Annotated in this window: 203 protein-coding genes, 2 pseudogenes and 6 riboswitches (2 of these 211 cut by a window edge); of the genes and pseudogenes, 158 read left to right on the forward strand and 47 right to left on the reverse strand. The window is 42.6% G+C overall.

Annotated elements, in window-relative coordinates:
* The 15 genes from C1A12_RS16440 to C1A12_RS16510 all read left to right on the forward strand — a co-directional run.
* Positions 1-866 carry the end of a beta-galactosidase gene (locus C1A12_RS16440; protein ID WP_200816608.1) on the forward strand. It extends 1,435 nt beyond the left edge of the window, so only the last 866 of its 2,301 coding nucleotides appear in the window; the start codon falls outside the window, past its left edge; the stop codon is at positions 864-866.
* Positions 867-899: 33 nt separating this feature from the next.
* Entirely contained in the window at positions 900-2,276 is a 1,377-nt protein-coding gene (locus C1A12_RS16445) for an ABC transporter substrate-binding protein (RefSeq protein WP_101845560.1), read from the forward strand.
* Positions 2,277-2,310: 34 nt separating this feature from the next.
* Positions 2,311-5,244 carry an extracellular solute-binding protein gene (locus tag C1A12_RS16450; RefSeq protein ID WP_235001640.1) on the forward strand — a complete coding sequence of 978 codons (2,934 nt, stop codon included), beginning with the start codon at positions 2,311-2,313 and terminating at the stop codon, positions 5,242-5,244.
* Positions 5,237-6,124 carry a carbohydrate ABC transporter permease gene (locus C1A12_RS16455; RefSeq protein ID WP_101845562.1) on the forward strand — a complete coding sequence of 296 codons (888 nt, stop codon included), beginning with the start codon at positions 5,237-5,239 and terminating at the stop codon, positions 6,122-6,124. The genes C1A12_RS16450 and C1A12_RS16455 overlap by 8 nt, the downstream gene beginning before the upstream one ends.
* Before the next feature lie 30 nt (positions 6,125-6,154).
* Complete coding sequence (locus tag C1A12_RS16460) at positions 6,155-7,033, forward strand: carbohydrate ABC transporter permease (RefSeq protein ID WP_101845563.1); 879 nt, start codon at positions 6,155-6,157, stop codon at positions 7,031-7,033.
* 18 nt (positions 7,034-7,051) lie between these two features.
* A complete protein-coding gene (locus C1A12_RS16465) occupies positions 7,052-9,073 on the forward strand; it encodes a hypothetical protein (RefSeq protein WP_101845565.1) in 2,022 nt (673 codons plus the stop codon).
* Positions 9,066-11,336 (forward strand): DUF5696 domain-containing protein, encoded by a 2,271-nt coding sequence (locus tag C1A12_RS16470; RefSeq protein ID WP_101845567.1) that lies wholly within the window; start codon positions 9,066-9,068, stop codon positions 11,334-11,336. Before C1A12_RS16465 ends, C1A12_RS16470 begins: the two co-directional genes overlap by 8 nt.
* Positions 11,333-12,202, forward strand: a complete 870-nt coding sequence (locus C1A12_RS16475; RefSeq protein ID WP_235001641.1) for a carbohydrate ABC transporter permease — start codon at positions 11,333-11,335, stop codon at positions 12,200-12,202. The genes C1A12_RS16470 and C1A12_RS16475 overlap by 4 nt, the downstream gene beginning before the upstream one ends.
* 14 nt (positions 12,203-12,216) lie before the next feature.
* Positions 12,217-13,176, forward strand: a complete 960-nt coding sequence (locus C1A12_RS16480) for a carbohydrate ABC transporter permease (protein WP_101845569.1) — start codon at positions 12,217-12,219, stop codon at positions 13,174-13,176.
* 160 nt (positions 13,177-13,336) lie between these two features.
* Positions 13,337-16,687 (forward strand): GH36-type glycosyl hydrolase domain-containing protein, encoded by a 3,351-nt coding sequence (locus C1A12_RS16485; RefSeq protein ID WP_235001642.1) that lies wholly within the window; start codon positions 13,337-13,339, stop codon positions 16,685-16,687.
* A gap of 153 nt (positions 16,688-16,840) precedes the next feature.
* Complete coding sequence (locus tag C1A12_RS16490) at positions 16,841-19,246, forward strand: beta-galactosidase (RefSeq protein WP_101845571.1); 2,406 nt, start codon at positions 16,841-16,843, stop codon at positions 19,244-19,246.
* Positions 19,247-19,297: 51 nt separating this feature from the next.
* Positions 19,298-20,767: a sulfatase gene (locus C1A12_RS16495; RefSeq protein WP_101845572.1), complete on the forward strand. Its 1,470-nt coding sequence runs from the start codon at positions 19,298-19,300 to the stop codon at positions 20,765-20,767.
* Between the two features lie 4 nt (positions 20,768-20,771).
* Complete coding sequence (locus C1A12_RS16500) at positions 20,772-22,049, forward strand: hypothetical protein (RefSeq protein WP_101845574.1); 1,278 nt, start codon at positions 20,772-20,774, stop codon at positions 22,047-22,049.
* Between the two features lie 65 nt (positions 22,050-22,114).
* A complete protein-coding gene (locus C1A12_RS16505; protein WP_101845576.1) occupies positions 22,115-22,888 on the forward strand; it encodes an endonuclease/exonuclease/phosphatase family protein in 774 nt (257 codons plus the stop codon).
* Positions 22,889-22,901: 13 nt separating this feature from the next.
* Positions 22,902-23,849, forward strand: a complete 948-nt coding sequence (locus C1A12_RS16510) for a formylglycine-generating enzyme family protein (protein WP_101845578.1) — start codon at positions 22,902-22,904, stop codon at positions 23,847-23,849.
* A gap of 68 nt (positions 23,850-23,917) precedes the next feature.
* On the opposite strand, the gene C1A12_RS16515 is transcribed toward C1A12_RS16510, so the two are convergent.
* The gene (locus C1A12_RS16515; RefSeq protein ID WP_306417016.1) at positions 23,918-24,349 is read right to left on the reverse strand and encodes a hypothetical protein; all 432 of its coding nucleotides are present in this window, start codon (positions 24,347-24,349) and stop codon (positions 23,918-23,920) included.
* A gap of 261 nt (positions 24,350-24,610) precedes the next feature.
* Here C1A12_RS16515 and C1A12_RS16520 point away from each other — a divergent pair, with 261 nt between their 5' ends.
* From C1A12_RS16520 to C1A12_RS16560, 9 genes are all read left to right on the forward strand, one after another.
* Positions 24,611-26,020, forward strand: coding sequence for a hypothetical protein (locus tag C1A12_RS16520; protein WP_101845580.1), 1,410 nt, complete (start codon positions 24,611-24,613; stop codon positions 26,018-26,020).
* Positions 26,021-26,149: 129 nt separating this feature from the next.
* The gene (locus tag C1A12_RS16525; RefSeq protein WP_235001643.1) at positions 26,150-27,001 is read left to right on the forward strand and encodes a SurA N-terminal domain-containing protein; all 852 of its coding nucleotides are present in this window, start codon (positions 26,150-26,152) and stop codon (positions 26,999-27,001) included.
* Between the two features lie 142 nt (positions 27,002-27,143).
* Positions 27,144-27,248, forward strand: a riboswitch (purine riboswitch).
* Positions 27,249-27,364: 116 nt separating this feature from the next.
* Positions 27,365-28,231: a 5'-methylthioadenosine/S-adenosylhomocysteine nucleosidase gene (locus tag C1A12_RS16530; protein ID WP_101845582.1), complete on the forward strand. Its 867-nt coding sequence runs from the start codon at positions 27,365-27,367 to the stop codon at positions 28,229-28,231.
* Between the two features lie 20 nt (positions 28,232-28,251).
* A complete protein-coding gene (locus C1A12_RS16535; RefSeq protein ID WP_101845584.1) occupies positions 28,252-29,061 on the forward strand; it encodes a 5'-methylthioadenosine/adenosylhomocysteine nucleosidase in 810 nt (269 codons plus the stop codon).
* Between the two features lie 302 nt (positions 29,062-29,363).
* A complete protein-coding gene (locus C1A12_RS16540) occupies positions 29,364-30,374 on the forward strand; it encodes a LacI family DNA-binding transcriptional regulator (RefSeq protein ID WP_101845586.1) in 1,011 nt (336 codons plus the stop codon).
* A gap of 319 nt (positions 30,375-30,693) precedes the next feature.
* Positions 30,694-33,849 carry a CBM35 domain-containing protein gene (locus tag C1A12_RS16545; RefSeq protein ID WP_101845588.1) on the forward strand — a complete coding sequence of 1,052 codons (3,156 nt, stop codon included), beginning with the start codon at positions 30,694-30,696 and terminating at the stop codon, positions 33,847-33,849.
* Positions 33,850-34,020: 171 nt separating this feature from the next.
* Positions 34,021-34,938: an aldo/keto reductase family oxidoreductase gene (locus C1A12_RS16550; RefSeq protein WP_101845589.1), complete on the forward strand. Its 918-nt coding sequence runs from the start codon at positions 34,021-34,023 to the stop codon at positions 34,936-34,938.
* 109 nt (positions 34,939-35,047) lie between these two features.
* On the forward strand, positions 35,048-35,809 hold the full coding sequence (locus C1A12_RS16555; protein ID WP_101845591.1) for a fumarylacetoacetate hydrolase family protein: 762 nt from the start codon (positions 35,048-35,050) through the stop codon (positions 35,807-35,809).
* A gap of 31 nt (positions 35,810-35,840) precedes the next feature.
* Positions 35,841-36,311, forward strand: coding sequence for an SRPBCC family protein (locus C1A12_RS16560; RefSeq protein ID WP_101845593.1), 471 nt, complete (start codon positions 35,841-35,843; stop codon positions 36,309-36,311).
* 745 nt (positions 36,312-37,056) lie between these two features.
* Here the strand turns inward: C1A12_RS16560 and C1A12_RS16565 are convergent.
* Positions 37,057-37,695, reverse strand: coding sequence for a YitT family protein (locus C1A12_RS16565; RefSeq protein ID WP_101845595.1), 639 nt, complete (start codon positions 37,693-37,695; stop codon positions 37,057-37,059).
* Positions 37,696-38,023: 328 nt separating this feature from the next.
* On the opposite strand from C1A12_RS16565, the gene C1A12_RS16570 reads away from it, so the two are divergent.
* Positions 38,024-38,554: a hypothetical protein gene (locus C1A12_RS16570; protein WP_101845597.1), complete on the forward strand. Its 531-nt coding sequence runs from the start codon at positions 38,024-38,026 to the stop codon at positions 38,552-38,554.
* A 172-nt stretch (positions 38,555-38,726) separates the two neighbouring features.
* Here the strand turns inward: C1A12_RS16570 and C1A12_RS16575 are convergent, their stop codons facing one another.
* The gene (locus C1A12_RS16575) at positions 38,727-38,894 is read right to left on the reverse strand and encodes a YfhE family protein (RefSeq protein ID WP_101845599.1); all 168 of its coding nucleotides are present in this window, start codon (positions 38,892-38,894) and stop codon (positions 38,727-38,729) included.
* 132 nt (positions 38,895-39,026) lie between these two features.
* Here C1A12_RS16575 and thrC point away from each other — a divergent pair, with 132 nt between their 5' ends.
* Together thrC and C1A12_RS16585 are read left to right on the forward strand one after the other, a co-directional pair.
* The gene (gene thrC, locus C1A12_RS16580) at positions 39,027-40,130 is read left to right on the forward strand and encodes a threonine synthase (protein ID WP_101845601.1); all 1,104 of its coding nucleotides are present in this window, start codon (positions 39,027-39,029) and stop codon (positions 40,128-40,130) included.
* Between the two features lie 42 nt (positions 40,131-40,172).
* Positions 40,173-40,364: a hypothetical protein gene (locus tag C1A12_RS16585; protein WP_101845603.1), complete on the forward strand. Its 192-nt coding sequence runs from the start codon at positions 40,173-40,175 to the stop codon at positions 40,362-40,364.
* 118 nt (positions 40,365-40,482) lie between these two features.
* On the opposite strand, the gene C1A12_RS16590 is transcribed toward C1A12_RS16585, so the two are convergent.
* Positions 40,483-40,851 (reverse strand): DUF2512 family protein, encoded by a 369-nt coding sequence (locus C1A12_RS16590; RefSeq protein WP_101845604.1) that lies wholly within the window; start codon positions 40,849-40,851, stop codon positions 40,483-40,485.
* Between the two features lie 281 nt (positions 40,852-41,132).
* On the opposite strand from C1A12_RS16590, the gene C1A12_RS16595 reads away from it, so the two are divergent.
* The 3 genes from C1A12_RS16595 to C1A12_RS16605 all read left to right on the forward strand — a co-directional run bounded on the left by C1A12_RS16595 (position 41,133) and on the right by C1A12_RS16605 (position 44,949).
* Complete coding sequence (locus C1A12_RS16595) at positions 41,133-42,122, forward strand: aldo/keto reductase (protein ID WP_101845605.1); 990 nt, start codon at positions 41,133-41,135, stop codon at positions 42,120-42,122.
* 754 nt (positions 42,123-42,876) lie between these two features.
* Complete coding sequence (locus C1A12_RS16600) at positions 42,877-44,442, forward strand: Vga family ABC-F type ribosomal protection protein (protein WP_101845607.1); 1,566 nt, start codon at positions 42,877-42,879, stop codon at positions 44,440-44,442.
* A 147-nt stretch (positions 44,443-44,589) separates the two neighbouring features.
* Positions 44,590-44,949: a DUF4260 domain-containing protein gene (locus tag C1A12_RS16605; RefSeq protein ID WP_101845609.1), complete on the forward strand. Its 360-nt coding sequence runs from the start codon at positions 44,590-44,592 to the stop codon at positions 44,947-44,949.
* 282 nt (positions 44,950-45,231) lie between these two features.
* Here C1A12_RS16605 and C1A12_RS21430 read toward each other — a convergent pair.
* A pseudogene (locus C1A12_RS21430) lies at positions 45,232-45,487 on the reverse strand (transposase); the annotation flags it as partial.
* A gap of 215 nt (positions 45,488-45,702) precedes the next feature.
* On the opposite strand from C1A12_RS21430, the gene C1A12_RS16615 reads away from it, so the two are divergent.
* Positions 45,703-46,566, forward strand: a complete 864-nt coding sequence (locus C1A12_RS16615) for a cupin domain-containing protein (protein WP_101845613.1) — start codon at positions 45,703-45,705, stop codon at positions 46,564-46,566.
* A 158-nt stretch (positions 46,567-46,724) separates the two neighbouring features.
* On the opposite strand, the gene C1A12_RS16620 is transcribed toward C1A12_RS16615, so the two are convergent.
* A complete protein-coding gene (locus C1A12_RS16620) occupies positions 46,725-47,303 on the reverse strand; it encodes an LPXTG cell wall anchor domain-containing protein (protein WP_101845615.1) in 579 nt (192 codons plus the stop codon).
* Between the two features lie 413 nt (positions 47,304-47,716).
* Here C1A12_RS16620 and C1A12_RS16625 point away from each other — a divergent pair, with 413 nt between their 5' ends.
* Both C1A12_RS16625 and C1A12_RS21535 read left to right on the forward strand, forming a co-directional pair.
* The gene (locus tag C1A12_RS16625) at positions 47,717-48,070 is read left to right on the forward strand and encodes an SHOCT domain-containing protein (RefSeq protein WP_101845617.1); all 354 of its coding nucleotides are present in this window, start codon (positions 47,717-47,719) and stop codon (positions 48,068-48,070) included.
* A 277-nt stretch (positions 48,071-48,347) separates the two neighbouring features.
* A complete protein-coding gene (locus tag C1A12_RS21535) occupies positions 48,348-48,476 on the forward strand; it encodes a hypothetical protein (protein WP_255408424.1) in 129 nt (42 codons plus the stop codon).
* Between the two features lie 71 nt (positions 48,477-48,547).
* Here the strand turns inward: C1A12_RS21535 and C1A12_RS16630 are convergent, their stop codons facing one another.
* Together C1A12_RS16630 and C1A12_RS16635 are read right to left on the reverse strand one after the other, a co-directional pair.
* Positions 48,548-49,714, reverse strand: coding sequence for an aminotransferase (locus tag C1A12_RS16630; RefSeq protein ID WP_101845619.1), 1,167 nt, complete (start codon positions 49,712-49,714; stop codon positions 48,548-48,550).
* Entirely contained in the window at positions 49,711-50,208 is a 498-nt protein-coding gene (locus C1A12_RS16635) for an Lrp/AsnC family transcriptional regulator (protein ID WP_200816609.1), read from the reverse strand. The genes C1A12_RS16630 and C1A12_RS16635 overlap by 4 nt, the downstream gene beginning before the upstream one ends.
* Positions 50,209-50,553: 345 nt before the next feature.
* Here C1A12_RS16635 and C1A12_RS16640 point away from each other — a divergent pair, with 345 nt between their 5' ends.
* On the forward strand, positions 50,554-50,814 hold the full coding sequence (locus C1A12_RS16640; protein WP_101845621.1) for a DUF4190 domain-containing protein: 261 nt from the start codon (positions 50,554-50,556) through the stop codon (positions 50,812-50,814).
* A gap of 261 nt (positions 50,815-51,075) precedes the next feature.
* Here the strand turns inward: C1A12_RS16640 and C1A12_RS16645 are convergent, their stop codons facing one another.
* Positions 51,076-52,383: a hemolysin family protein gene (locus tag C1A12_RS16645; RefSeq protein ID WP_101845623.1), complete on the reverse strand. Its 1,308-nt coding sequence runs from the start codon at positions 52,381-52,383 to the stop codon at positions 51,076-51,078.
* A 599-nt stretch (positions 52,384-52,982) separates the two neighbouring features.
* Here C1A12_RS16645 and C1A12_RS16650 point away from each other — a divergent pair.
* Entirely contained in the window at positions 52,983-54,083 is a 1,101-nt protein-coding gene (locus tag C1A12_RS16650; RefSeq protein ID WP_101845625.1) for an NADH:flavin oxidoreductase, read from the forward strand.
* 52 nt (positions 54,084-54,135) lie between these two features.
* On the opposite strand, the gene C1A12_RS16655 is transcribed toward C1A12_RS16650, so the two are convergent.
* The 7 genes from C1A12_RS16655 to C1A12_RS16685 form a co-directional block, all read right to left on the reverse strand.
* Positions 54,136-54,981, reverse strand: a complete 846-nt coding sequence (locus C1A12_RS16655) for a glycerophosphodiester phosphodiesterase (protein ID WP_373420480.1) — start codon at positions 54,979-54,981, stop codon at positions 54,136-54,138.
* A 160-nt stretch (positions 54,982-55,141) separates the two neighbouring features.
* On the reverse strand, positions 55,142-56,713 hold the full coding sequence (locus C1A12_RS16660; protein ID WP_101845629.1) for a glycoside hydrolase family 32 protein: 1,572 nt from the start codon (positions 56,711-56,713) through the stop codon (positions 55,142-55,144).
* 72 nt (positions 56,714-56,785) lie between these two features.
* Positions 56,786-58,258 (reverse strand): glycoside hydrolase family 68 protein, encoded by a 1,473-nt coding sequence (locus C1A12_RS16665; RefSeq protein WP_101845631.1) that lies wholly within the window; start codon positions 58,256-58,258, stop codon positions 56,786-56,788.
* Positions 58,259-58,430: 172 nt separating this feature from the next.
* Positions 58,431-59,705, reverse strand: a complete 1,275-nt coding sequence (locus C1A12_RS16670; RefSeq protein WP_101845632.1) for an ABC transporter substrate-binding protein — start codon at positions 59,703-59,705, stop codon at positions 58,431-58,433.
* A 33-nt stretch (positions 59,706-59,738) separates the two neighbouring features.
* Positions 59,739-60,899, reverse strand: coding sequence for a response regulator (locus C1A12_RS16675; RefSeq protein ID WP_101845634.1), 1,161 nt, complete (start codon positions 60,897-60,899; stop codon positions 59,739-59,741).
* A 15-nt stretch (positions 60,900-60,914) separates the two neighbouring features.
* Positions 60,915-62,678 carry a histidine kinase gene (locus C1A12_RS16680; RefSeq protein WP_101845636.1) on the reverse strand — a complete coding sequence of 588 codons (1,764 nt, stop codon included), beginning with the start codon at positions 62,676-62,678 and terminating at the stop codon, positions 60,915-60,917.
* A 507-nt stretch (positions 62,679-63,185) separates the two neighbouring features.
* Complete coding sequence (locus tag C1A12_RS16685; protein ID WP_101845638.1) at positions 63,186-63,956, reverse strand: DeoR/GlpR family DNA-binding transcription regulator; 771 nt, start codon at positions 63,954-63,956, stop codon at positions 63,186-63,188.
* Positions 63,957-64,365: 409 nt separating this feature from the next.
* On the opposite strand from C1A12_RS16685, the gene C1A12_RS16690 reads away from it, so the two are divergent.
* From C1A12_RS16690 to C1A12_RS21705, 5 genes and pseudogenes are all read left to right on the forward strand, one after another.
* Positions 64,366-65,349: a substrate-binding domain-containing protein gene (locus tag C1A12_RS16690; protein ID WP_235001644.1), complete on the forward strand. Its 984-nt coding sequence runs from the start codon at positions 64,366-64,368 to the stop codon at positions 65,347-65,349.
* 77 nt (positions 65,350-65,426) lie between these two features.
* Positions 65,427-66,974: a sugar ABC transporter ATP-binding protein gene (locus C1A12_RS16695; RefSeq protein WP_101845641.1), complete on the forward strand. Its 1,548-nt coding sequence runs from the start codon at positions 65,427-65,429 to the stop codon at positions 66,972-66,974.
* Positions 66,975-66,976: 2 nt separating this feature from the next.
* Complete coding sequence (locus C1A12_RS16700) at positions 66,977-67,960, forward strand: ABC transporter permease (RefSeq protein WP_306417017.1); 984 nt, start codon at positions 66,977-66,979, stop codon at positions 67,958-67,960.
* Positions 67,961-68,123: 163 nt separating this feature from the next.
* Positions 68,124-68,747, forward strand: a pseudogene (locus C1A12_RS21435) (glycoside hydrolase family 32 protein); the annotation flags it as partial.
* A 1,410-nt stretch (positions 68,748-70,157) separates the two neighbouring features.
* Positions 70,158-71,723: a glycoside hydrolase family 32 protein gene (locus C1A12_RS21705; RefSeq protein WP_373420492.1), complete on the forward strand. Its 1,566-nt coding sequence runs from the start codon at positions 70,158-70,160 to the stop codon at positions 71,721-71,723.
* Positions 71,724-71,855: 132 nt separating this feature from the next.
* On the opposite strand, the gene madM is transcribed toward C1A12_RS21705, so the two are convergent.
* The gene (madM, locus tag C1A12_RS16710; RefSeq protein ID WP_101845645.1) at positions 71,856-72,620 is read right to left on the reverse strand and encodes a malonate transporter subunit MadM; all 765 of its coding nucleotides are present in this window, start codon (positions 72,618-72,620) and stop codon (positions 71,856-71,858) included.
* Positions 72,601-73,014 (reverse strand): malonate transporter subunit MadL, encoded by a 414-nt coding sequence (madL, locus tag C1A12_RS16715; protein WP_101845647.1) that lies wholly within the window; start codon positions 73,012-73,014, stop codon positions 72,601-72,603. Before madL ends, madM begins: the two co-directional genes overlap by 20 nt.
* A 364-nt stretch (positions 73,015-73,378) precedes the next feature.
* Here madL and C1A12_RS16720 point away from each other — a divergent pair, with 364 nt between their 5' ends.
* The 7 genes from C1A12_RS16720 (at position 73,379) to C1A12_RS16750 (ending at position 80,251) form a co-directional block, all read left to right on the forward strand.
* Positions 73,379-74,050: a GntR family transcriptional regulator gene (locus C1A12_RS16720; protein ID WP_101845649.1), complete on the forward strand. Its 672-nt coding sequence runs from the start codon at positions 73,379-73,381 to the stop codon at positions 74,048-74,050.
* A gap of 92 nt (positions 74,051-74,142) precedes the next feature.
* Positions 74,143-75,063: an ACP S-malonyltransferase gene (locus tag C1A12_RS16725; RefSeq protein WP_101845651.1), complete on the forward strand. Its 921-nt coding sequence runs from the start codon at positions 74,143-74,145 to the stop codon at positions 75,061-75,063.
* A 29-nt stretch (positions 75,064-75,092) separates the two neighbouring features.
* Entirely contained in the window at positions 75,093-76,745 is a 1,653-nt protein-coding gene (mdcA, locus tag C1A12_RS16730; protein WP_101845653.1) for a malonate decarboxylase subunit alpha, read from the forward strand.
* Between the two features lie 16 nt (positions 76,746-76,761).
* Positions 76,762-77,631, forward strand: a complete 870-nt coding sequence (locus C1A12_RS16735; protein ID WP_101845655.1) for a triphosphoribosyl-dephospho-CoA synthase — start codon at positions 76,762-76,764, stop codon at positions 77,629-77,631.
* 13 nt (positions 77,632-77,644) lie between these two features.
* On the forward strand, positions 77,645-77,950 hold the full coding sequence (locus tag C1A12_RS16740) for a malonate decarboxylase subunit delta (RefSeq protein ID WP_101845657.1): 306 nt from the start codon (positions 77,645-77,647) through the stop codon (positions 77,948-77,950).
* Entirely contained in the window at positions 77,937-79,613 is a 1,677-nt protein-coding gene (locus C1A12_RS16745; protein WP_101845659.1) for a biotin-independent malonate decarboxylase subunit beta, read from the forward strand. The genes C1A12_RS16740 and C1A12_RS16745 overlap by 14 nt, the downstream gene beginning before the upstream one ends.
* Positions 79,607-80,251, forward strand: coding sequence for a malonate decarboxylase holo-ACP synthase (locus C1A12_RS16750; protein WP_101845660.1), 645 nt, complete (start codon positions 79,607-79,609; stop codon positions 80,249-80,251). Before C1A12_RS16745 ends, C1A12_RS16750 begins: the two co-directional genes overlap by 7 nt.
* A 95-nt stretch (positions 80,252-80,346) precedes the next feature.
* Here the strand turns inward: C1A12_RS16750 and C1A12_RS16755 are convergent, their stop codons facing one another.
* From C1A12_RS16755 to C1A12_RS16770, 4 genes are read right to left on the reverse strand one after another with little or no spacing between them, the layout of a single operon-like run.
* The gene (locus tag C1A12_RS16755) at positions 80,347-81,054 is read right to left on the reverse strand and encodes a small-conductance mechanosensitive channel (protein ID WP_235001645.1); all 708 of its coding nucleotides are present in this window, start codon (positions 81,052-81,054) and stop codon (positions 80,347-80,349) included.
* Between the two features lie 47 nt (positions 81,055-81,101).
* Positions 81,102-81,812 carry a DUF5058 family protein gene (locus C1A12_RS16760; RefSeq protein WP_235001646.1) on the reverse strand — a complete coding sequence of 237 codons (711 nt, stop codon included), beginning with the start codon at positions 81,810-81,812 and terminating at the stop codon, positions 81,102-81,104.
* Positions 81,813-81,856: 44 nt separating this feature from the next.
* A complete protein-coding gene (locus C1A12_RS16765; protein WP_101845662.1) occupies positions 81,857-83,071 on the reverse strand; it encodes a M20 family metallopeptidase in 1,215 nt (404 codons plus the stop codon).
* A gap of 41 nt (positions 83,072-83,112) precedes the next feature.
* Positions 83,113-84,555: an amidase gene (locus C1A12_RS16770; RefSeq protein WP_101845664.1), complete on the reverse strand. Its 1,443-nt coding sequence runs from the start codon at positions 84,553-84,555 to the stop codon at positions 83,113-83,115.
* Positions 84,556-85,005: 450 nt separating this feature from the next.
* Between C1A12_RS16770 and C1A12_RS16775 the strand changes: the two genes are divergently transcribed.
* The gene (locus C1A12_RS16775; protein WP_101845665.1) at positions 85,006-85,239 is read left to right on the forward strand and encodes a hypothetical protein; all 234 of its coding nucleotides are present in this window, start codon (positions 85,006-85,008) and stop codon (positions 85,237-85,239) included.
* A 109-nt stretch (positions 85,240-85,348) separates the two neighbouring features.
* Here the strand turns inward: C1A12_RS16775 and egtB are convergent, their stop codons facing one another.
* The 3 genes from egtB to C1A12_RS16790 form a co-directional block, all read right to left on the reverse strand.
* Complete coding sequence (egtB, locus tag C1A12_RS16780; RefSeq protein WP_101845667.1) at positions 85,349-86,602, reverse strand: ergothioneine biosynthesis protein EgtB; 1,254 nt, start codon at positions 86,600-86,602, stop codon at positions 85,349-85,351.
* A 295-nt stretch (positions 86,603-86,897) separates the two neighbouring features.
* Positions 86,898-88,136 carry a M20 family metallo-hydrolase gene (locus tag C1A12_RS16785; RefSeq protein ID WP_101845669.1) on the reverse strand — a complete coding sequence of 413 codons (1,239 nt, stop codon included), beginning with the start codon at positions 88,134-88,136 and terminating at the stop codon, positions 86,898-86,900.
* 410 nt (positions 88,137-88,546) lie between these two features.
* Entirely contained in the window at positions 88,547-89,881 is a 1,335-nt protein-coding gene (locus tag C1A12_RS16790) for a short-chain fatty acid transporter (protein ID WP_101845671.1), read from the reverse strand.
* A gap of 349 nt (positions 89,882-90,230) precedes the next feature.
* On the opposite strand from C1A12_RS16790, the gene C1A12_RS16795 reads away from it, so the two are divergent.
* From C1A12_RS16795 to C1A12_RS16810, 4 genes are read left to right on the forward strand one after another with little or no spacing between them, the layout of a single operon-like run.
* Entirely contained in the window at positions 90,231-91,520 is a 1,290-nt protein-coding gene (locus C1A12_RS16795; protein ID WP_101845673.1) for an ABC transporter substrate-binding protein, read from the forward strand.
* A 4-nt stretch (positions 91,521-91,524) separates the two neighbouring features.
* Positions 91,525-92,445, forward strand: a complete 921-nt coding sequence (locus C1A12_RS16800) for a carbohydrate ABC transporter permease (protein ID WP_101845675.1) — start codon at positions 91,525-91,527, stop codon at positions 92,443-92,445.
* A complete protein-coding gene (locus C1A12_RS16805; RefSeq protein WP_235001647.1) occupies positions 92,446-93,285 on the forward strand; it encodes a carbohydrate ABC transporter permease in 840 nt (279 codons plus the stop codon).
* Positions 93,286-93,340: 55 nt separating this feature from the next.
* Positions 93,341-94,831: a glycoside hydrolase family 32 protein gene (locus C1A12_RS16810; protein ID WP_101845677.1), complete on the forward strand. Its 1,491-nt coding sequence runs from the start codon at positions 93,341-93,343 to the stop codon at positions 94,829-94,831.
* Between the two features lie 308 nt (positions 94,832-95,139).
* Here the strand turns inward: C1A12_RS16810 and C1A12_RS16815 are convergent, their stop codons facing one another.
* Positions 95,140-96,123 (reverse strand): LacI family DNA-binding transcriptional regulator, encoded by a 984-nt coding sequence (locus C1A12_RS16815; protein ID WP_101845678.1) that lies wholly within the window; start codon positions 96,121-96,123, stop codon positions 95,140-95,142.
* A 211-nt stretch (positions 96,124-96,334) separates the two neighbouring features.
* Here C1A12_RS16815 and C1A12_RS16820 point away from each other — a divergent pair, with 211 nt between their 5' ends.
* From C1A12_RS16820 to C1A12_RS16875, 14 genes are all read left to right on the forward strand, one after another.
* Positions 96,335-96,655, forward strand: a complete 321-nt coding sequence (locus C1A12_RS16820; protein ID WP_101845680.1) for a metalloregulator ArsR/SmtB family transcription factor — start codon at positions 96,335-96,337, stop codon at positions 96,653-96,655.
* Between the two features lie 46 nt (positions 96,656-96,701).
* Positions 96,702-97,118, forward strand: a complete 417-nt coding sequence (locus C1A12_RS16825) for an ArsI/CadI family heavy metal resistance metalloenzyme (protein WP_101846529.1) — start codon at positions 96,702-96,704, stop codon at positions 97,116-97,118.
* Positions 97,115-97,288: a hypothetical protein gene (locus C1A12_RS21155; protein ID WP_159462217.1), complete on the forward strand. Its 174-nt coding sequence runs from the start codon at positions 97,115-97,117 to the stop codon at positions 97,286-97,288. Before C1A12_RS16825 ends, C1A12_RS21155 begins: the two co-directional genes overlap by 4 nt.
* A gap of 217 nt (positions 97,289-97,505) precedes the next feature.
* Entirely contained in the window at positions 97,506-97,979 is a 474-nt protein-coding gene (locus C1A12_RS16830) for a glutathione peroxidase (RefSeq protein ID WP_101845682.1), read from the forward strand.
* A 246-nt stretch (positions 97,980-98,225) separates the two neighbouring features.
* Positions 98,226-99,203 carry a phosphotriesterase gene (locus C1A12_RS16835; RefSeq protein ID WP_101845684.1) on the forward strand — a complete coding sequence of 326 codons (978 nt, stop codon included), beginning with the start codon at positions 98,226-98,228 and terminating at the stop codon, positions 99,201-99,203.
* 172 nt (positions 99,204-99,375) lie between these two features.
* Positions 99,376-99,819 (forward strand): hypothetical protein, encoded by a 444-nt coding sequence (locus tag C1A12_RS16840; RefSeq protein ID WP_145997060.1) that lies wholly within the window; start codon positions 99,376-99,378, stop codon positions 99,817-99,819.
* Between the two features lie 14 nt (positions 99,820-99,833).
* On the forward strand, positions 99,834-99,962 hold the full coding sequence (locus tag C1A12_RS21540) for a hypothetical protein (RefSeq protein ID WP_255408425.1): 129 nt from the start codon (positions 99,834-99,836) through the stop codon (positions 99,960-99,962).
* A 113-nt stretch (positions 99,963-100,075) separates the two neighbouring features.
* A complete protein-coding gene (locus C1A12_RS16845) occupies positions 100,076-100,450 on the forward strand; it encodes a DUF4440 domain-containing protein (protein WP_101846530.1) in 375 nt (124 codons plus the stop codon).
* Between the two features lie 19 nt (positions 100,451-100,469).
* Entirely contained in the window at positions 100,470-101,420 is a 951-nt protein-coding gene (gene mmuM, locus C1A12_RS16850) for a homocysteine S-methyltransferase (RefSeq protein WP_101845688.1), read from the forward strand.
* Positions 101,421-101,819: 399 nt separating this feature from the next.
* On the forward strand, positions 101,820-102,473 hold the full coding sequence (locus C1A12_RS16855; RefSeq protein WP_101845690.1) for a lysozyme family protein: 654 nt from the start codon (positions 101,820-101,822) through the stop codon (positions 102,471-102,473).
* A gap of 90 nt (positions 102,474-102,563) precedes the next feature.
* On the forward strand, positions 102,564-103,940 hold the full coding sequence (locus C1A12_RS16860) for a hypothetical protein (RefSeq protein ID WP_235001648.1): 1,377 nt from the start codon (positions 102,564-102,566) through the stop codon (positions 103,938-103,940).
* A 213-nt stretch (positions 103,941-104,153) separates the two neighbouring features.
* A complete protein-coding gene (locus C1A12_RS16865; RefSeq protein ID WP_101845693.1) occupies positions 104,154-105,692 on the forward strand; it encodes a BCCT family transporter in 1,539 nt (512 codons plus the stop codon).
* 146 nt (positions 105,693-105,838) lie between these two features.
* Positions 105,839-106,084 (forward strand): hypothetical protein, encoded by a 246-nt coding sequence (locus C1A12_RS16870; protein ID WP_101845695.1) that lies wholly within the window; start codon positions 105,839-105,841, stop codon positions 106,082-106,084.
* A gap of 241 nt (positions 106,085-106,325) precedes the next feature.
* Entirely contained in the window at positions 106,326-107,087 is a 762-nt protein-coding gene (locus C1A12_RS16875; protein WP_101845697.1) for a 3-oxoacyl-ACP reductase, read from the forward strand.
* A 172-nt stretch (positions 107,088-107,259) separates the two neighbouring features.
* On the opposite strand, the gene C1A12_RS16880 is transcribed toward C1A12_RS16875, so the two are convergent.
* Positions 107,260-108,171 carry a DMT family transporter gene (locus tag C1A12_RS16880; protein WP_101845699.1) on the reverse strand — a complete coding sequence of 304 codons (912 nt, stop codon included), beginning with the start codon at positions 108,169-108,171 and terminating at the stop codon, positions 107,260-107,262.
* Positions 108,172-108,235: 64 nt separating this feature from the next.
* A complete protein-coding gene (locus C1A12_RS16885) occupies positions 108,236-108,616 on the reverse strand; it encodes a DUF2512 family protein (RefSeq protein WP_101845701.1) in 381 nt (126 codons plus the stop codon).
* A gap of 231 nt (positions 108,617-108,847) precedes the next feature.
* Here C1A12_RS16885 and C1A12_RS16890 point away from each other — a divergent pair, with 231 nt between their 5' ends.
* Positions 108,848-109,270, forward strand: a complete 423-nt coding sequence (locus C1A12_RS16890; protein ID WP_101845703.1) for a CBS domain-containing protein — start codon at positions 108,848-108,850, stop codon at positions 109,268-109,270.
* Positions 109,271-109,337: 67 nt separating this feature from the next.
* Positions 109,338-110,090 (forward strand): YqjF family protein, encoded by a 753-nt coding sequence (locus C1A12_RS16895; RefSeq protein ID WP_101845705.1) that lies wholly within the window; start codon positions 109,338-109,340, stop codon positions 110,088-110,090.
* A gap of 247 nt (positions 110,091-110,337) precedes the next feature.
* Here C1A12_RS16895 and C1A12_RS16900 read toward each other — a convergent pair whose 3' ends face one another.
* The gene (locus C1A12_RS16900; RefSeq protein WP_101845707.1) at positions 110,338-110,694 is read right to left on the reverse strand and encodes an STAS/SEC14 domain-containing protein; all 357 of its coding nucleotides are present in this window, start codon (positions 110,692-110,694) and stop codon (positions 110,338-110,340) included.
* Positions 110,695-111,087: 393 nt separating this feature from the next.
* Between C1A12_RS16900 and C1A12_RS16905 the strand changes: the two genes are divergently transcribed.
* The 5 genes from C1A12_RS16905 (at position 111,088) to C1A12_RS16925 (ending at position 114,682) form a co-directional block, all read left to right on the forward strand.
* Complete coding sequence (locus C1A12_RS16905; RefSeq protein WP_101845709.1) at positions 111,088-111,543, forward strand: general stress protein; 456 nt, start codon at positions 111,088-111,090, stop codon at positions 111,541-111,543.
* A 92-nt stretch (positions 111,544-111,635) separates the two neighbouring features.
* Complete coding sequence (locus tag C1A12_RS16910; protein ID WP_101842646.1) at positions 111,636-111,818, forward strand: YjzC family protein; 183 nt, start codon at positions 111,636-111,638, stop codon at positions 111,816-111,818.
* 100 nt (positions 111,819-111,918) lie between these two features.
* Positions 111,919-112,167 carry a hypothetical protein gene (locus tag C1A12_RS16915; protein WP_101845712.1) on the forward strand — a complete coding sequence of 83 codons (249 nt, stop codon included), beginning with the start codon at positions 111,919-111,921 and terminating at the stop codon, positions 112,165-112,167.
* Positions 112,168-112,199: 32 nt separating this feature from the next.
* Entirely contained in the window at positions 112,200-113,021 is an 822-nt protein-coding gene (locus tag C1A12_RS16920) for a manganese catalase family protein (protein WP_101845714.1), read from the forward strand.
* 146 nt (positions 113,022-113,167) lie between these two features.
* Complete coding sequence (locus C1A12_RS16925; protein WP_101845716.1) at positions 113,168-114,682, forward strand: FAD-dependent oxidoreductase; 1,515 nt, start codon at positions 113,168-113,170, stop codon at positions 114,680-114,682.
* An 11-nt stretch (positions 114,683-114,693) separates the two neighbouring features.
* Here C1A12_RS16925 and C1A12_RS16930 read toward each other — a convergent pair whose 3' ends face one another.
* Together C1A12_RS16930 and C1A12_RS16935 are read right to left on the reverse strand one after the other, a co-directional pair.
* A complete protein-coding gene (locus C1A12_RS16930; protein ID WP_101845718.1) occupies positions 114,694-115,005 on the reverse strand; it encodes a hypothetical protein in 312 nt (103 codons plus the stop codon).
* 11 nt (positions 115,006-115,016) lie between these two features.
* Positions 115,017-115,703, reverse strand: coding sequence for a DUF421 domain-containing protein (locus tag C1A12_RS16935; RefSeq protein WP_101845720.1), 687 nt, complete (start codon positions 115,701-115,703; stop codon positions 115,017-115,019).
* A gap of 157 nt (positions 115,704-115,860) precedes the next feature.
* On the opposite strand from C1A12_RS16935, the gene C1A12_RS16940 reads away from it, so the two are divergent.
* On the forward strand, positions 115,861-116,301 hold the full coding sequence (locus C1A12_RS16940; protein WP_235001649.1) for a YndM family protein: 441 nt from the start codon (positions 115,861-115,863) through the stop codon (positions 116,299-116,301).
* Positions 116,302-116,337: 36 nt separating this feature from the next.
* Here C1A12_RS16940 and C1A12_RS16945 read toward each other — a convergent pair whose 3' ends face one another.
* Positions 116,338-116,850: a DUF3231 family protein gene (locus tag C1A12_RS16945; RefSeq protein ID WP_101845722.1), complete on the reverse strand. Its 513-nt coding sequence runs from the start codon at positions 116,848-116,850 to the stop codon at positions 116,338-116,340.
* Between the two features lie 166 nt (positions 116,851-117,016).
* Between C1A12_RS16945 and C1A12_RS16950 the strand changes: the two genes are divergently transcribed.
* The 8 genes from C1A12_RS16950 (at position 117,017) to hutH (ending at position 124,165) form a co-directional block, all read left to right on the forward strand.
* Positions 117,017-118,075, forward strand: a complete 1,059-nt coding sequence (locus C1A12_RS16950) for a nitronate monooxygenase family protein (RefSeq protein ID WP_101845724.1) — start codon at positions 117,017-117,019, stop codon at positions 118,073-118,075.
* Between the two features lie 60 nt (positions 118,076-118,135).
* Positions 118,136-118,528: a VOC family protein gene (locus C1A12_RS16955; RefSeq protein ID WP_101845725.1), complete on the forward strand. Its 393-nt coding sequence runs from the start codon at positions 118,136-118,138 to the stop codon at positions 118,526-118,528.
* An 83-nt stretch (positions 118,529-118,611) separates the two neighbouring features.
* Positions 118,612-119,343, forward strand: coding sequence for a ZIP family metal transporter (locus C1A12_RS16960; protein ID WP_101845727.1), 732 nt, complete (start codon positions 118,612-118,614; stop codon positions 119,341-119,343).
* Between the two features lie 98 nt (positions 119,344-119,441).
* Positions 119,442-120,032, forward strand: a complete 591-nt coding sequence (locus C1A12_RS16965) for a bifunctional 2-polyprenyl-6-hydroxyphenol methylase/3-demethylubiquinol 3-O-methyltransferase UbiG (RefSeq protein WP_200816610.1) — start codon at positions 119,442-119,444, stop codon at positions 120,030-120,032.
* Between the two features lie 89 nt (positions 120,033-120,121).
* On the forward strand, positions 120,122-120,997 hold the full coding sequence (locus tag C1A12_RS16970; protein WP_235001650.1) for an endonuclease I family protein: 876 nt from the start codon (positions 120,122-120,124) through the stop codon (positions 120,995-120,997).
* Positions 120,998-121,681: 684 nt separating this feature from the next.
* Positions 121,682-121,849 (forward strand): hypothetical protein, encoded by a 168-nt coding sequence (locus C1A12_RS21260; RefSeq protein WP_200816611.1) that lies wholly within the window; start codon positions 121,682-121,684, stop codon positions 121,847-121,849.
* A gap of 260 nt (positions 121,850-122,109) precedes the next feature.
* Positions 122,110-122,550, forward strand: coding sequence for a hut operon transcriptional regulator HutP (hutP, locus tag C1A12_RS16975; protein ID WP_101845733.1), 441 nt, complete (start codon positions 122,110-122,112; stop codon positions 122,548-122,550).
* Positions 122,551-122,644: 94 nt separating this feature from the next.
* Positions 122,645-124,165, forward strand: coding sequence for a histidine ammonia-lyase (hutH, locus tag C1A12_RS16980; RefSeq protein ID WP_101846534.1), 1,521 nt, complete (start codon positions 122,645-122,647; stop codon positions 124,163-124,165).
* A 99-nt stretch (positions 124,166-124,264) separates the two neighbouring features.
* On the opposite strand, the gene C1A12_RS16985 is transcribed toward hutH, so the two are convergent.
* Positions 124,265-124,783: a GNAT family N-acetyltransferase gene (locus C1A12_RS16985; RefSeq protein ID WP_101845735.1), complete on the reverse strand. Its 519-nt coding sequence runs from the start codon at positions 124,781-124,783 to the stop codon at positions 124,265-124,267.
* Between the two features lie 375 nt (positions 124,784-125,158).
* A complete protein-coding gene (locus C1A12_RS21440) occupies positions 125,159-125,473 on the reverse strand; it encodes a phospholipase (protein ID WP_101845737.1) in 315 nt (104 codons plus the stop codon).
* Between the two features lie 358 nt (positions 125,474-125,831).
* A riboswitch (SAM riboswitch) is annotated at positions 125,832-125,949 on the forward strand.
* A gap of 160 nt (positions 125,950-126,109) precedes the next feature.
* Here C1A12_RS21440 and C1A12_RS16995 point away from each other — a divergent pair.
* From C1A12_RS16995 to C1A12_RS17015, 5 genes are all read left to right on the forward strand, one after another.
* The gene (locus C1A12_RS16995) at positions 126,110-127,930 is read left to right on the forward strand and encodes an assimilatory sulfite reductase (NADPH) flavoprotein subunit (RefSeq protein ID WP_101846536.1); all 1,821 of its coding nucleotides are present in this window, start codon (positions 126,110-126,112) and stop codon (positions 127,928-127,930) included.
* A 19-nt stretch (positions 127,931-127,949) separates the two neighbouring features.
* Positions 127,950-129,662, forward strand: coding sequence for an assimilatory sulfite reductase (NADPH) hemoprotein subunit (gene cysI, locus C1A12_RS17000; protein ID WP_101845739.1), 1,713 nt, complete (start codon positions 127,950-127,952; stop codon positions 129,660-129,662).
* Between the two features lie 110 nt (positions 129,663-129,772).
* A complete protein-coding gene (locus tag C1A12_RS17005; protein ID WP_159462218.1) occupies positions 129,773-130,867 on the forward strand; it encodes a polysaccharide pyruvyl transferase family protein in 1,095 nt (364 codons plus the stop codon).
* 19 nt (positions 130,868-130,886) lie between these two features.
* Positions 130,887-131,612 carry a hypothetical protein gene (locus C1A12_RS17010; protein ID WP_101845742.1) on the forward strand — a complete coding sequence of 242 codons (726 nt, stop codon included), beginning with the start codon at positions 130,887-130,889 and terminating at the stop codon, positions 131,610-131,612.
* 98 nt (positions 131,613-131,710) lie between these two features.
* Positions 131,711-132,421, forward strand: coding sequence for a GDSL-type esterase/lipase family protein (locus tag C1A12_RS17015; protein ID WP_101845744.1), 711 nt, complete (start codon positions 131,711-131,713; stop codon positions 132,419-132,421).
* Positions 132,422-132,465: 44 nt separating this feature from the next.
* Here the strand turns inward: C1A12_RS17015 and yfkAB are convergent, their stop codons facing one another.
* The gene (gene yfkAB, locus C1A12_RS17020) at positions 132,466-133,593 is read right to left on the reverse strand and encodes a radical SAM/CxCxxxxC motif protein YfkAB (RefSeq protein WP_101845746.1); all 1,128 of its coding nucleotides are present in this window, start codon (positions 133,591-133,593) and stop codon (positions 132,466-132,468) included.
* A 161-nt stretch (positions 133,594-133,754) separates the two neighbouring features.
* On the opposite strand from yfkAB, the gene C1A12_RS17025 reads away from it, so the two are divergent.
* A complete protein-coding gene (locus C1A12_RS17025; RefSeq protein ID WP_101845748.1) occupies positions 133,755-134,732 on the forward strand; it encodes a ring-cleaving dioxygenase in 978 nt (325 codons plus the stop codon).
* A gap of 47 nt (positions 134,733-134,779) precedes the next feature.
* Here the strand turns inward: C1A12_RS17025 and C1A12_RS17030 are convergent, their stop codons facing one another.
* The gene (locus C1A12_RS17030; RefSeq protein WP_306417025.1) at positions 134,780-135,622 is read right to left on the reverse strand and encodes an N-acetylmuramoyl-L-alanine amidase; all 843 of its coding nucleotides are present in this window, start codon (positions 135,620-135,622) and stop codon (positions 134,780-134,782) included.
* 337 nt (positions 135,623-135,959) lie between these two features.
* Between C1A12_RS17030 and C1A12_RS17035 the strand changes: the two genes are divergently transcribed.
* From C1A12_RS17035 to C1A12_RS17045, 3 genes are all read left to right on the forward strand, one after another.
* Positions 135,960-136,931, forward strand: a complete 972-nt coding sequence (locus tag C1A12_RS17035; protein ID WP_101845752.1) for a sodium:calcium antiporter — start codon at positions 135,960-135,962, stop codon at positions 136,929-136,931.
* 89 nt (positions 136,932-137,020) lie between these two features.
* Complete coding sequence (locus tag C1A12_RS17040; RefSeq protein WP_101845753.1) at positions 137,021-138,262, forward strand: surface carbohydrate biosynthesis protein; 1,242 nt, start codon at positions 137,021-137,023, stop codon at positions 138,260-138,262.
* Between the two features lie 9 nt (positions 138,263-138,271).
* Positions 138,272-139,633 carry a hypothetical protein gene (locus C1A12_RS17045; protein ID WP_101845755.1) on the forward strand — a complete coding sequence of 454 codons (1,362 nt, stop codon included), beginning with the start codon at positions 138,272-138,274 and terminating at the stop codon, positions 139,631-139,633.
* A 67-nt stretch (positions 139,634-139,700) separates the two neighbouring features.
* On the opposite strand, the gene cysC (C1A12_RS17050) is transcribed toward C1A12_RS17045, so the two are convergent.
* Entirely contained in the window at positions 139,701-140,300 is a 600-nt protein-coding gene (cysC, locus tag C1A12_RS17050; protein ID WP_101845756.1) for an adenylyl-sulfate kinase, read from the reverse strand.
* Positions 140,301-140,305: 5 nt separating this feature from the next.
* Positions 140,306-141,544, reverse strand: coding sequence for an SLC13 family permease (locus C1A12_RS17055; RefSeq protein ID WP_101845758.1), 1,239 nt, complete (start codon positions 141,542-141,544; stop codon positions 140,306-140,308).
* Positions 141,545-141,725: 181 nt separating this feature from the next.
* Here C1A12_RS17055 and C1A12_RS17060 point away from each other — a divergent pair, with 181 nt between their 5' ends.
* The 8 genes from C1A12_RS17060 to pseI all read left to right on the forward strand — a co-directional run bounded on the left by C1A12_RS17060 (position 141,726) and on the right by pseI (position 151,127).
* The gene (locus C1A12_RS17060; protein ID WP_101845759.1) at positions 141,726-142,445 is read left to right on the forward strand and encodes a sulfotransferase family 2 domain-containing protein; all 720 of its coding nucleotides are present in this window, start codon (positions 141,726-141,728) and stop codon (positions 142,443-142,445) included.
* 211 nt (positions 142,446-142,656) lie between these two features.
* Complete coding sequence (locus tag C1A12_RS17065) at positions 142,657-143,655, forward strand: SDR family NAD(P)-dependent oxidoreductase (protein WP_101845761.1); 999 nt, start codon at positions 142,657-142,659, stop codon at positions 143,653-143,655.
* Between the two features lie 54 nt (positions 143,656-143,709).
* The gene (locus C1A12_RS17070; protein ID WP_101845762.1) at positions 143,710-145,152 is read left to right on the forward strand and encodes a hypothetical protein; all 1,443 of its coding nucleotides are present in this window, start codon (positions 143,710-143,712) and stop codon (positions 145,150-145,152) included.
* Between the two features lie 375 nt (positions 145,153-145,527).
* Positions 145,528-146,472: a dTDP-glucose 4,6-dehydratase gene (locus C1A12_RS17075; protein WP_101845764.1), complete on the forward strand. Its 945-nt coding sequence runs from the start codon at positions 145,528-145,530 to the stop codon at positions 146,470-146,472.
* Between the two features lie 10 nt (positions 146,473-146,482).
* Complete coding sequence (gene pseC / locus C1A12_RS17080) at positions 146,483-147,682, forward strand: UDP-4-amino-4,6-dideoxy-N-acetyl-beta-L-altrosamine transaminase (RefSeq protein ID WP_200816622.1); 1,200 nt, start codon at positions 146,483-146,485, stop codon at positions 147,680-147,682.
* Positions 147,683-147,686: 4 nt separating this feature from the next.
* Positions 147,687-148,418, forward strand: a complete 732-nt coding sequence (locus C1A12_RS17085; RefSeq protein ID WP_101845768.1) for a cytidylyltransferase domain-containing protein — start codon at positions 147,687-147,689, stop codon at positions 148,416-148,418.
* Between the two features lie 14 nt (positions 148,419-148,432).
* A complete protein-coding gene (gene pseG, locus C1A12_RS17090) occupies positions 148,433-150,106 on the forward strand; it encodes a UDP-2,4-diacetamido-2,4,6-trideoxy-beta-L-altropyranose hydrolase (protein ID WP_101845769.1) in 1,674 nt (557 codons plus the stop codon).
* On the forward strand, positions 150,078-151,127 hold the full coding sequence (gene pseI / locus C1A12_RS17095; RefSeq protein ID WP_101845771.1) for a pseudaminic acid synthase: 1,050 nt from the start codon (positions 150,078-150,080) through the stop codon (positions 151,125-151,127). The genes pseG and pseI overlap by 29 nt, the downstream gene beginning before the upstream one ends.
* A gap of 54 nt (positions 151,128-151,181) precedes the next feature.
* On the opposite strand, the gene C1A12_RS17100 is transcribed toward pseI, so the two are convergent.
* Together C1A12_RS17100 and C1A12_RS17105 are read right to left on the reverse strand one after the other, a co-directional pair.
* Entirely contained in the window at positions 151,182-151,754 is a 573-nt protein-coding gene (locus tag C1A12_RS17100) for a hypothetical protein (protein ID WP_306417018.1), read from the reverse strand.
* Positions 151,755-152,293: 539 nt separating this feature from the next.
* A complete protein-coding gene (locus C1A12_RS17105; RefSeq protein ID WP_101845775.1) occupies positions 152,294-152,911 on the reverse strand; it encodes a superoxide dismutase family protein in 618 nt (205 codons plus the stop codon).
* Between the two features lie 191 nt (positions 152,912-153,102).
* Here C1A12_RS17105 and C1A12_RS17110 point away from each other — a divergent pair, with 191 nt between their 5' ends.
* Entirely contained in the window at positions 153,103-153,321 is a 219-nt protein-coding gene (locus C1A12_RS17110) for a hypothetical protein (protein ID WP_101845778.1), read from the forward strand.
* 70 nt (positions 153,322-153,391) lie between these two features.
* Here C1A12_RS17110 and C1A12_RS17115 read toward each other — a convergent pair whose 3' ends face one another.
* Complete coding sequence (locus tag C1A12_RS17115; protein ID WP_101845780.1) at positions 153,392-154,195, reverse strand: CAP domain-containing protein; 804 nt, start codon at positions 154,193-154,195, stop codon at positions 153,392-153,394.
* Between the two features lie 496 nt (positions 154,196-154,691).
* Here C1A12_RS17115 and C1A12_RS17120 point away from each other — a divergent pair, with 496 nt between their 5' ends.
* The 5 genes from C1A12_RS17120 (at position 154,692) to C1A12_RS17140 (ending at position 162,682) form a co-directional block, all read left to right on the forward strand.
* On the forward strand, positions 154,692-155,657 hold the full coding sequence (locus tag C1A12_RS17120; protein WP_101845782.1) for a MoxR family ATPase: 966 nt from the start codon (positions 154,692-154,694) through the stop codon (positions 155,655-155,657).
* A complete protein-coding gene (locus C1A12_RS17125) occupies positions 155,654-156,919 on the forward strand; it encodes a DUF58 domain-containing protein (RefSeq protein WP_101845784.1) in 1,266 nt (421 codons plus the stop codon). Before C1A12_RS17120 ends, C1A12_RS17125 begins: the two co-directional genes overlap by 4 nt.
* Entirely contained in the window at positions 156,919-159,141 is a 2,223-nt protein-coding gene (locus tag C1A12_RS17130; RefSeq protein ID WP_101845786.1) for a transglutaminase domain-containing protein, read from the forward strand. The genes C1A12_RS17125 and C1A12_RS17130 overlap by 1 nt, the downstream gene beginning before the upstream one ends.
* Positions 159,142-159,168: 27 nt before the next feature.
* Positions 159,169-159,270: riboswitch (purine riboswitch) on the forward strand.
* 111 nt (positions 159,271-159,381) lie between these two features.
* Entirely contained in the window at positions 159,382-160,920 is a 1,539-nt protein-coding gene (guaA, locus tag C1A12_RS17135) for a glutamine-hydrolyzing GMP synthase (RefSeq protein WP_101845787.1), read from the forward strand.
* Positions 160,921-161,001: 81 nt separating this feature from the next.
* Positions 161,002-161,103, forward strand: a riboswitch (purine riboswitch).
* Positions 161,104-161,347: 244 nt separating this feature from the next.
* Entirely contained in the window at positions 161,348-162,682 is a 1,335-nt protein-coding gene (locus C1A12_RS17140; RefSeq protein WP_101845789.1) for an NCS2 family permease, read from the forward strand.
* A 46-nt stretch (positions 162,683-162,728) separates the two neighbouring features.
* Here the strand turns inward: C1A12_RS17140 and C1A12_RS17145 are convergent, their stop codons facing one another.
* Positions 162,729-163,154: an Hsp20/alpha crystallin family protein gene (locus tag C1A12_RS17145; RefSeq protein WP_101845791.1), complete on the reverse strand. Its 426-nt coding sequence runs from the start codon at positions 163,152-163,154 to the stop codon at positions 162,729-162,731.
* A 182-nt stretch (positions 163,155-163,336) separates the two neighbouring features.
* Here C1A12_RS17145 and C1A12_RS17150 point away from each other — a divergent pair, with 182 nt between their 5' ends.
* The 14 genes from C1A12_RS17150 to purD all read left to right on the forward strand — a co-directional run bounded on the left by C1A12_RS17150 (position 163,337) and on the right by purD (position 176,986).
* Positions 163,337-163,906 carry a DUF2179 domain-containing protein gene (locus C1A12_RS17150; RefSeq protein WP_101845793.1) on the forward strand — a complete coding sequence of 190 codons (570 nt, stop codon included), beginning with the start codon at positions 163,337-163,339 and terminating at the stop codon, positions 163,904-163,906.
* Positions 163,875-164,075, forward strand: coding sequence for an NETI motif-containing protein (locus C1A12_RS17155; RefSeq protein ID WP_101845795.1), 201 nt, complete (start codon positions 163,875-163,877; stop codon positions 164,073-164,075). The genes C1A12_RS17150 and C1A12_RS17155 overlap by 32 nt, the downstream gene beginning before the upstream one ends.
* 81 nt (positions 164,076-164,156) lie before the next feature.
* Positions 164,157-164,257, forward strand: a riboswitch (purine riboswitch).
* A gap of 100 nt (positions 164,258-164,357) precedes the next feature.
* Positions 164,358-164,849 carry a 5-(carboxyamino)imidazole ribonucleotide mutase gene (gene purE / locus C1A12_RS17160; RefSeq protein ID WP_101845797.1) on the forward strand — a complete coding sequence of 164 codons (492 nt, stop codon included), beginning with the start codon at positions 164,358-164,360 and terminating at the stop codon, positions 164,847-164,849.
* Positions 164,839-165,966: a 5-(carboxyamino)imidazole ribonucleotide synthase gene (gene purK / locus C1A12_RS17165; protein ID WP_101845799.1), complete on the forward strand. Its 1,128-nt coding sequence runs from the start codon at positions 164,839-164,841 to the stop codon at positions 165,964-165,966. Before purE ends, purK begins: the two co-directional genes overlap by 11 nt.
* An 18-nt stretch (positions 165,967-165,984) precedes the next feature.
* Positions 165,985-167,280: an adenylosuccinate lyase gene (gene purB, locus C1A12_RS17170; protein ID WP_101845801.1), complete on the forward strand. Its 1,296-nt coding sequence runs from the start codon at positions 165,985-165,987 to the stop codon at positions 167,278-167,280.
* Positions 167,281-167,304: 24 nt separating this feature from the next.
* The gene (purC, locus tag C1A12_RS17175) at positions 167,305-168,027 is read left to right on the forward strand and encodes a phosphoribosylaminoimidazolesuccinocarboxamide synthase (RefSeq protein ID WP_101845803.1); all 723 of its coding nucleotides are present in this window, start codon (positions 167,305-167,307) and stop codon (positions 168,025-168,027) included.
* Complete coding sequence (gene purS / locus C1A12_RS17180; RefSeq protein WP_101845805.1) at positions 168,015-168,260, forward strand: phosphoribosylformylglycinamidine synthase subunit PurS; 246 nt, start codon at positions 168,015-168,017, stop codon at positions 168,258-168,260. Before purC ends, purS begins: the two co-directional genes overlap by 13 nt.
* On the forward strand, positions 168,261-168,944 hold the full coding sequence (gene purQ / locus C1A12_RS17185; RefSeq protein ID WP_101845807.1) for a phosphoribosylformylglycinamidine synthase subunit PurQ: 684 nt from the start codon (positions 168,261-168,263) through the stop codon (positions 168,942-168,944).
* Positions 168,928-171,156, forward strand: a complete 2,229-nt coding sequence (gene purL / locus C1A12_RS17190; protein WP_101845809.1) for a phosphoribosylformylglycinamidine synthase subunit PurL — start codon at positions 168,928-168,930, stop codon at positions 171,154-171,156. Before purQ ends, purL begins: the two co-directional genes overlap by 17 nt.
* Positions 171,132-172,544, forward strand: coding sequence for an amidophosphoribosyltransferase (gene purF, locus C1A12_RS17195; RefSeq protein ID WP_101845811.1), 1,413 nt, complete (start codon positions 171,132-171,134; stop codon positions 172,542-172,544). Before purL ends, purF begins: the two co-directional genes overlap by 25 nt.
* 21 nt (positions 172,545-172,565) lie before the next feature.
* The gene (gene purM / locus C1A12_RS17200) at positions 172,566-173,588 is read left to right on the forward strand and encodes a phosphoribosylformylglycinamidine cyclo-ligase (RefSeq protein WP_101845813.1); all 1,023 of its coding nucleotides are present in this window, start codon (positions 172,566-172,568) and stop codon (positions 173,586-173,588) included.
* On the forward strand, positions 173,585-174,166 hold the full coding sequence (gene purN, locus C1A12_RS17205; RefSeq protein ID WP_101845815.1) for a phosphoribosylglycinamide formyltransferase: 582 nt from the start codon (positions 173,585-173,587) through the stop codon (positions 174,164-174,166). Before purM ends, purN begins: the two co-directional genes overlap by 4 nt.
* Positions 174,163-175,692: a bifunctional phosphoribosylaminoimidazolecarboxamide formyltransferase/IMP cyclohydrolase gene (gene purH / locus C1A12_RS17210; protein WP_101845817.1), complete on the forward strand. Its 1,530-nt coding sequence runs from the start codon at positions 174,163-174,165 to the stop codon at positions 175,690-175,692. Before purN ends, purH begins: the two co-directional genes overlap by 4 nt.
* Positions 175,693-175,708: 16 nt before the next feature.
* The gene (purD, locus tag C1A12_RS17215) at positions 175,709-176,986 is read left to right on the forward strand and encodes a phosphoribosylamine--glycine ligase (protein WP_101845819.1); all 1,278 of its coding nucleotides are present in this window, start codon (positions 175,709-175,711) and stop codon (positions 176,984-176,986) included.
* Here the strand turns inward: purD and C1A12_RS21710 are convergent.
* The gene (locus tag C1A12_RS21710; protein WP_373420483.1) at positions 176,951-177,055 is read right to left on the reverse strand and encodes an EYxxD motif small membrane protein; all 105 of its coding nucleotides are present in this window, start codon (positions 177,053-177,055) and stop codon (positions 176,951-176,953) included. The two genes, purD and C1A12_RS21710, sit on opposite strands and share 36 nt — an antisense overlap.
* Positions 177,056-177,379: 324 nt before the next feature.
* Here C1A12_RS21710 and C1A12_RS17220 point away from each other — a divergent pair, with 324 nt between their 5' ends.
* From C1A12_RS17220 to rlmD, 16 genes are all read left to right on the forward strand, one after another.
* Positions 177,380-179,125 (forward strand): adenine deaminase C-terminal domain-containing protein, encoded by a 1,746-nt coding sequence (locus tag C1A12_RS17220; protein ID WP_101845821.1) that lies wholly within the window; start codon positions 177,380-177,382, stop codon positions 179,123-179,125.
* 39 nt (positions 179,126-179,164) lie between these two features.
* Complete coding sequence (locus C1A12_RS17225) at positions 179,165-180,199, forward strand: DUF3048 domain-containing protein (RefSeq protein WP_101845823.1); 1,035 nt, start codon at positions 179,165-179,167, stop codon at positions 180,197-180,199.
* Positions 180,189-180,491 carry a YerC/YecD family TrpR-related protein gene (locus C1A12_RS17230; protein WP_101845825.1) on the forward strand — a complete coding sequence of 101 codons (303 nt, stop codon included), beginning with the start codon at positions 180,189-180,191 and terminating at the stop codon, positions 180,489-180,491. The genes C1A12_RS17225 and C1A12_RS17230 overlap by 11 nt, the downstream gene beginning before the upstream one ends.
* Before the next feature lie 314 nt (positions 180,492-180,805).
* Positions 180,806-181,489, forward strand: a complete 684-nt coding sequence (locus C1A12_RS17235; protein ID WP_101845827.1) for a heptaprenylglyceryl phosphate synthase — start codon at positions 180,806-180,808, stop codon at positions 181,487-181,489.
* Positions 181,490-181,511: 22 nt separating this feature from the next.
* Positions 181,512-183,740, forward strand: coding sequence for a DNA helicase PcrA (gene pcrA, locus C1A12_RS17240; RefSeq protein WP_101845829.1), 2,229 nt, complete (start codon positions 181,512-181,514; stop codon positions 183,738-183,740).
* Between the two features lie 14 nt (positions 183,741-183,754).
* Positions 183,755-185,755 (forward strand): NAD-dependent DNA ligase LigA, encoded by a 2,001-nt coding sequence (ligA, locus tag C1A12_RS17245; protein WP_101845831.1) that lies wholly within the window; start codon positions 183,755-183,757, stop codon positions 185,753-185,755.
* A gap of 15 nt (positions 185,756-185,770) precedes the next feature.
* Complete coding sequence (locus C1A12_RS17250) at positions 185,771-186,919, forward strand: CamS family sex pheromone protein (protein ID WP_101845833.1); 1,149 nt, start codon at positions 185,771-185,773, stop codon at positions 186,917-186,919.
* A gap of 156 nt (positions 186,920-187,075) precedes the next feature.
* The gene (pruA, locus tag C1A12_RS17255; protein ID WP_101845835.1) at positions 187,076-188,626 is read left to right on the forward strand and encodes an L-glutamate gamma-semialdehyde dehydrogenase; all 1,551 of its coding nucleotides are present in this window, start codon (positions 187,076-187,078) and stop codon (positions 188,624-188,626) included.
* 396 nt (positions 188,627-189,022) lie between these two features.
* Positions 189,023-189,151 (forward strand): hypothetical protein, encoded by a 129-nt coding sequence (locus C1A12_RS21545; RefSeq protein WP_255408426.1) that lies wholly within the window; start codon positions 189,023-189,025, stop codon positions 189,149-189,151.
* 6 nt (positions 189,152-189,157) lie between these two features.
* Positions 189,158-190,669, forward strand: a complete 1,512-nt coding sequence (gene putP / locus C1A12_RS17260; RefSeq protein ID WP_101845837.1) for a sodium/proline symporter PutP — start codon at positions 189,158-189,160, stop codon at positions 190,667-190,669.
* Between the two features lie 56 nt (positions 190,670-190,725).
* On the forward strand, positions 190,726-191,655 hold the full coding sequence (locus C1A12_RS17265) for a nuclease-related domain-containing protein (RefSeq protein WP_159462219.1): 930 nt from the start codon (positions 190,726-190,728) through the stop codon (positions 191,653-191,655).
* Between the two features lie 255 nt (positions 191,656-191,910).
* Positions 191,911-192,201, forward strand: coding sequence for an Asp-tRNA(Asn)/Glu-tRNA(Gln) amidotransferase subunit GatC (gene gatC, locus C1A12_RS17270; RefSeq protein WP_101845841.1), 291 nt, complete (start codon positions 191,911-191,913; stop codon positions 192,199-192,201).
* Positions 192,202-192,213: 12 nt separating this feature from the next.
* Complete coding sequence (gene gatA / locus C1A12_RS17275; protein WP_101845842.1) at positions 192,214-193,683, forward strand: Asp-tRNA(Asn)/Glu-tRNA(Gln) amidotransferase subunit GatA; 1,470 nt, start codon at positions 192,214-192,216, stop codon at positions 193,681-193,683.
* Positions 193,683-195,113 carry an Asp-tRNA(Asn)/Glu-tRNA(Gln) amidotransferase subunit GatB gene (gene gatB / locus C1A12_RS17280; RefSeq protein ID WP_101845844.1) on the forward strand — a complete coding sequence of 477 codons (1,431 nt, stop codon included), beginning with the start codon at positions 193,683-193,685 and terminating at the stop codon, positions 195,111-195,113. Before gatA ends, gatB begins: the two co-directional genes overlap by 1 nt.
* 151 nt (positions 195,114-195,264) lie before the next feature.
* On the forward strand, positions 195,265-196,182 hold the full coding sequence (locus tag C1A12_RS17285) for a diacylglycerol kinase (protein ID WP_101845846.1): 918 nt from the start codon (positions 195,265-195,267) through the stop codon (positions 196,180-196,182).
* Between the two features lie 81 nt (positions 196,183-196,263).
* Positions 196,264-197,643, forward strand: a complete 1,380-nt coding sequence (gene rlmD, locus C1A12_RS17290) for a 23S rRNA (uracil(1939)-C(5))-methyltransferase RlmD (RefSeq protein WP_101845848.1) — start codon at positions 196,264-196,266, stop codon at positions 197,641-197,643.
* 85 nt (positions 197,644-197,728) lie between these two features.
* Here rlmD and katG read toward each other — a convergent pair whose 3' ends face one another.
* Positions 197,729-199,966 (reverse strand): catalase/peroxidase HPI, encoded by a 2,238-nt coding sequence (gene katG / locus C1A12_RS17295; protein ID WP_101845850.1) that lies wholly within the window; start codon positions 199,964-199,966, stop codon positions 197,729-197,731.
* Positions 199,967-200,510: 544 nt separating this feature from the next.
* Positions 200,511-201,677, reverse strand: coding sequence for a DUF4317 domain-containing protein (locus C1A12_RS17300; RefSeq protein WP_101845852.1), 1,167 nt, complete (start codon positions 201,675-201,677; stop codon positions 200,511-200,513).
* A 191-nt stretch (positions 201,678-201,868) separates the two neighbouring features.
* Here C1A12_RS17300 and C1A12_RS17305 point away from each other — a divergent pair, with 191 nt between their 5' ends.
* Positions 201,869-202,240 (forward strand): YbaN family protein, encoded by a 372-nt coding sequence (locus tag C1A12_RS17305; RefSeq protein WP_101845854.1) that lies wholly within the window; start codon positions 201,869-201,871, stop codon positions 202,238-202,240.
* 172 nt (positions 202,241-202,412) lie between these two features.
* Here C1A12_RS17305 and C1A12_RS17310 read toward each other — a convergent pair whose 3' ends face one another.
* A complete protein-coding gene (locus C1A12_RS17310) occupies positions 202,413-203,996 on the reverse strand; it encodes a BCCT family transporter (protein ID WP_101845856.1) in 1,584 nt (527 codons plus the stop codon).
* 312 nt (positions 203,997-204,308) lie between these two features.
* On the opposite strand from C1A12_RS17310, the gene C1A12_RS17315 reads away from it, so the two are divergent.
* The 19 genes from C1A12_RS17315 to C1A12_RS17405 all read left to right on the forward strand — a co-directional run bounded on the left by C1A12_RS17315 (position 204,309) and on the right by C1A12_RS17405 (position 226,762).
* A complete protein-coding gene (locus tag C1A12_RS17315) occupies positions 204,309-205,160 on the forward strand; it encodes a putative capsular polysaccharide synthesis family protein (protein WP_101845858.1) in 852 nt (283 codons plus the stop codon).
* A gap of 21 nt (positions 205,161-205,181) precedes the next feature.
* Entirely contained in the window at positions 205,182-206,699 is a 1,518-nt protein-coding gene (gene murJ, locus C1A12_RS17320) for a murein biosynthesis integral membrane protein MurJ (RefSeq protein WP_101845860.1), read from the forward strand.
* Between the two features lie 405 nt (positions 206,700-207,104).
* Complete coding sequence (nirB, locus tag C1A12_RS17325; protein WP_101845862.1) at positions 207,105-209,456, forward strand: nitrite reductase large subunit NirB; 2,352 nt, start codon at positions 207,105-207,107, stop codon at positions 209,454-209,456.
* Between the two features lie 39 nt (positions 209,457-209,495).
* Positions 209,496-211,643 (forward strand): molybdopterin oxidoreductase family protein, encoded by a 2,148-nt coding sequence (locus C1A12_RS17330; RefSeq protein ID WP_101845864.1) that lies wholly within the window; start codon positions 209,496-209,498, stop codon positions 211,641-211,643.
* A gap of 47 nt (positions 211,644-211,690) precedes the next feature.
* Complete coding sequence (gene nirB / locus C1A12_RS17335) at positions 211,691-214,108, forward strand: nitrite reductase large subunit NirB (protein WP_101845866.1); 2,418 nt, start codon at positions 211,691-211,693, stop codon at positions 214,106-214,108.
* A gap of 21 nt (positions 214,109-214,129) precedes the next feature.
* Complete coding sequence (gene nirD / locus C1A12_RS17340) at positions 214,130-214,453, forward strand: nitrite reductase small subunit NirD (protein ID WP_101845868.1); 324 nt, start codon at positions 214,130-214,132, stop codon at positions 214,451-214,453.
* Positions 214,454-214,474: 21 nt separating this feature from the next.
* Entirely contained in the window at positions 214,475-215,254 is a 780-nt protein-coding gene (cobA, locus tag C1A12_RS17345) for a uroporphyrinogen-III C-methyltransferase (RefSeq protein WP_101845870.1), read from the forward strand.
* Positions 215,255-215,273: 19 nt separating this feature from the next.
* Positions 215,274-216,008 carry a sirohydrochlorin chelatase gene (locus tag C1A12_RS17350; RefSeq protein WP_101845872.1) on the forward strand — a complete coding sequence of 245 codons (735 nt, stop codon included), beginning with the start codon at positions 215,274-215,276 and terminating at the stop codon, positions 216,006-216,008.
* 155 nt (positions 216,009-216,163) lie between these two features.
* On the forward strand, positions 216,164-216,643 hold the full coding sequence (locus C1A12_RS17355; RefSeq protein ID WP_101845874.1) for a DUF2243 domain-containing protein: 480 nt from the start codon (positions 216,164-216,166) through the stop codon (positions 216,641-216,643).
* 20 nt (positions 216,644-216,663) lie between these two features.
* Entirely contained in the window at positions 216,664-217,458 is a 795-nt protein-coding gene (locus tag C1A12_RS17360) for a cytochrome c oxidase assembly protein (protein WP_101846538.1), read from the forward strand.
* A gap of 110 nt (positions 217,459-217,568) precedes the next feature.
* A complete protein-coding gene (locus tag C1A12_RS17365; protein WP_101845876.1) occupies positions 217,569-219,215 on the forward strand; it encodes a DASS family sodium-coupled anion symporter in 1,647 nt (548 codons plus the stop codon).
* A gap of 13 nt (positions 219,216-219,228) precedes the next feature.
* Entirely contained in the window at positions 219,229-220,416 is a 1,188-nt protein-coding gene (locus C1A12_RS17370) for an MFS transporter (protein WP_101845878.1), read from the forward strand.
* A gap of 188 nt (positions 220,417-220,604) precedes the next feature.
* Positions 220,605-220,713, forward strand: a riboswitch (SAM riboswitch).
* A 118-nt stretch (positions 220,714-220,831) separates the two neighbouring features.
* On the forward strand, positions 220,832-221,566 hold the full coding sequence (locus tag C1A12_RS17375; RefSeq protein ID WP_101845880.1) for a phosphoadenylyl-sulfate reductase: 735 nt from the start codon (positions 220,832-220,834) through the stop codon (positions 221,564-221,566).
* Complete coding sequence (locus C1A12_RS17380; protein ID WP_101845882.1) at positions 221,563-222,630, forward strand: inorganic phosphate transporter; 1,068 nt, start codon at positions 221,563-221,565, stop codon at positions 222,628-222,630. Before C1A12_RS17375 ends, C1A12_RS17380 begins: the two co-directional genes overlap by 4 nt.
* Complete coding sequence (gene sat, locus C1A12_RS17385) at positions 222,630-223,778, forward strand: sulfate adenylyltransferase (protein WP_101845884.1); 1,149 nt, start codon at positions 222,630-222,632, stop codon at positions 223,776-223,778. The genes C1A12_RS17380 and sat overlap by 1 nt, the downstream gene beginning before the upstream one ends.
* Positions 223,779-223,795: 17 nt before the next feature.
* On the forward strand, positions 223,796-224,389 hold the full coding sequence (gene cysC / locus C1A12_RS17390) for an adenylyl-sulfate kinase (protein ID WP_101845886.1): 594 nt from the start codon (positions 223,796-223,798) through the stop codon (positions 224,387-224,389).
* A 27-nt stretch (positions 224,390-224,416) separates the two neighbouring features.
* Positions 224,417-225,178, forward strand: a complete 762-nt coding sequence (gene cobA / locus C1A12_RS17395) for a uroporphyrinogen-III C-methyltransferase (RefSeq protein WP_101845888.1) — start codon at positions 224,417-224,419, stop codon at positions 225,176-225,178.
* Positions 225,179-225,195: 17 nt separating this feature from the next.
* Complete coding sequence (locus C1A12_RS17400; protein WP_101845890.1) at positions 225,196-225,948, forward strand: sirohydrochlorin chelatase; 753 nt, start codon at positions 225,196-225,198, stop codon at positions 225,946-225,948.
* 19 nt (positions 225,949-225,967) lie between these two features.
* Positions 225,968-226,762, forward strand: coding sequence for a uroporphyrinogen-III synthase (locus tag C1A12_RS17405; RefSeq protein WP_159462220.1), 795 nt, complete (start codon positions 225,968-225,970; stop codon positions 226,760-226,762).
* A gap of 39 nt (positions 226,763-226,801) precedes the next feature.
* On the opposite strand, the gene C1A12_RS17410 is transcribed toward C1A12_RS17405, so the two are convergent.
* Positions 226,802-227,410 (reverse strand): NAD(P)-binding protein, encoded by a 609-nt coding sequence (locus C1A12_RS17410; protein ID WP_159462221.1) that lies wholly within the window; start codon positions 227,408-227,410, stop codon positions 226,802-226,804.
* Positions 227,411-227,852: 442 nt separating this feature from the next.
* On the opposite strand from C1A12_RS17410, the gene C1A12_RS17415 reads away from it, so the two are divergent.
* From C1A12_RS17415 to C1A12_RS17425, 3 genes are all read left to right on the forward strand, one after another.
* The gene (locus C1A12_RS17415) at positions 227,853-228,737 is read left to right on the forward strand and encodes a macrolide 2'-phosphotransferase (protein WP_101845896.1); all 885 of its coding nucleotides are present in this window, start codon (positions 227,853-227,855) and stop codon (positions 228,735-228,737) included.
* 40 nt (positions 228,738-228,777) lie between these two features.
* On the forward strand, positions 228,778-230,553 hold the full coding sequence (locus C1A12_RS17420; RefSeq protein ID WP_101845898.1) for a helix-turn-helix domain-containing protein: 1,776 nt from the start codon (positions 228,778-228,780) through the stop codon (positions 230,551-230,553).
* Positions 230,554-230,680: 127 nt separating this feature from the next.
* A protein-coding gene (locus tag C1A12_RS17425; RefSeq protein ID WP_101845900.1) for a hypothetical protein crosses the window boundary here: on the forward strand, positions 230,681-230,686 show its start. 1,173 nt of this gene lie beyond the right edge of the window; only the first 6 of its 1,179 coding nucleotides appear in the window; its start codon is at positions 230,681-230,683; its stop codon lies beyond the right edge, outside the window.

The raw sequence follows: 230,686 nt of genomic DNA on the forward strand, positions 1-230,686 counted from the left end.
TAGAAAAAGCACCGACACTGTGGATGTTTTCGATAGACTGGATGGACCCGAATGTTCAGCAAAAGTTGATCGATTATTTGGAGGGCGGAGGTAAGCTTGTTCTTTTTCCAACGATTCCAACAAAGGATTTGCTTGGCAGAGAATGTACCCTGCTAAAGGACTACATCGGCGTTAGCAGTAGGGGAAGAAAAGATGGGTTCGCGAAGGTAGGCAAGATTGACAGTGTCCAAACGAAATATATGGAAAGGTTTGAAGTGGAGGAAGGAGCGTTTGCCTGGTCAGAGGATGAATTACAAGAAGTCGCTGCGTTTGAGAAAAAACTGGGCCGGGGGAAGGTGGTTGTCTTTGGTATTGGCATGGAGCTGGATTTCGATTATAAATACGAGGTAATCCGGGAGCTTGCTGAAAGAACAGGCGTGGTGAGTGAATTTGCTGTTGAGCAGGAATTAGACGTTTCAGTTCGGGAGATTTCCGAGCAAAGCTATTTTGTTTTTCTTCACAATCTGGATGAATATGAAAAAGAAACCGCCATTCAACGGAATAACGAGTTTCTATTCGGAGGAAATGCTGTGAGTGTCCCGGGCAGAAGCGGCCTTATGCTTCCGGTGAACATACAGCTTACTGATGAAGTAAAGATCGCTTATGCCACGGCAGAAGTATTTGATTTAACAGAATCGCCTGAAGCTTTGGAGGTAAAAGTGAAATTAAAACAGGCAGAAGACTGGATTGTTTTTGAAACGTTTAAATGGAGACCTGTAGAAACAACCGGGGTAAAAGTGAGCGAGGAAAAGGATGGGCGTTTTAAGGTTCATTTGCTTCCTACTTTAGAAAAAGAAGTGACAATTGAGTTTGTGAAATCAAGCTGATGGTTTACTAAAAAAATAGAAGAGGTGGATGAAATGAAAAAATGGTTTTCTATTGTGGCGTTGTTTACTATCTTTACCATTCTGGCTGCGTGCTCTGACGATTCTTCATCAGATGGAGAAGGCGATTCAGGCGGTAGTGAAGACGGCGACAAAGTAACAATCAGCATTGCCAGCTGGGCTTTTGGATCTGAAGGGGAAACGAACCTCAACCGTTTGATGGTGGATGCATTTATGGAGGAGAACCCAGATATCAATGTGGAGATTGACGAATCAATCAGTGATCCCTGGGAAGAATCTCTAGCTTCTGCTGCGAGTGCCGGGGAGATGCCGGATGTTTTTTCTGTCTCTCATGTGCCCACGGGGATGGCAAATGACTGGATGATGGAGGTCAGTGAATTTGTTGGCGAAGACGAAGAGTATGAAATGCTGCCTGATGCTGTAAAAGAAGCGGTTACTTACGACGACAGCATTTATGCTGTTCCTTCTTCACAGAATATTCTTGGATACTTCGTCAATCAAGACTTATATGAAGAGGCAAACCTGGATGTACCCTCAATAGGTATGAGCATTGATGAATTTGAAACCGCTGTCAGTGATATTACCAATGTTAATCAAGGCGTAATAGGGCTGAATGAAGCCAACGCGATTCCTGAATGGTATCCGGCTGCTGCTAGTGAAGATTTGGGCTGGTATACGTTTAACGACGGTTTTCACTTAGATAGTAATGAATTTATCGCCGGTGTTGATCTTGCCAATAACATCAACACAAACGGATATGCTTATGCGACGCTGTCAGAAGATGAAATGGCTAACTTCAACGGTGAAGACGCCAATGAAGTATGGATGAACAGTGAAATTGGCATGAGATGGGATGGGACATGGGCGATCGAAGCCTACGAGCAAAATGCGGACTTTGAATGGGATTTTGTCGGTATCCCTGGAGACAGAACCGTAATTACACACGATTTCTATGGGATCTCAAGCTCTACTGAGCATCCTGAAGAAGCATATAAGCTAGCGAAATGGATGGGCTTCGGTAAGGAAGGGTACATGAAACGCATGGAACTTGCTGATGAGGAAGAAGAAGTAGGCTTATCTGGTGTACCGCTGATTACGGATGAAGAAGTACTAGACGAATACTTTGAAAGAGTAGACGTGCCGGGTCTAGAAGAAGCTTACGACAATATTGAGAATGCTGTAATCGAGCCGTTTAAGACTACTCCGGGCTATGGACAAGCTCGCTGGGAAGCCCCGACCGGCGTAGAGGTGGGCGATGAATCCAACGCGACCATGGGTGCATTAATTGATGCCAGCGTCTCAGGTCAGGTAAATATTGAGGACTACGCAAGTCAAATTAATGATTTAGCGAATCAGAAATATGAAGAAGAGCTAGAGACGATCGGTGAATAAAACGTTTATGGAAATAAGTTGAGGAGGTAACATCATGAAGTCTAAAGTGCTTATATGGTCGCTGTTGATCTTGTTTTTCATCCCTCATATGCTCGTACATGCAAATGAAGGAGACGAAATGAATGCTGAAGAGCAGATCGAAGAGCAGAGTTATCACCTCGAACTCAACGAATGGAAGGAACAAGGTCTGGACAGCCCTGCTGATTTCAAGCAGGCTGTCTCCCCTTCTTCATTTACGAATATAGATGAAGGTGAGTGGCTGTCTTCATCGGAAAGCCAGGGTTATGGGGATCGCGTTTTCTATTGGCGTAATCAAGAGTCATTAACGGTTGAAGTCGAGGTTGAAGAAGAAGGTTTATACGAGATAGGGTTTGATTATTTGCCACAAGGTGACTTGATCATGCCAATAGAGGGTGCAATCCAGGTTAACGGAGAGTATCCGTTTGCAGAAAGCCGGCAAATTGAGTTCCCGAGTAAATGGAAGAATGAAACGGAGGATTTTGAAATTGATCGATTAGGGAATGACATCATTCCTGACCAGCAGCCTATCGAAGAATGGTCACATGTTAAAGCGGAAGATTCTACATATATGTACAAGCGGCCGCTTCAGTTTCATTTAGAAGAGGGTCAAAATACAATTACCCTGACGAACTTACGGGGAGAAATGCTCGTAGGGAATGTTCACATTACTTCTCAAACCTCAATACCTGAGTATGAGGATTACGTGGATGACTACCCTGATGCTGAAGAACAGGAAGACCTGCTCACCATTGAAGCAGAGCATCCTTCAGAGAAGAACAGTTCCTACATTCGACCTGAATCAACAGAGGACCCATCCGTTCATCCCTATGACAGTGAGCACCTTATGTTGAATTCATTAGGGGGAGATTCGTGGAGTGAACCGGGTCAAACGGTCAGCTGGGAGGTTGAAGCAGAAGAGGCAGGGTTTTACCAGCTGTCTTTTAAGACGCAACAGGATAACGAATCCCGTTCCCCTGTATACCGAAAATTACTCATTAATGATCAAGTGCCTTTTAAGGAAGTAGAGTCGTATCAATTTCCCTACAATAAAGAATGGACGAATGAGACTGTAGGCAGCGAGGAAGGAGAACCTTTTCTCTTTTATTTGGAGGAAGGGACGAATAAAGTCAGCCTGAAAGCCGATCCGTCTCCTCACGCTGATGTGTTATTTACGATCGATGAGGTAATGCAGGAAATTGACGAACTGTCGCTTTCCATTCGTAAGCTTGTAGGGAATCAACAGGGTTCTCGTGACTGGGACATTGAGGAATATATCCCTGATATTGAGGAGCAGCTGCTGGGCTGGGCAGACAGGCTGAACGAAAAAGTAGAGTACCTGCAAACTTTAAACGATGGGGAAGAGTCTACTGAAGTCGCATCGTTAAAAATCGCAATTGACAAACTAGAGAACTTAGCAGACAACCCGGATGAAATTCCTAACCGTTTGAACCAATTGTCCACTGGATCCAATTCATCAGCGCAGCTACTGGGGGATATCTCTATGGACCTCTCCGCCCAGCCGCTGCTGCTCGACCGATTTTATGTTCATGGCGGTGATGAGAATCCACCAGGAGCAGAGGCTGATTTTTTTACAAAAACCAAGGATTCTATCTCTGGATTCTTCCAATCCTTTACTGACGATAACCTGGCAACTTCCGATGTTGAGGATGACACGATCGAAGTATGGGTGAACCGACCGAGACAATACGTAGAGCAGCTGCAAAATATGACGGATCAAAATTTCACCCCGGAAACAGGGATTAAGGTGAAGTATTCATTAATGCCGGATGAGCAGAAGCTTGTGCTGGCAAGCGCGGCCGACACGCAGCCGGACTTAGCATTTGGGATAAGCAACTGGGTTCCTTATGAGCTTGCGATTCGAGGATCTGCCGTTGATTTAAGGGAATTTGATGATTTCGGCGAAACAGGAGAGCAGTTCTCACCTGGTGCGTTTCTGCCTTTAACCATTGATGATAGCGTCTATGCTCTGCCTGAGACTCAGGATTTCTTTGTTCAATTTTATCGAAAGGACATTGTGGAAGAGCTGGATATTCCCGTCCCTGACACATGGGATGAGGTGACTGACATTCTGCCTGAATTGCAGCGCTATGGGATGAACTATTATACGCCGTTAGCGGAAGAGTCTGCGTTCAAGCCGTTTCAGACGACTTCCCCGTTTATTTATCAATTTGGCGGAGGGCTATACGAGGATGATGGCACTGGAACAACGATAGATGAAGAAGAGGCTCTCGAAGGCATTCAGTTCATGGCTGACTTAAGTACAGTTTACAGTATGCCGCTTCAAGTCCCTAGATTTTATAACCATTTCAGGTATTCAACGCTGCCGATAGGTGTCGCACCATTTGGTACGTATGTTGAGCTTACAACGGCTGCTCCTGAAATTTCCGGGTGGTGGGATATTACCCCGCAGCCTGGAGTGGAACAGGAGGACGGCACTGTGGAACGCTGGGCTCCTGGATCGGGGCAGGCTTCGATGATGTTTGATAAAAGCGGAAAGAAGGAGGACTCCTGGGAGTTATTGAAATGGTGGATGTCATCTGAGACACAGACAGAATTTGCTGCCACCTTACAGACGTTATACGGCCCTGAATACATGTGGAATACAGCTAACTTGGATTCCTTTGAACAATTGCCCTTGCCAGAAGAACATAAAGAAGTAATTCTTGAGCAGTGGGAGTATATGAAGGAAGTACCGAAGACGCCATATTCTTACATGGTGGAGCGTGAGATTAGTAATGTATGGAACAAAGTGGTATTTGATGGAGAAAATGCCCGCGCATCTGTTGATGACAGTGTGATTCTAATTAATCGTGAAATGCGGAGAAAGCTGGAAGAATTCGATTATATGGAAGACGGAGAACTCGTGAAGCCTTATGAAATTCCAACGATCGAAAAGATAGAAAGGTGGATGGAGACTGATGAATAACAGAGAACATTTAAGTACATCTGTGTTTCTAGCGCCCTATTTAATCTTGTTTTCGATGTTCATCATCATTCCGGTGGTGGTTGCCGTCGGATTATCCTTTACGTACTTCAATACAATCGAATTCCCCTCCTTCATTGGACTTTCGAACTATGTGAATATCATTACGCAGGATAATACCTTTATGCAGTTTGTGCTGCCTAATACCTTAATTTTCTCACTGATTGTAGGTCCCGGCGGCTATATAATGGCCTTCTTATTAGCCTGGATGCTGGCGCAAATATCGAAGGGGCCCCGCACCATTCTCGCTTTAATTCTTTTCTCACCGTCGATGACAGCGGGAGTAGCGATGGGGGTCGTATGGAAAATCATTTTCAGCGGAGACCAGACAGGCTATTTAAATAATCTTTTAATATCGATGGGTTTTATTACCGAACCCATTCAGTTCCTTCAATCCCCTGAATACTTAATGATCATTATGATTCTCGTAACCTTATGGGGCAGTATGGGCGTTGGGTTTCTCGCGATGTTGTCAGGGGTGCTGAATATTGATAAGGAAATCTATGAAGCGGCTTATATTGACGGAATTAGAAACCGCTTCCAGGAAATCATCTACATCACGATTCCTTCGATGAAGCCGCAAATGCTCTTTGGAGCGGTGATGGCTGTTGTGACGACATTCCAGGCGGGGTCAATCGGGGTTGAGCTATCAGGACAAAACCCGACACCGCAAAATGCTGGGCAGTTAATTGTAAACCACTTAGAAGATTTCGGGTTCATCCGCTATGAAATGGGGTATGCGGCTGCCTTGTCTGTGTTACTGCTCTTATTTATTTACGGATTCTCGCGGGTTGCTATGAAGCTGTTCGCCGAAAAAGATTAATAGATTACTAACTTACCAGGGGGTGTGAACATGGCATCTTTTCATGGCACAAAAATTAATCCAGATAAGTTCCATAAAAGTCAATTGAAGTTCTACTGCGTGTTGATCCCAATGGCGCTGTTAATGATGATTCCAATTGTCTATATTTTCTCGCATGCGTTTAAGCCAATTGATGAGTTGTTTGCTTATCCGCCAAGATTCTTCGTGCAGAAGCCGACGCTTGAAAACTTTACCGACTTAGCCTCTAACACAAATGCCACGGGTGTTCCGATGACGAGGTATCTATTCAACAGTGTCGTCGTTACTGTAATCGTTGTTTTCTTAACGGTCCTGATCAGTACTATGGCTGGATATGTTTTTTCCAAGAAACAATTCAAGTTTAAGAAAACGATTTTTGAAATCAATACACTGGCATTAATGTTTGTTCCTGCCGCTGTAGTGATTCCGCGTTATCTGCTAATAGATGAAGTAGGGCTGCTCGATACATTTTTCGCTCATATCCTTCCTCTTTTAGCAATGCCGGTCGGGTTGTTTTTAGTCAAACAGTTTATTGATCAAATCCCGGATGAATTGATTGAAGCGGCAAAGATTGATGGAGCCAATGATTTTCAAATATTTCTCAAGGTCATCATTCCTTTAGTAAAACCAGCCATTGCCACGATTTCCATTCTGGCGTTCCAGGCTGTATGGAATAACGCAGAGACCTCTACGTTGTTTGTGGATGATGAAAACTTAAAGACGTTTGCCTTTTTCATGTCTACGTTAGCGGCCGATACGGAAGGGAACACGGTTGCTGGTCAAGGGATGGCAGCAGCAGCGTCGTTGATCATGTTTGTACCTAACTTGATCATTTTCATCTTTATGCAGAGTAAAGTCATGAACACGATGGCACATTCGGGTATTAAGTAACGATTAGGAGGAAGGGAAATGAGGGGATTTATTACTGCTGTCATCTGTTTTTGGTTAACCATATTGTTTCCCGCACTTTCTTCTGCTTCCGTTTCTGTGCCCTACGATACAGAAACTTTAACAGCTGATGGAAATGATATTGAAACACAGACGGCCTATACACCTATCGGATTATTTGCCAAAGAAACGGAAATCGTCAACCCCGAAGACATTTATATCGATGGGGAAGGCAGTATTTATATCGCTGATTCCGGCACGCAGCGGGTAACGAAATTTGATGAAGAAGGAAATGAGCTTGAGGTTTACGGCGCAGAGGAATTAAACCAGCCCTTAGGCGTGTATGCCGATGAGAACGGCGAGGTTTATGTCGCCGACTATGGCAGCGAAAAAGTAGTAAAGTTCCAGGAGAACGGAGAGATTCTCGATGAATTTGAGCGGCCGGAATCCCCGTTATTCGGGAACAGTGCCCCGTATAAGCCGGAAAAAGTTTCGGTAGACACGCGGGGAAATATATACATTATCGGTGAAAGTGCGACGAACGGCATTATTCAATTAAGCGAGGATGGGACTTTTCTAGGCTACTACGGAGCGAATACACTGGCGCCGTCTGTAGGAACTTTTCTTCAAGAAATGGCGACTACGCAAAGGCAGAAAGCCAATCTATTTATGAAAGAACCGCCGGCCCCCGGAAATATTTCCATCGATGATCAGGGGCTGGTCTACACGATAACTTCCGGTACAACGTGGGAAGCGATTCGTAAATTGAATATTGAAGGTGGCAACATCTTACCCCCTGCGATGACAGAGGAAACCAACTTAGTCGATATCGCTGTAGGATCGATCGGAAATATTTACACCGTTGGCAGCGATGGCATCATTTATGAGTATGACAGCTCTGGTAACCAGTTGTTCTCCTTTGGTGGGAAGACGAATGAAAACAACCGACTCGGCCTGACGACTCAGCCGTCCAGTATCGAAGTAGATGATGTCGGCAGGCTTTATGTAACAGACAGGGAGCAGGGAAACATTCAAGTGTACGAACCTACGGAATTCACGTCTGTTCTTCATCAAGGGTTAGCCCTTTTTGAAGAAGGCTTTTACGTCGAGAGTGAAGACTATTGGAACGAGATTCTGCGGTTAAATTCTTCGTTCGGCCTGGCTCATACAGCGAAAGGGGAAGCCTTGTATAAACAACAGGAGTACGATGAGGCGCTGAAGGAGTTCAAATTAGCTAACGATAAAGACGGCTATTCCAATGCTTTTTGGGAAATTCGCTATCGGTGGATGGAAAACAATTTAGCTGGTGCTTTTATGATCGTTTTCGCTTTCTTCACAGTAAGGTATACCGTGAAATTCACAGATCGCAAGAAAAACATTCTCGATCCAGTCCGGAATACGACCGGTCAGATAAAGCGGGTCCCACTCGTAAATCAGCTTGTGTTTTTAACCCGGTTTCTTAAGAAGCCGATCGACAGCGTCTATTATTTAAAAAATGGTGAAAGAGTTTCGCTTATATCTGCGACCGTCTTGTATCTTGTGCTCGTCTTTGAATACTTACTGCGGATTTACTGGACAGGTTTTCTTTTTACAGACCGTGTATTAGAAGATGTAAACCTATTCTTTGAAATAGGAACTGTGCTCCTTCCTCTGCTCTTGTTTATCGTCGTTAATTATTTAGTCAGTACGATTACAGAAGGAGAAGGCAGGTTTAGGGACATTTATATTGGAACGATTTACTCATTGGCACCAATCCTGTTGTTTCTAATCCCTGTTACGCTCGTTTCTAACATTCTTACCTTTAACGAAGCTTTTGTTTACACGTTCTCGATGCAGATCATCATCGTGTGGTCGATCATCATTTTATTCACAACGATTAAAGAAATACATGATTATTCCTTCTGGGGGACAGTCAGGAATTTATTCGTTACATTGTTTGGGATGTTTCTTACTGTATTAATATTCTTTGTCCTCTACGTACTGTTTGATCAATTGTATGACTTTGTCAGCTCGATCATTGAGGAGGTGATGCTGCGTGTTTAAGAAGTGGAAATGGGTACTTGCCCTGTTGATTTTATTATTTCCTGTCACGGTAATTGCTAATACGCTGTCTGACAGTGATCCAGATACAGATGTGAAAGAAGAGGAAGAAAAACGTGCGAATGACATGCTGCGCTATCAATCGAATCAGTTCACCCAGCCCGAGAATGAAGAAGGACTTGTGAGGGAGACGTCGTTATCTGCTGGATATGAGAAGGTGGCAGAGAATGAGGATCTGGCTCTATATGTGGAAGAAGAATCGCTGGCGCTGCAGATTGAAAACAAACAGACGGGATATATTTGGAGCTCCGGACTGAGTGAAGATAAAGAATACAACTTAAATGAAACGTGGTCGGACATGGCTCATTCGGCTGTCACGATTGATTATGTTGATGGAGAGGATAAAACTTCTTCAGAAAGCATTCTTACCAATGAATCCGAGGTATCTGTAACCGAGCAGGAGGATGGTTTTTCGGCAGTGATTGCTTTCGAAGAAGCGGCCATTACGATGGAGCTTGAAGTACAGTTAGACGGCGATTCTATTGAAATCCATGTTCCTCAAAGCGAAATCACAGAGGAAGAAAGAAAGCTGGCTGCGGTGCGTGTGTATCCTTTCTTAGGAGCCTCTGAAGGGACGGAGATGGACGGCTATACGTTTATTCCTGACGGCAGCGGTGCTCTTATGCGATTTAACGAAAAGCAGCCATCATCCATGGCTCCTTTTCAGGCTTCCATCTATGGAGAAGATGAAGGGTTTAAACGAAGTGGCTCTGAAGAAGAGGAAGTCCGTACCAACAAAGCGCATAAGATTACGATGCCTGTCTATGGAATGACAAATGGAGTCGATGAGAATGGTTACGTCGCTGTGATTGATGAAGGGGAGACCTTTGCGGATCTGATCGCTTATCCATCCGGTATCGCGACAGACTTTCACTGGGTTACGGCGCAATATAATTATCGTTACCAATATTATCAGCCGACAAGTCAAGATATGAGCGGCTACAACGTCTTTCAGGAAGAAATGAATGAATTCGATATCAAGGAACGCATTACTTTTCTTAATGAGGATAAGGCAAATTATGTAGGTATGGCCCAAACCTACCAGCAGTATCTGCTCGACCGCGATATGCTGAAATCAGGGAATGATCAAGTGGATGTCCGTCTGGAATTCTTAGGCGGGGAAGTAAAAAGCGGACTGCTGCGAGATTCTGTGCAGCCGATGACCGCAGTGACTGACCTGCCTGATTATGTGGAACGATTGCAGCAGCAAGGTGTGGACGATATGCATGCCGTATACCGAGGCTGGACTGAAGGTGGATATACCGGTACGCTTCCTCAGAAATTTCCTTATGAAAATAAATTAGGGAGTGACAGGAATTTTGAAGAAGTAAATAACTACTTTGACCAAAATGATATCCCGCTTTACTACTACACGGACTACACAAAGGCATATGAAGGGGCTTCAGGATTTTCAGGTCAGACGGATGTAGCAAGAAAAATCAATGCTCAGACGATTAAGAGTGAAGGTGAAGCTGACGAGTATTATTATTTAAGCCCTGAAAAGTCACTCGAAATGGCAATAGAAGATCGTAATGAATATGAAGAGCGGCAGATCGCAAATTTAGCTGTAGACTCGAGTGGAAATAAACTGTTCTCCGACTTTACCAGTGATTCACTAAGAACTGAAGTAGTGGATGTCTTTCAGGATATGGCGGAGGAATTAAAAGCAGGCTTGGATTCTCTTTCTTTCTATCAGCCGAATGACTACATGCTCGCTCAATCGGACCGGTACCTGGATATCCCGATGTACTCGTCGAACTATAGTTTCGTTACGGATACGGTGCCATTTTTACAAATTGTATTAAAAGGGCATGTGCCTTATTACGCCTCTTTTTCCAATTTTCATAACAGTCCGGACGATGAGCTCCTGCGCATGATTGAATATGGTGCTAATCCATCGTTCTATTTGACGACAGAGCCTTCGCACGAATTAATGCATACGCCATCCGAAGATTTATATACCTCTCAATTTGATAATTGGGAAAGCGAGATTATTCACCAATATGAAACCGTGAAGCAAAGCTTAGGCCAGGTTGAAGGGGAAACGATTACAGACCGGACGGTACATGAGCCCGACCTTGTGGAAGTCCATTACTCAAACGGAAAATCCATTCTTATCAACTACAAAAGTAAGGACGTTGAGCTGGATGGAGTAGAAATAGAAGCAAAAAGCTATCAGGTAATCGACAGGGGGGATCCATCGTGATAAAACAAATGTCGCTGCAAAAGAAAAAAAGTGTCCTTGGGCTGACGTTCTTATCCCCCTGGATCCTTGGCTTTCTCGTTTTTACAGCTTTTCCGTTGTTTTATTCCTTGTTCTTAAGCTTCCAGAAAGTGAAAATTACGCCTAATGGCATTCAAACCGATTTTATTAAATTTGAAAACTATATGTATGCATTTACGGTAGATTCGCAGTTTACCCAAGTACTGCTCCGTTTCTTACGAGAACTCGTCATATCGACACCGATTATCATCGTTTTTTCCCTCATCATTGCTTTGCTCCTTAATCAGCCGATTATGATGAGGGGATTCTTCCGGACGATCTTTTTTCTTCCCGTCATCATAGCCAGCGGGCCCGTTATTACGGATTTAATGGATCAGGATGTAACTTCGATTCCTTCGATTGAAGAGTATGCAATTTTTGCCGTGTTTTTATCAAATACTGACGGGTTCCTCAATACGGTGTTGACGTATTTAATGGATAACTTAATTATCATTCTATGGTACTCAGGCGTACAAATCTTAATTTTCCTGGCAGCCCTGCAGAAAACCGACAAGCAGATCTATGAAGCTGCCAAAATAGACGGTGCTTCTAATTGGGAGTGTTTCTGGAAGGTCACTTTACCCACGCTGTACCCGATGATTATTGTTAATTTGATCTATACGATAGTGACGTATTCGATTTTTGCCTTGAATCCTGTGGTGGATCATATTCAAAGCAACATGTTTGAAGTCTCAACAGGATTTGGGTATGCATCTGCCCTTTCATGGATGTACTTTCTTGTCATTGCGGTCGTATTAGCTTTCAGTGTAGGAATTATGGTGTTTAGAGGAAATAAAAAGTACAGGTAAAGGAGGGATAACGAATGCTCGATACTAAGCTGACTCCTGTTCAGAAGAAAAGACTAGATAAGTACTCTTCCAAAACCAAAAGCTTTCTGCTTGGAGTACAAGGGAATAATGGCTTTTTGTTTAAGCTTTGTGTTTACGGACTGTTAATTGTCATTGGGTTTGTCTATTTATACCCAATCATATATATGGGCTCGTACAGCTTCAAGTCGCTGGAGGATCTATTAAATCCATTGATCAGCTGGATTCCGTCCGCCTTTTATGTAGAGAACTATGAGGTAGCCTACCGGGTGCTGGATTTATTCCCGACCCTGCTGGAAACCTTGTATGTCACCGTCATCCCGTCGATTGCGCAGACGGCTGTCGCAGCTGTGATCGGCTACGGTTTTGCAAGGTTCGAGTTTCCCTTTAAAAAGATTTTGTTCGGGCTGGTCTTAATCACATTTATCATTCCGCCTCAGGTGCTGCTCATTCCAAGGTATGTTTTCTTTAATGAACTTGAGCTGATTGGAAGTATCTTATCGTTTCTACTGCCGGCTTTATTCGGTCAGGGGTTAAACAGTGCGATTTTTATTCTGATTTTCTATCAATTTTTCCGAATGCTTCCTAAAGCTCTAGAAGAAGCGGCTCATTTAGATGGAGCGGGTCACTTCCGTATCTTCATGACAATCGCTATTCCTATGGCAGTGCCGGCCATCATAATTTCCTTCTTGTTCTCATTTGTTTGGTATTGGAACGAGACGGCGCTTGCCAGCCTCTACTTTGGGAATGAACTGACAACACTGCCGATTGAGTTAGGGAAGTTCAACGCCACCTTTGATCAAATGTACACCGGCGATACAGAAGCAGCGAATATAAACGAAGGAATCAGCATGGCTGGGACGATGTTATCAATACTGCCGCTGCTGATAGTGTATTTCTTTACGCAGCGCTGGTTCGTAGAGGGTGTGGACCGTTCCGGGATTACGGGCGAATAATTCTATGATAGTGCGCTGCACGAGATCGATTCAATTGCCTCCGGGAAGATATCAAGTCTCTGGATTATTTCATAAACATGAAAGAAGTAAACCCATTTTAAAAAAGTACTTTTTAAGTCTAAATTGAAACGTTTCAATAATTTAGTTGGAGGTATGTGAAGTGACACTCACGAAAGACTCAACCATTACATTAACAGCAGGAGAATATCAATTTTCATTCTTAACGAGTGGAGATCTGTCAGAAGCTGCTTATAAAGGCATTATGATTAACCAATTAATGACCAATCCGTTAGATGGATCGCTCAATAACTTGTATTTGCGCGTCCACCGGGACGATAACATTCATGCTTACCCACTGCTCGGGATCAATTCTAGAAGTGATGTAGCCTTCGGTAATCGCCATGCGGTATGGACAGGTACAGTTGATGACATACATTATGAAGTGGTTTTCCATTTAACCGACCGTGGCGTTTGGTTCTGGGATGTGAAAGCAGAGGGACAGGAGGCCGAAATTGACATTGTTTACGGCCAGGACCTCGGTGTCGCGGATAAAGGAGCATTAAGAAATAATGAAGCCTACATCTCCCAGTACTTAGACCACCAGATTTTTGAGGATGAGGAAAAAGGCTGGATCGTCTGTTCACGTCAGAATCAGCAGCAGTCGACGGGTTTTCCGTATGTACAGCAGGGATCACTTACCCGCGCTGCTGGCTATTCAACAGATGGTTTTCAATTCTTTGGACAGTCGTACAAAGAAACAAACCAGCCGGTAGTATTAGCTGAATCTTCGCTCGCTAATGAAGTCTATCAATATGAGTTCGCCTATACGGCCCTTCAATCTGAAAAGGTAAAGCTTTCAGGAGAAGAGCAGTTTATCTTTTATGGAGCTTTGATGGAAAACCATGAAGCGGCCGTAAGCGAGCCTGCCTATCAAGAGACTATTCAAGAAGCATGGGATGAGGTAAAAGCTAGTGAGCCTCAGGATGAAGAGCCTGTGGAAAAAATAGAAAAAACTCCTAGCATCGGCGACGTATTATGCGGGGAATCCATGCCTCTTTCTGAGATTGAGAGCCTGTACCCAAACCGTCATCAGGAGGAATGGGACGGAGACAGGCTGCTTTCTTTTTTCACTGACAGCTATGAACACGTCGTTTTAAAAGAAAAAGAAAAGCTGGTAGAGCGTCCGCATGGTCATATCGTGATGTCAGGTAAGAACGACCGGTTGAAGGAGAATACGATTACCTCTACGTCATGGATGTATGGGATCTTCAATGCCCAGCTCGTTGTAGGAAATACGAACTTTAATAAGCTTTTAACCAATGCCCGAAATGCTCTTAACATCTTAAAAACGTCCGGTCAGCGCATCTATGTAGAGATGGATGGCACCTATCAGCTGCTGACTATGCCTTCTTTATATGAAGTGGGCTTTAACTACGCCCGTTGGTATTACAAAACAGAAGACGAGACGTTCATAATTACAAGCTACACGACTGTCGATTCACCAGAGGTCCGGCTTACCGTAAAGGCAGCAGGAGGAGGGGAATATCGGTACTTAGTGACGAATCAAGTAGTTATGCATCCGAATGAATATGAAGTCCCTTTTCATGTTCGTCGGGAGGGGCAGACTCTTACGGTAACCGCGGATGAAACAGCGATGAATACAGGGGTCTATCCGGATTTATTGTACAAAATTCATATCAACGGAGCCACTTTTGACACAGCCGATGAACAAAAGCTTGTTACTAACGTAAAGCCGGGATGTGCTTCCCTTGTAGTATGTGACCTTGATCCAGCAGATGAATGGGAAATGATTATTCAGGGATTGCTGCATGGAGAAGACCTCGAGGTAGAGGAGAGGTCAACTGAGAGTGAAATAGAGCGTTACCGCGAGTACTACCGCAGCGTCATGAACGGCTTTCACCTTTCTGAAAAAGGGATAGAGACCGAGCAGCTAAATAAAGTGAACGCCCTCGCCTGGTGGTATACCCATAACATGCTTGTGCACTTTTCCGTGCCGCATGGTCTTGAGCAATACAGCGGGGCAGCCTGGGGGACCCGTGATGTGTGTCAGGGACCAATGGAATATTTTATGGCGACGCAAAACTATGAATCTGTAAAAGAAATCATAAAAACGGTCTACACCCATCAATTTGCGGAAGATGGCAATTGGCCGCAATGGTTCATGTTTGATAAGTATTCCCATATTCAGGCTGGAGAAAGTCATGGAGATATTATCGTCTGGCCGCTGAAAGCGTTAAGTGACTATTTAACAGTGACAAAGGATTATCAGATTTTACAGGAGAAGGTCCCTTATACGAAACGGGGGGACGGGTTTGACTTGACGGAAGAAAAAGCGACCATCTACGAGCACGCAAAGAAAGAAATTAACTATATTAAAGAACACTTTTTACATGATACGTATTTATCCTCTTATGGAGACGGTGACTGGGACGATACGCTCCAGCCGGCTAACGCGCAGCTGAAGCAGTATATGGTCAGCAGCTGGACGGTGGCCTTGACGTATCAAGTGGTTACAAGATTGGCAGACGTATTGGAGTCATTCGATCTCCGGCACGCTTCTGAACTTGCTTCACTGGCTTCCGGGATAGAAGGAGATTTTAAGAAATATATGCTGCAAACGGAAGTTCTGCCTGGTTTTGTATATATGGAAGAGCCGGGAGAGCCTGAGCTGATGCTTCATCCAGAGGATAATACTACAGGGATCGATTATAGGCTGCTGCCGATGCAGCGGAGTATTATTAGTGAACTGCTAACGGCTGAGCAGGCCGAGCAGCACTATCAAATCATTAAAGAAAAACTGTCCTGCCCGGATGGTGTGCGTTTAATGAATCGTCCTGCTCATTACGATGGCGGGGTGAGCACCCATTTCAAACGGGCTGAGCAAGCGTCCAATTTCGGCCGGGAAATCGGCTTGCAATATGTCCACGCCCATATCCGTTTCGTCGAAGCAATGGCAAAACTCGGGAAGAAAGAGGAAGTATGGCAGGGGCTGCAGAAAATTAATCCAATCAACATTCAGGAAGTAGTACCTAACGCAGAAATCAGACAGAGCAATGCCTATTTCAGCAGCTCGGATGGGAAATTTAATACACGTTATGAGGCCGAAGAGAATTTTGGCAAGCTGCGTGATGGGTCCGTTGCTGTAAAAGGGGGATGGCGAATTTATTCCAGCGGTCCTGGAATTTATATGAATCAGCTTATCTCGAATTGCTTAGGCATTCGTTTAGAAGGTGAGCATCTAGTAATTGATCCCGTTCTCACGGACGAGTTTGATGGCTTATGCTTTGATTTTCAAATCAATGATAAACCTGTCACCTTTGTCTATTCGCTTGGAAAAGGAGAGAAGCGCGTCACCATTAATAATCAGCCGGTAGAAAAAGTGGAATTTGCCAAAAATACCTATCGTGAAGGCGGGTTTCGTATCGAACAGAAGGAGCTCGAGCAGCTGTGCAGGGAGAAAGCGAATGTGATCGAGATTTTTCTTCCTTAAATTAAAGGGGAGACAGCGCCCTAACTTAAGGGGGTAGCGCCCTAACGAGGAAGGACAAAGCTCTAACGTGGCAGGGTAACACCCTAACGACAAAGGATAACACTCTATCGAAAGAGATAACAGCTTAACGCTAAAGAAAGGAGAGATTTGTGCATGATTGAAATCACGGATAAGCAAATATTGATTGATGGCAAGCCACAAATCATCATGTGTGGCGAGATCCATTATTACCGGCTCGACCGCTCCCAGTGGCAGGACCGGATTGATAAGCTGAAGGAGGCAGGCTGCAATGCTGTCGCCTCCTATGTTCCATGGCTTTGTCATGAAGAATTCGAAGGTACGATCGATTTAGAAGGAAAGACACGTCCTGAACTGGATTTGGCTGGGTTTATTGACCTATGTGCTCAAAATGATCTTTACTTCTTCTTACGTCCCGGGCCGTTCATTATGGCAGAAATGAAAAATGAGGGCATTCCTTACTGGGTAATTGACAAGCATCCCGACATCGTTCCAGTTACATGGGACGGAAAGCAGACGTTAGCGAAAACGCTGGATTATACGGCCCCTGCTTTTTTACAGGAGACGAAGAAATGGTATGCCGCCGTTATGGAGGTGGCAGCACCGAGATTACAGCCGAATGGAGGAAATATCATTGGTGTCCAATTGGATAATGAGGTGGGGATGCTCTCCTGGGTGAGTAATTGTCCGGACTTAACCGACCATGTGCTGAATGATTTCACAGAGTGGCTGCGCGAGCGCTATGGCGAAGAAGCGCTGAGAGAGCGTTATCCATTTGAGCTGAAAGGAAGTTATTCTTCCTTCCGTTCTCCAGAAGAAAGCTATGTATCAGAGCTGCATTTTGATCTAGGTTATTTTATGCGTCACAGGTTTGCAGGGTATATTGCGGAATTAAGAAGCTATGCGGAGGAATTCGGAGTAAAAGGTGTGCCATTTGTTGTTAATATTCACGGAACCGGCGGCGGGCGAGGGTTTACGTACCCAATTGGAATCAGCCAGCTGTATGAGTCATATACCCAGGATCCGGGGTATTTATCGGGATCAGACATTTATTTTGGCGATTTAAATATGAATACCTTTCAGGACCTCTACGTCATCAATGGCTTTATGGATGCAGTTCATCGGCCGGAGCAGCCTTTAACGTCTGTGGAGTTTAACTGCGGGGATGGCAATTTCGGCAATAATTACAGCGGCCGACTTGACCCTTCAGCTTCGGACTTTAAAGCACGTATGTGCATTGCGCAGGGGAACCGGCTCATTAATTATTATTTAATGACCGGAGGAAAAAATTATCGCCTCAGCGATCAGCGAGACGATGGGAATGACCGGATTGCTTCCACAGGAGAGCGCCATGGGTTTGCGGCCCCTATCAGTCCGGAAGGGGAGCTGAATTATACTTTTCCAAGAATGGCGCGATCGATTCAAACGATCATGGCAGTTTCAGATAAGCTGTCTGTAATGCATGAGGAGAGAGATGACGTTGCCTTTGCCTTTATCCCTGACTATTACATGACCGAAGCTCGTTATCCGCACAGTTCAAAGATGAAAGAAATTTATCAAAATATAGAGGCTAATCGATCGACTGCCGCGTGGGAAAATATGGCCCGTGCAATGCTTCTGGCGGGCTATAGATATGGCTCTGTCGATATTCAAAACAAACCAGTCGATCCAGCAGTCAGCTCCGTTTTAGCCGTACCATCCGCCCGGTACATGGCCAAAAAGGTACAGCTGAAATTAGCAGACTACGTAACAAACGGGGGCAGCTTAGTAGTGTATGGGGAGCTCCCGGCTTACGATATGGAAGGAAAATCATGCCGCATTCTGGAGGAAACGTTGGATGTAAAAGCTGCAAACACCCGCCTGGCAGGCCCGGATCATCACTTATCAGTTTACACCGATGGTTGGGCGCAGGGCAGAGCTGAAGTAAGAGTTCATAAAGCCCAGGTATTTGAATTAGGGGCACAAGCTGAACCTTTGCTTCGGGTGTATGGAACGGATGAACCGTGTGGTTTTGATACTAAAGCAGGAAAGGGAAGAGCTGTAGTCATCGCTGCACCTTATCCGTGTGATCCTGGCTTATTTCAAAAAGCATTAGAGAGACTGGGCTCAAAACCTGCCTTAACGAATGATAGTAAATACTATGGTGTTTTCATGACATCCACGGCTTCTAAAGAAGGTGAGAGATTTCTTCATATCCTTAATTTAGATGGATTTGATAAAGAAATACATGTTTATGAAGAGGGAAGCGAGTTGTTTAATGGCCGGAAGCTTGAGCTGCAAGCAAAGGAGGGTGTAATGCTTCCTGTGAATGTTGGAATTGGAGACGTGACGATCGAATATGCCACTGCTGAAATTAATAAGATTAACACCGATTCGATTCGTTTCCGACTTACCCAGTCAGAAGATGTAATCGCTTTAAGAACTGACAGGAAAATAGCTCCGAGTGAAGAGTACACCGTTCATCAAGAGAATGAAGTAACTTACCTATTTTCAAAAAAACACGCAAAAATAGATGATCAGCTCACGGTAAACTTTAATTAGATTCCTTGTTGCTCTAAAGCAAATTCTATTTTAAAAGAAAGGAAGATTCATATGAAAATTCTTTACATTGATATTGACTCTCTTCGCCCAGACCACCTGGGGTCTTATGGTTACCACCGCAACACATCACCTAACATGGACCGGATTGCTGAGAAGGGTGTCAGGTTTACAAATTATTATGCTTCGGACGCGCCCTGTGCTCCTTCTAGAAATGCGATGTTTAATTCTAGATTTGGAATTCATACAGGCTCCATTAACCACGGCGGATTGGATGCCGATGTACGGCCGATAGGCGAGGATCGTCCTTTCAATCATCATCATAGTCCTTATCAGGCTTGGGTAGAGGAACTGCGCTTTAAAGGTCATCATACGGCAATGATCAGTCCATTTCCTGGCCGCCATGCCAAGTGGAATGTACTCGAAGGCTTTCTGGAAATGCATGATACCGGCAAGCATGCAGGTGAAACGGCTGGTGACGTCTCAAGGGAAGCTTTACGCTGGATTAAAGGAAGAGGGACGGAAAAAGAGGACTGGTTCCTGTATTTGAATTTCTGGGATCCGCACACACCTTACCGTACGCCTGAGGAATATGGCAATCCATTTGAAAACGACCCGGCCCCTGATTGGCTGACGGATGAGATCATTGCTGAACACCGAGAAAGTTATGGACCGATGAGTGCTAGGGAGATTCCAGACCGCAACCAATGGCCGAATCTGCCTGAGGAAATCGCGTCGGTAGAAGATTTCAAGCGCTGGATTGATGGATATGATACGGCGATCCGCCATGTAGATGATCATATCGGCAAGCTGCTTCAAGCTTTAGAAGAAGAAGGGATGCTGGAGGAAACAACAATTATTCTATCTGCGGATCATGGGGAAAACCAGGGAGAATTAAACGTTTATGGAGACCACCAGACAGCTGACCATATTACAAGTCGTATACCTCTGATTATGGCAGGTCCGGATTTAAAAGAAGGTCATGTTGATGAAGATTTTCATTACCAGATTGACCTTGGTCCGACATTGATTGAACATGTTGGAGGAAAACAGAGCGAGCGCTGGGATGGGACAAGTTTTCTGCCTGCAATAACTGAGGGCGCCGAAGCCGGCCGTCCGTACCTCGTGGTCAGTCAGGCTGCATGGAGCTGCCAGCGTGGCGTTCGGTTTGACAATTGGATGCTGATTCGTACGTATCACGATGGGTTGAAGGATTTCCCTGATCTGATGCTGTTTGATATAGAGATAGATCCTCATGAAACGAACAATCTAGTTGATGAGAAACCGGAGATTGTAGGTAAAGGGCTTAGGCTGCTGGATGAGTGGGTGGCCGAACAAATGGCAACTTCAGATTCTCCGACAGATCCTATGTGGAATGTCATTCAAGAAGGCGGACCATTTCATACAAAAGGTGATTATCACGGCTATGTGAAGAGGCTGCGCAATGAAGGCAGGAATGAAGCGGCCGACCGTCTGGAACGAAGGCACCAGAAATTTATAAAAATCTATCAGAGGGAGGGATAAGTCTTTGAAAAATACTACTGAGCTTTATGACACGCTTCCTGATCAAGTGAAGGATTTTTTCGACAAACAGTATGAGGCGGCCTACCGCTTGCTTGAGGCTTCCCGTCATCCTGAGACTGGCTTATATGCAGATAGTTATAAAACGTTTGAAGACAATCCAGAACGAAAATGCTCAATTGCAGCTACGGGAGTCGGACTGATCGGACTTTGCGTGGCGGATATTGAAGGCTGGGAGCAGGATGCCGCAGCTAAAGTGAAGCTCACTTTAAATGCAGCCATGGGAAATATTGAAGGGTGCCGCCCAGCTCGCGATCCGAAAACAGGCTTTTTTGCCCACTTTGTCGATATGAAAACAGGAGAGAATATGCAGTCTGAGATTTCGACGATTGACACTTCCTTATTAGTAGCTGGGGCCCTGTTTGCCGGCCAGCATTTTATAGAGAAAGATCCGGAGATTGAAAAGATGGCACGTGCATTGTTAAAAGAAATTGACTGGAACGTTATAGTTGCTGATAAAGAGAAAGGGTCAATCAATATGGTGGTTAAAGACGGGGAAGGTATTATGCCGCTCCCCGCCTTTAACGAATATGTACTGGCAGCTCACCTGGCGCTGCTTGGACAGCCGGAAAATGAAGCGATACAAGACTTGTGGTATCAAAACTTTTCCGAGGACAAAATCCCGGACTTACCTCAAGTTCATTATCGCGATATTCCTGTTTTGACAGACATGAATGGAGCACATGGACGGGCATCTTTTTTATCTTCTTTCGTCCATCAATTTCCTTTTTACCTCGTTCCTGAATATGCAGACAGTCCAGTCTATAGGGATTACTATAAAAATGCTTGTCTCGCCGATCAGTTAAAATGGAAAGAACTTGGTGACGTTCCCTCTTATGTGTGGGGATATGGAGCAGGGCCAAATGACGGACTGCATGGCGGTTATCATGCTGATCAAATCAACAACTCCCCGGGAGATATAGCCTCCGCTTATATCGTGGCCGGCTTTTTGCCCGTTAATCCGGCGGGAATTTATGATTTGTATGCTTTATATCGTCTTCACCTTCCGTTTGATACCTATGAAAACAGGGAAGATCATGAAGATGAGAAAAAATTACGTGCGGCATACCGCTACGGTCTGCATCGCTGCTCGTGGTGGCATTTAGAACAGCCGGAAAGATGGTATCCAACGAAGGTGACGTTAATTGACTGGAGTTCCATGCTGTACGGGTTGACAGCTTATAAACGTGGCATGTCCTTTTTTACCGACCGTCTTATCCGATGAACTAACAAAGGATCAACTAGATGATTAGTTGGTCCTTTTATTCATAAGAGAAAGAAGGTGTGATAATGGAATTTAAAATCGGTACCTTCAATGTAAGGGTGAATTTAGAGCAGGATGGGGAAGATTCATGGCCACATAGAGCCGACAAGGTTACACAGATGGTTCGCTGCCACCAGCCCGATGTTCTTGGCATTCAGGAAGCCTTGATTGACATGACAAGAGATATTGAGGAAGCCTTATCCGATTATAAATGGATCGGGGAAGGAAGACGAGGTGGACTCTCTGATGAACTGTGCCCGATTTTCTATAACGATCTTACAGTAGAATGCAGGCACTATGGCCAGTTCTGGCTTTCTGAACAGCCTGAGCTTGCTGGAAGCATCAGCTGGGGCAGTGATTTTCCGAGAATTTGTACGTGGGGGCACTTCCGTTTCAGGCAGGCGCCTTATGAAGAGTTTATAGTTTACAACACTCATCTCGACCATATCAGTTCTTCAGCGAAAGAAAACGGGTCCGCATTACTCTGGCAAAGGCTTTATGCTCATTATATAAGGAAAAAGGTTCCGATCATCTTGACGGGGGACTTCAACAGTGAACCAGAGAGTAGAGTCATTCGAAGTTTAAGAGGAAAACTAATCCTGCAAGATGCATTTTCCTCTCTGGATGGTGCTCCGGGACGAACATTCCATCATTTTAAAGGCGGCACAGAAGGGGAACCCATTGATTATATCTTCTGCACGACAGATGTTAAGATTGGACAAACAGAGATTGATCGAAAGACAGTGAATGGCCGTTATCCATCTGATCATTATCCCGTTTTTACCACTTTAGATTTATGAAGGGAGAAGTCTCATGAAGGAAGAGAATGTACGACCCTGCTGTCAGGCCAGCCGGGCTGATGTTGAAGCAGGTACGAAAAAAACAAAAGCGTCAAAGGTAACGCTGGCAGATAAGAAGGTGAAGTTAAAAGAAAGAATGGTCCGCCTGCCTGGCGGAGAATTTTTAATGGGGACGGATGATAAAGATGGATTTCCATTTGACGGAGAAGGTCCTGTCAGAGAAGTGAAAATCGACCCTTTTTATATCGACTCGCACACGGTAAGTAATGCCGATTTCAAGCAATTTGTAGAAGAGACAGGCTATATGACAGAGGCCGAGCAATATGGCTGGTCGTTTGTTTTCTACCAATTTATCGCCCCTGATCCTAAATTTAAGGTCCAGAAGCTGCCGCAGACACCCTGGTGGCTTGCGGTCGAAGGGGCATATTGGTACCAGCCGGAGGGACCGGGTTCATCAATAGACGACCGTCTTGACCATCCTGTTATTCATGTTTCCTGGAATGATGCTGAAGCCTTCTGCAAATGGGCTGGAAAAAGGCTGCCGACGGAAGCAGAATGGGAATACGCAGCACGTGGCGGCCTTGAACAAAAGAAATATCCGTGGGGAGATGAGTTGATGCCAGACGGAGAACATTACTGCAACATCTGGCAGGGTAAATTTCCCCGTGAGAATACCGAGGAAGATGGTTATTTCGGCACTGCCCAGGTGCAGGCATTTCCGACCAACGACTATGGCTTGTATCATATGGCTGGAAATGTATGGGAATGGTGCTCAGATTCGTTTGCTGTACCCGGCAGGCCGAACAATCCGTCTTCCAAAGTGATGAGAGGCGGATCCTACCTGTGCCACCACTCTTATTGCAATCGCTACCGGGTTGCAGCCCGCAGCTCGAACACAATGGACAGCTCCACAGGCAATATGGGTTTTCGATGTGTAACGGATCATCTGGCGGACTTTTAACGAATAACGAGGAATCAGCCTTTAATGTAATTCTGAGATCTGACTCAGATGCAAAAAGGCTGATTTTTTTATAATCCTTTAATTAACATGCTGTCTTTCTCCCGCAACAGGTCATACGTCGGCAGCAATCTTTCAGGCACAAGTGTCCGACCGTAATCCCAGGCATTTCTTTCAATCTCCGCTTTAAGTTCTTCGATTTCTTCATCTTCCCCGTACATAAGCGTGCGCAGATCATGCTTGTGCTTCTTAAAGGTTAAATAATACCCAATCTCATGATAAACCATAATCTGAACGATGTTCTTTTTCGATTCATTGATTTTAATTTTACCTATATATCCGTTAACTTCTAAGTAGTTAAAACTGATTGTGTTTGTCGATACGTTATAGCTCATGGGTGCCGGAAGTTCGTTGTTGAATTCGGTATGGATCGCTAATTGGTGCTCGTGCAAGATATTTTTAATGATGTCTTCGATATGCCAAATGTAGAGCATCTTCTTCATCACTATCCTTTTTGTACTTATTTCCCATCACCTGGATTAAATGTATTCTTATTTAAACAATATAATAGAATTTTGCGTTAATTTAAACTATTTAAGGTATTGGTAGGAACTTTAGTCGGCTTTTTAAATAGTAGAAATAGACAGGCATTTGAAGTTCCCGATTCTATGGATCTATAATCATTTGAAAATGCTTAAACATTAGACTCAAAAAAGAAGCAGGAATATAATAGAAGTTATTCAAGAGAGTCAGGAGTTTTAATGATGAAGAAAGTTTCGACCTACGCTTATGCCGCCATCGTAAATTTATATATCCTATTGTTTTATGTCTCCCTTCAGGTGGAAAGTGATTTTTTACTGAGTATATTGTCAATCTTCGGAGTGTTATCACTGATATTCTCGCTGTTCTATTTACCAGCGAGCAAGAGAATGCTGCCGTTCTTTTTGATTGTGTTAGCTTTTTTAATTTTAATCATGTCCGATTCGTCTATAACAGTTGGAATTTTTGAAGGCTTTCGTCAAATGACGAGTTTGATCGCAATTTTGCTGATCGTACCGATTATCAGCTGGATACTTAGGGAAGAACCCTATATTGAAAAGATTATGTCCTTTGCGGGGGATTTCTTAAATACCAGCCGCAGGTTCTACTTCGGTATTATGGTCATTACTCAGATTCTATCATTCTTCCTCCTGTTCGGTTCCATTCAGACGGTGTATCAGTTCATTCAGCAGCTGCTCGGTGAACGAAAAGGAGAAGCGTGGGAGAACTTTAAAGGAACAGCTCTGTTGCGCGCGTTCTCGCTTTGTACGCTGTGGGTTGTCAGCATACCGAGCTTTGTATTTATCGTCAACTTTCTCGATGCTTCTTTATGGCTGTCTATGCTGCAGGGCGGGGTGATTTCTCTATGTGCCGTACTGTTGGCTGTTTTGTTTTCTTATTTTGAAGAGAAGCATTATAAAATTGATATTACGTCGGCGTTAAAAGAAGAAATTGATAGAGCGATTGGAGGAGGAGACAGGGGCCATCTGAGTCGTGAAGTGGTTGAGTTCGCTAGCTTGTTTGTGCTGATATTTGGAACGATATTCTTCCTGCATGGCGTGTTTGGCCTTGAGATTCTTGAAATTATTCCACCTGTTATTCTTACGTATACGCTGCTTTACTTTATTTTAAAAAACAAGGTAAAGAGCTTGAAGAAAAACATGGAATTTTACTTTACAGGCTATGCTCGTGGAAAGGCACAACAGTTCAGTATTCTGCTGTCGGTTGGGCTCGTTATTGTGGCGCTTAATCTCTCCGGCTGGGGGGAAACGATGATTGACGGAATTATAGCAATTGAGGGAGCCGTGCCATTTGTCAATCTTCTAACGTTACTACCTTTTATTCCAATGATTTTAAGTTTCTTTGGCATTGGACCGCTTCCTGTGCTTGTGCTCGTCGGCGGGGTATTGCAAAACGTGTCTCTGCCGTATCCACCAGAACTTCTGGTGCTGTCCATTACATCGGGCAGCGTAATCTCTGCGCTCCTTTCGCCTTTTATCCTCCCTGCGATTGTGCTCAGCAGTGAGAATGGGTTAAGCATCTTTAAGAACGGGTTCCAATTTAATATTGTTTATGCGGCGGCTTTTTATTTGTTTGTTCAAATGTATTTGCAACTCGTTTCCGTGGCACTCTAAGTGTAAGTGTTTGCCAAATAAGGGTTTTACACACAATTTCCACATTTAATATATTTTTTACTAAATGGGCTGATAAATCCCTATATGGCGGCTTTTAGAGGGCGTTATCGGGAGGAGAAGTTCATTTGTGTGACAATTGTGGTATTTTACATGGGACAGACAAGTGATACAATGACAATCACCATGAATCGGAAAGGGGTTTACATTTTGAATAAAAAATGGTTATTGAGTTTACTTTTAGCAGCGTTCGTAATGTTCCTGGCTGCCTGCAATAGTGATGATTCAGCAGAAGGTGACGAGGGCGGAAATGAAGAAGAAAATCAGGAGGAACAGGAGAGCGGTGAAGGTGAAGGCGAGCAAGCTGAAATGCCTGAGCCGGACCTAGAGGATGTTCCTGATGTTGTAGCTGATGTAAATGGAGAAGAAATTGGAAAAGAAGAATTTAAATCAACCTATGAGCAGCAGTTTCAGCAAATGGCGATGCAATCTCAAATGTCTGGGGAAGAGGTTGATCAGGATCAGTTGAAAGAGCAAACAGCTGAGAGTCTGGTCGGTCAGGAGCTTCTCATTCAAAAAGCAGAAAGTGAAGGCTATGAAGCTTCAGAAGATGAAGTAAATCAAACACTTGAAGATCTTGCGGAACAAAACCAGCTCGAATCTACAGATGAATTCCTCTCTGCATTGGAAGAGCAGGGGATGAGTGAAGATGAAGTTATGTCTCAAATTGAAACACAAGTGAAAGTCGATCAGCTGATCGCAAGTGAAGCAGGAGATACTGAACCAACAGAAGAAGAGCTTAAAGAAGCCTATGAGCAGATGAAAGCTCAGCAGGAGCAGATGGGCGGCGAAGGTGAAATGCCTTCCTATGAAGACGCTAAGCCGGATCTTGAAGAGCAAGTGAAGACTCAGAAGGAATCTGAAGCGACGCAAACACTAGTTGAAGAACTACGCGAAGATGCAGATGTAACGGTACACCTATAAGTTAGATAATTAAACCAGATCCTACTACGGATCTGGTTTTTTTATGTTTTGGTAAAAACCGAACATTTTTTATATATTTTCATAAAAAATTCGTTTTTAGCGTTGATTAACGTTCGCTGGTTTGCTATAGTTGGCAACGTACTTATTTTAGAATAAGAAAACTCGTATATCCTCGGTAATATGGTCTGAGTGTTTCTACCTGGTTCCCGCTGAAAAGAACCAGACTACGGGTTAAAGGAATTTTTAAATTTATTGTCAAGCAGGTTAGCTGCCTGCAAATGTTTCAATTCATATAACAAATTCCCCATCATTAACCTTCCTGCCAGACACCGAGGATGCGACACCATCAAGGAGGAAAACCACATGACAAAGAGATTTGGGTTACTGGTTGTGCTTTTTACAGCGATAGCCATAGCCGCAGCTGGATGCAGTTCAGCAAGTGAGAGTGAAGAGTCCCAAGAAGAAGAACAGCAGCCGATCCTCATTCAAGGACCAATGCCGATAGAAGCAGAAGAGTTTGCGGATAGGCTCGACAATGTGGAGGAAGAGACTTCGGGGAATTTTGTTTTTTATAAAGGTACAGTCAATGATTATCCTGTTATTGTTGTGAAAACAGGAAAAGGAATGGAAAATACAGCGGCTGCCACAACGCTTGCGATTGAAAAGTATGACCCAAAAGCAATCATTAACCAGGGCACGTCTGGTGGACATGATCCTGACCTTCACGTCTATGACATTGTACTTGGCGAACGCACGACGAACATTGGCGCGCTAAAAACAGGAGACCGTGATGAAGGGGAAGGAATTAAACCGAAAGATTGGATTCCAATGGATTTAATGGCTTCTGAAGGAAGTGCGGGAGAAGATCCTGACGCTGAGAACATTCGTTATTATGAGGGAGATGAAGATCTTCTGGATGCCGCTAAGGCTGTTAAAGATACGCATCAAGAAGGGAAGGTCGTTGAAGGAACAATCGGATCAGCTGACCTATGGAATAATGAAGTGGACCGTATCAAGTGGTTCCACGAGAAATATGAGACTTCTGTAGAAGAAATGGAAGGTGCAGCAGGTGCGCAGATGGCTGATGCCTATGATGTGCCTTATTTAGGGATTCGTATTTTGTCCAATAACAAGACCAATGACGGAGAATATGATCCTGATACCGCAGCATCTAATCAAGATTACGTTTATGAAGTTGTACAGAAGTATATCTCAGAATTAGAAGAGTAACAGCGTTGAGGAGGATACAGATGAGTACATTTATGAAGAACGTCTTAGGATTGATATTGGCAGCTCTTGTTTTAACGGGGTGCGGTCAGCAACCTGACAACACATCGGAAGCAAAAGAAGACGAGAAAGAAGGCAGCACCATTGGTATTATTGGACCGATGGAGGTAGAAATCGATCTTTTACGCTCCAATATGGAGGTTGAGGAAAAAACAGAAAAAGGCGAATTAACTTTTTATGAAGGGGAACTGAAAGGTCAGGATATTGTCCTCGTCCAATCAGGAATCGGAAAAGTAAATGCCACAGTAGCAGCACAAATGCTGATTAGTGAATTTGGTGTAGACCAGCTTATTAATTCAGGCGTTGCTGGAGGTATTCATCCTGACTTAGGACTTGGAGACATCGTCATTTCGACTGAAACTGTGCATCACGATATGGATGAAACAGCCAAAGGATTTAAACCTGGTCAGATCCCGGACATGGATACGAGATTTTTTGAAGCAGATGAAGAACTGATCGATTTAGCTAGAGAAGGAACAAAGAACTTACCAGATTATGTCGATGTATTTGAAGGGCGTATTGCCACGGGTGATCAATTTATCGCAAGTGAAGAAAAAACAGAGTGGATCTACGATACGTTTGATGCTTATGTAGTTGAAATGGAAGGGGCAGCAGTAGGACAGGTTGCTTATCTTAATGAGATTCCTTATGTCGTCATTCGTTCAGCTTCTGATGATGCGGGAGAAGAAGCATCCGATATTCAGGAGAACTTTGTAGAAGAAGCTGCTAAAAACTCCAGTGATGTAATTGAAAAAATTCTTGAAAATATGTAATGTGTACGGTTAACTTATGGCCATCACTCTATTCTCGTTATGGAATAGAGTGATGGCCTTTCTTTATGAAAGATACGGAAGGGGGGGATGACGGGTATGGCAACTACTTCTTAAGGTACATCCACAATACTTTCATCCTTTATCCTTGCATTGGCGTGTTGTCGCCCTGCAGTATTTTATCAGACAGTTAGGAAATAATCGTTTACAGAATAGTGTATAGTGGAATTGACACCCCTGTCTACATATCGTACGATACAGCCAAATAGAAAACGTTTACTTTTATAAGAAAAGGGAGTAAGGATATGAATCCAACCATAAAAGATGTAGCCAATTATGCCAATGTCTCAATTGCTACAGTATCGAGAATCTTAAATAGTACTACTGCCGGGTATTCAGAGAAGACAAGAGAACTAGTAATGGAGGCTGTTGAAGAACTGGGATATAAACCGAATGCTGTTGCCCGGGGACTAAAAAATACCAGGACCCAAACTATTGGGGTGCTTTTTCCAGACATTTCTGGCATGGTATCATCTGAGTTGTTGCATGGAATAGAAAAAGTGACGCATAACTTAGGACATAGTGTAATTGTTTGCAATACGGCCTCGCAAGGAAAGAAAACACTCGATTATTTGAAGTTGTTGAGTGAAAAAAGGGTCGAGGGCATATTATTTGCCAGTGAAGAAATTAAGGATGAATATTATGAAGCCATAAAAGGAATGAACATACCCGCCATTTTGGTTTCCACAAAGTCTCCCAAACATCCTCTCCCTTATGTGAAAGTCGATGATCGCGATGCTGCGTATACAGCGACATCTTATTTAATAGAAAAAGGACATAAGAATATTGGGATGATCAGCGGAATAAAACAAGATCCCATAGCTGGATCTCCGCGCATTGAAGGTTTTCAAACGGCGATGCGAGATCAGTTAGGTAATGATTCACCTGTGATCGTATCAGCTCAAGGTTTTTCTTACGAACATGGTGTGGAAATGTTTGGGAAATTGATGAAAGCTGCCCCTCATACAACGGCAATCTTTGCAGCCAGTGATGAAATGGCGATTGGGGCAATGGCTTCAGCTTATCGCATGAATATTAAGGTGCCCGATGATATTTCAGTTGTCGGTTATGATAACCTGAAAATATCTGAAATGGCCATCCCTCCGCTTACAACCCTTTCTCAGCCTTTAAGGAAAATGGGAGAAAAAGCAACAGAGTTATTGTTTGAAGCTTTAAATGATAAGACCTCCACACAAAGTAGTATTATCATGCCTCATCAGATTATTGAGCGTGAATCCGTAAAAGATATGGCGTAAGCCTTCTTTTACGGTTTTTTTATGTGAAATAAAGTAAACGTTTACCTAACGGTGGTGAGAAGTGGTTTCTAAGGCTTGTATATATAGTATGGACTTTATAAATACAGATTTAAAAAGAAATGCAGAATCATTTTAATTTTCAAAAAAAGTACTGGACTTCAAAAATGTAAACGCTTATAATGACTTTAAATGAGTAAACGTTTACTCAAATCTAAACTAATTCTGAGGGGAGAGAAAGGAGGACGTATTACGAAGCTATTTTCTCCCGTTTTTCTTTGGCTTTCGGTACTTCTTTAAAAATTATAAAAGGAGAGATCAAATGATCAAACGTCCACGAAAACGGATTTCTAAAAATAAGAGCTTAGTAAGTAAACAAGGAGTTTTTTGTGTGCTTTCCACTTTAGCTCTATCGTCCTTACTGGCCACGACTGTTTCTGCTCAAGACAGTGAGTTTACTAGAGAGGGATCTGGTCCCATGTATTTTTCAACTTACGAGCACCAGCATGACAAAAATACATACATGCCTGAAGACAGGTTTAAGGAAAATATTGATTGGATGGCAGAAAATTTTCAGCCTTATGGATATGACATGATCGCGACGGATGGATGGATCGAAGGAGCGACGTTATTAAATAAAAATGGTTATGTGGTGAGTCATAACGATAATTGGATGTCGCGTCCCCTGAATATGGATGGAAGTGAGGAAGAAGCAGAAGGATTGTTAATCAATGGGGATTTTGAGTCAGGAGGTACAGAGGGATGGACCATCGATACGGATGCATCTACGGGTGTCGATGCGAACGATGCCTATGATGGGTTAAAATTATATGTCTATGATCCTGAACCCCATACAGCCAAAATCTCGCAAACAGTAGAGGGATTAGAAGATGGCAATTATACCGTTGAAGCTCGAGTGAAGTTTCCAAATGACGTTGAAAATTATCTGGATGGTACGAGTTCAGCTAATATGAAATTAACCGATTATGAAGATGTTGCTGATGGCGAGAATGTACCTGAACAGATCGTTGAATTAAATGATGGAATAGCCAATGAATACGGGGAAGCACGCTATGGACTTTTTGAACTTCAGGCCGAAGTAACCAATGGTCAGCTGACAGTAGAATTTAATGTAGATGCAGCAGGAGAGCACAGTTCCTTCCAGTTGGATGACGTGAAATTATACAAGACTGGAGAAAAGCCTGAGGAGGATGGAAGCGAAGAGGAATTCCAGTATCCATCTGAAAAATACCCGGATGGCCATACTTGGAAATTCTGGGGTGACTATATTAACGAGCAGGGCATGGATTTTGGAATCTATTATAATCCGCTTTGGGTAAGTCCGGAAGTTGTAAAAAATCCAGATAAATATATCGTAAAAGGAACGGAAGATGATCCAGATGGCCCCACTTATGTCGCAGATTTAATTGATCAGGGTGACCCTGACGACCCGACTGATGGTGATCGCTTTAATGGCGGACAGGGAAATGAACGTGCTCTTTACTGGATAGACGTGGAACATCCAGATGCTGAAAAATATGTGAAAGGGTATATCGACTTTTTCAAAGAACAAGGCGCTGATTTCTTACGTGTTGACTTTATCTCATGGTATGAAGATGGAATGGACCCGAACCTTGGGAAAGTGGGAGATCCGCATGGCAGAGACAACTACGAAACGCATTTAAAATGGATGTCTGAAGCAGCCGAAGAGAATGATATGTTCTTAAGTTTGGTTATGCCTCACTTATATAATCATGGAGAACTTGAACAAAAGTATGGAGATATGATTCGAATTAATGAAGATGCATTTGGCGGCGGCTGGGACCATATTAGTGAAAGGCGCCAAGAATGGCAGGAAGGCTGGTCGCAGTGGGCCAACTCTTTCCAAGGTTTTACTGGTTTCTCTGATATCAGCGGACGCTCCAGCATGCTCTTAGACGGAGACTTTTTGAAGCTGAATACGTTTGAAGGGGATCATTCGGAAAATGAGAAGAAAACAACTCTATCCCTCTATACGCTCGCAGGATCTCCGATTGCAATCGCTGATCAGTATGACACGATTAAAGAAAATTATAAGTACTATCAAAACACCGAATTGATTGAGTTTAATAAAATGGGGCTAGCCGGAAAGCCCATCTTTGAAAATGCAGAACATTATGGCGAATCCAATGATAATCGAGACAGCCAGCGCTGGGTAGGTCAGCTTCCAGATGGCTCATGGGCTGTCGGTTTGTTTAACCGTGAAGATGAGAGTCAGACTTTTAATTTTGATTTCAAAGAAGAACTTGGCATAGGGGAAGGTCAAGTACGTGATGTTTGGACGCATGAAGACCTTGGACTCCAGTCTGATTACTCTGTAACGCTAGAACCGCATGATAGTGGGTTCTTAAAAGTCATCCCATCCAAAGTGGATAAAGTCTTTGAAGCTGAAGCAGCCTCTTATACAAAAGGTGTGGAATTTTCCAAGGAAACAGACGGTCATGAAGGGTTTGGCTACTTGAGTGATATAGACGAGGAAAAAGAAAGTGTCACTTATGCGATCAGCGTTCCAGATACAGGCGTCTATAACTTAGACTTAAAGTATGCTGCAGAAGAAGCAAGTGAAGCTGTTGTTAAGGTTCGAGAAGAGGAAAGCGGTGACGTTACGGATGAACTGCCTGTGGCAATGAAATCAACTGATGGCAAATGGAAAGAACAAGGAACAGAGGTAGAACTACAAGAGGGGACAAACCTTGTGAAAGTGGACTATGCTTCTGGTAACTTTAATTTAGACTCCTTAACGCTAGGCGAGTCAGTAGATAAAAATTCATCAAACTTGCGAAATGGCGGCTTCAGCCATGGCTTTGACCATTGGAGCAGAAGCAATATGGTGAACACTTCGATCGAGGATAGAGCTTTGGAAATCAGTGGGGAAGAGGCGTTTTCCTCTGACACTTGGCAGTATGTGGTTCCTGGACCTGGAGTCTATACACTGACAGCTGATGTAATACGAAATGGAGCTTTTGACGAGGCCTCCTTATATGTTGAAAACGGGGAAGACACCCTTAAAGCTGACATTCCAGAAAAAGAAGAAATGTCTGAGGTTTCTATTTCTAATATTAAAGTAACTGAAGGAGATGTGTTAAAAGCCGGCAGTCTTATTGAGGGGCAGGGAGGGGCTTCGTTAACCCTGGCTAACGTCCAGCTTCGTGCTGTCGAAGATTATAATCAGTATTTCGACATTGTTAATAAAAATAAAAACAAAGTAGAAATAACGCGTAACAGCCAAAATGCTGATGAATTCTCTTCATATCTGGTGAAATTAGAGGAAAAACCAGAACCAAGGAAGGTTCATGCGGCTGCCCAAAAATATAAAGAAGCAGACAGTAAGGATGAGCTGGAAACAAAACAAAGAACTTATTATTATGACCAGGAGAATGAGGAGGTATGGTTGAATATACCAAGTGAAGAAAATAAGAAAGTTCAAGTGAAGTTCTAACTTGTTTTTTGTAAAAAGGTCTTCTCTTTCCTTGTTTTACCAACGGGAAGAGAGGCCTTTTCTTTTACTTAACTATCCGAGTCCTAGTTATATTAGAAGATAAGCATGACTCGTTACTCTGCTCTTGAGAAGTGATAGGATAGAAGAAACAAAGGGAAAGAGGTGCTTATTTTGAAGAAAATCCAATTAGGCCGTAGTGATTTAGAAGTTGGTGAAATCGCTTTAGGATGTATGCGCATCAGCGAGCTCAGCCGGAAGGACGCTGCCCATGTTATTGATAACGCATTGCAATTAGGTGTAGATTTATTCGACCATGCCGACATTTATGGTAAAGGGAATTCCGAAGAAGTATTCGCAGAAGCGATTAACATGAATGATGATGTTCGTGAAAAAATTAAACTGCAGACCAAGTGCGGCATACGTGATGGGTTTTTCGATTTTTCCAAAGAACATATTCTCGAATCAGTTGAAGGGAGTCTCCGCAGACTAAAAACTGACTATATTGACAGCTACCTTCTCCATCGTCCAGATGTTCTAATGGAGCCTGAAGAAGTAGCTGAAGCTTTTACAACACTGAAAGAAAGCGGGAAAGTCCGTTACTTCGGGGTAAGTAATCAAAACCCGATGCAGATGGAGCTTTTGAAAAAATATTTGAAGGACGATTTAATCGTCAATCAGCTCCAGTTAAGTGTCGTACATACGCCGATGATCGATGCGGGCTTTAACGTCAATATGATGAATGATCCGGCTGTTGTTCGGGATGGAAATGCGCTTGAGTACTGCCGGTTAAATGACATGACAATCCAAGCATGGTCGCCTTTTCAGCACGGCATGATTGAAGGGCCTTTTATTGGAAACGCTGCCTTCCCTAAAGTGAACGCCAAGCTGCAGGAACTGGCAGAGAAGCATAATGTAACCGATACTGCGATCGCTACTGCATGGATTCTTCGTCACCCGGCTGATATTCAACCTATTGTCGGCACGATGAACGCGCAGAGATTAAAAGACATTGCCACGGCTTCACACATCGAACTGACACGTCCCGAATGGTATGAACTGTACCGTGCTGCCGGCAACAAGCTGCCTTAGGAGGAAGGGAAAAAGAAACTTTATGCACGGAGGGAAAGTTTCTTTCTTATAAAGAGGATTCACTTAAGGTTGTATCGAAATAATGAAAGAGAGAAGGAGGAAATCAACAATGAAATACATTCGTTTTCAAAAAGATAATCAAATCTATTATGGTGTCGTGAAAGGGAATTCAATCACTCAGCTTGACGGTGATTACATAACCGGCGAAACACGCCCGCTATCTACTGAATTCGCTTTAGATGAAGTCGAGGTGCTCACTCCTGTGGAGCCGCGTCAGGTACTGTGTATCGGCTTGAATTATGAAGCACACGCTGAAGAAACAGGCAAGCCGATTCCGGAGGAGCCAATGATGTTTATGGCTTCGCCAAGTGCCGTAACCGCTCACGGGACTGAAATTACGCTGCCTAACCTTGACCATCGGATTGACTATGAAGCCGAACTAGTGATCGTTATCGGAAAAGAAGCCAAAGAAGTGAAGAAGGAAGAAGCATTGTCTTTTATTTTCGGGTATACCGTCGGAAATGACGTTTCTAACCGTCATTTACAGAAAAAAGATGGCCAGTTTACGAGAGCTAAATCTTTCGCCGGCTTTAAACCACTCGGACCTGTTATTGAAACGGATCTGGATCCAAACAACGCATCAATTAAGCTGAAGCTTAACGGTGAAGTAAAGCAGGAATCGAACACGAACGATTTAATACACACCATAGAAGACCTGGTCGTAAAAGCTACAGAAGTCATGACGTTAAGTCCGGGAGACGTTATTTACACGGGTACGCCGTCTGGGGTTGGGCCGTTATCTCCGGGTGATGTAGTGGAAGCTGAGGTTGGTGGAATTGGTGTATTAAAGAATCATGTGATTTCTAAGTAAAAAGCATTATACTATAAAGGAGGTAAATCAATTGGATGAATATGGAAAACTCTTCCCTTCGAATGGACGTTACGCCTTACAGTTTGAACGCTTCTTTCCTTTCAGCTGTGAAAAAGTTTTTCAAGTGATTACTGATCCGGAGGCTTTTACCAAATGGTATCCGTTCGCCACAGGAGAGATGGATTTAAAAGAAGGAGGCAGAATTCAGTTTGACGACGGGGAAGGGGCGGCATATGAAGCTGTCATCTTGGATTTAAAACCCCCTCATGTCTTTAACTTCAGAGAAATTGAGGATCTCATTGAAATTTCTTTGCAAGAGGAGAATGAAGGCTGCCGTTTCTTCTTCACTCATACGTTTGATGATCAGGATATGGTTGAATATGTGGCTGCGGGCTGGCACAGATGCATTGATGTTCTTGAACAAATCGTCCACGGTCAGCAGGTGAAATGGAAATACAATGCGTCCGAATTAAGAGAAACCTACAAAAAGCAGTTTTCCTGATCCACCAGTCCTTTAATAATCTGTTTAGTGCAGCTGCATCGAGTATGACATACACTTATTAAAAGGTTCTGTGGTTGGTAATTCTGAATCATGACGATTCAATGACGGGACTGCTAATCACTGAGTTTCGGCACATCATTTTTCTCCTCAGAAGCAGCCGTACAAGGTGTTTAAAAAAAGTCTTCCCCACAAGAGGAAGACTTACAGCTTGTGGAGAAACCCCTGTTTTTCCGAGGCCACTGAAAAAGTCATTTCTGCTTTTAAAGTTGGTTGTCGGTTCTCACGAATCACTTATCGGTGGATACTTGCCGCAGGCACGGCCTCAGCTAACTTGGTCGAGAAGATCACTTGACCAAGTGGATCTTCGGCCCGCGCTGTTCCCGCGACGCACCGGCCGTGGCCGGTTTTAATCGACCAGGCGTCACCACCGATCGCTCATCGTGGCATCAACAGAGGTAAAACGAAAAAGAGTGATTTTCTTTGATGGATAAAAGAAAGTCACTCTTTTTTTCTTGTGCAATGAAAGGAATACATAAAAGGGAGGGATTGGATGTTAGACCGACAATTATCCATGAACTTCAGACTATAATTCCGTTTCCATAATCAGAGGAACACCAAAACCAACTAGCGTTCCAGAACAGAGAATCCTTTAAAGAAAGAGCAAAAGAAAAATGAAAGAATTTAGAAAAAATAGGCTGCCGAGACTTTCTCGACAGCCTGAAAGTCTTCCTCACAAGAGGAAGACTTAGATAGCTTCTTCATATACCTGATTACCATCTGGATGAAGCTTGTAATAGAGCGGATAGGCTCTTGTATAGCAGTATTGAATAACAGGACCTAGAAATATCATCGGTGCAATTGTTCCTAACCCAACCGGTCCCCCAATAATCAAGGCAAGAGAAGTCATGATAACCGCGACTACGGTTTGGCCTGATTGAATACTTAAGTTAAAGCGGGCACTGACGGCTAAGAACAACTGATCAACGGGCGCCCGTGGGAATTGAGGAAGAATATAGATAGCTACTCCCAATCCAATAATAGCTACACCTGTTAATAAAGCCAGTACCTGTAATACATATGGGGCAGAGGAAAGGTCCACATGGGCAAATACGAATTCCAGCCAGAAGTCCAAAATCAGACTTTCTAATAATACAGGCACCACAGCTCTTGGCTCAGGCTTTGCTTTCATTAACTTTGCGTTGACGAAAATAATGAGAAGCTGAAATGCGCCGTACCAGAATCCAACGGTAAATCCGAGATGATCAGATACTCCTATGAAGAATGAAGTCCAAAAACCAGCGCCCAGTGTAGCATTAATCAACAGCGCGACCCCAAAAAAGTTAATAAGCATCCCGGCTAGATAAACCAAAGAGCGATAAAGCATGACGTACTCCTCCCTTCCATTAAAAAGTGATCACGTAAGAGATTTTGTCTCTGAAACGTGACCACATTTTATTAGCGATTATTTAATGCGTCAATCAAAAATTTTTAATGAAACTAAAATGTCACATCTTAAATAAAAAAACGCTGTAACCACTGGTATTACTGGGATAAAGACACGGAATTTTCCAGTATGATCCGTAAATATTGCAGGATATGGAATAGAGGCAGGCGGTTATGCTGATCATGAAGATCTTCTTTAGTAAGAGAAAATGGAGGGAAATATATTTTATTTTATGCTAATAGAATAGGTTAAGTTGAGGAGGGGTAGTATGGAAAGGGAGATTCGGCAGTCAGAAAAACTTTTAATGGCAGGTTTAACGTTTATCCTGCTTTTCATGGTTGTACAGGATATCGTGCCGCTAGGCTCACTCAATGATGTGAACGCGATCTTTGAGAATAGATCTGTCGCTGAACTTACGGTGGTTACTATTATCGGTACAGTTCAGATCCTATTACTGCTCGGGCTGGTACTCTTCTTTAGAGGGAGGCCCTATCCGCTATGGGTTAAGTTATGGTTAATCATTCACCAGAGCTTTATCAGTATGGGAGCTTTATTAGATTGGTGGATCCCTTATTTTTCCAGTTACGGTGCAGAAGAGAGAGCAGACAAATATGAGTCAATGTTTTCCAATACTCATTCATTCCTGCCGGAAATGAATGGGATCGTGCCAAATACGCTTCACGTTCTATTCCATACCGTGCTTTTCTTCTGTCTTATCCTAACTATATATATTAGTCTTACGAAGAGAGCAAATATGACAAACGACCGCAATAGAGAACGTCATGTTAGTTCTTCATAAAAGGATGCATTCTTATGATCCATTTAATAATAAAGGGTTAAGGGAGCACTATTTTCCAGTCTCTTTTTTTTGGCAACCCAAAAGAAGCAGCTGAGGTAATTTGTATTTGTATTTAAATAACAAAATCAATAAAGCTGTCGAGATTTTCTCGACAGCTTTACTTATATCAACATTATTTTATTAAGTCTGGATTTTCTCTTTTTGCTTGTTTTACTTTCGGCTGCCGGTAGCCCCCGGCAATATCCGCCTGTTTAAATTCCTTCGCATAACGAACTTCCTGAGCGTCTGATAGTTCGACCTTATTCCCTCTTATAGGCTGATACTGTGTGTTTTTAGCCATAGTGCTCATCCTTTCTGCTGGAGTAGGGTTATATATTTTCTTCCCGCTCCATCATGGTTATAAACATAACTGCTTGTAAAGCAAGCTTTATGTTAAAGTTAAAACCAACATACTTCAAGGAGCTGAAGTCGCATGGTCTATCTATACACCGATTACCGACATAAAGAGTACCTGCCGAACAAGCATCAATGGAAACCACCGCAAGGGCTGTTTAATCTTAAACCTTACCCCGTCAGCTTCCCAGTAGAAGAAATCGGTTATCGCCAACCGACCATGTGGCGGTATAGAGAAGCACTGCCTTTTGATCATTCCGATGGCTATTCAAAAGTAACTCTCGGCGAAGGCATGACACCGCTGGTCGGATTAGATTCAGAAGAGAATCCCCTTCTATTGAAATTGGATTATTTAATGCCGACGGGTTCCTTTAAAGACAGAGGAGCTGCTGTACTCATAGCAAAAGCACTGGAGCTTGGAGTCACTTCAGTGATCGCTGACAGCAGTGGAAATGCAGGGACAGCTGTTGCCGCTTACTGCGCACGAGCAAATATAGAATGCAATATTTATGTGCCCTCTTCCACGTCTGAGAAAAAATTAACCCAAATCGAAGCACACGGGGCAAAAGTAGTGAAGGTACCAGGATCGCGTGAAGACACAGCGGAGAGAGCTAAGAGAGCTGTTGAATCTGAGCTTGCTTTTTATGCGAGCCATGTCTATAATCCTTTTTTCTATGAAGGGACAAAAACGTTCGCATTTGAAATATGGGAACAACTGCATTATGAGGCCCCAGATAAACTTATTCTTCCGCTCGGTAACGGGACGCTTGTTTTGGGGGCGTACATCGGGTTTAAAAACCTCAAAAAAGCTGGAGTGATCAGCAGGCTGCCTCAAATCGTGGCTGTCCAAGCGAAAGGGTGTGCTCCAATTGCTGAGGCTTATAATGAAAATAGAAGCGTATCGCTTGTAAAAACAACAAAAACACTGGCAGAAGGGATCGCCATCGCCAACCCAGTTAGAGGTGATCAGGTTCTCCAGGCCATTAAAGACACGAAAGGAACCATCATTACAGCACCTGAAGAAAACATTGAACCATCCAGGCGGGAACTGGCGGGCAAAGGGTTTTATGTGGAACCTACCACGGCTGCCACGTACGCCGCGTATAAGGAATACAAACAAATGATCATTCAGCCAAATGAGACTGTTGTTCTGTCATTATGCGGCTCAGGGTTGAAAAAATAAAAAATTATAATTAAGTGCAAAATTGTGAAGGGAGGAGCTAGAGTGGCCGATAAAGGTGAAAGAAAAGATCAACCGTTCAATGACGCTGTTGAACATCAGCAGAAAGTGGAAGGTCAGCTAAAACCCACTGAAGGTAAACTTCCTCTGCCCATTAGGTTAATCGGTTATTTCTTATTTGGTGGAATCGCATTGATGCTTCTTTTTGGTCTGCTTGGAAACTTTTTGTTTAATTAGGAGCATCAGCTGGGTTAAGCAAAATGACAAAAGGCTGTTCCCCCGCGGAACAGCCTTTTGGGACCTTTTTAATGTCTACTGTAAAGCTAAGGTTTAACGTCGGGGAGAAAAACAACCCCTAATGGTTAAAAGAAGCACGTAACTCAGGTTTCTTAGCCATATAACTGTGGAAGAAAAACTCTCCTGCTCCAAGCACAATACCTGCTAAAACACCTGCTGAAATCCAGGAAGATTGGTCTGGGCTGCCCATCATGGAGCCTACGATGGCGATAATGATTATGGCTAACCCCACATCTGCTGTAGTCGCTACCATGTTTGTTGTTTTCGGAAATAATAATAAATCACCAAACACATAAGAGATTGCGCCAAGCACTACGGTGATGGCTAAAATGGTTAGAAACGAAACGTCAAAGCCTAATCCAAGGACCAGATAAAGCCCTACAATGGTCATAAGACCTTTAATTGCCAGTGCTTTTACGTGTTCCATCATCATTCACTCCTTTGCAGTGGGTAGGAAGATCCATGTCTGCTTGAAGGATACTTAATCATGTTAGTTACATTAATTCCCATTGTGGAAGCAACTAAACACCCTTGCCGAATTATCGTTAAAAAGTTATAGGGAATTATAATCATCGCCCAAGGTTACTCACAAGTGCCTGCCTTACTTATAAGTACGTACTTTTCTAAAGCTGGGATACGTTTCATAATAGAGAGTGACGGATAAATAATAGGTAGAGTGAGTCAATCATTCAACTGGAGGTTTTAAATATGCACAGTATATTGAAAGGCAATATAGGATTTGGCACGGCACCTTTAGGCAATATGTATCGCAATATTCCGGAAGAAGAGGCGCAGGCAACTGTTGATACAGCCTGGGATTACGGCATCCGTTATTTTGACACCGCTCCGTTTTATGGTGCCGGCCTGGCAGAGTTAAGGCTTGGTGAAGTATTATCGAAGCGTAACCGCGATGAGTACGTGTTAAGTACAAAAGTGGGAAGATACATGCTCGATCAAGAGGAGAAGCCATCTGAAGGACAGCTTTTTGAACATGGACGCAATAATAAAGTGGTGACAGACTACAGTGGAGACGCAACGCTGCGTTCCATCGAACAGAGTCTTGAGCGGTTGCAAACGGATCGTTTAGATTTTGTTTATGTGCACGATATTGCTCAGGATTTCCACGGCGATGAGTGGCTGTCCAAGTTTGAAGAAGCTCGGACAGGTGCATTTAGAGAGCTTACTCGACTTCGTGAAGAAGGCGTAATTAAGTCCTGGGGCCTTGGGGTTAACCGAGTCGAACCGATCGAAATTACTATGGAGTTGGAAGAATCCAACCCTGACCTCTGCCTAATGGCGGGACGTTATACCCTTCTTGATCATGAAAAGGCACTGCAGCGCGTGTTGCGCCATGCAGAGGAAAAGAATGTGAGTATCGTTGCCGGCGGGCCTTATAACTCAGGAGTTCTTGCAGGAGGAAAACATTTTGAGTATCAGGAAGCGCCTAAAGAGATGATTGAAAGAGTCGGAAAAATTAAAAGCATAGCGGAGCGTCACGGAATCAGTGTAAAAGCGGCAGCTCTGCAGTTTACACTGGCACATCCAGCCGTAGCCGCGGCTATTCCAGGAGCAAGCCGTCCGGAAAGAATTGAAGAAGATCAAAAGGCTTTCGATACCGTTATTCCAGAAGCATTCTGGCAGGAACTGCGCGAACAGAAGATTATATCACCTGAAGCACCACTGCCGGGAAACAAATAAGAATTCATGAGGTTGGGGCAAAACTGAATAAAGCATAAAATAATCCGAACGATTTTGTTGAAATCAGTTCGGATTATTTATTTGGCAAGAAAGGATTTTTACTATCGCCAACTCAAAACACTTCGCTTTTTCGTGGGCACGGCCTTAAGCCTTCCTCGAAAAACAAAGAGCGATTTCCTGCTGGATTTTCCACTCTCGCTATTCCCACAGGAGTCTACGCATTTTGACTACGCTAATGTTCTGCGTATATATTATTCAATTTTTATTTGCTCATTTTTTGCTGTCATAGCTGAACTTATGTCTCACCTTCACTTAATTAGAGAAGAAGGAAGGAACAAACTGCGGAAGATATTGAAAGAGCTCCTAATCAAGATTTGAACATGTCTGCAGTCCCTTTAAGAATTGAGTCGGAATCCGTTATAAAAGGCAGTGAAGTTCCGGTTGACACTTCTTCACATATCATATAAAGTAACGTTAAATAAAGACCGGAAAGGGTGACCCAACTAGATGAAGTACTAATCCTATTTTACGAAAGCAAAGAATTGAAGAGCACGTACCGAGCAGAAGAGTTATACTGCCTGCTTTGTGCTGTTTTTCAATCGGAGTTTTCAGAATAGGATTGGGATTTCTATAGTTGAACCAATAAGGGAGACGTATCCTCCTTTTGTGTCCACCTATACTTATGCCTCCTATTCTGAACGCGGATAGGGGGCTTTTTATGTCCCTGGAAAATTGGTGAATAGGGGATGAGTATATGAATCTTTTAGAAACGCATAACGTAAAACATTATATAAAGGACCGTTTAATTCTTGACGTGAAGCATCTATCTATTCATACAGATGACCGAATCGGTCTTGTCGGTCCTAACGGAAGCGGGAAAACCACTTTATTAAACGTGTTCTCAGGAAAAATAAAGCCTGAAGAGGGACGAGTGCTGCACCATGCGATCGCTGAGCTTCTGCCGCAGTTAAAGCACACAGATCCAGTAAAAAGTGGAGGGGAAGTGACTCAGGAATATATTAATCAAGCCCTGGTTAAAGCTCCGGAGGTTTTATTGGCTGATGAACCTACGACTAATCTGGATACTGAGCATATTGAATGGCTGGAGAAGAAGCTTCTTAATTGGAAAGGTGCTTTCGTGATCGTTTCCCATGACCGTGCTTTCCTGGATGCTGTTTGTACAAAAATTTGGGAGATGGAAGACGGGAAACTTAGAGAGTATTCAGGGAACTACAGTGATTATGCGGCTCAGAAAGAAATTATTTTTCGTCAGCAGCAAGCCGCTTTTGAAAAATATGAAAGCAAGAAAAGACAGCTGGAAGAAGCTATGAGATTAAAAGAGAAAAAGGCAGAAAAAGCAACAAAAACACCTAAAAATGTCAGCCCATCGGAAGCGAAAATCACCGGTGCGAAACCGTATTTTGCTAAAAAACAGAAGAAGCTGCAGAAAACAGGGAAAGCGATCGAAAAGCGGCTGGAACAGTTGGAAAAGGTTGAAAAAGTAACAGAAGTCCCTTCCATTAAAATGAACCTGCCTAATAAAGAGACTTTTAAAGGACGGATTATGATAAAGGTCGAGGACGTTTCCGGTATAATAGCAGACCGAGTTCTATGGAAAAAAACAAGCTTTAACGTCCGTGGCGGTGATAAAATAGCGATCATCGGTCCGAATGGCAGTGGCAAAACGACCCTGGTGAAAAAAATCATTCAGAAGACGGAAGGAATTACGGTTTCTCCCTCCATGAAAATCGGCTATTTCAGCCAGAACCTTAGTATCTTAAATTTAGAGAAGTCGATTATAGAAAGTGTCAGCTCCACCTCCAGGCAGAAAGAAACGCTCATTCGCACGGTGCTTGCCAGGCTGCATTTTTATCGGGATGATGTGTATAAACGTGTAGAGGTTTTGAGCGGAGGAGAACGGGTCAAAGTCGCTTTAGCGAAGTTATTCCTGAGTGATATCAATACATTGATCCTGGATGAACCGACGAACTTTCTTGATATCGAAGCATCCCGGGCGTTGGAATCCCTCTTGCAGGAATATGAAGGTACAGTCATTTTCGTTTCCCATGACCGGCGGTTTATTGAAAATATTGCAGACCGGATTCTTTCTGTACGAAATCAAGAGATCGAACTGTTTGAAGGGACCTATGAACAGTTCAAAAATAAAGAACTAAATAACGAGCGCAATGTAGATGAAGATCAAAGGCTTGTGCTGCAGACAAAAATATCAGAAGTACTCAGCCGTTTGAGTATCGATCCGTCGGAAGAATTAGAGAAGGAATTTCAGCGGCTTTTAGAAGAAAAAAGAAAGTTAAAGTGATCAAGTTTAATGAGGAGCTTATCCGTAATAAGGGTAAGCTCTTATTACAAGAAACATAGACTATAAAAAAACTATGAGGAAACTAAAAAAAAGAATTAACATTATAAAGAAATATACCATACAGTAGTGAGAGTAAGGAGGAATTTAATGAGTAAGGCACTATTACATTTTGAAGGTCTTGCCGTGTTACTGGCTTCGCTTTATTTCTATGCGCATGAAGGGGGAAGTTGGTGGTTGTTTTTCCTTTGTTTATTCCTCCCTGATCTATCAATACTAGGATACATGTTTAATAAAAAAGCTGGCGCGATCTCATATAACGCAGGACATACCTATGTACTCCCATTAATCCTTCTCGTTCTTAGTATGATGTGGCATCATCCGTTATTTTTATCATTAAGTCTCATCTGGATCGCTCATATAGGAATGGACCGAATGATAGGTTATGGGTTAAAATATCCCGACCATTTCAAAAAAACTCATCTGCAGAAAGTAAAAAATACCTATTAACTCAGCTTGTAGAGAAACCCCGTGTTTTTCTGCAAACTTTTTTTGTGCACGGGCGGACGAACGCCCGTGCCTCCTCGTGAAACCCACACTGCGGGGTCTCGGATCGCCCGTTTTTCCGCAGGAGTCTCGTAGTATTCGCCCGCCCGTAACGGTAGTCTTTTTCATGTACTGACAGGCAGCTGTCAGTAATGCCTTTGAACCGGCTTTAGAATGAAGGCAAGTGGATTTATCGAATGAGAAAAGAAAAAGTGGAACGTAGCTTCGCAGATTCCAAAGAACTGCACGGGCTGCGTTATTATCGTTTTGTCTTTCCAATTCCCGTTCCGAACGAATCCCATAGAAATAGGCGATAAACATCATTTTGAATACCACAAGAAGATCAAGAGAAGGACGGCCATTGTCTTGCACGTACTCTTTCGGGGATAAATAAAAAATCTATGTATTGATCAATCTTACAAAGCAAGTGATCTTAGGGTACCAGTTCTTCAATGGTCACGACTTCGATTTCACTTTGGCGTTCTTTTCTAGAATGAAACATGACTAACACCGCCTTAGAGAGTTCTGTACCAAATTAACGCGGTGAAAAATGAAAGTTCCATAAAAAAATAAAGACTGTCGAGACTTTCTCGACAGTCTGAACTCCCTCTGCAAGAGGGAGTTTTTGCTAGATTATGTTTATAAGGAGGCAGCGTACATTCGTGTAACCTGATGCATAGGATAGTGTCATGAACTTAGGAAGGGAATGAGCGAAACATGTACTATTATCCGCATCCTTATTACGACCCTGCTGCGTATATGACAAGAAATAATGAGCAAGTAGTGGAAGCTCTGCGTAACGGAATAAAGACTAAAGTGACAGCCATTGATTTATACCGAAGATTAGCAGATGCTGCACCAAATCAGGCTGATAAAAACGAACTTCTCCATGGTGCCGAAAACGAAAACCTCCTCTTAAATCAATTCACTAACTTGTATATGACCTATACAGGCAGCCAGCCGGAGTATGAAATGAAGAAGGTGGCCTTTGAGAATTATATTGATGGTTTGCAAAAAGCATATGAATTAGCAGTTCAAAACTATGAAGAGTACCGAAACGGTTATTTACTTACACAGCATTTACCGTTAAGTGATGTATTTCTTAGAGCGTGTCATAATGAGACAGGATTCGCTGAGCGGTTCAGCTCGTTAGCTGATCACGGAGGCAATACGGAACTCAAAGATTTTGGAACCGAACCTTTTGTCATAAATATTGACAAGGCCACAAAGCAGAACGATACGTTTCGTACCGCCCTGTGGACGGGGGAGCATTTACAAGTGACGTTGATGAGTATTGGGGCAGGAGAAGACATAGGGTTAGAAATCCACCCAGAGGTAGATCAATTCCTGCGGATCGAAGAGGGAGAAGGCCTTGTTCAAATGGGGGATAGGGAAGACCAGCTGACTTTTGAAGAAGAAGTATCTGATGACTATGCTATTATGGTTCCAGCTGGTAAATGGCATAATCTAACCAACACAGGAGACAAACCACTTAAATTATATACGATTTACGCCCCGCCTGAGCATCCATTCGGGACCGTTCATAAAACAAAAGAAGAAGCAATGGAAGGAGAAGAGTAATCAATAGAGAAGAGCCTTGGGCAAAAATATAGTCTCGATCTCTAAATTTTGGTCATGACGATAAGAAGAAAAATCCGAACTATCTTGAATCCTATGAGGGAAACGTTAAAGATAGTTCGGATTTTTTGTGAACTGAAGCGATCTATTGCTGCTTTATCTTATTCTACTTTTCTTCTTCCGAGGAATAGCCCTGCCCCAAGTACGGTAACCATACCCCCAATGGCCATCATAGCTGGGTTTGAAGTGGCGGTGTCTGGTAAACTTCCTCCTTCATCATCTACTCGATCCATTCGATCCGCAAACACCCATTTGCCGGCTTCGTAGCTGTAATCACTCGTGAGGGTGTATTCTCCTCTTAATTGATTTTCTCCCTCCTGCGTAAGAGTATATTGACTGTCACTGACCTTTTCTAAATCATAATTTTGATCGGTTTGTAGTTGATAAGGTCCATCCATTTCTTCTATATACAATTTATCGTTTTCTTCATAAAAATAAGTGTCGAGGTAATCATCTGCTAAAGGAGCAACCATAATGCTTTTGAATTCTTCTTCCAAACGATCTTTGGAATCATAATTCACTACTTCGCCATCATCATTGGTTTCCAGGTTCATTAAGTCATTAAATTGTTGTTCCAGTTCTTCCACAGGCGGTTCTCCATGATCGTCAGCTGACACTGAAGTCTGAAATCCGAAAACTACTAAAAAAGCGAACAAAACGACAGACAACATTCTAATCATTATTAACCTCCTAGATAATGTATTACATTTAGTGTGTTCCGGTTATATGTTACAGTTAAACATATTTTCGTCATTTTAATGTAATATTTTTTGGTATGAGTGACGAATGTAATTTTATAGGTTTGCAAAATTAGAAATTAGATTCTAGTGAAACTGCGAAGAGTGTGAATCGTAATAGAACTATGAACCTTCATACGGGAGGATGAAAAGGAAAGGTAGTTCCTGATGCTCGACATTACAGCTAACAGCCCAAAGGAGGAAATATAATGGGATTCATTCTCGTTTTTTTAGGGATTATCTCTTCTGCGGTGTTTTTAATATTCTGGGGGAAATCTGGAAATGAGTGGGGTTCTTCAGGCGAGGGAAAAAAGTAAATAATGCTGTTTTAATAAACAGGAGGAGGGGCAGAGACATTGGCTTCTCGTTATCGTATAAAACCAAGTAAGAGTGCGTCGGTTTTGGGGATAGTAATCGGCTGTATATTTATATTTGCAGGAATTACCTTATCATCTCAGTTAGGAACATTTGGGATCATTTGGACGATCGCTGCAATAGTCATTACAGGTTATCACGTGCTCAATTTGTGCTCTGATAGTGGAGCATCTGTTTATCGAGCTGATCTTGAAAAAGAGGGTGCTCCCCAGGCTGGGAGCTCAAATGACCCCGAAACCCAAATAAGGCAGCTTCACCGTCTGAAAGAGGATAACATGATTAGTAAAGAGGAATATCAAAAGAAAAAAACGGAGTTATTAAATACGAAGTGGTAAGGGTTTTTCAAAATCTAGATGGAGAATGTTTTATTCTAACGATGGAAGTTAATTGAACAAGCCTACTCATAACATTCTTGAACGGATTATCCTTCATAAGTAAATATAATGAGAGCATAAATTAGCACTGTTACGCTAACTTAGTCCTGCGAATTCTTGAAGTGACAGGAGTTAGTAAGGTCAAAGCAAGTTCGTTCAATATAGAAGAACATGCGTAAGTGTTATGGGATTTTTATTAATTGAACCATAGTTCGTCATTGAAGGAGTTCTATTCGGAATGGTAGGATGGCATTCCTTTAAAAAGCCCAATAATCAGCAGGTGTGGTTAGTATTTTGTATGATTGGTGTAATTATAGGTGGAGTGACGGGATGGTTAGAGGTTAATTTGCTTAAAGCTGAGATATAACAACCACAAAATTACTCCTGAGAACATAAGAAAAGGAACTTCTTCATTAAGAGAAGCTCCCTTTCCATAGTTTATTTGCGCTTTTCTACGAACCGTTTGATACGATCCATTGCTTGATCCAGTTGTTTCAGGGAGGTTGCGTAGGAACAGCGGATGTAGCCTTCTCCACTGGTTCCGAATACTTCTCCGGGCACGACAGCAACCTGCTCTTCCTGCAGCAGCTGCTCTGCAAATTCAGCCGAAGATAATCCAGTCGCTTTAATGGAAGGAAAGGCATAAAAGGCGCCGCCCGGATTTGGGCACTCTAATCCAATTTCATTTAAGCTGCTTACAATAAAATTCCTTCTTTGCTTATAGCTTTCGATCATTTCGTGGACACTGGGTTCTCCGTTCTTCATCGCTTCCAATGCAGCATGCTGGGCCATGGTAGGTGCGCACATCATCGTGTACTGATGGATTTTTACCATGCTTTCAATGATTTCTGACGGTCCTGCTGCATAGCCGAGACGCCATCCTGTCATAGCAAAAGCTTTTGAAAAACCACTGATTAGAATGGTGCGTTCTTCCATGTCTGGGAGAGCCGCAAAGCTTGTGTACGCTTCATCATAGGTGAGTTCAGCATAAATTTCATCAGACAAAACGAGCAGATCGTGTTTTTCAATCACGGTTGCCAGCTGTTCCAATTCCTGACGTGATAAGAAGGTTCCAGTCGGGTTATTCGGATTACACAGCATAATGGCTTTCGTTCTCGGTGTAATTGCTTCTTCAATTTGTTCCGGTTTTAGTTTGAAATCATTTTCCGGTTTAGTCTGAATGGTCACTGGTGTACCCCCGGCTAAACTGACAGTCGGTACATAAGCCACAAAGCTTGGTTCGACCACAAGAACCTCATCTCCGGGCTCAATCACTGTCCGCAATGCAAGGTCGATTGCTTGACTGGCTCCAACAGTGACAATAACCTGATCTTCCGGTTTATATGAAAGTTGAAAGTTTCTTTTTAAATAACCGCTGATTTCCTGACGAAGCTCCAGCATACCGGCATTTTCCGTATAAGACGTGTAACCTTGTTCAAGAGCATGAAAGCTCTGCTCGATAAAGTTCCACGGAGTAACGAAATCAGGCTCGCCAACTCCAAGGGAAATTACATCGTCCATCTGTGCCGCTAAGTCAAAAAAGCGACGGATACCTGAGGGCTTTAAATCCGCTATTTGCTTAGACACATATGAGGTTTTATTCATGGTGATACCACAATTCTTTTATCGTCGTCATCATCGTCATGAAGAATAATGCCGTCATGCTTATAACGTTTTAATACGAAATGCGTCGTCGTTGACAGTACGGAATCAAGCGTGGACAATTTCTCAGAAATGAAATTTCCGATTTCTGTCATTGTTTCTCCTTTTACAGAAACAGAAAGATCATATGCGCCTGACATTAAATATACAGCTTTCACCTCAGGAAAACGATAAATACGTTCAGCTACTTTATCAAACCCGACCCCGCGAGCCGGAGTGACTTTGACATCAACCATTGCAGTAACTTCTTCTACATCGAGTACTTTGGCCCAGTCGATCAGCGTAGAATAGCCAAGTATGGCCTTCTTTTCTTCCAAGTCACTAAGCAGCTGCTGTACCTCATCTATACTCTTACCCATTAGCTTTGCAATTTTGCTAACTTCTAAATTAGCGTTTTTCTCGATTAACTTTAACAATTCTACTTCCGTTTCTTTCACTTTAAACACACCCACTTTTTAAGTTGTACTATGCTCCATTCTACCAAGGTTTTCACCAGAACTAAAACCTTAATCATACTAGTTCGCGCATTCCTTATTTTTTTGACTATACTCTTTCCATTACTTAGAAAAAGAGGCTTCAATAATTGAAACAAAATTATATATCAATCGTTAAATAATGGAGGAGACTCTGGGAGATGGTTAAAAAGTTGTGCGAATGAAATTGGACAATAGCGATGAAGGCATGGTTGTCGATTTTAAGGGCATCTGCAGCTTAGTTGACGGCGCCCATTTTTACGGGCGTAATACATAACAAATCAATTCTAAAAAAAGGGAGGTTATTTTATGGAAACGAATCAAACGAGTACTCATTCTATCCTTTCATTAACATTAGGCGTGCTGTCTATTCTGATATCCCTTGGAATAGGAACTGGTATTGCAGGCGTGGTTCTTTCAAAGAAGGCTTCAACCGTAATTAGAAATACTAATCAAGGCGGCAAAGGGATGGCAGTCTCAGGAATGATTCTAAGCATAGCGGGAATCATCCTTCAGCTGTTAGTATTGCTTTCAATCATCACATTTATGATGCTGATTGATGCAGGGTGATTTTATTATTCATTGAAGTTAGGCTACAGCGTATACTTTTCATTTAATAAGGCATGAGGGAAGGTGAACAAATTGTTTTAAATTGACTGACTGAACGAGGGTGCTCAGTTTGTTGAGGGAAGTTTACAGTGGATGGATGTAGATAAATCAACTATAGGGAGACTTGGGGGTTGCACTGTATTTCTATAAGTGTCTTGAAGAACAGGAAAGTTAAAATAAAAAAGCACACAACAGAAAATAGCTGCGTGCTTTGAAAGAAAACTATGCAATGACTTCGTCGTCCTCAGGTTCTGGCCAAACTTCAATTTTTTGAATTTGAGCATCCTCTTTTTGAATGACTTTAAAGTAAAACGTATCTCCAGTAATCACTGTACCTTCTATGGCATCTACATTGTTTTTTAAGATCCAGCCTGAAATGGTGTCGACTTCTCCGTTTTTTAAGTCGATGTCAAAATAATTATTTACATCAGAAATAGAGGTTTTTCCATCTAATGTGTAGGTGCCGTTTTTATTTTTCGTAATATCTTGTTCTTCTTCCTGGTCGAATTCATCGCGTATGTCACCAACGATTTCTTCTATTATATCTTCAACCGTTACAATACCAGAAGTTCCACCATATTCATCCGTTAGGACTACGAGGTGAGTGTTTTCTTTTTGCATTCTAATCAGCAGGTCATGAATAGGGATATTTTCAAATACCCTGATAACAGGATGGACATAAGTTTCTAATGTTTCGATTTCTTCTAATCCTTCTCGAAAAAGCTCTTTAATGTGAATGACTCCGATTATATGATCTTTATCCCCTTGGATAACCGGATATCTCGTAAACCTTTCATTTTTAATATAAGTTAAAGAATCCTTGGTCGGATCTTTAATATCTATAACAGAGATTTCTGTTCGAGGAACCATAATTTCTTTGGCTGTTCTGTTGTCGAATTCAAATATTCGATCGACGTACTCATATTCAGATTGATTGATTTCTCCATTTTCGTAACTTTCGGTAAGAATATGACGCAGTTCCTCTTCAGAATGAACTTCATCAGATTCTTTTGCGGTCTGGTATCCAAGCATGCGGATCAATAAGTTTGCTGAACCGTTTAAAAGCCATATTAATGGATACATCAGCTTACTATAGAGAATTAATGGGGTGGCTAACATTAAAGTAATGGCCTCCGCTTTCTGTATAGCCATTGTCTTAGGTGCCAGTTCTCCCAAAACTACGTGCAAGAAAGTGATAATGAAAAACGCAATAGCAAAGCTTATGGTGTGAGATACTCCGGATGGCAGGTTAGCTCCTTCCAGTAACGGGTACAAAATGACTTCTAACGTTGGCTCACCCAGCCAGCCCAAGCCTAAGGCGGTAATTGTAATCCCTAATTGACAAGCTGAAAGGTAATAATCAAGGTTATTCGTTAATTTCAACGCCTTTTTAGCCTTTTTATCTCCATCATTTGCCCTGGCTTCCATTTTCGTCTTCCTTACTTTAACAATCGCAAATTCGCTTGCAACGAAAAAAGCTGTTAAAAGAATTAACAACGCAACCGCTGCAAGCTTCATCGACGTTTCCATAGCATATCCCCTTTAAAATTAAATGGTAAGTGTTTGTCACTTACCATTTATATTAACCGAAAAATCAAAAAATGACTAATTTTAAAATTAAAAATCTATCAAAACGTCCGTTTGAAACGTGATAAGAGCTGAAGCGTATTGTAGTTAAGGATTTATTACTGGACGTGTAGAAAGCTGGCTAATAATCGGAGAAGTCGGGATCTGTAAAAAAAGCTCAAAAATGAAGGTTCACTTCGTAAAGATAGATGCGGAAGGGAAAAAACAAGGAATTGAGGGAAGTTCCAAAGAATTTCTTAACTTCTATCTGTCTATAAGAGTGTAAGTGTACGATACTTATTTTAATAGTTGAAGGGGGATTCTATTTTGAAAAACGTGGCACGTCGTAAAGAAATGAAGGATTGACCTCATGACTAAAAGCCTTAAAAGTAGTTAATCCTTAATAGGGAGTGGGTTTATTAAACCGGTGTTACAGACTTAGTTTATCTCAAATGTCTTCTTCGTTCGTACACATCGATCCGTGTTTAGAAACAGATTTCTTTTCTTCCTTAAAATAATTTGAAATAATAATTCTCATCATTAAAGAAAGAGGGAGATCACAATTGAGTCATACAAATGTATCGACAGAACCTTTATTTAAACCATTTACAAGTAAAAATATAAATTTACCGAACCGAACGGTGATGGCCCCGATGACCCGGGGTTTTTCACCTGGGGGCATTCCTAATGAGGAGGTAGTTGCTTATTACCGCCGCCGTGCGGAAAACAATGTCGGCCTGATTGTTACAGAAGGAACGGGCATTAATCATCCATCTTCTGTTTCTGGTGACAGCATCCCTCTTTTTCATGGGGAAGCGTTAAACGGGTGGTCCCGGGTAGTAGAGGAAGTCCATAATGCAGGAGGTAAAATCGTACCGCAGTTGTGGCACGTAGGAATGACCCGTAAGGAAGGGGAGCTTCCTAATGAAGAAACCTTACCAGTCGGTCCATCTGGATTAAACCTGGACGGGGAGAAGGTAACCGAATCGATGACGGAAGAAGAAGTGGTCAATATGGTAGAGGCCTATGCACAGGCAGCTGCTGATGCTAAGCGTATTGGGTTCGACGGGATTGAACTTCATGGAGCTCATGGTTATTTGATTGACCAGTTCTTTTGGGAACAGACGAACAAACGGACTGACCGCTATGGTGGTGATCTTGTTGGGCGCACACAGTTTGCTGTTGAGGTAGTGGAAGCCTGCCGCCGTGAAGTGGGTCCTGATTTCCCTATCATTTTCCGTTTCTCTCAATGGAAAATGAATGACTATAATGCAAAGCTTGCAAAAACACCGGACGAATTGGCGAATTTCTTACAGCCGCTTGTTAACGCGGGAGTGGATATTTTCCACTGCTCCACACGCCGTTTCTGGGAGCCGGAATTTGAAGGGTCTGATTTGAACCTGGCAGGGTGGACGAAGAAGCTGACAGGCAAACCTGTTATATCTGTTGGTTCTGTAGGATTAAATGGAGAGTTCACCAGCTTCTCCGGTGCTGAAACGACAAGCCTTGATGGCTTAATTGAAAAGCTCGACAGGGAAGAGTTTGATTTAGTAGCCATTGGTCGATCCCTCTTAATGGATCCAGAGTGGGTGCGAAAAGTAGAAGAGGGCAGAGCTGATGATTTACTGCCTTTTGAGAAAGCAGCCCTTCAAAAACTATATTAATAAAAGAAACAGGTGCTCCATATAATGGGGCACCTGTTATTAATCAATTATTTTATTTACGAGGATCTACATAATCAGGGTAGTCCGTAATAATTCCATCGGCTCCTACTTCTAATAAGTAATCTGCAGACTCCTGGTCACGGACCGTCCATGGGTGGGTTTGCATGCCATACTCATGAATGCGTTCTACAAGCTCCGTATCGATCATAGCCATATTCGGGTTCACGTATTCCGCATAGGAGGAAAATTCAATCATCTGCTCATTGGAAATGCCGTCACCGCTGTAGCTTAACAGGACTCCTACTGGAACGTCCGGAAGAATAGAATGAAAAGCTTGGACGGAATTATGCTCAAAGGATTGAACGATAATTTTGTCGTTGTTTGGCTTATCAAGGTTACGCTTCTTGAGTTCCTCCGCGATCTTTTCTTCAATCCCTGGGTAAAGGGAAGGAGATTTCATTTCAATAAGGATACCGATTTTTCCTTTATACTCATCAAGGACTTCACCTAGTGTAGGAATTTTTTCGCCGGCAAATTCTTCACCAAAGAAACTGCCTGCGTCAAGCTGCTGCAGTTCATCGTATGTAAGGTCACCTACTTTTCCTGTTCCATCAGTGGTGCGGTCAACGGTTGTGTCATGAATGACTACGAGTTCTCCATCCTTACTCATCTGAACATCGATTTCAAACATGTCAGCCTTCATATTGAAAGCCTTATCGAATGCGGCCATCGTGTTCTCAGGAGCATAGCCTGAGGCGCCTCGGTGGGCGATGTTGAGTACCTGATTTTCATTTTTGATTTTACTTTGCTCAGCCAGGACTTTTCCTTCTGTGCCGATCCACGGCATTACGAACACTCCCATCATCATTAGAATCACAGCCAGCTGCTTCATGTCCATCTCTCCCTTCCATCTATCTTTTCACTATCTATGATAAGGGAGGAACATTATGATAGTTTTAATCTGGTGTTTAAATTTTGTTGAGCTTTAAGTATAGACATCTTAATATCCTAAATGAAAAACCCTATTGAATTTCTGATTCAATAGGGTTTTGCTGGCTTTATTCAATGATTGAGTGTAAGTGATTAATTTCTACATTCTCAAACACCGCTTTCCCCCCTTCAGAGAAAAGAGTGATGCCTTCGTCCTCAAGAGGAGGAAAGACCTGATTGGAATGGACTATCTTCCCATCATCAATAAAGACTTCAACGCTTGTCTTATCCACCAGCACTTTCAAGTGGACTTTCTTTTGTTCTGAATCAAAAGGAGCCTGACTTTTTACGAGCCCTTGATTTTCATCCGGCTGGGCAGTGAAGCTGCGGTCAACGTATGAGTATTGTCCTTCTGGTGATATACCAACATCCACGTGACGGGAAGAATCGTCTGATTCTCGTAGTCGCAGGCCTGCATTTTTAAGATCTGACCAGGAAATGTCTGCTTCGAGCTGATAACTCGTCCCGGTGGCTTCCAGTGTTTTTGAACCTTCCACTTCTATGCTTTCATAAAAATCATAAGAGCTTGTTAATTGCTTCAGTTCTTCTTTTGGTTGGGAAGCTAAGTAATACGAGTCGTCGTCACTTTTCTTCAGCTCTACTTTTCGAACGACAGAATCTACACCGTTAAACCCTTCTGTCATGGTTGGTGTCTCATCTGCATACACCCAGTTATTCATCCATGCTAATGCATAGCGGTGATCCAGTTGATCTTCGCTTTTCCCATCTGTAAAGGTTACGCCGCCGTACCAGTCAAATCCGTAATCGAGCCATTCAGGATCGTCATGGTCGGGAGTGAATTTGTCTCCGTTAAAATTGCCCGTCCAGTAGGCATACGTATTTGGTTTTTCAATTTCTTTCCCATTCGCGCTTACACCGAGCACCCATTTCAATGACCCATCATCAGCCCGCATTCTATATAAATCCGGACATTCAATTAAGCCGATGTCTTCAGTTTGAAATCCTCCCGTATAGTTCCAATTTTTCAAGTTATCTGATTCATAGAAGCCAACCTTTGTGTCCTCTGCCATAAGCATGACCCATTTCTCCCTTTGGTCATCCCAAATAACTTTCGGATCTCTAAAGGCTTCCGTTCCAGGATTCTCTAACACAGGCTCATCACTATAAGATTCAAAGGTATCTCCATCATCGTTGCTGTACCACAGGTATTGTTCCTGAGAGCCGTCAGCAGAAGGCTGGGTGACAATGGCTACTACAGCTTCTTGGCCAAATCCGGCCGTGTTTTCCTTATCAACGATGACAGAGCCTGACCATGGATCTCCATTTTCGTTAGTATATTTAGGGATTGCTACGCCTTTGTCTTCCCAGTGAACTAAATCATCAGAAGTGGCATGTCTCCATTCTGTTCCATTACCGTCGGGGTAATCTCCGTTGTAAAGGTAATAATAGTGGTACTCTCCTTTAAAATAAACCGGCCGCTGAGGATCGTTTTTCCAATGATCGGGGGTCGTGAAATGATAGTTCGCGCGATAGGAATCATCGTGAAATTCTGGTTCCGGCTCTTCCTCAGGAGCTTCATCAGGGGTTAGAAGCAGCACGAGGCCCCCGGTTATTACCATAAGTAGGAAGAGGGCGGAGGCTGCTATAATTCTTGGATAGCGAGTCAAAGCTTTCTTCATGATGTTATTCACCGCTTTCTTTGCTGGATGAAAAAGAAAATGCCAATCGATTATTGGCATTTTCCCTTATCGTTATTCGTCTACTGTAATTTGGCCTTGTTCAAGGATGCTGTCTTCAACAACGGAAGATTTCTTTCCTTTAAGGTCTAACTTAAAGCTTGGGGAGAAGGTTGATTTCTCTTCTTCAAAGTATCCTCTATTCGTCATGTAGCTCGTTACTACGACTTCATCACTATCTTCCTGAGGAATCGCATAGTGCGCATAGTTCCATGTTACATCATATGGATCAAGGTCCTGGTGAAGCACAATTCCTGTTTTGTTCATTGGTTTGAATTCACCGTCTAAGGAGTTAGCCACATAACCAAGCAGGTAAATGTCTTCATCATCAATTCCGTCAATGGTCATCTTAGAACCGCGGGCACTTGTGAATAAATACCATTTGCCGTCTTTCTTGAAAATATTTGGACGTTCAATTTCGTCCGTTACAGTGTTAGAAGCAATTAGTGGATCTTTTACTTCTTTCAGCGTGTAATCATCGTTAATTTCAATGATACCGATCGCCCCGTTTGCAAGTTCAGCAAGATCTTTCTGGTCGCTTTCAAGAAGCTTGTCTTTTTCATCTTGAAAATATTTGTTGCTGTTGCTGTAGTATTCGCGGTTGTAAAGAGAGTCTTCGCCGGAGTAGCCGAATTCAGTCCCTGTATTTGCTTCAAATACGAGGTACTTCTTGCCATCTTCTTCAATGTAATGCGGGTCTCTAAATGTGTGATTTTCATTCCAATCAATTTCTCCATTACCAAAGGCTTGATCCACGTTTTGGTAAACAGATCCGTCACCGCCTTCAAAAATAGATTTATGGTCTTCTACGCCGTCAACGTTAAGCGTACCGGCTTTCGGCTCTGATACGTTTACTTGTGCGGTTGTCAGGGTCTGTTTTCCGTAAAGCTCTTTGCTTTCGTTAAATTCTGTACGGTTCGTGTAGAATAAGCGAACTTCTCCGTCAGACGTAAAGGTAGCAGAACCGGACCATTCTTCTGATTGATCTTTTAAGTATTTATCGTCTGCCTGGTATTTATCTTCGTCGTCAAATACGCGTCCTGCATTTTTCCAGGAGTCTATTGATTTGTCATCTGCGTCTTTATAGAACATGTAAATGAATGTGTCATTCGGATCCTCAGGGTCCCCTGCTAGGCCGAATAGAATGTGATAGCCGTTATATTCTGCTACTGTTCCATCCGCATTTTGAAGCGGCCACGTATCCCATACATCCATTTTAATTTCATTGCCATTCTCGTCCGTCTTTGTTGCTGAAGGTATGTTCTCAATCGTAGATGCATCGAACTCAGGAACCGTATACTTGGAGTCGCCATGCTGATTGATCATTCCTTCCATATCAGAACGGGTAATATGAGAGATTCCATAGTCTTCTTTATGATCCTTGGAATCCTTTGGTGCCGCTTCGGCTAATAATGCGTCACCTCCTGCCAGAATTGCTGTACTGAGCGTAACTAGTGTTGCTTGTTTTGCCAGCCTTTTTAAATTCATGTTCTGCCTCCTCCTTGATTTTAGCGAAGTCTTCATCGCCTTCACTGTTGTACAGTTAAAAGTATAGGGGTAGATATCGGCTCTGGATATGGAGGATATTGATTCGTATTTCGTCTTGAATTGACATCCCAGTCTGAGAGGGGGAAAAACATAAGAAAAGCCCTGGGAAGGATCACTCTGCTTGAGCGGATTCCCAGGACTTCTGGTATTCATTTAATAGTTCATCACGGTTTATGTCTTGATTAATGTACTGCTGAGTAGCGGCTCCGAAATCTTCACGTACCCCGATGGGGAAATCAAACCAGTTCGAAGACAAAGTTCGATCGTCTTTATAGTAGTCCATTGTTTCCTCTGCCAATGGGCCTGATGAATCGGAGTCGATATGCTTAAAGGCCGGCAGGAATTTTAAATGCTCCGTCATATGCACTTGCCCCTCTTCAGAGGAAACCATCCAGTTTAAAAATTTCTTTGCTTCCTTCTTCTTATCGGAACTTGTTTGTTTATTAACGACCCAGTAACCTGGTGTGTTTACAACCAGGGAATCATTTTCCGTGTCGTCATTAATGGGAATCGGCATAATGCCAATGTTCATGTTAGGTGCCTGCTGATCAATTACCGGCTGAATCCAGTTTCCCTGCAGAATCATCGCGGCTTCTTCCTCGGCGAATGCTTGAATCTCCATGCTGTAATCTGTATCAAGCGGATCGTCGCTGCCATAGGCCAGTGTAACGTCGAGAAAGGTGACAAGATCTTTAAACTTTGAATTAGTTGAAATTGTTTCTGTTCCTTGATTAAGGCCGGTGATGAAGGCTGCGGGGTCCGCTTGTTGAGCGAAAGCCGTGTTCATTAAGTGGTCTCCCAGCTTCCACTTTTCATAATAACCGGTGGCGAAAGGGGTGATTCCAGCTTCCTCTAGCTGCTCCGCTGTTTCCTTAAGCTCCGTCAGCGTCTCCGGACGCGAATGGATTCCTGCCTGTTTAAATAAATCTTTATTATAAATAAAACCATAACCTTCCAAGTTTATCGGCATGCCGTAGATTTTATCATCAAATGTCACAGCAGAAAGTGTATCTTCATAAGCCTGATCGATCCAGGGTTCATCAGAAAGATCCTCTAAATAGTCATTCCATAATTCAGCATGTTCATATCCTGGATTTGTAAAGATATCCGGACCGTCTCCGGCAGCCATCTGTGCTTTAAGGTCAGAATAATCATCCATGGCCCCGCCGATGGTATAAACTTCTATGGAAACATGCGGATTTTCCTTTTCGTAAGCGTTGACCAATTGTTCGAATTGGGAAGCTATTTCTACTTTAGGATTTCTAATTTCAAGGGTAACTTCTTGATCTTCTGAGGGAATTTCTTCCGTCTCCTGGTCTCCTGCACAGGCGGAAAGCGCTAAACTCATGGTCCCGACGATACACATCTGCCAAAATTCTCTTTTCATTCCGTCACCTCTATTTAAATCCCCACGGATGAATTACCTGCTTATGGTTTGAGGGTTCCTTTCGCTTCTATACTCGAAAGGAGTAAGACCGACTTCTTTTTTAAACAGTTTTGAAAAATATTTTTCATCCTGATAACCGAGCATTAAGGAGATTGAATATATCGATTCTTGAGTTTTTCTTAACCAGCATTTAGCCTGATCAATTCTTAATTTCGTAACATACTTAGATAAGGGCATACCTGTTTCCTGCTTGAATTTTCTCGAGATATGTTCGCGGCTGAAGAAGAACAGGTTTGCTAGTCTTTCTAAGCTTAGATCTTCCATGTAATACGTATCAACGTAAGAGACGATGTCCTTCATCCTCCGCGCCGCATCCAGATCATTCAATTTGTGAATCGACCTATAGCCATGAGTTTCAAGCGCCGTCTGCAATTGCTTGAAAGTCTGTGGCATCTCATGTAAGGATGAAATGATTTCTTCACTTACGAGACGAACCGGAATATCGAGCTTCCTGCTCATCCATTCTTCTGCTGTTAACCATTCCTCAGGGACCGTAAGTACTAAGTATAAATTTTGAGCATGGTGAAGCTTATAAACCCGGCCTAATTTCTGCAGAACGAGCTTTTCAGACAGAGCTTCCATATATGGATCGGGTTGATGCATATGATAAAAAGAGAGCAGTGTCATTTCATAGTGTTCTGCTGATGGAAGGGAGGATTGGATAATTTCAAGGGGGAAGTCTTCCCCCATACACGCAGCCGTTACGGATTGATCGATCTGAAGCTTCTCTTTACCCTCCTCAATACTGCGGACCGCCTCCTCCTGCTTCCAGCTTTCAACCGCTTCACTCAGTACTTGGTTAAACGGTTCTTCTTCAATAGGCTTTAATAAATAGTCAAAGCTGCTGTATTTAATGGCTTTTCGCATGAATGTATAGTCGTTATACCCTGTAATGAAGATCACTTTACCGGGATACGAAATCGAATCCAGCCACTCAATCATTTCCAAGCCGCTCATTCCTGGCATTTTTATATCAGTAAAAATGATCTCAGGCTGTTCTTTTTCAATGATTGCCTTGGCTTCTTTTCCATTGCCGGCTTCTAAAATATCGGTGATCCCATGTTTTTCCCACTCCCCCAAAAAACGTATAACCTCCCGGACATTGATTTCATCATCGACAATTAAAGATTTCATTATCTTTCCTCCTTATTACGAGGGTTGTTGTGTAAGTCGGCCTTCCATTGGTATAACAAGCTCGACTAGAAATCCGTTACCTCCGTTAGTACCTACTGTAAGTCCTGCTTCTTCACCATAATTGAGTACGAGACGTTCATGGATATTCTTTAACCCGATATGCTCATTGTGCTCTTCGTATTGAGGTTTATAGATATTCTCTCTTAAGTTGTAGAGATCGTGATCCGATAAGCTTGGTCCGTTATTTTTCACACTGAGTATTATACAGCCTTGTTGAATTTCTCCATAAATTCCTAAATGAGCGTCATGAAAGCCTTCTTCGTAGCTGTGTTTAAAGAAGTTCTCCACAAGTGGCTGCAGGATCATGCTCGGTATTTTTTTCGATAGAATGCACTCACTGATGTCGATTGAGTAGTTTACTTGATTGCGGAAACGTTCCATCTGCAGAGTGAGGTAAGCCTCTATGTAATTTACCTCATCACGGACAAGCACCCATTCGTTTGCTTGAATGGAATAGCGCATCATTTTCGATAAAGAGGTGACTAATTGATAGACATCCGGTGCTTTCGACCGTATGGCCACAGCTCCGATCGATTGTAAGGCGTTGAATAAAAAGTGGGGGTTCACCTGCGACTTTAAAGCACGGAATTGATTTTCTTTATTCTCAATTTCCAGTTTATATTCGCGGTCGATATGCGAGTTGATACGATCCATCATATCCTTCATATGTTTCTCTAAATAACCAATCTCGTCCTGGCGGCTTTCTTCAAAAGGAGATGTCATATTTCCAGCTTCAATTGTCTGAACCTTATTCGTCAGGCGTTTAATTGGATCAGTTATTCTGTAAGAAATCAGACTGATCATGATCAACCCTAATACTCCAACGCCCAATCCTACAAAAATATTGGTATATGCTGTCCTTCTTACATCCTGGAAAAGAATTTCACTTGGAGTAATTTTCACTATCTTCCAATCCTTCAGTGTGCCTGATAAGGTGGAAGATAAAAGGATATCTTCTCCGGCCCCGCCGTCAGTTGAATTCATTTGCTCTTCAATATTAGAAGGGAGAGGCTTTCCGAGCAGATGGGAATCATTCGCATACATTACTTGATTCTCTTCATTTACAATCAGAACTGATTCGTTAGTGTATTGAGTCAAACTGTTACCAATTTGAGCCAAACCATCTAAATCAACATCCATGGAGATGATGCCCAGGAATTCGTTGGATAGAACATCGGTAACTTTATGGTGAAATGTCATTACCATGGTGTCGTCAGACTCAGGGACGATGGCAGCGTCGTTGTAATTCTCTATCTCATGTGGCGGCTCGATCACATATTTTTCGCTGGTTTGGTCAAGCTGCCGGATGCCTTCTTGTTCAAGGAGCTCAGGGTTTGCTTTTCGGGCGCTCACCATCGCATTGTATACAGTGAACGATTCTTGTTGTTGATCCATATAAAACCTGACCTGTCTCATTTCATCACGCATTAAGTAATAATTCTCCAGACTTTTTTCCAAGTAGCTGGAATCATCTGTATCATTAGTGAAAATACGAAATAAATCAGGATCACGATAAAGAATATAGGGGAGATTCACTATCTCATCTACGTATTGTTCAAGCTCTTTTGAGTTCTTATCAATTTGCTCACGACTGTTCTCAAGCTCATGATGTTCCACGCTATTCTTCGTATATCCATAGATAATGAAAATCGATAAGAAGTAGGGAAGGAGGATAAAAACGAGTAACATGAGCAGTAAGCGGCGCTGGATGCTTTTCACGGACAAGTGCCCCTTTCGCTAAAAGGACCAATTAATCGTATACGGGCTTTGTAATTCTCTAAACTATAACAAATGAGTTTTTAACGTCAATAATCCATTAGCAGGCGGACGATAGTGGTGATTTTTTGAAGACTCTTCTATATCACAAACTGGAATCGCTAACATAATATAAGTCTATCTATCAACCTATTGCAAAATGAAACTATTCTACTAGAAAAAGAGGTAAGACATAAGTAAAGCAATGGTAGCAAAAAACGAACCATAATAATTGAATTGTATAATCAGCGCAGACAAAATGCTTAAGACCGCTGTGGGAAGCACAATTCGAAGATCCTGCAGGAAAGCGCTCTTTGCTTTTTCGAAGTAGCTGAAGCCGTGGTCATGGAAAGTGTAATATTTTCGGAGCCATGGTAAAGAATTTTTTTCTTAGACATAAATAATCCGAACTGATTTCAACAAAATCGTTCGGATTATTTTTTTATGCTTTATTCAGTTTTGTCACTCATTTTATGGCTTTACGATATGGACGTTAACATTAAATCGGTTCATATCTTCTTCGAAATGAGCGGGAACATCTTCATCTACAATGCAGAAGTCAATTTCCGTAAGGTCAGCTACTTTAGCGAAATTCACTTTCCCGATTTTACTATGATCACTCATGAGTATGGTGTGTCTGGCATTTGTAATCATCATTCGCTTAATCCGTGATTCAGTAAGGTTCGGAGTCGTGATGATCCCTTCATAAAGGTCAATGCCGTTCGTCCCAATAAATGCTTTATCAATTCTGATCATATTAAGTGATTGTTCAGCAAAAGGACCAACGAGCGCTGACGTTTCTCTGCGTAAATTCCCCCCAAGCAGCATGACGTCTAACCCGGGATTGTCGGCCAGCTCCTGCATGATAATAATTGAGTTTGTCACTATGGAAAGGTTGGAGAATGTTTTTAACTCTTTGACGAGTTCATAGGTGGTGGTACCTGAATCCAGTAAAATCGCATCCCCCGGGTTGATAAATTCTGAAGCTTTCTTAGCGATCGCCTGTTTTTCTTTAATGTAGTCCTTCTTTCTGTCTCCAATTGATGCTTCAAAACTAACCGGCTGCAGGAGGATAGCACCACCGTGGGTACGTTTGATGTTATCCGTCTCCTCTAGTTCTTTAAGATCCCTGCGGATGGTAGAATCGGAAACATTAAATTGGAGACTTAAGTCATGAACCGAGGCTCTTGACATATGACGTAAGTATTCTAAAATCTGAGCTTTCCTTTCTTCCATGAACATGAGAGGCAGCTCCCCTTTCTGCGAACTTCAGCCTTCTCCCATTATAATCGATTCCCGAACATTAAAGAAAAACTATGTTTGTTTATTTATTCTTATAATTGAAAGTGTTATCAAGTTTTCATTCGTAACAGTCATAAATAGTCATAAATGAGTATTTATTATGTGTAGCAGTAATAATGACGAAGGAAGAAAGATTGCTGAAATAAATAGTAATTAAATACTATTTTTATAATTTTCTGAAAACTTATTGACATTTATTTCATGTGCATATATAGTCATTAATAAGCAAAAACAGTCATATACTTTAGCTTTAAAAACTCTTTAGCAGTGTGTTAAAGAAAGGAGGAGTAAGCTGACTTTTAATGTAAGCGCATTCAAAAACATTTTAAATCAGTAAGGGGGAGAACGTATGATGAAACGACTGATTAAAAGCACATCTATACTATTAGTTGCAATATTTATGTTGCTTTTGGCTGCTTGCAGTGGAAACAATGAAACATCTGGGCAGGAAAATGAAAGCGCTGACAATAGTGGAGGGCAGGAAGACTTAAAAATCGGATTAACGCTGAACAATTTAGCGAATCCATTTTTCGTTTCCATGAGTGATGCGGCTGAAGAGTATGCAGATGAAATGGGAGCTGAAATGATTGTTCAGGCAGCCGATGCGGATCTGGCGAAACAAACTTCTCAAATTGAAGACTTTATTACGCAAGGCGTGGATTTAATTTTACTAAATGCGGTTGATTCAGAAGGGATCGCAGGAGCTGTGGCTCAGGCAGACGCTGCAGGTATTCCGGTTATTTCAGTAGATGTAGGTGCGGACGGCGGGATTGACGGTACGGTGACTTCGGATAACTATCAGGCGGGCGTGCTGGCAGCTGAATATATGATCGAAGATTTAGATGGAAAAGGGAATGTGGTCGTTATAGATGGACCGCCGGTAACAGCAGTAAAAGATCGTATTGCTGGCTTTGAAGACACAATTAACGGTACGGATATTGAAGTGATCGCCAAGCAGAATGGCGAAGGCAGCCGTGAAAAAGGACTGCAGGTGATGGAGAGTATTTTACAGGCTAATGAAGAAGGAACCATCGATGCGGTCTTTGCTAACAACGACCCCGTTGCCATAGGCGCTGAAATTGCGCAGCACCAGGCAGAGCGTGAGGATGAATTTTATATCGTAGGTGTGGATGGATCTCCTGATGTTATTGAAGCGATGAGTAAAGAGGGAAGCTCGATCGCAGGTACGTCTGCTCAACATCCTGATGAAATGGTAAAAGAAGCGATGGATGTTGGTCTGCAGGTACTTGATGGAAAAGAGGTAGAGGAAATAGTAAAGATTCCAGTAGATTTAATTACACAGGATAACCTGGATTCCTATGAGGGCTGGTAAATCAATCTGACAATGAGACGGTTCTTGCTGCGACAGCAGGAACCTTTCTTAAATCAAAGAAAGGTGGGGTTGAAATTATGGTTACTTTTGAAAAAATACAACCGGCTCCGGTCTCTCAGAGTCCCATTCTAAGCATGAAAGGGATCAGCAAAACATTCTCAGGTACGACTGTATTAAAGAAAGTAAACATCGATCTCTATCCAGGAGAAGTTCATGCTTTGATGGGAGAAAATGGAGCAGGTAAGTCCACATTGATGAAAATTTTGTCGGGTGTTTATGCACCAGATCAGGAGAGTGGGACGATCAGTTATAAAGGAAAACAAGTTCAGTGGAAAGATCCGCTCTTAGCTAGAAAAGCGGGGATTGGTGTAATTCACCAAGAGTTGAATCTATCACCTAACTTATCCATCAGCGAAAACATTCTAATGGGGACGAAATACCCGAGGAATAAATTAGGTGGAGTAAGGTGGGAGAGAGTACATAGGAAGGCGAAGGAAGTTCTTGCTTCAATGGGCTCCAACCTGCAGCCTGAACAACTCGTCTCCACCTTAAGTGTGGCTCAGCAGCAGATGGTGGAGATTGCGAGGGCGCTTTCCTATAAAGCAGAAGTCCTAATTATGGATGAACCTACGGCTTCCCTGACAGATAAAGAGATTGATGGATTATTCTCTATTATAAGTGACCTGCGAAAGCAAGGTGTAGCGATTGTATATATATCCCACCGGATGGAAGAAATTTTTAAGATTGCTGACCGTTACACCGTACTCCGGGATGGGGAGTGGATCCAGAGCGGTCCCATACAAGAAACAAATCCTGATCACTTAGTCAGCCTAATGGTTGGACGCGATTTAAAAGGTCTTTTTAGAAGAAAGGGCAGTTTATATAAAAGAGAACATGATTATCCGGCGCTAGAGGTGAAAGGGTTGAGCGACAATACGTTTGTACAGAATTTATCATTCAGTATTTATCCAGGAGAAATCGTTGGATTTGCTGGACTGGTAGGTGCCGGCCGTACGGAATTGGTCCGATCTTTATTTGGTGCTTCAAGTTTGAGGAAAGGAGAGGTGTGGGTTCAAGGAGAAATGGTAGATATCCGCTCTCCGTTAGATGCTATTAAATACAGAGTAGCTTTGGTACCAGAAAGTCGAAAAGAACATGGGATTTTTCTTGATATGTCCGTGAAAGAAAATATTTTATTGGCAGAGATGAAAAGATTTAAAAAGAGGATGAAGCTTAATTGGAAAGAATTTAATCGATCGGCGGATAACTATATTCGTGATTTGAGAATTAAAACAGCTTCACCTGCCCAGCCTATCTCAGGACTTAGTGGAGGAAACCAGCAGAAGGCGGTCATTGCCCGATGGCTTTCGACCAATCCAAAGGTACTGCTCCTTGATGAACCAACGAGGGGAGTAGACATCGGGGCCAAATCGGAAATTCATAAAATTATTTCAGAGCTGGCGGACGCTGGTCTTGCGGTATTAATGATTTCCTCTGAACTGCCGGAAGTGCTGGGAGTAAGTGATCGAATCTTTGTAATGCATGAAGGAAGAATCACCGGGCATCTACACAAGGAAGAAGCCACTCAGGAAAAAATTATGCATTATGCTACGGGAGGGAAATAATCATGAAATCAGCATTGTCGCCAAATCCTCAGCCAACGCCGCCGCAGGGAATGAAGTTTGGACAGAGCGTAACACTGGTATGGCATAGGCTTGGCATGATTCTTATTTTAATCCTGCTGTGTATTGTCATGAGTTTCGTTGCTCCCAATTTCTTAGATGCCTCCAACCTCACGAATATATTAAAACAGGTATCTGTCACAGCAATATTAGCAGCAGGGATGACGATCGTTATATTAACGGGAGGCATTGATTTATCGGTCGGGTCGATCGTGGCACTCTCAGGGGTTGTCTCTGTGATGGCATCTCAAGCTGGGGTTCATCCTGTTTTGGCTATGCTGTTAGGGGTTGGAGCCGGTTATCTTGTAGGTTTTATTAACGGTGTATTTACTGCGAAGGCAGGACTCCCTGCATTTATTGTGACATTGGCCAGCATGACTTACGTGCGCGGCCTTGCATATGTAAGCAGTGGAGGCTATCCGGTTGTCCTCGAATCTAATACGTTTCGCTTTATCGGTTCAGGCTCCATTTTCGGCATCCCTACCCCTATTTATCTTATGATGCTCGTCTACCTGATCATGTTTTATGTACTAAAGTACACTATGTTTGGCCGTAACATTTATGCGATTGGAGGCAACGCAGAAGCAGCGCGTCTTACAGGAATTAAAGTGAAGAAAACCTTAGTTAATGTTTATTCAATCAGCGGCTTGCTTGCAGGGCTGGGGGGAGTGGTCTTAGCGGGAAGGCTTTACTCTGGTCAGCCGACAGCAGGCAACATGTATGAATTAGATGCGATCGCAGCAGTTATTTTGGGCGGTTCGAAACTCACGGGAGGGGTCGGTAAAATTCAGGGGACCATTATCGGGGTTTTAATAATGGGGGTTATCACCAATGGATTAACCTTAATGGACGTCAGCTACTATTCGCAGCTCGTTGTTAAAGGCGGAGTTATTCTGGCAGCTGTATTAATAGACAGGGTGCGTTCTTAACGAACAGAAACTGATAGACTACTGGTAATAGAAGTTCGGTTTACGCTATATCGTTAATAAAGACTATCAGGGAATTTCTAATTTTCTAGTTGTCTATCAACAGCATTATTTCACATAGCCAATATCTATAAAAAGGAGGTTGGAAAGGTTGAGAACAAAACGGATGTTTCTTTTCGCCATCTGTTTTCTTTTAGTTCGGCCACCGTGGCAGGTATCAGCTGACGATTCCGGCTATTACGAAGAACCCTACCGTAACCAGTTTCACTTTTCACCTGAAGCAAACTGGATGAATGACCCTAATGGAATGGTTTATTACGAAGGCGAGTACCACTTATTCTATCAATATCATCCTTATGGGACAACGTGGGGCCCAATGCACTGGGGACATGCTGTAAGTGAGGATCTAGTAAACTGGGAGCACTTACCGGTTGCACTATCGCCTGATGAATACGGTCAGATTTTTTCAGGAAGTGCAGTGATCGACTGGGACAATACGGCCGGATTTGGGGAAGAAGCAATGGTAGCTGTATTTACCCATTCAGGGCCTGAGGGTCAGGTTCAGAGCCTGGCCTATAGTGTGGATAAAGGCAGGACGTGGGAGAAGTATGAAGGGAACCCTGTGATGCCTGATCCTCCAGTTGCCGACTGGCGCGACCCGAAGGTTTTTTGGCATGAGGACACAGGTCAGTGGGTGATGTCGCTGGCGGCTAAGGATCGTATTATGTTTTATACCTCCCCGGATTTGAAAAATTGGGAGTTTACCAGCGAATTTGGTCCTGACGGAGGTATCCAGTCTAATAGTCTTGATCAAGTATCTTACGCTATGTCAGATCATTCGGGCAGTTCCTTCCATTATAGCGGTGATGTTACCCTTCACGAGAAAAATGGAAGAGAAGGGGCTGGAGGTTTAGTCTTTCGTTCAGACAAAGAAGGGTCTAATGGATACGTTGCGGAAGTCGACGCAAATCAGAACGAGGTGACATTAAGTAAAAATATCGATGGTGAAAAGGAAGAGATCGAGTCTGCATCGCTGAAAATTGATTCTTCGTCTACCTATAAGGTGGAAGCTGTAACAGAAGAAGATCAGATTCAGATTTATGTGAATGATGAGCTAATGATTGACGTGCAGGACAGTACGTTTGAACACGGGTACTACGGTCTGGCTTCAGACACTTCCACCTCTTCATTTCGGAACGTTGATTTTGAAAATATGACCAATTTCGTATCTAACCTATCAGGATGGAGTGCTCTAAACGGAGAATGGGAAAATTCACTCACAGGTAAAGCAGGTGTTTCACAAGAAGATGCTTTTATCCTTAGTGACGTAGAGGTGGATAACTTCTTGTACGAAGCGGACATTGAAATAGCCGGTGACAAAGGTGGAGGGGGAGCAGGCGCTTTAGTTTTCCGCGCAGATGATCAGGCGGAGAACGGTTACTTTGCCAACATTGATGCCATGCATGATGTCGTGAAGCTGATGAAAATCGAAGATGGCAGTATATCCATTTTAGGCGAAACGTCTATGGACATTGACACGGATCAAACGTATGAGCTGAAAGTTGATGCTTATGATAATAATCTTAAAGTATCCATAAATGATGAACTCGTACATGATATTAGTGACGATTCTTTTGCGAGCGGACAGCTTGGATTAAATGTATGGAACTCTACTGCAGTCTTTCAAAATGTCAATCAAGGGAAGAATATACGAACATCCGCAAGAGAAATTGACAATCATGATTTTGAAACAGGGGATCTTTCGGGGTGGAATGTTGTTGAAGGCAATGCGTTTACGAATGATCATGTCACGGATGAAACGGAGTATTGGGGAGGTCCATTTAATCTTCAAGGCACACATCACTTCTGGGGATTTTCTGATTTACATGATGGGGATCAGGCAAAAGGTGAAATGCATTCTTCTTACTTTAAACTAGATGGAAACGGTGAAATTAACTTTCTTTTAGGTGCAGGCAATGACATTAGTAATCGCTACGTCTCCCTCATGAGAGCTTCAGATGACAAGGAATTGATTCGCCAGACCAACACGAAATTCAAGGATGACGAAACGTATAAAAGATATTTTTGGGATGTTTCAGAATATCTGGGGGAGATTCTATATATTAAAGCAGTTGATCAAGCGGCAGGAGGGTGGGGGCATATTAATTTAGATGATTTCAATGTTTATAATGAGGGGTCCATGTCAGAAGGAATAGATTCAACAGCAGAAAAACCAAAGGAAGAAGATATTAAGCAGAACGGAACGATAGATGAGTGGGAAGCAGTGCAAGGGGAATGGGTAGATTCAACTCATGGAAGTAATGGCGGCATCTGGGAATGTCCGACGCTTGTAGAACTACCGATTGATGGCGATCCGAATAATACTAAATGGGTACTTCAAGTCAGCATTAACGATGGCGCCCCTGCCGGCGGTTCAGGTATGCAGTACTTTGTCGGCGATTTTGACGGAGAAACGTTTACAAATGAGAATCCACCTGAAGAAACCTTATGGACGGATTACGGAGCGGACTATTATGCAGCTGTCGATTGGAGCGGAATTGAAGGCGAGCAAGGACAAAAATATTGGCTTGGCTGGATGAGCAACTGGCAGTATGCGAATGAGACTCCTACGAACACGTGGAGAAGCTCAATGAGCTTGCCCAGAACGATGGAACTAACCGAGAACGAATCAGGAATACGTTTAAAACAAACTCCCGTTTCACTCAATAGCATCCGCGATAACAGCCAGAAGGCGTCTTTCAATGATGAACTGATTTCTGGAAGCAGCCGTTTACTTTCAAATTTTGCAGGAGATACCTATGAATTGAAGGCTGAGTTTGATGTTTCGAATTCAAAAGCTGAAGAATTTGGATTTCGTATCCGTAAAGGAGAGGAGGGAGAATATACTACGGTTGGGTATGATGCAGTAACTGAAGAATTATTTGTTGATCGTACACACAGTGATAATTTTGATTACGGAAATAATGTGACAGATCAACATGAGGGTAAATTATCTGTATCAGACGGCAAGGTGAAAATGCACATGTTTGTTGACCGCTCAGCAGTGGAGGTGTTCGGGACTAATGGAGAGACAGTTATAACTGATCAGCTGTTTCCTGACCCGTCCAGTAAAGGATTAGACGTCTATAGCAAAGGTGGAGAAGTCCGTTTGAAATCACTCGAAATCTATCCCTTGAGGAGTATATGGCAAGATCAAAATCAATTTAAATCAAACCTTACAGGATGGGAGACGATTTCAGGAAGATGGGCTGAGACACGGCAAGGCCTTCAAGGCCAGGGCGCTGGGGATACTTTTACTTTAGCAAGCGAGCAGGGGGACGATTTCCGTTATAAGGCTAACATTAAGATCCTGGATTCAGACTCTCACCCCGAGGATTCTGAACAGGACATCGTCGATAATCCCGTTGGTGCAGGGTCCCTTGTATTCCGTTCAGATCGTTCTGCGGAAAATGCCTACGCAGCTAATATTGATGTGAAGAACAATCAAGTAAAACTGATTAAGTTTGAAGACGGGAAGGGGAGTGACTTAAAAAGTTCAGAAGAAGAGTTGAATTTAAAAGCAAATCAAACGTATCAGCTCAAGGTGGAAGCAGAGGGAGAAGATATAAGAGTTTATTTAGATAAGCAATTAGTAATTGAAGCGGAGGATTCAACATTTCAAGACGGACACTTTGGGATGAATGTGTGGGATTCGACAGTGGTTTTTAATAAAGTGAAAGCTAATCGTAATAAAGGGGGAAAATGAATGAAAAGCTTATCTCTTTTTGTGAGGGTTTAACCCAGGTTATAAAAGACCCGTCTTATAGAAGGCGGGTCTTTCACTATTAAAGTTAAAAATGAACTAGGATTTTTTCTCTGCATATAGCAAGCAACTAACCTATCCTACAATGGTTCTAGTGATTAAAAACAAAACCGAAGGAATGATAAGGCACCCGAGCCCGGTGAAAAATGTAGCAGTCATTGCTCCATAAGGGACAAGCTTAGGGTCAGTAGCCGCCAGCCCTCCAGCTACTCCACTGGTCGTCCCCATTAATCCGCCATAAACTATTGCTGAGCGAGGGTTGTTCAATCCGATATATTTTGCAATGAAGGGTGTGCCTATCATTGTGAGTATAGATTTGATCAATCCAGCTGCTATACTTAATGCAATGACTTCTGAGCTTGCCCCAATTGCGGTACCGGTCACAGGTCCTACGATATAAGTTGCAGTCCCCGCACCTATTGTCGTCAAGCTGACAGCGTCTGTATATCCAAAGGCAAAAGCAATGAAAACACCAACAACAAAAGAAACAATTACACCAGTAAGCAGGGATACGAGACCCGGCAAGCCAGCTTTTTTAATTTCATCGAGGTTTGCCCCAAAAGCTGTAGCTACTATCGCAAAATCACGAAGCATGCCGCCTCCCATTAATCCTATTCCAGTAAATATCCCTACATCTGCTAATCCCTGGTCTCCGCCAGTATTGACCCCGCCAATATACGCAAGTAAAAGACCTATAATTATCGCAATGGCTGAACCGTGAACTCTCCCTCTTGTAAGTTTATCGGACAAGATATAAGAAAAATAGATGGTAATACCGACCAGGGCAAAAGAAACAATTAAACCGTTATCCGAGAAAGTATCACTTAATATTTCGAACATTTTCTGTCCCTCCTATTTCTTCTTCAGAAAAAGAAGATGTATCTTTTCCGATGTTACTAAGTAAAGGCACAAGAGCCCAACTCACAAAAACGGTAACTACTCCTGCTAATAAAGCAACAGGTCCTCCATCTAAAGCTGCTACTACGTTTTGATTAGCAGCCATAGCTATAACGATAGGAATGTACATGGCTCCCCAGAAACCCATTCCTTCCTCTGACTTTATATCTAATTTTTTATTTCTCTTTAAGTAATCAACTAATAACACAAGTATTACCATTGCAATGCCAACTCCGCCAACATTGGCTTCAATTCCAATTGCTGCTCCCAATAGTTCACCCAGAATAACTCCAGCTAACATGCAGATTGACAATAACGCAACACCATATATGACCAATTGATTCACCTCATTTTGTTTTTTATATCGCCTTGTGTTCCGAGGACAACGAAAGTCATTGATTGCTACAGAACAAATGGACAAACAACAGAAAGATAAAATCAAGTGAAAAGGGCCTGCATACGGACTTAGTTAGCCGGGGGATTGATCAAGATATAATAAAATAAATATCCCTCCTTACTTAGAAAGCGTTTTCAATTCTGCCGATAATCAACTGTCGACTGTTTTCATATTCTTCATCTTAGATAATTCTTTTTAGAAATGCAAATACTTTTTTAAATTTTCTAAATATATTGAATGGTCCAACTATTTATTGTACAATTTAATCGACAGTCGACAATTGAGTTTTCTAAGGAGGTCTAGGGTGAGCTCAGTAAATCTTAATTATAATGCCTTATCTAATCAAATTGCTGAATACATCTCTAAACAAATTATTAGCGGAGGGTTAAAGTCTGGGGAAAAAATTGTTGAAAACGTATATGCTGCAGATTTTGGTACAAGTCGAGCCCCGGTTCGTGAAGCTATTTACCTCTTAACCATCGAAGGGCTGGTTGAAAGAATTCCAAGAAAAGGTGCCGTTGTAAAAGAACATACGGAAAATGAAGTATATGATCTCCTTGAGATTAGAATTATGCTTGAATCTCTTGCGATGAATCGAATAAAAGATGGTCAGGTAGACCAAGAGGTTGTAAAAAAGATGGAAGCATTGTATGAGAAGATGGTTTCAGAAAAAGACATAAAGAGTTATACCGAGCTTAACCATGCTTTTCACTTATGTTTAATTGAAATGAGTAGAAGTGAAACCATTGAGAAAATGTATACTCGTTTAGAGCTGCCACTGCTTAGAGTTCAAAATGTTTCTTTTACTGCCGAAGGGAATATTGAAAAATCAGTTAAAGAACATTTTACTTTAGTCGAACTTCTCAAAGCCGGCAAAGTAGAAGAGGCTGCCACTGTCTTAGAGAGACATAACCAGGATGTAATTACGACCATTCAAAAACAGCTGTTTAGCCATAGCAGCGATTCCCAACTTTAAAAGAAAAAAGGGTGAAAATTCCCTTTTCTTTTTAAATAAATTTAGTCGACTGCCGACTGTTGGTAAATTTCATAACAGGAGCGAATATTATAATGTCTACTGTCTTTCTTTTCCCTGGTCAAGGGTCACAAAAGCCTCGCATGTTTCAGGATTTACCGGACCACCCAGTTGTAAGGAAAGTATTTGAAGAGGCCAGTGACGAATTAGATGAAAGCGTTTACCAGTGGGATGTAGAATCTAAACTAAGTTCTACCATTGCCGTACAGATATGCCTGCTTGTTTCTGGGGTGGCGTCAGCACGAGTGCTAAAGGAGAAAGGAGCTGTGCCGGATTTCGTTGCAGGTCATTCTGTTGGAACGTTCGGAGCCGCGGTAGTTGCAGGAGCCTTAGAGTTTAAAGATGCAGTCCGATTAGTCCGCATGCGTGGAGAATGGATGGAACAGTCATTCAAAAAAGGGTATGGGATGGGGGTTGTCACAGGGTTGGGTGAAAGACAATTGAATGGATTGATTGATGAGTATAATCAGAATGAAAGAAATATCTATCTTGCTAATTTAAATAGTTCTCGACAAATGACAATAGCTGGGTCTCTCCCTGAACTACGCAGGTTTATGGAGATTGCTATTGCGAACCATGCTCAGAAAGCAGAACTCTTAGATGTTGCCGTACCGTCCCACTGCTCCTTATTGAATGAGCTGTCTTTAAAGTTAGAGGCAGAGCTTGATCGTCTTTCAGTGAAGAACCCTGAGATTCCATACGCCGGTAATCTTAGGGGGCGGGTTTTAAGAAGGGGAGAGGCTATAAAAAAAGATTTAGCGTGGAATGTTTCTCATTCTGTTCATTGGCATGAAGCAACATCCTTGCTATATGAGCTGGGAGTTCGGTTATTCGTCGAGATGCTTCCTGGAAACGTACTGACGAAATTGGCAGAAGACGCTTTTCCTGAAGCAAGAGCAATTTCTATCTCAGATGATGGCAGTGATACGGCTGCTATTCTAGTTAATCGATTATAAATTCATTAAATGAAAGGGAGAGACAGTACATGACGATTAATACCCAAACGAATAACAGTTGGACGACAAGACGAGATGCCAAAACTAAACGAATGAATAAGATTACGCATATTACAGATTCAAGGGTGATTCCAACGGATCGAATGGTGGAAGTCTTAGAGGAGCTGCTGCTTCCTGGTGACAGGGTGGTATTAGAAGGGAATAATCAAAAGCAAGCTTCTTTCCTTTCACAATCGCTCTCACAAGTGAATTCTGCCAAAGTCTATGATTTACATATGGTATTAAGCAGTATCTCAAGACCAGAACACTTGGATATATTTGAATCTGGAATTGCGGAAAAAGTGGACTTCGCTTATGCAGGGCCCCAAAGTTTAAGAATCGCTCAAATGATTGAAGATAAGGAACTGACTATGGGAGAGATACACACGTACATTGAACTTTATGGCCGGCTGTTTATTGATCTAATCCCAACTATTGCGTTGGTAGCAGCAGATAAGGCGGATAGTGACGGTAATTTATATACAGGGGCAAATACAGAAGAAACACCGACTATTGTAGAGGCCGCAGCTTTTCGTGACGGCATTGTAATTGCACAAGTAAATGAAATTACTGACGACTTACCTCGTGTAGATATACCTGGGTCATGGGTTGATTTAGTAGTTGAAGCTGATGAACCCTACCAATTAGAACCGCTTTTTACAAGAGACCCGAGACATATTACTGATATACAGGTCCTTCTGGCAATGATAACAATACGCGGTATCTATGAGAAGCACCAGGTGCAGTCTCTCAATCACGGGGTTGGTTATAATACAGCTGCTATCGAACTCTTACTCCCTACTTATGGAGAGTCATTAGGATTAAAAGGGAAAATATGCAAGCATTGGGCATTAAACCCCCATCCTACCATGATTCCAGCCATTGAATCCGGATGGGTAGAAAGCATTCATTGTTTCGGAGGAGAAGTTGGGATGGAAGAGTATACCTCTAGGCGTCCGGATGTTTTTTTTACCGGAAGAGATGGAAGTCTTCGGTCGAATCGAACACTTTCCCAACTAGCAGGTCAATATGCTGTGGATTTATTTGTGGGGTCGAGCTTACAGATAGACTCCGTTGGAAATTCATCAACTGTGACAAATGGCAGGCTTGCGGGCTTTGGGGGGGCACCGAATATGGGGCATGATCCTGGTGGACGAAGACACTCCACGCCGGCATGGTTAAATATGATGACTTCAGAAGACCCTCTCGCACGTGGGAAGAAGCTGGTGGTTCAAGTAGTAGAAACCCATCAAATAGGAAATACTCCAGTGTTTGTAGAATCTTTAGATGCTATTGACGTGAAGAACGAAGCTGATCTGGCTACGGCGCCTGTTATGATCTATGGAGATGATGTCACCCACGTAGTCACTGAGGAAGGGATCGCTTATTTATATAAAGCCAAAAGTCTGGAAGAACGCCGAGAAGCTTTGGCTGCGATAGCAGGAGTAACACCTGTTGGGGTTCGATACTCTCCCAAGGATATTCAAAAACTTCGGCAAGAGGGGATTGTTGCATTTCCTGAAGACTTAGGGATTCGGCGGTCTGAAGCCAATCGTTCCTTACTTGCAGCTAAGAACATAGAAGAACTTGTTGAGTGGTCCGGGGGGCTTTACAACCCGCCTGAAAAGTTTCAAAGCTGGTAAAGAGGTGAGCAAGCCTATGACATGGAAAAACGCAAGAGAATGTGGGGAAAACCTTAGTTACTGGGTGGTTCAGGCCTTAATAAACGAAGTGGAGCTTGCTCCTAAACCAGGACTGGTTGACCCAAATGACAGAGGGTCTCATCAAGACATGAATTTTGAATTAATGGTCCAGTCTGCCCGTTCTCTACAGGAAACATTTAAGTTAATTGCTGAAGTTTCATATAGGCAAGAGCCGAGCCAGCAGCTGCGGGAAGAAATAGCAGGCATTGGGAGAGCTGGTGAGAAGAAAATGATGCAGGTTACGGGCGGGATCAATACGCATAAAGGAGCAATATGGGTACTGGGACTTCTAACTTCCGCTGCAGCTGTCAATCCTCCAGGCGAGGACACCAAACGGCTCGTGCAAACAGCTTCACGGATAGCACGATTTCCAGATCATTACGCTCCCAGTATTCCCACCCACGGTTCTACCCTTCATGAAAAACTGGGTGTAAAGGGAGCTAGAGGGGAAGCTGAAGCTGGCTACCCAAATCTTATAGAAATCGCCTTGCCTGCATTAGATCATTCAAGAAGAAAAGGTATTTCAGAACGCCAAGTGAAGTTGGACACTTTAGTAGCATTGATTGCCTGCTTAGAAGATACATGTATTATTCATCGAGGAGGATTGCTGGTCTTAGAGTTGGTCCAGGAAAAAGCTGCTCATATCTTACAATGCGGAGGAGTCTCTACTCTGGAAGGATGGAGGGAGCTGGAAGAATTAAATCAATTATTTTTAAAATACCACGTCTCCCCTGGAGGAAGTGCTGATTTATTAGCAGCAGCTCTATTTTTGGATCAGTTAAAAAAAGTTCCTTTTAATGAATCGAAAGGTAAGGTAACTATATAAAGGAGGAGTCAGATTGGAATCATTGTTTTTTCAATATCCAGCTAAAAATAAAATAGAACGCCAATCCCATGTAGGTGTAGTAGGTTCGGGAGATTTAGAAGTATTAGTTACCCCTTCTGAAGAACCGTGGGTTAAAGTAGAAGTCAGAACAGGTATGACCGGGTTTGAGCAGACTTGGGAAAAGGTAATCGAAAGGTTCTGTAATTATTATGCAGCACAGGCAACTATACAAGTGAATGACTTTGGGGCTACTCCTGGGGTTGTCTCCCTGCGGTTGGTTCAAGCTTTGGAGGTGAGTGGTCACCATGAAATCTCTTAAAGTGAGTTTTGCAGAATTAAACGCTCGGGAACGTACAAAGGCGTTATTAGATGAAGATACGTTTCGCGAGTTACTGGATCCTTTTGAGGGTTTCGAATCCCCTCATTTAGTACGTCAGGGGATTGTCCCTCAAAGCGACGATGGGGTAGTGATAGCAAAAGGAAACATTAATGGAGACCCGGCAGTTATTATTTCAATCGAAGGCAGCTTTCAAGGAGGCGGGATTGGAGAGGTTTCAGGCGCAAAGATAGCCGGAGCCCTTGAGTTAGCTCTTCGTGATAACCAAAATGGGATTCCTACTCGCACAATTATTGTCTATGATACCGGTGGTGTTAGGCTGCAGGAAGCCAACTATGGATTGTTAGCTATTGCTGAGATCGGTTCAGCAATTTCTGCGTTAAGAGAATATACACCTGTCATTGGAGTGATACCTGGTAAAATAGGCTGTTTTGGAGGGATGTCCCTGACAGCAGGGTTATGCAGCACCCTTATCATGACTAAAGAAGGACGGCTTACATTAAATGGACCGGAAGTTATTGAACAAGAAGCTGGAATCCAGGAATTCGACTCTCAGAATAGACGTTTAATATGGAATACAATTGGTGGTGAACAGCGTTTCTCCCTTGGTTTTGTTGATTATCTCGCAGAAGATGACATTGATTCAATAAAAAACATAATTATAGAAAGTACCCGGCGAACGGAGAAGAGCCATTCTCGCAGCGAGCAAGTGCAGCTTTATAGAAACCGCCTACAAAAAATAGACCCTTCGTTCCCTTTAAATTCATTAGATTTACAAAGGAAGTGGGAAGAAGCGAGCATTGAAGAAGGGGAAAGATGGATTGAGGAGAATTCTGACGAAAGCTGCATTGAAAGTAGAGGTAGGACTTGGTTTACAGCTTTAACAACCAAAACCAAAAGTAATCTTACCCCTTCCGTTTTGTGTGCAGATGAAGAAATCGAAGATGAACGTGTTCGTTATATTTCGGTTGTACCTAATTTGAATAGCCGCTACCACCGTGCCCGCGAAGGAGAAGTGGGACTGGAAGAAGGATGGACGATTGCTCACTATGTAAGGGAAGCAATTGAGCAGGATGACGGAGGTGACCGCCGTGCTATTGTAGCGATTGTGGATGTCCCCAGCCAAGCATATGGATACACTGAGGAATTACTGGGGCTGCATCAGGCAGGAGCAGCGGCAGTAGATGCTTATGCAGCAGCTCGACGTGCAGGTCATCCTGTCGTTACTTTAGTGGTAGGTAATGCCATTTCGGGAGCATTTCTCACTCATGGGCTTCAGGCTAATCGTATACTTGCTTTAGACGATGAAAAAGTGAACATCCATGTCATGTCAAAGCAATCCGCCGCTCGCATTACACGTCGTACCGTTCAGGAACTTGAAGAAGCTACTAAAAAAACGCCGGCCATGGCCTATGATGTGTTGTCTTTTTCTACTCTTGGTGCTCTTCATGAACTGATTGGAGGAGTGAATGCAAGTAACCCGGAAAGTGAAGATATTAAGTTAATAGAAAGAAAAATAGTAGAATCAATAGATAGTGCCAGGTCTGGTCCTTCAGATTTAAGAATCCGACTGCAATCTTTACAGGCAAAAGATAACCGGTCAGCATCGATTAAAGTGAGAGAGAGGCTGGAAACCCTATGGTAATGAATCCTCACGATCTTTTGAAAATAAAAAAAACGACGAAGCTGTCGAGCTCTCCTGAGATTCCTGAATGGGTCACAGAATCATTGCAAGATGTTCCGTACGTTGTGGTACGGCGTGCTCCAATGTCAGAAGGGATGATACCAATAGGAGTGCGGGGGAAAAAACGTAATCAGCGATTCGGTGCCTATATAGCTGAAGAGGACATCGTTCACTTGATTTCGCCAGTTACGATTTTACAGAAGTACGCCTGGAGGGAAAAAATAAGCAATAGCCCAATGCCTGCGATCAAGGCATTGGGTCATGTGCATGAAATATTCAAACCTTATAATTTGTTATGGGGGCCCGCGGGAAGTGTAGGGTTTGAGATGGTCAGTAAGTGCCAGACTGTTACTAAGAGCAGTGATCTGGATGTTGTCGTCTATGCGGATGAAGTTTTATTAATTGAAGTGGTCGAAAACATTGTTAACAAGCTTAATCAACTTTCCGTCATGGTTGATGTCCAAATTGAAACTCCGAATGGTTCAGTATCTTTAAGAGAATATGCCCGGGAGAAGGGGCCAATCTTAATGAAAACAATAGATGGGGCAAAGCTAGTTCATAACCCTTGGGAGCCTGAATTCGTCACAGCCCCATATTAGTAAAAAGTGTCCTGATTTTTCTATGCTTTAAGAACGTATAACTTTGTTAAAGTCCTTTGACTTCCGCCATGGACTTGACAGTAAGCCAGTTTTTTCTAATCCTTTTGTTTTTCTAAATAAAGAATAATAGCTATTGTTATTACAACGCAAACGACAATTTTGATTAGACTAAAGATAGGCGAAAACAGAACAATCATACCTACTGCAAGTGCAATTCCCCCATACAATGGAGTTTTATAAGCAAATTGGCCTAAAACAGCCCCGAATATAGCGGGAAGTACAAAAGCAAATGCATCTTCTACGGCAGGAGGAATGATCGAAAGAATATAGGTCCCGCCTAAAATAATTAAAACAATAACTACTATATTCACTAAAGAAGCAATTGCGATACCGAATACTCCAGCTAGCTCTGCTTTACGTGACCCACTTTTCGCCCCGATAGCTTTTTGAGCAGAGACAGAACAGGGAAGACACATGTTTGCTATATTTCCGGTTAAAAACGCTAAATAAGTACCGGCAATTCCGAGAGTAGGGTAATACGTAATGGGCTCCAGTATCCACATGATTCCAATAAAACCTGCATATCCTACAAGTCCTGTGAAAATGGCTCCCCACCCAGGGTGAGCATCTAAAATAAAAGACATATATATAGGCGGGATGAAGCACATTATAATTAATGTGAAGAGTGTTAGACGTCCCCAAAAATGAGCTCTGTTATGGAATATTTCCATGCTGTTTGTTGTTTCTGCTCCTGCACGACTTACATATTCATCTGGAGTTACCTTTTCCGGGTTAAGACTCATCAGATTTCCTCCTTATTTTTCTAATACCTCAGCACATGGTCGGTAATTTAGAAGAGGGTAGTAAAGTAAGCACTTGCCATACCAATTACCATAGCAATCCCTAATGCCCATTCTTTTAACCAGGCAAAGTTTACTTTATCAGCTATAAGCATGATAAGAACCATCGAAGAAAGAGCAGCAAGACCTGCTATAGTATGAGTAACACTTAAAACCATTTGATCACTTGCCTGGTATCCAAAAGCACCTAACATAGCAGCAGAGGAAACAGCAGCCATGATTTTTGGGTTTTTCTTCTCAATTTTCTTCTGTGTATTCCCAAGGGATTTGGTGAAAAAAGCCGTAAAGAGTAACCACCCCATCCCACCGAGACACATCGTCCAAACGACAGTTGTAAAAGCTGAAATTGAAAAGTTGTCGGAGTTTAATCCCACGCCAAAAGCATTGGCTCCTATCTCTGCTGCAGCTGATTCAGTTGCTGCAGACCCTATTATTCCTATTCTCATTAATGTTAACGGGGAACCGAGCAAAGCGATTAACGAAACAAGTATGATTGCAATCGCAAATGAAGGCCCTATCGAACTAATGAATCCTGTTCTAATAGCAGTTTTTACTTCCTTAGAAGTCATTCCTATACCTGGAGCTGATTTCTTTGCTATTCTTAAAAACACGATCGCTTGAAACATAACGATCCCAACGAAAATAAAAGCCATAATCCATAAAGGAGCACTATTTGCTATGTTCATTGTCTCGTTACTCAAATTAAGTTCCCCCTTGATTCAGTCTAATTGATAATTCAACTTACTTATTTCGTCGATTGCTTTTCTTTAGCGAAGTGGTCTTCTTTAGCCGATAAGTAGTCAAATACAGTAGAGATAAATAATTTACCAATATACATCATCGCTTCTTCCTGAACATTGAACTTCGGGTGGTGGTGAGGATATACCTTACTTTCTTCGTCTAAAGCACCTCCGACCCAGAAGAAGCTTCCTGGAATTTCTTTTAAATAATAAGCAAAGTCTTCCATGCCCATTTGTGGAGGCATTTCCTGCACCATATCTTCACCGAATAAGTTAGAAGCTGTCTTTCTTACTCTTTCCGTTTCTCCTGGATGGTTTACCACTGCTGGGTAGCCGCGTACATAATTGTAATTAACGCCAGCGCCGAATCCTTCACATGTAGATTCTGCTATTTTTCCGATTGACTTTTCTACCCAATCGCGAACCTCTTCATCAAACGTTCTTGCAGTTCCTTTAATTTTTACCTTGTCAGGGATGACGTTATAACCTTCGCCTCCATTAAAAGAGGCTACGGTAACAACAGCGGATTTTAACGGGTCGATTTGTCGGCTTACGATTTGCTGCAAATTAAGCATTAACTGGCTGCCCACAATGAGAGGATCAATTCCTAAGTGAGGTGTAGCTGCGTGGGTCCCTTTCCCGGAAATTTCTATTTCGAAAGTGTCTCCATTGGCCATAACTTGTCCTTCTTTGAGGCCCACTGTTCCAAGAGGTTCTATAGAACTTACATGAGCTCCGTATACTACATCTACTCCATCGAGGCACCCATCTTCTATCATGAATTTAGCCCCGCCGGGAATCACTTCTTCTGCAAATTGGTGGATAAATACGATAGTTCCTTCCAGCTCATCCAGGTTCTCACTGAGCACTTTTGCTACTCCTAGTAATCCAGCGGTGTGAAGATCATGACCGCAAGCATGCATAACACCTGGTACACGTGATTTGTACTCTACATCTTTTTCATCCTGGATAGGAAGAGCATCAAAATCTGCCCGTAAAGCCACTGTCTTGCCAGGTTTATGACCTTTTAAAATACCCACTACTCCACGACCGCCTACTTCTGTTTTTACCTCCAATCCCAACGAGGATAAGAATTCTGCTATTTTCTTTGGTGTGTGTACTTCTTTGTGTGAAAGTTCCGGATTCATGTGGAGATCTCTTCTAAAGTCTACTAACTCTGGATAAATTTCTTCCAACCTAGTAAATAATTTTTCTTTCATTAATAACTACTCCCATCTATTAAAGTTGATTAAAACGACGATCAGTCAGAAATTTGGGACTCATGTAAACCTGAAATTTTTGGGCGTTTATCTCCATGTTTTGTCGCTTGTTCAAATAAATAACCGATCTGCAGGACATTATAATCTGCTCGGTGAGGTCCTACTATCTGGAGACCGATCGGCAGCCCATCCGACGTAAAGCCGCCTGGTATTGATAAAGCCGGATTACCCAAAGCAGAAATGTAATAGCTTGAACGCATCCAATCAATATAGTTTTCCATTCGTACCCCATTAATTTGGTGAGGGGCTTCCTGGTCAACTTCAAAAGGCGGCACCTGGCTCACGGGGAGAATAAGGGCATCATACTGCTGGAAGAAAACTCTCATTCTATGATACAGCTCATTCCGTAACCTTTCTGCTCTTCCAATATCTACTCCTCGTAGTTCACGCCCTTTATTAAAGTTCCATATAAAGCTTGGCTTCATAACTTCCTGATAACGTTCAAACAATTCCTTATGTGACATTTCAAATTCCCATGCTCTAAATATATGGAAGACTTCATCCGCCTCTGACAACTCAGGAGAAGCTTCTTCAACCTGACACCCTAAATCCGAGAAAACTTTCATCTGTTCTTCGATATTGCTGCGGATTTCAGAATCTATAGGAAAAGCTCCCCCTAAATCTGCTGACCAGGCAATTCGAAGGTCATTTGCTTTTCTTGAAAATGGGCGAAGAAATTGTTCGCCGGATTCTTCGATTGAGATTGGCGATCGGCTATCAGGCCCTGACATAACAGACATCATAAAGGCAGCGTCTTCCACATTTCTTGAGATCGGTCCCTGAGTTGCAAGTGGAGAAAACAATGCAGGCTTAGGATAGGTTGGTACGCGGCCAGGGGAGGTTCTCATTCCAACAACATTATTGAAAGCAGCAGGAAATCGGCAAGATCCGCCCATATCACTTCCGTCCGCAAAAGGAAGCATTCCACAAGTTACGGCGACAGCCGCTCCACCACTGCTTCCACCTGCAGTACGATTAAGGTCATAAGGGTTTCTTGTAACGCCAAACACTTCATTAAACGTATGGGCTCCTGCCCCAAATTCTGGGACGTTCGTCTTTCCGATCACAATTGCTCCTGCTTTTCTTAATCGTTCCACCAGGAGGTCATCTTCGGTAGAAATGTTATCTTTTAAGGCAAGGGATCCACTCGTCATCGGAAACCCCCTGGCGTTATGTGTGTCTTTGATTGCTATCGGTAACCCGTGAAACGGACCTGTTTTTTTACCTGAAGCCAGAGCCTTATCTGCTTTGTCTGCTTCAATTAATGCTTGTTCATCATTTAGTGAAACGATCGCATTGACTTTTGGATTCACTCTTTCTATCTGTTTAAGGTGGGCTTCCATAACTTCCCGAGCCGATACTTCTCTTGATTGAATCGATTTAGCGAGATCACGTGCGGTAGAGTAACACTTATTTTCATTCATACCTTTTCAACCCCTCATAGATAGAATTTACAATTTGTGGATAGTCGTTTGTCGACTAAAAATGTATGTAACAATCTTCTGCTTTTTAAAGACAGGATTCCAGACATAAGCATATTTTGTTTGGTTAAAGGAATAGAAGCCATCAAACAAGTGAGGGAAGAATCTGAAGTGAAAATTATACTTCTGATGTTATAGGATGGCTAAAAGGTGTAAGTAAAAAAACAATGCGGCAGTCAAATTAATGTGGCGGGTCAGAAAAGAGAATTTAGGTTATTCCCTCCTTTGTTATTTTAAAAGTTATTAATTAGGATACAAGGGGAAAAAACAAAAGTCAAACTATTTAAAATATTTTATATGTTTTGTTAATTACTTGATTTAGTTGAATCATATCCGGAAATAGTGCATATTTTAACCTTCTTTCACTCAAATTAATAGAAAGGAGATGGTACTATGCCGAAAGATTCACAAAATCAGCATTCTCAGGTTTCCTCTCATAAAGATGGGGAGAGGGAAAGTGTTATCAATGACTCTAAAGGGCAACAGTTAGGCGTGACCACGGAATTTATTAATCCCGGTGGCAGGAAGGGTAAAGATAAATTGAATTTAAAGCCTGATGAGAAGATGAGAGAGTTTAAAGAGAATATGGAAAATCTTCCAAATAAGAAACATCACCCTGATGATTAAGGGTGATGTTTTTAAAAGACTGAAATTGTTAAATTCTATAAATTGGATAGTCTTATTAAAATCACTAATTTCCCCCGCTGCTAAGAGACAGCGGGGGTTCCTTCGCTGGTTATAAATCGTCCGCAAGTCGAAATCCGCTGAATGCCCATCTCATATGAGGATAGAAAAAGTTTCGATAGGTAAGGCGGATATGAGATTGAGGAGTGACACAAGATCCGCCTTTAAGTACGATCTGATTCGCCATAAACTTCGCATTGTACTCACCAAGTGAACCGTCTAGAGGCTTGTTTCTGGGATAAGGAACATAAGGACTCTGTGTCCATTCCCAGACGTCTCCAAACGCTTTATGAAAAGTTTCGTTGGTACTGTATTGGGAATGCGGCTGATAAAAATCGTCTTCCATAAAGTGCCCTTCTATTAAATGGCCCTCAAGGGCATGTTCCCATTCTTGTTCAGTAGGCAGCCGCTTCCCAGCCCAGCGTGCATAAGCATCAGCCTCATAAAAACTTACATGACTTACAGGGGCGTGGGGGTCAATTTTTTGCAGTCCGCTCAACGTATAGACGTACCATTCATTTTCTCTCTTCATCCAGTACTGTGGATGGACCCAATTCTCTTCATTTACTTTCTGCCAGCCATCGGACAGCCAATAGTCGGGAGTTTCGTAACCATCAGCGTTAATGAAATCTATGAACTCTCCGTTTGTTACTGGTCGGTTGGCCAGTTGGTAAGGAGCTAAATACGTTTTATGACGAGGTCCTTCATTGTCAAAACAGAACCCTTCTCCAGAGTGGCCGACCTCTACCAGTCCTCCGTCGATCTCATAGAAGGATAGTTCGGGTGTATGGGAAGATGGTTCATAATTGTTATCACGGAACACTGGATGAAGAGGGTTAAATGAAAAATTGTATTTTATGTCCATTAAGATAAGCTCCTGATGCTGTTGTTCATGCTGTAATCCAATTTCTACAAGCTCTTGAAGTTCTTCATTATCACTCTTTTCATCCAGCAATTGAGACATATGTTCGTCAACATAATGGCGGTATGAATACGTTTCTTCGACTGTCGGCCGCGTGATCAGTCCGCGTCTGGCTTGAGGGTGAGGGGTGCCGACAGTTTCGTAATAAGAATTGAATAAGTATAGAAATTCATTATTAAAGTGTACGTAGTGGGGGAGAAAGGCTTCCAAAATGAATTTCTCAAAAAACCATGTAGTATGGGCTAAATGCCATTTCGCAGGGCTTACGTGGGTAGCGGCCTGTACAACAAAATCTTCTGTTTCCAAATTTGAAACTAGTTTTTCGGTATATTCCCTTATATTCTGATATTCTTTCTGAACTTCTTTATCCTTGGTTAGTGGCATACTTTCACTCCAATTATTCCAGTTTTAAATTTCCGAGGAACCAGTCTGCTAAACGTCTATAAAGGGGCATACTCCCTCCATAAATGGGCTGTAACTATGTATTTCCCTGTAATGCATGGAATTAATCAAGGTATTTTAAAGAAATTGGCCTCCCAAAGAAGATAACTTCGTTGGCTTATGCGGCCAGTATGGTCTTCTCATCGAATAGCTGCAGCCTCACAAAGGTATCATCAGAATCTGAAATAGATATTTCCATGTTAATAGAAACTTTCGCAGCTTTCACAGTAATTCTTCCTCATTTAGACTGGGCAATTCTGACGGCAGTTTGATAGAGCAGCTCAGTACCTTTTTGGATATCTTCGATTTCAGCAAATTCTAACGGATTATGGCTGATTCCTTTTTCGCACCTGACAAATATCATTCCATAGTCGCAAATATAAGACATAAACAACGCGTCATGAAACGGGCCGCTCATTAAAGTGGGAGAATTCAAACCAAGTTTTTCATCTTCTTCTTTCATAATTTCTTTAATCCAATCAGCACAGTAGCGAGGATCACTGCGGGTATCTTCATTCAGTGAGTACGTAAGATTAAGCTCGGAACATGTCTTCTCAATAATTTCATAGAGCTTCTTTTCTAACCTTGTTCTGGCATCTGTGTCGATATCTCTTAAATCAATGGTGAATTCTACTTTCTCAGGAATGATGTTTCTTGAGTTAGGGAAGTTTTGCAGGCTTCCAACTGTTCCTACCGTGTTTTTCGATCCTTCCTTTTTAACTAGCTCATTAAATTCCTTTATGATAGAGGAGGCTCCAACAAGAGCGTCTTGTCTTAAGCTCATCGGCACTGATCCTGCGTGGCCGGCAAAGCCTTCTACCGTAACAGTCAGCCAGAGAGGCCCTGCAATGGCAGAAACGATGCCTACAGGTTTGCCGAGATCTTCAAGCACTGGACCCTGCTCGATATGTAATTCTAGGAAGGCTTCGATGTCTTCAGGCTGGTAAACTGGGCTTTTAGTTATATCAGGGGTTACGCCAAATTCTTTTAAAGCCTCTAAGCGGCTGACGCCATCCTTATCCTTCCGCTCTAGTTCTCCTTCTTCTAACTGTCCAATTAAGGCACGGACGCCGAATACGCCTTTGTTGAACCGAGCTCCTTCTTCATCTGCAAAACAGACCACTTCTATTGTCCGGTTAGGGACAATTCCATTATCTTTTAAGCTATGTACCACCTCAATACCGCCCAGAGCGCCGGCGGTTCCATCAAACCGGCCACCGTAGGGCTGAGAATCAATATGAGAGCCAAGCATAAGGATAGGTTTATCCGGTTCTTTACCCGTTAATCTACCAATTAAATTCCCGAAACAATCGATGCGCGTTTCTAATCCAGCTTCCTCCATCCATTCTTTGACAAGGTCGACTCCTTGACGGTCTTCCTTAGAATGAGCTAAACGACGTACTCCTGTTTCACCAATTTTTCCGATAGTGGCTAACGTGTTAATATGTTTTTCCAGTCTTTCCCCGTCTATTACCATTGCCATCCTCCTCGTTCTAGTTTTTTCAATATAACAAGTATGCTAGTGGTGAACAATGTACATAATGAAATTTTTGAAAATATTTTGTATATTTAGTCTATTGTTGTTGGTCCATTAAATCAAGGGTGGAAAACAGGACAATGGAAGGACAAGAGGGGGACAATAGCTGAGCAGCTTTTATTTCTTACTGGTGTACTATTTTCCTCCATGACCTATCAGGTCTTGAGCAATGAAAGGAATACATAAAAGTGAGGGATTCGATGTTAGACCGTCAATCATCCATGAATCTAAGCCAGTATGAAGGGCTATACGATATTGAAAGATAAAATTTAAGTAAAAATGCCAAAAATTAAAGCTGTCGAGAACTTTCTCGACAGCCTGAGTGCCTCTATAAACAAGGCACTGTCAATTTACAAAAACAACAAACCGATTGCGATTGGAATAAAACTCCAAATTAATATGATGACACAAAAGCCCATAATGTCTCTTACTTTCAATCCGGCAATGGCAAGGAGCGGCAGGGCCCAGAATGGCTGAATCATATTCGTCCATGCATCTCCCCAGGCTACAGCCATTGCTGTTTTTGCTGTAGCCACGCCTAGTTCCATTGCTGCCGGGATCATAATCGGGGCTTGCACCGCCCATTGGCCTCCTCCTGAAGGAACGAAGAAATTGAGAATCCCTGCACTGATAAAAGCAAACAATGGGAAGGTAAAGTCACTTGACATCTCTACGAACCATAAAGATAACTGTTCAGATAAACCGGATGCGACCATCATCCCCATGATTCCTGCGTAAAACGGGAATTGAATGATGATCCCGCCGGCGTTTTTGACTGCGTCCGTTACACTGTTTAAGAAGCGCCGTGGTGTCTTATGAGCCAGGATCCCTAGGAAAAGCATGATAAAGTTAACGATGTTGATATTAAGGTCGAGACCATTTTGGATAAAATGTAAAAATACAAAAGTTAAACCTAATACACCAATAAGTAAAGATACGATCCTGCTGTTTTCAAGCCTTTCAGCAGGTGTAAGAGCTTGATTGGAAAGAGGAGTGGATTCGTTATCGTTCGTTAATTGTTGCTGGAGAAGGTCAAGGTTGTTTTGCCTGCTATTTCCGCTGGATTTCATAATCCATAAATTAACTAAAGGAAGAGAGACAAGCAGTATTATGACGATAAATAAGTTCATGCTGCTAAACAAGGTGTCTGTAATCGGCACCGTGCCGATCGAATCCGATAAAAAGTGATCCTCTGTGGCAATTGTTAAAGGGATAGAGCCTGACAAACCTCCATGCCATAAGAGAAAACCGCTATAGGCGCTGGCCATTAATATTCGATAATCCACGGAAGGAACCTGACGAGCTACATGGACAGCAAGTAAAGCACCTACTACAAGACCGAAACCATAATTAATTAAACAAGCAATAGCAGCGACAAAGGTCACAAGCAAAATTGCCTGGCCTGGCGTAGACGCCATTTTGCTAAGCTTCGTCAAAAAAGATTTTACAATGGGGCTGTTTGCCAGGATATAGCCAGTGACTACGATTAAGGTCATCTGCATAGCAAACTCTAAAAGGTCCCAGAAACCCTCTCCCCAAAATTGAACCATTTCACCAGGTGAACTTCCTGTAATACCAATTCCCAGTCCAAATACAAGTAACGTTAAAAGAACAGCAAACAAAAATGCGTCTGGCAGATATCGCTGGACAAGCCGGTCAAAAAATAAAGTAGTTCCTCTGAGCATAAAAATCCCCCTTCAATTGTAATCGCTTTCAAAAATGCGATTCTTTATTACAGTACTGAATATAGACAGGTTTCATTCATAAATGAATGAAAATTCAGTTTAGTTTTAGTGTGTAAGTATATTGTCGAAATTGCAAGGGATGTAGTCTTTTTTGTGGGTCATTTTTAAAATATTTTGCGGAATTGAAAGATATTATATTGGAGACGACAAAAATGCAGTAATTAAGACGTCAATCAATTAAAATCAAGTTTTATTTTTTAAATCATATAAATATGTCATCCGGTTGACATACATTTCAAACAAGGTTACAATCTTATTAAGAAATCGCTTTCAATAAGGAGGAGGAGAAATGAAACATGTGATTTTAACCTTTGTATTAGCAGGCTCATTGTTTCTGACAGCATGTAATACCGAAGAGAGCAGCAGTACATCGGGAGAAGAAACGATCAGCATGTGGGTGCAGACATCAAAGGAGAGTCCAGAAGGGGAAGTGATGTTTGATACTGTTCAGCAATTTAATGACGAATACGAGGGAACTTATGAAGCTGAGATTGAATTTATTCCGAGAAGCGGGGGTGGAGGAGGTTATGAAGATAAAGTAAATGCAGCAGTTTCCACAGAAACGCTTCCTGATGTGTTAACGCTTGATGGTCCGAACACAGCGGCTTACGCTGAGGCAGATATAATCGCCCCGATAGGTAAATATCTTTCCGATAAAGATGATTTTTTACCAAGTATTATTGATCAGGGAACATATGAAGATGAGCTTTATGCTATTGGATACTCGGAGTCGGGCGTCGGGATATTTTACAACAAAGATATGTTTGAAGAAGCAGGCATTGATTTAGATTCATTACCGACGGTTGAAGATCCCTGGGACTGGAATCAATTTATGGATTTATCAAAAAAACTGACAGAGACCTTTGATACTCCAGCCATAGACATGGGGCTGGATGATAAGAGTGAATGGTTAATGTACGCCTTTGCTCCGTTTTTATGGTCTCAGGGGGGACAGGTTGTCTCAGAAGATGGTGAACAAGCCGCAGGGGTTTTTAATAATGAAGATGGGGTGAAAGCCATGTCCTTTATTCAAGAAATGCAGAACAAAAATTATACGACCATTTCTCCTTCAGAAAATGGATTCGAGACGGGCAAATATCCAATGATGATGAGCGGCTCCTGGTCGATTCAGATGCTGGAAACTAGTTATCAGGATATCGATTACGATATTATGCCTTATCCAGTTTCTCCAGATACCAACGAACTTGTCTCTCCTACAGGAAGCTGGCAGTATGCGATGTCAACCAGTGCGGAAAATGAAGAAGCCGCTGGGGCATTGATTGATTTTCTTACGACGACCGAGGCACTCGTAGATATTAGTTTAGGAAACACTGTGCTCCCCGCACGGTATTCAGCAGCAGAAGAGCTGGAAGATCAAGTAACACCGCAGATGAACAAGCTGATTGAGCAAAATACTGCTTCCGGCCAGCCGCGTCCAGTGCTCCCTGCCTATCCGCAAGTGACACGTGCCTTTCAGCAGACGGTAACAGGTCTTTCTTTTTATGAAACAGATGAATTGCAGCAGCTGCTTGACGAGAAAGCTCAAGAAATGCAGACAGCCATAGATAGGAGGAACTAAAGTAATGGAGTATTCTGATAAGTACACAAAACGGGAGAAAAGAAAAGCCTTCAGTTTAGAAACGATCAGTTTTCATGTTCAGCCATTTTATTTTCTGCTGCCAGCCTTGATACTTTTAGGGATTTTCTTATTTTTACCGGCATTACTGACAATTTATTATGCTTTTACGGACTATTATCTGCTTACGCCAGATCAACGGGAATTTGTAGGCTTTAGTAACTTCGCTCAGCTCTTTAGTGATCCAGTATTTATGAAAAGTCTGCAAAACATTTCAATATTTGTTGTTTGTATAATTATTGTTCAAGTAGGTGCCGCTTTAGGGCTCGCTTTGTTAATCAACAACAACAAGAAAGGAAACATTTTTCTCAAAGTAGCTTTCTTCTCTCCAGTCGTAATGTCTTTAGTTGTAATCTCGGTCTTGTGGCTGTATTTATTAAACCCTTCTGATGGATTAATAAATTCTATGCTGCAGGGCATCGGTATTGATGCTCAGCCGTTTTTAACGAGTCCTAACCAGGCGATTTTTGCTATTGTCTTTGTTTCGGCCTGGCAGGGAGCAGGGTATCAAATGTTAATCTTTCTTGCTGGATTACAGAACATTCCCAGGGAAGTTTATGAAGCAGCTAAAATAGATGGAGCTACGAAATGGAAGAGCTTCCTGCATATTACGCTTCCTTTATTGAGGCCTACGACTACTCTAATTGTGTTCACTACGTTAATTGCAGCATTTAAATTAATCATTCAACCGATGATTATGACTCAGGGCGGGCCGTTGAACTCGACAATGACACCGATTTATTATATCTATCAAACTGGTTTTACAGATCGGTTAGTTGGTTACTCCAGTGCGATGACAGTTGTATTTGGGGTATTAATTGCTCTGGTTACATTTGTGCAGCGTAAACTGGCAAAGGAGGAGATCTAAGTGCAAAGAGTGACGAAAGGAATAAAGAATGTATTATTAACTCTTTTAGCTTTTTTGTTCATATTTCCTCTAATTTGGATGATTTCCTCTTCTTTAAAGTCAGAAGAGAATATTTATCAGGATTTAGACAGCATTAAGGCTTTGCTTCCTTCTTTTCAACTATCAGAATGGATGGCTTCTTATACGGAGCTTTTTGAAAGATTTGATATTTTTAACTATTTGTTCAACAGTATTCTCTATGCAGGTATAGTTACTGTTGGTTCAATCGTAATCAATGGAATGGCAGGGTATGCCTTCGCCAAGTTCAGGTTCTTCGGTAAAAACCTGTTGTTCAGCCTGCTGCTGGCGCTATTAATTGTTCCTGTAGAAACCATCATCATTACCCAGTTTACCATCATTCACAACCTGGGATTGGTCAACAGCCGTCTGGCTGTCGTTCTGCCTATGATCGCTAACGCGTTCTTTATCTACTTATTCAGGAACTTCTTTATCGCAGTCCCTGATTCAGTAATTGAATCGGCTAAAATTGAAGGAGCCAGCAACTGGTCGATTTTCTGGAAGATAATGATGCCGATGTCTAAACCAGCTATTGCCACTGTAGGCACACTTTCCTTTATCGCCAGCTGGAATGATTATATCTGGCCGTTAATGATCTTAACCGATGGCGAGAAATTTCCGCTGCAGGTTGCGATTACGAATATCAATTCGACCGAGCCCGTATTTACAAATCAGATTATGGCAATTCTAACGATTTCAACGATTCCGCTTATTATCGTATATATCGTAGCGCAAAAATATTTACTTCAGGGACTGGGAACATCAGGAACAGGTAATAAGTAAGTATTTATTTTTAATTTATATGACAACCGGATAGCATATAGTGGAGGGAAAAATTATGAAATTAACCAATGAAACACATGAGCAAAAAGTAAAGCAAGCCACTCAGGAGGTGGAGTTTAGAAAGAAGCAAGTTGTAGATGCCCGCTATCGATTAAATTATCACTTTATGGCTCCGGCGGGCTGGATTAATGATCCCAACGGCCTGATCCAGCATAAAGGAACCTATCATTTATTTTATCAGCATAACCCTTATGGAGCAGACTGGGGACCGATGCACTGGGGACACGCTGTAAGCAAAGATTTAATTCACTGGGAGCATCAACCCGTTGCTTTAGCACCTTCAGAGGAATATGATTTTGAAGAAGAAAATCAAGATATTGGCTGTTTCTCAGGGAGTGCTGTTTCTAAGGGGGATGAACTTTTCTTGATTTATACGGGGCACGTAGAAGGGAAGTCACCAAAAGAGGTTCAGGCTGCCGCCTCTTCTTTAGATGGTATTTATTTTAATAAGTACAGTGAAAATCCTGTCATTGAAAAACCTCCTGAACATCTATCTCAGGATTTTCGCGACCCTAAAGTATGGAGGCATAACGGGTATTGGTATATGGTTGTAGGCTCGAGTGTAAGTGGGAAAGGAGCCGTTCCTTTATATAAATCTCAGGATTTACTGAATTGGTCATATGAAGGAGAGGCCTTAGAAGCAACGGAAAGTCAGGGGGATATGTGGGAATGCCCGGATCTATTCCCTATCGAGGATAAACACGCCTTGATTGTTTCTCCGATGAATATGAGCAATGGGAAAAATATCATTATGGTTGGCGAAATGAATTATGAAGAAGGTAAATTTACTCCTGAATCAGTAAAAGAAATTGATAACGGAAATGATTTTTACGCGGCCCAGACGTTCGAAGATGAACAGGGAAGACGAATTCTAATTGCCTGGATGGATACGTGGCAGACAGATTTTCCTACTAAATCAGAAGGCTGGGCAGGAGCTATGACGATCCCAAGACAGGTTGTTCTAGACGATAACCGTCAAGTGAAGCTTTTACCGGTTCCTGAACTTCAGGGCTTACGAGAGAATTATCAGTGCAGGGAGAAGGTGCATTTGAACTCAAATGAAGATGTAGATGTTACTAGAGACGATGTAGATCATAGCTTTGAAATGTTAATAGATTTTGATTTAAAAGACACTGAATCTTATGGAAAGATAGGAATGGAATTAAGGGTTTCCAATGACGGAACAGAAAAGGTAATTGTGTACTACGATTTAAAAACAAAAGAATTAGTCGTAGACACTACTGCAGCCGGGGGAGATACACATCCTGATATTAATAGAACAAAGCTTGATGTCACAGACAACCTTTCACTCAGATTATTTATGGATACATGCTCATTAGAAGTGCTCACTGCTGATGGAGAAGCATGGATAACGAATCGCATTTATTCTGCTTTAGACAACAAAAGAACTCGATTATTTACAGAAGGAACCAGAGTTACTGTAGATAAAGTGGAGACATGGTCATTAAAAAAGGTAATAGAATAAAAAGAAGAGGAATGGGACAAAACTGAATAAATCATAAAATAATCCGAATGATTCTGTAGAAATCAGTTCGGATTATTTATGTTAAAGAGAATTCACACCATCGCTTCGTCAAAATACTTCGCTTTTCAGTGGACACGGCCTTAAGCTTCCTAGGAAAGCAAAGAGCGCTTTCCCGCGGGATCTTCGGCTCGCGCTATTTCCACAGGAGTCTACGTGTTTGGACTACGCTAATGATCTGCTTTTATATGATGTTCGTTTTTTGACATCACTGCTTTACTTATGTCCCAGTCTCTTCTTTCTGTTGATCTTTAAATAGAGTCACCATCATAAAGAGCGACATCATGTCGGATTTCTTCCTGGGTAATCGGTTTTGTTCCTTCGATTTGCTGCTGCAGAAGGGACACGGCTGATTCAGCGATAGTCTGAATCGGCTGACAAATAGTGGTGAGGCTAGGGTGGATGGTACGAATGGTTTCAGTACCATCATAGCCTATAATTTTTAGTTTTTCTGGTACAGGAATACTTCTGTTTTCTGCTTCCCGCATAACGGCCAGAGCTAATATATCGTCACTTGCAAAAACTCCGTCCATATCCGGCTGTTCATCAAAGAGTTGTTTAATAATTTGATTGTGCTCCTGAATATCAACTACCCCCGGAATTTCATAGGTGGTATAAGACAAATTGCGCTCAGCCATCACATCCTCATACGCTTTCCTTCGAAGGTTAGCAGGGGTTTCAAGATCATAAGGCCCGTTTAAATGGATGATGCGTTGACATCCTGACTCCAGAAGCTTCTCTACAGCCAGCTTCCCGCCTTTATAATTGTCTGAACCTACAACGGGGATATCTTTAGATAAATAATGGTCAATCGCGACAGTCGGCAAGTTATGCTGTTCATAATCAAGAAGACCACGGTTGTAAGTTCCCACGATGACACCATCAACTTGATTTCTTCTGAGCATATCCCAATACTGTTTTTCTTTATCAATATTATTTACGCTGTTACAAAGGAGAACTTTCAGCCCTTTTTGTGAGCAGTAGTTCTCTATTTCAGCAGCGAGCTCGCCGAAGAAAGGGTTTTTTGTCGTTGGAACAATGAGTCCAACAATATTTGTTTTTTTATTATATAAAGATCTTGCTAAATCGTTTGGAATATAATTGATTTCTTCCATGGCAGTATAAACTTTCTTTTTCATTTCTTCGCTTATGTATCCACGGTTATTGAGCACGCGGGATACTGTTGTTGGGGAGACACCAGCTGCTTTAGCCACGTCTTGAATTTTTGGCTTCATAATATGTGAATCTCCTTTATTGATTAGTAGTGGGAGGCGGGTATGAAAACTCTTTCATCTTTATAAAAATGATTATACCTTATTGGAAATAACATATTAAATAAAGAGCTTTAAGAATACATCAAATTTTTTTGATGCATTATCTTGACTTTCTGCATACGATATCTTAAGCTTTAAATATCAAAAAAATTTGATGTAAGGAGGGAGGGAAGTGAATAAGGAAATTCCCCTTCAAGATGTAACCCTGGATAGAACCTTCAGTACTTATGAAAAGAAGTTTAAGGCCCTTGCTGACCAGAAGCGCCTGTATATCCTGCATGAGATTACCCAGTATGGAGAAGTTTGTGTCTGTGATTTATCAGAGAAACTTGAGCTTCCTCAGTCTAAGCTTTCCTATCATTTGAAGATTCTGATGGATGCCAGGCTTATAGAAAAAGAAACAAGAGGAACCTGGAGCTACTATACCTTAAACCACTCAGAAATGAACCATTTGTTGTCCGAAGAGCTTTGCTGCCTGTTTCGACGTGAGTAATTTTTTTATTCTATAAATCAAAAAAAATTGATGAATGGAGAGAGTTATAATGAATGTACACGTTGGGTTACATGTGACAGATCTAAAGCAGTCCGTTCAGTTTTATAACAAAGTTTTTGGAGAAGCTCCTGTCAAAATAAAGGAAGATTACGCAAAATACTTACCGAAGAATCTGCGGCTGAATTTTACGCTTAATACAGCATCCGAGGTATCAGGGAACCAGGTGGGACACTTTGGCATTCAGGTCGAAAAGCAGCAGGACATTGACCATCACAAAAAACGCCTTGAAAAGCTGGGATTCTTCACACGTGAGGAAAAAGATACGAATTGCTGCTATGCCCTTCAGGATAAATTCTGGATTACTGACCCCGACGGAAATGAGTGGGAGTTTTTCTATACGAAGCGTGATGTCGGATCAGACAATAACGAGCAGGTATGCTGCAGTCCGGAGGTAGAAAAATGATGAATGTATATTCAATGTCGAAGCGTATTGAGGAAATAAAAGAAGGGGTTGAGGGGCATAAACATGGCCCTGTTATCCATCAGCACAGAAAGCAGATAAAATGGTTTCAGCTAAAATTCTGGAAGCAAGATAAACCTAAACCGGCTGACTGTTGTCCAACCTGCTGCTAATCACAGTAATACGGACAATATTGATCACAGTAAACGTTCAGGGATCTCCCCCTGGACGTTTCTTCATGTGTTTTGCATGGAGCGTTCCGGACTCGGGATTTAATTAATCATTCAGCTCACAACTGGAGAGGAGGACTTATACAGACCCTCAAACTAGTACCTGAAAATTCTATTACTTCCGCTTCTGTATTATGATGGATGCAAAGGAGGAAGAGACATGTCAGTATTTGATTATACCGTGAAAAAAAGTAATGGAGAGACTTTGGAGCTGGCCGATTTTCAAGGAGACATCCTTCTCATCGTAAACACTGCAACAAAATGCGGGTTTGCCAATCAGTTCGAAGGCCTGGAAGAACTGCATCAAAAGTACAGCAGCTCTGGCCTGCAGGTGCTCGGTTTTCCGAGCAACCAGTTTATGAACCAGGAGCCTGTATCTGATGACGAGATGGAACAAACGTGTAAGATTAATTTTGGGGTAACTTTTCCGCTGCTAAAGAAAATTAATGTAAAAGGGAAAGACGCAGATCCTTTATTTAAGTATTTGAAAGATCAGCAAAAAGGCTTTTTAAATGAAGAAATTAAGTGGAACTTCACAAAGTTTCTCGTTGATCGTAAGGGTAACGTAGTGAAGCGATACGCACCGAAGGATAAGCCCGAAGCTATAGAAGAAGATATCAAATCTCTGTTATGAGGGTATATACTCTGAATAAAGAAGGAGGAGTTTTCTCATTCAAATGGGAAAAGTCTTCTTCTTTTTTATAGAGTTTTAAAAAGAGATGGGGTTTGATCAAGGCAAAGTAAAACGCGTGACCATTGAATTTTCAGAAAAGTAAATATATATTAGAATTACATACTATCTGGTTAGTATGTTGGATAAAAACCTATGGAGTTTATGGACATTTTTACTGCGTGAGAAATGAAATGGAGGGTGGATGGAATGGGAAGCATCGAAACGGTCACGGGTCTTGTTGAATCCAGTAAACTGGGAAAAACCTTGATTCACGAACATTTCTTTTTCGGGTACCCAGGTTTTCAAGGGGATATGACGCTTGGAAGGTTTAATTTTGAAGAAAAGAAAAAGCAAGGGATTGAGGTGGCCCAACAAATTCAAAAGCAGGGCGTGGATACAGTGGTTGATCCCACTCCGAATGAATGTGGCCGTAACGTTCAATTGCTTCAAGCCGTGGCAGAAGCAACCGGCTTGAATATTATTTGTGCTACGGGTTTTTACTACGAAGGTGAAGGAGCGACCCCTTATTTTAAGTTCCGGCAGCAGCTCGGAACTGCCGAGGAAGAAATCTATCAAATGTTCATGGAAGAAATCACCAATGGTATTGAAGGGACGGGTATTAAGCCGGGGATTATTAAACTAGCTTCGAGTAAAAATGAAATTACAGCATATGAGCAGATGTTTTTCAGGGCAGCAGTACGAGCGCAGAAGGAAACCAATATCGTCCTGCTTACACACACTCAGGAAGGGACGATGGGGCCTGAGCAAGCTGCGCTATTAAAAGAGGAAGGGGCTGATCTATCTAAAGTGGTGATCGGGCATATGTGTGGAACCACGGACCTTAACCAGCATTTACAAGTGCTTAAGCACGGGGCATATATTGCACTTGACCGCTGGGGGCTGCAGGGAATTGTCGGGGCACCGATGGATGAAGCGAGAATGGCGGTGCTCAGTGGGCTGCTCGCTTCGGGTTATGAAAAACAAATTCTTCTTTCTCATGATACGGTTAATGTATGGTGGGGCCGGGATCCGGTTTTGCCTGAGGCGTTAGCCGGGCTGCTGCAGCATTGGCAGCCTGATCATTTATTCAAACATATACTGCCTTCATTAAAAGAAAAAGGAGCGATTACGGAGGAGCAGATTCAGCAAATCTTTCACTCTAACGTCAGCCAGCTGTTTGCCTGAGGACACATGAGGGTTCTGATCTCAGGAACTCCCTGCTCGATCTCGTTTTTAAAAATGAGCCTGATACTAAAACCGGTTTCTCTTAAAAGAAGCCGGTTTTTTTATTAATAGCAACTTGTGGAAAAATTGTGAATTTGAAATAATTGCATGAATGAAATATGTAGTTTTATGGATGGAAAAGGAGTTGATTGGTCATGAGATTTTTTGTGAAGCTGAACGTACTAAGTGCTTTATATGCCTTTATATTATTTATCGCGGTCGAGCTGATATTAAACATTGGTCGATTAAGTCGTTTAACAGGGTGGATATGGATGCTACGGCCATTGGGGGACTTGTTACATTCATTTTCGGATGTATTGCCTTTACCATCCTGTTTCATCGATTGATCAGGAGATTAATGGAAAACAGAAAAGCCTCATTTTGGTCTGTACTGCTTTGGGTTCCGTACTTTTTGTTGTTTGTATTTACTTTTGTCTCTTTATTTCCTATTACCAACCCGTCTGATGAGCCAGCAGCTGCCACAGGGTTGATTATTATATTTATGGTCTGTTTTTATCCGTTCTATTTATTAGTTCTTCAGGTTTTTGGAACAGGGGTCGGCATCACTGAGGACTAGAAAGGGAGGAAATGATGAATAAGGATTTACTAGATTTAATGAAAACTGTAAGTCTTGTGCTAATCGCAGTAACTCTCGTAATTATTGCCTGGCGGCTCGGTGAAATTGCTGGATACTTGTATGACTTAGTCATGCTGTCTTGAAACTGGTAAGAGGTCTTTGAAACGAAAATGAATTCCCGTTCGTATGGTAGTTATGAACAGTAGAAAGGGCCTCTTTAATGGATTTAATAAAAATTTTCAGCGGAGGTGAATTGATGGATAATAATTTAAAAATACATTTAAAGGAACGAGAAGAAAGTCATTTAAATTTGAATGTTCGCAAATCCCCACAAGTTCTAGACGAAATTTTAGCTGATGAGTTTTGGGAAATAGGAAGTTCAGGCCGGATGTTTGATAAGAAAGAGTGTCTCAATATTGGAGTGACCTTAACGGAAATGACTCTGTATAATTTTGAAATTCAGCCGTTAGCTCCTGATGTCGTCTTATCTACATATTTTATAGAAGATCGGACGAGGAAGAGAAATACGCTTCGCAGTTCGATATGGAAGTACATTGATGGACGCTGGCAGTTATATTTCCATCAGGGAACGATTACTAAGCTGCAGTTAGACGAAGTAATACACTCATAAAGAAAAGAGGAAAAGTAACATGTCTCTTACAAAAATCAATCCTATTAAACACATTTTAGATCATCATTCCGTGCTTGTTCTTGACGGTGCTTTAGCTACGGAATTAGAAGCCTATGGCTGTGATCTTGATGATCCGCTTTGGTCGGCACGTATTTTACTGGAGCAGCCGGAGCTTATTTCCCGTGTTCATTATGATTATTTCAAAGCAGGGGCAGATTGTGCGATTACAGCAAGCTACCAGGCAACGATTGACGGCTTTGCTCAGCGTGGAATTAAAAAGAAGGAAGCGGTGGAGTTAATTAAGAAAACAGTAGAGCTTGCCCGCGAGGCGAGAGATGATTTTTGGCAGGAGGAAGCAAGGTTAGACCGTCCGAAGCCGATCGTGGCCGCATCGGTTGGTCCTTACGGCGCTTATCTTGCAGATGGCTCTGAATACGTGGGAAACTATGGAATCTCGGATGAGGAGGTCGTTGAATTTCATCGTCCAAGAGTGAAAGCGTTAGTAGAAGCGGGGGCTGATGTATTAGCATTTGAAACGCTGCCGTCTTTTCAGGAAGCTAAAGTTCTTGCTGCTCTGCTGGAAGAGTTCCCTGATACCTATGCCTGGCTATCATTTACATTAAAAACCGGAGAAAGTATCAGTGATGGTACACCACTACAGGACTGTGCAGAAATGGTTAAAGAACACCCTCAAATTACTGCAATCGGAATCAATTGTTCTCCGGTAGAAGAAGCCACTAGTGCCATTAGTGAGCTGCGGAGGTGTACAGATAAGTCTATCATTATTTATCCGAACTCAGGAGAGACGTATGATGCAGCTACTAACACCTGGCATGGGCAGGAATCCTGTGTGCGTTTTGGTCGTCAGTCGGAAATTTGGTATGAAGCTGGGGCCCGCATCCTTGGGGGCTGTTGCCGCACATCCCCGAATGACATAAAAGCTATAGCTGACAAGTGGAGATCTTACTAACTAAGGTTTTAAACAATAACTGGAGGATTTTCACGTTTCAAGGGAGGAAAAAAAAGGGGGGGAGACGAATCATTTTTGATTCTTCATCGCAGTCTATTGTATTCCCCTGCTCTTTTGTTTTCATAGCAGAGTCGCCGTTTTATTCTAATATGATGTTCTTCTTGACTCTTGAATTCCCCTCAATTTATTTCAGCCTATCAGTTTGAGTAATCGTTAAATTGGCTGATTTGTATACTCCGCATTCTCCTCTTCTGATCTTCTCTCTCCTTAAGTTACTTCTACCATACGGGTTAAACAACTTTCGGTTTATTCTTACAAAAGCTAGCAAACTATTCATCAATTTAAGAGATACCATGTTAAAATAGAGATCATGTATATACGGAGAAGGGAGGGGAGACTATGGCCAAAAAGAAAGCGAAAAAAAACAAAAGAAAAGGAAGCTTCTTACGTCGGAGTCTCCCTTTTCTGATTTTCGCTGGTATTGTTTACGTATTTCTGAATGGTAGTACGATAGGGGAAGGAATTAATAAAGAATTCTTCCATAGTAATGAAGGAAGTCTTTCCCCGCAAGTCTTGCAATATGAAGAGGAAGTAAGGAAAGCCGCTGAGGAAGAAGGCATTGAAGAGCACGTCGGCATCCTGCTTGCTTTAATGATGCAGGAATCAGGGGGGCGGGGAGATGATCCGATGCAGGCTTCCGAATCGCTTTGCGGGTCTGTAGGCTGTATTGAAGATCCTCATCGTTCGATCGAGCAGGGCGTGGCCTATTTTGCCCAAACATTAGAAGAGGCTGATCAGGATATGAAATTAGCGTTGCAGTCTTATAATTTTGGAACTGGATTCATAGATTATGTGATGGAAAACGGTGGAGAATACTCCCAGGATTTAGCGATTGAGTTCTCTGCGATGAAGTATGAGGAATTGGCCCATACGGGTAAGTACAGCTGCCTTCGCTCAGAAGCTGAGCAATATGATGCTTGCTATGGGGATATTTATTATGTTGATGCTGTACTAGGATATAAAGAAGCTGAAGATCAACGAAAATCAGCATAAAATGAGTAAGGACCAGCTCTTAGACGGGAGCAGTGGTCCTTTTGTAATTAAAGATTCTATAAATGACGACCGTCGAATAGGAGAATGCTTGTGCTTCCACTACCTGTTGCTAACCGATTATATCTGTTTTATTCGTTTGTATTTTTATTAAATGTTATCCATGTATTCTGGGCTGATCCCGTACTTTTTTCCGTTATTGGGGTGCTCGGAATTGTGATGGTGGCCATCAACTTCCCTAGAGCAGACCGTGTGTTTAAGATTCTTGGGATCATCCTGTTGACTGCGGGAACCATCTTTTTATTCTCCAGTGATGATGTCTCAATCGCGTCTGTTCCTTCCTTTTTCGCGGGGAACATCGGGCTGTTGTTTCTTTTATCCATGCTGCCGTGGATGAATAGTGTCGTAAAAGCCGGCCGCTATAATAAATTGCTTCAATCTTTATTAGGTGGCAACGTTAAGGGAATGGGCGCGTTGTATGTACGTAGTGAAGTAACAATGATTTCACTGGCGGCCTTTTTAAACTTATCGTCAGCAACGATCTCCCAGGACTTGTTAAAAGACCAAATAAAAAACGTGCGAAGAAAAGTCAAAAACAGCTTTATTGCTATGTCTACCTTGCGGGGGTATTCTTTAGCTTTGCTTTGGAGCCCGCTTGAAATATTATTAGCTACGTCGATTTTTATTACAGGAGCAAACTATTTAGTCGTTCTGCCATGGATGCTGCTTATCGCACTGCTCGGATTTGCTATGGATTCCAGCATAGGGAGAATGATGTTTCGCAAACACGAAATTGAGGAGGATATGCCTCCAAAACAAAATATAGGTGAAAACAAGAAAAAGCTGATTCATTTTGTTACCGCACTGCTTTCATTCCTGATCGTCGTTGTGTTTTTAGCAAATGTGATTCAGTTTGATTTCTTATTTGCCGTAACGATCGCGATTTTCCCATTTGCATTTCTCTGGGCAGTACTCATGAAGCGTATAAGAAGTTTTTTCCAAATTGGCTGGCCGACGTGGAAACAACAGACTAATCACTTAAGTAACTTTATCGTCCTGCTGCTTTCCTTATCATTTTTGACAGAGACGTTAAATGCTTCACCCTTTTTACAATACTTACAGGATCCTATTGTGGCCCTGGAAGGACGTCCGCTGTTGATCATGTTCTTCATACAGGCGGCCTTCCTGGTTATGACGCTGCTGGGGGTGCACCCCCTGGCGACCATGGGGATCTTTGGCGGAGTGAGTGAGCTACTGATAGAAGCACTGCCCACCGTTACGTTAACCGTACTGCTGTCAAGCTGTGCTATAGCCACTGTTCCTTCTGCTCCGTACGGTTTAATCGTGACGATGACATCCGTCGCATTGCGAATGAATCCATATGAAATTGTGGTCAAAAACCTGCCCTATAGTTTTCTGCTTGGTTTGATTGGCATTGCCGTCTCTCTTCTGACGTTATTCGTATACTAGTACAGATTAAGAGAAAATCTCTGTGATTTTATGGGGCTCATTTGAATCTTCTGCCTGCAGGGGGAAGGTTAGATCCTATTTACAAGGCAGTAGTTTGTTATATTTATATAATACAATTTCAACCAATTTTTCTAATTATGTTTACCAGGGGTTGATTTCGGACATATACACCTGGATGGTATTTTCATTAAAAAACATTTGAGGAGGGGTTGGATGAAAAAGAAAAACCTAATCGACTATAGTATTTTTATTCCATCGTTAATCATCATGATTGGGATCAGCATACCATTTGCCTTATATGAGGCTGAATCTTTAGAGCTGCTTAACTCGATCTTTGATTATATAGTAGAGGTGTTTAGCTGGGGTTATCTATGGTACGGCATTATACTGGTGGCGGCAGGGTTGTTCCTTTCCTTCTCCAAATATGGACAGGTGGTGCTTGGTGACCCAGCAGAAAAACCGCGCTTTAATTTGTTTGAGTATGCTTCCATCCTTGTAGCAATGGGGGTTGGTTCCACTATAATGCGGACAGGAATGCTTGAGTGGACCTCGGTAGCGAACGATCCGCCAACTGGTGTTGAGGCTGGCTCTGCGGAAGCATTGTTATGGGGAAACGCCTATAGCATGTTCCTATGGGGTTTTCAAGTTTTCGCGATTTTTGTGATGATTGCTCCGGCGATGGGGTACGTTCTCCACGTACGTAAAAAACCGTTGATGAGAATCTCAGAGGCTTCACGTGTGATTTTTGGTGATAAATTTACGGATGGTATTGGCGGAAAGTTATTAGATATTATTTTTCTTATTAGTATTTTGGCAGGAGCGGCAGTTACACTCGGACTAGGAGCACCGATTATTACACATAACCTCTCTGCCCTGTTAGGGATTGAAGTTACATTCGGCATGACTTTGTTGGTTACGATCGTATGGGTGTTTATGTTTTCTGTCAGTGCCTACCTGGGTGTGGAAAAAGGGATAAAGCGCTTAAGTACGTTCAATATGTATTTGGCTGGACTATTTGCGGTTTTTATCGTCCTGGCTGGTCCTGGAGTTTTTATACTCGACTATTTTACGGAAAGTGTTTCATTTTTGATGACTAATTACTTAGACATTTCCTTAAATACTGAAGCTGTGACTCCTGCTGAAACCACGCATATTCAAAGTAATACGGTATTTTGGTTTGCTTATAGTGCGACCTGGGCCATGCTTCATAGTGTATTTGCTGCAAAGATCTCAAGAGGCCGCACAATTAAAGAGATGATTTTAACTTATTTCATGGCCCCGACTTTAATTTCATGGGTAGCAACAGGCGTTCTTGGAGGCTTAGGAGTTCACCGCTATCTTATGGAAGATATGGCTATCCTTGAGTTTGTACAGAATCAGGAGCCGATGGCTGCCATCCCTAAGATTTTGGCAACGCTCCCGCTTGGTGGATTGGCTATTGTGGTTTTCATGGTGGTCGCCCTCGTGTTTTTAACAACTACACTTGACTCTACTACCTATACGGTAGCCGCTTATACGAGTACACGTGACATGAGTAAATTTGAACCACCAAAGACATTACGGATTGTTATTGCAGCGATTATTACAACTTTTGCTCTGCTTCTTATGCGGATTGGCGGTCTTCCTCCTCTAGAGGTGATTTCAGGACTTATGGGCATCCCGATTATCTTTATTCAATTTATACTAATCTACGCTGCGAAGAAGATGATCGATAAAGACAAAGCCTGGAAGTTTAATATAAGAAAAGAGTAAGTTTAAAGAGCCTCTCGTGAAGTGACGAGAGGTTTTTTTATGTTCATTGAACACAAGCTGCTGAAGATTCGATATATATTATTTAAAGCATGTTTACTAACGTTTCTACATATCCTACTACTAATCAAGAATAGGGGGAACGATTCATGACATTTACGCACGGAAAAATGGAACTGATTCAGGATTTGCAAAAAGTATTTGCCAAACATAACGTGAAATCTGTTACCGTCAAAGAAGCGGGAACTTTATTTTTAGTAGAAGCAGACGGTTCGCTCACAATAGGAGCAGGCGCCACGATCGCCGCTTTTGAAACAGCAGCAGAGGACAAGCCTTCTTCAAAGTTAAAAGTAATACAAGGTGGCAGTAATAATAGAAACACGAGCCGGGGATAAAAGTGGCTCGTGTTTTTTTGTGAAATAGAAGTCAGATGGAAGGCTGTTCCGAGACGGCTTTGTAGTTTCTTCCTCAAAACAGATAACATGTTTTTCGATCGTTGCTTGCTTCATTTATAATGAAGTAATAATAAAGTTACCAGGAGAGCTTGTGGCTTAGAGAAATGCTGGTATGGAAAAGGGAACAGAGCCGCTTTAAGTGATCCTGTTTTTTAAAAATTAACAGGGAGGTAATAAAATAATGGAAATTAAAGAACAAGTGGTGTTAGTAACAGGAGCAAGCAGAGGTTTAGGTGCGGAAATTGCCAAAGCTTTTGGCCGTGAAGGGGCGCGTGTGATTGTAAACTACAATAAAAGTGAGGGTAAAGCTAGAGAAGTGGTGGAAACTATCGGAGATCGTGCTGTTGCTGTGCAGGCAGATGTGCTTGACAGGAGGCAGGTAAATGAGCTTTTTAAAAAATCGAAAGATCATTTTGGTCAGGCTGTGACTACAGTAGTAAACAATGCACTGATAGACTTTAAGTTTGATGCAGCCAATAACAAATCGGCAGAAAATGTGGATTGGGAAGACTATCACACTCAACTGGAAGGGAGCATTAAATCTTCTCTTCATACGACCCAGGCGGCCTGTAAAGAAATGAAAAGAATCCAATTCGGGCGCATCATTAATATTGGAACGAATTTGGTACAAAACCCAGTTGTACCTTATCATGATTATACAACCAGTAAGGCGGCCCTGCTTGGTTTTACAAGAAATGTTGCCAAGGAAATGGGGGAGCACGGAATTACGGTCAATATGGTATCAGGGGGGTTATTGAGGAAAACAGATGCCAGTTCCGCTACTCCTGATGAAGTATTCGATATCATTAGTGAAAACACCCCCTTGCAAAAAGTGACAACTCCTGAAGAAGCAGCCGATGCCGTGTTATTTTTCGCATCACCATGGAGCCGCGCGGTCACCGGTCAAAACTTAATCGTTGATGGAGGCCTAGTGATGAAGTAACCATCAATAGGGGAGCAGCGGCCTGCCCCTATTGTTATATGATACTCTCCTTAAAGGCTGCTATTGTAAACATAAGGAAGCCATTACTTAATTTTTATTAAGATACGACTGAAAAAATGAAAGAAAAGACCACGTATACTCTCAGAGGAAATGAGATCAGAAACCAAGTGTCTCATTTTGCTTCGCTTAGTTTAACAGACTTGTGTTTTTGGGGCTGCAAGGTTATGACAGCAATGCCGCCCATGATAAGAATAAAGCCAATAAAAAAGTTGGCGCTCAAGGATTCTCCTAATAACAACCAGCCGAATACAGCACCAGTGAGTGGCTGAAAGAAATAGAACAATGACCCAACTCCTGCCTCCATCAATTCCATTCCTTTGTTCCAGAAGAAAAAGCCTCCGGCGGTTGAAACAATTCCAAGGTATAGAATGCCGGTGATTATGGATATATGCTCAATCGTTATGCTGTTATGCTGAAGCTCCCATATCATTAAAGGAGTAGTCATGAGCATTCCAAAAAAGATTCCGTACGCTGTAATTTCCAGGGAGGAAAATTTTTTAGAAGCAATTTTGACATAAACGGATAAAAGCGCCCACGAAATCGCAGCTACCACGAGAATGATACTGCCTGTCAGGTAAGAACTCATCTCGGTATCCCACTCAATTACAATCACTACTCCAACGGTGGCCATTATTAAAGCTGTGACCTTACGAAAGGTAATAGTTTCTTTTAAAAGCAGTCTGGCAAAGCCTACAAGAAAAACGGGAGTAGTTGCCGTCAGCAGCGATCCAGTATGAGCATTAGCCAGATCCACTCCAATGAACTGAAATGAAATCGTTATTAAATATCCTATAAAACCAATCCATAGAAACAAGGCCCAGTCTTTTTTTGTTTTAGTAACAGAAGGTTTATTAAACAGTTTAATGATGCTGAATAGCAGCGTACATCCAATTAAGTATCTAATATACATTAAGGTAAATGGAGGAATGAACTCTAATACGTGTTTGCTGGCAACAAACATTCCTCCCCAAATACTGGCTGCTAAAGATAGACAAATTGAGCCTAACCAGGTGTCTTTCCTCATAAGCTTATCTCACCTCTCTATAACAAAAAGCAACGAAGAGGAAGCTTCGTTGCTTAAGTCGCCGTCAATAATATTCACTCGTGCGCAATTGATTATTAGGCGGCAGGATGTGAGAAGCCAGAAAGAGATGAAACCCATACTCACCTGCTGCCATAATCCCCGCTGAAATAAGGGAAGCCATAAATACGGAACCATCTAGTGTGAAAATCCATGCGCTGACAGCAAGAACAACAAAGAATGTTAGACCAAAGTCGGCTATTGTTGCCGTTAAATTGGTAGTGCGAGGCAGGATCAATAAGTCTCCGGATAAATAAGAAGCAGCACAAAGAACAATGCTTAACAGCAATACACTAAAGAAGGAAACGCCATAGCTTAAGCTTAAGACAAGAAACAATACAAATATCGTCATGCATCCTTTAACCAGTAAAGCTTTTGTATGGTTCATTCTTTCTCACTCCTCTTATTAATAGTTGATTCTTTATTTTCCGGAGAATGGTGACGTTAAACAGATTTTACTTAAAAAAGGACTATGGTCTTTCTTGCTTAAGCTCCTTTTGGTCCTAAAACCATAGGAAAAAACATCCATATTCCTCTGAGAAGGTTTAAGCTGAACAATAAATGGAAATTTCAAAACTATAGAAAACATTTCTACTTCTCAAAGAAAGGTGGATGGATAATGAGTAAAGTAAAAGATGTGATGACTACAAGTCTTAAAACTTGCAAATCTTCTGATGATCTGGCGACATTAGCAAAGCATATGAGAGACGAAGATGTTGGGTTTATCCCTATCGCTGAAGGAGATAAGTATGCAGGGGTTGTCACAGATCGGGATATTGTCGTTAAAGGTCTGGCGAAGGGTTCATCTGGAGAAATTAAAGCAGAAGACATAATGACAGAGAAGGTCATTACAGGTTATCCGGACATGGAGGTAGAAGAAGCTGCGCGTCTTATGCAGGAGCATCAAATTAAGCGGCTTCTAATTGTAGAGAATGATGCAGTCAAAGGAGTCGTCACTCTTGGTGACATTGGATATCAAGGAATAGACGAAGCAGCTGCTGGTATTGTACGTGAAGTCTCTAAAGGAGACGGAAACAACTAAAATTTGCGGACTGAGAAAGGTACGCTATGCCATCCATAGCGTACCTTTCTTAATAGGAGGAGGTAGTATGTACGAACAGATACTTGAACAGAAAGGACATAGAAGCTCTCCTTTGCCGAAAGGACCATGGATCATGACACAGAAATGGGACAACCTCCTATTTATCCATCTTCCTATAGAAAAAGAAAAAGTAGAGTCTTATCTCCCTGAGGGTCTGTCCATCGATACTTTTAAAGGAGAGGCCTGGATTACAATCCTTCCGTTTGAAGTAAATGATATGCACCTTAGAGGATTGCCGACGTTTCCTTCCGTACATACATACCTGGAATTGAATGTGCGGACCTACGTAAAACGAAATGGGGTCGCCGGTCTTTATTTTTTCAGCCTGGATGCAAGCAAAATACTTGCTGTAATAGGAGCAAGAACGACTTCCCTGCCTTATTATTATGCAGTGATGGATATGGATAAAAAAGGAGAAGAATTTCAGTTTTACAGTAAGCGCAAAAGTAAGACGGGAGCTCTTCTTCAAGGTTCCTATCGACCTCTTTCAGAAGTATACATTCCTAAAGAAGACTCGCTTGAGTATTGGCTGTTGGAACGATATTACGCCTGGAGCCCTTTTGGGCGTTATCTTGTCGAAGTAGGCATTCATCATACAAGGTGGGAGATTCAACAAGCTGAAGCAGCAATCCAGTCGTACAATTTAACCCCGTTTACTTATAAAGAGATGGCCAAAGATGCCCCACTTTTTCACTACTCTCCTTCCAAACGGGCTTTATTTTGGCCTGTTAAGCTGATAAAGCAAAGAGATGAGACATAAGTCCAGCAATGACATCAAATAACGACAATATAAATTGAATCATATAAACGCAGGTCATTAGCGTAGTCAAAATACGTCGACTCATAGGGGAACAGCGCGAGCCGAAGATCCCGCAGCCCACGAAAAAGCGAAGTGTTTTAACGGAGCGATGGCCAAAGCCCTTTATTGGCAAATAAAATAATCCGAACTGATTTCAACAAAACCGTTCGGATTATTTAATGCTTTATTCAGTTCAGTCCCAACTCTTTTATTGTTTGATCCATTTCCAAGCATCCTCTTGGTCCTTAGGTTCAAACACCTTCACATTTATCCCTGGTAGATAATCCGCCAATTTCGCTGGAGATGTAATCCAGTATTTTTCACTGACTACAGCAAACTTCTTAATTTGCTTCCATCGTTTAGCATCTACTTTAATTCCTTTAAGAAAACCTTGCTGTGTAACTCCGCTTAGATTTTGAATATGCGCGATTACATTAAAACTTTCTTCCTTTTTAAAGTGTTCACCTACATACTCATCCAGTTTCTTAGCATCTCTGCCTGTAGCTTCTCCCTCAACCTCGAGTACAATGATTGAAGGATCTTTACTTGGTAAAATCTTGAACACTTTAAAGTTCCTCCTTTGTTCTGGCTTTCTTAACCATTCACGAAATAAAATGAGGCTAAACTCAAGAAGAAAAGAATCTATTTTCCTATATTAATATAATACTTAAGTCTATTAAACAAAGGGAAAATATGTAAATTATACTCTATGAAATCACTGCATTGCTTTTATAGAGAAGGTTGGAAGGAGTTAGGTCCAAAGAATTGTGTCTTTATACAACAGGGGATGTAATATTAAGTCAATAGGAAGTGATTAACAATTTTCTTTAAGTTTTGATTACCAATATTTCGGTAATGTTTCAAATCGAGGTTAGTGGAAATTTATTGTTTAACTGCCCCGTAAAACGAGAATGTTTATCTATGTAACATAAAAAGATTTTAAAGGAGGCTAGATAGCATGGCTAAGAACAATCAAAGTAATAACATGAGCAGAGAAGAAGCAGGTCGTAAAGGCGGAGAGAAAGTAAGTCGGAAATATGACCAGGAACATTTTGAGAATATCGGTCAAAAAGGTGGAGAGACCACTTCTCAAGAACATGGTCAGGAATTCTATGAAGATATTGGCCAAAAAGGCGGAGAGAAAGTAAGTCAGAAATACGATCAAGAACATTTTGAAAATATCGGTCAAAAAGGTGGAGAAACCACTTCTCAAGAACACGGCCAGGAATTCTATGAAGATATCGGTCAAAAAGGCGGCGAAACAACCAGCCAGGAATATGACCAGGAACACTTTGAGAACATTGGTCAAAAAGGTGGGGAGACCACCAGTGAAAAATACGGTGAAGAACATTATGAAAAAATTGGACAAAAAGGCGGCCGTAATTCAAGCAGCGGATCCAATCGCAGCTCATAATTACAGCCGCAGCGACTCGAATGTAAAAGTCTAAGAAATTGGTTACTGGCATAAACAATTTCTTACCAAAATTATAACGGAGGTGCTTAATCATGGCAAATAACAAACAGTATAAAACAGGTGAAAAAGCTCCAGAAAGCGGTAAGTATAAAGTAGACAAGCTGCAGAACGGCAATTCTGCACAGGATAATACAGAAATCAATCTTAATGAAGGAGATCAGTTCCCGCCTTCTCCTTCAGAGAATGAAGCAGCTTACTGGGTGAAATCTTCTTAAGCTCTTGATTTAATCCCCTCTTGGTTTGCGGATCAAGAGGGGATTGTTATTGAAATAGCAGTTTTGAATGTGCTCGATATAACAGTTAGGGGTTGTAACTGTGCAGCGACTTCAAACTTTCAAATCAGAAGGTTACCCAAAGAGCGCTACTGAAATGGAAGATAAACAGCAGGGCAGTGTGTGCCTATGTTTAAACGACCTGGTTAGTGAGGAGCAGTTATTAAATATTTTAAGGATTAACCCTATTCGAGTAGAATACTTCCCTTTAGAAGAAAAACCATATTTGGTTGTTTATGAGGAGAACAAATGTACGAGAGTATCTATTCACCCTAAGCAAAAATCATCCTGAAAAATTTATATTAGAAAGGTTGGTTGATCTCAATGTTTTTCCACAGAAAAGAGCTACAGTATCATGCAAAGCCTGAACGTCCGGATCCTGTTTATGCAAAAAAGCTTCAAGAAATATTAGGCGGACAGTTTGGGGAAATATCCGTTGCGATGCAATACTTATTTCAAGGGTGGAACGCACGCGGTGATGAACGCTATAAAGATTTGATTATGGACACAGGAACAGAAGAACTTGGACACATCGAAATGATTTCTACAATGATTGCAAGGCTTTTAGACGATGCGCCTCTTCATGAGCAGGAGAAAGCAGCAGAGGATCCTGTGATTGGCGCGATCATGGGAGGAATGAATCCGCATCATGCCATCGTTTCAGGGCTAGGAGCAATGCCGGAGAATAGTACAGGTGTACCCTGGAATGCTGGGTATATTGTGGCGAGTGGCAATCTCATAACAGATATGAGAGCAAACTTAAATGCTGAGTCACAAGGGAGGCTCCAGGTTGCTCGATTGTATGAGATGACAGACGATCGTGGCGTGAAAGAAATGCTTTCCTTTCTTCTTGCCAGAGACACGATGCATCAGAATCAATGGATTGCGGCTCTTAAAGAGTTAGAAGAAGAGCACGGTACCACAGTTCCAGGCACGGTGCCAAAAGAGTGGGAAGCAACCGAATTTTCCTATGACTTGCTCAATTTTTCTGAGGGTGAAGAGAGCACTGAAGGAAGTTGGACATCTGGTAAAACACCAGATGGAAATGGTGAATTCGGTTACGTGAAGGAACCACAGGCACACGGAGGAAAGCAGGAACTTAAGCCGACACCTCAATACGTTCACGGTACTCCACCTACCAAATAAAAAAATTTGGCGACATGTTTTTTCTTAACGTAGCAGCTATGTAAGGAGAGAAGCGTAAGGAAGAGCTGCCCTGAAAGGTAGAAGGGCGGCTCTTTGCTTTTTTATAAGGGTAGACGGTGAGACTTAGGAAAGAGGGAGGTCCAAACATGCAAACAAACTCACTGTGGAGAGATATTGACATAGAAACGTTCCCTTCCTTAACAAAGGATTTAACTGCAGAGGTAACCGTCATAGGAGGAGGAATTACCGGTATTACAACCGCTTATTTATTAGTGAAGCAAGGTTATAAAGTGGTTTTACTAGAGGCCGGCAGGTTGTTGGAAGGTACGACTGGCTATACCACTGCTAAGGTTACTTCACAGCATGGTTTAATCTATGATTATCTCATTCGAACATTTGGACGGGATAAAGCAAGGCTGTACTATCAGGCGAATGAAGATGCGTTGAAGCTGATCGAGCAAATCCAGGAAGAACTGAATATCGATTGTGATTTCTCGAGGCAGGACGCTTATGTCTATAGTGTTACGGATAAGGGCAAACAGGAAATTTATAAAGAAGCTGAAGCCTACGAAAAAATTGGAATAAATGGAGGAATCGTAAAAAACGTGGAACTTCCATTTGAAGTGACGTCAGCAATAAAAATCAGGGAGCAAGCCCAGTTTCACCCTGTAAAATATTTACATCCTATGGTTCAATATTTAAAAGAACACAACACACCTATTTTTGAAAATACGCGTGCGTCAGATGTGGAGAAAGGTGAGCTCCTTAGTGTCATTACCAGAGAAGGAAACTCGGTTACTTCAAATCATGTCGTTATGGCTTCCCACTTTCCATTTAAGGATTTTGAGGGGATGTATTTTTCCAGACTTCATGTAGAGCGCTCCTATTCAATCGCATTACCAACAAATGAAGTTGTGCCAGAAGGAATGTACTTAAATGCGGAGAACCCAAAGAGGTCTCTTAGACATTATGTCAGCGAAGAAGGGGAAATGCTTCTTCTCGTAGGAGGAGAAGGTCATGTGAGCGGACAGAAGGAAAACACGAAAGAATGTTATGAAAAGCTGCAATCTTATTCCAAGGAATACTTTAATACTGACCAGGTCACCCATCGGTGGTCTTCTCAAGATTTAACGACTCTTGATAAGGTTCCTTATATAGGTCCTGTTAGCAGGAATAACCCTCGTCAATACACAGCCACCGGCTTTTCAAAGTGGGGAATGACAAATGGTACGATTGCAGCCAAAGTAATTAGTGATCTAATCCAGGGATCTGCCAATCCATATGCGGAACTTTTTTCTCCATTAAGAAGGCCCGGTGTGGAGCAGGCGAAAAATTTCGCTTTGGAAAACACAGACGTGGCTAAAGAGTTTGTAAAAGGGAAGCTGGAAAGCAGAAAGATGGAGCCAGAGAACCTATCACCTGGAGAAGGTGCAGTGGTGCGATTGAATGGAAAACGTGCAGGTGCCTACAAAGATGAAACGGGTCGTGTTTATTTAGTCGACACGACGTGCACTCATATGGGGTGTGAGGTGAATTGGAACAAAGCAGAGCAGTCTTGGGACTGTCCCTGTCACGGGTCCCGGTTTACTATTGAGGGAGAGGTGATTGAAGGCCCCGCAACTAAACCGTTGAAGGAATTAAAAAAGGAGGGCGAGAGGTAATCTCGCCTGATTTATTCCATTTGACTATTGTTTTCGTTAGGTGAAGTGTTATATGGATCTTCACTTTTTTCATCTTTGTCATCATGAGTGGGATGAGCTCCCGGATATTGTCTTGGTAAGTCCTGGTGGAGATTGCGGTTTTCATAGGCGAAGTTGCTGTAATACTGTTGGCCATCCTCCCAGGGCGTGTCTTTATTTTCCACAGGGTCTTCTTTTCCCTTCGGGTGCCCAAAGGAGCCTTCTGGGAATTCTTCTGCCGTTAAGAAGTTTTTTTGGGTCTCAACATTAGCGAAATCTGTATATTTTTGATTCTTTTTTGCCATTTTCTTCACTCCTATTCTTTAAGGGCGATATAGAGTGTACCGTCCTTTTGCAGTTCTGCGTAAAATACTTCGGACACAGAAGGGATACCAGCTTGTTTAATTTGTTTTTCAACCCATTGTTTGGTTAGGTTTAGTTTGTGTAAATTGGCGGTATTCATTCGTCCATCAGCAATAACCTTGGTTGAAACAGGGGAGAATGCTGAAGGAATAGTCATAACATTCATCTCTTGTTTAGTTACAGGCTGATTGTATTCCTTCTTTAATACTGACAGCTTACCGCTGGTTTCAAAAATGGCATAATCCACCTCTGAAACCGAAAAAGCATTCTTTTCTCTTAACAATGCTTTTAATTCATCGATGTCAAGTCTGGCCCTGCGTAATTCTTTTTCCATGATGTTCCCGTTTTTAATAAGAATCAACGGCTGTCCGTCTAATGCTACCCTCATCCTTGTTGATTTAATATCCAATAACCCCATTGAAATAGTGAAAAAACTCCATAAAATTAACCCTATCAGTCCATTTCTTACACTGATGGAAGGATTGATGGCCAGAGAGACACCTAAATTGCCGAGGGCAATCCCCGAGACAAAGTTAAAAAATGTCATTTGAGTTAGTTCTTTTCTGCCTAATATCCTTGTTAACAGCAGCAAAGTGAAAAAAGCAATGGCCAGTCTGATGATCAGTTCGTATACCGCCATGACAGGTCCTCCAATGAACTTTTTGTTCAGGTTAGTATCCCCGGCAATGCGGCTCCCATGTACGCTTATAAACTAAAACTCTTATTAAAAGTGAAATTTTGTATTGTTGTATATCTCCTTTCTTTTTACAAATGATAAAAGAGAGGAGGTGTTAATTGTGAAACATGCAAAATACATGGCAGCCAAGTTTATCGGCTGTTTAGCATTGTTGTTCCTTATTCTTGGAGTGGGATATGAAATGTCGTTTGGCAACGTGTTTCTTATTACCTTGGTTCTTGGAGTTTTATCTTACGTTATTGGTGACATGATGATCTTGCCGCGAACAAGCAATACCGTAGCTACGATTTCTGATTTTGTGCTTGCTTTTGCAGTCATTTATTTCATGAGTGACGCTTTAACGGTAGCCGGTGATATCTTCACAGCTTCCCTGCTGTCAGCCATTGGAGTCGCTGTATTCGAATTAATTTTTCATAAATACGTGGCTTCCAGTGGATTATTTGAACCGAAAGAGCGCGAAGCCAATGACTTAAATTACGCCGCAGAAACGTCTGATGAACTTTTTCCATATGAAGAAAAAGATAAAAAAGATAAGGATTAATAATTAAGCCCCCTGAACTTCAGGGGGCTTTCCGTTTTAACCTTGATTTGGAACTTTAGTGTGAAGGGGAGGTAAAATGATCCAACCTTTTTCTTTGTTCAGCCGTAGAGCTTTTGCAGCTGATTGTGCCTTGTTCATATGATATTGACCAAATAACATCGCTACATCTTCTCGTGTGCATTCTCCGATAATTTTACTGCAGGCAACAAGTCCTGCAGAAATACTCGCGGATACCATGGCACTGACCTCAGGATCACTGAACTTAGCACCCACAGGAATTTCTTCTAAATCGGCTAATGACCGTTCCGGCGGTGTCGGAGGCAAAGCTATGCCATTGCTTTTTAAGATTTCTTCAATCCCTTCAGTTTCTTGTTTAATCCCCTGAGTCAGTTCTTCAAGAAACTGTTTTAACTCTTTGTCTCCCACGTGATTAATATAAGTCTGGAATGCAGCATAGCTTCCTTTGATTGTCACAAGGTAAGACCACATACCAAAAACTTCTCCGTAATGAAGCGGTTGTTTCTTTGGATTTCCTGATAATACTCCCATGTGCTCACTCCTTTTTATTTTCCTTTTTATTGTGGCTAAGGCGGTATTTATTATGCGTAAGGAAAAATGCTTTGAAATAATATATAAATTTTGTTAAGAAATTCCTTATCTGTTCTAACTCTTTGTTAGGATAGCAGTAAGAACATAAAGAATAGGAGCTGGTTTGATGGAGAAAAAGAATAAACTAACGGAGCTTTTGAACATTGATTATCCGATTATTCAAGCGGGAATGGCAGGAGGTGTGACGTCCCCTGAATTAATTGCTGCGGTCTCAAATTCCGGTGCCCTTGGAACGCTGGGGGCCGGTTATATGAGTGCGGAAGCTATGAAAGATAGTATCCTTCAGGCCAAGAAGTTAACGGATCGTCCATTTGGAGTAAATGTATTTATTCCTGAATTCCCTGAGATCGTAGAAGAGGAAGTAAACGAAGCGAATGATTTACTAGAGCCATTCCGCGAACAATTAAAGTTTGAAGAGAACGTAGTCCCTTCAGTTCCTGATTCCCAGTTTGATAAGCAATTAGAAGTGGCAGTGGAGCAGCAGGTTGCTGTATGCAGCTTTACCTTCGGTGTTCCATCAAAAGAAGTGGTTCACGATTTAAAAAGGCGGGGGATAAAGGTAATCGGCACAGCTACGACTGTTGAAGAAGCTGTAGTCAATGAGGAGCATGGAGTAGATGCTGTTGTGGCTCAAGGAAGTGAAGCGGGTGGTCACCGGGGGACCTTTATTCATTCATTTGAGACATCCCTTATTGGTACGATGTCTTTAGTGCCTCAAGTAGTCGACCAGGTCCATATACCCGTTATCGCCGCGGGTGGAATAATGGATGGAAGAGGGGCAGCTGCTTCTCTAGTATTAGGCGCCGGCGGAGTTCAGCTCGGCACAGCTTTTGTCACCAGTACAGAAAGTAGTGCTCACCAGTTGCATAAAGAAGCCATTTTGCGTGCAGAAGAAAGTCAAACTGTCCTGACTCGCGCGTTCAGCGGTAAGCCTGCCCGCGGAATACAGAATGCGTTTATTGAGAAAATGAAGGATTATGAATCTAATTTGCCTGATTACCCTGTACAAAATCGTTTAACAAAAGGGATAAGAAAGCAAGCGGCTAAGCAGAATAACCCTGACTTTATGTCTCTCTGGTCAGGACAGAGTCCTCGATTAAGTCAAAGAAAAGCTGCCGGAGAAATCATTAAAGAAATTATGGAAGAAGTCGAAAAAGTGTTATAGGATTCAAAGGATTTCAGAAAGCTGTACAGAAACTATAATTATACGAAAGGAGGACCGCCAATGAAAAATGTAATGCCATTTCTAATGTTTCAAGGAACTGCGGAAGAAGCGATCCATTTCTATACTTCACTTATCGAGGGATCTGAAGTTAAATTGCTCTCCCGGTATGGACCGCATGAAGTTGGGGAAGAAGGTACCGTGAAACAGGCGGTGTTCGCTTTAAAAGGACAGGAATTTATGTGTATTGACAGCAATGTTCAGCACGACTTTACGTTCACTCCGTCGTTTTCAATTTTTTTAACATGTGAAAATGAGAAAGAGGTTACTCACTTGTATCAAAGCCTGGCAGAGGGCGGGGACGAATTGATGCCGCTTGGTGATTATTCCTTTAGCAGAAAGTTCGCCTGGGTTGTTGATCAGTTTGGAGTCTCGTGGCAGTTAAATCTTCCTTAAAAAAAACGAGGAGCCTTACTGAGTCTTTTCCGGAAGGCTTGGACATATAGTGGAGAGAACGTTTATTCTCCGGGAGGCTTCTTATGGAATCAAACGTACTCTTAATGTTGTTATGTGCTCTTGCTACTGGTGCAGGCGCAATTCCCGTACTTTTTATAGGAACGATTTCACATCGAAGAATGGATAGTATACTTGCATATACTGCCGGGATTATGGTGGCTGCATCTACATATGGATTAATCCCTGCTTCTCTAAAGCTTACCAATTTATATGTCCTAAGTATTGGTGTCCTGGCGGGAGCAGTGTTATTGAATTTATTGGAGTATGTGGTCCCTCATGAGGATATTGATCATAAGAGGGCGGGTGCGGGCATACCCTCTTCTTCTCTCATGATGGTCATGGCTATGACCCTGCATAACATACCTGAAGGGTTATCAGTAGGAGCCAGTCTGGGGAGTGATCTAGAGCACTTAGGGTTGGTTGTTGCTCTTTCGATGGGACTCCAAAACGCACCGGAGGGTTTTCTGGTTGCTTTATTTTTAGTACATCAGCATGTTAGAAAATGGACAGCAATAGGGTTGGCATTATTTACCGGAATGATTGAGTTTTTATCCAGTTTAATCGGGTACAGCCTTGTAAATGTAGCATTGTTTCTTGTGCCTTATGGACTGGCATTTGCTGCTGGGGCTATGTTATTTATCGTATACAAAGAATTAATTCCTGAGACCCACGGACACGGATATGAACGCTGGGCTACCTTTTCTTTCTTGTTAGGATTGCTGAGTATGATTGGCCTGGTTGAATGGGTTCGGTGAATAAATATTGGTTGTTATCATCAAAGACATCTACCAATACACTATGATTCTATTGCTCATATAATAATCTACCTTGTAATAAAAAAGGGGGTTATATTATGGCAGATAAAAAAAGTATACAAGAAATCCATGATTACTGGATGAACTCAAGTACACCCGACCGGTATGCAAATAAAATAGAGCGAAGCGAGTTCTTAACTAAATATGTCCAGAAGTATATTGCAAAAAAAGGTCGTATTCTTGAGGTAGGATGTAACGTAGGGAGAAATTTAAATCACCTTTATGAGCAGGGCTACGACCGGCTCTCCGGAATTGAAATTAGTGACGAAGCTGTGGAAGCTTTGAAGAAGACGTACCCCATGATGGCAGCACAAGCTGATATTTTCCACACGCCGATTGAAGACATTGTTACAAAGATGCGTACAAATTCTTTTCACTTGGTTTTCTCCTTGGCTGTACTGGAACACCTCCATCCAGATAGCGAGTGGGTATTTGAGGAGTTAGCGAGAATTTCACGAGCTTACATTATAACGATAGAAGCAGAGCAAGCGGAAAACTGGCGTTTGTTTCCTCGTAATTATAAAACTATTTTTGAACAGTTCGGTTATGTGCAGGTCGAAGAAAGTGACTGTATTGAAGCTGATTTAAAGAATTACACGCTGCGTGTATTTAAAAAAGTAGGTAAATAGAAGGTATTTTAAAAACTCCCTCATACGGGGGTTTTTATTTAGGGAAAGAAAGGAATTATATCGTAAATGCTGGGTAAGGAGGAATAAGAGTGAACCTTTATTCGGGACCGACAAATGAAAGACAATTTGAACAGCTGCTAGATAAGGTCAGGAAAGAAAGGTCAGCCTTGGAAAAAGGGGACAGGCCCTATTTTGACGAGAAAAAGGCTGAGCAAGCTGTCGAGGAGTACTATGAATCTGTGGATCTGACAGATCTTAATTCGATCGGGCGGGTAGTAAAGGATACTCATACCAATCCAGTGAGCTATGATCCTAGTGAATATCTCTATCCCTGGGTCGACTTACGTTCAGATGGTCAGCTGCGTAATATTTATTCAGGAGAGAGGCGCGACGCAGAGCAAGTCATTAAGGAAGATTATGAAATCGTGAAGCAGAGAAAAGCAGCTGTTGAGGAAGAAGGGTTGAATGAAATCACAATCCTTCGTGATTTAAAATTTAATTGCGAACACGCTGTTCCACAATCGTGGTTTAATGGAGAAGAACCTATGCGTGGAGATCTACACCACTTGTTCACGTGTGAGCCTGTATGCAATTCCATTCGGAGCAATTATCCCTACTATGACTTTAAAGATTACCCAAACCATGATGCTGGGATAAATCGTATTGAAGAGCACTGCGGAAAAGCAGAAGATGAGCGGTTTGAGCCAGAGCATGGAAAAGGACCTGCAGCTCGTGCCATGTTGTACTTTTTACTGAGGTATCCTGCTCATATTGACTCTTCATATAAGCAAGAGATTGACCAGGATCTATTGTTAACATGGCATGAAAAAGAACCACCTGAGTTGTATGAGCTGCACCGCAATCAGGCAATCTATGAAATTCAGGGAAATCGTAATCCGTGGATCGATCTTCCAAAAGACATGTTAAAGGTAGTTAAGTCTGCCGGCACCCCCTTTTCCAAATAAATAAGGGAGAGGTGCATTATCTTATTATTCTGTAACGAGTTGTCCTACTTCAAATAACAGAGGTACTTGGCACACGGTACATTCCGTGTGTTTATTTTTGTGAAAATGGGATAGGGTAATAATATTTTTCAAAAGTTACTCAACTGATCATGCTGTTTAAGCATGGGCCGGACTTGCTAAGGGTGAAACATAAATAACGCTCCAGGGACAACATCTGGAGCGTTTTCATGCGTTTACTAACAGGGTCTCTTTACTCTAAAGTATAAGGCTGGCGGCCGCTTAACCACTGGTCCAAGTGGACATTTTTTAAGGCATTTAGGGTCTTCTTTTTTCTTCTTTTTCTTTTTTTTACGCTTAGGACGTAAATAGACAGTCGGCACTCTCTCTAATTTGGGACAACATCCATTCATAATCTATTTCACCTTCCTTGTTATATTATATGAACGCAAAATTCATAAAGTTAATAGCAGAATAATAGATGATTAAATGTCCCTGTTCATTCCGCGTTTTAGGTTTTAAATAGGACAGGGAAGACTCCTGCAGGTTTTTTCACTGCCGCTGATCTCCAAATGGATATATATGTTAAAATAGCGTGGAAGCATAGTAAAGTACTAAACTTCAATACTATTTAAAAAATCGAAGGAATACTCATAATTTAATTCGTTCTATAAAGGAGAATAAGAGGTGAAGAGATACTTTAAAAAAACTAAAAAGGATAAAAATGGGTTAAAAGACATCATCTTAGAATTAATATTTTGGATTCCTGAATTACTAATATACCCGATTCGGCTCGCCATTCTGCTCGTCAGGGGAATAGGGAAACTGCTTCATCACATTTTTGATGTGATCTAATGACTTTTATCGCATGATCATTTAAGGGGAAGCGTCATGGAAAACATATAAAATAAAGGAATCGCCTGGCTCAAGTAAGCATACATGTTGTTACCAGGGCTTAGTTTTTAACTTTTTTTATAATTATCAGAAGGGTTTTTTGTCTTTACTTATTCGCAGAACCCCCTTGCTGGATATTCGACTATTGAATGTAAGAGAAAGTTGACTCTTTTATAAGAAAGCGTTTACAATTTAATTACAAATGAAATCAGGTGGAACCGATGACTCAAAAGATACCAATCGGGAAGCTGGCGATGCTTCTGGCTTCTCTTTCAAACGAGGAGCTTGAACCATTTAACGATCAGTTAAGAGATATCGATTTCTGCAGTGGAAAATCAGGCTCGATGAACATGCAGAAAGTAATATCAGCTGTGGAAACGTCAGCAAAAAGAAATCATATAATATCGGAGGAACTATACCGTGAAACGCACGCGCTTTATCATGCAATATTAGAAGCGCTGGAAGGCGTGATGCGGGGACAGATGGCTGCCGGGGATATGATGAGGACAGTGGGACTTCGTTTTGCTGTCGTTCGCGGATCTCCGTATGAGAAGTTTGATGAAGGGGAATGGCTGGCGGTTGCTTTCTATGGAACGATTGGCGCGCCGGTCAAAGGGCTCGAGCATGAGACATTCGGGCTCGGGATTAATCATATAGGGTAATAAGCTGCCTATAGTCATGAGTTATGAGGAGGCGGCAATGGTATTTGGTATGCCATTGTCGTCTCCTTTTTATTTAGGAAAGGAGAGGTGTTGGGTGATTGTATTAAATGGTTCCGCGTTAACGATCGAACAGCTTAAGAACATCCTTTATAATAATGAATTGGTTGAAATCGACTCCGACAGTAGGGAAAAAGTGAAAAAAAGCAGGGAAGCCGTAGAACGTATTGTGGACAGGGGAGAAACAGTCTATGGAATTACGACTGGCTTTGGCAAGTTCAGTGATGTCCGCATTCATAATCATGACGTAGACGACCTGCAGCTCCATCTCATTCGTTCTCATGCCTGTGCGGTTGGGGAACCATTTCCGGAAAAAGTCAGCAAAGCGATGCTCGTATTACGATTAAATGCGCTGCTGAAAGGTTTCTCCGGGGTACGTACTTGTGTAGTGGAACGTTTACGTGAGTTAGCTAATAAAGGCGTCATTCCTGTTGTACCAAGCCAGGGTTCATTAGGAGCTTCCGGAGATTTAGCGCCACTCTCTCATCTCGCTTTAGTACTGATCGGAGAAGGGGAAGTCTATTACAAAGGGAAGAGGCAGCAGACAGCACACGTTTATAAACAGCTGGGGTATCAGCCGCTTTCTTTGAAAGCGAAAGAAGGGCTAGCGTTGATAAATGGAACGCAGGCTATGACTGCGATGGGAGTCATTGCTTATATTGAAGCTCAACGCATACTTGAACAAAGCGACCGGGTGGCTGCCATGACGTTAGAAGCGTTAGAGGGAATTATTGATGCTTTTCACCCAGCTATTCATGAAGCACGCGGGTATCCTGAACAGATTGAGGTCGCAGAACGAATCCGGTATCTTACTCATGACAGCCAACTGACGACTCATCAAGGAGAAAAACGAGTACAGGATGCATATTCTCTCCGCTGTATTCCTCAGGTTCATGGAGCATCATGGCAGAGTCTCGCTTATATAAAAGAAAAATTGGAAATTGAAATCAATGCGGCCACAGACAATCCATTAATTTTTGAAGATGGCAAATTGGTGATTTCGGGAGGCAATTTTCATGGTCAGCCGATTGCACTTGCGGTGGATTTTTTAAAAATCGCTGTTGCGGAAATGGCCAATATCTCTGAACGGCGTGTGGAACGACTTGTCAATCCACAACTCAATAGCTTGCCTGCTTTTTTAAGTCCGAATCCAGGACTGCAGTCGGGCGCAATGATTATGCAATATGCTGCCGCTTCACTTGTGTCTGAAAATAAAACATTTGCCCACCCAGCCAGTGTGGACTCTATTCCCTCTTCAGCAAACCAGGAAGACCACGTCAGCATGGGGACCATTGGGGCTCGTCACGCCTATCAGATCATTTTAAACACTCAAAAGGTAATTGCCATCGAATTGATATGTGCTATGCAGGCGTTGGAATATCGAGGAGAGTTGAATGCTTCCTCTGCTGCAAAAGAATTGCTGATAGAAGCTAGAAAAATCGTACCTGGTATTACAGAGGACCGGGTGTTTTCCAAGGATATCGAGGCGCTGTCTAAATGGATGGCAAGTGACAGCTTTTGCTGGAGAGTAAAAATGAATTACGAGAGTACAAGGTGAAGTTCGACACAAGCCGTAAAAGAAACAAAGAATGTGAAATAACTAGATGAAAACACCCTATCAGGCTGTCGAGTTTTTCCGCAGCTTGATAGGGTGTTTTTAGTTTTCATCTTGATTAAAAGACAATCGGAATGCTTTAACAATGATGCCATCGTCTGCGGGCTCGAAGTCATACTCAGGCAATCGCTTAAATCCGTAACGTTCATATAAAGCAATTGCATTATGCATAAATTCTCCCGTATGCAGACCAATATAATGATACCCTTTTTGTTTTGCAAGACGAATGCATTCATCCACTAAGGCAGAAGCAATCCCTTTTCCCCGGGCGTCAGGAGCAACAGCGAGGACTCGAATTTCTGGATAATCCAGTTCATCCACTAATCCATCATAAGCATCTGTTTTGGCAGGAAACAGAGCGGTACTGCCTGCAATTTCTCCATCTACCTCGGCTACAAGCAGCTCCACTCCTGGTTGTTCATCCGAATCGGATGTAATGGCTTTCTTTAAAGCTTGCCAATGTTTAGCTGGAATGGTGTTTATATGCTCCTCATAGGCTTGCAGACGCTGCTTGCGTATGAGTGGTATTTCTTTTTTACGAGCAGTACGGATTGTAATCATTTCAGTTTCCCCTTTACGTTAAAACTCTTTTCTTAATGGTTTCGTCCATGAGAAGAGACGGGCATAACCCAACAGGTTTGAATCGCGTATAAGTTTTCAGTTAGCTAAGGTGTTATAGTACACCGCTGAACTCTTTTCACAATGTTTTCTTAAACCGTTTATCGCATGTATTTTGAGAAGGGTCAAGCCTTTTGCAGCATTAGAAATTTATGTAAGAGAGCTGTTCTAAGATAGGATAGGGGTGTGGAGGACTCGATTTCAAATTGGGGGAGAAGGGCATTGAGGAAACCTCCGCTTATTGCAGGAGTCCGTTTAACCTTATCGTACTGGAGTAGGAAAATGCAAAAAACTCAGAGTGTTGAGGGTCTGAGTTTTTCAGTATAAAAACCACGGTTTTTTTAATGAAAGTCCGCACGTGACTACCTTCTGCGCCTTCATATAGCGAAGCATCATTCTTGCATGGCGGCCTTCCCTTGTGTAGGGGTTCGCTAATTCTTCTAATCTATAAATGAAATCCCTGTCACAGGCGCAATAGTCTCCATAATACAGGTAACACAGATCGTGCGCTTTACATGCGGCATCGACGGCGTTAATTGGTTCGCCGGGGCCGCTGCAGGCAGGCCCACACCAGTTGTAACCTGGAAATAGGCAAAACGGCGAGTTTCTCCTTCTATGTCTGTATCTTCGCATATAGCCTTCTTCTCTTTCCGTTTTATTTAAGAAGTAACCTTCCTGTCAATAGATATTGTATGAAGGCGAAACGATTCCGTATAGTATGAATGCTCATAGATGTTTCATTTACTGAATAGGTTCATAGAAACTGGCCATAAAAACAGGATTTTTTTATTACTTTACACAGATCATGAAAGTTACCGTGAAAATTAATGAGGAGCCGATAAAAATAAAAAGAATTTCCGCTGTGATACTGCTCCAACATTGGTTTTATTATATATTAAAGGTTATCATTTTTTCGGAATGTATTGACAATTCGTCGAAATCAGCATATTATATTTACCATTCATGACTTTATTATAATTGTATACGAGCTTTCTTATTTTGAGAGGTGGAGGGACTGGCCCTGTGAAGCCTCGGCAACGGGTCTTATTCGTCAAAACAGGATACTGTGCCAATTCCAGCAGAGGCATGAAGCGTCTGAGAAATAAGAAGAATGGAGATTACGATTAAACCCTCTCTTCTTTTTATTCAGAAGCGAGGGTTTTTTGTTAGTGTTTAAGATGGGGTAAGAATCGATTTCAGATATTTTTTTACAGTTAAACCCGACTAAACAACTATGATTACAATGTGAAGTGGAGTGAGGTGGAAATGTTGCAATTAAAGGAAAAGAACAGTCCTTTTAATCAGGAGCAGGCGGAACAATTAAACCGTGTGCTTCCTACCTTGACGGAAACACAGAGAATTTGGCTGAGCGGCTATTTAGCTGTGCCATTGAACGGCGCCGGGATTGAGGATCCGCCGCAAACCTCAGAAGCAGGCGGTACTGCAGCAGCAAATCCTACGAGAGAGGTTACGATTTTATATGGATCTCATACAGGGAACTGCGAATCTCTTTCGGAAGAATTTGCCGGCAAGCTGAAAGAGCAGCAATTTAATGTGACGGTTTCTTCGATGGATGACTTTAAACCGAAAGCATTAAAAAAAGTCGAAGATTTGTTAATTTTAACAAGTACACACGGAGACGGAGATCCTCCGGATAATGCGTTGTCTTTTTATGATTTTCTTCATAGTAAGAGGGCGCCTGAACTTGACGGGGTACGATTCTCTGTCTTGGCTTTAGGGGACAGTTCCTATGAATTCTTCTGTCAGACGGGTAAAGAATTCGATCAGCGTCTGGAGGAATTAGGTGCTGAGCGAATCGCTGATCGTGTGGATTGTGATTTAGATTTTGAAGAGCCGGCGGAAGAGTGGTTTCAAGCAGTAGCTGAAGAGCTTGACACTGGTCAAAATCAAACAGGTGACGTGCCGCAGGCGGCTCCTGGGCTGAATCAGACAAGTGAGACGGTTTATTCAAGGTCTAACCCATTCAACGCTGAAATCTTGGAAAATATTAATCTTAATGGCCGTGGATCTAACAAAGAAACGCGCCACCTCGAGCTTGATCTTGAGGGAACAGGTATTCAATATAAGCCTGGTGATAGTTTAGGTATTTTTCCAGAAAATGACCCGTCACTCGTTGATCAACTGATTCAGCTGATGGACTGGAATCCTGAAGAGACAGTAACAATTAACAAACAAGGAGAAATCCGGGCTTTACGTGAAGCTTTAACCTCCCACTTTGAGATTACGAGTTTAACGAAACCACTGCTTGAAAAAGCGGCTGCTCTTACCTCAAATGAAGCACTTAAAGAATTGGTTGATCCTGAGAACTCTCAAGAGCTGAAAGCTTATACTGAAGGACGCGATTTACTTGATCTGCTGCAGGACTTCGGACCATGGGATGCGTCTGTCCATGATTTTATTGCCATTCTACGTAAGATACCAGTACGTCTTTATTCAATTGCAAGCAGTCCGGAAGCTAACCCTGACGAGGTTCATTTAACGATCGGGGCAGTAAGATATGATGCGCATGGACGCCCTCGCTCAGGTGTGTGTTCTGTTCAATGTGCAGAACGGTCAGAACCAGGAGATAAGCTTCCGGTCTTCGTACAGCGGAACCAGAACTTTAAGCTTCCTGAGAACGAAGAGACCCCTGTAATCATGATAGGGGCTGGAACAGGGGTAGCCCCTTACCGCGCTTTTCTAGAAGAAAGGGAAGAGAACGAAGCGAGCGGTGACACCTGGTTGTTCTTTGGAGATCAGCACTTTGTTACCGACTTTCTTTATCAAACGGAGTGGCAGCGCTGGTTAAAAGAAGGCGTCCTGACGAAGATGGACGTCGCTTTCTCAAGAGATACAGACGAGAAGGTTTACGTGCAGCATCGTATGCATGAACACAGCAAAGAGTTGTATGAATGGCTTCAGTCTGGGGCTCATGTATATGTGTGCGGAGATGAGCAGTATATGGCAAAAGACGTTCAGGAAACGCTCTTAACCATTTTAAAAGAAGAAGGACAAATGAACGACGAACAAGCTGAACAATACTTGGCAGACATGCGTCAAGCAAAGCGTTACCAGCGTGACGTTTATTAAGGGGAAGGGGGAAGAAATCATGACGAACAATAGATTTCCTGAGCAGCACGGACCGCCGAGTGAAATGGAAAAGATAAAAGACCAAAGTGACTACTTAAGAGGCTCGCTTGTCGAAAGCTTTGCTGAACGTTTAAGTGCAGGCATTCCTGATGAGCAGACGAAGCTTCTTAAGTTTCATGGAAGTTACATGCAGGATGACCGTGACGTACGAAATGAACGAAAACAGCAAAAGCTTGAACCCAATTATCAATTTATGATTCGTGTCCGCCTGGCCGGAGGAGTCGCTTCTCCAGAGCAATGGCTTACTATGGATGAGCTGGCGAATACCAACGGAAATGGCACGCTTAAGCTGACAACGCGCCAGACGTTTCAGCTGCACGGCGTGTTAAAATGGAATATGAAAAAGACGATCCAGGGCATGAACGAAGCCCTTATGGATACGATCGCTGCCTGTGGAGATGTCAACCGTAACGTGATGTGTAATGCCAATCCGTATCAGTCAGATATCCACGCTGAAGTTTATGAGTGGTCTAAACAAATCAGTGACCATTTACTACCGCGCACGAGAGCATATCATGAAATTTGGCTGGACGAAGAAAAAGTACTCGACAGCAGAGAAGAAGAAACGGAGCCGATTTATGGCCCGCTTTATTTACCGAGGAAGTTTAAGATTGGAGTGGCAGTTCCTCCTTCAAATGACGTAGATATCTTTTCTCAGGATCTCGGATTTATAGCGATTTTAGAGGATGGCAAGCTGCAAGGTTTCAATGTAACCGTAGGCGGCGGCATGGGCATGACTCACGGGGATACGAATACATATCCCCAATTGGCTAAAGTGCTTGGTTTTTGTAAACCAGAGCAAACGTTAGAAGTCGCAGAGAAAATCCTTACCATTCAACGTGATTACGGAAACCGTTCGGAGCGGAAAAATGCCCGCTTTAAATATACGGTTGATCGAAAAGGCCTTGATTGGATCAGGCAGGAGCTCAATGCCCGATTAGGATGGGACATTGAAGAAGAACGTCCCTACTCTTTTGATCATAATGGCGATCGTTATGGATGGGTGAAGGGAGATGACAAATGGCATCTCACTCTCTTTATCCAAAACGGCCGGGTGAAAGATACAGAAGATTATCCAATGATGACGGGACTGCGTGAAATCGCCAAAGTTCATCAGGGGGATTTCAGACTGACGCCAAACCAGAACTTGATCATTTCAAATGTGGCAGAAGAGGATAAGGCGCAGATTGAAGACCTTGCAGCCCAATACGGGTTGACCGATGGCAGGCATAACTCCGCGTTGCGGCAGAATTCTATGGCTTGCGTTGCTTTTCCAACGTGTGGACTGGCGATGGCTGAATCAGAGCGTTACCTTCCTTCTTTAATCGATAAGGTAGAGGACATCTTAGATGAATCCGGGATTCGTGAAGAAGAGATCATTATCCGGATGTCCGGATGTCCAAATGGGTGCTCTCGGCCAGCGTTAGGTGAGATCGGGTTTATCGGCAAAGCACCAGGCAAGTACAACATGTATCTCGGAGCCGGCTTTAGAGGAGACCGCCTGAACAAGTTGTATCGTGAGAATATTGGCGAGGAAGAAATTCTTGAGGAGCTAAAACCTATGCTTCAAAACTTCGCCAGAGAAAAAGAAGAAAATGAACACTTCGGGGACTATGTGATCCGTGCGGGTTACGTCAATGCTGTTCCAGATGGTGTAGAATTTCATACGTGACGATCTGCCCCGTGGCTTCGAAGAAGCCACGGGGTTTCTTTGTTTACGCTCTGACATAACCGACTTTCACCAGGCATATAATGAAAGCGTGGATGAAGAGGGGGGAGTATATGTCATACTTGCTTCTTTCTACATATGGAGAGAAAGGATCAAGGGATTCAGGAGATGATTTGATTTGTAAAAGCCTGACGAGACTGATCAGGCGTGCAAAAGGGAAGAAGCTAGGTGTCGATGTTTTCAGTTTAGTTGATGACAGTGTAGAAACTGTAACGGACATCAGCAAGTATCGAGCGGTCATTGTGCCGGCGTTACGTCCAATCGTTCAGGGAAGTAAATTACTCCCTCCGAAGCGTTCATTACTTCTACAGCAAGCAAAGGAGCATCAGGTACCCGTCTACGTCATTGGTGCGGGGTGGGGATCTTATCCAGGGACTTTCAGACAGGCAAAGAACCAGAAGATAATTAAAGAGGACAAGGCTCAACTTATTGGATTAGACGGACTTATCTCAACACGTGATTTTACCACTGAAGTGCTGCTGCGAAGTAACCGGATCCCCTGCTATGGGACTACTGGAGACTGCGCTCTGTTTGAGACTACCTCTATTGGACAGACTCCCCAGCTTCCAGAAACAGTAAAGAATGTAGCTTTATCTCTTCCCCGCAACCGCCGTCACTGGTCTGCCTGCTATAGGCTTGCTCTCCGGATAAAGGAAGAATTCTCGTGTGACGTTTACATAACGGTTCACGAATACTATGGAGAGTTCTCTGCTTTGATTCCTTCAAATTGGGACCGGCATAAGGTGTATATTAAGGATCTGTCGGGAGGGGCGGAGAAATTAAGTTTCTATAAGCAGTGTGATGCTCATATTGGCTTTCGACTTCATGCTCACATCTGGTTTTTAAGAAAAAGAAAACCAAGTTTGCTGATTGCAGAGGACGGCAGGGGGATGGGGACCCTCATGACTTTAACTGGATTAGGTTACTCGGCAGCTGCCAATCAAACATGGAAAAAAGCTGATGAGCTTATTACCTTTAGTGAAAAAGCAGTGTACAAGCATAAAGGAAATGAACCTACTGTAGAAAAAGCAGTTCGTATTTTTAAAAATGAACATCAGAACGGCTATGTAATTACGCGAAATTCCCTCAGAAAGATCGATCGATTGTGGAGAGAGAAAATGAAACCGTTGCTTCAAAGATTGCCATAGATTAGAAGGGAGAGAGTGGATGGGCATTCCTAAAAGAGAAAAAGCGTTAAATAGTCAATCGGTAATCGTCCAGGTACCTATCCAGAAATGTTGTGACTGGCAGGGATTCACTTACACGAAAGAAGGCTGGCATTACCTGTGTGAAACGATGAAGCAGGTGGAGGACAATCCAAATCTTAAGTACAAAGATTCCATATTGGCCCGTTTCTATACTAACTATCAGCCCACCTCATTAATGGAGTGCTTGTTGGAGCAAGAAGATGGAAAAAATTCCTCTTCAACAGAGCAATGGGAACCTTTACCATGGAGAGTAAGCATTAATATCCCTGAGGGCAATAACCAGCATTTTGGTCCCAACCACGAGCGTTTTGGGGAGAGACAATTACAGCGCATCATTTCTGTGTATAAAGCCGTGAAGCAAAAAGGCTACCACCCTGCAAAATACAAAGACGGGTATGTTCGCGGCTACTTTTTAAAAAAACCAGGAGACTATAGGTTTCTCATAACAGCCGGCCAACACAGGATGGCAGCATTAGCCGTATTAGGGTATAAAGATGTAATTGTCCGCTTGCAGCCCCGGCAAAAACGTGTAATCACAATGAAAGAAGTGGAGAAGTGGCCGCAAGTAATCAATGGTACCTACGATAAAGAAACGGCCCGGCGGATATTCCAGTCCTACTTTAAGAATAATGGCTCAGAGAAGGCGGAAGCATTGGGCCTTCTGCACCGAAAAGCAAAGAATTGACAAGTGAATCTATTCGGCTCATATTAAAGTTCTCTTCCTAATCGTTTAACCCCCTTAAGAAAGGGGTAAGTTACATTCTCAGGAGGAGAGGAACTTTGATGAAGAAAATACTTATATATGCAGCGAGCCTTGTTCTTGTAGTGGCAGCGGGAGTCTGGGTGGTAAACTGGAACCAAATAAAGAACAATTCGGCTGAAGAAACGGAAAAAATGGTGGCCCTTGGTGATTCGTTAACGTACGGTATCGGTGATCAGTCCGGGCACGGATTTGTAGAGGACCTGGAACAGCTGTTAAAAGATAATAAAGACGCCAGCGTGCAGGTGGAGAACTATGGTATTCCTGACCAGCAGACAGATGGTTTATTAAAACAAGTAAAGCAAACCAATATAAAGAGTGACTTAAATCACGCAGATTATTTTATCTTATTTATTGGTACAAATGATTTAATCGAAAGTAATGGAGGAAACTTGACTTCTATTAATGAAGAGAAGATTGAATCCGGGAAGAAAGATTACGAGAATAATTTATCTGAAATCCTTAATATTATACGGAATGAAAATAAGGATGCTCCCATTCTTTTCCTGGGACTTTATAATCCTTACCCTGATTCCCAGGAAATTGAAGAAGAAGTTACTGATTGGAACCAAAAGAGTCAATCTGTAGTTGATAATTATAGACGGATCAAGTTTATTTCAACGAATGATCTTTTTAAAGAAAAGTCAGAGGAATACTTTAGTGATGCTCTTCACCCGAATAAAAAAGGATATGATCTTATCACTGAAAAAATTGTAAAAGAATATGACTTTTAACAAACAATAAGCCGCATCTCTGTAGAAGAAATGCGGCTTTGTTTTTATCGGGTTAAAGTAATATTCGTCTCCCGCTTTTGAAAATCAACATCCTGGTAATACGTATTCTTCACTAATAGGTTCGGTCCTAAACATTTGGCGGCCGGACAGTGACAGTTTAACGCTTTAGCTGTATTTGTATCCATCCATTTCGTAAAAGCCTCAGGAAGAGAAGTATCCTGGATTCTTCCTAGTGAAGGTTCATCACCAAAATCCGTTACGATGATCTCACCGGAAAAGATATTCACATTCAGGCGTGAGCGACCGTCAGGATCATTACGGACAGTTACGTTTCTGGCAGCGTCTAACCGTTTCAGCATCTCTAAATCTTCCTGTGAAGAGCTGCAAGGGTAAAAAGGAAGGGTGCCAAACAACATCCATGTGTCCGGATCCCGGTGGCTCAGGAGCCGGTTAATTCCCTCTCTCATTTCCTCTAAACTTAAAGTTTCCAGATTACTTGCAAAGTCCACAGGATACATCGGGTGAATTTCGTGGCGCGCACAGCCCATTTCCAGCACATGATCATGGATTTTTTCTAAGTGAGGAAACGTGCGCTGGTTGAGCATAGTTTCTGCTGATACCATTACACCTTCTTTAGACAAGGCCTGGCTGTTTTCCACCAGCCGTTCAAAGTAGCCGGCACGATTTTCAAAGGAAGGCTTACGTTCCATTAAAGCAAACCCGGTCTCCGCAAATTCATCGACGGTTCCCCAGTTGTGAGAGATATGTAAAACATCTAAATAGGGTATAATGTCTTCGTAACGAGCGTATGGCAGCGTTAGGTTGGAATTAATCTGCGTCCTTACTCCCCGCTCATGGGCATATTTTAATAAAGGAACAACATACTCCCTGACTGATTTTTTTGAGAGCATTGGTTCGCCGCCTGTAATGCTGAGGGTACGCAGGTGTTTAATTTCGTCCAATCTCTTCGTCAAAAGTTCTACAGGCAAAGCATCAGGGTCTTTATTCTGCAGCGTGTAACCAACAGCACAATGAGCGCAGCGCATATTACATAAGTAAGTCGTTGTGAATTCGACATTTGATAATGTCATCTCTCCATGTTCTTCGACGTCCATATAAGCTTCCCACGGGTCATAGGAAGGGGAAAGTGTCTTTAATTTAGTACTAACCATGATGATAAACTTCCTTTCTTACGATAAGCATCTATTTCTATTGTATCATGCTTTACGATGATTTTAACTCCAGGTAAAATATCTTGAATTTGAGATAAAAAAACGATAGGATAAAAGAAGAAACAAAGGCTCAGTATAACTTCCGAATGGAGGAATGAATTATGAATGAATTAAAAGGTCTTCATCATGTAACAGCGATTACTAGCAGTGCTGAGAAGAACTATGAATTTTTCACATATGTATTGGGAATGCGCCTTGTTAAAAAAACAGTAAATCAGGACGACATTCAGACATATCATCTTTTCTTTGCTGATGACAAAGGAAGTGCAGGAACAGATATGACGTTTTTTGATTTTCCCGGCATTCCTAAAGGTTCACACGGAACAAATGAGATTGCTAAGACTTCTTTTCGAGTACCAAGCAATGATGCATTGGATTACTGGCAGGACCGATTTGACCGTCTCGAAGTTAAGCATAACGGAATCCAGGACCGGTTTGGGAAAAAGGTTCTTCCGTTCGTTGACTTTGATGATCAATCCTACGAGCTAGTCTCGGATGAACATGACCAGGGAGTTGCACCAGGGACTCCATGGCAGAAGGGTCCGGTACCATTAGAATACGCGATCACTGGCTTAGGACCTCTTTACGTCCGGGTCGATAATTTGGATTACTTTAAGGAAATGCTTGAAAAGGTGCTTCTATTTAAAGAAGTTGGGGAAGAAGGAGCGCTTCACCTGTTTGAAGTAGGAGAAGGTGGGAACGGAGCGCAGGTTATCGTTGAGTATAATCCCATTCTTCCTCCAGCTAGGCAGGGGTACGGCACGGTTCACCATGCGGCCTTTCGTGTGGAGGATCGGAATGCTCTGGAAGAATGGATTGAGCGGATGCCGCGCTTTGGTTTTAGAACTTCCGGGTATGTGAATCGTCACTATTTTGAATCTCTTTATGTTAATGTGGCGCCGCAGATCCTTTTTGAATTTGCAACGGACGGGCCGGGTTTCATGGGTGATGAACCTTATGAAACATTAGGAGAGAAACTATCCCTTCCTCCAATGCTTGAACCGAAGCGGGAACAAATCGAACAAGCTGTCAGACCCATTGATACGGTGAGAAGTACGAAGGAAATAAAAAAAGAATAAGACAGTAAAGCCCGCTGCGGACAGAGCAGCGGGCTTTTTTTATATTATTATTCATCAAAGTAATCAATTGCACCTTCAGTTATCGCATCTGCGACTGTGGATTGATAGCTTTCGGTCTGAACCACTTCAGCTTCTTCCTGATTTGTCAGAAAACCTAGTTCAAGAAGAACTGCTGGAGCATGGTTATCTTTTACTACACGAAAATCCTCTTGAAATACGCCGTCGTTTTGACGGTCCGTCTTGCCGACCAGCTGATTCTGCATGGTTCTTGCCCAGGATGAGTCTTTGTTGTCATCATGATAATAGCTGCTTATTCCACGGGCACTCGAAGAAGCGCTGGCATTATAGTGAAAGCTAATGAACGCATCAGTATCGTAAGAGTGGCTGATATTGACTCTTTCATCCAGATCTACATATTGATCTCCTGAGCGTGTCATTGTAACAGTAGCACCGGCGTCGCTTAATTGATCGTATGTACGCTGAGCGGTACTTAAGTTAACATCCTTCTCATAAATACTATTTACCCCTATGGCTCCTGGGTCTGTACCCCCGTGTCCCGGATCAAGGGTTATACGTACACCTTCGAGCGGTGAATCTGATCCAACTAAAAAGTCAGTGGATACCCATCCAGTGTAGCCATTATACTCAATTCTTCCCCAATTCCCGTCCTTCTCGTATACGGTTACAGAAGCCCCGTCTTCCAGGGCGCCAATAATTGGAGCGTCCATGCTCGGTGTACTTCTAACGTGCAGCGATGTCGCATCAACCTGGTAGTCGGTTCCTTCTTCCGCATTGACTGGAAGAGCACTTAACAGAGTGACTACTCCTGTTATAATCGCTGTTAGAATAACCAGTCTTTTTACTTTAAATGTGGCTGGTAATAGAATGATAACTCCTCACCTCTCTTGTAGTAATTATGAAACTAGCACTCTATGAATCTTTTTCCTACTATCATAACAACACAGGAGAGGAATTCAATTGATTCAGCAATAAACGAACCGATATGCTAAGAAAACAGGATATATATGTAAAATTTCGATTTTTTTCTTAATACAAAAAGGACTATTCTCTTGGTGTCATTTGAAGGGGATGTTTTGCCGCTTAATTATTACACTGACGGGAATAGTAACTTCAACAAGAGAAGTAGTGATGGGGGACCATTATAGAAAATAATGTATCAGGATCTCGTTAATTGTCATAGAGGTCGTTTAAGAGAGGAGAAGTACTATGATTTATGCAATATTTCTGCTCGCTGCTGCAGTTGTCGTCATAGCGGCTATTAAGCTTAACACTTTCGGGGATATCATCAGCAGAAAGTCTGTGTTAAGCGGAGCAGCTGTCGGGACTTTTTTGATAGCGGGGGCTACATCTTTACCTGAACTCACAACGAGCTTAACCGCTGTGTATATTGATAACCCTGATATAGCTGTTGGGAATATGATCGGAAGTAATGTCTTTAATCTCTTAATTCTGGCCGTTGTGGATATAATTTATCGAAGGAGAAAGCTGTTTCAGCGTGTAGATTATAGAGAACACATGCCTGCAGTAGTGAGTGGGTTAGTCTTTATGTTTATTGTGATAGCAGCTTTAATTATTCCTGGATCAATTGAATGGTTCGGAATTGGAATTGAAATGTTTCTCATGGCAGGTTTATATATTTTCATGACTAAATCTCTATCAAATAATACGGCAGAGAATGAAGCAGCAGTGGACATAGAGGGCCCGGCAGAGTCCTATAGTTTACGTCAGTCTGTTGTTCGCTTTTTTCTATTGGCCGTTGTGGTTTTTGTGGCGGGAAGCATTTTGTCTATTTCAGGGGATCAGCTCGCCCAAGTATCAGGGATGGATTCCAGCTTTGTAGGAAGCTTTCTTATAGCAGCGTCTACTTCGTTACCTGAACTTGTCACAGTACTTGCCGCGTTTAAAGCTTCTAATTATGGAATGGCGATTGGAGCCATATTAGGCAGTAATGTTTTTAATATGCAGCTGCTTGTAGTAACCGATATCCTCTATCGGGAAGGAGCGATTTTAAAGGCAGCAGGAATTTCCCACGTATTTATGGCTCTGCTTGTTGTATTTATGACCCTGATGGTTATTTATCTGCTCCGCAGGCCTGCAATTTCAAATTCAATGCGCTACGCAGCCCCATCCTTAGTGATAAGTGTCGTTTATCTTATTGCTTCTTATATCATGTTTTAAGCTGGGCAGCTTTTTTCTTTGATTAGAAGGTCTGCCCGTTCAAATAACGAATAGGCTTATAGAAGAAAGCGTTAGAAGGAGGAATTCACGTGAGGTCTGCTCAACCGATGAAAAAGATCATCTACCTGCCCATTGAAATAAAGGCAAGAGAATTAGATGCAAAACTCTTGTTTACTTATTATGCCCTTCATAAAGGATATCGGGTAATTATCGGAGAGCAGCTTATGGTGGAAGAAGCGTCTATAATATTGGGCCCTGGGATTTTCTTTTCAAAAGGGTATTCTGAACGATATCGGAGGAGAGTGGTGACAAAAGCTCATCGAGCAAACCATACAATTGTTGAGCTTGATGAAGAAGGGTTTATATTTCACGACCCCTCTAAGTATATAAAGGAGCGTATGAACGAAAAGATGATGCCCTTGATTGCTCAGGAGTATTGCTGGGGGCATTACCAGCAAGACACAATTGTCCAGGCTTATCCTGAGGTTGTGAATCGATGTTACCTTACCGGTAATCCACGGTTTGATTTGTTGAAGAAGAAATATCGTTCACTTTATGAAGCGAAAGCAGAAGTGTTACAGGAGCAGTATGGAGATTTTATATTAATTAACACACGTTTCGCTTTATATAACCATTTTCGAGGGAAGAACAAAACAGCAGAAGATACGGATGCGGCAGCTTATATACAGAAGCTGTATTTCGCTTTTTTAAAAATGGTGAAAGCGTTAAGTATTCAGTTTCCCTCAGAAAAAATTGTGGTTAGGCCTCACCCCTCAGAAGGTCTCCAGTCCTATAAAAAAGAGCTTGCTTCCTATAAGAATGTTATTGTACGAAACGATGGTTGTTCCACCGAATGGATCACGGCTTCCCGCGTTGTCATTCACAATGGATGTACGACTGGGATCGAAGCCGTACTGCTTGAGACACCGGTTATTTCTTACGTGCCTTTTGAAGACGCCAGGTATGATGTCGTACTGCCTAATTCAGCTGGTGTAAAGGCATCATCGCTTGAAGAGCTCATTTATTATGTTGAACATCCAGGAAAGAAAAAACGAACTCGCTTTCTAAACCCTTACTATCAACAAACGCCCTATGCTCATGAAGCTATTTTGCCATTGTTAAGTGAACTGCCGGTCCCTCCATCTCCCTTTAAAAATGTTCAGGTTCCTAAAATAAGGAGAAAGCACTTTAAACATCGATTTCCCTCGTTAAAGATAGAAGAAGTCAGGGCTTTTCTTAAATCAGTGGATCAAATTGAAGGCAGAGAGTCTATCATTAGAATTAAGGAAGCCGCGACCCATTTATTTGATCTATCGATTAATGGAAGGTGAGCAAAAGCCATGAACCATTATGAAAAAAATTACTGGGCTCTTTATTTCGACTTTATTGAATTATTTTCTAAAGAAGCTCCTAAAGGCTATCCCCTTGTTCTGCTAAGCCATTTTTATGAGCATATTAAGAAAATCCCTGCTCTTCATACAGCTTTAAAAAAAGAAACATTTGAGCGTCGCTTAATTCATAGACTCGAAACGGAAGAACAGGTACAGAAATTCTTCGAAGAATATTTTCCTAATGGAGAAAGAAAGATGGTAAAAGGGAAAATAGCTCTTCATGATCATCTGCTCAGGTTTCCCCCCTCCGTTATGAACCAATTCCCTCCAGCTCATACCCTGCTGATTAAAAATAAAAGCCGCAGCAAAAAAGAGAAATCAGGAATCCCCATTCTCAGTTTAAAAGATTATGAGCAAGAGACGGAAGAAATGGAAAAAGAATATAAAGAAGCATGGTATCGGCTGTTCTCAAAGCATTCTAATCATCCGCTTATAGGGAATGCAGTTTTTAAGAAGCGGCTAATCAAGGAACTGCCACGGTTATTACAGGCTGTCTTTGCTGCAGAGTCTGTCATGCAGAAAGAAAAGTTGAATGTCCTGGTGCTTGGGACTACGAATTCTTGTGAAAGCCGTGCACTGGCGCTGTCAGCGAGAAAGTATGGAATTCCTTCTGTATGTATGCAGCACGGAATTATAGGTCTGGAATTCGGCTATTTACCTAAAGCGGCTGATTACCTGGCTGTTTACGGACATTACGAGCTTGACTGGTATATAAGAAAAGGAATCCCTGCTGATGAAATAAGAATAACGGGGCATCCAAGATTTGACGAAATTAAGAATCAAAAGACGGCACCACTCTCTAAGCTCGGTTTCAATCCTCGTAAAGCAACCATATTATTCATCCATCATCATGAGGAAGTCAGCGTGCCAAGAGCCATTATTCAAAGCTTGACTGAGTACGACACGTTTCAGCTTATAGTAAAAGCCCGCGGTAATCCAAAAGAGATCACAAAACTACAAAAAATGTATCCTTCAGTCCAGTTGAGTGCCGGGATTGGTTTATATGATTTGATTGCAGCTGCAGATATAGTGGTCAGTTATCCCTCGACAGTAGTTTTAGAATCATTGATCGCAAACAAACCTGTTTTTATATGGAATATTCCAGGTGAACCGCTGCCGGCCTGCTTTGACTCTTTACAAGAAATGGTCCATGATCATCCTGTAACTTTAGTAAAACACATCCTTCATCACTTCAGGGAAAAAAAGGGGATAATAAAAACAGAGTTCCTTGCCAGGCATTATCCTCTGGAGCTACAGCAGAAAAAATCTACGGATGTTCTGCTGAAGTTGATTAATGACTTAAAAAGCTGAACCATCAGGTGGTCAGCTTTTTTAAGTCTGTTGCCTAGATTATCCCACTGCCTATCGGGGAGCACGTTTACTCTATTCCTTTCAGTTTAGATAATAAATATTGTGTCAACTGATGGACTGATTTCTCGATGGGCTGCTCTGTAGTATTTATTGTTATTTCTGGATCTGAAGGTTCCTCATACAATTGAGATATACCGGTGAAGTTTTTAATTTCTCCATTTCGGGCTTTTTCGTAAAGGCCTTTAGGGTCTCTTCTCTCACATTCTTCAAGCGTACATTTTACATACACTTCAATAAATTCTTCTTCTTTAAACCGTTGTCGTGCTGCTTCTCGGTCCTCCTTGTAAGGAGATATGGCGGCAGCAAAAACGACAATCCCGCTGTCAACGAACAGCTTGCCGATTTCTGAAATTCTTCGGATGTTTTCTTTTCGATCTTCCTCACTAAAGCCTAAATTATGGTTAATGCCATGACGCAGATTGTCTCCGTCAAGCAAAAATGTATGGATGCCTTCTTTAAACAGCTGATGCTCGACGAGATTGGCAATCGTCGATTTGCCTGAGCCTGACAATCCTGTAAGCCAGACGATTAAACTTTTATGACCATTTCTTTTCTGTCTGTCTTCCTTAGATAATAATGGTTTATGCCACTTAATGTGTTTATTCACTTTTTTCACCCCCAAATAAATAATGCGAGTCCCACTGTACAAACGGCGCAGAGAATACTCAGTCCGATTCCAGCTCTGATGAAATCTTTAAATCGATAACCCCCCGGTTCAAAAATAATGACATTGGTTTGGTAGCCGATCGGAGTAATAAAACTGCAGGATGCAGAAATGGCAATTACGATTGCAAACATTTTTGGATCTGCTTCGACCAGGTCTGCCATTGACTGACCAATGGGAAACATAAGGACCGCTGCCGCAATGTTGTGGGATATTTCTGTAAGAATCATCGTAGCTAAATAGAGAAGCAATATGACCCCCGCTAATCCGATGAATGGGTAAAGGTCCATAAAAGCGGTAGTGAGCAGCTTCGTAATTCCGGATTTTTCAATGGCAGTGCCAATTCCAATTGCAGAAGCCATGAGTAGTAAGACGTTCCCGTTGACTGCTTTTCTTGCCTCAGAAGGGCGGATTACTTTAGTAACTAGTAAAATGATGACTCCTGCTAAAGCGGCTTTTACAAGAGAGGTGAGATGAAAAGCGACGGAGCCAATCATAATGGTGATTACGAGGAACACGATCCCTGTTTGGCATTTTGTTAAGGGGACTTCGCTTTGAGCTTTCTGCCGCTGGTTACCAGGGGTACGGTCTGGAAGTAATAAGGAACCTATAAGACTCACATAAACCACTCCTAATAGAGTGAGAGGAATTCCGATTAAGGAAAATTCGAAAACTGTAAATCCAGGGTGCCCTTCTTCTATTAAAAGTCCATGAATAATCAAGTTTGTGGAAGAACCATATAGCGTGATAGAACCTCCTAGAATCGCTGCATAAGACAAAGGAATGAGCAGCTTAGAAGGTGGGACCTGATTGTTTCCTGCCCAATTGGTTATTGAAGGTGTAAGCATTGATACGATCGGTGTATTATTCATAATTCCTGACAGTATGGCAACTGGCGACATAATTTTTAATAAGAGAACAGGCTGCTTATCCTCCCGGTTCAGACATTGTTGAAGCAAGGAAATAAGAATACCGCTTTTAAATACGCTGTATCCAATAATAAAAAGTAGGGCAATTGTAATGACGCTAGTGTTGGCAAATCCTCGAAAGGCTTCTTCAGGAGTAATGACTCCAGTCAGCAGGAATACGGACAGAGTAACAAACATGGTGAGATCGGGAGGGGCCCATTGTTTAATGAGTACAACAAACATGCCTGTTAGGAGCAGGGTTACAATAACGATGTCCATCCCGCATGATTCACCCTCTTTTCTATTCAATTATGAATACTATATGCCGCATTTCGTCGATGGTTATGAAAATGGTTGATTGTATTAAGTCTAGCTGGCTCTATTCCCCACACATAATAGGGGAGCGCAGATTATAATATCATAGCCGTAACGCTGAATAAGAAGGGGAAGGAAGAGACAAGTGATTCATTTTAATAAGGAGAAACTAGACCTGGAAAAGTTGGTCTGTTTTTTGCATATTCCTAAGTCAGGTGGCAAGACGATGTGGAATATCTTAGCGGCTCAGGAGGAAGAAATACTCGTATGGCATGGCAAACATTTTAAAAAATTAAAGAAGCAGCCTGTTTTTTTTACAATGCTTCGAGATCCTGTAGAACGGGTGATTTCGACATTTTACTATATTAAGAGCTACGAACGGGATCCCTTACATGAACAGGTAAAAGATATGAGTTTTGAAGAATTTTTGACTTATATGAAAGCTGATGGAATAGGAAATAAACAATATCACAAAAGAGATATTCGCAGTATCCGCTATCGGACAGTTAATTTGGCGACTCGCTATTTATCGGGCGGAGATCCGGAGGGGTTAAAGAAAGCCAATGCTCATTTAAAGAAGTACTTTAAAGAGGTTGGGTTAACAGAGAGATTTAGTGAATCTCTATTTTTTATAAAAAAATATTTTGGCTGGCACGACATTAAGATTGAACATTTGAATATTACACAGAATCGCCCAAAAGCACAGGACATCCCCCCTCACATTATTAAAGAAATAAAAAGACTCAACAATAATGATATTGCTTTATATAAACAAGCCAGAAAAAAATTTGAAGCTCGTCTGAGCAACTTGGATGAACAGCAGAAAATAGAGTTACAGGAATGGAAGAGGAAAGCAGGGGTGTAGGCGGTCTAACCTGCCCCTGCTTCCGTCTATCCGCATTTGTTTCATATTTTTTTGATTTAAACATAAAACCATACCAATTCCAGCAGAGTGCATACTATAAAAGAGGTGTAGAGGCCTGGTATTCATCACTATTTTATTAGATTAATAGAACCCGTAAGGCACTCTTCCATATGATGAAAAGAAGAGATTAGAAAGGAAAGAAGGAGCTAATGTGTATTTCAAAGACAAACGTATTCTAGTTATTGGAGGAACGGGAACGATTGGGAAAAGTATCGTCCGCTATGTACTTGAAGACGACCCGGCTGAAATTATCATATTCAGCCGTGATGAATATAAACAGTTTCAAATGCAGCATGAATGGGATCAACAGGCTAACCTCACATTTGTACTAGGAGATGTCCGTGACTATGACAGAGTTTCGCATGCAATGAAAGGCGTTGATTACGTGTTTCACTTAGCTGCGATGAAACATGTAGCTTCCTGTGAAACCAACCCTCAGGAAGCCATCCTTACTAATGTAAAAGGCACGTATCATGTAATTAACGCCGCTTTAGCTCACGAAGTTGAAAAAGTGGTGTTTACAAGTTCTGATAAAGCTATTTCGCCTACCAATACTTATGGGGCCACGAAGCTGATCGCTGAAAGGTTGATGACGGCGACTGAACTGAGAAAAGGAAAATCGAAAACGATCTTCTCCAGTGTTCGCTTTGGCAATGTAATTGGTTCACGTGGTTCTGTGATTCCATTGTTTAAGAAACAAATTATTGAACAGCAGAGAATTACAGTTACAGATTCACAAATGACTCGCTTCATGATGACTCTTACTCAAGCCACCGAGCTGACGATCCAGGCATTAAAGGAATCAAAGGGCGGAGAAGTTTTTGTTTTAAAGATGCCTGTTATCTTATTGGGAGATTTGGCTTCTTTAGTGATTGAAGAGACTTGTAGAACCGAGCAAATGAATGAAAATAATGTAACTATCCGGGAGATTGGTCTACGTCCTGGAGAAAAAATGTATGAAGAGCTGATGACGTTTGATGAATCCCTGACAGCCCTCGAGCTGCCGGATATGTATGTACTGCCGGGCAATAACAAAAGCAGCTATCCAGGTGCAAGGCAGGCCCAGAACAAAACTTACAGCTCCATTGATCAAACGCCTATCTCTTATAAAGAGCTTAGAAAGTTATTAAAAAATGAAAACATCATTTAGAACTTTATTAAAGAAAGCTAAGTTACAGGATACCCACGGAAAGGAGGGAGTAAATTGAATACGTACGAACGAAATTACTGGTCGCTTTATTTAGATTTTCTGGACCGCTTTGAAGAGCTGAAGTACAAAGGTATATCCCTGCCTTACCTTTGTCACTATCGAAGTTTAATTAAATATGCACCTTTAATGAAAAGGCTGGACCAGGATGCATTTACCCTGCTTTTAAAGAACAAGGTAGAAAGCAATGCTGACGTACAGGCGCGGTTTAATCGCTTCATTAAAAAACACACCAATAAAAACAAGTCAAAAAATAATAAGGGGAAGATCGTAATTCACGATGTTTACAATTTGATTCGATTTCCTACACCCGTTCTCATGAAATACTTCTCTCCATCTTCCACTATGATTATTAAAGATAGAAAAAACCCTCCTAAAGAAAAAGGGTATGTCAGAAAAGAGAAAGATGGAAACATCCCCGTTCACTATTTCGATGAATTCACTAACGATTCAAGCTCAGTATCTGCAGCAGTTAAGGTCATTCAATCACAGGCGAAGAAAATTTTTAAATCACTTCCTAACCATCCATTGTACAGTGATCCTAAGTTCCGTAAAGTTTTCTTAATGCAGCTTAAAAAAATTATTCACCGCGTAGAACAAGCAAACAAACTATTCCGAAGTGAGACAGTGTCCTGTATAGTGGTGGCTTCTACTCATTATCCTGAAAGCCGCACCCTTTCCATAGTAGCTGCCAAAAAGGGAATTCCAACGGTTTGCATGCAGCATGGAATTATTTCAAGTGAGTTCGGCTATTTACCGAAAATAGCCACAGTTGATGCCGTGTATGGTACGTTTGAGAAGGTATGGTATAAGCAGAAGGGCATTGAAGATAGTGCTGTTGAAGTCATTGGCCATCCGCGGTTCGATCAAATATTTTTAAACAAACCAATCGGTCACGGTGAATTTGTAAGACAGCTTGGACTTGAGCCGGCAAAAAAAACTGTGTTAGTAGTCGTTAGGGGAAATAAGGACCTCCCCCGGTGGAGAAAGCTCGTTGAAGCATTAGCTAAAGATGAGAAATTTAATATACTCATTAAAGATTTTCCCAGTTCTCAGCCCCATCAACTGACGATTGATGTACCTCAGGCGCTTCCTTCTCAAAACCTTCACCTGTACGACCTCCTGCACCACGTAGACGCGGTTGTAGTATATTCATCTACAGTAGGGCTGGAAGCGATGCTTGCAGGCAAGCCGGTTTTTATATTAAATGAAGAATTTCCAGGTTATACAGGATATTATTATGGATTAAGCGGGCTGACACACAATAACCCTGTTAAGCTGGCTGAGATCGTCCAACGTTATTTTAATGAAGATACGATGAAAACTTATGAAAAAAAGATAAGGGAAAAGTTTTTGTCCTCCGCCTATGATACCCAGCAGCTATCAGGTAATCGATTAATGCGTTTGATAGACCAACTGACAAATGAAGATGAGACATAAGTCCAGCAATGACAGAAAAAAAACGAACGATAAAAACTGAATAATATATACGCAGAGCATTAGCGTAGTCAAAATGCGTAGACTCCTGTGGGAACAGCACGAGGCGAAGATCCCGCAGGAAAGCGTTCTTTGTTTTCCGAGGAAGCTTAAGGCCGTGCCCACTTAAAAGCGAAGTATTTTGACGGAGCGATGGTGTGAATTCTCTTTCACATAAATAATCCGAACTGATTTCTACAAAATCATTCGGATTATTTTATGCTTTATTCAGTTTTGCCCAACCTCTTTTTGAGTTGGGTCTCTTTTTTGTTCTTATGAATATTCTTTCTTCCTTTTTAATAGGATTGGTCTGAAGGGATAAAAGAAGGGGATGATGAGGTGAATGTACTTGTAACTGGAGGGGCAGGATTTATCGGAAGGTGGGTGGTTAAGAAGCTACTTGATGACGGGCACTGCGTGTGGGTGCTGGATGATCTATCAAATGGCCGAATTGAAAATGTCGACGAATTTTTAAGCCGTAAAAATTTCAAAGAGTTCATTCAAGGTGATATTAAAGATGTTCTTCTGCTGAAAGATCTTTTTTTGAAGCCTTTTGACTGTTGTTATCATTTAGGAGCAAGCATAAACGTACAGGATAGTATTGATGATCCTCAGACGACTTTTGATAATGACACTGTCGGTACTTTTAACGTTTTAGAGGAATGTAAGAAACATAATGTTAAGCTGGTGTTCATGAGTACGTGCATGGTGTATGACCGTGCAGCATCTCCTGCAGGCATTAAGGAAACAGACCCTGTAAAACCGGCTTCGCCTTATGCTGGAGCCAAAATAGCAGCAGAAAATATGGTCCTTTCCTACTTCTTTGCCTATGGTATGCCGACAACCGTCGTCCGCCCGTTCAATACGTACGGCCCTTTTCAGAAGACGGGAGGGGAAGGCGGGGTAGTTGCTATCTTTATAAAAAATAAACTGGAAGGAAAATCACTTCAAATCTATGGGGACGGTACCCAAACGAGGGACTTGTTGTATGTAGAAGATTGTGCTCGTTTCGTCGTCGAAGCAGGGTACTCTGACAAGGCTGACGGAGAAATACTAAATGCAGGACTTGGTCGTGATATTTCAATTAATGATTTAGCGAGCTTAATTATTAAAGATGTGAACAAAATCAAGCATGTCACTCATATCCACCCTCAAAGTGAAATTCAGAAACTCCTTTGTAATTATGATAAGGCAGAAAAACTATTGGGATGGAAGCCCCTGTATAGTTTAGAAAATGGGATTACACGGACAGAAGAGTGGATTAAGTCCACGAATTTGATTTAATGAGGGATTCATCATGACGAAGAAGTTAGCAGTGCATGGGGGTAAGCCAGTAAGAGAAAGCTATCTCCCTTATGGAAGGCAGTCGATTGATGAAGAAGATATTAAGAAGGTCGTGAAAGTTTTAAAAAGTGATTATCTTACCACTGGTCCTGAGATTGATAAGTTTGAACAAAAGATCAGCGATTATGTCGGAGCAAACTACAGTGTGGCCTTTTCGAGCGGAACTGCTGCCCTCCATGCGGCTTGTTTTGCAGCAGGCGTGAAGAAAAATGATGAAGTGATCACTACACCGATGACTTTTCTTGCGAGTGCCAACTGTGCGCTGTACATGGGTGCTATGCCTGTATTTGCAGATATTGATGCCAATACTTACAACATTTCTCCAACTTCCATCCAGTCACTGATTACGGAGAAGACAAAGGCTATTATTCCTGTAGATTTTACTGGTCAGCCGGCTGCTTACGATGACATTCTCTCTATTGCAAAGGCTCGTAACATACCTGTAATTGAGGATGCTGCCCATGCATTAGGGGCGCGTTACAAAGGAAGGGACGTAGGGTCGCTGTGTGATATGACGATGTTTAGCTTCCATCCGGTGAAACATATAACAGCGGGAGAAGGCGGAGTAATCACCACCAATCGAAAAGATTATTATGAGAAACTCATTCAATTTAGAAACCATGGGATGACCCGTAAAGTAGAGCAGTTCAGCGGAATATCTCACGGGCCGTGGTATTACGAAATGCAGACATTAGGATTTAACTACCGCATGACAGACCTGCAGGCGGCTTTAGGTCATAGTCAGCTCAACAAATTAGACCACTTTATAGCAAAAAGAAAAAAATACGCCGATATGTATAATAAAGCTTTTGAGGATGTCGGCGAGGTAATTCGTCCTATGATGAAATCAGGCTGTGATTCAAGCTGGCATTTATATATTCTTCGTTTAAAGCTCGACCAGCTCACAGGCACCCGAAAAGACGTGTTTGAAGCCTTAACAGAGGAAAACATCGGAGTGAATGTCCATTATATCCCGGTATACTGGCAGCCATACTATCAGCAGGCCGGCTATGAAAGAGGACTTTGTTCGGTAGCTGAGGAAGTTTACGAGGAAATCATTACACTTCCATTATTTCCATCTATGACGAAATCTGATGTAAAAGATGTGATTAAAGCAGTGAAAAAAGTAATCTCTCATTATGCGGGGTGATGGTATGAAGGTAGCAGCAATTATTCAGGCGCGGATGGGTTCAACCCGTCTGCCTGGAAAGGTGCTAAAGAAAGTACTCGACCGGCCATTGCTTGACTTTCAATTAGAAAGAGTACGTCGATCAGCCCTGATTGATGAAGTGATTATTGCAACGACTAATAAATCGAATGATGATATTCTTGATCAATTCGCCGCGGACCGTTCTGTACCAGTATATCGCGGTTCTGAAGAGGATGTTCTCAGCCGGTACTTTGAAGCCGCACAGCTGTACCACGCAGATGTGGTTGTCCGCCTGACCTCCGACTGCCCCTTAATTGATCCAGCGGTGATAGATTCGATCATAAATCATTACACACGATCCAAAGGGAAATACTGTTACGTATCTAATACTTTATCACGTACATTTCCAAGAGGAATGGACACCGAGGTGCTGTCCATGGCTGCGTTAAAACACTGTAATGAAAAAGCGAAAAACCCGTCAGAGCGCGAGCATGTCACAGGTTATATTCACCATCATTTAGGGGAGTTTTCGACGTTTAATATAAATTATAAAAGAGACGAAAGCCATCATCGCTGGACGGTGGATACCCCTGAAGATTTTCAATTGGTTAAGAGAATGATCAATTGTTTGTATCCATCGAAACCAGATTTCACTATAGAAGATGCTCTGGAGATTGTTAAACGAAACCCGGAGTGGGCCCTTATTAATAGTCACATCGATCAAAAAAAATCGTGAGAGTGTGAAGGTGAGTGGAAGTCGTTATACGAACGGACGCGTCGGTTGAAATAGGATCAGGCCATGTAATGAGGTGCTTAACACTGGCTGACCAGTTAAGAAGAAAGGGGGCTGGTGTTTCATTTATATGCCGGCTTTTACGAGGAAATATGATTCAGCAGATACAAGATAACGGCTTCCGCGTGTATACGCTGCCCTCCCCTGTAGAAGAGCATTTTAATAAAGACCGTTCTATTCCTTATTCTTCCTGGCTGGAAGTAGATTGGAAGACTGACTGCAAACATACGTCAGCTTTATTGGAGAAGTATATTAAGGCTGATTGGCTGGTTGTAGACCATTATGCAATTGGTGAAAAGTGGGAGCGTTCTATAAGGAATTATACTGACCGGATTATGGTCATAGATGATCTGGCTGATCGAGTCCATGATTGTGATCTGCTGGTTGATCAAAATTTATACAAAAACTACCATCACCGTTATCAAGACTTAGTGCCCGGACATACAGTGAAATTACTAGGGCCAAAATATATGCTCGTACGCGATGAATTTATTAATGCTAAAACCAGGGCCATCAGCCGTAATGGAATAGTGAAACGTCTGCTCGTTTCGTTTGGCGGGACTGATCCTACGAATGAGACACAGAAAGTATTAGCTGCGATCAGACGGTTAAATCGAAAAGATTTAATGGTGGATGTGGTAGTTGGATCAAGCAACCCGAGAAAAAATGAAGTCAAGCAAATGTGTGAGTCGATGCCAGGGTGTAATTTTTACTGTCAAATTAATAACATGGCCGACCTCATGCAGAAAGCTGATCTCGCTTTTGGAGCAGGCGGGACATCAACGTGGGAGCGTTGTTATTTAGGTTTGCCTGCCATTACCATTCAAACCGCTTCTAATCAATCTGGTATTCTATCATACATGGCTGAGAAGGGAGCTCTGGTTTGTCTGGGATCGAGTAAAAATGTCGCGGAAGAAGATATCGTCTCTACCTTATCATCTTTTTTGCAGCAGCCAATCCGCGTAAAGGAGATGGCAGAATCCGCGTGGAATGTGGTTCAAGGGGTCGAGGAAGGATCGGTGGTCCGCTGCATGCTGGAGGGAGCTGGAATGATTGATGTCCACCATTTTGAGTTAAGAGACTTAGAAAAGAAAGATCTTCCTGCTGTTCTCAAATGGAGAAATTCAGAAGCCATTCGTGAGGCGATGTATACAGATCATAAAATAACAATGGAAGAGCATGAGCGTTGGTACAACAAGGTGAGCAGTGGTCAAAATACTATGGTGAAACTGCTCTATTATAAAAATCAGCCGATAGGACTCGTTAACTTTTCCAGGATTGATCACCATCATCGTAAGTGCTATTGGGGTTTTTATATTGGAGAGAGCTCTGCACCTAAAGGATCAGGCACGGTGCTCGGGCTGCTGGCTCTAGAGTTTATTTTTGAAGAGCAATCTATGCACAAACTATGTGCCGAAGTACTTGTTTCCAATAAAAGAAGCTTTCAATTTCATAAAAAGCTCGGATTTATGGAAGAAGGACGATTCATTAATCACACCTTAAAGAACGGAAAGTATATGGATGTTATCCCGATGGCGCATTTTAAAGACGCATGGCCTGAAGCGAAAAAAGGGATTATCCAGGCATTAGGAGGCGGAGGGCATGAACAGCATTCTTCTTCAAAAACGTAAGGTTGGAATTGACGCTCCGCCTTTCATCATTGCGGAAATGTCAGGGAATCATAATCAATCGCTAAACCGTGCCATACAGATTGTGGAGGCTGCTGCAAAAGCGGGGGCTCATGCTTTAAAGCTGCAAACCTATACAGCCGATACGATGACTTTAAACCTGTCACGCAGCGATTTTGTTATCAGTGGCGATCGTCAATGGAAAGATCAGTCTCTCTATCAGTTATACCAAAAGGCCTGCACTCCCTGGGAATGGCACGAACCTATTTTTAAGAGGTGCCGGGAGCTCGGAATGTTGGCATTCAGCTCTCCTTTTGATGAAACAGCAGTAGATTTTCTTGAGCAGTTAAACGTCCCGTGTTATAAGATAGCTTCATTTGAAAATACCGATTTACCCCTTATTAAAAGGGTGGCTCAAACCGGGAAGCCGATGATTATATCGACAGGATTAGCCAGTGCTGCAGAGGTGGACGAAGCGGTAAGAGCGGCAAAGGCAGAAGGGTGCCATGATCTAATTTTACTTAAATGTACAAGTACGTATCCCGCTTCCCCTGAACATACGAATATCCGAACCATCCCTCACATGAAGGACCTGTTTCAATGCCAGGTGGGCTTATCCGACCATACGTTAGGGACAGGAGCAGCCGTTGCCAGTGTGGCGTTAGGTGCCACTGTTATCGAGAAGCATTTTACTCTTTCACGGGCAGATGGCGGGGTGGACGCTGCCTTTTCTATGGAGCCGGATGAATTTAAATCACTGGTGGACGAAACAAAAAGAGCATGGCAGGCGCTTGGAGAGATTACTTACGGTCCTACTAAAAGTGAAGTTTCTTCCCAAAAATACCGGCGTTCCCTATATGTAGTGAAAGATATGAAAAAAGGAGAAACTTTTTCTAAAAGTAACGTAAAGGCGATTCGTCCAGGTTACGGCCTTCCGCCTAAATATCTTGAAATACTGATAGGGAAAACGGCTGGTCAAACAATAAAAGCAGGAACCCCTTTATCGTGGGATTTACTAAGTTGATTGAATAAAAAGAAAAAGAGAAAGCATATTGCTTCCTCTTTTTCATAGATTTTTTTATTCTCCACCGTTACCGTTGCCGTTGTTAGGGAATACCACTGGGCATTGTGGCGGTCTAACAGGAGACGGGCAAGGAGTAGGAAGAATGTCTCTAGGCTCACAGAATTCAGTAACTAGTTCAACTGTAACAGGGAACGTAGACTGAATGCTTTGACAAAGATTAACATTGATTGAAGCATCAAATGTTGGATCTGTATCAGTGTCACCAGGGTCACAGTCAAATGTACATACGAAACAGTCAGAGTCTGTGTATGTCACATCAATTTCTGTCCCTGCTGGAGCACAGAGCACTACTTGTTCACAGCGGGAGAAATCCAATTCTACTTCTTCGTCGCCGTTTGTAGTAGTAGGGATTGTAAGAGTTACTGTGAAGTTTTTACGGATATTGACTAACTGTAAAGTTGTTTCAATACCGTCGATGATGAATGTGCGATCCTCACGAGTCAAAATGTCGACGTCTTCAGGAGTAACTGTACAAGTTACCTCTGCAGGATCAAAATCATCACAGTCCAACCCTTCTGGTAAATCTTCATCGACAATATTAATATCGAAAGAAGCCTCATTTACCACCCAATCGTAAACCTTATCTACATTGACACAAAGTAGTTCTTGACCACCGCTTAAATTTTTTGCTTGCATCTAATAAGCACCTCCGGATTATAAGATATGTTACACTCGTAGCATATGTTTGCACTTGCAGGATGGTATAGTGATTGCGCATAGATTTTAAAATTTATTAAATAAATTTGAACGGGCATTTCATATAGTTTATTTGATATTTTCTTCAGCGGCCGAAATGATTTTTTCTAGTAAAGTTAATCGAGAACGATCGCTGAACCACCTTTTTTATATCTATGTAACTCAGCATGTCCTTGCTCACAAAGAATTCAATTAGAATTAACCTTTAAGATTTAAAAAACTTCTCTTGTCAAAGGGAAAGCCAGTCGGACCGAAATTTCGACCGTCCTATTGCCTTTTTTAATGACATTTCGCTTTTTGAGCAGGTACTTATGGAGACTTCTTGAGGGGGAACTTCCACCTGTAGATAGGAGCAGTAAAAAAGCTTGCAGAGAAACCAGGGTTCCTCTGCAAGCTGAATTTTTCTATTATTAATCCTGATCACTAATTTCACCGCATGCAATTCTGGCACCTGCGTCCCCGGAAGGCTGTGATTCATTATCGTCAGCTTCCGCATGGATCACTAGTGCTGTACCGTCTTCATCTAATAAGGAATGGTCTTCACCACTTTGAAGCGTAACCTCTTCAGCCGTTACTTCCTGCTCAACTGTTCCATCTTCACCTACTTCAATATTTCCAAGATCCCCTGCATGAGGCCCATCTTCTGACTCTGTCCCATGGCTTACTTCTGTCGGGTTAAAGTGACCTCCTGCCGATTCAAAATCCGGTCCTTCACAATGGCCGCTCTCGTGGATATGAAATCCATGTTTGCCTTCAGGAAGTTCAGAAGCATCAAGGTGGATAAGAACCTCTTGATCCTGCTCAATCAATTCAGCCGTTCCGACCTCGTCTCCGTCCCCATTTATCAAAGCAGCTGTTACCATTTCTGAGTCTCCGTTATCTTCTATTTCTTCACTGTTGGATTCCTGCTCCGTAGACGTCTGCTCATCGCCTGTATCCGGCGCGTCATCCTTGCCTTCATCTTCAGCACAGGCAGTAACTAGTACCAATAAAACAAGCGTTATTAAGAAGTAGAACCATTTTTTCATTTAAAACACTCCTTTTAGTTAAAATTTCTAACTTATAAATGTTGTTTTTACCGGAGCTGCGGACAATAAACCAACAATTGTGAATTTCATCCATTAGACCTAAGAATTAATGCTGGCAAACATTTCTTTTGCATAGGAGAGTAATTAATACATATAATAAGAACAAATGTTCGTAATAAGGGGTGAATATTATGGAGAGCCAGCTTAAGAAAGCGGAAAAAAGCAAGGAGAAATTAGAAATCATTTACTTAGCTGCGGATGGAAGGATATCACAACGTGTAATTAGAGTATTAGACTGCCGCGTGGCGACGGTGCTCGCCTTCTGCTATTTAAAAAGAGAGGTCAGAAGCTTCCATAAAGAAAATATCCTGTCTGTTTATCCATATAGAAGGGCAGAAGGGATTTCGTAAACAGGTTAAAGAAAATAAAAAAACCACCGGAACAATTAGTCCCGGCGGGTGTGTCAACAAAATATTATTATTACTTAGCAATGAACATTTGAGTCCAGTAGTTACCATCCTCGGCATGTCCAACACCAATGTGAGTAAATGATTCATTCATAATATTTTCACGGTGACCTTCACTATTCATCCACCCTTGAACAACTTCTTCAGGAGAAGTTTGTCCTCTGGCAATGTTTTCACCGGCAGTTGTATAATCAATACCGTATTCATTCATCATATCAAACGGTGACCCATGTGTCGGGCTGTCATGTGAGAAATAATTGTTTTGCTGCATATCCAGTGACTTATCTTTAGCTACTCCGCTAAGTTCTACATCTAACTCAAGAGGTTCAAGACCTTGTTTTGCACGTTCTTCGTTGGTCAGGTCTACTACTTGTTGTTCAAACTCAGATACTTCAGAGCTTGCTTCTTCTTGTTCAGCTGTGTCTTCTTTAGAAGCTTCTTGTTCAGCAGGTTGTTGTTCTGCTGGTTGAGCTTCTTCTTGCTGTTCAACAGGCTGTTGTTCAGGAGCTTCTTCTTGCTGTTCAACAGGCTGTTGCTCAGGAGCTTCTTCTTGCTGTTCAGCAGGCTGTTGCTCAGGAGTTTCTTCCTGCTGTTCAGGCTGCATTTGATCGAGAAGTGCCTGAATATCTATTTGTTGAAGATTATTAGATTTAAGTGCATCTTCATTTTGACTAACCCACTCAAGCGCACCTTCTATATTAATAGTTTGTTGATTTACTTTTACTTCGCTATCCCCTGTGGAAGCTAGAGAAGTAGCTGGAGCTGCCAGTACTGAAAGGGCAAGTGCTCCTGTAACAATCAGTGATTTCACTTTCATGTTCGTATTCCTCCTTGAAAAGTTTTGTTTTTTCAACAATTCAATCCTATCATCTACTTTATGTAATAATTCTGGTTGATTTTAGAAAATGAAGAAAATGTATTTTAAGAGTGCTGTTTATAGAAGGTTAGAAGAGGAAATTATCGTCTTAGCATTGTAATGACAAGGGTTACCTTTATTTTCTTCTTTTTATATCTTTATGACCAATTGGAATTACAAGGAAAAGACGCATAATAATTGGAAAAACAAGTGGGTTGACAAGGTTTTAAACTCCTATTGTTTTTTACGTTTGTTACGGTAATGTTACAACCGTTAAAATTAGTGACATACGAGAATCTCGATTAATATTTCCCTGGAAATACAGCATAATCAGACAGCTTCATTTACAAAAATACCTAAACACACAAGTTTTGTCGTAAGACTATAGATATAGTATAGTTAGAGTATGAGTGAGTTTTCAGAAAATAGTGAGGCAGAAGTGAGGGGATCTGAGTAAATGAGTAATCAAGCATTCTTATATCATCCAAAAATATCGGAAGTTTTAAAGAATATTAATAGAGTTATGATCGGAAAAGATGAGGAAGCCTTACTAAGTGTTGTGGCTTTACTGGCAAAAGGGCATGTACTGTTGGAAGATGTTCCTGGCGTTGGAAAAACCATGCTTGTTCGGACGTTAGCTAAATCACTGGACTGCGATTTTAAACGGATTCAATTCACCCCTGACTTATTACCTTCGGATGTAACCGGTGTGTCGATATATAACCCAAAAACGCTCGAGTTCGAGTTTCGTGCAGGACCTATCCTTGGGAATATAGTACTTGCAGATGAAATTAATCGAACTTCCCCAAAGACCCAGTCTGCTTTACTTGAAGGTATGGAAGAAACGAATATTACGGTTGATGGAGAAGCGGTGCCGCTTAAAAGCCCATTCTTTGTTATGGCTACTCAGAACCCTATTGAGTATGAAGGAACATACCCACTTCCTGAAGCTCAATTGGATCGTTTCTTATTAAAGCTGAAAATGGGCTATCCAACAGCGACACAGGAAATGGAAATGCTGGCTCGTACGTCCGGCAGTCATCCAATTCATGAAGTGAAAGCGGTTATCAGCAGGGAGGAACTGACAGAGTTGCAGAAAGAAGTTGAGTCGGTATATGTGGACTCCACAGTTCATCGCTATATTGTTGACTTAGTCACAGGCACAAGAACCCATGAAGGCGTGTATCTGGGTGTCTCCCCCCGTGGATCGATTGCTTTAATGAAGGCAGCGAAAGCATATGCATTCGTTCAGGATCGGGATTATGTCCTTCCGGATGATGTTAAGTTTTTAGCCGAATATGTACTCTCCCACCGAATTATTCTGACATCTGAAAGCAAGTTCGAAGGGGCAGTTCCAGAGCAGGTTATTTCTGAGGTTCTTTCCAATATAACTGTACCTGTACAGAGGAATGTAAGTGAATGAGACAAACCTTTCATTTTACAGCGAGACTCATCACTGTCTCTTTGCTGTTTGCGGTTCTTTTTTCTTACGCTATGTTTCAGGGAGGCTTTGTAAGCTGGTTTTTATTTTATAGTTTTCTTCCTTTTTTACTCTATATGACAGCTTTAACCTTTTACCGTCTGGATAAATGGGAAGTCACGCGACATCTTTCCAAACGAGCTGCAACAGCAGGGGAAACAATAGATGTAAAGATTACGATTGACCGGCGTTTTCCTTTTCCAATGTATTATTGTGTAATCGAAGAATACTTACCTAAGTCATTGATGTATAGAGACATACACATAGAAAAATACCGGCAAATGGGTGATTTCTCCGCAACCAGGGAAATGAGGCAGGTAAAGAGAATATCATTCCCCTGGTTTAAGCGTCGCATCAGCTACCGGTATCAGCTCGAAAAGGTCCCAAGAGGAGAACATCATTTAAAAGCACTGCGTGTGAAAACAGGCGACTTCTTTGGTTTTATTAAAAAGGAGTACATTTATGATCTGGACGAGCAATTTCTTGTTTTTCCTTACCACAGACCTGTAAAGCTTACCGAGAAAGCATACAGCTTTGAACAGGGAGCAAGTCCCTCTTTTAAATTGAATGAAAAAAACACCAATGTTGTGTCAGGGGTAAGAGAATATGTACCGGGGGATAGATTCTCCTGGATTGACTGGAAAAATACAGCAAAGAGTAACCAGATGATGACAAAGGAATTTGAACAGGAAAAAAGCGTAGACATGCTGCTGATTTTAAACGGTGTTCACAGCAGCAGTACTACTCCGCTCAGTTTTGAAGGTGCTGTGGAGTTTAGTGCTTCATTGCTTGAGGAACTGCAAAAGAAGTCTTCGCAGCTTGCCTTTATGACACTCGGTGATCACAAAAGGTATTACTCTTTTCAGCAGGACTATCAGCATAAAGACCAAATTCATCGTCACTTAGCAGGGATTAAAGATATCGGACAGACTTCGTTTGCTAAACAAGTTGAACAAGAACGTTCTCAAATTCCATCAGGTATCGTACTCTTATTTGTTAGTCATCAGCTGGACCATCAATTGGTCGAAACGATGACCAGGCTGGCTCAAAAAAGTAAAAAAGTGGTGTTCTTCTTTGTAAGATCTAAGGACCTGATGGATTTTGAAGACCATAAATTAATTAAAAAACTTTCTAATAACAAAGTGATTGTGAATTTGCTTACAGAAGAAGAATTAACTAAGCCGGAATTTGAGGTGATTACATAATGAACCTCACATCCACACACCAGCGGTTTTATCAGATTGCCATCTATATCAGCGGTTTCTTTTTGTTTATGGAATGGCTTCGTCCGCTTGAAATTATTGGAGAGTTTAATAACGTCAGCATCTTTTTTATTTATGCAGCGTTTTGTTTTTTTATTTCATTTATACAGTTGAATTGGGTCGTATCTGTTCCTTTGAAACTTTTAGGACTTATCTTTATTATAGATGGTCTTTACATTGGAGAGCGTATATTCAGCAGCAATTGGTTCACGATTATTTATGATCAAATCCTGTATAACATTCAGGTGATTCAAGGGCAGCAGTGGTGGCAGATGACTCCTATGTTTAGGAGTATGCTTTTTCTGGTCCTTCTATGGTTGATGAGTTATCTGTTGTTTTATTGGTTTATTGTCGCTAAACGGATGCTGGTCTTTGTATTACTAACAATTATTTATGTTACGGTAGTCGATACTTTTACGATATATGAAGGAAAATGGGCGATTATCCGTACTTTTACATTAGCTATGATTTCTCTTGGCTTATCTCACTTTTATAAAGAAATGGAAAAAGAAGAGATTTCCTTTAAAAGTAACTCGGCTTCATTTATCTGGTTAATCCCACTTGCCGGGATGATCATTTTCTCGTTATTCATAGGCTATTCATCACCTAAGCTTACTCCTCAGTGGCCGGATCCTGTTCCTTACTTAACGAGCGGAAATCCGGGAGCTGGCCCAGGCGGCGGAGCAGGCGGCCCTGTGCAGAAGGTCGGCTATGGTGAAAATGATTCGAGGCTGGGCGGGGGATTCGTTCAAGATGATACCCCTGTCTTTCAAGCTTTTGCACAGGAGGAACAGTACTGGAGAATTGAGTCAAAAGATACGTACACAGGAAAAGGATGGGAAGATACCCTGGATGGTGAGAAGAGTGCCGTTTCTCCTGATGATCTAGAGTTTGAAACTTTTACCGATCAAGTAGAAACCGAAGAGAGTTCCACTTATTTAAATTTCACTGCCGAAGCTAATTTTAATAAACTCGTTTACCCGTATGGTGCTCGTTCCATAGAACAGTTACCGAATAATACGATACTTGAGCTTCACAGTAACACGGGGGAAATAGACACGATTAGAGATGGAAGCATGACGCAGGTAGAAGAATATCTGCTCGAGTACGATGCTCCTTCTTTTGAATATAACGAATTACGTGAAGCTGACAGTGAAGATCCAGAAGAAATAAGGGAACAATATACACAGCTGCCCGATAATCTTCCTGCCCGAGTAGGTAATCTTGCGGAGCAGATCATTGAAGAGGAAGATAACCGTTATGATCAGGCAAAGGCAGTAGAAGCCTATTTTGCAGCCAATGGTTTTGAGTATTCCACGGAAGATGTAGAAGTTCCTGAAGAAAATGAGGATTATGTTGACCAATTTTTATTTGAAACAAAAATGGGTTATTGTGATAACTTTTCAACATCAATGGTCGTGCTTCTTCGCTCTCAAGGCATACCAGCCCGGTGGGTAAAAGGGTTTACGGGAGGGGAAACGACAGGCGGAACCGAGACGATCGATGGAGAGGACCTTAATGTATATGAAGTAACAAGCGGCAATGCCCATTCCTGGGTAGAAGTTTATTTCCCTGACCAGGGGTGGGTACCCTTTGAGCCTACTCAAGGGTTCTCTAACAATACGGATTTTTATTTGGATGTGGAAAGTGACAACGATAGTGATCCGGAGACAGAAGAAGAAAATGAGGAATCTTCGAGAGCTGATGAAGAGGATCCGGCAAACCCGAACCAGCAAGCTGAAGAGGAAGGCGCAGAATCTGAAGAAGATAATAGTGCTGCAGGCGGAGACGGGAGCAGCAGTCTGGTCCCGCTGTGGATTACCAGTGGAATCCTGCTTCTCGGAGCAGCTGTTCTTTACTTTACAAGGTTCCGCTGGCTCGCAGCCTATCACGACCGTAAGTTAAAAAATAATCCTAATCGGAAGACGTTTGAACAAGCATTTCTATTTCTATTGAAGCTCCTCGAGAAAAGAGACTTAAAACGAAGGTCTCATGAGACACTTCGGGACTTTTCCCGCAAGGTAGATGCCCGCTACCAATCAAATGACATGCGTCAATTAACGACCTATTACGAACGGCTTCTGTACCGTAATGAAATCGATCAGAAGCAGATGGGCAAGGTCACAGAATTATGGGAAAATTTAATTAAAAAAGCATTGTCTTGATTCCCGTCGTTGCGGTTGATAGAATGAATGAAATTAATCATCAACCTTCATATATCCTCGGCAATATGGGCCGAAAGTCTCTACCGGAGCACCGTAAATGCTCTGACTATGAAGGCAGGAATCGTGTAGTGTTTTGGACATGGACTTCTGCCTTCACCGTATTATTCCGGGGAGGAGAAGTCCATTTTTTTATATAACAGGTCGATAGAATGTGAAGTAGGAAAAGGAGAGGTACTTATTATGGAACAAATCCAAGGCATGATTCTCGTGCTTGACTTTGGCAGTCAGTATAATCAGCTGATCACCCGTCGTATCCGCGAATTCGGCGTGTACAGTGAACTGCGCTCCCACAAGATTTCAGTAGAAGAGATTAAGGAATTAAACCCGAGCGGGATCATTCTATCCGGCGGTCCTAACAGCGTATACGGAGAGAACAGCTTCCGATGCGATGAAGATTTATTCGAATTAGGGATCCCTGTACTTGGCATCTGCTATGGGATGCAGCTGATGACCCATCACTTTAATGGAAAGGTTGAGCGTGCTCATCAGCGTGAATATGGCAAAGCTGAGATCGCTATATCCCAGGATCCTGTCCTCTTCCGTAAAACTCCTAAAGCTCAGACGGTATGGATGAGTCACAGTGATAAAGTGATTGAAGCGCCGGCAGGCTTTACCGTTGAGGCGACCAGCCCTACCTGTCCGGTTGCAGCTATTGGAAATGATGAAAAGCGTATGTACGGCGTCCAATTCCATCCCGAAGTCCGTCATTCAGAATATGGGAATGATATTTTACGCAGCTTCGTTTTTGACGTTTGTGAAGCAACAGACGACTGGACAATGGAGCACATTGTTGAGCTGGAGGTTGAAAAAATCCGTGCCGAAGTGGGTGACCGGAAAGTATTATGTGCCCTGAGCGGCGGAGTGGACTCTTCAGTGGTTGCCGCTTTAATTCATAGAGCTATTGGAGATCAGCTTACTTGTATCTTTGTAGACCACGGGCTGCTGCGTAAAAATGAAGCCGATGATGTTATGCGGACGCTTGGCGATGGTTTTAACATGAATATCATTAAAGTGGACGCTAAAGACCGTTTCCTCAGTAAGCTCGAAGGAGTAGCGGATCCCGAGAAAAAACGTAAAATTATCGGAAATGAATTTATTTATGTATTTGACGATGAAGCAGACAAGCTTCGTGACATTGATTATTTAGCTCAAGGCACTCTCTACACGGATATAATTGAGAGTGGAACAGATACTGCCCAAACCATTAAGTCTCACCATAACGTGGGCGGACTGCCGGAAGACATGGAATTTAAATTGATTGAACCCTTAAATACTTTATTTAAAGATGAAGTTAGAGCTTTAGGCACAGAGCTTGGAGTCCCTGATCATATAGTTTGGCGTCAGCCTTTCCCAGGGCCGGGGCTGGCGATACGCATATTAGGTGCCGTTTCCGAAGAGAAGCTGGAAATCGTTCGAGAATCTGATGCCATTCTAAGAGAAGAAATAAAGAACGCGGGGCTTGACCGTGATATATGGCAGTACTTTACCGTGCTCCCGGATATCCGTTCTGTCGGAGTCATGGGGGATGAGCGTACGTATGACCACACGATAGGGATTCGTGCTGTTACTTCTATTGATGGAATGACTTCAGATTGGGCACGTATTCCATGGGAAGTACTGGAGCGGATTTCAAACCGTATTGTGAATGAAGTTAATCATGTCAACCGCGTCGTATATGACGTAACAAGCAAGCCGCCTGCTACTATCGAATGGGAATAAGCGAATGATAAGACGAATAAAATAGCCGAACGTTCGGATTTTAGGTTGACGAATTTTGTCGTCCTTAGTAAGATAAGAATGTAAAAAAAGTAGATAAACTGTCGTATAATTTTGGGGATATGGCCCATGAGTTTCTACCGGACTACCGTAAATGGTCTGACTACGTCAAGAAATAACCACACGTTTGAGCAGCGTGAGGTTCATTCTTTAGTAGTTCTGTGTAGAACGCACTCTTGGTCCCTGGCTGAGAGTGCGTTCTTTTTTCATTTAAAATAGGGCCCGCCGGCGCCGTCTCTTCAATACGATAGTTTTTTATACTTTTAAAAATGTTTAACTTTGGTAAAACAACAAAGTATAAAAACTACGACTTCCGCCATTGGACTTGGCGGTAATCCAAAGTTTTTCTAATAAAGGGGAGGAAAGAAAGATGAAGAAGTTTTTTAAGTTTGAGGAACACGGTACAAATTACCGCACAGAGTTCCTTGCAGGGATGACAACCTTCCTGGCTATGGCTTACATTTTATTCGTAAACCCGTCTACACTCGCTCTTACAGGAATAGATGAGCTGCCTGAAGGCGTAACACGGATTGATGAAGGAGCAGTATTTACAGCTACAGCTATAGCGGCTGCCATCGGAACCTTAATTATGGGAGTACTGGCCAAATACCCGATTGCACTGGCACCCGGCATGGGCTTGAACGCCTTTTTCGCCTACACAGTAGTGTTAGGCTATGGAATCCCGTGGGAAACAGCGTTAGCCGGCGTATTAGCTTCTGGACTTATTTTTATTGTATTAACATTAACAGGATTACGCCAAAAAATTATTAACTCAATTCCAGCTAATTTAAAACTGGCTGTCGGCGCAGGTATCGGACTGTTTATTGCTTTTATAGGTTTTCAAAACTCCGGGATTGTTCAGGGCAACGAAGATACCCTCGTAGCGCTTGGAGATCTTACGCAGTCGACAACCTTACTGGCCGTGTTTGGAATTGTGGTGTCGGTTATGCTGCTGGCACTGGGAATTAAAGGCGGTATATTTTACGGCATGATTATCACTGCAATTGCCGGAATGGTTACTGGATTAATTGCACCACCGACAGGGATGGGAGATATCGTAGGTCCAGCACCAAGCATGGAACCAACATTTGGAGCAGCTCTCACTCATTTTGGTGAAATTTTCACTATAGAAATGCTCGTCGTCATTCTAACATTCTTATTCGTTGATTTCTTCGATACAGCAGGTACACTTGTAGCCGTGGCCACACAGGCTGGTTACATGAAAGACAACAAGCTTCCACGCGCCGGCCGTGCTCTTTTTGCAGACTCAGCTGCTACTGTGGCCGGAGCTGTTGCCGGAACATCAACCACAACCTCTTATATTGAATCAACTGCTGGGGTTGGTGCAGGAGGGAGAACAGGATTTGCTTCTGTCGTTACAGCCGGATTCTTCCTGTTAGCTCTGTTCTTTTCACCGCTGTTATCTGTCGTCACAGCTGAAGTAACAGCACCCGCACTTATCATTGTCGGTGTACTCATGGCCTCTACCTTAAAGAACATTGATTGGGATCAATTTGAAATCGCTGTGCCCGCCTTCTTTACTATTGCAGCCATGCCGTTAACGTACAGCATCGCCACAGGAATTGCGATCGGGTTTATCTTTTATCCCATTACTCTTCTATTAAAAGGAAGAGGAAAAGAGATTCACCCGATTATGTATTTCTTATTTGTAATCTTCCTTCTCTACTTTATATTCTTAGCTTAAGCGCTATGCAGGACAGAAGAAAGGCCCTCATATAGAGGGCCGACTCTTATTCATCTTCAAGGTGACGGATCTTAATTGGTTTCTGGCGAGTAGAATCTGTAATAAATCGGTACAGCTGAATAATAAGAAGTCCATGTTTATACGTCGCTTCCATCTTATCGCTGCGAACAGGAAAAGGAAGGTCGATTGATCTCTCAAAGGCCCCTGTAGCAATCTCGGACTTCAGCTGGTGCCCGCCTCTGTGGTGGATGTCGATTGTTCCTTTCAAGGTCAGTGTTGCATGATCGACAAGAACATCCACGTTTTTAGGGTGGTTCATCCCTGGTATGTTCACTATACAAGTGACTTCGTTGTCGTATTGGTACACATTCATTTGGGGGATGGACGGTTTCATAAACCCTTCAAATTCACCCCAGAAATCCTGACCGAAGAAGCGGTCGAAGTTCTTTTTCCAGTCATCAAATTGTTTCATGTTTCATGACGACCTCCGTTCGACAAAAGTTTTGAAAATATCTTATTGTGCCACTAGGATATGATGGTATATAGTGTATGCAGATTGAGCGTTTGGGTGAATGTCCCGGCGTGCACCGTAAAACGTCATCTAATTGATTGTGCTTTTTCACGTGGCGGTGGAGGGGCATAGGAGGAGTACCCATGCTGGATAATACACTTGTTATGATCACGATTATCTTAGTTGTCAACATTGTTTATGTCTCGTTTTTTACACTGCGAATGATATTTACTTTAAAAGGTCAACGTTATTTCGCAGCCTTTATTAGTACGTTTGAGATTTTAATTTATATCATTGGCCTCGGATTAGTCCTTGATAACCTGAATGAAATCGAGAACGTAATTGCTTATGCGATCGGCTATGGCCTCGGTGTTATTGTTGGGATGAAGATCGAAGAGAAACTAGCTATTGGGTACACGACGGTGAATGTGATTTCCTCAGACCCTGATATAGAGTTTACGAGAATGCTGCGTGATAAAGGATATGGTGTAACGAGCTGGTATGCTTATGGGATGGAAGGTGATCGTTTGGCTATGCAGATCCTCACCCCTCGGAAATATGAGCTTCTGTTGTATGAAACGATTAAGTCAATTGACCCGAAAGCATTTATTATTGCGTATGAACCTAAACAAATCCATGGCGGATTCTGGGTGAAGCAAGTGAAGAAGGGAAGGATTCGCAATGCCCAAGAAGAACACCAGGAAGCGCTATGAAGTCGCTGAGAATGAAACAATTGACCAATGTTTGAACCGAATGAAGAAAGATGGATATATACCAGTACGACGTTCAGAGGAACCTGTTTTTCGTGAAACAATGGAAAACGGGGAAAAAAACTTCGAACCAGTAGGCAGAACGATCGTTTTTCATGCCGTTAAACAATAAACACGAACAATTTTTATTTATTTAATTTTAAATGTTCGTTATTTGCGTTGACAGAATGAATCAGATATTGCTATGATGAAATCAGAATTGCATATTCGACCTCATATAAGTCGGGAATAAGGCCCGAACGTTTCTACCTGGACACCGTAAATGTCCGGACTATGAGGGGAGACGAAGCAGTTGATTCATTTCTTGACACACGTGTGCCTGTTTATCTCCTCTCATACGAGGGGGATAAGCAGGCTTTTTTAATGGAACTATTCTAAGAAAAAGAGGGATTGTATGGCACAAGTTGGCGTGATCATGGGAAGTATTTCCGACTGGGAAACTATGAAACAGACATGCGGGATATTAGATGAACTGCAGATAGACTACGAAAAAGAAATAATATCAGCTCACCGCACCCCCGAAGACATGTTCACTTATGCTGAAGAAGCAAGAGCAAAAGGGTTGAAAGTGATCATTGCAGGAGCAGGAGGAGCAGCACACTTGCCAGGTATGGTTGCCGCAAAGACGACACTGCCTGTAATAGGGGTGCCTGTACAGTCAAAAGCATTAAGTGGAGTAGATTCGCTTTATTCGATCGCGCAAATGCCTGGAGGCGTTCCGGTAGCGACAGTCGCGATCGGATCTGCAGGCGCGAAAAATGCCGGTCTGCTTGCGGCTGAAATAATTGGTGCCTTTGACGACCAAATTGCAAACCAGCTTGATGAGTATCGCGATGACATGAGAAACAAAGTAGAAAAAATGCGAGGTGAGCTTCGTGACCAATAAAATTCTTCGACCAGGAGACACGATTGGAATACTTGGAGGCGGACAGCTTGGCAGGATGATGGCTGTAGCAGCTAAGCATATGGGTTATCGAATTGCCGTGCTTGATCCGGCAGAGGACTGCCCGTGCGCCCAGGTTGCCGATCATCATATTCAAGCTAAATATGATGATTTAGAAGCTGCTGAACAGTTAAGTGAAGCCAGTGATGTGATCACCTATGAATTTGAAAATGTAGATTTAGAGGTCGCCAGGCAATTCGAAGAAGCAGACAAGCTGCCACAGGGAGCCTTCTCCTTAGAAGTGACGCAGAACCGTGCAAAAGAAAAGGCTGTTGCCCTGGAAACGGGGCTACCTGTAGCGGAATATGAAATCGTTGAAACATTCGATGAGTTAAAGGAAGCTCTTCAGCATATAGGGGTTCCTTCGGTACTCAAAACTCTCAGTGGAGGATACGATGGTAAAGGGCAGCTCAAGTTTGAGTATGAAGAGGACGTCGCAAAAGCAAAAGAATTTATAAAAGAGGGCGGCCGTTACATTGTCGAAAAGTGGCTGGACTTTGATTTAGAAGTTTCCCAGGTATTCACAAGGGGACAAGACGGAGATATCAGTTATTTTCCAATTGGAGAAAACGTCCATCGCCATCAAATATTACATGAAACACGAGTGCCGGCCGGCGTGTCATCACAGGTTGAAAAAAAGGTTCAGGAAGCAGTGGCCGCGTTGGCTGAGCAAATGAGCATTGTTGGGACCTTTGCAGTAGAGCTGTTCGTAAAGGGTGAAGATATCTTCATTAACGAAATGGCACCGAGGCCACATAACTCGGGCCATTATACTATTGAAGCTTGCAGTGTTTCCCAGTTTGAACAGCACGTCAGAGCCATTTGCGGACTCCCGCTTCTGCCGGTATACAGCTTTCCTTCAGCAGTGATGATCAACGTGCTTGGTAAACACCGCGAGATTTTGTTAAGTAAGCTGGAGGAGTATCAAGGGATCCATCTCCATGATTATGGGAAGAAAGATGCTCGCACAAACAGAAAAATGGGACATCTGACCATTATCGGAGAAAATTTAAAAGAAATTGATGAAATTATAGCAGCTAATAACATTCATATGTGGTAATAACCGAGGAGGAAGACAATGATAGAACGATATACAAGACCTGAAATGGGAGCGATCTGGACAGAGGAAAACCGATATCAAGCATGGCTTGAAGTAGAACTGCTGGCTTGTGAGGCTTGGAGTGAGCTGGGAGTAATTCCTAAAGAAGACGTTGAAAAACTACGTGAGAAAGCATCGTTTAATGTTGAGCGTATTCATGAAATTGAAGCAGAGACGCGCCATGATGTGGTTGCATTTACACGCGCTGTTTCTGAAACAGTCGGGGAAGAACGAAAATGGGTGCACTACGGTTTAACTTCCACTGATGTGGTGGATACGGCACTTTCTTACCAATTAAAGCAGGCGAATGACATTATAAGAAAAGATCTCGTTCAATTTATCGAGATTCTGGCTGACAAAGCCCGTGAGCATAAACACACTGTAATGATGGGACGAACACATGGCGTCCATGCAGAACCAACAACATTCGGGTTGAAGCTCGCCCTTTATTATGAAGAAATGAAGCGGAACTTGGAACGTCTGGACTTAGCCATTAAGAATATTGAAGTAGGTAAGCTTTCAGGGGCTGTGGGAACCTATGCCAATATCGATCCTTTCGTTGAAGAATATGTGTGTAACAAGCTTGGACTGGAGGCGGCTCCTGTATCAACCCAAACTTTGCAGCGCGACCGTCACGCTCATTATGTATCGACGCTGGCTCTAATTGCGACTTCAATTGAGAAAATTGCTGTCGAAATCCGCGGTTTGCAAAAAACAGAGACCCGTGAAGTTGAAGAGTTTTTCGCTAAAGGACAGAAAGGATCCTCTGCCATGCCGCACAAACGTAATCCGATCGGTTCTGAGAATATGACAGGAATGGCGCGCGTACTTCGCGGAGAAATGCTTACAGCTTTTGAAAATGTTCCACTCTGGCATGAACGTGATATCTCTCACTCTTCTGCGGAACGGGTTATTCTGCCGGATGCGACAATCGCTCTTAACTACATGCTCAATAGGTTTAGTAATATCGTTAAAAACCTAACTGTCTTCCCTGACCGCATGCAGGAAAATATGGAGAAAACGTACGGACTTATCTTCTCCCAACGAGTATTGCTTACTTTAATTGATGAAGGTTTTGTTCGAGAGGAAGCTTATGATCTCGTGCAGCCAAAAGCCATGGAAGCCTGGGAACGAGGTATTCCGTTCCGGGAGCTGATCGAAGCGGATGATCGTATTACAACTGCATTGTCCACCGAACAGATTGATGCTTGCTTCGATTATAAGCATCATTTAAAGCAAGTTGACCGCATATTTGACCGTATCGGACTTTCATAAATCCAAAAAGGTGAGGTGTTCCCAATGAAAGGTTCTCTGTTATACGAAGGGAAAGCGAAAAGAGTCTATCATGTCAACGATCAGCCTGATCAGCTGATCTTATCCTATAAAAATGATGCTACCGCTTTTAACGGAAAGAAAAAAGATGAGTTTGAGGGGAAAGGCCGCCTCAACAATTTAATCACGTCAAAGATCTTTGAATATTTACACCAACAGAATCTGCATTCCCATTTTATAAAATCTCTTAATGATACCGAACAGCTTGTATCAAGGACAACGATTATACCTTTAGAAGTGGTCGTAAGAAATATTGCAGCAGGCAGTATAACAAGAAGACTCGGTATCGAAGAGAAATCTGATTTTAAACCGCCGATCGTTGAGCTTTTTTATAAAGAGGACGAGCTCGACGACCCTATTTTAAATGATCAGCATGCCCTCTATTTAACAGATGTGACAGAAGCTGAGCTGGAGTCGATCAAACAGAAGGCATTGAAAGTAAATGATTACTTGATCGATTTGTTTAAACAGGCAGACTTAAACCTTGTTGATTTCAAACTGGAGTTCGGACGGTTGGCAGACGGTTCGATAGTACTGGCTGATGAAATCTCCCCAGATACTTGCCGGCTTTGGGATAGAGAAACAGGAGAAAAAATGGATAAAGACGTGTTCCGTGAAAGCTTAGGTGACTTAATCTCAGTATACGAAAATATTTTACAACGACTGGAGGATAACTCATGCGCAAAGTAAAGATTTACATCACACTAAAAGAAGGTGTACTCGATCCACAAGGAAAGGCTGTACAAAACTCCTTACATTCATTGGAGTATAACAATGTTTCTGATGTGAGAGTAGGAAAGTATATGGAAGTTATGCTTGAGGATTCAAAGGATATAGAGCAGCAAGTGGATAAGATGTGTGACGAGCTGCTGGCCAATCCAGTCATTGAAGATTATTCCTATACGATCGAGGAGGTCGTTTAAGTGAAATTCGCTGTTGTTGTATTTCCAGGCTCAAATTGCGACCGGGACATGTATTTTGCGATAACAGAGGCCCTTGGACAAAAAGCAGATCTTGTCTGGTATCAGGAGGCTGATCTATCAAGCTATGATGCCATTCTATTACCAGGTGGATTCTCTTACGGAGATTATCTCCGATCCGGAGCTATTGCTTCTACCTCTTCTGTCATTCAACAAATCCGTGAAGCTGCTGAAGCAGGTAAACCGATTCTCGGTGTATGTAATGGATTTCAAGTTCTCCTTGAAATGGGACTGCTGCCAGGCGCCATGCTGCCGAACAAACATTTAAAGTTTATGTGTCATTATGAAACCTTAAAGGTAGAAAACACTAATACGATGTTTACTCACAGCTACGAGGGGCAGGAAGAAATTCAAATTCCGATTGCTCACGGAGATGGAAATTACTACTGTGATCCGGAAACTTACGAACAACTTGAAGCTAACAATCAAATCGTGTTTACGTATAAAAATAACCCAAACGGCTCTGTTGAAGATATTGCAGGCATCACTAATGAGCAAGGCAACGTCCTTGGTATGATGCCGCATCCCGAGCGTGCTGTCGACAACTTAGTGGGAACGACAGACGGACTGCGGTTATTCCAGTCGATCCTTACACATTGGAGGGATAAACATGCCATCAAAGCTTGAAATCAGCCCAGATCAAATCAAACAACAGCAACTCTATAAAGAAATGGGTTTAACGGATGAAGAGTTTCATTCCATCGAAAATATTCTCGGCCGTCTGCCTAATTATACAGAAACGGGTCTTTTTTCCGTTATGTGGTCCGAGCATTGCAGCTACAAGAATTCTAAACCTCTGCTAAGAAAGTTTCCTGTGGAGGGAGATCATGTTTTACAAGGACCGGGTGAAGGCGCTGGAATTATTGACATTGGCGACGAACAGGCCGTGGTATTTAAAGTGGAAAGCCATAACCACCCTTCCGCCGTTGAACCTTACCAGGGAGCTGCAACCGGTGTGGGAGGAATTTTGCGTGATGTGTTTTCCATGGGAGCGCGTCCAGTAGCACTATTAAATTCCCTGCGTTTCGGCTCATTAAAACATCCGCGTGTCAAATATTTGTTTGAAGAAGTCGTACACGGGATCGCAGGTTATGGAAACTGCGTAGGAGTCCCAACAGTAGGCGGAGAAGTCCAGTTTGACGATGCCTATAACGGCAACCCGCTCGTGAACGCGATGTGTGTGGGGTTAATCGAGCATAAGGATATTCAAAAAGGGATTGCTGCCGGGATTGGGAACACAGTGATGTATGCCGGTGCGAAAACAGGCAGAGACGGGATCCATGGAGCTACTTTTGCTTCTGAAGAACTTACGGAGGAATCTCAGGAAAAACGTCCTTCTGTACAGGTGGGAGACCCATTTATGGAAAAACTGCTCATTGAAGCTTGCTTAGAAGTGATTCACCACGATGCTCTTGTCGGCATACAAGACATGGGTGCAGCAGGTCTGACGTCATCTGCAAGTGAAATGGCCAGTAAAGCTGGAACAGGGATGCTGATGAATCTCGACTTAGTCCCGCAGCGCGAATTAAACATGACACCTTACGAGATGATGTTATCCGAATCACAGGAACGTATGCTGCTCGTCGTTGAAAAAGGGCGTGAAGATGAAATAGCTCAGGTATTCCGGAAATATGATCTTGAAGCGGTCTCAGTAGGTGAAGTTACAGATGACCAAAGATTCCGTCTCTCTCATCTGGGCGAAACCGTTGCTGATGTCCCGGTTGATTCATTAGCAGAGGATGCCCCTGTTTATCACAAGCCTTCTCGTGTACCTGCTTACTATGAAGAGTTCCAGGAGATGGATCGCTACGTACCTGTGGTGGAAAATCACGCAGAGACATTAAAGGAATTGCTGCAGCAGCCTACGATTGCCAGCAAAGAATGGGTTTACGACCAATACGATTCCATGGTACAGACGAACACCGTGGTTACGCCTGGTTCAGATGCAGCTGTATTACGTGTCCGTGGCACTGATAAGGCACTGGCGATGACAACAGATTGTAACTCTCGCTACATTTATCTTGACCCTGAAATCGGTGGTAAAATTGCTGTTGCAGAAGCTGCGCGCAACATTGTTTGTTCAGGTGCTAAACCGCTTGGAATTACAGACGGACTGAACTTTGGATCACCGGATAATCCAGAAATTTTCTGGCAGATGGAGAAGAGTGTAGAGGGCATGAGTGAAGCCTGCCGCCAGTTAAACACCCCTGTTATTAGTGGGAATGTGTCTCTATATAATGAATCGTTCGGTGGACAGGCGATCTATCCTACTCCTGTAGTTGGAATGGTAGGACTTGTTGAAGATACGAAGCATATTACTCAATCTCATATTAAAAATCCTGATGATTTAATCTATGTCATTGGTGAAACGCAGACTGAATTTGGTGGAAGCGAACTTCAAGGATTACAGGAAGGTCGTCATTTTGGCCAGGCGCCTGCTTTAGATTTACAAGTAGAAACAAAGCGTCAGCAGCAGCTTCTTGAAGCTATTCAGCAAGGTCTTATCCAATCTGCTCATGATATCGCAGAAGGTGGACTTGCCGTTGCTTTGGCAGAAAGTTTATTTGATGCCGGCCTTGGCTGTGAAGTCAAAGTAGAAGGTGATCTGACAACAAACTTATTCTCTGAAACTCAGTCCCGCTTTTTAGTTTCAATTAAGCCTGAAGATAAGGAAAGATTTGAACAACTGGTAGAGGATGCAAGTCTTCTTGGTAAAGCGACAGGGGATGGGGTGTACCGTATCCATTCACCTAAGCAGATCGTCGTGGAAGAGCAGACAAACGAATTAAAGCAACTTTGGAAAGGAGCTATTCCATGCTTGGTGAAATCAAAGGACTAAACGAAGAGTGCGGTATTTTTGGCGTTTTTAATCATCCAGAGTCAGCTCAGCTTACGTATTACGGACTTCATGCTCTTCAGCACCGTGGCCAGGAAGGTGCTGGAATCGTTACAAGTGACGGAGAGCATATGAAGGTAGCCAAAGGGCACGGTTTAATTTCGGAGGTGTTTCCGGAGAATCGTTTAAGCGATTTAGAAGGACACTCTTCCATTGGCCATGTCCGTTATGCAACTGCAGGAGACGGAAGCTATGAAAACATTCAGCCGCTTATGTTTCGTTCCCAAACGGGCGGTCTCGCCTTAGCCCATAACGGGAATCTCGTTAACGCCCATGCTTTAAAAGGCCAGCTTGAAGCTCAAGGCTCGATTTTACAGACGACTTCTGATACGGAGGTAGTTGCTCATCTCATTAAGCGGGCCGGCCATCTCCCTATGGATGAAGCAATCAGCCAGGCCCTGTCCATGATTAAGGGAGCTTATGCTTTTCTTATGATGACGGAAAATAAGATCTACGTTGCTAATGACCCACGAGGTCTTCGTCCTATTAGTATCGGCTACCTTGGGGATGCATGGTGTGTTTCTTCTGAAACATGTGCATTCGATGTAATTGGAGCCACTTATGAGCGCGAAGTACTGCCGGGAGAACTGCTGATCATCGATGAGAACGGCATTGAATCCAAACGTTTTTCAGCACCTATACAGCGTACGTTGTGCTCTATGGAGTATGTTTATTTTTCTCGCCCTGACAGTAACCTTGACGGGAAGAATGTTCATGCTGCCAGAAAACGCATGGGGAAATCTCTTGCTGCAGAAGCTCCAGTAGAAGCTGATGTCGTTACAGGAGTTCCGGACTCCAGTATTTCTGCGGCTATTGGATTTGCAGAGGCTTCCGGTATTCCTTATGAACTCGGACTCATAAAAAACCGTTACGTTGGACGGACCTTTATCCAGCCCTCACAGGAACTGCGTGAACAAGGTGTGAAAATGAAGCTCTCCGCTGTAAGAGGTATTGTAGAAGGAAAACGAGTGGTTATGGTGGATGATTCAATTGTTCGTGGAACAACGAGCCGCCGGATTGTAAAGATGTTAAAAGAAGCCGGTGCTAAGGAAGTGCACGTTCGTATTGCATCACCTCCAATCAAAAACCCTTGTTATTATGGAATCGATACGTCAACCAGCGGTGAACTTATTGCAGCGAACAACACAGTTAAGGAGATCGAGGAGCAGATTGGTGCCGACAGCCTTTATTATTTAACAGTCGAAGGTTTAAATGATGCCATTTATCAGGGAGAAGAATCATTAAATCATGGTGGCTGTGCTGCTTGTTTCACAGGTAATTACCCTACAGAAATTTATCCAAACACCGCTTTACCATATGAAAAAGCGTAAGCAGAAGGAGGCTCCCAAAACATGAGCGAATCTTATAAAAAAGCAGGAGTCGACGTTGAAGCCGGTTATCAGGCTGTTGATTTAATGAAGAAACATGTCCAGCGTACCATGCGTCCGGAGGTCATTGGAGGCTTAGGTTCTTTTGCAGGTTTGTTTGATATAAGCAGCATGACCTACAACCAGCCTGTACTCGTAACGGGAACAGACGGCGTTGGAACGAAGTTGAAGCTGGCATTTGAAATGGATAAGCACGACACAATAGGAGTAGACGTTGTAGCGATGTGCGTTAATGATATTGTTGCTCAAGGTGCCGATCCTCTGCTTTTTCTCGATTACATCGCCTGCGGGAAAAACGAACCAGAGAAAATCGAACAAATCGTAAAAGGGATTGCAGATGGATGTGAACTTTCCCACTGCGCACTGGTTGGCGGTGAAACAGCTGAAATGCCGGGAATGTATGACGAAGATGAATATGATTTAGCCGGATTTGTTGTCGGAATGGCGGACAAAGATCAGCTGATTTCTGGTGAAAGCATCCAACCCGGAGACGCACTAATCGGCTTGTCATCTTCCGGCGTCCATTCAAACGGGTTCTCCCTGGTCCGCCGGATCATCGAAGACAAAAAACTGGACTTACATCAGGTGTATCCGCGTTTTACTCAACCATTAGGAGAAGAACTCTTAACTCCGACAAGAATTTATACGAAGCCGCTGCAATCATTAAAGCAGGCTGTTTCCGTTAAAGGAGCAGCTCACGTAACGGGGGGCGGGTTTTATGAAAATATCCCCCGTACGTTACCGGAAGGGTTGGGAGCACGAATTGATCAAGACAGCTGGGAAGTTCCTGCCATCTTTGAATTTTTACAAGAAGAAGGAAACCTCTCAATCGATGACATGTTAGGCGTATTCAACATGGGAATCGGCATGGTCGCTGTTGTGGCAGAAGGGGAAGTCGATGCAGCCCTCCAAGCGCTTCAGAATGAAGGAGAATCTGCTGCTTTAATCGGACACGTCACAGCACAAGAAGGAATTCATTGGTCATGAGAAACAAAATCGCGGTCTTTGCCTCAGGTACAGGTTCTAATTTTGACGCCATAACCGAGGCAGTTGATGAAGGCATTCTCGATGCAGAAGTCAGCTTACTTGTAACTGACAAAGTCGGTGCAGGTGTAATTGAGAAAGCCCAAAAACGAAACATCGATACTGTCGTTTATACACCGAAAACCTTTACAAACAAAGCAGCCTACGAAGCCGCGGTGCTTAAAGATTGTCAGGCTAGAGACATTGAGTGGATTATCCTGGCCGGATATATGCGTCTGATCGGACCGACATTACTTCAGAGCTACTCAGGACGGATAGTTAACATTCACCCTTCGCTATTACCTGCCTTTCCAGGAAAAGATGCGATCGGACAAGCCATTGACAAAAAGGTAAAAGTAACGGGGGTAACGATACACTTCGTCGATGACGGAATGGACACCGGCCCTATTATTGCTCAGGAAGCGATATCCATTACAGAGAATGATACAAAAGATGAAGTCCGGCAAAAAGTTCAGTCGGTAGAACACAGGCTCTATCCTCGTGTTATCCAATCTCTACTCACCAAGGAGGAAGCTAAATGAAACGTGCATTATTAAGTGTATCCAATAAACAAGGACTCAGCGAATTTGCTAAACAATTAATCGACCTCAACTATGAACTGGTTTCTACCGGCGGAACGAAACGTACGATTGAAGAAGCGGGCCTTCCGGTGAAATCAATTTCGGAGATTACTGAATTTCCTGAAATTATGGACGGCCGTGTAAAAACCCTTCATCCATCTGTTCATGGAGGTCTTCTGGCTAAACGAAGCAATGAGGACCATATGCGCCAGCTGGGAGAACTTAACATTGAAACGATTGATCTTGTAGCTGTAAACCTCTACCCTTTTAAAGAAACGATTGCTAAGCCGGATGTAACTGAAGAAGATGCGATCGAAAATATTGATATCGGCGGACCGACAATGCTCCGCTCTGCAGCTAAAAGCTTTGCAGATGTAGCTGTTGTGGTGGATCCTGATGATTATACCCATGTAATCGACGGACTTCAATCTGGAGATCTATCTTTTGAAGAACGTAAAAATCTTGCAGCTAAAGTATTCCGTCATACAGCTAATTATGATGCTATGATAGCGGAATATTTCTCAGAGCTTACAGAAGAGCCTTATCCAGAGTCCTACACGGTCACTTATGAAAAGGTACAGAGCCTGCGTTACGGAGAAAACCCTCACCAGACGGCTTCTTTTTATAGAAAAGCTAATTATAAAGGGGCTTCACTGGCAAATGCGGAACAGTTAAACGGCAAAGAATTATCTTATAACAATATTCAGGATGCAAATGCTGCGCTGGATGTTGTTCTTGAATTCAATCAGCCTGCTGCTGTAGCTGTTAAACATATGAATCCATGTGGAGTAGGAACGAGTGATAATTTATTTGATGCTTTTGGTAAGGCGTATGCTGGTGACCCTGTTTCCATATTTGGCGGGATCGTTGCGTTAAACCGTGAAGTAGATGGAGATACGGCATCCAAATTAAAAGAGATTTTCTTGGAAATTGTTCTGGCTCCATCGTTTAGCCAGGAAGCGCTTGACATTCTTACAAAAAAGAAAAATTTGCGATTACTGAAGATTGATATGAAAAAACCAGAATTCCAAACTCACAAGCTCACTTCTGTAAGCGGCGGGTTACTTGTCCAGGATACAGATGAGGGGACGCTTGAAGATGTAGAGTTAGAAGTGGCGACTGAACGACAGCCATCTGAGCAAGAATTGAAGGATCTTGAACTCGGATGGAAAGTTGTAAAACATGTTAAGTCCAATGCCATCGTAGTAGCGAAATCAGATCAAACTCTCGGAGTAGGAGCAGGGCAAATGAATCGCGTAGGAGCAGCGCAAATTGCTTTTGAACAAGCGGCAGATCAAGCTCAGGGAGCGGTTATGGCTTCCGATGCCTTCTTCCCAATGCCTGATACGGTTGAAGCAGCTGCTGCGGCCGGCGTGACAGCGATTATCCAGCCTGGCGGATCAAAACGTGACCAGGATTCAATTGATGCCTGCAATAAGCATGGAATCGCCATGGTCTTCACGAAAATGCGTCACTTTAAACACTAAGAGAGGGGGAGACAGAATGAAGGTATTAGTTATTGGACGCGGAGGACGTGAACATAGTCTTGTTCAAAAGTTTGCCGAAAGTCCGCAAGTAACGAAAGTCTATGCTGCTCCTGGAAATGCAGGAATGGAAGAAGATGCAGAATGTGTTCCTGTTTCAGAAACTTCTCACGGGGAGCTGGTAGCTTTTGCTCAAGAAAGCGGAGTGGATGTAACATTTGTCGGGCCGGAGAATCCTTTATTGGATGGAGTCGTAGATGCTTTTAAAGAGGCGGGGCTGCTTGTTTTTGGACCGACTCAAGAAGCGGCTCTTATTGAAGGAAGTAAGCACTATGCCAAGCAGGTTATGAAAAAGTACAGCATACCTACTGCTGATTATGAAGCTTTCAAGAACGCCGAAGAAGCAAAGGCTTATATTCAGAAGAAAGGTGCTCCAATTGTTGTCAAGGCTGATGGCCTGGCAGCAGGGAAAGGAGTAGTGGTAGCTGAAACAACAGATCAAGCGGTCGAAGCAGTAGATGAGATGCTGCTAGACCGTCGATTTGGCGAGGCAAGTAAAGAAATTGTTGTGGAAGAATTTCTGCAGGGTGAAGAATTTTCTTTGATGGCTTTCGTTAATGGAGAGAGCGTCTATCCGATGGTAACAGCTAGAGATCACAAGCGTGCGTATGAAGGCGACGAAGGACCGAATACAGGGGGGATGGGAGCTTTTGCTCCTGCTCACGACCTGTCTGAGGGAGACTATGAATTTGCTGTGGAAAACATTCTAAACCAGACGGCTTCTGCTCTCGTTAAAGAAGGCCGCTCGTTTACAGGGATTTTATATGCAGGCTTAATTCAAACGTCTGAAGGACCGAAAGTAATTGAATTTAATGCAAGATTCGGTGACCCCGAAACACAGGTAGTTCTGCCACTGCTGGAAAACGATCTCCTGCAGGTGATTCTCGATGTCCTTGACGATAGAGATCCCCGGCTTGCCTGGAAGGATCAGGCTTGCGCCGGTGTTGTTGTCGCTTCTGCAGGCTACCCGGGCAGTTATAAAAAAGGCGTTCCTCTGCCGGAATGGTCAAAGCAGCCCGGACTTTTCGTTGTTCATGCCGGTACGAAAAAAGCCGATCAGACATATGTTTCTGATGGCGGACGCGTGTTGCTGTTTGGCAAAACTGCTGACAACCTTGAAACAGCCTTACGGGACGTGAACCAGGCTTTAACCGTATTTGATGCGTCAGAAGATTTCTTTTATCGGAAAGATATTGGTCAGTCAGCTGTTGTTTCTTCGAATAAAAATATAGAGTAAGGCTGCTACAGTACCAATAGCAAGAGATATGACGAAACCTACATCAGTTAAATACTCCATGAAATTCATATTGTCGACATCCTTTACAAATCAGGGCGGGTATCATCCCGCTCTTTTTTTGTGTTCTAAATCCAGGCTGAGGTAAATTTCTTTGTAGTGACATTCAGTGCAAGCGCACAGACACTTGCGGCATAAGCTATATGACCTGTGGAAGAGAGGACCACCTTTTTCCGGCCGTTTGGCTTATGCGAGTCGCGTCTATAAGGGCGCCTACGCCTTTGTGCTTATGATGCTTCAAGCGCTTTCTTTTTTATTCCCCCGGGTTTTCTTATATTTAGCGCAGGGAATCAAACCTGTGTTACGATAGAAAAAATGAACCTGGGAGGCAGCTCCATGAATGAACAACGCTTCCGCTGGCGTAACCGTCAACTTCGCGAACATACAGCCGTTGTAGATGGTAAGCTAGCACCAACAAAGTTAATCAAACAAACAACTTATTTAAACGTATACTTAAAACAATGGATGAAGGGTCATATTTGGATTTATAATGACCGGATTATTTATTGTGGAACAGAGCTTCCCTTGCTCACCGAAGGAACTGAAATTATTGATGGGTCAGACTCTTATATTGTTCCTGGTTATATTGAACCTCATGCCCACCCTTTTCAGTTATATAATCCCCGTAGTCTGGCTGAATATGCAGCTGGAAAGGGAACGACAACGTTAATTAATGATAACCTTATGTGGCTGCTTTTAACCGATCAGGAAAAAGCCTTCTCGCTGCTCGAGGAATTTATGAACGTACCTGCTTCCATGTTTTGGTGGGCTCGTTTTGATTCCCAATCTTCCCTCCCTGAAGAAGAACAGGAGGAGTTTGAGGATCAAGTCCTATCCTGGCTTCATCATGACGCCATCATTCAAGGGGGCGAATTAACGGCCTGGCCGGAAGTCCTCTATGGAGGAGATGATCAAATGCTCCATTGGATGCAGGAAACTAAACGATCCCGAAAACCAACGGAAGGTCACCTGCCCGGAGCCTCGTGGAAAACCCTTGTTAAGATGAAGCTGCTTGGAGTAGATTCCGAGCATGAATCAATGACAGCTGAAGAAGTGATAGAAAGATTGTCATATGGCTATCAAACGGGCTTACGTTATTCTTCTATTCGTCCTGATCTGCCTGATATCCTTAAAGGATTACTCGATAAGAAGCTTCAGTCCTTTGAGCACATTATGTTTACGACGGACGGCTCTACGCCTGGATTTTATCGTGAAGGTGTGATCAATCCGTGTATTAAAATTGCGCTTGAGGCCGGAGTGAAAGATGTTGAAGCTTACATGATGGGATCTTATTACGCAGCCCGTCATTTTGGGATTGAGGATCGTGTCGGAAGTCTTGCACCTGGCCGGGTTGCCCACATAAATTTCTTATCTTCGCCTGAAGATCCTACCCCTCATTCGGTAATAGCCAAAGGAGAATGGGTAACTCGTGATCGAAGTAAAGTAAAAAATGATGAGAGTTTTCCGTGGGAAAAATACGGGTTGAAAGCTCTTGATTTATCATGGGATTTAGCAGATGAAGATCTGCAATTTTCAATGCCGGTCGGGATGGAGATGGTGAATGAAGTTATCATGAAGCCGTTCGCAATCGATGTTGATTCATCGGCAGAATGTCTGCCCGAGGACCACGATGAAGCTTTTTTAACCTTGCTTGACCGTGATGGAAAATGGAGAGTAAATACACTGCTTAAAGGTTTCACAGATTCGCTTGGAGCACTGGTCAGTTCTTATTCAAACACGGGAGATATCATCTTGCTTGGTAAATCCAGACCTGATATGAAACTGGCTTTCCAACGATTGAAGGAAATTGGAGGAGGTATTGTACTTGTAAATAATGGGCAGGTTGTATTTGAACTCGCTTTATCTCTATCTGGTGTAATGGCAGACATGGAGATGAGTGAGCTGATTGAGAAGGAAAATGAATTAAAGAAACAATTAAAAACATATGGTTATACGTTTGGAGACCCTGTTTATACACTGCTCTTTTTGTCATCCATGCACTTGCCGTTTATTCGTATTACGCCTGTGGGGATTATGGATGTGAAAAAGAATGAGGTTCTTTATCCAGCGATCATGCGGTAAAATATAGAGAGATGAGAAAATTGTAAGGGGAATTAATGAATGAGAAAGTTCTTATGGGTAAGTGTGTTTTTACTTTTTAGTGTGTTAGCAGCCTGCAGTAACAACAACGATTCAAAGAAAGAAGAGAAGGATGCTGCTGCTCAGGAAGAAGATGAGGCTCCGGAGAATACTTATCCGCTCACAGGAGAAACAGCGAGTGGAAGTATTGACCAGCGAGTGATATCAGTAATGGTTAACAATCATTCTCAAGCACGGCCTCAATCAGGGTTAAGCAAAGCTGACATTGTATATGAATTTCTGGCAGAAGGGTATATCACCAGGTTTCTGGCTGTCTATCACAGTGACCTGCCGGAAAATGTGGGACCGGTCCGTAGTGCACGGCCATATTTTTATGAAGTCGCTGATGGCTTTGATGCTCTTTATACTTATCATGGGGCAGCGAATTTCATTAATGATGATATTGAAGACAGCGGGGTTGATTACGCGGATGGAGCCCATTATGACAATGACCGCGAGCTGTTTAAAAGAACATCAGACCGGCAGGCTCCGCATAACTCTTACTTAATTACAAATGGGCTTGAACAGTTGCTGCAAAGTAAAGGTTACGATACTGAGATGGAGATTGACCCTCTTCTTTTTAGTAACGAAATGAAAGCAGAAGGAACATCGGCTCAACAAGTTACGGTGACTTATGATGAGGATGAAACTGTGACTTACACGTATGATAATCAAAAAGAACAATATTTACGTGAAAGCGATGGAGAAGCGACAGTAGATGCGGAAACGAATGAACAAATCGCTCTTGAGAACGTCTTTATTGTAGCAGCTTCCCATGAAGTAATTGATGATGAGGGCCGCCGGGATATCGACTTGAAATCAGGCGGAAAAGGATACCTCTTGCAAAACGGGGAGCAGATTGATGTAGAATGGAAGAATAAAGATGGGCGGATTCTCCCATATAAAGATGGGAAGCCTTTACCGTTTAAACCTGGTCAAACTTGGGTGAATGTTATTCCTGAAGAACCAGGAATCGTATCTGTTAACGAAAAGGGAGGGGATACAAGTGCAGATTGATAAATTAAGAGGCAAGACGCTGGACCAGCTTTTTGAAGCAATTTTATCCTTGAAAGATGTAGAAGAATGCTATGAATTTTTTGATGACTTGGCTACCATGAACGAAGTACAGTCACTTGCCCAGCGCCTGGAAGTAGCAAGAATGCTTCGTGAAGGGTTTACCTATCATAAAATCGAAACCGAAACAGGCGCCTCGACGGCAACTATTTCTCGTGTTAAGCGCTGTTTAAACTATGGAAATGACGCTTATACGCTTGCTTTGGACAGGGTACAAGAGAAAAGAACAGAATAATCCTGAAGGACCGTCCTATTGAGTTGGGCGGTTTTTTGATGAATAAATATAAGGATGTTCGTAATGGAGGCAAACAGACTAATGCAGAGAGTCGGTCTCAGCTGTGAAATTCAGTTGTACATGTAGATACACCGCTCCCCAGTCTTCACAAAAAATCCCTCTTATTGATTCATCTAATAAGTAAAAGTTTGCTATAATATATGAATGGACAAAAGGTTGACCGAGAGCGGCCAGTAGGAAGAAACTATGTAATAAACAGCATGCACGTGAGTCGGACGCGAGAGGAAGATTCACGATTTGGGGGAAAATATAACTTGGCAAATGTTAAAGAATGGAACCATGTTTTCAAACTGGATCCGAATAAATCAATAGAAGAAGACGATTTATCCTCTATCTGTGAGTCTGGAACGGATGCTGTCATTATTGGAGGCACAGATGGGATTACGTTCGACAACGTGTACGATCTGTTCGAGAGAGTTCAGCCTTACCCCATCCCGTGTCTGCTTGAAGTATCAACTATGGAAGCTATTATGCCTGGTTTTGATGGATACTTAATCCCGAGCGTGCTCAACAGCACTAACAAAAAGTTTATTACGGGTGTGCAGCACGAAGCAATTAAAGAATATAATGACTGGATTGATTGGAAGCAGATGTTCACAGAAGGTTATTGTATACTGAATCAGGAAGCCAAGGTTTTCACAGCAGCTGAGTGTGAACTTCCTTCGAACGAAGATGTTTATGCCTACGCCGTGATGGCCGAGCAGATGTTTCACTTTCCGATTTTTTACTTAGAATACAGTGGAGCATATGGTGATCCAGATTTAGTTCAACAGGTTAGTAATCATCTGGAGGAGACGACTCTGTTTTATGGTGGAGGTATTAAATCATTTGAGCAGGCAGCAGAGATGAAGCAGTATGCGGATGTCATAGTTGTCGGCAATATTATATATGAAAATATGCAGGCTGCTTTACGTACGGTCAAAGCCTGCAGGCAATAATTAAAAAAAGGAAGGTGTCCCGATGACACAAGCAATGCACCCTCTAGTCAAAGGGTTGAACGAACAACAGAGGAATGCGGTCACCCACACGGAAGGCCCGCTTCTGATTATGGCCGGAGCAGGCAGTGGAAAAACAAGAGTCCTTACACATCGTATAGCTTATCTGCTTGACGAGCGAGATGTATCTCCACGTAATGTGTTAGCCATCACCTTTACGAATAAAGCGGCACGTGAAATGAAACAACGTGTCGAATCATTAGTTGGCCCTGAAGCGGAAAAAATATGGATGTCTACCTTCCATTCGATGTGTGTACGCATACTAAGACGCGATATTGACCGTATCGGGTACGACCGCAACTTCTCGATTCTGGATTCCAGTGATCAGCAGTCGGTTATTAAGCAAGTACTAAAAGAGCTGAATTTGGATCCGAAGAAATGGGATCCTCGTGCAATGATGGGAGCCATCAGCAACGCAAAGAACGAATTGATTACACCGGAGCAGTACGAACGTGAGGCAACGAATATGCACGAGGAACAAATCGCCCAGATCTACAAAGGCTATCAGAAGAAACTGCGGAAAAATCAGTCTCTCGATTTTGATGATTTAATTATGCAGACTCTTACCCTTTTTGACCGTTTACCGGAAGTACTCGAATATTATCAGCGTAGATTTCAATACATTCATGTAGATGAGTATCAGGATACAAACCATGCTCAATATCAACTCGTCAAACATTTAGCCAGCCGCTATAAGAATCTATGTGTTGTAGGGGACTCTGATCAGTCCATATACCGCTGGCGGGGAGCGGATATAACGAATATCCTCTCCTTTGAGAAGGATTATCCGAATGCGCGGACGATTCTACTGGAACAAAACTACCGTTCCACAGAGCTGATATTGAATGCGGCGAACAAAGTTATTGCCAATAACAGCGGACGAAAAGCCAAAAATTTATGGACGGATAATAGCGGCGGTACAAAAATACAGTACAAGGAAGCGGGCACAGAAAGAGAAGAAGCCTTTTATGTGACCGATCAAATTGAAGACCTGGTGCGAAGCGGTCGCTTTCAATATAAAGATGTAGCGATTTTATATCGGACGAATGCTCAGTCGCGTGCGATTGAGGAAACCTTTGTAAAATCAGGGGTTCCCTATCAAATGGTGGGCGGCACAAAGTTCTACGATCGTAAAGAAATTAAAGATTTACTCGCTTATTTGCGGCTCATTGCCAACCCGAACGATGACTTAAGTTATCAGCGGGTAGTGAATGAACCAAAACGGGGCGTAGGAAAGACGAGCCTGGACAAACTACAGGCATACGCAGCCGCTCAGGACATTTCACTCTATGAAGCTTCGGCAGAAATTGATTTCGTAGGAGTAAGTGCCAAAGCTGCAAAATCCATCATGAACTTCTATCAAATGATCCGTAATTGGACGCAGCAGCAGGAGTTTCTTTCAGCTACAGATATGGTGAATGAGGTCATTGAAGTCACAGGCTATGAAGATATGTTGAAAAATGAGAAAAGCCTGGAAGCACAGAGCCGACTTGAGAACATTGAGGAATTCAAATCTGTTACGAAGAACTTTGAAGAGGCGTCTGAAGATAAAACATTAATTGCTTTTTTAACCGACCTGGCGTTAATTGCCGATATTGATTCTATGAACGATGAGCCTGGAAGCGATGATACGGTAACCTTGATGACCTTACACTCAGCCAAGGGGCTTGAATTTCCAGTTGTCTTTTTAATTGGTATGGAAGAGAACGTGTTTCCTCATACCCGCTCATTAATGGATGATGATGAAATGGAAGAAGAGCGACGACTTGCCTATGTAGGCATTACTAGAGCTGAACGAGAGCTTTATTTAACTCATGCAAAAATGCGTACTCTTTATGGACGTACGAATATGAATCCCGTCAGCCGTTTTATCCATGAAATTCCTGAAGATTGTTTGGAAGGAAGAGCGGAGAAAGAATCGCTCCCATTTTTCAACCAGAAGCGTGAAACTTCTATGAATGCACCAACTCAACCGGCTCCAAAAAAACGGGCAGCCAAAAAAGAAAAAACAACATCAGGGGGAGAAAAAGTTTCATGGCAGCCTGGGGATAAAGCAGCCCACAAGAAATGGGGCGAAGGAACGGTTGTTAAAGTACAAGGTGAAGGAGAAGATATGGAGCTGGATATTGCCTTTCCGGCACCCACCGGCATCAAACGGTTAATCGCTAGATTTGCACCGATTAAGAAAGTGTAAGGACGTGGTAGGAAATGAATCAACAGGAAGCACAGCAGCATTTGCAGTCATTAAGAGAAGAAATCCATCGATATAATTATGAATATCATACACTCGATGCTCCCAGCGTATCGGACTATGAGTACGACAAAAAAATGCGTGAACTTCTGGACCTTGAGGCAGAGTATCCACAGCTTGTCACCCCTGATTCCCCTTCTCAGCGAGTAGGAGCCGAACCACTTAGTGCCTTTCAAAAGGTGCGTCATAACGTGGCCATGCTCAGCCTGGGGAATTCCTTTGACGAGCAGGAATTACGAGATTTTGACCGCCGCGTGCGGGAAGGTACAGGCGAGGAAGTAACCTATGTATGTGAGTTAAAGATTGATGGGCTGGCTGTTTCTCTAACATATGAGGATGGGGTTTTTGTCAGGGGAGCCACTCGTGGTGATGGTACTACGGGTGAAGATATTACGGTTAACCTCCGGACAATCAAGACCATCCCTCTCCGCCTTCACCAGCCGGAGACATTGGAAGTCCGCGGCGAAGCCTTTATGCCAAAGGAAGCCTTTTTAAAAATGAATGAGGCCAGGGAAGAAAAAGGAGAGGAACCTTTTGCCAACCCCCGAAATGCAGCAGCAGGTTCCCTTAGACAACTCGATCCGAAGATTGCGGCTAAACGTAATTTGGACATTTTTCTATATGGAGTAGGGGAGTGGCAGGGTGAATCCTCTTCTTCTCACAGCGAACGGCTTGAGAGAATGCAGCATTTGGGCTTAAAAACGAACCCGGAATGGAAGAAATGCGGCACCATTGAAGAAGTTATAGAATATGTACACGGATGGGTGGAACGTCGTCCTGATCTGGATTATGAAATCGACGGGATCGTGATTAAAGTTGACCGTCTTGATCAGCAGGAAGCTTTGGGTTTTACAGCAAAGAACCCGCGCTGGGCCACCGCTTACAAATTCCCGGCTGAAGAAGCAGTAACCAGGTTAAATGATATCGAACTGAGTGTAGGACGTACAGGCGTAGTAACCCCAACGGCTATTCTAAATCCTGTAAAAGTAGCAGGGACGACTGTACAGCGTGCTTCTCTGCATAATGAGGATCTCATACGGGAACGGGATATCCGTATAGGTGATACGGTTGTCATTAAGAAAGCTGGAGACATTATTCCGGAAGTTGTACGTGTGATCACGGAGCAGCGCAGCGGTGAGGAAGAAGCTTACTCGATGCCCGAGCATTGCCCTGAATGTAACAGCAAGCTTGTGAGGCTGGAAGAAGAGGTAGCGCTGCGCTGTATTAATCCGAATTGCCAGGCTCAGCTTCGCGAAGGATTAATTCATTTTGTGTCCCGTAACGCCATGGATATTGAAGGTCTCGGAGAGAAAGTGATTGCTCAGCTTTTTAAAGAAAACTTAATCGCCACGATTGCCGACTTGTATAAACTGCAGCGGGAGGAGCTGCTTCAGCTCGAACGGATGGGGCAGAAATCCGTAGATAATTTGTTAAAAGCCATTGAAGACTCTAAGGATAATTCTTTAGAAAAACTTTTATTTGGATTAGGGATTCGATATGTAGGAACGAAAGCCGCCCAGACGCTGGCGCAGGAGTTCGAAACAATGGACGAGTTAAGCAAAGCTGGCGTCGAAACGCTTATGCAAGTTCCTGAAATTGGGGAGAAAATGGCCGATTCGATTGCACGCTATTTTGCAAAGCCACAGGTCCTTGAGCTTCTTGAAGACTTAAAACAGTCAGGGATCAACATGGAATACAAAGGACCGAAGAAAAACCAGGGTCCTGACAATTCCCCGTTTAAAGGGAAAACAATCGTACTTACCGGAAAGATGGAACAATTCACTCGGTCAGAAGCGAAAAACATTGTACAGGAGCTTGGCGGCAAAGTAACGGGGAGTATAAGTAAAAACACTGATTTACTTATTGCCGGTGAAGATGCAGGCTCAAAGTACGACAAAGCTGAAAAACTCGGTGTAGAAATTTGGAACGAAGAAGAATTTGCGAATGCTTTAACATAACAGGGAGTGGAATACATGAGGAAGCTACACGCCGTTTGGCTGGCTATGATCCTTATTGTCAGTGCGTGTACACCGGTATACGATAATACAGATGAGGTTGTTCGCGAGACGACGGATGAAGAAAGCGAAGAAAAAGCGATTATTCCAAACTATGATTTATCAGATAATACGTATCGTATGATTCTAACAGAAGGGGCATCAAAAATTTCTGCAGCCCGCGGAGTAACAACCAATCAAATGGGAAACCGCCTCGATATTGCTGAATTTGAAGGTGGTTTGCAGCGTCACTCTAAAGAATATTATAACCCTGAGGAATATTATTTCCAGCCAGGGCAGTTTCTAGATGATGATACACTGCTAAGCTGGCTTGGCAGGGCTTCGGAGAGTAATGAGGAAGGGCTGAACCCTGAGCTTGATGAAGATTCTGCATCGGAAGAAGAGTTCCGCGAGACACCACGTTACATCTCAAATATTGTGGAACAGAATTACTTAACCCGAGAAGGAGACGATGATGTCGTAGAGCTAGCCGGACTGACAATTGGTATCTCTATGCGCTCTGTCTACGATTTTCAGGCGGAAGGCCGTGATTACTCTGAGAACATATCAACAAGTGAATCGTTGTCAAAAGGCCGGGAATATGCGAATACCATTCTTGAGCGTCTGCGTGAAAGAGAAGACCTTCAGAATGTACCGGTAGCTTTTGCTATTTATGAAGAAGAGGAAGATAACGCTGAATCGCCGGGGAACTTTTTAAGTAAAGGGTATGCAGGGGGCTCTGATAATTCGGTAGGCAACTGGGAAGATATCGATGAGGAATATGTTCTCTTCCCGTCTGATGAAGCCGAAGAGGATCACTTTGATGATGCCGAAATTTTCTCTGATTTCCGTACAGAAGTGTCTGATTACTTCCCGAACTTTGTAGGAATGATCGCGAATGGATTTTATGTAGATGATGAATTACGAGAAGTGAAGATTGATATCCCAATTCAGTTTGATTCACAAACTGAAGTGACCGGATTTACTCAATATGTTTACAGTCTGGTTATGGAGATGTTTGAAGACCATTATTCCGTAGAAGTGAAGATTAACAGTATGGACCAACAGGAAAGTCTGATTGTAAAAGAGCCTGGACAGGAAGAACCTTTTGTCCACATTTATGATTAGTAAAAAGAGCCGTGACGGGAAGAATACCGTTACGGCTCTTTTAATCTAGTTGAAGAAAGAGACAACTTGCGATAAAATATTTTGTGGAAACGCTTAACTTTGTAATTTTCTAAAAATTAAAGCGTCTGACCCAACAAATTGAGGAGGCGGTTTTACATGGTAGTTGCTTACAAACATGAACCATTTACAGATTTCAGTATGGATGAGAATAAGAAGGCCCTTGAAGATGCGATTAAACAGGTTGAAGCTGACTTAGGGAAGGATTACCCGCTGATCATCGGCGGCGAACGGATTATGACTGATGATAAAATAAAAGTAGTTAACCCTGCTAATAAAAAAGAAGTGATCGGCTATGTATCAAAAGCAAATCAGGATCTGGCGGAAAAAGCTCATCAAATAGCGGATGATACATTCAATTGGTGGCGAAAAACTAAAGCACAATTTCGTGCAGACATTTTATTCCGCGCAGCGGCTATCGTCCGCCGGCGTAAACATGAATTTACTGCCCATCTAGTCAAAGAGGGAGGCAAACCCTGGAAAGAAGCTGATGCTGATACAGCGGAAGCCATCGACTTTATGGAATATTACGGAAGACAGATTTTAGAAATCGATAAAGGGGTAGAAATTAATTCCCGTCCGATTGAAAACAACCGCTTTCATTATATACCGCTTGGCGTAGGTGTAGTCATTTCGCCTTGGAACTTCTTGTTCGCCATTATGTGCGGCACGACTGTTGCTTCCATGGTATCAGGCAATACGGTGCTGCTTAAACCGGCAAGTGCGACGCCAATCATTGCATATAAGATGATGGAAGTCCTCGAAGAAGCTGGAATGCCGGCCGGAGTAATTAACTATATCCCCGGAAGCGGAAAGGAAGTAGGCGACTACCTGGTGGATCACCCACGTACAAGATTCGTAAGCTTTACTGGGTCGCGCGAAGTGGGAACCCGGATTTTTGAAAGGGCTTCAAAAGTTCAGCCTGGTCAAAAATGGCTGAAGCGCACCATCATTGAAATGGGCGGTAAAGATACGATTGTGGTCGATAAAGATGCGGACCTGGAATTAGCGGCTGATGCGATTACGTATTCTGCTTTCGGTTTCTCAGGTCAGAAATGTTCGGCTTGTTCACGCGTGGTAGCGCATGAGGCTATTTACGACGAATTGCTAGATAAAGTCACAGCGAAAACAAAAGAATCTGTATCGTATGGAGATCCAGCCGCTCACGACACTTATATGGGGCCTGTGATCGACCAGGCAGCTTACGATAAGATTTTAAGTTACATTGATATTGGAAAAGAAGAAGGCAGGCTTGTTACAGGAGGCAAGGGGAACGACAGCAAAGGATGGTTTATCGAACCTACTGTATTTGCTGATTTGGCCCCTGACGCGCGTATTATGCAGGAAGAAATTTTTGGCCCTGTTGTCGGCTTTACAAAGGCTGCAACATTTGATGAGGCGATTGAAATAGCTAACAACACTGAATACGGGTTAACAGGCGCTGTAATCACTACTAACCGGCAAAACCAGGAAAAAGCCCGTGAAGACTTTCATGTCGGGAATCTTTATTTTAACCGGGGTTGTACAGCTGCTATTGTCGGCTATCATCCGTTTGGAGGCTTTAATATGTCAGGAACCGATTCAAAAGCAGGCGGACCTGATTATCTCATTCACCACATGCAGGGAAAAACAACATCAGAAATGCTGTAACTCTGCAGGGAAGCCCTTTGTTCATGAGAGCAAAGGGCCTTATTTGTTGGACGATTCCGAATAAAAATGCAGTATTTTAAGCTTGAAAATGCAACTTTTTATACGGGAGAAAAGACTTCCCTGACCTTGGAATATTTACCTCTAGCAAATTTTTATTTATAAAATTATATGAATAGATATCATCTATATAGGACAAATTTATACATATAATCAAAAATAATGTATATTTATTCAACCAAAAGTCAATATTATAATTTTTGCAATGTTCTAACTACTATACTATGATATAGTGGTACCTGTGTTTGGCTATTTTCACTTCTGTGCCTGATTTGCAGGCATTCTGAATTATTTAACAATTGCATAGGAGTGTATATTACACAAATTGGAGGTGACACCGTGTTTGAACTAGCAACCGCTGCAGGACAATATTCACTTTCAGGCGCAACATGGTTCTGGCTGTTTGTACCAATGCCGTTATTAATCATTTTATCATTAATTACACTATTTACCGGAAGGAGCGAGTAAGTAAACATGGGTTCAGCAACGTTAATTACGTTTATAGTATATCTCATAGGTATGTTGTTGATTGGTTTTGCCGCATACCGTTTAACAAGCAATTTATCTGATTATGTATTAGGTGGTCGTCGATTAAGTCCGGGAGTTGCCGCACTTAGTGCCGGAGCATCGGATATGAGTGGCTGGTTACTGTTAGGTTTACCTGGTGCCATTTATGCATCTGGTTTAGCGGAGGCTTGGATTGGTGTAGGACTTGCTATTGGTGCATACTTAAACTGGCAGTTTGTCGCACGTCGTTTGCGTGTCTATACGGAGGTTGCGAAGGATTCTATTACGGTTCCAGACTATTTAGAGAATCGTTTCCACGATCACTCTCATATCTTACGTGTTATTTCTGCATTAGTCATTCTTTTATTCTTTACATTTTACACGTCATCCGGTATGGTTGCCGGCGCCACATTATTTGAAGCTTCATTTGATTTAACGTATACACAGGCTCTATGGATTGGTGCCATTGTAACTATTTCTTACACGTTCCTCGGCGGTTTCTTAGCCGTTAGCTGGACAGACTTTGTACAAGGCATCCTCATGTTCCTGGCTTTAATTGCCGTGCCAATTGTCGCCGCGCAGGAGCTTGGCGGATTTAGTGAAGCAGTTGATGCAGTAGGACAAATCGATCCAGGACACCTGCAAATGGTACAAGGCGTAGGAGCAATGGCGATTATTTCTTCACTTGCATGGGGGCTTGGTTACTTCGGCCAGCCTCACATCCTGGTGCGTTTTATGGCTCTGCGTTCACCAAAAGATGTACCAAAAGCCCGCTTGATCGGAATCGGCTGGATGGTTATCGGACTTTATGGTGCGATTTTTACAGGGTTGTTCGGTCTGGCTTATGTGGCAGCAAATGACGTAAGCGGACTGGGAAGCTTTGGAGTGGCTCTGACAGAACAAGACGGCGTTCAAATGCTGGATAATTCAGAAACCATTTTCATCGCATTTTCTCAAATCTTATTCCACCCGGTTATTGCAGGGATTCTCTTAGCAGCGATTCTTTCTGCGATTATGAGTACAATTGACTCTCAATTGCTTGTGTCCTCTTCCGCACTAGCTGAAGACTTTTATAAAGCGATTTTCCGTAAAAATGCGTCAGACCGTGAACTTGTGTGGATTGGTCGTGTAGCTGTTGCGGGTATTGCTTTAGCTGCGATTTTCCTTGCAAGCGGAGCGGAAAATACCGTACTTGAGCTGGTATCGTACGCATGGGCAGGATTCGGTGCTGCATTCGGACCGATTATCATACTGTCTCTTTTTTGGAAAGGTATTACTCGTAACGGTGCTTTAACGGGCATTATCGTAGGTGCGGTTACTGTCGTAGTTTGGGCGGACTTCCTTAGCGGCGGAATCTTTGATCTGTATGAACTTGTTCCAGGTTTCATCCTGAGCGGGATTGCTGCCATATTAGTCAGCTTAGCAGGTACTCCACCGAAAGAAGTAGCAGCTGAATTTGAAGAAGCAACACGTCAATAACAGTTTAAGATCTCCAGCTTATGGCTGGAGATCTTTTATTAAACAGGAGGAACGCGATGATTGTAAAAGAACGCAAGAAACCTGAGCATTTGCTGGCGTTAGAGGCATTGATGAGAAGAACGTATAGTCGAATAGATGATATGGAAAGGGACCTTTCACTTTATCGTGCTGGATTTAAGGGAGAAGAATCTTTTGATTATCACTTAAAAAATTTATCTCCCGCTTTTCATATCCTTCACGATGTAAGATTACAGATAGATGATGATTATACTCAGCTGGATACGATATTGCTCTCAGAAAAGTTTATAGTCGTTATTGAAGTGAAGAATTTTATAGGAAAATTGACATTCGATGAAGCACGTCACCAATTAATCCGCACCCTTGAAGGAAAAGAAGAAGCGTTCCTCGATCCACTGCTTCAAGTAAGAAGACAGAAAAATTATTTAAGAAAATGGCTGAACCTCCACAGCTTTCCCGATCTCCCCTTAGAAACCCTCATCGTCATAAGCAAACCCTCAACTATAATTGAAACATCCAACCCATCTGTGCTCCACAGCGCTTATCTCCCTTTTAAAATAAGTGAATTGGCAAGCAATTATGAAAAACAAATACTCGGGCAGAATGATTTACTACGCCTCGGTCAGGAGCTGCAGCAGGCTCATACGCCACGGAAAGTAGATGTGCTTCAGAAATATCAAATAAGAAAAGAGAATCTGCGGGTCGGTGTGTACTGCCCAGGCTGCACAACTCTGCCTATGGCTAGGGGGTACGGCAAATGGAAATGTTCTTTTTGTGGATTGGCTTCTGCGGATGCTCACATAGAGAGTCTCCGCGATTATAGATTGCTGGTGGGGGATGTTATTACAAATCGCGAGCTGCGATGGTTCTTACAAATTGACTCTGAAAGAATAGCAAGGAGCATTATCCAATCCCTGTATCCAGTTGGGAAAACAAAAGGAAGGAGATACAGGCTGGATTTTATGTAAATGTCAGAATTCATGCCTATAATGTCAGAAAAACCAGCCCAAATGTCAGAAAAAATACTCCAATTGTCAGAAAAACCACCTCAAATGTCAGTATCACTATGGCCAATTGACCCAACTAACATTCAGGAAAAACCCCCTGAATGAACTTTAACTATATGTTATGATAGGAAGGGTGTATAGCTGTACGTTGCGTATGAAAACAGATTTTTGGTATGATCATATATTATGTGAGATCGAAATGGAGGTAACGACGACATGTCCCGAATTAGTAAAGAAGAAGTGAAACACGTGGCACACTTGGCCCGTCTTTCCATTAAGGAAGAAGAAGCTGATCTTTTCACTAAGCAGCTTGACGATATTATTACGTACGCTGAGCAGTTAAATGAACTGGATACTGAAGGCGTAGAGCCGACGACACACGTTCTTGACCTGCAGAATGTAATGCGTAAGGATGAACCGAAGAAATGGATTGAAAAAGAAGATGCGCTTAAGAACGCACCAGATCAACAGGATGGACAATATAAAGTCCCATCCATTTTGGAATAGGGAGGGTATTTCATGTCTTTGTTTGAACATTCTTTACGTGAGTTGAAGGATAAGCTACATAGTAAAGAAATTACCGTAACGGATTTAGTCAATGAATCATACAACCGAATTGAGGAAGTAGACGACCAAGTCAAAGCCTTCCTTACGTTAAATAAAGAAGCAGCTTTAAAACAAGCAGTTGAATTAGATGATACGCGCGGTGATGACGCTGCGAAGCTGTTCGGCCTGCCAATCGGTGTAAAAGATAACATCGTTACGAAAGGTTTGCGCACGACAGCGGCCAGCCAGTTCCTTGATAACTTCGAGGACCCGCTTTACGATGCGACCGTCGTGAATAAGCTGAACGAAGCGAAGTCTGTGACGATCGGGAAGCTGAACATGGACGAGTTTGCCATGGGATCTTCCAACGAAAACTCAAGCTACTATGCAACGCGTAATCCATGGAATACAGATTACGTTCCAGGAGGATCAAGTGGTGGATCAGCTGCTTCCGTAGCAGCGGGCGAAGTACCATTCTCTCTTGGTTCTGATACAGGCGGTTCCATCCGCCAGCCAGCAGCATTCTGCGGTGTTGTCGGGTTGAAGCCTACATACGGCCGTGTGTCCCGTTTCGGCTTAATTGCATTTGCGTCTTCTTTAGACCAAATCGGACCGATTACACGCTCTGTTGAAGACAACGCGTACCTGCTTGAAACGATCGCAGGCTACGACCAAATGGACTCTACTTCAGCAAACGTAGAAGTGCCAAGCTATACAGATGCTCTTACAGGTGATGTAAAAGGGTTGAAGATTGCCGTGCCGAAGGAGTATCTCGGCGAAGGTGTAGCACCTGAAGTGAAAGAGGCCGTCCAAGCCGCACTGAAAAAGTATGAAGAGCTTGGAGCGACTTGGGACGAAGTATCCCTGCCTCACTCTAAATATGCAGTAGCGACATACTACCTGCTGTCATCTTCTGAAGCGTCTGCCAACCTGGCCCGCTTTGACGGCGTACGATACGGCAAGCGTACAGAAAACGCAGAAACGATGCTTGATATGTTTAAGCGTTCCCGTTCTGAAGGCTTCGGCAACGAAGTGAAGCGCCGTATTATGCTTGGAACCTTTGCGCTCAGCTCAGGTTATTATGACGCCTACTATAAAAAAGCGCAGCAGGTTCGTACATTAATTAAGAACGATTTCGAAAAAGTACTCGAAGACTATGACGTGATTGTAGGACCAACCACGCCTACTCCAGCGTTTAAAGTCGGAGAGAAAATCGATGATCCGCTGACGATGTATGCGAACGATATTTTAACGATTCCAGTCAACTTAGCTGGTGTACCAGGAATCTCTGTTCCGTGCGGCTTCTCCTCTGACGGCCTTCCGATCGGCCTGCAGATTATCGGCCGGCACTTTGATGAGAGCAGCGTTTATCGTGCTGCTCATGCCTATGAACAGGCGACAGACTTCCATAAACAACGCCCGTCCCTTGGAGGTGCGCGCTAATGAATTTTGAAACAGTGATTGGACTTGAGGTCCACGTAGAATTAAAAACAGCATCTAAAATTTTCAGTCCTTCTCCGAATATGTTCGGGGATTCACCGAATACAAACGTTAACCCGATCGACCTTGGCTACCCGGGAGTACTTCCTGTTCTTAACGAGGAAGCTGTAAACTATGCAATGAAAGCGGCTATGGCGTTGAATTGTGAGATTGCCACCGATACGAAGTTCGATCGTAAGAACTATTTCTATCCGGACAACCCGAAAGCGTATCAGATTTCTCAATTTGATAAACCAATCGGAGAAAATGGCTACATCGATATTGAAGTTGATGGGGTGAAGAAACGCATCGGCATTACCCGCCTGCACATGGAGGAGGATGCTGGTAAGCTGACTCACAGTGATGACGGCTATTCTCTCGTTGACTTTAACCGTCAAGGAACACCGCTCGTAGAAATTGTGTCCGAGCCAGACATTCGTTCACCAAAAGAAGCATATGCTTATTTAGAGGCATTAAAGAATATTATCCAGTATACAGGTGTATCTGATTGTAAGATGGAAGAAGGATCGCTGCGTTGTGACGCCAACCTTTCCATTCGTCCAATCGGCCAGGAAGAATTCGGGACAAAGACTGAACTTAAAAACTTAAACTCGTTCTCGTTTGTACAAAAAGGTCTTGAGTTTGAAGAGAAGCGCCAGGAGAAGGTCCTCCTATCCGGCGGAGAAATTCTTCAGGAAACCCGCCGTTATGATGAACAGACGAAAGAAACGATCCTGATGCGTGTGAAGGAAGGTTCAGATGACTACCGTTACTTCCCGGAACCGGATCTTGTGCCTCTTCACATTGATGAAGCGTGGAAAGACCGTATCTTTAATCAGATTCCTGAACTTCCCGACGCTCGTAAGAAACGCTACATTGAAGAGTTAAAGCTTCCTGCGTATGATGCGATGGTTCTAACAAACAATAAGGAAATGTCCGATTTCTTCGAAGAAACGATCGAAGCAGGCGGGGACGTGAAGCAGGCCTCCAACTGGCTGATGGGTGAAGTGTCGGCTTATATGAATAAGCATGATAAAGAATTCAGCGACCTTGCCTTAACACCTTCAGGATTGGCGAAACTGACGAAGCTGATTGAAGACGGCACCATTTCTTCTAAGATCGCGAAGAAGGTATTTGGAGACCTCGTCGAAAAAGGCGGAGATCCAGAGAAGATTGTAAAAGACAAAGGTCTTGTACAGATTTCCGATGAAGGCCAGCTTCGTGAAATTATTACAGGTATTCTTAATAATAACCAGCAGTCAATTGAAGACTATAAGAATGGTAAAGACAAAGCGATTGGTTTCTTAGTCGGCCAGGTAATGAAGCAGACAAAAGGTCAGGCAAACCCGCCTATGGTAAACAAGATCTTGTTAGAAGAAATCGATAAGCGATAGAGCAATGCGGCAAGGGTACGACCCTTTCCGTCCACAATGAGAGCACGCACTCATCGTGCGTGCTTTTGTTTGTGGAATACAAAAATGTTTTCAAATGATGCAAAAAGAGCTATGATGTTATTTGGAGCATGATGGATGAGGGGGTCATACTATGCAGCGTGCCCGTATTATATATAATCCGACCTCTGGGAGAGAGATTATTAGAAAAGTTCTTCCTGATGTCCTGCAGCGCTTTGAACAGGCAGGGTACGAAACTTCTGCCCATGCGACAACGTGTGAAGGCGATGCGACAGAAGCAGCTAAAATTGCTGTTGAGCGTGAGTTTGATGTCGTTGTGGCAGCAGGCGGGGATGGAACAATTAATGAAGTAATAAACGGAATTGCTGAGCAGGAATTCAGACCAAAGCTCGGTATTATTCCTGTGGGAACTACAAACGATTTCGCGCGTGCCTTATGCGTACCGCGTAATATTCATAAAGCGGTAGATGTGATTTTAGCTGATTATTCAACTCCTTTAGATATTGGACGAGTCAACGATCAATATTTCATGAACATTGCCGGCGGCGGTAAAATTACTGAAATTTCGTATGAAGTGCCAAGTAAGCTGAAAACGATGCTTGGACAGCTCGCCTACTATTTAAAAGGCATCGAGATGCTTCCTTCGCTGCGTCCAACATTTGTTCAGATGGAATACGACGGACGTCTCTTTGAAGGGGAAGTGATGCTGTTTCTCGTTTCGAATACCAACTCGGTCGGAGGGCTTGAAAAGCTGGCGCCTGGGGCGAAAATGGATGACGGTGTATTTGATCTAATGATCATTGAGAAAATGAACATCGCTGAATTCGTCCGCCTCGCTACTCTGGCTATTCAGGGCAACCATTTGAACCATCCGAAGTTTATTCATACGACAGCAAGCCGTGTAAAAGTGCATACCGAGGAAAAAATGCAGTTAAACATTGATGGAGAATATGGCGGACAGCTCCCTGGGGAGTTCGTCAATCTATACCGGCATATTGAATTTTTCGTACCGGAGGATAAATTCTCGACAGATCCAAAGGATAATTGTTAACCGTAAACGCTGCCGTTCTAATAACGGTGGCGTTTTTTGTTATAATAGGGAAAGCTAAGAAATGAAAAGGACGGATGAACGATGGCAAAACCTAAACCGCCGGTACAAAAGAATCAAACGATCGAGTTAACCTTCGAGGACCTGACTCATGAAGGCAGCGGCGTCGGCAAAGTGGACGGGTACCCTTTATTCGTGCCGCACGGTCTGCCTGGAGAAAAGGCACAGGTGAAGGTTGTGAAAGTGAAGAAGAACTTCGGATTTGGAAAGCTGCTCGAAGTGGAGACACCGAGCGATGAACGAGTCGAACCGCCATGTGACGTTTATTACCAGTGTGGTGGCTGTCAGCTGCAGCACATGAGCTACAGCATGCAGCTTGAAATGAAGCACAATCAAGTAAAAAACGCGATGAAAAAAATCGCTCATTTAGAGCACGTCCCTGTTCACGAAACGATCGGAATGGCCGATCCATGGCGCTACCGTAATAAAATACAAATTCCCGTCGGGCAAAAAGAAGATGGCCAGCTGATGACCGGCTTTTATCAAAAACGAAGCCATAACATCATCGATATGGATACATGCGTGATACAGGATGAAATGAACGACCGCATGGTAGAATCTGTCCGCCGCATCGCCAGCCGTCTCGGCATCGACGCCTACGACGAAGAGAATCACCGCGGCGTCCTGCGTCACATTATGGTACGCACCGGGCAGACAACGAAGGATATTATGGTCGTCCTTGTCACCCGAACGAAAAAACTTCCCCACCAGGAGAAGTTAATCGACGAGCTCCGGGAAACCTTTCCTAACGTGAAGTCCATCGTCCACAACGTGAACAGCGGCAGGACGAACGTCATTTTAGGAAAAGAAACAAAGGTGATCTGGGGAGATGAATACATTTACGACACCATCGGCGACGTGAAGTTTATGATCTCGCCAAAATCTTTTTATCAGGTCAACCCGACCCAGACGAAAAAGCTTTACGATCAGGCACTTGAATACGCGGACCTTCGAGGAGGAGAAACCGTCATCGACGCCTACTGCGGCATCGGTACGATTTCGTTGTTCCTGGCGCAAAAAGCGAAGAAAGTGTACGGTGTAGAAATTGTTCCTGAAGCGGTAACCGATGCCAAGAAGAATGCCCGCTTAAATAAAATGGACAACGCCAAATTTTACGTCGGACAAGCCGAAGAAATCATGCCATGGTGGCGCAATCAAGGCCTTCAGCCGGATGTAATTGTTGTTGACCCGCCAAGAAAAGGGTGCGACGAGGAACTATTGAAGGCGATGCTGGATATGGGGCCGGAGCGGATTGTTTATGTTTCCTGTAATCCATCGACGCTTGCGCGTGACTTGCGTGTACTTGAGGATGGGGGCTATGAGACGAAAGAAGTACAGCCTGTTGATATGTTTCCGCAGACGAATCATGTGGAGTGTGTGACCTGGTTAGAAAGAAAGTCTTAGATTTATGAATTAAAAAAGCACCTTACCCGATGCCTTAGAAGCCAAACTAACCGCTTCAAGCATCCAGGTAAGGTGCTTTTAATTATTATGCCTGTTGAGACACTGTCAAATCACTAGTTTGTTTAAGATCAAAACGATCCGCGTTCATGACTTTAACCCATGCATTTACGAAGTCACGTACAAATTTTTCTTGATTGTCATCCTGGGCATATACTTCAGCAAGAGCACGCAGGACAGAGTTTGAACCGAATACGAGGTCGACACGTGTAGCTGTGCGAACGAGTTCGCCTGTCTGGCGGTCGCGGCCTTCGTATAAGTTGTAGTCTGACGGCTTCCATTCAATACCCATGTCAAGCAGGTTGACGAAGAAGTCGTTTGTAAGGGAACCGACACGGTCAGTGAATACGCCGTGATCTGTGCCTTTATAGTTCGTTCCCAGCACGCGCATACCACCGATCAATGCTGTCATTTCCGGAGCAGAAAGGCCAAGCAGTTGAGCTTTGTCCACTAACAATTCCTCCGGGCTCAGGGTGTACGCTTTCTTCTCATAGTTTCGGAATCCATCTGCCATCGGCTCTAATACTTCAAAGCTCTCAACGTCTGTCTGTTCTTGTGTGGCATCGCCGCGTCCTGGTGCGAATGGAACGGTAACGTCTACACCTGCATCTTTTGCAGCTTTTTCTATGGCTGCACTTCCGCCGAGAACAATTAAATCAGCGATGCTGACTTTCTTATCCAGCTTGCTTTGGATATCTTCGTAAACTGCAAGCACTTTTTCAAGCTGTTCAGGTTCGTTCACTTCCCAGTTTTTCTGAGGAGCCAGGCGGATGCGGGCGCCATTTGCACCACCGCGCATATCAGAGCCGCGATACGTACTTGCGGAAGCCCATGCTGTTGTAACGAGTTCGCTGACAGATAATCCTGTATTAAGAATCTTCGCTTTCAGTTCTTTGATTTCAGCGTCTGAGAGTTCATAATCCACTTTAGGGATTGGATCCTGCCAGATGAGATCTTCTTCTGGAACTTCAGGTCCAAGGTATCTTGATTTAGGTCCCATGTCACGGTGAAGCAGTTTAAACCAGGCTCGTGCGAACGCATCTGCGAATTCATCCGGATTCGCATGGTAACGGCGTGAAATTTTTTCATAATCAGGGTCTTCACGCAGAGCCATGTCAGCTGTAGTCATAAATGTTGGAACCTTTACAGACGGGTCTTCAGCATCCGGTGCAAGGTCTTCTTCTTTAGGGTTTACTGGTGCCCACTGATTGGCGCCGGCAGCACTCTTTGTAAGCTCCCAGTCATAACCGAATAACAAATCATAGTACCCGTTATCCCAAACAGTCGGATTAGCTGTCCATGCACCATCTACGCCGCTCGTGATCGTATCGCGTCCTTTACCGCTTCCGTGCGTACTGTTCCAGCCTAGACCTTGCTCTTCAATATCTGCTGCCTCTGGTGATCCACCGACCTTTTCAGGGTCCCCTGCACCGTGAGCTTTACCGAATGTGTGCCCACCGGCAATCAAGGCAACTGTTTCTTCATCGTTCATTCCCATGCGGCCGAATGTTTCACGAATGTCGCGGGCACTTGCCAGCGGATCCGGATTTCCGTTAGGACCTTCAGGGTTTACATAGATGAGACCCATCTGTACGGCCGCAAGCGGACTTTCAAGCTCCCGGTCACCTGAGTAACGGTTGTCCCCGAGCCACTCTCTCTCCGTACCCCAGTAAATATCTTCTTCCGGATGCCAGACATCTTCACGTCCTCCGGCAAAACCAAAGGTCTTCAAGCCCATGTCTTCAAGCGCAACATTTCCTGTTAGTACAAGCAAGTCAGCCCAGGAGATCTTGTTTCCGTACTTCTGCTTAATCGGCCAGAGCAGCCTGCGTGCTTTGTCAAGGTTGGCGTTATCCGGCCAGCTGTTCAATGGTGCGAAACGCTGTGTTCCCGTAGCACCGCCGCCTCGGCCATCACCTGTACGATACGTACCGGCTGCGTGCCAGGACATACGGATAAAGAGGGGACCATAGTGTCCATAGTCAGCAGGCCACCATTCCTGACTCGTAGTCATTAGCTCACGAAGGTCCTGCTTAAGTGCGTAATAGTCCAGCTTTTTAAATTCTTCTGCATAATCAAAGTCTTCCCCCATAGGATTCGTCTTCTTATCATGCTGATGTAAAATGTGCAGGTTCAGCTGGTTCGGCCACCAATCTTTATTGGTCGTGCCGACTTTTGCGGTGGTGACAGCATTCTCTTCCTCTGTTTTCCCGTGGGATACTGGGCATTTACCCGCTTGGCTTTCGTGCATTTCATTCTTGTCCATGTTTCATTCTCCCTTCTTTATGTGCAAAAAAGTATTTATAATCTCTCTCAGATTATAATTATAATAAATTAGCACTTGAATTGAAAGTAAGACACTCAAATTCTTGAAATTATTTTCAATTAGGAAACATAGAAAATGATAGATTCACCTTAAGCATATACAGGTACGAATATTATTGTGACAGTAGTAAAAGTCCCATTCACTCTTATTTTAACAAATTTACTGAATTTAAAGTATATTTTATCAGTTTTAAAAAATAAGTGCGAGCCCCCTGATCCTGATAAGGTTTCGTGAATGTTATCAGCCGTTTTTAAAACAGCAGTATAATCCATTTTTTTGAATATATGGTTCTTGGTGGAAGGGGATAAATAAAAGCTGATTATCTTTATTCAATAATAAGTCGTGCACAGGGAAGGAGCGATGGTAAAAATATTTTCTTGGCTCATAAAAAATCCGAACTGATTTCCATAGAATCGTTCGGATTTATATTTCTATTCAGTTTTGTCACAGGCTCTGCATGTGTCTATTAGTCTATATTTTACTTTCACTCGCCAAACGCTTCAGGGAGCATCTTAAATCCATCAATTTCAGCGTCTTCTTCAATTTCAATCATGATACAGCGTTTCCCTTTATAATTTACCTGTCTGACGTATTCCAGGTCTTGAGGGCTGATTGAGATATTGGCTATCTTCGTGTTGATTTTAATAGATTTCGATTTATACTTTGGCACAATACTGCTGGCTTTCAGCTCATATCCTTCGTCATCAGTCACTCTGTGAAAAGCGGTTTTTATTTTTTCAGATTCTACTTTCTCGCCGCTTTGCATTAAAACCCGTTCTACGTCCTTATAATCGAGTTTGGGTGCTTCATCTTCTTCATTTTCTTCTACGACACGATTGATTTCTCCATAGACGTTAGCGAGAGTAGAAGGGTTAAGCTGGTCGCCGACGACATCCTTAATCACTTCCTCAAACACCGCTTTATCTTCCTTAGCCGTCATGATCTCTTCTCCGTTTAATACGTCTTCGATGAAACGATAATCTGGCTCATTAGCTTTTCCCGCGGCATATAACACATGGTTTACGTCTGAAGCTCCATCGGTAATGGCGGGAAATAGAAACCCTGTCATCGGATTCTTTAGGTCAATAACCGGATCTACCTCAATCTTGTATTTAAACTCTTTTTCGACATAGTCGAATTGGATTTCTTTTTTTGGTTCTTCTGTTTTGTTGATGCTGCAAAGAATAAAGGGGTTGGAGTAAACGGCATCTCGTTCACTTTCTTCTGCTTCGTCATTGCGGCTTTTCACAGGCTTTAAGTATTCAGCGCGAATAAACGTAATAACGACATCTTTTTCGTATGGATGGTCTTTGATCATTTTCTCTGTCATCTGCAGCATCTGTTCCTTCCAATCCTCGACCTCGCTGCTTAGTAACCCTCTATGTAAAATAAATTGACTGCTGTTCTCGGCGTCGCGCTGAAACTTCAGTTCAAATAATTTTTCATCCAGCTGACCGGACAGTACTTTCTTAAAATTGTTCATGAACAGTTCTTGTTGATCGGTGTCCAGCATTTCGAACGGCTGGCTCTGGTGATGATAAATGTCTGTCGTTTCCTTCATGATATATACGTTAAAAATGTCAGTGATCTTCAGTAAGTCATTTTCTACTTTAAGCTGTCTGCGGATGCCGGCTATATCTTTTTTATCCATTGTATGTCCACTCCTAAAATTTCCTGGTTGTTCCCTGATTAGAGGTGGTTCTATTTTATCACAGGTTTCTCAACTCCTCTTCACGTTTCCATTTGTATTAACGACAGGAAAGTTTTCATATACTCGCACATTACCGCTGACTCCTTATTGTGATAAAGTTAAAAGAGATTTTATTGTAGTGAGGTATTTCTATGCGAAACGTAAAAAAAGCTCTCCTTCTTATTTCAGGCTGCGTGTCCTTAGCAATTGGGATTCTTGGCATCGTACTTCCGTTAATTCCCACTACTCCTTTACTGCTTTTAGCTGCTGCATGCTTTTTTCGCAGTTCGGAGCGGATGTACTGGTGGCTGCTTGAGAATAAATATTTTGGCCGCTATATTAAAAACTACCGGGAACATCGTGGAATTCCTCTTAAAGCCAAGGTGATCGGGGTCACGGTTTTATGGGTGTCTATTCTGTATTCAGCGTTATTTGTTGTTCCTTTATTGTTTGTAAAAATTCTAATGATCGGGCTTGCCTCGTATTTTACCTGGTTTATTTTATCGTTGAAGACGATCCGCTGATCTTCATCGGTTATTCAAAACAAAAAGCAGGGAATCCAAAGTGAATTTGGAGACTCCCTGCTTTTTTTGTGTGCCAGGAAATTATCATACAACGCAAGCACCCAGACGCTCGCGACATAAGCAATCCGACCGGAGGAAGAGAAGGCCACCTTCCTCCGGCCGTTTTTGTTCATTAATCATCTGAATTGTAATCTTCAATTTGCTTCTGAATTTTAAGGTGGCGTTTGCGTTCTTCTTCAAGTCTGGCTTCTCTGTAGTCCTCGCGGATTGATTTGAGCAGGGATAAACAGGAGATAAACAAGACGATCGAAAACGGCAGTGCACCGATGAGTGAGGCGGTCTGTAAGCCTTCTAAACCGGCGCTTAAGATTAGGATAATGGCCAGGGCAGCAATTAATGTACCCCAGACAATTTTTACTACGACGGATGGGTTTGTGTCTCCATTTGAACTCATCATTCCAAGGACAAATGTTGCGGAGTCCGCTGATGTGACTAAGAATGTGAATAACAGGCAGATGGAGAGAATGGATAAAATAGGTCCTAATGGCAGGTTCTCCAGCATACTGAAGAGGGCTGTTGTTTCATCCTCCGCAACCGCAGCAGCGATATCGGTGCCGTGGAACAGGTCTAAGTTTACTGCTGTCCCGCCAAAGATCCCAATCCAGATCAGTCCTATAAATGGCGGAGCTACCATAACACCAAGTACGAATTCACGTACGGTACGGCCCTTCGAAATACGAGCAACGAACATACCCACAAACGGAGCCCACGCAATCGTCCAGGCCCAGTAATAAACGGGCCAGTCCTGTACCCAGGTGCCTTCGTTATATTGGTCCAGGCGTAAACTTGCCTGGAAGAAGTTTTGCAGGTAGTCCCCTATTCCCATTGTAATCGTATCGAGTATGAAGCCTGTAGGTCCGATAAGTAATACAGCAATCATTAGAAATAGAGCGATGCCAAGGTTGGCATTACTTAAGTATTTTATCCCTCGATCAAGACCGGATAGAGTGGACAGCATAAAGAACACAAACATAACTACAACGATGATAAGTTGGGTTGTGCCGCCTGCCGGAGCATTAAATACGCTTCCAAGTCCGCTGTTAATCTGTAAAACACTCAAGCCGAGCGTCGTGGCAACACCCATTACGGTTGCAATTATCGCAATGATATCAATGGTGTTACGGAGCGGTTTTTTGCCTGTGCTTCCTATAACTGAATTCATCGTGTCGCTGATTAAACTTCTTTCATCCTGACGGTAGATGAAGTAGGAAAGAGCAAGACCTACGAACGTAAAGGAGGCCCATTGGTGGATTCCATTGTTAAAAAAAGCATTCCACATAGCGACCCGGGCAGCCTCTGCGGATTCCGGTTCTATGTTGCCGTCAAATGGAGGGGGTGTACCAAAGTGAGTCATGGGTTCTGCTACGCCCCAGAACACGATACTTACTCCAAATCCACAGCTGAACAGCATAGCAATCCAGGTGAACAGCGGATATTTCGGTTTAACATCATCTCCGCCTAAACGGATTTTTCCATATTTACTGAAGGCTAAGTAGAAATTGAAAAGAATTAAAAATAGCACAAAGACTAAGTAAAACCATCCAAAGGTGTTCGCGATAAAACCGTAAATGTTTTCTGCTTGTGAGGCAAGGGCTTCAGGAGCTAAGCCTCCCCATAGTGCGAATACGAAAATGATAGTAAAAGAAACCCAAAAAACTTTATTCATGAATTTCCATTTTGTCTGTTTTTTATCCATGACAAGTCTCCTTTAAGTAGTGAAAATTTTAGTGCGTTATGTTATCGATCGTGAATATTTTCTCTGGATTTTTGCTTTATCAGCCCCAATCGTTACTCCACTATGCTAGTAACCATACCCTTTTATTAGAAATTTCATGTCAGGAATTTTAAAATGAGTGAATGGTTTACTAGTATAATAGAGAATAGAATTAGTTCATTTCTTTATGAAACAAAAGTATGATGTGGATTGATTAAAATTGTAACTATTGATACGCTCAGTGAATACCATCAATAGTCTTAATTTTTAAAATTTTAAAAGGGGTTCTTTATTTTGTTAAAGAAGATTAATTATTTCAATCAAACCTACAGGAAGAGGGAGAATCTTGTGCTGATCCACCAAATGGGGAAAGTGGGTTCGACTTCGTTGACCAAATCGTTAAAATCATATGGATATCTGCCGCTTCACATCCATAGTTTTTACTCTCCGATCTCTTACGAAATGTATAAGAATTATCACGCCATCAAATTTTATCGTTCGCCATTACATAGGTTAAACTATTTCCTGACGAAACAACTCGTATTAAAATTGTTAAAGAGCAGGAAGAAATTAAAGGTTATTTCTATCGTAAGGGAGCCTGTCTCCAGGAATTTGTCCATGTACTTTCAGGCTTTCCACGTTCCTCTTATGGATATAAACAGCACAACAGATAACCGGCAGGAAGCAAACACTAATCTTCAGGCCTTTAGAAATGATTTCTTTCAGAAGTTTAACCATCATTACGGAATTAACTGGTTCGATAATGAGTTTAAACGGACCTGGAATATTGATGTGTACAATTATCCTTTCCATAAAGAAGAAGGGTATACAGTCATTGAAAAAGGGAACGTCGAAGTGCTTTTATTAACAATGGAAAAGCTGAATGAAGCAGAGCAGATCATTCGAGATTTCCTCGATATGGAGGAGTTCACACTAACTAATGAAAATATGGGGGAGCAGAAGTGGTATCAGTCTGTCTATAAAGAATTTAAACAAAACATTCAACCGAGTGAAGAATATTTAAATGCGCTTTATGACTCAAAATATATGAAGCATTTCTATACGAATGATGAGGTTGAGACATTTAAAGGGAAATATAGGGAGGAAACTCACACACCAACTCCTTCTTTTTCTACAACAAATTGATATAAGTTATTGGAGATCGTTATGAAAAAAGCTGTTGTTATTTTAATGGTATTAACCATTTTTTCTAAATTTATTGGGTTTTTCAGGGATGTTATTCTTGCGTATTTCTACGGAGCTTCAGGGATTAGTGATGCTTATATTATTTCCATGACAATCCCGGTGGTTATTTTTGGGGTTGTTGCCAGAGGAATCTCTACCGGCTATATTCCAATGTACAGCCGGATCGAAGAGGAGGAAGGCAGCCCCGAAGCCATCCGCTATACAAATAATCTAATCAACGTCCTGCTCGCCTTTTGTACGCTGATCGTGGCCGCTGGATTGTTTTTTACTGAACCGATAGTTAAAGTGTTTGCCAGTGGGTTTGAAGGGGCGACATTGCAAACTGCGGTTACATTTACGAGAATCACAATCCTTGGTATTTATTTTACAATTTTTATCCGGGTATTGAGTGCTTACCTGAATTATAAAAAGTACTTCGCTGTTCCTAATCTTCTTGGTATCCCGATGAGTATCATTGTGATTCTTTCGATTATGATCAGTTATCAGTTGAACGTCGTAGACCTTCTGGCTTTTGGATTTGTAACAGCATTGTTCGTCCAGCTGCTTATCTTGCTGCTGTTTGCCTATAAGAAAGGGTACCACTATAAACCGACCTTTGATTTGAAGGATGAACACCTAAAAAAGATGCTTCTTTTAGCCGTGCCTGTCATTCTAGGGTCAATGGTTCACCAAATTAATAAGCTGGTCGACCGTACGCTGGCTTCACAAATTTCAACAGGGGGGATCTCGGCCCTTAACTACGCAAATACATTAAATGGTTTTGTGCACGGGGTGTTTGTCACCTCTATTGCTACGGTGATGTATCCCTTAATTTCAAAAATGGCATCGAAGGACAACATAGAAGGGTTAAAACGTTCCTTATATCAATCTATTATTGGTATCTCTGTATTAATTGTACCCGCAACCGTGGGATCGATGTTGTTTGCTGAACCGATCGTACGAATGCTGTTTGATCGGGGAGCTTTTGATGCTCAGGCCGTAACGATGACAGCTGGGGCTTTTTTCTTCTATTCCATCGGGATGATGGGGACCGGATTGCGTGTTATTTTATCTAAGGCGTTCTTTTCTTTACAGGATACCAGGACGCCTATGGTGAATGCAGCGATGGCCATGGGGTTAAATATTGTGTTAAACCTGATCCTCTCCAGATATATGGGGATTAGCGGACTGGCTTTAGCCACAAGTATTTCAGCGATCTTTTGTACTGTTTTATTATTTTATAATTTAAGGAATAAACTTGGTTCCTTGAATTACAGACGAATGACTGGGTCGTTTTTAAAAGTCGTTGCTGCCTCCTTGATTATGGGAGCAGCAGCGGAGTTAGTCTACCATTCACTGTTAAATGTGATTGACTTTCAAATTACATTAATCATAACGATTATTACGGCAGCTGTTATTTACTTAGCAGTAGTGTATTTTATGAAGATTGAAGAAATTACTCCATTAGTAAACGGAATTCGACAAAAATTAAAACTTTAATCAAACCGGGCCAAAACTGAATAAAGCATAAAGTAATCCGAACGATTCTGTGGAATCCGTTCGGATTTTTTTATGACCCATGAAAGAATTCTTACATTCCTCCGTCAAAACACTTCGCTTTCCGTGAGCACGGGCTCAGCTTCAAGGATTGCGGATCGTCGACTCGCGCAGTTCCCTCAGTTGGGCTGTAAACATAGATGTCATTTTTATTAACGTGTAAATAATAACGAGACTTAGAAAACCTATATTTAATATATATTGGGTACATTTCCCTCTACTAATATCACTATATGTTAACTTTCTTAACATAAAAGGTTACATCATCGTTTGTTATGTGATATATTTAATTTAAATATTCAAACATTTTAAACAAATGAGGATAAGCGTCTGTTGGAGGTTTATAGGATGAAAAAGCAGCAGCTTGTAGTGATAGGAAACGGAATGGCAGGTATACGGTGTGTGCAGAATATCCTTCAGGAAGATTCAAATGCTTTTGAGATCAGTATGTTTGGCAGTGAGCCGCATACAAGCTACAGCAGGATTATGCTTTCTTCCGTTTTGCAAGGAGATACATCGTTAAGTGATATTACGATACGGCCGTATGAATGGTATAAAAAGAACGGTATTCAATTATTCACAGGGGAAACCGTAATAAAAATTAATACAAAGGATAAGAAATTAATTACCGATCAAAATCGGATAGTAAAGTACGACAAGTTAATCGTAGCTACCGGCTCGACTCCATTTATCTTACCTGTCGATGGTGCAGATAAAGACGGAGTTCTCTCGTTTAGAACCATACAAGACTGCGAACGAATGATGGACGCAGCTGAAAAGCACACCAAAGCTGTCGTTATTGGAGGTGGACTGCTTGGTCTTGAGGCAGCTCGAGGATTGCTGAACCTGGGAATGAAAACCCATGTGGTGCACATATCCAACTATATTATGGAGAGACAATTAGATGAGCAGGCTTCTTTGATGCTTAAGGAGCAGCTCGAGGAGCAGGGAATGAACTTTCTTCTGGAGAAAGAATCGGCCGAAATTTTTGGTGAGCATAGGGTAGAAGGAATTCGATTTAAAGATGGAACTTCGATCGAAGCTGACCTTGTCGTTATGGCCGTGGGAGTAAAGCCTAATGTCCAGTTAGCGAATGAAGCCGGTTTAGCGACAGGCCGCGGAATTCTCGTCAATGACAAACTGGAAACCAGTGCTCCTGATGTGTTTGCGGTCGGGGAATGTGCTGAGCATCGGGGGAGGGTATACGGGTTAGTGCAACCTTTATACGAACAAGGGGAAGTGTTAGCGAAACATTTATGCAGGAAAAAGAATGAAGGGTATAAAGGCTCTCTGCTTTACACTCAACTGAAGATTTCAGGAGTAAACGTATTCTCTGCAGGTGAAATTGTTCCTGGAGAAGGAACGAAAGCCATTCAATACCTTGATGAGTCAGAAGCTGTTTATAAAAAAATATTCTTCAAAGGTAATAAAGCTGTCGGTACTGTGATGTTTGGCGACACTAAAGCAGGGCCTCAGGTGTTGGATGCCATTGAGAAGAACAAAGTAATTTCACCGCAGGATAAGCCGGAATTATTAGAAACACCCTGTCCTGAAAATTCAGTAGCTGCTTCTCAAGCATTAGATCAATCCATTTGTACATGCAACAGTGTGAGTAAAGGAGAAATCATCCAGGCGGTTCAGCAGGGAAATTTATCTTCCGTAGAACAGGTTAAAGAGCATACGAAAGCTTCTAGTTCCTGCGGAGGATGTAAACCGTTAGTTTCTGATTTGCTGGATTATGTACGCAGTGAAGGCTTTAACGAAAGTGTAGTAAATGAAAAACCGCTTTGTCATTGCACCTCTTTAACGGAAGATGAGGTTGTTGAACAGATTCAGCTTCAAAATCTATCGAATGTGAAGGAAGTCATGAACCAGCTGGGATGGATAAAGCGTGAAGGATGTACTACGTGCCGGCTTGCTCTGGATTACTATTTAGGAATGATTCACAACCAGCATAAAAAATGGGAGGAAGAGATGGTGTTTAGTGAAAAGCAGAAGGCTGTCCTCCAGCATGACGGCCGTTATGCGGTCGTTCCCCAATTGTATGGTGGTGAATTGACAATTGATCAATTGAAGAAGATCACGAATGTTTCCGAAAGGTACAACCTTTCTAAACTTGCTGTTGGAGCAGACCAAAGAATTCACATTTTTGGAATAAATAAAAAAGATCTTCCAGAGATATGGGAATCACTGGATATGCCGCTTCGCTCTCCGTACGGCAACCGGGTTGAACCGGTGAAAACGAACGTGGGGACCCACGATTGTAAATGTGAGAAACATAAAGCACAGAAGCTTGCCCGGAATATAGAAAGAAAAACAGAGCTGCTTCAAACACCGTACCGGGTGAAAATGGGGATCTCTTCATGCATCCATAACGGAGCGGGTTCGACTACGAAGGATTTCGGCGCCATTAAGGTGGATCGGACCTGGGAGATTTACATCGGGGGAAGCAGCGGCAGGAATGCTAGAAAAGCCCAGCTGCTATGTGTAGTAGAAGAAGACCATCAAGTAGAGGAAATGATCCTTGGATGTCTGCAATATTATCGAAAGTCAGCTCGCTATTTAGAGAGGACCTGGCAGTGGGTGGACCGCTTAAGTCTCGTACACATACGGGAAGTCCTCTTTAACCAGGAGCTTTGTGAGGATTTACTGCAGACGCTGAAAGAGGATATGTCTCTCTCTAAAACAAGTAGTCCATAACTAAGAACTTCACATTATTAGGGAAAAGGATGAGCCGGCTTGACTGAATTAATGTTGAAATATTTTCGCACCAAACAGCAGGAAGCCCAATCAGAAAGAGTTTATGAATCTCAATGTCCTTTTTGCAGCATGCAATGCAAAATGCAGTTACTAGAACAACAAGTTGTTTCACGTACATCATATAAGACAGTGGGCAAGGATAACCCCACTACTCAAGGCAGATTGTGTGTGAAAGGAATGAACGCTCATCAGCATGCGTTTCATAGAGATCGACTCATGCAGCCGCTGCTGAAAAGAAACGGAGAGTTTGTGCCGATCAGTTGGAGTGAAGCATTAGAAAAAATTAAGACTCACTTTACTGACATTCAGGAACAGGACGGATTGGATGCACTATCTGTTTATGGAAGTGCTTCACTGACGAACGAAGAAGCTTACCTGCTCGGGAAGTTTGCCAGAGTAGGATTAAAAACAAAGCATATTGATTACAATGGAAGGCTTTGCATGTCCTCGGCTGCTACAGGTGCAAATCAAAGCTTTGGAGTCGATCGGGGGTTTACGAATTCCCTTCAGGAGATTCCTCGTACACGATGTATTGTGCTGGCTGGAACCAACATAGCAGAGTGTCAGCCTACCATTATGCCTTATTTTGAACAGGCGAAAGAAAATGGTGCATATATTATAACAATTGATCCAAGGGAAACAGCAACGACCGATATTGCCGACTTGCATTTAAAAAATAAACCAGGCACAGACGTTGTGTTAGCCAGTGCCCTGCTGAAAATAATAATAGAAGAAGATTTAATAGATAAAGAGTTTATAAATAATAGAGTCCAGGGATTTGAAGAGGCGGCTCACGAGGTATCTTTACTTGATTTAGAAGAGTGCGCATTTGCGACGGGAGTTCCGAAAGACCAGCTGTACCAGGCTGCTATCACCTTTGGCCAAGAAGAGTCGGGGATGATCTTCACAGCCAGAGGAATTGAACAGCAGCTTGATGGGACGGAAGCTGTACGAAGTTTTATTAACATCCTGCTAGCCACAGGGAAAATCGGCAGACCTTATTCAGGATTTGGTGCAGTTACGGGCCAGGGGAACGGCCAGGGAGCAAGAGAGCATGGTCAAAAATCTGATCAGCTGCCGGGCTATCGTTCCATTGAAAATGAGGCTGACCGTAAGTATATCGCACATCTGTGGGAAGTGGAGGAAAAAGAACTTCCTCGTAAAGGTGTTTCAGCATATGAAATGTTTGAAGAGATCGACCGAGGAAAAATCACTGGCATGCTCGTGATGTGCTCGAACCCGTTAATCTCCAATCCAAACGCAAACTTTATAAAGAAATCTCTTCAGAAGCTTAAATTTCTAGTTGCCGTAGATATGTTCCTATCAGAAACGGCTGAGCTTGCAGACTTAGTTCTTCCGGCTTCCTCTTATCTAGAAGATCAAGGGACAATGACGAATGTGGAAGGCCGAGTAACTTTAAGAGAAGCTAGTTATCCTCTGCCTGGAAAAGTGAAACATGATTGGCAGATTATCTGTGAGATTGCCTCCGTGATGGGAAAGAGTGATCAATTCTCCTACCAATCGCCTGAGGAGATTTTCAATGAATTACGAATCGCCTCCCGCGGAGCAAGGGCCGATTACTATGGAATAACCTATGAAAAGATCAGGAAAGATGAAGGGGTTTTATGGCCGTGTCCAGAGTTGGAACATAATGGAACAGCACGATTGTTTGAAGAAGAATTCGCTCATCAGGATGGGAAAGCCAGGATGGCCGTTTTAAATAAGGGAAGAGGGACTCCAAAAGAAAAAACATCGGACGCGTTTCCGCTTTTCCTAACAACCGGGAGGGTGATGTCCCATTACTTAACAGGAGAGCAGACGAGGAAAAGTCCTTCGTTAGCTGCCAGGCATATTGAGTCATTTATGGAAGTCCACCCTGATACGGCTGAGAAATATAATCTGAAGGATCAAATGCTTGTACGAGTTACTTCAGAGCATGGCGGTATAATTGTGCGCTGCAGACGGTCAAAGAATATACGAAAGGACACAGTGTTTGTACCTTTTCACTGGGGAGGCGATCAAAACGTGAACCGTCTCGTTAGTGGTGAATTAGACCCCTTCTGCAGAATGCCGGGCTTCAAATTAACAACAGTAAAAGTAGAACCTGCTTTAGCTAGAAGTGTTTAACTCTATACAAAGTTAAGATTGATCAATAATTGTGGAGGGATTGCGACATGGAAAAACAGAAGTTAGTGCTGATTGGTAACGGTATGGCTGGTGTTCGGGCAGTTGAAGAAATTTTGAATTTATCTCCTGATCAATTTGATATTACCGTATTCGGGAGTGAACCTTATCCAAACTATGATCGTATTCAATTGTCCAAAGTGCTGCAAGGTGATACAGAAATAGAAGATATTACATTAAATACGTGGGAGTGGTACGAAGAAAACAATATTCTATTATATCCTGGTGAGACGGTTACTAATGTAGATACGAAGGAACAAACAGTTACAACAGATAAAGATCGTCATGTTCGTTACGACAAATTAATCATAGCTACTGGTTCTGTTCCATTCATGCTGCCGCTGCCTGGAGCTGATAAAGAGGGGGTCACAGCTTTCCGGGACATTAAAGACTGTGAACAAATGATAGAGTCCTCACAGGAATACAAAAAAGCAGTCGTTATCGGTGGAGGCCTGCTTGGCTTAGAAGCAGCCCGTGGCCTGCTGAATCTTGGAATGGAAGTAGATGTCGTCCATCTTGCAGACTTTCTAATGGAAAGACAATTAGATCGCACCGCTGGTAAGATGCTGCAAACAGAGTTAGAAGACCAGGGAATGAATTTTCTGTTAGAAAAACAATCTTCCGAAATTATAGGGGGAGAGAGGGTAGAAGGTTTAAGGTTCAATGATGGAGAAGAAGTGGAAGCTGATTTAATTGTCATGGCGGTAGGTATAAAGCCAAATGTGAGCCTGGCCAAAGAAAGCGGCATTCCTGTTAATCGAGGAATCATAGTTGATGATCATTTAGAAACGCAGATTCCTAATGTATTTGCCGTTGGTGAGTGTGCAGAACATAAAGAGATGGTATATGGACTGGTTGCCCCGTTATACCAGCAAGGCAAGGAGATGGCAAAGAGAATCTGTGGTGTTGAAAGTGAAGGCTATCAGGGTTCCGTTTTATCTACCCAGTTAAAGGTCTCAGGAGTCGATGTATTTTCAACAGGAAAAATCAATGAGGATGAGAATACGAAAACGGTAAAAGTGTTTGATGACTGGCGTGGAATTTATCAGAAAGTGCTCGTGGATGAAGGAAGAATCACCGGGGCTGTCCTATTTGGGGATACGAAAGATGGAAATCGACTGTTAACCCTGATTAATAAGGGGGCCGCCATTGAAGAGTATCTTGACGAAGGGAAAAACGAAGAAGCTGGGATCGATTTCATTGAATCTATGGGAGCAGAGGAAATTGTATGCGGCTGTAACGGGGTGACTAAAGGTTCCATAGTCGAAGCAATTGGAGAACAAGGTCTGACGACTGTGGAGCAAGTCAAAGGATGCACAAACGCATCTCGTTCATGCGGCGGCTGTAAACCACTAGTTGCGGACCTGCTTGAGCATACACTAGGAGATGAATATGACCAGAACCAGAAAGAGTCAATTTGTGCCTGTACTTCTTTATCAAGAGATGAAGTGGTTGAGGAAATAAAAACCAAGGGCCTTACCCATACAAGGGAAGTCATGAATGTACTCGACTGGAATACTGAGGCAGGCTGCTCTAAATGTAAGCCGGCATTAAATTATTATCTCGGTATGCTGAATCCTTCAGAGTATAAGGATGAGAAGGAATCACGTTTCGTAAATGAAAGATTGCACGCCAATATTCAAAACGACGGGACATATTCCGTAGTTCCAAGAATGTATGGAGGAGTAACAAATGCAGACGACTTAAGAAAAATCGCTGACGTTGCTGACAAATATGAAGTGAAAATGATTAAGGTAACCGGCGGGCAGCGTCTAGATTTATTAGGTGTCAATAAAGAAGACCTCCCTGGGATTTGGTCAGAGCTGGACATGCCGTCAGGCTCGGCCTATGCCAAAGGCTTACGTACAGTGAAAACTTGTGTAGGAGCAGACTTCTGCCGGTTTGGAACACAGGATTCCATAGGCTTAGGTGTGCAAATGGAGAAGAAATTTGAAGGTCTTAATACACCGCACAAGGTGAAAATGAGTGTCTCAGCATGTCCGAGAAACTGTGCTGAAGGGTCAGTGAAAGACGTAGGTGTAGTCGGGCTTGATGGCGAATTTGAAATCTATGTCGGCGGAAATGGCGGGACTCATATGAGACAGGCCGAGCTTTTATCTAAAGTGAAGACAGAAGAAGAAGTGTTAGATACAACGGCGGCTTTCCTGCAATATTATCGTGAAAACGCCAACTATCTTGAACGTACATCGGCCTGGGTCGAACGCGTAGGTTTAGATCACATTCAAAGTGTCTTATCCAATAAGAAGACGTTTATCGAATTAAACCAAAGAATGGATGAAGCTCTTGCTGCAGTGCAGCAGCAGGATCCGTGGAAGGAAGCGATTGAGGATGAAACCCTGCTGAGAGACCTATATAAAAACGTGAAAGTAGCTGCTGGTTCAAACTAATTTACAGAGGAGGAGATTTACATGGAACAAGTGGTAAACAAAGTGTTTGTAGCAAAGGTAGAAGAGCTTCCGGAGAACTTAGGAAGAACGGTCCATGCAGGAGGTCTTGAGTTAGCTATATTTAAATTGGCTGACGGTGATGTACGTGTAATTGAAAACCGCTGTCCTCACAAAGGTGGAGTACTTGCCGAAGGAATGGTGAGCGGTGAGCATGTATTCTGCCCTATGCATGATTGGAAGATAAGCGTTAAAGATGGGAAGGTTCAGGATCCAGATACAGGATGTGTGAACACGTATGAAGTAGAAGTAGAAAAGGGGAGCGTCTACATTTATATTCCAGAATAAAAGCCTTTGAGGAGGGCAATGATGGCAAAAGTATATTTAGTGGGTGCAGGCCCGGGAGATCCAGAATTAATTACATTAAAAGCACAAAAATGCATTCAGGAAGCTGATGTCATTTTATACGATCGGTTAGTGAATAAGGCATTGCTGGAGCATGCAAAACCAGATGTGGATCTGGTTTTTTGCGGAAAGCACCCTCAGTTCCATATCGTAAAACAGGAAACGATTAATCATCTGCTTGTGAAGTATGCTAAACAAGGCAGGACCGTCACACGTTTAAAAGGCGGGGATCCCTATGTATTCGGGAGAGGAGCAGAAGAAGCAGAAGCTTTAGCCAGACACGGGATTAAGAGTGAGGTCGTGCCGGGCATTACTTCTGGCATCGCTGCCCCTGCTTATGCGGATATTCCTGTCACTCATCGTGAACTTGGGAGTTCCTTTGCTGTAATTGCAGGCCACCGGTGTAAAGGAAATGATAAAGAAATCGATTGGAAAACTCTCTCCGAAAATATAGATACGTTAGCCATATATATGGGGGTGAGTAATCTTCCATACATTTGCAGTCAGCTGCTTTTGGCAAAGGGCAGAAGTGATACTCCAGTGGCGGTTATTGAACAAGGAACAACTGAAGAACAGAGAGTAGTGACAGGAACGCTTTCTACCATTGTGGAAATAGCGGATGAAGCAGAGGTTAAGAATCCTGCCATGATTGTCGTCGGAGAAGTCGTGCGTTTTCGAGCCCGTCTTAAGGAGTTGTTAGCTGAGGACCCGGCTTTTTCAGGGGTTCATGTAATGGAAGCATAAATAAAGGTGGAGTGATGGTATGCAAGCCGTGCTGTATGTGGGGCATGGAAGCCGTATGGAAGAAGCAGTAACTGAGGCAGCTGCTTTTATGAAGGAAACTATGAAAAAGATCGATTACCCCATCCAGGAATATTGCTTTCTTGAACTAGCTTCTCCTTCTATATTGGAGGGAATCGAGATCTGTGTGCAGGAAGGGGCCTCAAAAATTGCTGTTGTCCCGGTGCTGCTTTTATCAGCAGGACATGCCAAAACAGATATACCAGAAGAAATCGATAAAGCCAGTCATTATTATCCGGAAATTGAATTCACTTACGGATGTCCTTTAGGGGTTCACCCCATGATGATAGATATCCTCGTAGAAAGAATGATAGAAACTAATCCTATCACAACGGATATGGATATAGTAATTGTCGCAAGAGGAAGCAGGGATCCTGATACGGTAAGAGACGTGAAATCGATCGCTCACTCATTAAAGAGAAAGCTAGGTGTAAATTCAATCGAATACTGTTTCTTAACGGCAGCCCATCCTCGATTTGAAGTGAAACTGAAAGAAATGGTCACTGGCGGAAGAAAACATGTCATAATTCTTCCTTATTTATTATTTACAGGAATATTAATCAATGAAATGAAACGATATGTGAATACGCTCCCTCTACAAAGTTACCAGCGTGTTGACATGGGTAATTATTTAAACGGCCATCCCAATTTGAATCGGCTGCTTAAGAAAAGAATTCAGGAAGCCGTTAAAATGTAAATACGAAGCAGCCCCAGGCAGAATCAGGCCTGGGGTTTTTGTGGCTGGCTCCTCAACTAATATTAATTTTGTTCTCATTTTTGGTGACAGTACGTTTATAGGAAAATACCGGGGGAATAATTTAGTGAAGCCACTTATAGAGGAGGGAGCCTGGAATGGCAGCACATACACCATCTGCAGAAGGCGCTACATATTTATCAAGAAATCTTTGGTCTGGATTTTTATTTGGAATTGGTCTGGTCGCTTTTTTAGATGAAACAGTTTTTCACCAGTTATTACATTGGCATCACTTTTATGATAAATCAACAACAAACGTCGGGCTTGTTTCAGATGGTTTCTTTCATGCACTCAGCTGGTTTGCAACAATTGGTGGACTTTTTTTATTTGCCGATTTACGAAGAAGAAATGCTGTGGCGATGAAAAGATGGTGGGGAGGCATTCTGCTTGGTGCGGGTGCGTTTCAGCTTTACGATGGGATCATTCAGCATAAATTGATGCGTATTCACCAAATACGGTATGTCGACAATGTTATTGTGTACGATATAATCTGGAATCTGATTGCTTTATTGATGATTATTATTGGAGTAGTTTTGGTAAGACGTACACGCCATGGAAATGGGAGGGGGCGAGGGTGAACGGTCAGCATCATAGTGCCATGGTAACAGGAGAAGGTTTTTTGATGGCCCAGGTCCTTTTGACTCTTCCATTTATAATTATCCTGGCTGTTTATTGTACAGCCTTATATACATTAAAAAAGAAGCAGCAGAATTGGCCTTTACACCGGTCAATCATGTTTTTTACAGGTGTCCTCTGTGCCCTTGTGACAGTTGTAGGACCTTTCGCTCATTGGGCGCATTCCAATTTCATTATCCATATGGCCGGACATCTGCTGTTAGGAATGCTCGCTCCACTATTAATGGTTCTGGCCGCGCCGCTCACTTTATTCTTAAAAGCTCTGCCGGTAGATTCTGCGAAAAAAATTACATTCATTTTACGATCCCGTCCTGCCGGTTTACTGACGCATCCGGTAATTACATCACTCCTTAACGTAGGAGGCCTGTGGATCCTTTATACTACGAGTCTCTATTCCATGATGCACGAGTATGTAGGGTTACATATTATAATTCACTTCCATGTTTTTGTTGCCGGTTATTTATTCACAGCGTCGCTCCTGTACATTGATCCGACTTCCCACAGGAAGAGTTATTTGTACCGTTCGATTATTTTAATTCTGGCTCTTGCAGGGCACGGCATCCTATCTAAGTATATCTATGGACACCCGCCTGAAGGAGTACCAGTTTCTCAAGCAGAAGCCGGAGGCATGCTTATGTATTACGGAGGGGATGCAATAGATTTAATGATCGTCTTTTTCCTTTGTCTGCACTGGTTTCGGGCAACTCGTCCCCGTTCTTCCCGGAGTGGAGGTGTGGAGACCTGCCAAACGGTGTAAGAGCAGTTCCTGCCTCAATAATACTATATCGATATGCAGAAAATTATGATAAAATCTGACGATAGATTTGAATTTTCAATCTATTTTTAAAGGAATTGGAGGAGTTTCAGATGCAGAATCAATCGCTGTTAAAAAACTACTGGAATCGTCTTTGGCAGATGCATGAAGAAGCCAAGGATTTAATGAAATTTACTGTAAATGGCAATTCGGAGAATCTTACTGAAGAGAAGCAGGCGGACTCGGAGGATACGAATGGTTCTCAGCCGCCGTTTGATACCCGGCAGAAAATAGGGCTATTTTTAGGGCCAATTTTGTTTGCGCTTACATTGATGTTCTTTGAACCGGAGGGACTTTCCCAAAGTGCGGTAGCTATTTTGGCAAGTACGTTATGGATCGCTACATGGTGGATTACGGAAGCCATGCCTATCCCGGCTACATCCTTGCTCCCCTTAATCTTGTTTCCCCTTACCGGCGGTTTGAATGGGGGAGACACAGCTTCTTCCTATGGGGACAATACTATTTTCCTGTTTATGGGTGGTTTTCTGATCGCATTATCGATGCAGAAATGGTACTTGCATAAGCGGATTGCATTATTTATTATTTCGTGGATTGGCACGAGCACAGAACGAATCGTGCTGGGTTTTATGGTAGCTACGGGGTTTTTATCGATGTGGATTTCCAATACTGCCACAGCTATGATGATGGTGCCCATTGGTCTGGCTGTAATCTATCAGTCCTCTGAACAGCTCGAAAAATCTGGTGAAGGCAGCATAGACCATTCTTCTTTTAATTTTGGAAAAGTAACCATGCTTGGTATTGCTTATAGTGCTTCGATTGGAGGATTGGCAACATTAATTGGAACGCCTCCTAATACACTATTTCGAGGAGTAGTGGAAAATCAATACGGAATTGAAATTTCCTTTTTAGATTGGATGGCTTTTGGCGTACCGCTGACAATTATATTTATGGGGATTGCCTGGATTTACCTTGTGAAAATGGCCTATCCCATGAAAATGAAAGAGCTTCCTGGAGGAAGAGAAGTGATCAACAAAGAGCGCAAATCCCTGGGAGCTATGTCTTCAGAGGAAAAAGCTGTCATGACAGTCTTCACTTTAACGGCGTTAGCCTGGATTCTGCGTTCCTTCGTATTAGTTGAGATTAATGAAAATATTGACGACACGGTTATTGCTATGACTGCCGCATTAATTTTATTTCTTATCCCATCTAAAAATAGAAAAGGAGAATTTATCCTGGACTGGGATACGGCTAAAGGACTTCCCTGGGGGATTCTCTTATTGTTCGGTGCAGGTTTAGCAATCGCTGCCGGCTTTGAAGAATCCGGCCTGGCTGAATGGATAGGCACGCAGCTTACCATCTTAGAAGGAGTCAGCTTCATTCTAATTCTGGCTACAGTGATCGCTCTCGTCATTTTCTTAACTGAGATCACTTCCAACACAGCTACAGCAACCATGATGTTCCCGATTATGGCTTCGCTTGCTGCAGCAATTAACGTGCATCCTTACAGTTTAATGATAGGAGCAGGGGTGGCAGCCAGCTGTGCGTTTATGCTGCCTGTTGCAACGCCTCCGAACGCTGTTGTATTTGGTTCAGGTTATTTAAGAATACCGGATATGGCGAAAGCTGGTTTCCTTCTTAACGTATTTGCTGTTATTCTTGTCACGATTGCGATTTTCCTCTACCTGCCTGCAGTCTGGGGAATTGACTTAACAACGTTCCCGGAACAGTTTAGAGAGTAAGGTGACCAGCAGCATGAGTTCACACCTGAAACCATATACTCCTAAAGAACCAGCATTTTGGCAAGTTACAATTGCTTTAATGCTGGCTTCGTTATTAGTATTTTCAACTCTATATGTTTTTCAGCCGCTGCTTCCTGTTTTTGCTCGTGAATTCCAAGTAACAGCGACACAATCGAGCTTTCTTATGTCTTCCACTGTGATTTCCATGGTAGTCGGCTTGTTCATATTAGGATTTATGGCGGATCGCTACGGGCGGCTCCGGCTTATGCATGTCTCTTTAGGAGTAACGGTTTTGCTGCTGGCAGTAATGCCGTTCACTCCTTCTTTTGAAGGTTTAGTCCTGCTTCGGTTCCTGCAAGGGTTCTTCTTAGCCGGTGTTCCTGCAGCGGCAATGGGTTATTTAGGGGAAGAAGTAAATGCAAATGATCTTGGCCTTGCCGTAACCTTATATATATCAAGCAATGCACTAGGTGGAATGGGAGGCAGGGTAGTTTCAGGCTATGTAACTGATATTCTTGATTGGAACACAACCTTGCTCATTATGACTGGCTTCGGCGTACTTACAACGATTCTTTTTATAGTACTGCTTCCTAAAGAAAGGTTTTATGAAAAGCAGGAAACCCTTTTACGTGAAGATCTTAAAGGGATGCTTGTGCATTTAAAAGATAGGAATATGCTTGCTTTATTTCTAATGGGGCTGCTGTTACAGCTTGTTTTCACTGCCATTTGGACATATCTGCCCTTTTATTTGCAGAATGATCCTTTTAACTGGTCGTTGAAGTCGATTTCTTTTACGTATTTAGCTTATGGATTAGGTGTGCTGGCTCCTCCTTTAGCCGGCAGACTATCAGCGCAGCTTGGCCTTTCTAAAGTTATGCTTGCCGGCTTAATTTTACTCATTACCGGCGTTTGGATGACGGGGGTTCCTCTTACTGGGGTCATCCTGTCTGGGTTAGGAATAGTATGTATGGGATTCTTTGTTGCTCATTCAATGGCCGCTGCTTTAGTAAGCAAGATAGCTTCTCATCATCGCAGCGGAGCCTCTGGTTTTTATTTGATCAGCTATTATATTGGTGTAGCTGTAGGAAGCACGGCTATAGGAGCGTTGTGGGAGAACTTTATGTGGTGGGGAGTGATATCTGTTAGTTTTGTCTTTTTATTAGTTATGGCCTGCCTTCCTGTTTACAAAAAAATGGCTTAACTTTTCACCTGTAAATTAGTGAGAGATCATTTTTTGATCTCTCAAAAAATTTTTTTATTTTTTTAAAACTGACTAAAACACTAGGAATAAAAGGGTTTGTGGCGTTGAGAGGCGCTAAATCGGTAAAAAACCCCTTTGACAGCTTTACTTTCATGATGTATATTTCCATTTAATCACATAATAATTTTTTCTTATCCAGAGAGGTGGAGGGACTGGCCCGGTGAAACCTCGGCAACAGACTTTTTGAAAAAAGTACTGTGCTAACTCCAGCAGGCATCATCGCTTGATAGATAAGAAGAGCAGAGATCGGTTTTCTCATCCTCTTCTTATACCCAATAAAAGAAGAGGATTTTTTATTTCACGTTGATTCGAGAGGCAGCTGACCCTGCTGCTTCATATAGAGGAGGACTTCACAATGAAGCGAGATATCATCACTTATGAATCTTTTGTTCAGGATCCGTTTGGTAATGTTCAGCCCGAGGATGGAACAAAGGGAGCTTTAACTATATTAGACTGGGCATACAACACGTATGAAGACATCGTTTATGCATGCAGCTTTGGAGCGGAAGGAATTGTATTGATCGATTTAATTTCCAGAGTAAAGAAAGATGCGCACATTGTTTTTCTTGATACCGCTGTTCACTTTGAGGAAACCTACGAGTTAATTGACCGCATTAAGGAGCGGTTTCCAGATTTAAAAATCACAATGAAGAAACCTCAGCTGACGCTTCAGGAACAAGCTGAAAAGCATGGAGATCAGCTCTGGAACTCAAACCCGGATCACTGCTGCTACATTCGCAAAATCAAACCATTAGAAGAAGCGCTTAGTGGTGCGACGGCCTGGGTCTCAGGACTAAGACGGGAGCAGTCACTAAGCAGGAGTAAGACAGATTTCGTCAACAAAGATGAACGCTTCCGATCCATTAAGATCTGTCCATTAATCCATTGGACGTGGGATGATGTATGGGAACACATTAAAGACAATAATCTTCCTTACAACGAACTCCATGATAAAGGCTATGCGAGCATAGGCTGCATGCCGTGTACTTCGCCTTCAGATGATCCTAACGATCGATCAGGAAGGTGGGAAGGATTCGGAAAAACAGAGTGTGGGCTCCACACAGTAGCAAGTCAGGATAGTCACTCATGACGCTCATCCTATTGAGCTTCATCATCACCTATTTCTATGCGTTTAATGTTGGCGCCAGCGGTTCAGCGGCTACGATGGGGATTGCGTATGGAGCTCAAGTTATTAACAAGAAATGGGCTGCCCTGCTTTTAAGCGGGGTTGGATGCTTATTTGGCGCATTATGGGGGGGCGAAGTAGTAGAGACAATTGGAAAGGGGCTGCTTTCGGAAAACAGTCTTACGGTTGAAGCAGCAGCTATTATTCTATTTGTCTCTGCTGTCACCTTATTTGTTACGAATCTAATCGGCATCCCGCTGTCTTCCAGTGAAGTAACCGTCGGCTCCATTGTTGGTGTTAGCATCTCACTGCAGCAGCTGTTTGTAGGGAAGTTATTCGATATTGTGTTGTTCTGGATCTTTGTACCATTGACGGCTTTTTTTCTTACTTTTCTTTGCGGGCTCCTGAAAGAACGAATCAAGCCGAGAAAATTAAAGTCAAAAAAATTAACGGCGGTTCTCTCAATCTTGTTAATAGTTACGGGGTTCCTCGAAGCTATTGCAGCCGGTATGAATAATGTAGCCAGTGCGGTTGGACCGCTTGTAGGCGCAGATGTATTAAACAAAAGCACAGGGCTGATAACAGGGGGATTATTCATGGCTTTTGGCGCTCTGCTTTTAGGAGGCCGGGTGCTAGAAACCAATGGCAAACGGATTTCCCATCTTTCGCTCTCTGACGGGGTAGTGATTTCCGGAACATCCGGTTTTTTAGTGATCGGTGCCTCATTATTAGGAATACCGATTCCTATGACTCAAGTGACAACTTCAGGAATTGTCGGAGCAGGAGCTGTAAAGGACTGGCGTGGGATTTGGAAAAAGAAAGTGATCCATCAAATTGCCAAGGTATGGGTTACTTCCCCCCTGATTTCCCTTGTATTCGCTTATTGCTTAACAGAGATCTTTTTAATGTCAAAGGTATCTACTGTTCTTATCATTACAAGCGGAATTTTTGCTACACTGGTACTCACTAATTTCGGCAGAGCATCAATTGTTAAGAAAACGAGACACCCACTCAAGGAGGAATTTTAATAATGCCCAGTCAGCCGCATGGAGGAGCTTTAATTAACCGCATCGTAGAATCGGCAAGTCTGCCCCAAAAAAGCATTTCAAACGATATCGAATTAGATCAAATTGCGGTGAGTGATCTGGAACTGATTGCCAATGGAGCTTACAGTCCGCTCACAGGATTTTTAAAAAAAGAAGATTATCTAACAGTAGTACATGATATGCGCTTGTCTAACGGTCTTCCCTGGAGTATTCCGATTACACTTCCTGTAGATGAGAAAAAAGCGAATGAGTTACAGGAAGGAAGCTTAGCGTCCCTTTCTAAAAATGGGGAGGTTTACGGTTGGATTGAGATTGAAGAGATCTATGAAGCCCACAAAGAGGCGGAAGCTCATCATGTCTATCAAACGACTGATCTTGAACACCCAGGGGTAAATAAGCTGTTTGAACGTCCGGATTATTATGTGGGAGGTCCAGTGTACCTGGTACAGCGTCCAAAACGGAACCATTCAGAAGTGTATTACTTAGATCCTGCGGAAACGCGTAAGGAATTTAAAGAACTTGGATGGAACAAGATCGTCGGTTTTCAAACGCGCAACCCCGTACACCGTGCTCATGAGCACATCCAAAAGACGGCCCTTGAAACGGTGGATGGTTTATTTCTCAACCCGCTGGTCGGAGAAACGAAAAGTGATGACGTACCTAGCGAAGTAAGACTAAAAAGCTATCATGTCTTGCTTGACCACTATTATCCGAAAGACAGAGTCTTTCTTTCTGTTTTTAATGCAGCGATGAGATATGCCGGTCCCAGGGAAGCCGTTTTTCATGCGCTTGTAAGGAAAAACTTCGGCTGTACCCACTTCATAGTAGGGCGAGATCATGCAGGAGTAGGGGATTACTATGGCACTTATGATGCTCAAGAAATCTTTTCAAATTTTACGGAAGATGAACTCGGCATTACACCATTGTTTTTTGAACACAGTTTTTACTGCCATACGTGTAAAGCAATGGTTTCCAGTAAAACATGTCCGCACGATAAGAGTCAGCATGTGATTCTGTCAGGCACAAAAGTAAGAGAAATGCTGCGTAACGGAGAGAATCCTCCAGAAACGTTCAGTCGTCCCGAAGTAGCAGGAATTCTAATACAAGGGTTGCAGAGAGTAACTACTTAGTGAAGGAGAGAGAACAGATGAGTACAAATTTAACATGGCATCGCACATCAATAACGAAAGAGGACTACCGGGAGAAGAACAGTCATTCAAGTGGTGTTATTTGGCTGACGGGGTTATCGGGGTCCGGTAAATCTACGATTGCTAACATCGTCAATCAGAAGCTGTATGAAAAAGGATTGCAGACATACGTCCTGGACGGTGATAATGTACGCCACGGATTGAACAAAGATTTAGGTTTCGGCGATCAGGACCGCGAAGAAAATATTCGTCGAGTCGGAGAGGTGGCGAAGTTGTTTGCTGACAGTGGAACCATTGTCCTGGCTTCCTTCATCTCCCCATTCCGCTCAGACCGTGATCAGATCCGTGAGAATTTAGCAGAAGGCGAATTTGTAGAAGTATTTGTCGATTGTCCGCTTGAAGAATGCGAGAATCGAGATCCAAAAGGAATTTATAAAAAGGTAAGAAATGGAGAGATCCCTTCATTTACTGGGATCGATTCCCCTTATGAAGCTCCAGTACAAAGTGAATTAGTGATCCAAACAGAACAAGAAACAGCAGAAGAATCCGCAGAAAAAATCATTCAATTCTTACAGGATAAGAACTGGGTGTAGCGGCTCATCAAACGTGGAGGGGATAACATGACGAAAGTCTTTTTAGTAGGAGCGGGTCCTGGAGATCCAGAATTAATTACAGTTAAAGGGATGAAAACAATTGAAAAGGCGGACGTCATTTTATACGATCGACTCGTTAATGAGGAGCTGCTGGAATATGCATCTGAGGAGGCAGAGCTCATTTTTTGCGGGAAGAAGCCGGACCAGCACACGCTGCGTCAGGAAAATATAAATGAGCTTCTCTGCTACTATGCGTTAAAGGGTAAAGTAGTAACCCGGTTAAAAGGCGGCGACCCGTTCATATTCGGCCGCGGAGGAGAAGAGGCCGCTGTTTTGAGTGAAAAAGGAATCGACTTTGAAATCGTTCCAGGCATTACTTCAGGAGCAGCTGCGCCGGCTTATGCAGGAATTCCGTTGACTCACAGGGAATTAAGTTCGTCAGTGACGTTCGTATCAGGAGTAAGTCCACAGGAGGATGTCGTGGCATATTGGACAAATTTAGCCCATCATAAAGGCACGTTATGTATTTACATGGGGGTGAAGAAATTCCCTTACACCTGTGAACAGCTTATTAACCATGGAATGGATCCCGACATGCCAGTTGCCATTATTCACTGGGGAACGACTGAAGAACAGAAAACGATCACAGGAACATTAGCGACCATCCATAAACGGCTGCATGAAGTATCGAATCCTTCCATGATCGTCATAGGGGAAGTCGTAAAGCTGCGTGAAACCTTGAAATGGTTCAAGGAAGATACCATTCCTGCAATATCATCAGTCATTTAATAAGAAGGAGAATCGGCATGCAAGGAGTACTTTATGTTAGTCATGGTACACGATTTGAAAAAGGCAAACAGCAAGCGATTGACTTTTTAACGGACATACAGCCCAGCATCGAAGCCCCACTGCAAGAGATTTGTTTTCTTGAAATATGCGAGCCTGATGTGCAGCAGGGAGTCAAAAAACTGGTCGAGGCAGGAGCCACTTCCATTTCTGTGGTTCCTGTTTTGCTTTTAACTGCAGGGCATGCATTAAAGGATATTCCAATTGAACTAAGAAAAGTTAAGGAGACTTATCCATGGCTCGATCTTACATATGGTGAGCCGCTTGGTGTCCAGGAAAGAATCATTGGTGTGGTGGAAGAGCGTATTCGGGAAGCCTCTGATCAGCTGGAGGAGGACACGACCATTTTATTAGTAGGCCGTGGCAGCTATGATCCAGCCACAAGGCGTGATATTGAAACGATTGCGGGCACTCTGGAAAAACGTTTGACCCTTCAGGTAAAAACGGCTTATCTAGCCGCGATTAAACCTAAATTTAATGACATGATTGAAAATTGGCCGCTGCATTCAAAGGTAGTCGTAGCACCTTACCTGTGGTTTGAAGGCCTTCTGACGGAATCTATGAAGAAAAAGGTGCATGAGCTGCAGGAATCTGGAGGAGAAGTTGACCTTTGCCGGCCATTAGGAGATCATAGAAACATAGTGAACGCGTTAATAGATCGCGTTCATGAATCTTTTGAATGTCCATTTGTCGTCGTGGAGGCGGCAGATTGACTTGTTGGAGGCATCTAAATTGACGGCATTAACAGGAAAATCAATTGCCATAGCAGCAGACCGCCAGGCAGCAGCCATAGGTGAACTTGTACACAAACAAGGGGGCACTCCGGTTACGGTCCCTATTCAAGGCCGAAAAGTATTGAACGAGAGAGAAGCTGAAAAAGATGTTAAAAAGCTGATTGGCTCCCATTTTGATTATGTGATCTTAACCACAGGCATCGGCTCTAAAGCACTTGAAGAAGCGGCCACACGAATTGGGGAGCATGAAGCCTACATAGAGTCACTGAGAGAAACCAAACTCGCTGTTCGTGGAAGTAAAACGATAAAGTGGCTGAAAGAGAAGGATTTAAAGCCTTTCATAGTTTCTGAAGATGGGACGATGAAGGAGTTGATTGGAGCCTTAAGTGATTTACAACTTAACGGGGAGAAGGTTTTCCTTCAGCAATATAATAAAGAGGAAGAAAGACTGCTCAATCAATTGACTGCTCTGCCAATAGAGCTATATCAATCTCTGCCATACCATTATATCGAGCCGGAAGAAGAAACTTTACACAAGCTGCAGAACCTAATTATCGACCAAAAAGTAGACGCTGTCGTATTCACAAGTAAAACACAAGTCCAGAATTTATTCGAAACGGGAAGCAGACAATTAAGTGGAGCCTTTGCCGACAAAGTCCTCGCAGTAGCGGTAGGTAGTGTGACTGCTGACGAACTAAAAAGTTATGGCATACATCGTATCGTGGAACCCGCTAAGCCGAAAATGGGTGCCATGATCATTGCCTTAACCAATTATTACAAACAGCAAGCATAAAGAATATCCCATCCCTTTTTCCAAGAGTGGATGGGTTTTTTATTGGGATTGAATGTAAGCAAGCATATGTTGTTGTTTCTCCCGATCAAAAAAGTCTTCAGCTACGAGACGCTTTAGTAAGTCTTTCCTTTCATTTGGAGAAAGGGACGACTGCTTAATTAGCTGACGGGCGTCATATAGAAAGTCTACATATTCTTCATACCTTTCATCGTATTGATGCCCTAAGTTCTCCTTAATGGTAGAAGCTAAGGTTGGGCTCGCCCCATTAGTCGAAACACTGATAGAGAGTCTCCCGCGCTTAAATTGAGTAGGAAACTGCACGTTCCCTTCTTCAGCTTCCTGTACAGAGTTAATCAGACAGTTTTGTGGAGCCGTTTGAACGACTGCCTGGTTCACCGTTGTATCATCGGATGCCGCAACAACAAGAAAGGCATCTGCTGTATCCTCTGGTGAAAACCATTTTTGGAACCAGCGGATCTGTTTATTTCTGTTAAGGGCCTGCAGGTCAGAAGTCACATCAGGACTGATAACTTCAACATCAGCATCCCCTTCTACTAACCTATTCACCCTACGCTCCGCAATCTGACCACCGCCAACAACAACAACCTTCTTCCCCCTAAGATTAACCATCAAAGGAATCACACCCATCCTCATCACCCTCACTTATAAAATCTGTACCCGGTACCATTATAAACGATTTGTGAATTGTGTGGTACCCGGTACAGAAGGGAGAAAGAAGCGTACCGGGTACAGCGAAAGAACTGTGTGGTACCCGGTACAGAAGAGAGAAAGAAGTGTACCCGGTACCAACTGGTGAGGGGGTGTGGTAAGATGGGGGTATCTTATTGAACGGAGGGTTCTTTATGTTATTTTGCAGACTTCGATCCCGTCAAGGGTGCCGCTAACTGAATATAGGGGCGTGTGTCTTTGGATGTACAGGGACATAGGTAAGTCTGCTTGAGATAAGGAACATCAGCATAGAGTGTAGAGTCGTATTATAGAAACTGGCTCTCTATTACATTTTTTATTCTTGAACACGGGCAGACTTGCCTGTGTTTTTCTATTTGCGAAAAAGAAAGGTGAGTGGATTATGTCCAAATCAATGAAGCAAGTGATGGAGCTGGCTGAACAGCACCAATTGTCATTAAGAAAAGAAACGATGGAAGTTAACAATTCAGGTCTCGATTTTCAAGTCGTTTTTGCAAAGGATGTAAGCGGCAGGGAATGGGTGTTGAGGATCCCGAGGCGGAAAGATGTCATCCCAACGGCAAAGAAAGAAAAGGAGATTCTGGATAAGGTAAAAGGGAAACTTTCCGTTCAGGCACCGGTATGGGAAATTTTTTCTGAGGCACTTATTGCTTATCCAAAACTAAGGGGAGTGCCTGCAGGAACCATTGACCCTCAAGCTAAAGCTTACGTATGGGAAATCGATGAAAAAAACATCCCCCATCTCTATCATAAAACGTTAGGGGAAGCTGCTGTGACTCTGCATAATATAAATCTAGTAGAAGATCCAGAAGCGGCCGACTTACGAGAAAAGATGAAAAAGCGTATGGAAAAAGTGAAGAAGACGTTTGGTGTGAGTGATGAATTGTGGCAGCGCTGGCAAACCTGGCTGTCTAAAGATGAATTGTGGCCCAAACATAAAGTTTTTATCCATGGTGACCTTCACCCCGGTCATATTTTAATAGACGAAGAAGCACGGGTGACAGGCTTTATTGACTGGACGGAGGCGCGTATCGATGACCCCGGTAATGACTTTGCGGTTCACCTGGCTGCCTTTGGGGAAGAGGCGCTCAGGGAATTAATTCAGGAGTATGAAGCAGCTGGTGGACGTACGTGGCCGTATATGTTTGAACACATTGTAGAGTTATTAGCTGCCTATCCAGTAGCTATTGCTGAGTTTGCCATTAAGTCTGGGTCAGAAGAATACGAATTGATGGCTAAACAGGCCTTAGGAACAGCGGATAGTTAATACACAGATGGAAATTACATCATGAAGGAGGACATCAAGGTTGGAAACGGAAAAAAGGTTATTGAGCTTAATAAATTCAGTTAGAGTATTAAATTCAACAAGAGATTTATCTGATGTCCTACACCAATTGATCAAAGAGGTCTTACGTGTAATTGAAGGATCAAATGCCAGTGTTTTATTCTTATATGATAAAAAATCGGATGAATTGTATGCTAAAAGTGCTATTGGCTTCGATATGAGTTATTTAAAGGATATCCGGATGAAACCAGGTCAGGGGATGAGCGGTAAGACGTATTCATCCAAAGAGGGACAGGTATTCACCTCTTCCGATGATACATTTGAGGGAATGGCCGACTTAACCTCTCAAACAAAAGAGCTTTATGCACAATCGCTTGGAAGAATGGAATATCCTATGAGCGCTATCTGTGTTCCCCTTATTTCTAATGAGGAGTGTATAGGTGTATTAACTGTCGATATTTATGAAAAAGAAATGCAGTTTGATCAAACAGATTTGCAATTGCTTGAAACTTTTGCAACTCAGGCCACCATTGCGATTGAAAATGCTACGTTATTTTCTCAAAACGAACGGACTCAGCGAATTCATAAGGAACTTTCAAGAGTATTTCTTTCAAAAAGAGGACTTGAAGATATTACAAAAACTCTTGCTTCCCTCATTGATAAAGACATTATAGTATTTAACGAATGGATTGAACCTTTAGCCCTCTCCAACGAGGAAACTACCTCTTACTCTACTGAGTTGAGAAATCTCTTTTCTCAAACACTAAATGAAGTCATCATTAAGGGGGAGGTAGTCTTTCATGAGGTGACCCTGCAAAATCACTATTATACGGTTTATTTCTTTCCAATTAAAACCGAGAAGTTAACCCTGGGTCTGCTCACAGTTGTTGTGGACGAACAAGTAGAACTTGACCCGTTAGATCGGTTTGCAGTAGAGCAGGCGCTGACTATTTTTGCAATGGAAATTGACAGACAGGAAAAGCTGGTTGCGGATGATTTCAGTTATTCTGGAACCTTATTAGAGCAGCTGCTTCATGAGCCGTATGACGAACTGTCTCCTAATCACCCGGTGAAACTTAATTTTCCAGAACGGGCTGATCATCAGTATGTTATAGTTAAACTTTTTATTGAAAATCCCCTGCTTTCTTTTGAAAAACTTAATGAAAAGAAAGCCCATCTGACGAGGTTAGTTTATAGAGAATTGGCTAAGCTTCCATATAAAACACTTGTTCATGATAAAAATATGGAATTGACTTTTATGTTTACTGTGCGGTCTGGGCAGAATGAGGATCTCATTTTTGAAAGGTTATATCAGTTATTCAGCAAAATCATTCAAATTTCACACGAGCAGTTTGGGTTAGATCACTTCGCAGGAATGGGAAAAATGGTTGAAAAACTGACGAATATCAACTATTCGAATCAGGGTGCGGGGCGATGTATTCAGTATTTACAGACCACTGCCGGGAAACAGTCAATCATGTCCTACAGCCAATTAGGACCAAACCGTCTGTTTTTAAAATCAGATCGGAATGAACTGCAGGAATATGTAGATGAGACAATAGGTGAAATTATAACTTATGATCGAAAGCATGGTTCTGAATTACTCAGAACACTTGAAGTCTACTTTGAATCCAACCAGAATATGGTGGACAGTGCTAAATCACTATATGTTCATGTCAATACTATTAAATACCGTCTTCGTACCATTAGGCAGTTATTAAACATTACAACCATTAAGGGAGAAAATGCATTTGAATTGCAATTGGCACTGCGTGCGGCTAATTACCTTTCAATGTAAAATAAAAACAGTATTTGTGCGTAACCGACAAAAATATTTGTTGAAGTTTGTCGGTTGCGCTCATTTTTTATTTGCTTTAATTATCTTATAATTTTGAATAATTAATAATAAGAAAAGGATGTATTATATGCAG

Source organism: Halobacillus sp. Marseille-P3879, assembly GCF_900240285.1.
Classification (GTDB): Bacteria; Bacillota; Bacilli; order Bacillales; family Halobacillaceae; genus Halobacillus_A.

What these genes read in the sequence shown, in the direction of transcription:
- C1A12_RS16700 (WP_306417017.1), top strand. Translation starts at nt 66,977, where the DNA reads ATGAAATCAGCATTGTCGCCAAATCCTCAGCCAACGCCGCCGCAGGGA.
- C1A12_RS16840 (WP_145997060.1), top strand. Translation starts at nt 99,376, where the DNA reads ATGGAAAAGGAGTTGATTGGTCATGAGATTTTTTGTGAAGCTGAACGT.
- C1A12_RS16495 (WP_101845572.1), top strand. Translation starts at nt 19,298, where the DNA reads ATGAAAATTCTTTACATTGATATTGACTCTCTTCGCCCAGACCACCTG.
- mdcA (WP_101845653.1), top strand. Translation starts at nt 75,093, where the DNA reads ATGACGATTAATACCCAAACGAATAACAGTTGGACGACAAGACGAGAT.
- purC (WP_101845803.1), top strand. Translation starts at nt 167,305, where the DNA reads ATGAAAGGTTCTCTGTTATACGAAGGGAAAGCGAAAAGAGTCTATCAT.
- nirB (WP_101845866.1), top strand. Translation starts at nt 211,691, where the DNA reads ATGGAAAAACAGAAGTTAGTGCTGATTGGTAACGGTATGGCTGGTGTT.
- C1A12_RS16530 (WP_101845582.1), top strand. Translation starts at nt 27,365, where the DNA reads ATGACAAAGAGATTTGGGTTACTGGTTGTGCTTTTTACAGCGATAGCC.
- C1A12_RS16910 (WP_101842646.1), top strand. Translation starts at nt 111,636, where the DNA reads ATGGCAAATAACAAACAGTATAAAACAGGTGAAAAAGCTCCAGAAAGC.
- C1A12_RS17310 (WP_101845856.1), bottom strand. Translation starts at nt 203,996, where the DNA reads ATGGATAAAAAACAGACAAAATGGAAATTCATGAATAAAGTTTTTTGG.
- C1A12_RS16570 (WP_101845597.1), top strand. Translation starts at nt 38,024, where the DNA reads ATGGAAAGGGAGATTCGGCAGTCAGAAAAACTTTTAATGGCAGGTTTA.
- C1A12_RS16690 (WP_235001644.1), top strand. Translation starts at nt 64,366, where the DNA reads ATGATGAAACGACTGATTAAAAGCACATCTATACTATTAGTTGCAATA.
- C1A12_RS16590 (WP_101845604.1), bottom strand. Translation starts at nt 40,851, where the DNA reads ATGGAACACGTAAAAGCACTGGCAATTAAAGGTCTTATGACCATTGTA.
- C1A12_RS16620 (WP_101845615.1), bottom strand. Translation starts at nt 47,303, where the DNA reads ATGATTAGAATGTTGTCTGTCGTTTTGTTCGCTTTTTTAGTAGTTTTC.
- C1A12_RS17285 (WP_101845846.1), top strand. Translation starts at nt 195,265, where the DNA reads ATGCAGCGTGCCCGTATTATATATAATCCGACCTCTGGGAGAGAGATT.
- egtB (WP_101845667.1), bottom strand. Translation starts at nt 86,602, where the DNA reads ATGCCACTAACCAAGGATAAAGAAGTTCAGAAAGAATATCAGAATATA.
- C1A12_RS16890 (WP_101845703.1), top strand. Translation starts at nt 108,848, where the DNA reads ATGAGTAAAGTAAAAGATGTGATGACTACAAGTCTTAAAACTTGCAAA.
- C1A12_RS17035 (WP_101845752.1), top strand. Translation starts at nt 135,960, where the DNA reads ATGATTTATGCAATATTTCTGCTCGCTGCTGCAGTTGTCGTCATAGCG.
- C1A12_RS17225 (WP_101845823.1), top strand. Translation starts at nt 179,165, where the DNA reads ATGAGAAAGTTCTTATGGGTAAGTGTGTTTTTACTTTTTAGTGTGTTA.
- C1A12_RS17370 (WP_101845878.1), top strand. Translation starts at nt 219,229, where the DNA reads ATGAGTTCACACCTGAAACCATATACTCCTAAAGAACCAGCATTTTGG.
- C1A12_RS17010 (WP_101845742.1), top strand. Translation starts at nt 130,887, where the DNA reads ATGGGCATTCCTAAAAGAGAAAAAGCGTTAAATAGTCAATCGGTAATC.
- C1A12_RS17015 (WP_101845744.1), top strand. Translation starts at nt 131,711, where the DNA reads ATGAAGAAAATACTTATATATGCAGCGAGCCTTGTTCTTGTAGTGGCA.
- murJ (WP_101845860.1), top strand. Translation starts at nt 205,182, where the DNA reads ATGAAAAAAGCTGTTGTTATTTTAATGGTATTAACCATTTTTTCTAAA.
- C1A12_RS16835 (WP_101845684.1), top strand. Translation starts at nt 98,226, where the DNA reads ATGGGAAGCATCGAAACGGTCACGGGTCTTGTTGAATCCAGTAAACTG.
- guaA (WP_101845787.1), top strand. Translation starts at nt 159,382, where the DNA reads ATGGAACAAATCCAAGGCATGATTCTCGTGCTTGACTTTGGCAGTCAG.
- yfkAB (WP_101845746.1), bottom strand. Translation starts at nt 133,593, where the DNA reads ATGGTTAGTACTAAATTAAAGACACTTTCCCCTTCCTATGACCCGTGG.
- C1A12_RS17105 (WP_101845775.1), bottom strand. Translation starts at nt 152,911, where the DNA reads ATGAAAAAATGGTTCTACTTCTTAATAACGCTTGTTTTATTGGTACTA.
- C1A12_RS17365 (WP_101845876.1), top strand. Translation starts at nt 217,569, where the DNA reads ATGCAGAATCAATCGCTGTTAAAAAACTACTGGAATCGTCTTTGGCAG.
- C1A12_RS16755 (WP_235001645.1), bottom strand. Translation starts at nt 81,054, where the DNA reads ATGAGTCTTAACCCGGAAAAGGTAACTCCAGATGAATATGTAAGTCGT.
- thrC (WP_101845601.1), top strand. Translation starts at nt 39,027, where the DNA reads ATGGTCTATCTATACACCGATTACCGACATAAAGAGTACCTGCCGAAC.
- C1A12_RS16865 (WP_101845693.1), top strand. Translation starts at nt 104,154, where the DNA reads ATGAAAAAGAAAAACCTAATCGACTATAGTATTTTTATTCCATCGTTA.
- C1A12_RS16920 (WP_101845714.1), top strand. Translation starts at nt 112,200, where the DNA reads ATGTTTTTCCACAGAAAAGAGCTACAGTATCATGCAAAGCCTGAACGT.
- C1A12_RS16745 (WP_101845659.1), top strand. Translation starts at nt 77,937, where the DNA reads ATGAAATCTCTTAAAGTGAGTTTTGCAGAATTAAACGCTCGGGAACGT.
- C1A12_RS17120 (WP_101845782.1), top strand. Translation starts at nt 154,692, where the DNA reads ATGAGTAATCAAGCATTCTTATATCATCCAAAAATATCGGAAGTTTTA.
- C1A12_RS16775 (WP_101845665.1), top strand. Translation starts at nt 85,006, where the DNA reads ATGCCGAAAGATTCACAAAATCAGCATTCTCAGGTTTCCTCTCATAAA.
- C1A12_RS21705 (WP_373420492.1), top strand. Translation starts at nt 70,158, where the DNA reads ATGTCAGAAGGAATAGATTCAACAGCAGAAAAACCAAAGGAAGAAGAT.
- C1A12_RS17085 (WP_101845768.1), top strand. Translation starts at nt 147,687, where the DNA reads ATGAAGGTAGCAGCAATTATTCAGGCGCGGATGGGTTCAACCCGTCTG.
- C1A12_RS16505 (WP_101845576.1), top strand. Translation starts at nt 22,115, where the DNA reads ATGGAATTTAAAATCGGTACCTTCAATGTAAGGGTGAATTTAGAGCAG.
- C1A12_RS16935 (WP_101845720.1), bottom strand. Translation starts at nt 115,703, where the DNA reads ATGGCGGTATACGAACTGATCATCAGACTGGCCATTGCTTTTTTCACT.
- C1A12_RS16830 (WP_101845682.1), top strand. Translation starts at nt 97,506, where the DNA reads ATGTCAGTATTTGATTATACCGTGAAAAAAAGTAATGGAGAGACTTTG.
- purL (WP_101845809.1), top strand. Translation starts at nt 168,928, where the DNA reads ATGCCATCAAAGCTTGAAATCAGCCCAGATCAAATCAAACAACAGCAA.
- pruA (WP_101845835.1), top strand. Translation starts at nt 187,076, where the DNA reads ATGGTAGTTGCTTACAAACATGAACCATTTACAGATTTCAGTATGGAT.
- pseI (WP_101845771.1), top strand. Translation starts at nt 150,078, where the DNA reads ATGAACAGCATTCTTCTTCAAAAACGTAAGGTTGGAATTGACGCTCCG.
- C1A12_RS16895 (WP_101845705.1), top strand. Translation starts at nt 109,338, where the DNA reads ATGTACGAACAGATACTTGAACAGAAAGGACATAGAAGCTCTCCTTTG.
- C1A12_RS21540 (WP_255408425.1), top strand. Translation starts at nt 99,834, where the DNA reads ATGAATAAGGATTTACTAGATTTAATGAAAACTGTAAGTCTTGTGCTA.
- C1A12_RS16930 (WP_101845718.1), bottom strand. Translation starts at nt 115,005, where the DNA reads ATGGCAAAAAAGAATCAAAAATATACAGATTTCGCTAATGTTGAGACC.
- purN (WP_101845815.1), top strand. Translation starts at nt 173,585, where the DNA reads ATGAGAAACAAAATCGCGGTCTTTGCCTCAGGTACAGGTTCTAATTTT.
- C1A12_RS21535 (WP_255408424.1), top strand. Translation starts at nt 48,348, where the DNA reads ATGGTAGGATGGCATTCCTTTAAAAAGCCCAATAATCAGCAGGTGTGG.
- C1A12_RS17350 (WP_101845872.1), top strand. Translation starts at nt 215,274, where the DNA reads ATGCAAGCCGTGCTGTATGTGGGGCATGGAAGCCGTATGGAAGAAGCA.
- C1A12_RS16815 (WP_101845678.1), bottom strand. Translation starts at nt 96,123, where the DNA reads ATGAAGCCAAAAATTCAAGACGTGGCTAAAGCAGCTGGTGTCTCCCCA.
- C1A12_RS17150 (WP_101845793.1), top strand. Translation starts at nt 163,337, where the DNA reads ATGCTGGATAATACACTTGTTATGATCACGATTATCTTAGTTGTCAAC.
- C1A12_RS16520 (WP_101845580.1), top strand. Translation starts at nt 24,611, where the DNA reads ATGAAGAAAGTTTCGACCTACGCTTATGCCGCCATCGTAAATTTATAT.
- C1A12_RS16725 (WP_101845651.1), top strand. Translation starts at nt 74,143, where the DNA reads ATGTCTACTGTCTTTCTTTTCCCTGGTCAAGGGTCACAAAAGCCTCGC.
- C1A12_RS17250 (WP_101845833.1), top strand. Translation starts at nt 185,771, where the DNA reads ATGAGGAAGCTACACGCCGTTTGGCTGGCTATGATCCTTATTGTCAGT.
- C1A12_RS16925 (WP_101845716.1), top strand. Translation starts at nt 113,168, where the DNA reads ATGCAAACAAACTCACTGTGGAGAGATATTGACATAGAAACGTTCCCT.
- C1A12_RS17110 (WP_101845778.1), top strand. Translation starts at nt 153,103, where the DNA reads ATGGAGAGCCAGCTTAAGAAAGCGGAAAAAAGCAAGGAGAAATTAGAA.
- C1A12_RS16465 (WP_101845565.1), top strand. Translation starts at nt 7,052, where the DNA reads ATGAGGGGATTTATTACTGCTGTCATCTGTTTTTGGTTAACCATATTG.
- cysI (WP_101845739.1), top strand. Translation starts at nt 127,950, where the DNA reads ATGACGAACAATAGATTTCCTGAGCAGCACGGACCGCCGAGTGAAATG.
- gatA (WP_101845842.1), top strand. Translation starts at nt 192,214, where the DNA reads ATGTCTTTGTTTGAACATTCTTTACGTGAGTTGAAGGATAAGCTACAT.
- C1A12_RS21710 (WP_373420483.1), bottom strand. Translation starts at nt 177,055, where the DNA reads ATGAATTTCATGGAGTATTTAACTGATGTAGGTTTCGTCATATCTCTT.
- C1A12_RS16600 (WP_101845607.1), top strand. Translation starts at nt 42,877, where the DNA reads ATGAATCTTTTAGAAACGCATAACGTAAAACATTATATAAAGGACCGT.
- C1A12_RS16540 (WP_101845586.1), top strand. Translation starts at nt 29,364, where the DNA reads ATGAATCCAACCATAAAAGATGTAGCCAATTATGCCAATGTCTCAATT.
- C1A12_RS16655 (WP_373420480.1), bottom strand. Translation starts at nt 54,981, where the DNA reads ATGGACATGAAGCAGCTGGCTGTGATTCTAATGATGATGGGAGTGTTC.
- C1A12_RS16460 (WP_101845563.1), top strand. Translation starts at nt 6,155, where the DNA reads ATGGCATCTTTTCATGGCACAAAAATTAATCCAGATAAGTTCCATAAA.
- C1A12_RS17055 (WP_101845758.1), bottom strand. Translation starts at nt 141,544, where the DNA reads ATGGACATCGTTATTGTAACCCTGCTCCTAACAGGCATGTTTGTTGTA.
- C1A12_RS16695 (WP_101845641.1), top strand. Translation starts at nt 65,427, where the DNA reads ATGGTTACTTTTGAAAAAATACAACCGGCTCCGGTCTCTCAGAGTCCC.
- C1A12_RS16615 (WP_101845613.1), top strand. Translation starts at nt 45,703, where the DNA reads ATGTACTATTATCCGCATCCTTATTACGACCCTGCTGCGTATATGACA.
- nirD (WP_101845868.1), top strand. Translation starts at nt 214,130, where the DNA reads ATGGAACAAGTGGTAAACAAAGTGTTTGTAGCAAAGGTAGAAGAGCTT.
- C1A12_RS17265 (WP_159462219.1), top strand. Translation starts at nt 190,726, where the DNA reads ATGATTGTAAAAGAACGCAAGAAACCTGAGCATTTGCTGGCGTTAGAG.
- C1A12_RS16450 (WP_235001640.1), top strand. Translation starts at nt 2,311, where the DNA reads ATGAAGTCTAAAGTGCTTATATGGTCGCTGTTGATCTTGTTTTTCATC.
- C1A12_RS16665 (WP_101845631.1), bottom strand. Translation starts at nt 58,258, where the DNA reads ATGAATTTAAAAAGGCTGGCAAAACAAGCAACACTAGTTACGCTCAGT.
- purS (WP_101845805.1), top strand. Translation starts at nt 168,015, where the DNA reads ATGCGCAAAGTAAAGATTTACATCACACTAAAAGAAGGTGTACTCGAT.
- C1A12_RS16955 (WP_101845725.1), top strand. Translation starts at nt 118,136, where the DNA reads ATGAAAAATGTAATGCCATTTCTAATGTTTCAAGGAACTGCGGAAGAA.
- C1A12_RS16795 (WP_101845673.1), top strand. Translation starts at nt 90,231, where the DNA reads ATGAAACATGTGATTTTAACCTTTGTATTAGCAGGCTCATTGTTTCTG.
- C1A12_RS17380 (WP_101845882.1), top strand. Translation starts at nt 221,563, where the DNA reads ATGACGCTCATCCTATTGAGCTTCATCATCACCTATTTCTATGCGTTT.
- C1A12_RS16605 (WP_101845609.1), top strand. Translation starts at nt 44,590, where the DNA reads ATGAGTAAGGCACTATTACATTTTGAAGGTCTTGCCGTGTTACTGGCT.
- C1A12_RS16555 (WP_101845591.1), top strand. Translation starts at nt 35,048, where the DNA reads ATGAAATACATTCGTTTTCAAAAAGATAATCAAATCTATTATGGTGTC.
- C1A12_RS16685 (WP_101845638.1), bottom strand. Translation starts at nt 63,956, where the DNA reads ATGTTCATGGAAGAAAGGAAAGCTCAGATTTTAGAATACTTACGTCAT.
- C1A12_RS17045 (WP_101845755.1), top strand. Translation starts at nt 138,272, where the DNA reads ATGAACCATTATGAAAAAAATTACTGGGCTCTTTATTTCGACTTTATT.
- C1A12_RS17145 (WP_101845791.1), bottom strand. Translation starts at nt 163,154, where the DNA reads ATGAAACAATTTGATGACTGGAAAAAGAACTTCGACCGCTTCTTCGGT.
- C1A12_RS16535 (WP_101845584.1), top strand. Translation starts at nt 28,252, where the DNA reads ATGAGTACATTTATGAAGAACGTCTTAGGATTGATATTGGCAGCTCTT.
- purM (WP_101845813.1), top strand. Translation starts at nt 172,566, where the DNA reads ATGAGCGAATCTTATAAAAAAGCAGGAGTCGACGTTGAAGCCGGTTAT.
- C1A12_RS21440 (WP_101845737.1), bottom strand. Translation starts at nt 125,473, where the DNA reads ATGCGAAGATACAGACATAGAAGGAGAAACTCGCCGTTTTGCCTATTT.
- C1A12_RS17125 (WP_101845784.1), top strand. Translation starts at nt 155,654, where the DNA reads ATGAGACAAACCTTTCATTTTACAGCGAGACTCATCACTGTCTCTTTG.
- C1A12_RS17140 (WP_101845789.1), top strand. Translation starts at nt 161,348, where the DNA reads ATGAAGAAGTTTTTTAAGTTTGAGGAACACGGTACAAATTACCGCACA.
- C1A12_RS16660 (WP_101845629.1), bottom strand. Translation starts at nt 56,713, where the DNA reads ATGAAGAAAGCTTTGACTCGCTATCCAAGAATTATAGCAGCCTCCGCC.
- C1A12_RS16965 (WP_200816610.1), top strand. Translation starts at nt 119,442, where the DNA reads ATGGCAGATAAAAAAAGTATACAAGAAATCCATGATTACTGGATGAAC.
- C1A12_RS16750 (WP_101845660.1), top strand. Translation starts at nt 79,607, where the DNA reads ATGGTAATGAATCCTCACGATCTTTTGAAAATAAAAAAAACGACGAAG.
- madM (WP_101845645.1), bottom strand. Translation starts at nt 72,620, where the DNA reads ATGTTCGAAATATTAAGTGATACTTTCTCGGATAACGGTTTAATTGTT.
- C1A12_RS16455 (WP_101845562.1), top strand. Translation starts at nt 5,237, where the DNA reads ATGAATAACAGAGAACATTTAAGTACATCTGTGTTTCTAGCGCCCTAT.
- gatB (WP_101845844.1), top strand. Translation starts at nt 193,683, where the DNA reads ATGAATTTTGAAACAGTGATTGGACTTGAGGTCCACGTAGAATTAAAA.
- C1A12_RS16800 (WP_101845675.1), top strand. Translation starts at nt 91,525, where the DNA reads ATGGAGTATTCTGATAAGTACACAAAACGGGAGAAAAGAAAAGCCTTC.
- C1A12_RS16885 (WP_101845701.1), bottom strand. Translation starts at nt 108,616, where the DNA reads ATGAACCATACAAAAGCTTTACTGGTTAAAGGATGCATGACGATATTT.
- C1A12_RS17400 (WP_101845890.1), top strand. Translation starts at nt 225,196, where the DNA reads ATGCAAGGAGTACTTTATGTTAGTCATGGTACACGATTTGAAAAAGGC.
- nirB (WP_101845862.1), top strand. Translation starts at nt 207,105, where the DNA reads ATGAAAAAGCAGCAGCTTGTAGTGATAGGAAACGGAATGGCAGGTATA.
- C1A12_RS16960 (WP_101845727.1), top strand. Translation starts at nt 118,612, where the DNA reads ATGGAATCAAACGTACTCTTAATGTTGTTATGTGCTCTTGCTACTGGT.
- C1A12_RS16785 (WP_101845669.1), bottom strand. Translation starts at nt 88,136, where the DNA reads ATGGTAATAGACGGGGAAAGACTGGAAAAACATATTAACACGTTAGCC.
- C1A12_RS16565 (WP_101845595.1), bottom strand. Translation starts at nt 37,695, where the DNA reads ATGCTTTATCGCTCTTTGGTTTATCTAGCCGGGATGCTTATTAACTTT.
- katG (WP_101845850.1), bottom strand. Translation starts at nt 199,966, where the DNA reads ATGGACAAGAATGAAATGCACGAAAGCCAAGCGGGTAAATGCCCAGTA.
- C1A12_RS16845 (WP_101846530.1), top strand. Translation starts at nt 100,076, where the DNA reads ATGGATAATAATTTAAAAATACATTTAAAGGAACGAGAAGAAAGTCAT.
- C1A12_RS16950 (WP_101845724.1), top strand. Translation starts at nt 117,017, where the DNA reads ATGGAGAAAAAGAATAAACTAACGGAGCTTTTGAACATTGATTATCCG.
- C1A12_RS16670 (WP_101845632.1), bottom strand. Translation starts at nt 59,705, where the DNA reads ATGAAAAGAGAATTTTGGCAGATGTGTATCGTCGGGACCATGAGTTTA.
- gatC (WP_101845841.1), top strand. Translation starts at nt 191,911, where the DNA reads ATGTCCCGAATTAGTAAAGAAGAAGTGAAACACGTGGCACACTTGGCC.
- C1A12_RS16875 (WP_101845697.1), top strand. Translation starts at nt 106,326, where the DNA reads ATGGAAATTAAAGAACAAGTGGTGTTAGTAACAGGAGCAAGCAGAGGT.
- C1A12_RS17375 (WP_101845880.1), top strand. Translation starts at nt 220,832, where the DNA reads ATGAAGCGAGATATCATCACTTATGAATCTTTTGTTCAGGATCCGTTT.
- rlmD (WP_101845848.1), top strand. Translation starts at nt 196,264, where the DNA reads ATGGCAAAACCTAAACCGCCGGTACAAAAGAATCAAACGATCGAGTTA.
- C1A12_RS16880 (WP_101845699.1), bottom strand. Translation starts at nt 108,171, where the DNA reads ATGAGGAAAGACACCTGGTTAGGCTCAATTTGTCTATCTTTAGCAGCC.
- C1A12_RS16510 (WP_101845578.1), top strand. Translation starts at nt 22,902, where the DNA reads ATGAAGGAAGAGAATGTACGACCCTGCTGTCAGGCCAGCCGGGCTGAT.
- C1A12_RS17415 (WP_101845896.1), top strand. Translation starts at nt 227,853, where the DNA reads ATGTCCAAATCAATGAAGCAAGTGATGGAGCTGGCTGAACAGCACCAA.
- purH (WP_101845817.1), top strand. Translation starts at nt 174,163, where the DNA reads ATGAAACGTGCATTATTAAGTGTATCCAATAAACAAGGACTCAGCGAA.
- putP (WP_101845837.1), top strand. Translation starts at nt 189,158, where the DNA reads ATGGGTTCAGCAACGTTAATTACGTTTATAGTATATCTCATAGGTATG.
- cysC (WP_101845886.1), top strand. Translation starts at nt 223,796, where the DNA reads ATGAGTACAAATTTAACATGGCATCGCACATCAATAACGAAAGAGGAC.
- C1A12_RS17305 (WP_101845854.1), top strand. Translation starts at nt 201,869, where the DNA reads ATGCGAAACGTAAAAAAAGCTCTCCTTCTTATTTCAGGCTGCGTGTCC.
- C1A12_RS16765 (WP_101845662.1), bottom strand. Translation starts at nt 83,071, where the DNA reads ATGAAAGAAAAATTATTTACTAGGTTGGAAGAAATTTATCCAGAGTTA.
- C1A12_RS16490 (WP_101845571.1), top strand. Translation starts at nt 16,841, where the DNA reads ATGATTGAAATCACGGATAAGCAAATATTGATTGATGGCAAGCCACAA.
- C1A12_RS17360 (WP_101846538.1), top strand. Translation starts at nt 216,664, where the DNA reads ATGGTAACAGGAGAAGGTTTTTTGATGGCCCAGGTCCTTTTGACTCTT.
- C1A12_RS17355 (WP_101845874.1), top strand. Translation starts at nt 216,164, where the DNA reads ATGGCAGCACATACACCATCTGCAGAAGGCGCTACATATTTATCAAGA.
- C1A12_RS16515 (WP_306417016.1), bottom strand. Translation starts at nt 24,349, where the DNA reads ATGAAGAAGATGCTCTACATTTGGCATATCGAAGACATCATTAAAAAT.
- C1A12_RS16945 (WP_101845722.1), bottom strand. Translation starts at nt 116,850, where the DNA reads ATGGGAGTATTATCAGGAAATCCAAAGAAACAACCGCTTCATTACGGA.
- C1A12_RS16810 (WP_101845677.1), top strand. Translation starts at nt 93,341, where the DNA reads ATGAAATTAACCAATGAAACACATGAGCAAAAAGTAAAGCAAGCCACT.
- C1A12_RS16640 (WP_101845621.1), top strand. Translation starts at nt 50,554, where the DNA reads ATGGAAACGAATCAAACGAGTACTCATTCTATCCTTTCATTAACATTA.
- mmuM (WP_101845688.1), top strand. Translation starts at nt 100,470, where the DNA reads ATGTCTCTTACAAAAATCAATCCTATTAAACACATTTTAGATCATCAT.
- cobA (WP_101845870.1), top strand. Translation starts at nt 214,475, where the DNA reads ATGGCAAAAGTATATTTAGTGGGTGCAGGCCCGGGAGATCCAGAATTA.
- C1A12_RS16575 (WP_101845599.1), bottom strand. Translation starts at nt 38,894, where the DNA reads ATGGCTAAAAACACACAGTATCAGCCTATAAGAGGGAATAAGGTCGAA.
- C1A12_RS16545 (WP_101845588.1), top strand. Translation starts at nt 30,694, where the DNA reads ATGATCAAACGTCCACGAAAACGGATTTCTAAAAATAAGAGCTTAGTA.
- ligA (WP_101845831.1), top strand. Translation starts at nt 183,755, where the DNA reads ATGAATCAACAGGAAGCACAGCAGCATTTGCAGTCATTAAGAGAAGAA.
- C1A12_RS16645 (WP_101845623.1), bottom strand. Translation starts at nt 52,383, where the DNA reads ATGGAAACGTCGATGAAGCTTGCAGCGGTTGCGTTGTTAATTCTTTTA.
- C1A12_RS16735 (WP_101845655.1), top strand. Translation starts at nt 76,762, where the DNA reads ATGACATGGAAAAACGCAAGAGAATGTGGGGAAAACCTTAGTTACTGG.
- C1A12_RS16480 (WP_101845569.1), top strand. Translation starts at nt 12,217, where the DNA reads ATGCTCGATACTAAGCTGACTCCTGTTCAGAAGAAAAGACTAGATAAG.
- pcrA (WP_101845829.1), top strand. Translation starts at nt 181,512, where the DNA reads ATGACACAAGCAATGCACCCTCTAGTCAAAGGGTTGAACGAACAACAG.
- C1A12_RS17300 (WP_101845852.1), bottom strand. Translation starts at nt 201,677, where the DNA reads ATGGATAAAAAAGATATAGCCGGCATCCGCAGACAGCTTAAAGTAGAA.
- purF (WP_101845811.1), top strand. Translation starts at nt 171,132, where the DNA reads ATGCTTGGTGAAATCAAAGGACTAAACGAAGAGTGCGGTATTTTTGGC.
- C1A12_RS16790 (WP_101845671.1), bottom strand. Translation starts at nt 89,881, where the DNA reads ATGCTCAGAGGAACTACTTTATTTTTTGACCGGCTTGTCCAGCGATAT.
- C1A12_RS16630 (WP_101845619.1), bottom strand. Translation starts at nt 49,714, where the DNA reads ATGAATAAAACCTCATATGTGTCTAAGCAAATAGCGGATTTAAAGCCC.
- C1A12_RS21155 (WP_159462217.1), top strand. Translation starts at nt 97,115, where the DNA reads ATGATGAATGTATATTCAATGTCGAAGCGTATTGAGGAAATAAAAGAA.
- C1A12_RS16770 (WP_101845664.1), bottom strand. Translation starts at nt 84,555, where the DNA reads ATGAATGAAAATAAGTGTTACTCTACCGCACGTGATCTCGCTAAATCG.
- purB (WP_101845801.1), top strand. Translation starts at nt 165,985, where the DNA reads ATGATAGAACGATATACAAGACCTGAAATGGGAGCGATCTGGACAGAG.
- C1A12_RS16675 (WP_101845634.1), bottom strand. Translation starts at nt 60,899, where the DNA reads ATGAAATCTTTAATTGTCGATGATGAAATCAATGTCCGGGAGGTTATA.
- C1A12_RS17410 (WP_159462221.1), bottom strand. Translation starts at nt 227,410, where the DNA reads ATGGGTGTGATTCCTTTGATGGTTAATCTTAGGGGGAAGAAGGTTGTT.
- C1A12_RS16985 (WP_101845735.1), bottom strand. Translation starts at nt 124,783, where the DNA reads ATGATTACAATCCGTACTGCTCGTAAAAAAGAAATACCACTCATACGC.
- C1A12_RS17155 (WP_101845795.1), top strand. Translation starts at nt 163,875, where the DNA reads ATGCCCAAGAAGAACACCAGGAAGCGCTATGAAGTCGCTGAGAATGAA.
- C1A12_RS17005 (WP_159462218.1), top strand. Translation starts at nt 129,773, where the DNA reads ATGTCATACTTGCTTCTTTCTACATATGGAGAGAAAGGATCAAGGGAT.
- purD (WP_101845819.1), top strand. Translation starts at nt 175,709, where the DNA reads ATGAAGGTATTAGTTATTGGACGCGGAGGACGTGAACATAGTCTTGTT.
- purE (WP_101845797.1), top strand. Translation starts at nt 164,358, where the DNA reads ATGGCACAAGTTGGCGTGATCATGGGAAGTATTTCCGACTGGGAAACT.
- C1A12_RS17130 (WP_101845786.1), top strand. Translation starts at nt 156,919, where the DNA reads ATGAACCTCACATCCACACACCAGCGGTTTTATCAGATTGCCATCTAT.
- C1A12_RS16855 (WP_101845690.1), top strand. Translation starts at nt 101,820, where the DNA reads ATGGCCAAAAAGAAAGCGAAAAAAAACAAAAGAAAAGGAAGCTTCTTA.
- C1A12_RS16595 (WP_101845605.1), top strand. Translation starts at nt 41,133, where the DNA reads ATGCACAGTATATTGAAAGGCAATATAGGATTTGGCACGGCACCTTTA.
- C1A12_RS16870 (WP_101845695.1), top strand. Translation starts at nt 105,839, where the DNA reads ATGACATTTACGCACGGAAAAATGGAACTGATTCAGGATTTGCAAAAA.
- C1A12_RS16905 (WP_101845709.1), top strand. Translation starts at nt 111,088, where the DNA reads ATGGCTAAGAACAATCAAAGTAATAACATGAGCAGAGAAGAAGCAGGT.
- C1A12_RS16445 (WP_101845560.1), top strand. Translation starts at nt 900, where the DNA reads ATGAAAAAATGGTTTTCTATTGTGGCGTTGTTTACTATCTTTACCATT.
- hutP (WP_101845733.1), top strand. Translation starts at nt 122,110, where the DNA reads ATGACTCAAAAGATACCAATCGGGAAGCTGGCGATGCTTCTGGCTTCT.
- C1A12_RS17220 (WP_101845821.1), top strand. Translation starts at nt 177,380, where the DNA reads ATGAATGAACAACGCTTCCGCTGGCGTAACCGTCAACTTCGCGAACAT.
- cobA (WP_101845888.1), top strand. Translation starts at nt 224,417, where the DNA reads ATGACGAAAGTCTTTTTAGTAGGAGCGGGTCCTGGAGATCCAGAATTA.
- C1A12_RS17115 (WP_101845780.1), bottom strand. Translation starts at nt 154,195, where the DNA reads ATGAAAGTGAAATCACTGATTGTTACAGGAGCACTTGCCCTTTCAGTA.
- C1A12_RS17025 (WP_101845748.1), top strand. Translation starts at nt 133,755, where the DNA reads ATGAATGAATTAAAAGGTCTTCATCATGTAACAGCGATTACTAGCAGT.